Genomic DNA, 219,471 nt, shown 5'->3' with positions numbered 1-219,471 from the left:
AGGAGAGCGGCGGCAGCGGGAACAGTGATCCAGGCTGCGCGCCTACGAAGGTTGCTCATGTTCAGTGTGCGACGGTGAAACGCTGGCGACGGTGGGCCGGAGTCTCGATCTCGTCGACAAAAGCGTGGGCGTAGTCTTCGCCCGCGATGGCGGAGTTGCCCTCGGCGTCCGTCAGGAGAATGTCGCCACCCAACTGGAACGATCCCTTCGGGGCGACGCCGGCATGGGCACCGAACGCTGCGGCCGGGCTCACGTAGAACCAGTCGACATTGCTGTCGGTCGCGCGGAGCGCATCGAGGACGTCGGCGTGAGCGAGTGCCTCACCCTTGTATGCGTCCGGGAAGTCGGGGGTGTCGACGACGCGTGGCCCACCCTCGGAGACCAACAGGCTGCCGGCGCCACCGACTACGGCAATGCGAGCACCGTTGCGTGTGGCGGCATCTGCGAGGGGAGTGACGGCGTCGAGCAGGCGCTTGCCGTCGATCTCGCGAGCGGGGATGGCAACGACAACGACGTCGTTGTCTGCCGTGACCTGCTCCACGATCGTGTTGTCGTGAACAGAACCCTGCACGACATTCGTGTCGGTTCCGGACTGCGCGCTGCGAGCGACGACGGTTACCTCGTGGCCGCGTGAAGCGGCTTCTTTCGCGATTGCGCTTCCTGCAAAACCGTTTCCACCGAATACTGCGATCTTCGACATGGGGTGTGCCTTTCCTTGATGTCGTCGTTGTGCTTGTAGTAGTAAATTTATTCACCCCGAGGTGCATTGTCTCGGTCAGATGCGGGCATTCCTTGGTGAAAAACAGACATCATGATGACGATGGGCCGACTGCTTCGGGTCGACGTTGCGAACCGTAGGGTTGGTACATGACTCTCACCGCCGACAACAATGCAGGTCCAGTGGCAATCGAGCGCTCGGACGTCGAAGCTGCGCGGACTCGTATCGCAGGACTGGCGCGGCGTACTCCGATCTTTCGCTCTGCGCTACCGACGCCACAGGGTGAGGTACCGGTTCTGTTCAAGCTCGAGTACCTCCAGCACGGCGGTTCCTTCAAAGTGCGCGGCAGTCTCAATGCAGTGGAACGAGCGGTCGCCGACGGCACCATGCCCGATGCCGGCGTGGTGATCGCGTCTGGCGGCAACGCTGCAATCGGGGCCGCGTGGGCAGCGCGGCGACAGGGACTCACCTGCACAGTGGTGGTGCCGGAGACAGCGCCTGATGCCAAGGTGAAGGCTCTCGGAGAGTTGGGTGCAACCGTTCACAAGGTAGGCGACCGGTATGCACTCGCTGCTGCCGCTGCGGCGGACATCGCACGCACCAGCGGTGCGCTCGAACTGCACGCCTACGACCTGCCCGACATCGTCAGTGGGGCCGGCACCATCGCTCTCGAGCTCGAAGACGACGCATCCGGACCGATCACGTATTGCGTTGCAGTCGGCGGCGGCGGATTGGTCTCTGGAATCGTCGCGGCGGCTCGTCCCGAAGATCACGTGGTAGCCGTCGAGCCGACCGGGGCTGCCACCTTGCGCACCTCGCTCGATGCGGGGCGTCCGGTGGATATCGAAGTAAACAGTATCGCCGGAGACTCGTTGGGGGCTACACGAATTGGTGCCATCGCCTGGGAGACACTGCATGAGAGTTCGGTAGACAGTGTTGTGGTCGAAGATGATTCGATCCGACAGGCGCGGGCATTCCTGTGGCGGGAGTTCCGGATTCTGGTGGAGTTGGGAACCGCAGCAGCATTGGCTCCGGTTCTGAACGGAACGGTGTCGCCGCCGTCCGACGGTGAACTGTGCGTGGTTTTATGCGGAGCCAACACACATCCGACCGACCTGTAATTTCAGCGTATTTGTTTGCCTGCGTGTGAGAAAGTCGCAGGTGGGTACCTCTCGCAGTATGAGTACCAGCAGCATTATCTGGATAATTGTTGCCGTGGTCGTGGTGATAGCGATCGTGGCCGCACTCCTGTGGGTGGCGCGAAACAGGCGTGACGAGCGTCGTCACATCGAGGCAGAACAGATCCGCGAAGACGTCGCAGACAAGTCACTGCAAGTAGGCGAGCGCGAGGCGCGGGCAGAAGAGACAGCAGCCAAAGCGCGCATGGTGCAGGCAGAGGCCGACGCCAAAGCGGCGGAAGCGTCTGCGCTGCAACATCATGCAGCGCAGCATCGGAAAGAGGCGACGAGTTCTCGCGAGGAACTGAACCAGCAACGAGATCATGCAGACACGATCGACCCCAAGGTTCCCAACCCCGAAGAACCGCGGTCGACGCCGGATCAGAACCCTCGAAACCCTTGATCTCGAAACACTTGATGCAGGCGTTCGAGGGAAGCGTCTGCCCGTATATGGTTCGACGATCATGATGAATAAAGAATCGTCACCGCACGACCAGAAGAGCGTCGCGTCCACGGCGGCTGACGTCGCACAGAACAATGTCTTCGAGCGCTTTGCCCGTGCCGGATTCGTCGTCAGCGGTGTGGTTCATCTGCTGATCGGATATATCGCGATCCGCCTTGCTCTCGGTGGATCCGGGTCTGCGGACCAATCGGGTGCGATGGCCGAGTTGGCAGGAAAGCCAGGGGGTGTCTTCGCTCTGTGGGTCGGCGTCGTGGCCTTCCTTGCCATGGCGTTGTGGAGATTGGCCGAAGCTGCGTTGGGAAGCTCGTCGTCGCCGTCCTCTGACGACAAGAAGAAAGAGTTCTTCAACCGCGCAAAGGCTCTGGGCATTTCGCTCGTCTATTTCGGTTTTGCTTTCACTGCATTCGGATTCGCCCGCGGTAGCGGGAAGTCCAGCAGCGGTCAGAGTGCGGGGATCACGGCGCGTTTGATGGAGAACACGCTTGGAACTATCGCATTGGTGATCGGCGGGATCGCGATCATCGCCGTTGGTGTGTACCACGTGTACAAGGGCGCGAGCCAGAACTTCCTCGATGATCTGAAAGGCACACCCAGCAACTTCGTGCGCCGACTCGGAACCGTCGGGTACGTCGCCAAGGGCTTGGCCATCGCTGCAGTCGGCATTCTGGTTCTTCTTGCGGTCAACAGTTCCGAACCCGGCAAGTCCTCCGGACTCGACGGAGCGTTCAAGACGCTGGGCGCGCAGCCGTACGGAGTGGCGCTGCTGATCCTTGCCGGATTGGGCATCATCACCTACGGGCTCTACTGCTTCGTGATGGCGCGCTCGACGAAGATGTAGCGCCTGTAGGCAAGTGGGCCTATCCGAATGACCCGGTCTGGAAGCCGACGTCGCTGCCCGACGAACTTCCCGTCGAGCTACCGAATATGGGTCGTCTCGGAACCAGATCATGCATCAGGTTCACGGCTGCAGGGTCGATCATCGCCGCATTTCCACCGTTCGCCAGAATCGTGATCGACCAGCCGCTGTCGGGAACCAGCAGGGTGATGCAGTTGGATCCCGAGCTGTCTCCGTTTTTCTTGGCGAACCGTTGTGGGAAGTTCGGCGTCGGGGGTTGGAGCTGCCACGCCATTCCCATTCCGAATGCAGGATTCTCCGGAGCTTGCGTGTCGATCTGCTCGAGCATCGAGGTCAGGACTGGTTTGAGCGGGTTGTTTCCGTAGCCGAGAGTTGTTGCAGCCCAAATCGACATGTCCTCGGCGGTGCTGACCAGCCCACCCCCTCCTGCGATCGCACCCGTGTTGTTCCACAGAGGCGCTCGTGTGCCGTCGAGGTGGTACGGAACGGCAAGGTCGGTTGCTTTGGTCTCGATCACGGTACCCATCATCCCGAGCGGGTCGGTGATTTCGCGGGCGACTGCCGCCGCGAATGGTGGCTTCTCTTGTCCCGGAATGATTTTGTCGGCCATCAGTGTGCCGAGCAGTCCGAACCCGAAGTCCGAGTACAGCCAGTGGCTACCGGGGGCGAACTCCAAGGCGCCGGCGTCTTGGAGTCCTTTCCAGAGCATATTTCTGGTGTACTTCGCCTTCTCGTCCGTGCACGATCGTGTGGGATCGGCACACCCCGCCGAAAGATTGGGCGGGTCGTCGCTCAGGCCGGAACGGTGGGTGACCAGTTGGCGAAGCGTGATCTCCTCGCCGCCGATGCCTTTCGGCAGCGGGTTGCCATCCGAATACTTGCTCGCCAGGTCGTCCAATCCGACTTCTCCCCGAGCGATCAGTTTCGCCAGTAGTGCAGCGGTGAAGGTCTTGGTCTCCGAGGCGATCTCGAATTGCGTTCGTGGAGTGACTCTCACGCCGTTTTCGACGTCGGCCTGGCCGTAGTGGTACGTAGTGGCGACACTCGCCTTGCGGTTCTTCTCATCCGGTTTGACGATGGCGAAGGCAAGACCGGGGACTCCGCTGTTCAGCAGTGTCTCTGCGACGCGCTGTACCGCTTGGGCTTCCGCAGGATCGCCGACCCGCGAACCTGGATTGGGTGCAGTGGGGCCGGCGGCGCCGGCGGTCGAGGAGGTCGCGAGGGTTATGACCGCGGTTGCCGCCAGCCCTGCAACGCTGATGAACTGCCGTCGTGACGTCCGGGCGGACCCTCGATCCTGGTTATCCATTGTTTGCACATTACAACCAAAGTCGACTGGTTTGACTGTTTTGTCGGAATTGCCAAGGTGTGGTCCTTAGGCGATTGTTTCGCTAAATCACGCCGCCGTTGACGTAGATGACCTGGCCATTGACCCAACGAGCTGGGCCGGCGAGAAACGCGACAGCCTCCGCGATGTCCACCGGTGTGCCGAGGCGTTCCAGGGGAGCCAGCTTGGACAGGTTCTCCACTGTAGCTTCGTCTTTCCCGTCAAGGAACAGATCGGTGGCCGTGGGGCCTGGGGCTACGGCGTTGACCGTGATATCGCGTCCCCGTAGCTCTTTCGCGAGAACCAGAGTGATCGCGTCGACAGCACCTTTGGTGGCGGCGTACGCGGCATAAGTCGGAAACGCCAGCTTCTTCACGGAGGTGGAGAAATTGATGATCGCACCACCGCGCCGGACACGTCTGGCTGCCTGCTGGTCGACCACGAAGGTCCCTCGGACGTTGGTCCGATGCATCCGATCGAAATCGTCGAAGTTCAGTTCTGCGACGGTGGAGAGAATCATGATTCCGGCTGCATGGACGACGACGTCGATGCCCCCGAACTCCTCCTCGACCGTATCGAACAGGGCCGCGACTTCACCTTCGTCGGCGACGTCCGCATGCACCGCTATGGCGCGACCGCCCGCAGCGACGATGGCGTCAGCTGTTTCCTGGGCGCGTTGAATGTTTCCTGAATAGTGCACGGCGACAGCCATTCCGTCGGCGGCGAGCTTCTCGGCAGTCGCTCGCCCGATGCCGCCGGAAGCTCCGGTGACGATGGCGACGCGGGTGGTGGTGTCAGTCATGATGTAACTCCTGAACTGGTTTCAGTTGCATCGGACAGCTTGCGAAGCCACTCTCGTAGTAGGCCGACTTCGTTGGCGGAGAGAGAAGTTGAATCTGCGGCGGCCAGTTGGGCGTCGAGAGTAGATGCAACTCTGTTGAGTGAGGTTTCCGGGTGGGCGTCGGATTCGTCGATGATGGACGCGAAGATTCCGTCGCGAACTCGCTGTGACAGCGTCGGATCGGGGTACTGTTCCGGCCTGACGACGAGCATCAGAGCGACGCCCGCATTGGCGGACATCACCATCTGCGTAGCCACGTCGACCGATACGGTCAGAACACCTGCCGCAGCGCATCGTTCGAGAACGGATCGAAGTAGCGCCTGAGCCTGCAGAGCGGTGTCGGCGCTCTGGGCGGAAGGTGAGTGCATCAAGCGGTAGTGAGCGGGATGCGCGAGCGCGAAGGCGGTGTGCGCATCCCAGCCGGCCCGCAGATCGGCGACAGGGTCATCGGAAGGTGTCGCAGCCCGTTTGCCTTCGAGGTATTCGAAGAAGCCCGCCTCGACGACGACTGCGAGCAGTCCGTCCTTGTCGCCGAACTGACGGTAGAGCGCGGGGGCGCCGACGCCGGCCATCTCGCACACGGCGCGGGTGGATATGTCGCCGTTGGGGGAGGTGTTGAGCAGCTCGGTTGCCGCGGCCAGAATCTTTGCTCTCGAACCCATGGAAACAACGCTAACACAAATATGTAATCGTTGCTATCGCCGGTTTGGTCGTGCGAACGAACTACAGACACAGGCGCCAGAACTTGATCAGATGAGTGAGCCGGTCCGGCCACGGTTCTGTGTGGAGTGACGGCTAGAGCCGTTCTGTTCTCACACTCTGAACGAAGGAATCCTGGTGATCGACTCGGAAACTACTGTTGCGCAAAATAATTCGCATTTCGGTTATCTGGGGTGGATTCTGCGGGTCATCAGTGTCGTGGCGTGCGTTGCGGTTGCAACGGTCGTTGTCTCGCTGACGCTCGGGCCGCCATTCGCGCGGGCCTGGGCACAGTGGGTTGCTCGTCATCTAGGTGGGGACTTCGAGACGGGAGTCGTTGTCGGATTTGTGACTGGGCTTCTAGGCGCCGCTGTGACTTTGTTTGCAGCGCTGATGAGTTCGTTGGCGTGGCGGCGTCGCGGTGGCCCGGCATTGTCGCTTGGTGTCGGTGCCATTGCCATGCTTGCCGTTATTCCTGGCGCAGTGAATTTGAGTATCGCGGTCGGTGCAGCAGGATCCGGTGTGAGGGCGGCGGGGAGGATCCTCGACGTCGACGGGCCGGCGTTTCGTGGAGCCTGGATAGCCGGATCTGTGGCGGGGCTGTTGCTGTATATGGCCGCGGCGCTGCTGATAGGGAGGAGCCTTCGTTCGACGTTCGGGCCTGTCAGGCAGGTGGCGGCGCCGCTCCCTGGGGTGGTCGGCGGCACGAATGCCTTGGCCATCGTCGCACTTGTACTTGGAATCTTCGGTGGAGTTCTTGCTATTCCAGTGGGCCATGTGTCGTTGAACCAGATTCGCCGTTCCGGCGAAAGTGGGCGCGGATTGGCAGTGGCCGGACTCGTTCTCGGTTATCTGTCGCTGGTCGTCGTCGTAGGTGTCGTATTCGTGGCTGTGTCCGCGGCCTATCGATAATTTGGGTCGCGCGTCAGAGTTGGGTGGGCTGGAGTGGCTCGATGTCGGAGGTGCGAGGTCCGAACAGGCCCATAGCCCGGGTGCGAATGGACGGTAGTGCTTCGTGGATGCTCCCGCCGAGACGGTGGAGAGAGTTGAACGAGCGTGATTCCCAAACCGGAAACTCTCCGTCGGTGTCGCGTGATGCTGTGTCCCACAGGAGGGCGTCACCGTTTTCGCTCCATCCGAAAACCTGCAGCGAGTCGGGGAGTGACCAATCGCCGTCGGGTTCGATCATCCAATCGAACTCGTCATCCTGTCCTTCTCTGTAGACCGAATGAAGATGGGCGGTGAGGTTGCGGGCGCGCCCTTGCCAGCCGTCCGCAAATCCGGGAAGGACGGGCGGATAGATGAGCCAGAGTCCGAAGGTCCGCGCCCAACCTGCGTGCCTGATGAATGCGCGATATGAATCGGGGAAGCCCTGCCGGTCGGGAAATCGAAAAGAATCCAAAACAGTGAAATCTATGTGTTGAAGCGTCGACTGGCCTTCTACCGTCAGCGCGTTGGGTCCCTGTGCAAACACGTCCTCAACACTAGCAATGCGAGTTCGTGAAGGATCTCGGGCGGGAGGTCTTGGCTGGTTGTTCCCCGAGTTCGTCGGATCAAATACCTTCAATGGCCCGCAAGATTCACCACCAATCGAATCACCAACTCGCCGTCCACCTCTCGGGTCCGTTTCTCGCAGATCACGTTCATCAATGCGGTGCCCTCATCGATGCCGAGTTGGTGTGTGAGTAGCGTGTCGATCGTGTCGTCGACGCTCGTCAATGCAGCTGCAGCGGAGGCGAGTTGGTCGTTCGTGACTCCTCTGTTGCCAGTCAAGGCAACGCGCAGAGCGCCCCTGGTGAACGTGGTGATCGCGGGTGGTGTCGGTCCGCCCGTGTTGGCTTGTCGCACCCCGGCGATGTCCACCCCGGGTAACAAATCGGACGTGGCCTTGGCCGGCACTCCACCAATCGGATGCATGGCGACAACTCGATCGCCGAGGCGTTCCAGAGCGGTGTCGATCGACGTTACTGTGCCGGCGCGGTGAGTCGCGACCAGCACAGCGACCGAGCCAGTGGTTTTGCGTACCCAGTTCTCGGTAGCGAGCGAGTTGACCACGGATGGAAAGTGATTCGTCGTCCACTCCATGCCGAGTTCGGTGCGGTGGACCATTACTACTCGGACGGTTGGGAAGAGAACGGAGGGTGCGAGGGCCGCAGCCAGATTTCCGATGAGACCGTCGCCGAAAATGAGCAGCGTCTCCGGTGACTCACGTGAGAGGCAGGAGAGCGCATACCTGACGACGGCGTACGGTTCGACGAGAGTAGCGCGTGCGCTGGAAAGTTCCAGTGGCAACGGCGTGACCAACCCTCCACTGACCGCGGGCACGCCGATGATGACGCGTTGTTGAAACAACCCCTCGACGTTGTGGCCGAGAAGAAACGATGAATCATGCGGATGCGTCGGGTTGACCACGACTCGATCACCTACCTCGAAGTCGGTGACGCCGTCGCCCACTTCGACGACGCGGGTAGCGCCTTCGTGGCCGACAATGGGCGAGGGGTCGTCCCTGTCTCCGCGCACAATCTGAATGTCAGTCCCGCACAGGCTGACTTTCTCGGGGGCGACGAGAAGTTCGCCGGGCCCGGGAGTTGGAGTCGGCCGCTTTTCGACGCTCGACCGACTGCCCCTTCTCACGATTGCGCGATGGGTGAGTTGCGTTGTCATGAATCCTCTTTCACAGCTTGCTTACGCGGAGGTGACCGGCGGCAATATCGTCGGCACCGGACAGGGTGTCGATATCGTGAGGACGGCACAGGTATATCGTCTTACGGATTCTCTCGGGAGTCAGTGACGTGTCCGCGTACGATCGCACCGAGGCGAGTTGGGAACACAGTTCCCTCTCGTACATCTCGGACAGACCTTCGGCGAGCCCGCCACCGATCCCGATGCGATCCAGTCGTGGATCGAGGGCGATCATCGTTCTGACCAGCTCGGCGATCGGCTCGACGACCACGCGCAACAGAAGTGATGCACCAGGGGCGCCTGACTCGAGTGCTGGACCGAACGAATCTCTGTCATAGGGCAATTCGAGAGCCGAGGCGACAGCAGTCAACGCCGAGCCGGACGAGATCGCCGCGACATGTCCGACGCCTCCACATGCGCAGGGTAACTGTCGCACCGTATCCGGCCCCGACGTCACTGCACGAAGGTGGCCGACCTCCCCTTGCAACCCCAATGCGTCCACGGGAATCACTCCCTCTTTTGCATCAGCTATCCGCAGTGCGATCCCGCTGCTGATGGTGAGGTAGGCGATGCGCCGATCGGTGGGACGTGTGAATCCACGAGCGAACGACGCCAACCCTGCCGTCACGTCGTTCACGAGTGTCCATCGAACGTCCGGGCGGTGGGATTCGAGGAGACGCAGCAACGGAATCTCACCGGCAGGAGCGCCGCCCCACAATGGGCCGGATCCATAGGCGACGCCCTTCTGTTCGTCGAGCGCGGCCCCGCACGCCATGTTCACTGCGGCACCCGGCGGTAGATATCGATCCAGTGTCTCGATCAGCTCGCGCAGGAGTTGATCGGGAGTGGCAGACGGTTGTCGGAGCACGCTGGGCGATGGCAGCCGTTCGGTTCGCTCACCGCTGCGGATGCGTAGCCACGTACCTCCCAGATCGACCGATACGGTATCCGTCATATTTCCGGTACCACGTCGATTACGAGCTCCGATCTCTCTCGGGAGAGTCGTAGTGAAGTAAAGTTATTCACTCTCAAAAGGTTTCGTCCGGGCTCGGCTCCGATTGCAACGCATGATGCGCCGGAATCGGCCGCAGCAGCCATGCCGGCCGAGGAGTCTTCGAATACGGTGGAGGAGGCGGCGGGAACCTTCAAGCGCGCCGCCGCTGCAAGAAAGCCCTCGGGATCTGGCTTGCCGACGCGCACGTCCTCAGCGCATACCGACGCGTGTGGAAGCGGGAGGCCGGCTTCAGTGAGCCTTCGCACCATCATCGATCGAGGGGCCGACGTGACAATCGCCCACCGCTCCGGGGGCACAGACGCCAGAAAGTCCTTGGCGCCGGCGATGGCGCGAACTGGATGCGAGTTCTGCTCTTCGCTTTGCCTGATCCAGTTCAGTTCGGATTCGACGTTTGCTCGATTACCGAGAACCCGAACGATGATGTCGGAAGCGATGCGGCCTGGAAGTGCCTGCGCTACCACCGCCCGATCAACGCCGTGCCGGTCCGCGAATTCGAACCAGACGGCCTCGATCGACGCCTGCGAATCGACGAGGGTTCCGTCCATGTCGAACAGCAGCGCCGAGGTCGAAATGGATTGTCGAATCGAGCTGGGCCGCAGAGTCATAAGACGGCCACCCGACTCATTCCCAAACTTTCGCCGGCAATGCGAATCAGATCGAGATCGTGGTCGGTTGAGCGGCGCAGTCGCTGGTCGCCAGGATCGGTATCGAGCACAATCGTCTGTGCACCGATCTCAGACAGAAAATCGATGTCGGCACGTATCTGGTTGATGGTTCCGTACCCGAGTGGACGGTCTGGTGATTCGACAGATTTTTCGGTGGGGAGAAAGTAGATGCGGGGGACGAACTCACGCCCGGGGGCGAGTGAAGCGACTCCAGCGATGCATAGGCCCCGGGTAGGGTGCAATGGGTGCCATGCAGTGCCTAATCTGTTGGTTCGGTCGATCGCAGCGGGTCCGTTGCCGCCGATCCACAACGGAGGGTGTGGTTGCTGCAGCGGTAGAGGTCCGTTGTGCACGCGATGTGTTCCGGCCGAGCCCGGTGCGTCGTATGTCTCCGACGTCCACGCTGCGATCAGGGTTTCGAGAGTGGTATCCGTCAGTCGGCCTCGACGTGTGAACGGAACGCCGAGGACGTCGAAAGCCTGTGCAGTCCAGCCGACCCCGATGCCCACGATCAACCGTCCGCCGCTGAGTCGATCAATCGTCGCGGTCGCGTGGGCGAGGTGGGCCGGGTGTCGGTGACTGCCGATCAGCACGCCGCTGCCCAGGCGAATCGACTCGGTACTCGCTGCGAGCCAGGACAGCGTGGCCAGGCACTCGTAAAACGGAGCGGGAGAGCGGCGATTCGCGTCGTCGGTCAACACCACGTGATCCGAGAGCAGGACATTGTCGAATCCGGCAGCTTCCGCTGTCCGGGCCCACGCGAGAATCCCCTCGGGGTCGATCTGCGGCCCGAAGTTGGGGAGATTGATTCCGTACTTCACAGCGAACTCGGAATCAGTCGTGCGGCGCCCCCGTAGCGGAACGTCAGGAAGTTTCCCCCGTTGGCGGTCAAAGGGCGAGGGGCCTCCTGCCGGCCGATGTGGTGCTCGAACAACTCGATGTTCAAGTCGCCGACGGATACCATCGCCATCCGGGACGTTCCTTCGACGTCGAGATCGAACTGTGCCGTCATGAACCCGCGATCCGCTGCGATGTCGGTGCGGAGCACCTCGGTTCCCGAATGGGCGGTCACCAGACGCGCTATCGCGGCGTCGAGGTCCGGGACGCTGTAGCCCGTGTGATCCAAACCGCGGCAGGTCGGGAGAAGGGCCGACGCGATGTCCTCTCGTCTGTGGTGGAGTCGGGCCTGGGTCTCGTGGAAGTATCCCGGCTCCTCGGGCCACTGCTGAAGTTCGAAGAGATCGCCCCACGGCGACCGGAAGTACACCCACTTGTTGCCCGCAATCGGACCCTCGGGTACCTCGATCACGTCGCCGAGGACTGTCACGTCGCTTCGCGAATCAAGGTAGCTCACAGCGAGTTCGATATCGCCGACAGTGAAGCACAGATGGTTGGTGCCGATGTCGACCAACCGCGGCGGGGGTTGATGGGGCCAATCCGCTGATACGAAATCCACGACCCCCGACAATCCGATCGGTACGGAGGCACGTCCGGGGGATCTTACGACGCGGTTCGCACCCAGGAGTGAAGCGAAGAAGTTGGCGGCGGCGTCCGCATCGGGAACGGTGACACCGACTGTGGACAAGGCATTTTCGACATTCGCGGTCACGGTCATGGGATCAGCAGTACCTTTCCTCGGGTTCCGCCCGCGGCCAGCAGAGCGTGGGCTCGGGGTGCTTCGTCGAACCGGAATGTTCGGGCGACAGGGACGGTGACCGAACCGGTCGATACCAGTTCGGCGAATGATTCGAGGCCCGAGCCGTCCTCGTCGACATAGCTTTTCGCCGGTGTGATTCCACGTTGCGGTGCGGGTTGCTCGTTGTCGTCGATGGAGATGAAGGCGCCGTCGTCTCGCACACTGTCGACGGATTCGGCAACACCCGCCGTGTCGACGATGGCGTCGTACTCCTTCTGCGGCAGGTCGACGGGACTCGCTATGACCCGGCTGAGGCTGAGGGCCAAGAGTTCGTCAGTGTCGCTCTCGCGAGCGAGGGCTTCGACGCGGTGTCCCCGCGAGATCAGCAGCGCCGACGCTATTCGGCCCACCGCGCCGGCAGCACCGGTCACCAACACCGTGGATTCTGATGCAAGGTCGAGTTTCTCGAGGCATTGCACAGCGGTGAGCGCCGCGAGTGGGATCGCAGCAGCGTGCTCGAGGGTGACGTTCGACGGAGCGGGTGCGAACAAGGACTGGTCGGCGGTGACGCGTTCGGCATAGGTTCCGTAGCGGTGTGCCGGTTGCGCGATCATTCCGATGACGCGGTCTCCTGGCGTGAAGCGTGTTACCGCGGATCCGACTGCGATAACAGTTCCGGAGACGTCCCATCCCAATACCGCTGGGAAGTGCAACTCGATGGGCAAGAACCCCGAACGGGTCTTCAGATCGACAGGGTTGACGGCAGCGGCTGCAACGGAAACAGTGACGTCTCCGGGGCCGGATGTCGGCTCGTCAACCTCGGTGAGAGTGAGAACGCTTGGGTCGCCGGTGGCTTCGATTGCGATGGCTTTCATGCGATTCCTTTCATGAGACCTTGCGTTGGAGAATGATCGACGGCGTAGCGGGCATTCGCTTCGGCTGCAGTCAGAACCAGTCCGCCGTCGACGGTAACGGTGGTCCCCGTGAGATAGCTCGAACCGGACCCGGCGAGGAACGCCGCGGCTGCTGCGATCTCGTGCACACCGGCCGGACGCCCCAACGGGATAGCGGGGCGATCGATGTCCGCATACGAGGATTCGTCATCGATGCCGTTCATCGCGGTGGCGGTTTCTCCCGGTGCGACGGAATTGACGCGCACTCCGTGGGGCGCGAATTCGAGGGCGAGGACACGACTCGACGCCGCCAATGCGGCCTTGCTGGCGCAGTAGATTGCACCGCCGGTGATGGGGACCGTGTCATGGATCGATGTGATGTTGACGATCGATCCTGCGATACCTCGCGCGATCATCCGGCGCCCCACCGACGAGGCCAACGCAAGTGGGGTGATCGAATTGACGGCCATGACCTCGCGCATTCGATCGATGGCGAGTGCATCTGCGGGTGATCGATCGTTGATCCCGGCATTGTTTACCAGGCAGTGGATCTCACCCAGTTCATCTGTGCATCGCAGAACGGCGTCGACTGTCGATTCGGCATTGCGCAGGTCCAGTTGCAGGGGAACGACGTCGATGCGGAACTGCGCATTTATTTCGCTCACCAACCGTGCGATGCGATCGAGACCATTGCCGTATCCGAGGACGAGGTTGTGACCCTCTTTCGCAAGCGCGAGCGCGATTGCCCGGCCGATACCACTACTCGCTCCGGTTATCACTGTGTATTCGAGCTCACTCAACAGAGATCACCACCTTCGGCCGTGTCCTGTGGCCTTCGAGGCGATCGAACGCGGACTGTGCTTCGGTCAGAGGAACCACACTGTCGATCAATGCGGTCAATGCCGGGCGAATCAGCGGGAACAGTTCCGCGGCTCGGCGGTAGTGATCTACCCCGTGACGTACTCCGATGATCGAAATGCCGGCCAGCGCAACCGCTCCGGGATCGATCGATTCCGTGGGCGCCGCGACGCCTACGAGGATGCACTTGCCTCCCGGACGGAGAACGCCTACGGCGGTACCCAGCGCACCGGCGCCGCCAGACGCCTCCACGACCACGTCGTACTGCCCGGTCAGGTGTGTGGCATCGGTGAAACTGTGTGTGACGGTGCCGGAGTCGAGGTGTTCGATCGACCGGGGTTCGAGAACGTCGACGGTGATCGGGTATCGACTCAGCATGGCGATGGACAAGCTGCCGATCGTGCCCGCGCCGACGACGAGAACCCGATCACCCGGCGACACCGAAGCAGCGTCGAGCGCCTCGAGCACCGTTACGAGCGGCTCGATGAGAACGTGCTCCGGTTCGACTGTGACGCGACCGAGTGAAACGACCGTGCGCCGCGGCATGCGGAGGAATTCGGCTGCGGCACCAGGATGTTCGTATAGCCCGACCTCACGCAGATCGGAGCATTGGTTGCGTCGTCCGGCCCCGCAGGCCGAACACGCCTGGCAGAAAATCATCGTGCTCCCGGTGACTACGTCACCCGCCGACAGATCGTGAATATTCGGGCCGGTCTGCTCTACGGTGCCCACCCATTCGTGCCCGAAGTGATGCGGAAACGACGTAAGGCCATCAGTGAGGTATGACGACGTGCCGTGCAACAACTCCAGATCCGTACCGCACAGACCGACATAGGCAACCTTGACGACGACATCGTCAGGCCCGCAGTTGGGACGGTCGATCGTCACGATCGACACGGAACGGGGAGCGTCGATCATCGCAGCTCTCATGGCTTTCACGTCACGCTCCGAGCAGTGCGCCGACTGACGAACAGCAGCAGTACTGCGCCCGCCGCGAGGACTGCCCCGATAGCAGGCAGGACTGCAACACTGTTGCCGCCGGACAGAGCGATCGAGCCGATCCACGCGCCGGCAGCATTCGCCAGTTGGAATCCTGCAATGTTGACCGTGGCAGCAAGGTGCGGGGCTTCGCTTGCGGCACCGATGAGTTTCGAGGCGAGCGGCGGAATAATGGAAAAACCGGTAGCACCGAGCACGAACATCCAGGCGAAGGCAAACCAAGACGTTCCGCCGAAGACGAAGAGAGCGAGAAGTGCCAACGCGAGCGCGGTCAACGCGATGTACAGCGTTTTGTCCAGGTCCTTGTCCGCGTAGTAACCACCGAGTTGATTGCCGACAACAGACCCGACGCCGAATACGAACAACACCACCGTCACCGTCGACACCGAGATGCCGGCATGCTCGGTGAGATACGGCGAGATGTAGGTGAACACCACGAAAAGCGCTGCCTGACTGAGAGCGGTCAGCCCGATCGCCCACAGAACTGGGCCACGGGTGAACACCCGTAGCTCTGAGCTGACGTTCCCGGTCTGGTGCGAGGGAGCGGCGTTGCGCGTCGAGGCGATCAGCGCAGCGGTGACCAGCAGTTGGAAAACGGCGATGATCGCAAAAGACCAGCGCCAACCCAGTTGTGTACCGATGAGAGTTCCCAAGGGGACGCCGAGGACCGTCGCCAGGTTCAGTCCGAGGGTGACGCGGGCGATCACACGCCCTTGGAATTCAGGCGCCACCAACGACGTCGCCAGCACCAGGCACAAAGCGAAGAACGTCGCGTGTGGCAGAGCAGTGATGATCCGAAATATCACCATGGTTGCGAAGTTCGGTGCCAGCGCAGTTCCAATGTTGCCGATGACGAAGAGAGCCATCAGAGCCGCGATGAGAGGTGTCCGCGGCACCCTGGTGGTAGCGATCGTCAGTAGAGGGCCACCGATGACCACTGTGACGGCATAGATGGTGACGAGCAGTCCTGCTGTGGAGGTGCTGACCCCGAGGTCGGTGGAGATGTCCGGAAGTACGCCGGCCACAAGGTATTCGACAGTGCCGACGCCGAACACTGCCAGGAGCATCCAGATTATTGCGGCATTCGCGTTGGTAGAGCGAGCCGTTGTCGTCAATTCGTGCGGAGTTTCGACCACCATGGCCTATCCCTTCTCGTATCCGGTGTATTCGACGACTGCGCATCCCCATGTGAACCCGACGCCGATGCCGGTGAGCATGATCCGGTCTCCGGGGTGCAGGGCCTTGCTGCGGCGGAGCAGGTCGAGGCCCAGTAGTGGGTCGGCAGCACCGGTGTGGCCGATGGTTCTGCCGAGTTCGACCAAGGTCTGCTCGGCGCGGATCTTCAGCGGTTCGAAACATTGTTTGCGAAGTAGGACGTTGCCGAAATTCGGTACGATCCAGGTGGCGATGTCACCGTGATGAGTGGCGGCATCACCCAAAGCTGTTTCAGCGCACCGAGACAGGGCGGCCGCGTTGCGTGACCAGAACTCGTCGATGGAGTGAGTCTCGGTGAAGCCCCCCACCCGTGCTCGGAGATCGATCGGGTCGGCGGTGCCGTAGACAGGCATGCTTGTGCGCTCGTGCCCGCGGTGCATCTGCTCGAGGTGTGCATCAGTGACTACGGAAGTCGAAAGAATACGAAAGGGACCCGGATCCGGGCCGATGACAGCAGCGGCCGCGCCGTCTCCGTAGGCGAGACCGCTGTCGGAATTCCACCGGTCGAACAAGGGGAGACGCCAAGCGTCGGATGCAGTTACCAGGCCTTTGCCGTGTCCGTCGAACCAGCGGCCGATCAGTTCGATTCCGACGATTGCTCCGGCGCAGGCTGTTCGGATCTCGATCGGCAGGCAGTCGTCGATGCCAAGTTCGTTCTGAATGTAGGCGCCGCAGTTCCACGCCTCCAGGCCGTTGTGCAGAACCACTGCATGCACGAGTAGGTCGATTTCGTTGCTGCTGATTCCGCTGTCGGCCAACGCAGCTCTGCCTGCGAAGACTGCCATCTCCGGCGCGGATTCGCCGATATCAGGGTCCGACACTGCAACCGAAGTCTGTCCGGTCTTCTGATGTTCGACGGGATCGAACCGTCCTTCGGTCACCATGTCGGAGGCTTGTTCCCGCCTGTCCGGTAGGTATGAGCCGAAGCCTTCGATGTAGAGGCCGCCCCACCTCATGACGCGACCTTCGTCACCGACGTCTCACGGACGCGTAGCTCGTCGCTCTTCCTGTTCAAAAGGGCGGAGGCAGAGTTGATTCCGTCGATCGTGACATCATTGACGAAGTGGTGCCCACCGATCCCGACCGGCAAAGGCAGCCGTTGCCGCCCGTCCCGATGACGCACTGTGTCGGCCAATGCGGCGCCGAGGACGCCCGGTGTGGACAAGACGTCGTTCCAGGTGGGAAGGCCGAGGCGCCTCATTACAGTCAGGACGCGATCAAGTTCAGCTTCACTGACACTTCCCCGCAAATAACCCAGTGCAGACGTCAATGCCATGTCGACAGCTACGGCTTCACCGTGCAGAAGTTCCGGTAGTGCTTCCATCTCGAGCGTGGGCGAGAATGTGTGGCCGTAGTCGACGCAGCGTTCGAGGCAGGATTCCCACAGATTGGGCTGCAGTTCCTCGAGCATCAGGTGGATCGACTCGGCGATGACTTGTGTTGCTGCTGTGTCGAGTTTGTCGGAAGAGCCCTGAAACCTGTCATCGATCAATCGTTCCCCGAAGATTTCCAGCAGTTCGAAGAGGTCGAGGGATTTGATCAAGGCCATCTTGAGTATCTCGGCAAGGCCGTTGGACAAGTGTCGGTTGTCGAGGGTACGCAGGAATGCTCGGTCGACAAAAGTTGCCAGGGCCGGTGCATACGTCCCTAGTCGATTCTTGCCCATGCCGTAGTTGACTCCGGTCTTGACGCCGACCCCGGCGTCGACGAGGCCGATCAGTGTGGTGGGGACCCGGATGTACGGCGTTCCGCGGCGGTAGACGCTCGCGGCGAAACCGACGATGTCGAGTAGAACACCCCCGCCGATCGCGATTACCGGCTCCCTGCGTCGGTCGATGCCGAACCCGTTCATCGCGTCGACCACCCGCACCGCAGAACCCCACTCTTTGACCGTCTCGTCGGCTCGCATCGGTACGAAGGATGCTCGTATTCCGTGGTGTTCGAAGTAGCCTCGAATTCGATCCCCGTGAATTCGGTCGACGTTCGCGTCGATGATGATCAAGCGTCGGTCTCCGCGGTGTAGCGACGCTGCGCTGCACCCGTCGAGTAGTCGAGTGCTGTCCTTGGCGAACAGATTTCGTGCGGCGATCACGTGATACTCGACCTGTTTGACCGCTTCGACCTTCCATGTCGAATCGGTGGCCGCGCTGTGGCTGAGACCCAGTTTGAATGAAGCGGCACTACGCATGTCGATCCCCCTAGACGGTGTGAAAGAGCGTTCGCGAGCTGTGTCAGCAGTACGGCGGTACTTCAGTGAACGAAATGAACTTTCGAGGAGAACAGTAGGACATTCGCATAGTGATCGCTACAAGAGTAGAATAGATCACATTTGGATCGGTAGATGCTGCGGAATTGGGAGGTTGCATGGCCGGGGTGCCGGGACAAGGGCGGAAGTTCGACGTAGACGCGGCCTTGGACAAGGCGATGTATGCCTTCTGGGAGCACGGCTACGAGGGGACATCCGTTGCCATGTTGACTGCTGCGATGCAGATCAATCCACCGAGTCTCTACAGCGCTTTCGGCGGCAAGGAAGGAGTGTTCTTTGCCGCCGTCGATCACTACAACGCGACTCGCGGCGACTTCATGGACCGGGCGTTCGCCGAAGAGCGCGAGGCATCCGAATTGATTCGCCGCCTCTTGAACGACGCGGCGTCCCATTACACCGACGAGTCTTGTCCGGGTGGTTGTCTGATCATCAGCGCGGCGGTCAGCGTGACCGACGCCAACAGTCACATAGCAAACCGATTGCGCGACATGCGAAATGCCAACGTGGTATTGCTGTCGCAGAGGATCTCAGCCGATATCGCCAACGGACTCTTGCCCGCTGACTCCGATCCCGAGGACCTTGCCGAGTTCATCGGCGTAGTCATCCAAGGCATGTCTCAGCGCGCCCGAGACGGTGCAACACAGAGGCAATTGGAACTTGTAGCGAACAGGTCTTTCGACTCGCTGAACTTCTCGAAAGACCTCATCGGCTGAACAGATTTCAGTTGTTGGTCGTGGGTCGAGCTGGATTGGGTGATGGAGAGCATCGAGGTCGGTCCTAGTGACCTTCTATCCCAATATAATTCGTCACTGACCGTGATGGCTGTCGGTTCGTTGAAGGAAGGGGCGGGGCCAGGCGCCGAGTGCAAGGACGGCGAGGGTTGTCTGGACGAGTCCGGTGGTGAAGAAGATGCCCTGCAGCGGCGACCAGGCCAGGATCATGGCTATCTCGACGAAGATCCAGGTCATCATCGTCAGGCCGGCGGCGGCGTGCAGGCCCCATGCCAGGCGGAACCTGTTGTGCTGAGCGAAGAGTGCGACGGCTTGGATGCCTCCGACGACGACGCCGAGGAGGATTCCGGGCCAGAAATATGAAGGGAAGACGGTTCCCTCGATCCACTCCGGAGGTAGGCCCATCCCGCCGCCGATCGTCAGGCCCGCCATTCCTACGAGCGCAGAGAGCAGGTTGAGCCACGCGATGGCGGACAGACCGATCCGGAGACCCCGTGGAGGGAGCGATGTGGACGTCATGCCTGACAACGATAGAGAGGGTCAGTCGAGCCCGTCCATGTTCCTGCGCGTTGCCGCACTGGCAGCGTCGGCATCACCCGCGACGATTGCTTCCACCAGATCTCGGTGGGCAGCGGCTTCGTCGTCGATGGATTGGGGGTTTCGTGCCGTGACGTCGGTGATCACGTCCAGGGCCGAGTTGCGGAGCGTTTCGATGAATGAATCGAACACCATCGACAACACGCTGTTGTGCGCAGCATTCACCACGGCGCGATGTAGTTCCATGTCAGCGTCGACAAATTCTGTTGGTGTCGAAGCATTTTCACGGGCTGCGAGTGCTGCCCGTAACAGGTCGACGTCGGCAGAGGTCCGACGCATGGCAGCCAGGCGGCCCGCTTCCACTTCCAGAAGTCGGCGTACTTCGTAGACTTCGCGGCGGTCCGAGCGTTTGAGTTCTCGCTCGAGTTCTGTGACCGGAGTCGAGGACATGACGTAGGTGCCGGACCCTTGATGCGAGTAGAGCTGGCCCGACGCAATCAGTGCGCGAACTGCCTCTCTGCCGGTCGAACGCCCGACTCCGAGGAGTGTGCTCAGATCCTGCTCGTTCGGGATTTTGGTCCCGACCGGCCACTCGCCGTCGCCGATGAGGCGCGCAAGTTCGTCCGCGGCTTTCTGTACCAGCGACTGCTGCTTGATCTGGCGCACTGCCATGTGACTGCTCCTGACTGACTCGGTGAACCGCAATGGAGCGGCTCACCGAGTAATACTTCATGTCCTCCGATGAATCTTCAGACTACGGGGCCGTCTTTCGGTTTATCGAAGGGCGATGACGTCCAGTTCGCGCTCCGTCTCGTCTTCCGGGTCGAGTCGTCGATCGCGCAAGGTGAATGCGATGACGGCGCCGACGAACAGCACTGCAGTTGTCGCCCCGATCGCCATGCGCGGTCCGAAGTGATCTGCCAGGTAGCCGAACAGCGGAGATGCGATGCCCCCCACGGACATCGCGAGTCCGAGCGTCACCCCACTTGCTGTGCCGGGGCGATTCGGTAGGTAGTCCTGCGCCAATGTCACCTGTGGCGCGAAGGGCAGGAACATAGCAAATCCGAGACAGACGATTCCCAATTCGGCAACTGCGACGTGCGGGGCGGCAGCGAGCAGTGCCAGTGAAGGTACCGCAAGCAGGTAGCCGAGTCGGATGGATGCGCGTCGACCACGACGGTCCGCGAGGACTCCTCCCAGTAGCGTTCCGGCCGCTCCTGCCAATGTGAAGGAGGACAACACGATTGCAGCGCTCGAGGACGATCCGTTCAGTGCGTTGAGCACGAACGGTGAGACCAACGACAGTGTGGTCACGTACGGAATTGACCAACAGACCGTTACCAGCACGAGTCGTGTGAACGAGCGCCAATCGTCTGACACGGGACCGTTCGCTGCCAGTTGCGCACTCAACGACTGGGCTGATTCGGCCGCACCCGTGTTGGCCGATCGCGACTGGGCGACCATCCACCAAATAGCCGCCACCACTGCAGGAACTGCGAGCAGATAGCCGCCGGACAAACCGAGTGAGCCAACCACGAGCGTGACAAACGGTGGCGCCAGCGAGGCGCCCAACGTACCGCCCACGGAGAACACGCTCATGGCTTTCTGTGAATGACCTCCAGCCGCGCGTGCCAAATTTGTGGCGGGAGGATGGTATGCGGCGATGCCGATGCCGGCCACGGCAATTGCCAGCCAAGTGACGATGTAGGTGGTGCTCATCGCTGCCACGACAATGCCTGCTGCGGCCGTCACAAAACCTGTGGGTACCAGCCAGTTTCGGCTCTTTCGATCGACCAGCATGCCGAATGCAGGTTGCACGACACTGGATAGTCCGGTCGCGGCGAGCGTGATTCCGGCGACCGCGGAATAGGAATATCCGCGTTCGAGCATCATGAACGGCAACAGTGCAGGCACAGCCCCCTGGTACAGATCGTTCACGACGTGTGTGCCGGTGAGAAATGCAACTTGCCCCTTCTTCATCTCCTTGGGCATCCCTTCGTTCAGGTCTTCAAGTCCTCAGGTCCTCTGAGGACTTGAAAGCTATCACGAACCCGCGGGCGCACGGTTGTGTTGGAGACCTGGATCTCATTCGAGACGACTGACTAACTCTCAGCAGTCGCGGCGTTGCGGGCGGCGAGTTGCGCGAAAGCGTGGGTAAGTTCTGGCGGGCCGACGACATCGATGTCGGTGTCGAATCGGTTGAAGGAGGCTGCCAGCGCCGTCCAAGACCATGATCCGGCTTCGAGACTGCACTGCTCGGGGCCAAGATCTTCGACGATGCCGTCCCCGACAAAGGGAAGAACATAACTGGCTGGTCGATGGAGAACGACCTTGCCGTGGCACGGCCAATTGTTGATATGTTCCGATCCTTTGAAGCGCGCGGACACCGTATTCGCTGACGTCGCCGCCGGGGATTTCCTTCGGCGTGAACCGGGGACCGTTCGGGGTGCGTGGGGTGATGCGATCGGCGCGGAAGATTCGCCAGTCGTCTCGCGCGAGATCCCACGCGACGAGATACCAGCGACGCTTGGAGGTCACCAGATGATGCGGCTCCACTCGGCGCGGCGGTGTTATTTCGCTGTTGTCGGTTGAGTGGTCGTTCGAGTAATCGAAGCGGAACACCTCGCGAGCGCGGACTGCAGCGGAAATCGCTACGAGCACCTCTGGGGACACGGAGTCTGCGTCGCCGGAACCGGCCGAAATCGTGGTGAAACTGAGCGCGTCGAGGCGATGGCGCAGACGCGACGGCATCACTTGCCGCACAGTGGTCAACGCTCGAACCGCATCCTCTTCGATACCGACGCCGATCAGCGTCGCCGCCTGCAGCGCAACTGCCAGTGCGATGACCTGATCGTCGTCGAACAGCAGGGGTGGCAGCTCGCTGCCGGCGTCGAGTCGGTATCCGCCGTCCGGGCCCATGGTCGCCGCAATGCGGTAACCCATCTCCCTGAGCCGGTCGATGTCGCGGCGGACAGTGCGATGGCTGATGTCGAGCCGCTCGGCGAGTAGAGCGCCCGGCCAGTCGCGTCTCGTCTGCAAGAGGGACAGCAGATTCAAGAGTCGAGTGGTGGTCGCCATGCGGTGAGACTACGACGAGTCTAGGACGAAAACAGTCCTATACGGCTGTGAGAGTCGACGTTGTCAGGGAAAACCCGAGCGACGTTCGTACCAGGAGCAGACATGAGCATCAAGACAACGACCCACCTCAACTTCCGCGGAGACGCCCGCGAGGCTCTGGAGTTCTACCAGTCCGTCTTCGGTGGCCAGGTCACGATCGCAACCTACGGCGACTTCGGGATGCCCAAGGAGGTGCCCGGCGCTGAGAACGTCGTGTTCGGCCAGGTGGAGACAGAGGACGGCTTCTGTGTGATGGCATACGACATCCCTGGACAGTCGGGCGGCTCGGTCGGCAACGCAGGCTCGACACACCGCGAGAACGGCACCACGATCACTGACCAACCGTTCTTCGTCTCGGTTCGCGGTGAAACCCTCGAAGAGGTGCAGAACTACTGGGCCAAACTCTCTGCTGGTGCATCGATCATCGAGGGTCTTGCCGCCGCGGCGTGGAGCCCCGGTTTCGGCATGCTCACCGATGCGTTCGGGGTGACGTGGATCCTCGACGTCGCTGCCGGCGAAAACCCGGCCTGATCATTCAGACGACGAAGCCGCTGGCACCGAAAGGTGTCCAGCGGCTCCAGCGCGTCGGTGCCCGTCTTGCGCCTCTCGGCAAGTGGCCACTCGAAGTGGCAATTCTGGGGTGGTACCCGGGGCAAAGAATCGAACACCGACACCATCTCCAACGAACCTCCACACGGAGTTATTCCATGCTGACTTGTGCCGCGGTCAATCGTGGTCCTGCTCATCGCTCAGCTCCAGCAGAGCTGGCGACAACGGCTTTCGATTCTCTTATGCGCGCGTCGTAGCACCTCGAGGATTGCCTGGGTATGAGATTCCCTGGTCAGTAGGCGAAGCACGAGAACGGCTCAGGCCCTCATCTCGGTGTGAGATGGGGGCCTGAGGTGAGGATCTGAATCAGCCGGTGACACCGGTCAATTCGTTGGGGGCGTGATCGAGAGTGGTCTCGGTCAGGATGCTGCCGTCCTCGAGGTCGACTGCGATCAGCTTCTTCGACGCGGGGTCGGTGACGTAAGCGGTGTGGTCTTCTACGAAGAGCGCGGGCCTGGGCTCTTGCCATTTGGTGGGCTCGGTCCATGCGTCTATGACGGCGATCTTCTTGGTGACGACGCCGGTGTTCGGGTCGATGACGTGGATGGCGCCGTCGGTGCCGAGCACCAGTGCCTCTCCGTGTGGTCCGCGGCCGAGTGAGCGGAAGGTGTAGCTGGTGCCGAGGTCGACGAGCTTGAGTTCGGACGTCGTCGTGTTGGTCAGCGAGACCCGTTGCGGACGTTCGAGTTCGGCGTCCTTGTCGGTCTTGTAATCACCCAGCACGATGTCCGACTCCTCCGAGCCTGCCTGATTTCCGATGCGGCCGTATGCATCCGGACTCTGGACCTTGGTGATCGCTCCGTTCTTGTACACGAGCAACCCGTCCTGGCAGCCCAGCACGATGGCTTCGCCGGCAGCGACTGCTTCGCCGTGGACACCGGGGCACTGTTCGTTGCGCAGGATTTCCCGGCGGTCGGCATCGAGGATGGCAATGCCGTTGCGGGACTCAGAATTTCCGATGGTCGTCAACAGGCTGCCATCGGCAAGTGCGACCGCAACGCCGTGATGGGGTTCTGGCGTGGTGTACGTCTCGACGCGGGGTTGGCGTTTTGCCAACTGCGCCGGATCGAAGATCTCGACCAGTCCCGAGCCGTCGTTGAAGAGAACGGTTTTTCCGGCATGGCGTACAACGTGTCCGGGTTCGTTGGCTGCGAACTCGACCTCGGACATCGCGGGATCGGCTGTGTAGTAATGAGAATGATCACCGTGAGCCGAAGACCACGTGCCGGTGTCGAGCACCTTGAATGCTTCGCCGGCAGAGATCATGACGTGGCGACCGTCGCCGGCCGGGTTGAGTCGGGTGAAGCCGTCGATCTCGGTCTCGCCGACCACGTCGAGGGAAGTTGCATCCAGCACCAGGACGCCGCCGTCGTACGACACGGCGAGACGTGGTGTTGCCGAGGCCTGTTCGGTTGGTGCGGCCGACGTCGTGGTCGTGGTTTCGGACTGGGCGGAGTCCTTGTTGTCGGACGAGCAACCCGTAACGAGGGCGAGTGAGAGGCCTACTGATGTGGCAAGGGTGAGGCGCCGCGACATGCGGGTGTTGAGGTGCATGGGTATAGATCTACTGCTTAATGTAAATGATTGTCAAAGTCGAGTATGCGAATATTCGCATGTCAGGTGTAGTCGGCTCGCTCGAGCATGCGCGAGGCGATGACCCCGAAGACGAGTCCCCAGAAAGCGGCTCCGATATTGAGTAGCTCGATGTCGGAGATCGTCACGAGGAACGCGATCAAAGCGCCGAAGGTGAATTTCCCGCCGAATGCGGTCACGAAGGCTCCCTGTAAGGCCTTGAGCATGGCCAGACCACCCAGAGTGACGATGAATGCCGTCGGAGTTCCCAACATCATCGCGACGAAAGTCGGGGCGAACAGTCCGAAGACGACGGCGAGTAAGCCGCAGAAGATTCCGGCGGTGTATTGGCGTGTCCGCTCTCCCGACGCCGTGAGCAATGCGTTCGTCGGCCCGGTAAGGCACGTCGAGATACAACCCACCGCCGCGTTCACGAGAGAGAACACACCGCAGGCAACCGTTGCTGCCCCGATCGGCGGTTGATGACCCGCTGCGCGGAGGACTGCGATTCCTTGGCCGTTCTGCACGACGACGACTGTGATCGCCAGCGGTACAACCAGTTCGATCATCGCCTGCCAAGACCAGGTTGGCGTGGTCAGCATCGGATGCGCCAGCCACTCGTGCGCGTCGCCGGTGGAGTTGAATCTTCCGGCCGCGAGTATCACGACCACGCCGACGATCAACGCGCCGAGAACGGGCGGAACGAATCTTCCCAGCTTGGCGAACACGCTCAGAGCGACAAAGGTGGCGATCATCGGCAGGGCGATCACCGCGTCGTGGGCGGGCGCTTCGACCAAATCCGTTCCGAAATGAAGGAAAACGCCTGCCACCATTGCCATTACGATGGGCAAGGGTAATGCGGCCATGATCGGTGTGACCCACCCTGTCAATCCCAACAGCAAGATCAGGGCGCCGGTCGCGAAGAACGCTCCGAGCACTTGCTCCCACGGCAGATGCTCCAACGACGCTCCGACGACAACGGTTCCGGGAATCGTCCAGAAGAAGGCCAGCGGCTGCCGGTACAGCCAGGAAGCCGTGATGGTGAGAATTCCGTTGACGAAGAAGGCACCGAAAAGCCAAGAGGCCAATTGAGCTTGACTCAGTCCACCCGCCAACCCCGCAGCGAGAATGACCGCCACCGGCCCGGTGGCCGAGAAGACGATGCCGATGATTCCGTTGGCAATGGACGTTCCGCCGAAGTCGCGCAAGACCCGCTTCGGGCCGTAGAGCGGTTGGGGGAGTGGCTCGGTGACGACGCGAACGGGCGCAGTCGTCGTAGTGTCCGGCATGTTCTCAGTTCTCCTGATGCGGATCCGAAAGCCCTCGGTCGCGGAACAAAGCCGCGAGTTCGCTCCGTGATCGCAGTCCGAGTTTCGCGTACGCGCGCGTGAGGTGATATTGAATGGTCTTGACGGAGAGGAACAATTCGCCGGCAGCTTCCTTGTTGGACTTGCCCGCTGCGACAAGGTCGGCGACGGCTCGTTCTTGCGGGGTCAGGTCGGTGATTCCCTTCTCCGTCCGCGAGAGGTTCAACCCGCCCGCGCGGAGTTCGCGCTCGCAGCGCTCGACGTAAGTAGCGGCGCCCAACGAGTGATACAGCTCGCGGGCGGCGCGGAGGACGACGTCGGCCTCCGCGCGTTTCCCGGCCCGGCGGAGAGTTTGGCCGTAGGCAAAATTGATTCGGGCTCGGTCGTAGGGGAGCGGCAGCGTCTCGATGCCGAGTAGTGCAGCATCGAAACTTTCTCTTGCCGAGTCGAGTTCGCCCCGTGCGCCGTGGATCCGGCCGCGAACGTAGCCGAGACGTGCCGCAGCTGAGCGGTGCTCCCGACGTCGTGCGGTCTGCTCGTGTGGTTGCAGAAAGGCGTCGGCATCATCAGCTCGCCCGACCATGACCAATGCATTGGCGTAGAGATCGACCCACGGCCAGAAGCCCGGCTCGTCGAGCCATTGTTGCGCCTTGCTCGAGGTGAGCGGAGCCAGCGCCACCAGAACTTCGGCGTAGTCGGCGGCGGCCTCGGCAACCTGGGCCCTGGCGAGAAGTGCAGGAACATACATGATTTCGTAGGCATGAATGCCGGCGTACGCACGTCGCACATGGTCACGGGCCAGTTCCCAGTTGCCGCGCAGAGCGTGAATCTGTGCTCCCGACCAGTGGACCAACGGCCGGATGATCTCGATCTCGAACCGATCCACCTCGGCACCGGCGCCCTCGACGGTCGAGAGCGCTTCGTCCCAGGCGCCGAGAGCGAATTGAGTGCGGGCGAGCCAGGCCTGTGCCCACAGTGAGATTCTTGCCGAACCACTGGAAAACTCTGTGGACACCGCGCTTTCGAGGTCGCGTCTGGCGGACTCCGGGTGGTCCAACGCAAGCTCGAGCCATCCGCGTCCCATCTGGAAGCGCTGTGCTTGGGCTCCGGGGCGGACACGATCGGAGAGTTCGGCGTATGCCGCGAGCGCATTCTCGGTTCTTCCGGTAGCACCGAGCCCGAGACCCTTGATCGCTTCGGACTCCACTGCTGCGGGATCAGAAGGGCCCACCAATTCGACTGCGCGGTCAACCCACTCGACGAGCGCCGTGCCATCGAGCCGAGCCAGAGAATGCAGGACCATTCGTTGGGCGATCATCGCAGCGATGCCTGGCTCACGATCCACGCTGCAGCTGTCCCACGCTCTGGTCAGAAGATCGGCGGCCTCGGTCGGTCGCCCTCTATGGATGGCGAGGTAGCCGAGGACGGCGTCGCGGAGAGGCCCGCGCGAAATACTCTCGATCTCCGGCACGAAGACCATGGCGCGGGGGATGTCACCCGATCCGGTCAGCGCGTCGACTCCGCGGAGCAGTCGGTCCTCGTGTTCGGTTCGGGCTGTGGTGAGACGGCTTGCCGTGACCATGGCGTCGGCGACTTCCGACCACGCGCCGTCGGATGCTCGTAGTGATGCGTACGCAACGAGTTCGGCGGCGAGGTCCTCGTCATGGGTGGTGCTGGCAGCGGCAAGGTGGAAAAGCCGTTCACCTTCTCCCCAAGCGATCTCGGCTGCGCGTGTGTGCAGCAGATGCAAGTGCGCGGGTCCCAACGCCCCGCGCACTGCGGCCGTGACCATCGTGCTGCTCAGTGACACCTCGGTGCTGCCGCGCTGCTCGTGGACAGAAAGGAGGCCGCTGGCAAAGGCGCTGTCCAAGGCGCCGACCACGTCGTCGATTTCGGCTAGCTGAGCAAGATGCGACAACGTCGTGCTGCGCCCGACAACTGCTGCGGCTTCGATCAACGTTCGTGCTCCCGCCGAACACGTAGCGAGGGCGGCGGCGATCGACACTGCACGATGGCGAGGGACGGGCAAAGTTCGGTGCCACTGGGTCCAATAGGTAGGTGGCAGCTCGTCGAGAAGCGAGACGATGTCGAGTGTGTTGCCCGCGGTGAAGTCCTGAAGGGCAAGCGCGACGCCGGAACTGAGATCGATTCCGCTTCGCATCCGGGCGATGTCGATGATGACGGGTGCGTCGATCGGGCTGATGTGCAATCGCGTCGACCAGTGCAGGTCGAGAATCTGCCTGACATCCTCGCGCAGGAACGGCGTTTCCTCGGCGACGAGGACGAACAGCAGTGGTGCCGTTCGGCCTCGATGGAGGGCGGAGGTGATTGCCTGAAGCGAGCTGACATCGCTGTGATGGGCATCGTCGACGACGATCAGGGTCAGTTGCTCCGCTGCGTCGACGATCTCGTGTGCAACGGCGACCGGGTCCGAGTTGGAAACCGGACGTTCGAGTAGTTGTTCGATCACTCCGAAGGCAGTGTTCGATTCCCACTCCAGCCCACGAGCGCGGCGGAGCGTATGAGCGGAAGAGATTTCGGCGAACCGGTCGACGAGAGTGGACTTACCGCTACCGGCATCGCCCTCGACCAGCACGAGAGTCGGCACTCCTGTCTCTGCCGCGGCCAAGGCTCGGCCGAGAACGGCGAGCTCGCGTTCTCGGCCGAGCAACAGGTCACGAAGTGTCACCCGACTACCGTAACGCCGGGCTCACCACGGGTTTCCTTTTCGGCACGGTCTCCATCGGATCGAAGTGCAGTGGCACCCAGGTCGGGTGCTTGCTTCGGCACGAAGAAGGTGACGATGGCGCCAAGCACCGCGATGCCGGCGAAGACGTAGAACGCCGATTCGGAACTGATTCCGGCGCTGATCAAACTTCCGCCGATCAGTGGCCCGAATATCCCGCCCAGACGTCCGAATCCGGCGCACCACGCGACACCTGCGGCCCGAGCGGTCGTCGAATAGTAGTTGGACACGAATCCGTAGATCAGAACCTGAGTACCGATGGTTCCGACACCCGCGATGGCAACGGAGGCGAGGAGTACGGGAAGCGGGAACCCGAATGTGAACAGGAGCAGGGCGAGTGCGGCCAGGCCGAAGGTGGTTGCGACAACCCGCTGAGGACCGGTTACGTCTGCGATCTTGGAGGCGAGAAGTCCACCGATGATGGCACCGCCGTTGAGTACCAACAGGAACGAGAGCGAACCCTTCGCGTTGTATCCCGCGTTTTCCATGATCTTGGGCAGCCAGGTGTTCAGTCCGTAGGTCAGGAGGAGGCCGGCGAAGCTCATGAGGCCGAGAAGCGCGGTGCCCCAGACATATTGTCTGCTCGCCAACGCTCGGAAGCCGACCTTCTCGGCTACGGCGTCGTTGGGTCGATCTGTACCGACAGGCAATGGAATTCCGGTTTTCGAGGAAATGGCGCGAGCTTCCTCGACACGTCCGCGAGCAATCAGCCACGCGGGAGACTCGGGCAGTTTGAACCAGGCGAGTGGGAACAGGAACACCAATGGCAGGGCGCCGATGAGGAACAGTCCGCGCCATCCGATGGAATCACGGAGAACGATCGCCAGGACGGAAGCCATGACGCCACCGGCCGGGACACCGCTGTAGACGATGGCGTTGAACAGATTGCGGCGTCCCGGCGGCGCGAACTCGGCAATCATGGCTCCGGCAGTGGCGACAAGCCCACCGACACCGATGCCGGTGAAGAACCGCAGCAGACCGAAAGTGGTGATGCTGGTGGCGAACGCTGCCAGTGCCATTCCGACCGAGAACCAGATGATGTTGACCAGCATCATCTTTCGGCGACCGAAGTGATCGCCGATCGCTCCACACGTCAGTGCGCCGACCATCACTCCGACGAGTGCATACGAACCCAACGCGCCGGCCTGAGATGCGGTCAAGGTGCCGATATGGCTGGGGTCGTCCATGAGTACGGGCAGGATCGTGCCGTACACGACCAGGTCGTATCCGTCGAACAGAATGGCAATGGCGGCGATGGTGACCACCCACAACACTGACGAGCGATGGCGGGCACTGGCCCAGGAACCACGTTCGATCGAGGACATGGCGAATCTCCGTTCGAGAGATCAGGAATCGGGGGAGGCTGGATTCAGCCGAGGTCGCCACCGGCGACGGGCAGAACCGTTCCGGTGACATACGAAGCCTCTTCGGAGGCAAGGAAAGTGATAGCAGCAGCCTGTTCGTCCAGGGTGCCGTAACGCTTGAGTAGCGACGAGTCGACGGTCTGGTCGACGATCTGCTGGTACCAGGCTTTCTCCTCGTCGGTCTCGGCACCCGGCCCGCGTGCCACGACGCGTGGTGGCGCCTCGGTTCCGCCGGGAGCGGTTGCCACGACGCGTATTCCGTACTGCGCGACTTCCATCGCCAGTGCAGCGGTGATCGCGCTGACCCCGCCCTTGGCCGCCGCGTAAGGAACACGGTTGACACCGCGGGTGGCGACCGAGGAGACGTTGACGATGGTGCCGCTCGCCTGCTCGATCAGATGGGGCAGTACGGCGCGACACGTCCAGAGCGTGGGGAACAGTGATCGTGTGACCTCGGCTTGTATCTGCTGCGGCGTGTAGTGCTCGTAGGGTTTGGCCCAGATGGTCCCACCGACGTTGTTGATCAGGACGTCGATGCGTCCGAAGCGCTCCAATGCGGAATCTATCGCATTCTGGGCACCTTCGAACGTCTCGAGGTCCGCGGTCACCGAATGGGAACGCTCCAGCGGTGTCGCGATGTCGTGAACCAGTTCAGCTCGATCCACAAGCGCGACGGAACCACCTTCTGCGGAAACTCTTTCGGCAACGCTGCGCCCGATCCCCTGAGCCGCTCCGGTGACGACCACGACCCGGTCGTCGAACCGGCCGGCGAAGAATCTCGTGCTCACGACGCCACACTTTCCCGAGCGTCAGTGATGGCGCGGTGCATCGTCGACTTGGCGTGTTCGCTGTGCTGGACGATCAGATCACGGGCCGCGGTGCGATCATTCTGCTCGAATGCACTCACGATACGTGAGTGATCCTCCGCGACATGTTCGTCCACCCAATCGGCGGTGCGGAGCACTCGGTTCATCAGTTGTGTGACCTCGAGACGGTGGTATGCCTGCAGCAGCACTTCGTTTCCGGTGCAGCGGAAGAGGAAGTCGTGGAACAGGGCATTGGTTTCGGTGAATGCCGCTGCGTCCGTGAAGTGATCGCGGTCGATGGAAGCAGCCGAGTTCTCCGCCAGAATGCGGTACTCCGTCAACTGTGCCGGAGTGAGGCGGCCGATCGTGAGTTCCATTGCTCCGAGTTCGAGGGCCATCCGAGCGTCGAACTGTGCGTCCGACTCCGTGACCGGCAGATGTTCTTCACCGATCTCGTACGTGCCGGCAGCTGATTCTTCGGCCGAGGCTGCCGGTGAATCAGCCGGTGCTGCCGCATTGTTGAACTTTTCGAAGTAGAAGTTCGTGGGTGTGATCGATACGTCCTTGAAGTGCAGACGTACGGCTTCGACCATCGGCGGCGGGCCGCACAGGTAGACGTCTACGTTGCCGTCGTCGAGGTGATCGGGCTCGATCAAGCCCGTGACATAGCCCTTGTTCGGTGCTGTGCTGTCGGGATCGGATACGCAGTAGTCGAAGGTGAACTGGGGTAGAGACTCCGCGTAGTCGTGCAGTTTGTCGAGTTCGACGAGATCGGTGTCGGAGCTGACGCCGTAGACCAGATGGACGGGCCGAGTGGAGCTTTCGGTACGCATCTTCTCCAGTATGGAGAGCAGCGGGGCCAAGCCGGTTCCACCGGCAAGCAGTAGGGCTCTCCGTTGACCTGACCGGAGGAAGAAGCTACCCATCGGTCCGGTCAATTCGAGAGTGTCGCCTACCTGCGCACGCTGACTGAGATACTCGGACATCAGACCACCCGGGGTGATCTTGACCAGGAACGACGCCGACGCGACCTCAGGGCCGGAGCTGAACGAGTACGACCGCGTCGCTTCGGTTCCGGGAACGAGGATGTTCACGTACTGACCGGGGAGGAAGACCAGATCTGCGCGGTTGTCGACTGCGACGGTGAAACCCACCGTGGAATCCGAATGGCGAATGATCTCGGTGACGGTGGACGTGTACGAACCGGCAGTGGTCTTGGCGACCGCCGACGTGGTGGGAATCTGCAGCACGAGATCAGATTCCGGCACCATCTGGCACGGAAGGCAGTATCCCTGCTCGGCCTCGTCGTCCGTCAGGGCCTCCTCGATGTAGTCGCCGGCGTCGAAAGTACCTGACTCACAGAGTGATTTGCAGGTGCCGCAAGCTCCGTCGCGGCAGTCGAGCGGAATGTTGATTCGTGCGCGGTACGACGCGTCCGCGACGGTCTCGTCGGTGTTGCATTCGACGAAGCGGGTTATGCCGTCTTCGAAACTCAGGGCTACTTGAAAGGTCGGCGCAGCTTGAATGCTCATGGGAAACAGCTCGATTCGAAGGGAAGTCGTGTCAGAAGTGGTAGATGTCGACCACGTGATGGATGTAGTCGTTCTTGAGGACTACCTTCTTCTTCATGATCAACGGCTGCTCGCCCGCGAAGTCGATCGTGTAGTGCGAGGTGCCGAAGTAGGTATCGACTGTGTTGTAGCGGAAGTACAGCGTGAACCAATTGAAGCGGACGTCGACGACGAAGCCGCGTTCTTCGATCACTTCCACGTTGGTGATGTTGTGACCGGTGCGGGGCTCGGGAAGGCTTGTCGCGCTGGAACGGTCAGTCCTGATTCGGAACACGCGGTCCTCGATACCGCCGCGATTCGGGTAGTAGATCAGGGAGATCTCTGCGGCCGGGTCCGTGGTCAGCTCGCCGTCGTCCGCCCATGCGGGCATCCAGTACTCGGAATCGGGGTGGTAGCACTCGATCCACTTCTCGAACTCGCGATCGTCCAGATAGCGAGCCTCACGGTAGAGAAACTGCTGCACTGTTTCGAGGGCGACGGCATTGGTGGTGGTGACAGTCATGATGATGGTCCTCAGATGGTCCGGTTGGAAGCGGCTTGCTCGGCATCTACGGCCGCAAGCATGGCGTCGCGCCAGTACCCGTGCTGAATGGGATACAAGCCTTCGTCCTCGGTCTTGGCTCCGCTCGAGAGCACACGATTCATGCCGAGATCCTTCGCGACGTCGTTCGGACCGGGAATCTGGTGTGTGACGCCACGGCTGAGGTCGTTCCACGGGGCGCCGGCTGCCTGGTAGGTCTTCTGGCAGGAACGGAACTCTTCGAGATCGTCCGGGGTGGCCATACCGCTGGCATTGAAGAAGTCCTCGTACTGACGGATGCGGTTGCTGCGCGCTTCGGCGCTCTCTCCCTTGGGCGCGATGCAGTAGATGGTGACTTCGGTCTGGTCCACGGAGATCGGACGGAAGTGCCGGATCTGGCTGCTGAACTGATCCATGAGGTAGACGTTCGGATACAGGCAGAGGTTTCTCGACGCACCGACCATGAATTCGGCCTTCTTGGAACCGAACTGAGCCTCCAGTTCTGCTTTGCGTTCGAACAGGGGTCGGTCCTCGGGATTGCCCCACCACATCCAGAGCAGGAGGTGGCCGTAGTCGTAGGAGAAGTATCCACCGCCCTGCTTCCCCCAGGTGCCGGCGTCCATGGCTTTGGTCTCGTTGGACGATTCACCGGCGGTGCGGCGAGCGGTGGTAGCGGCGTAGTTCCAGTGCGTCGAAGACACGTGGTAGCCGTCGGCACCGTTCTCGGTCTGCAACTTCCAGTTGCCGTCGTAGGTGTAGGTGGATGCACCGCGCAGAACTTCGAGTCCGTCAGGTGACTGATCGACGATCATGTCGATGACCTTCGTGGTGTCACCGAGGTGCTCTTCGAGTGGCAGCACGTCGGGGTTGAGGCTGCCGAAGAGGAAGCCGCGATAGTTCTCGAACCGCGCCACCCTGGTCAGGTCGTGTGAGCCGTCTTTGTTGAACTGCTCCGGATAGCCACCGGTGCGAGCGTCCTTGGCCTTGAGGAGTTTTCCGCTGTTGTTGAAGGTCCAGCCGTGGAACGGGCAGGTGAAGGTGGTTCGGTTGTCGGTCTTACGGCGACAGAGCATCGCACCGCGGTGGCTGCATGCGTTGATCAGCGCACCCAATTCGCCGTCCTTGTTGCGGGTGATCACGATGGGCTGACGGCCCATGTAGGTGGTGAAGTAGTCGCCGACGTTCGGGATCTGGCTCTCGTGCGCGAGGTAGATCCAATTGCCTTCGAAGATGTGCGTCATCTCGAGTTCGAACAGTTGCTCGTCCGTGAAGACGCTGCGCCGCACCTGGTAGCGGCCGGTCTCCGGGTCCTCGACGAGCGCGTCGTCGAGGGCGGCGCGGATGTTCGCGAACTGGTCGGTGCCGCGGGCAGCATCCAACATATCCGTCATGGGTGTCCTCCAGATAAGAGTGGGCGCCTACCGAGAAAGCCGAGGGCTGTCGGACCAAATCGGTGGGACCCGCTTTCCGGACGGGGCTGCGTCCGGTACTGAATTCACCTTGACATCGTGTGTCTCGGGTCACACTAGGCAATTGCCTAGTCCTGACCAAGGGTGCAGTGTTCGTCGAATTCTGCTGATGGGCCATGCCTGCTGAAGACGACGAGCAGGGCGGACTCGACATCGCGAGTCCGCCCTACCTGCCGAGGGGATTACCGGTTCTTGAAGAACGAGACGTCGTCGTTGCCGATGAGGTCAGGGACCGTCCAGCCGTCGAGGTCGTATTCACTCAAGCACTGCTCGGCCAGTCCCTTCATGGAACTTGCGTGTCCACGATTCTGGGCTGCGAACAGCAGTTCGGCTTTGACGTTCTCGTGATTGCCGGAGTAGTTGCGCTCGTAGAGTTCGTGTCGGCCGCCGAACTCGGTCCCGATCGAATCCCACAGCGCCTTCATGACTTTCACGCGGTCGACGGCGGTGATGCCGTCGGAACCGCGAACGTACTTGTCGAGGTACGGACGCACGTCCGGGCTCTTGAAGTCGAGTGAACTCGAAGGCAGGTAGATCAAGCCCGACGCGACGTCCTGTTCGATGATCTCCTTGATCCGCGGGTATCCCTGGATCATGAACATTCGATAGGTGAGGCCGTACTCGAGCTTCGGGATCACCGAATCGCCGACCCACTGTTCGGGATCGCGTGCCATCGATTCGGTCAACGACCAGAAGAGGTTTCGCCACCCGATCACCTCACCGACACGGGTCTGGACTCCGCGGAAGCCGCCGGCGCCGGTGGCTTCGAGTGCCTTCATCAACAGTCCGGCGATGAAGTCGAGCTTGACGGCCAGGCGAGTGCAGCCCTGAAAGGTGAAGCGCGGCAGGAAGCCCGATTGAGGGAAGAATGCGTTGATCCGGTCGACGTCGCCGTACATGAAGACGTTTTCCCACGGAACCAACACCTTGTCGAAGACGAAGATGGTGTCGTTCTCGTCCATGCGACTCGACAGCGGATAATCGAACGGACTGCCCATCACCGCAGCATGTTCGGTGTACGAGGTGCGGCAGATCAGCTTCACACCCGGCGCGTCCATCGGTACCGTGCAGATCAGGGCGAACTGCTTCTTCTTGATCGGCAGACCGTAGTGAGCGATGAAGTTGTAGTTCGTGATCGCCGATCCGGTGGCGACCACTTTGGCGCCGCTGACGATCAAACCTGCGTCGGTTTCCTTCTCCACCTTCATGAAGACGTCACCGACCTCGTCCGGTGGAAGTTGGCGATCCACCGGGGGATTGATGATCGCGTGGTTCCAGTACAGAACTTTCTCCTGCGATTCGCGGTACCAGCGTTCGGCGTTGTCCTGGAACGGTGCGTACAACTCCTTGTTGGCGTGGAGGGTGCCCAGGAAACTCGCCTTGTAGTCGGGGGAACGGCCCATCCAGCCGTAGGTCATACGAGCCCACGTCGCTATGGCATCGCGTTCCTTGAGCAGATCGGCCGAGGACGTCGGAGTGCGGAAGAACGGCATGGTGACACCGCCGTTGCCCGTGTCCGTCGGAACGGTCAAGGCGTCCACGTGCTCGCCCGTATGCAGAGCGTCGTACAGCCTCGCGGTCATGCGGATCGGATTCCGGAACGCGGGGTGTGTCGTGACGTCCTTGACGCGATCACCGTGAAGCCAGATCTCGCGACCGTCCTGCAGGCTCGAGATGTACTCGTCACCGGTCATCGGTCGGGTGGCGAAGTTCTTCGTGCGGTTGGCTTCGCAATCGGCGGCCGGATTGACCTGTGGCGCTCCGGAATCTGCGGGATCGACGCCGGTGGGAGGAATTTCGGTGGTCGTCATGGCAAAGCCTTTCAGATCGTTTGGGGTGCGGGCTGAAGATGAATCGGGGTGAACGAAGTGGTGGCGTCGAACCAGCCGCTGTGGGGGTCGTCCTGACTTCCGTTCCAGACTGTGGTCGACGAGGTAGCGCCTAGATCGTGAAAAGTGCTTCGGTAGAACAGAAGCGGATCCTTGCCACTCGACTGAGCGTCGACGATCTCGCCGATGAAGATGATGTGGTCACCGCCGTCGTACTCCCTCCACGGGACGCACGAGATGGTTGCTGCGGCGCCGTCGAGCAGGGGAGCGGTCGGTCCGTCGATCCACCTCGGCTCGGTGCGCTGCGGTCGGCCGGCAAAATGCATGGCCGTGTCCACTTGGTCGGAGGCAAGGATGTTGACCGCAAACGGCGCGTTGCCGAGGTAGCCGCACGCCTTGGACTTGCGAGTCATCGTGATCTGGCACAGCCGTGGTTCCAGGGAAATGGCCGTGAATGCGGTGACCGTGGCTCCGTGTGGTTGACCGTCGGCATTGGTACAGGTGATGACGGTGACGCCGCTCGCGAATTGACCGAAGATTCCTCGAAGCTGATTTTGTTCCATGACCGGACCTCCTTGTCGGATGGCGGTTGAGTGAGAGTGCCGCGAAGTGCGGGAGGGAAGTAGTGGGCGACTCGCGCCGGGAGTGAAGACGAACGTACGGCGGGCGCAGGCTTCGGTCGATCCGTACAGCGCGGTGGCTATCCGGATTGCGCACCCGATCGCGGCCCGTACCCGTTTTCTCTTGGAAGTGACCGGGGACACAGTGTTCAATGATGTTCAGCGCCCTTGCTCGGCAATGTGGCTGGTCACGGGTTTGGAAGGTGAAGAAGGACGATGGTCGACTCCATGATCGGTACAGCTCCCCGCGACTGGGACGAGGCGTGTCATGCGGTTTCGGACGCCTACTTTCCGCACACGCTGACGCCGTTGTCTCCGCATGCGGCCAGTGGAGTCGGGGTGTGCACCACCGAGTTGGGACCGCTGAGGATCGCTCATATTCGGTGGGGAGCAGACGTCGCCGTCGAATCCGATCATCCCGGTGCCTATGGGGTGAACATCCCGCTCTCGGGCGAGCTCGAGTCGGTGTTCGCGGGCTCGCACGTGCTCTCGACGCAGGGTGTTGCGACGGTATGTCCACCCGACATCACGACAAGAATTACGCGGTGGAGTGCGGACTGCGAGATCGTCGGAGTCCGGATGGACCGTCAGTACCTCGACCGTGAGATGGAAAAGGTTCTCGGTCGACCCGGAATGCACTTGCCTGATCAGGTGGATCTTCGGGGCGACGACGGAGCCAGATGGCTGAAATTTGTTCGCTCACTGTCGGATCAGATAGTCGGCCCGGTCGGCGTGCTGCACAACGAACTGGTGGCAGGTCAGCTCTCCGGCGCCGTGGTCACGGCATTCGTCCTTGCCGCAATGCCCGAAAGCGAGGACGCGGTGCGACACGCCAGGCCACGCATCGTCAAGCGGGTGCTCGACGAGATGCACGACGACCCGGCCCGCGTGTGGACCGCAGCCGAGATGGCGGAGGTGGCGGGCGTCAGCGTACGGAGATTGCAGGAGGGATTTCGGCAGTACGTGGGCCGGAGTCCGTCGGAATGCCTGCTCGACATCCGTCTCGAGCGGGTCCATGCAGATCTGGTGGATGCCGACGACTCGACGACGGTCACCGATGTCGCTGTGAGATGGGGTTTCACGCACACCGGACGGTTCGCGTCGTCCTTTCGGCGTAAGTACGGATTGCTGCCTTCCGAGGTGTTGAGGCGCTAGCTTCGGTACCCCATGTCCGCGCTGAGTTGGTTCGCCTTTTCGACGAGGAAAGGCGCGACGTCGGAGCGGAAAGCTTCCGGGGATGTTCGTCCGGCCGAGGTCGAACACGCTGTCACTCCGACGACGCTTCCACCGGCGTCGCGGACGGGAGCAGCGAGGGAAATCAGGCCGTCTTCCAGTTCCTCCGATGTGAGCGCGTATCCCTGCTCGCGCACCACCCGGAGGGCGGTATGGAATGCGCCTTCGTCGGTGATCGTGGTGGGTGTGAGGGCGTCGAACGTGGAGTTCGCGATGACGTTGTCGACGATTTCGGTTGGCGCCCAAGCTAGCAGGGCTCGACCCATGGAGGTGGCATATGCAGGCACTCGGGTGCCGACGCTGACGTTGATGCTCATGATCCGCCGGACGGGTACACGCGCGGCGTAGACCACGTCGACACCGTCGAGCACCCCGAGCGACGCCGACTCGTGGGTGTGTTCTGCGATCTCCAACAGACGAGGGAGCGCCGCCTCCGTCAAGGCATGTGATGCCGAGAAGTGCTGCCCGATGCTCAGAACGCGTGGGGTGAGCGACCACCGACTGTTGTTGCCGGTGACGTATCCGAGCTTCTGCAGCGTGAGGAGGATGCGCCGGACCGCGGGGCGGGAGAGACCCGTTTCGGCGGCAAGATCGGCGAGCGACGGGTTGGGGTTCTTCTCGTCGAAGGCCGTCAGCACAGCAAATCCACGCTCGATGCTCTGGATGTAATCGCGATCGTTCTCGCTCACGGAATGGCCTTTCATCTGCGGGTATGCCCGATCGGCGCCTTCGAAGGTTGACAAACCTTGTGACTGGGCGCACAGTACAAGCGTACGCACAGCGTAACAGATGTACGCAGAGCGTACAACCCAAACTTGGGGAGCCGACGCAGCCCAGCAGTACGGCACCCACCCGGTAACAGCCACATACGGCCCCGAGGAGGACCACATGACCACTTCCGAGAGCCCCACCGCAGTAGGTTCGGGTACTGCCGCCACCGACAAGTTCCTCCAGGAACGAGTCAGCGCGGACACCCCGCCCGAACGCGTCTCGGCCATCGCCAAGGACGTGCTCGAGGCACTCGCAGGCGTCATCGACAAGCACGGCATCACCTACCCCGAGTACCGCGTCCTCAAGCAGTGGCTCATCGACATCGGCCAGTTCGGCGAGTGGCCCCTGTGGCTGGACGTCTTCCTCGAGCACAACGTCGAGGAGGTCGCGTACCGCGGTCAGCACGGCACCAAGGGAAGCATCGAGGGCCCGTACTACGTTGCCGATGCCAAGACGTTGCCTGCCAAGTGTGAACTTCCGATGCGTGACAACGAGGTTGGATCGAAGCTGGTCTTCGAGGGCCAGGTTCGCGATCTCGACGGCAAGGGGTTGGGCGGTGCAACCGTCGAACTCTGGCACGCGGACGACGAAGGCTACTACTCCCATTTCGCGCCGCACATCCCCGACGGCAACCTCCGCGGAACGATCGTCGCCGACGACGAGGGACGCTTCGAGATCACCACGATTCAGCCTGCGCCGTACCAGATCCCGACCGACGGCCCCACCGGCTGGTTCATCGAGAAGGCCGGCTGGCACCCGTGGCGTCCGGCTCACCTGCACCTCATGGTGAAGGCTCCCGGTAAGCGCACCATCACCACCCAGCTCTATTTCAAGGATGGAGAGTGGATCGAGAACGACGTGGCAACGGCGACGAAGCCCGAACTGATTCTCGATCCGAAGCCAGGTGCCGACGGAACCAACCGGGTCACATACGACTTCGTGCTCGATCCGGCCTGATCCACAACTGCTCTGAAGAAAGTGATTTGATGACAGACCTGTCGATCGTCTCCATCGAGACGACCATCCTCGACGTTCCGCTGGTTCGCCCCCACAAGTTCGCCACCACGTCGATGACGGCGCAGCCGTTGTTGCTGGTCGCGATTCGCACCTCCGACGGGGTGATCGGATACGGCGAAGGAGTCGTTCCGGGCGGGCCGTGGTGGGGTGGCGAATCGGTGGAGACGATGCAGGTCATCATCGAGAAGTACATCGCGCCGGTGGTGGTCGGCAGGCGCGTGGATCACATCACCGCGATCATGGCCGACATCGAAAAAGTTGTTGCCAATGCACGATTCGCGAAGGCCGCAGTCGACGTGGCGTTGCACGACGCCTGGGCGCGTAGCCTGGGAGTCCCCGTGCACACGCTCCTCGGCGGGGCTTTCCGCGAGAGTGTCGACGTCACGTGGGCACTGGGTGCTGCGCCGGCGGACGAGATCATCGAGGAAGCTCACGAAAAGCTCGAATCCCGGCTCAATTTCAGCTTCAAACTCAAGATGGGAGCACTCGATCCAGCAGTCGACGTTGCGCGCATCGTCAACATCGCGCAGGCGCTGGACGGCCACGCCGGAGTCCGTGTCGACGTCAACGCACGGTGGGATCGCTTCACTGCCCTGCGGTACTTGCCGCAACTCGCCGAGGGTGGAGTCGAACTGATCGAACAACCCACTCCGGCAGACCAAATCGAGGTCCTCGCCGAACTCAGTAGGCTTCTACCGATTCCGATCATGGCCGACGAGAGTGTGCAGACCCCACACGACGCTCTGGAAATCGCCCGCCGGAGCGCCGCCGATGTCATCGCCCTCAAGACCACCAAATGTGGTGGCCTCCAGCGCAGCCGCGACATCGTCGCGATTGCCAAGGCCGCCGGTATCGCGTGCCACGGTGCGACGTCCATCGAAGGCCCGATCGGCACCGCCGCTTCGTTGCACTTCGCGTGCGCCGAGCCCGGAATCAACTTCGGAACAGAGCTTTTCGGCCCACTGCTCTTCAGTGAAGAGTTGCTTCAGGAACCCCTGAAGTATTCCGAGGGTCAGTTGCACCTCCCCGCCGGACCTGGCCTGGGAGTCGAACTGAACATGGACGCCGTCAAGACCTGGACCAGGAACTAGAGGATAGAAGAACATGGCACTCTTTCACGTTCGGATGGACGTCGATATTCCGCGCGACCTGGATCCGGAAGCACGCGCCGATACCGTCGCAACGGAGAAGGCGTACTCGCAAGACCTTCAGCGACAGGGAAAGTGGGTGCATCTGTGGCGAATTGTGGGACAGTTCAGCAACATCAGCATCTTCGATGTCGAGTCGGCTGACGAACTCCATGAGATTCTCTGGAACCTGCCCCTGTTCCCGTACATGACCATCGAGGTCATGCCGTTGACGCAGCACGGATCTTCGATCAAGTAGCCCGCCATGTCTGCCGTGTCTGCCACGCCTGCGAGCCTGCCGGAATCTGTGCAGCAGTGGCACTGCGAGATGTCGGAGACCTTCGGTGGCCTGTGCCCCGAGAGTTCCGTCGATGCCGCGCCTGTCGGTACGGTCAGCGGCGTAAGTCTCGGGGACGTAGGCGCTTTCGACATCTCCGGTTCACCGCAGATACTGCGGCGGAGCGCACGCGCAGCAAAGCGACACGGTAGTGATCTGCTCAAGATCTGCACGGTCCGAACCGGGAGCGCGATACTGCGCCAATCGGACCGCGAGTTGACGGCCCCGCCCGGCGCGATGATTCTCTACGACGTCGAGCATTCGTACGCGCTGCGTTTCGACGGTCACTGGTCGTGCACCGTCATGACCCTACCGCGCAGTGCGGTGAGTCTGACCGAGCGAGAACTGAATTGCGCGCTCGAGCGCACCCACGACGGTCGGCGTGGGTCCGGTGCATTGCTGGAAAATTTCATCTCGGGCGCTGTTGCATCCCAGGTCGACGGCAGCGCAGCCGGGCTTCTCGGAGATGCTGGAGTCAATCTCGCTTCGGCAGTTCTGATGCAAGGATCTGCGCCCGCGACACCCGGACGTTCGACGCGAGAGGAGATCTTGCGATATGCGCTTCGGAATCTCGACTCACCAGACCTCTCGGTCGCGTCGATCGCCGGTGCGTTGCACCTGTCGCCGCGAACCGTTCAGCGTCACTTCGGTGACGGGGATCTGACCCTCAGTGCGCTGATTCGCCGCGAACGGTTGATCCGCGTACGCCGCGATCTCACCGACGTCTCACTGCGGGGTCATTCGATCTCCATCCTGGCCGCACGATGGTGTTTCCATGACGCACCAGCGTTTTCGCGTGCATTCAAAGCGGAATTCGGTGCGGCGCCGTCGGAAGTACGTAACTCGCCTGATCCGAACGCCCGCGAACGTCACTGATCTGTCGCATCCGAACAACAAACGTGTCCGATCACGACAACTGGGAGCCCGAATGCCGGGGCAGAGTGTGTTTCAGATCGCTTTTTCAGGCTCGCGAAGAGCTCAGGTCCACGAACAGCGAGGACCGCAGCGAAAGCTACGAATCGAGGAACGCATGACGAATCTGCTCGCTCATCAGCAATGGCACGGAAAGATTTTCGACGGCCAATGGATCGACGGAGGCGGTGACACCGTCGAGTCGCTCGAACCGGCTACCGGCGAGGTGCTCGGTGTGATCGGCACGGCGACTGCTGCGGATATCGATCGAGCGGCACACATCGCGTCGGCCGCGCAGCCGGCGTGGGCGGCGACGATCGGGCAGGCTCGCGCTTCGGTGATCCGTAAGGCAGCGCAGATTTTGGAAGCCGAGCGAGCCGAGGTGGAGCGCTGGTTGATCCGTGAAGGTGGTTCCGTACCAGGGAAAGCCGCATTCGAAGTTGATCTTGTCATCTTCGAACTGTGGGAAGCCTCGGCACTGCCGACACAGCCGTTCGGGCACCTTCTGCCCGCCAGCCAGGAGGGGCGCACGAGCATCGCTCGCCGGGTGCCCCTGGGTGTGGTCGGCGTGATCAGCCCGTGGAATTTCCCGCTTCTCCTCGCCATGCGCGCTGTCGCCCCCGCCTTGGCGCTCGGAAATGCCGTCGTTCTCAAGCCGGATGTTCAAACCGCGATCAGCGGGGGTGCGGTCATCGCGGAATTGTTCACGTCCGCAGGTCTTCCCGAAGGCCTCCTGCATGTGCTCGCCGGTGACGCGGAACCTGGTCAGGCATTGTGCGAGAGCCCGAGCATCGCGATGGTGTCCTTCACGGGTTCGACCGCCGTCGGCCGTCAGGTCGGGGCAACTGCCGGTCGCACGCTCAAGCGTGTCTCGCTGGAACTGGGTGGGAACAATGCGCTGATCGTCCTCGACGACGCAGACCTGGATGCCGCGAGCTCGGCGGGCGCGTGGGGTTCGTTCCTGCATCAGGGGCAGGTCTGCATGACCGCAGGCCGCCACATCGTGTTGGAATCGGTCGCCGATCAGTACCTGGACCTGCTGGCCAAGCGCGCAGCGGTCCTGCCGGTCGGGGATCCCAATACAGGCGACGTCGCTCTCGGACCGCTCATCAACGCGCGGCAGATTGCGAACGTCGATCGAATCGTCCAGGGCACCAAGGCGGCCGGCGCCGAAATCCGCGCCGGTGGAACATACGAAGGGCTCTTCTATCAGCCGACCGTCCTGGCCGGAGTCACCTCGGACATGCCCGCGTTCCGTGAAGAAATCTTCGGGCCCGTGGCGCCCGTCGTGATCGTCAAGGACGAAGACGAGGCAGTCAGGTCGGCCAATGACAGCGAATACGGTCTGGTTGCTGCCATTCAAACAGGATCGGTTGAACGCGGCGAGCGGATCGCGGACCGACTGCGTACCGGCATCGTGCACATCAACGATCAGACTTTGAACAACGATGCCTATGCACCATTCGGTGGCACGGGTGCCTCCGGAAACGGCGCGAGATTCGGAACTCAAAGCAGTTGGGACGAATTCACCACCTGGCAGTGGCGAACCAGCCGGCCAGCGGCGCAGACTTTCCCCTTCTGAAGTCGAAAGGTACTCCTATGCGCACCATCTCGGCTCACGATCTTCCCATCGTATTGCAGGACGGCGAATTCGAATTGCGGATGCGAGAAGAAGGCGACATGATCGTCAACTTCGTCAAAATTCCTGCTGGTGCAGACTTCGCCGAACCGTTCGCACAATTGGAAGGCGGGCGCTGTCAATGTCCGCACTACGGATACGTCTTGAAAGGAAGGATCTACACAGATTCCGAAGCAGGTCGGCAAACCTACGGTGCCGGCGACGTGTTCTACTGGGCACCCGGTCACGTTCCCGGAGCGATCGACGACTCGGAGTATGTCGACTTTGCTCCCAAGGCTGAATTCCTCGAACTTATCGACGGAGTGCGTAAGGCGATGGGCGGCTGAGCTGTTCGGCCGCCACCGAGGTCAGCGTATTCCGTCGCGACGTAGTGCGACGGACACTGCGGCAGAGCGGGTATCGACACCGAGTTTGGCGTAGATGTGCCCGAGGTGTGTTTTCACCGTCGCTTCGCTGATGAAGAGTGCTTTACCCAGCTCGCGGTTGGTCATCCCCTCGGCGAGCAGGCTGAGCAGTTCGGACTCACGGGCGGTGAGCGCTTCCTGCGGGCGCTGCATCTGCTGGACGAGACGAGAGGCCACAGTGGGAGAGAGAACGCTGCGCCCGGCTACCGCGCCGCGCACCGCGCCGAAGATCTCGTCGGGCGTTGAGTCCTTGAGTAGGTAACCGATGGCACCGGCGTCCACGGCCCGCACGACGTCGGCGTCGGTGTCGTACGTCGTGAAAACCAGTACGGGAACATCGACACCGTCGCTTCGCAGGCGTTTGATCGCCTCTGCACCGTGCATGCCGGTGCCCATGTCCAGATCCATCATCACCAGATCCGGTGAGGCCGACGGTATCGCCGTGGCCGCCTCCTCGCCGGACGATGCTTCGCCGACTACTTCGACGTCCGGCTGAGTGTTCAGCAGCGCTCTCAGCCCGGCTCGCACGACCAGATGATCGTCGACGAGGAACACGCGAATGGTGGTGGTCACCGGATCCTCCGTTCGAGAGGGAACTGGGCCGCGACGACGGTGCCGTCTCCCGGTGCACTTTCCACGGTGAACGATCCGCCGAGCTGTGCGACGCGGCTTCGCATCGCACGCAGGCCGTATCCACCGTACCGAGAATGGTCGGCGAGCTTTCCCGGATCGAAGCCGACGCCGTCGTCGAAGATGTCTACGGAGACGGAGTGGTCGAGATACGTGATCGTCACGCCCGCCGTTTCGGCGCGAGCGTGGCGGGCGATGTTGGAGGACGCGCTCGAGACCACTCGCACGACGGCATGAGCTACGTCCGAGGGCAAGATGACGGCTTCACCGACGGTGCGGATCCGAACGGCCGGGACGAACTGGCGGGCGGCGGCCACGACCAAGGCGTCGAAGTCGCCCGTACCGCCCTTGGTCGGCGCCAGATCGTGGACGAGGTCGCGACTCTGCATCAAGCTCGTTCGGATGTTCTCTGCTGCGGCATCGACATCGGCTCGAGACGGCGAACCCGTTGTATTCCACGTTTGTTCGGCTGCCTCGAGCCGTAGAAGGGCGCTCGCCAGTCCCTGGGTAACGGTGTCGTGGATTTCGCGCGCGAGGCGCTCTCGCTCAGCGGCAACGCCGGCAGCGCGTTCGGTATCTGCCAATGCAGATTGCGCTTCTGCTACCTGACGCAGAAGCCGAAGGCGTTCTCGGGCATCTCGTTCCATCTGCCCGTACGCGGCCGCGACCAGTGCCGCGGTGCACAGCGGCCCGAGAAGTGTCACCAATTCGGCACGACCGGTGACCCGGTAGAACGCGATACCGGCGAGGACGCCCAGGATCCCGACGAGGGGGTAGGCGATCTTGCTCGGATACAGACGAATGCAGAGGAAGAGAACGGGAAACGCACACCACGCGAAACTCGGGGCAAGCCAGACCAGCGCTGCCCATGCGCTCAGTACCGGCCACATCCACAGCCGTTGGCGAACCACATCTCGCGAGGACACCGTGGCCATGACGGCGTAGAGCAGGGCGAGGACCACGGCCAGGACGAGTACCACCCCGAACCGACCGCTGGTCCCGTGGACTGTGACGTACCGAACTCCCGATGTAGACAGCAGTACGAAGAACGACGCGTGGATCGCATACGCCAACGGGCCGCGTAGGCCGCGTTCGGCGTCGGCGTTCATGGCTCCGTTACTCATCCCTCGAATGTTACGGAGGGCGCCAGGCCGTCGTATCAACCATTCGGACGATATCCGGGTAGCCGTAGGGGGCACGGTTCGTCACCCGAGCGCCCGATGTGCGCACCCGCCCTCGGACGCGACGCTGTAGTGGACGGTTTCGAACCATTCGATTGAAAGTGTGCCCGATATGAACCACCGCATTTACACACGACTTCCCCGTACGCTCGCTGTCGCCGTTCCGGTTGTCGCAATCCTTGCCAGCGCCGCATGCTCGACCACCGACACACCGGTGGCGAACGCATCGAGCACGACGTCGATTACTGCCACGCAGCAGCCTGCCGCGACCGGTGATTCGGCGATTGTCACTCAGAATCGACTCAGTGCCGACGCAGCAGTGAAGGCTGCTGGTGCGGCCCTGGCGAAATGCCGCGCCGACGGTCTCGGCTTCGTCACCGTCTCCGTCGTAGACCGTGCGGGAAATGTCATCGCCATGGTGCGCGGCGACAACGCAGCCCAGCACACGGTGGAAGCCTCACGCGAGAAGGCATACACCTCTGCAGCTTTCGGAGCCGACACCAGTGACCTCTCGCAGCGTACCAAAGGCGAAGGATCAACCATCGCCGACCTTCCCGGCACTCTCTTCCTTGCAGGTGGAGTCACATTGAAGGCTGGAGCCGGGTCGATCGCCGGTATCGGTGTCGGTGGCGCTCCAGACGGAATGCAGGACCAAGCGTGTGCTGCCGCAGGTCGTGATGCGATCGCTTCGTCACTCGGCTGAGTGAGCGCATTCAGCGTGCTTCGTGAATTGTGCTTTTCGCCACCTGGATTCGCTCGGCACGACAGTTGTCCGATTGTTGCGATGACCTCGACTTTGTAACACCGGAGCCCCCGGAAAGGGACAAACACGTCGACAGTGGAACCGACGATGCACTTACCGAAGCGAGTTTCTTGATGCGCAGTTTCGGGGAAAGACACAACCTTGCAGAGAATCAGATTCACGTTGCCCGAACGCAATACACGGCGGGTGCGGGTGCTCGTAGCGGCGTTGTTGTCGATATTCCTGCTCGGCGGTATGTTCGGTCCGACCGCTGCGAGTGCTACTCCGGCGCGCTCGGCGCCATGGGGTGGGTACGACGAGTTGTGGGTCCCGTCTTCGATGGGAAACATCAAGGTTCAGGTGCAGTGGGCCGCGCGCGGTGGCAACGCCGCGTTGTACCTGCTCGACGGTCTTCGCGCGCAAAACGACAGAAATGCTTGGAGTTTCGAAACGAACGCACTCGATCAGTACCGCAATGACAACATCACGTTGGTGATGCCGGTCGGCGGTGAGTCGAGTTTCTACACGGATTGGTACGCGCCGTCCAATTTCAACGCTCAGCCGATAACGTACAGGTGGGAAACGTTCCTCACCCGCGAGCTTCCGGACTTCCTTGCAGGGTATGGCGTTTCACCAACCAACAATGCGATCATCGGGTTGTCGATGGGCGGCAGTGCCGCGTTGAACCTGGCGGGGCATCATCGGGATCAGTTCAAGTTCGCCGGCTCGCTGTCCGGCTACATCAATATCTCGGGTCCGGGTATGCGTGAAGCGATCCGCGTAGCCATGTTCGACGCCGGCCGGTACAACGTCGATTCGATGTGGGGCCCGCCGTGGTCATCCGGATGGCTTCGCAACGACCCGTTCGTCAACGCGGAATCGCTTCGCGGACTGTCGATGTACATTTCGTCGTCCAACGGCATCCCGGGACCGTACGATCATCCCTCTGCGCCGATCGATTACTTCCACACGGCGACGGGTATGGGGCTCGAGGCGCTCTCGTGGGTGCACGCGCGTGCATTCGAAATTCGCCTGAAATCCTTGGGAATCCCAGCGACGTACAGCTTTCCGCCCGCCGGAATTCACTCGTGGCCGTATTGGTCTGCTGAATTGTGGATGGCCAGAGGACAAATCCTCGACACCATGAACGCCTGGTGAAGCTGTAGTGAGGATCTCTCCGGACTTGCTCTCGATCGAAAGTCCGGAGAGAACTCGCTCAGAAGGCGATGATTCCACGGAGGTTGCGACCGGCATGCATGTCGGCGAAACCGTCGTTGATCTGGTCGAGGGTGTATCGGTTGGTGATCAGTCCGTCGAGTTCGAGCTTGCCGCTGGTGTAGAGATCGATCATCCAGGGAATGTCGGCGGTGGGATTGGATGCACCGAACAGGGATCCCTGAATTCTCTTCTGGTACAGCGTGAGTTCCATCAGGCTCACGGGAATTCCGACGTCCGTCATCTTCCCGAGGCCGGTGACGACGCAGGTTCCTGCCTTGCGGATCGACGAGAATGCCTGCGCGACATGTTCTCCGGTGGTGACACCGACGGTGACGATGGCCGAATCCGCGCCCTGGCCGTTGGTGAACGAGCGCGCTATGTCGGTGGCTTCCTCCATGGTGGCCACGGCATGGGTGGCGCCCAACTTCAATGCACTGTCGCGCTTGAACGCAACCGGATCCACCGCGATCACGTGGGCGGCGCCGGCATGCGAGGCGCCCTGCACCGCGTTGATTCCGATTCCGCCGACGCCCATGACGATGACAGTCTGCCCGGGATACACCTGAGCGGAGTTGACCGCGGCGCCCCAACCGGTTCCGACGCCGCAGCCGAGCAGACACAAAGCGTCGAGTGGCAGGTGCTTGTCGACTTTCACAGCCGAGAGAGTGCTGACCGTGGTGTATTCACTGAAGGTGGACAGGCCGCAGGTTTGTGCGACGGGCTGACCGTCGAGAGACATTCTGTAACTCGAGGTTTCGCCGGGTCTGCTGCCAGTCATGATGGCGGCGCCGTTGTCGCAGAGGTTCTGGATTCCGCTTGCACACCAACGGCAACGGCCGCAGGCGGCGAGGAACGAGAACACGACATGATCGCCCTCGGACCATCCTTCCGTGTTCGGCCCGACCTCGACGACGATTCCGGCGCCTTCGTGTCCGCCGCAGATGGGGTAGCGGCCGACTCCGTGGTCGCCGCTGGCGATGTGATCGTCCGAGTGGCACAGGCCTGAGGCGACCATTTTGACAGTGAGTTCGCCGCTGCGGGGTGAATCGAGTTCGAGATCGACCACCTCGTATGTGCCTGGTGCTTGGCGAATGACGGCTCCACGAGTGCGCAAGGTATCTCCTGAGGTAAGAGTTGTTCTTCGGCTTCCTCAGTTGTCTACTCGAGAGTTCAGGACGGGCTCGAGGCCTATCTCACTGATCGGACGTTTCGTATCTCTCAGACTCGTCCGGGGTGCGTCCCAAGATGGCGAGTTGCAGTTCGGTGAGCAGTCGCGTATCCGGCTCGTCCAACGAAATGCCCATGATCTGTTCAGCGCGCCGAATGCGGTAGCGCAGCGTGTTCGGATGTACTTTCAGAGACGAGGCGGCCTTCTTCACATCCCCGAAAGCTGTCAGGTAGGCCGTGAGCGTGAACTGCATGTCAGAGGTGTTCTTGTCGTCGTACGAGACGAGTCTGTCGATACGAGGGTCTCGCAATCGCTCGTGATCAGCAACGAGGTCGAGTATCTCGCCCAGCAACACCGCGGTGCGTGACGCCGCGAGTGTGGTGACCTTCGAGGTTTCGTGATCATCGGTGGTATCGAGCACGCGGTCCACTTCTCGACGCGCCTCGGGTACGCCGTGCAATCGCGCGATCGGGACCGCGACGGCGGCGCGCACGCTGATGCCCGCACGGGCCTCGACTACTCGCACGGTGTCGTAAGCCCAGTCGCTGATCGCGACCTCGTGTTCGGCCTGAGGAAACAGCACGTAGATCCGGTTGTCGATGATCGTTGTGACCGCGTCGCTGCGGAATGCGCTGGCGCGCAGGCGCAAGGCGTTGGTGATTCGATCGAGATTCGATCCGGGCGCGAGTGATGTCGCAAATCCGATGACCGCAGACGGTCCGTCGGTGTTGATGCCGAAGGAGCCGGCCAGCGAGTGCATGTCGACTCCGCCGGAGCGAACGCCGAACAGCCTTTGCAATTGGGCATTCTCGCGGCTGGAGGCGTCCAAGGTTCGCATGAGAATGCGTGCGGCGACTGCCGCTGCACCCCGCAATACCGCTTGGGCGTCGTCGGAAAGAGGTTCAGAGGCGCGCTGCACCCAGATGCTGCCGAGATTGTGTTGGTGTGCAACAGAACCCGTCGGCGCTGACAGGTCCGGGCGGGTGATGCTCACAGCCAACCTGTGCGCGGCTCCGATGCTCGGCTCGGAGGGCAGACTGATGACCTCGTCCGATCGCCTGAGATGCTCGAACACGCCTCTGCGCTCTATCCATTCGGTGTATTCGATCGGCCACTCCCGGCCCAGTATGGAGAGCTGACGGAGTTCGTCTTCACCTTCGTGAGCAGCTGAATATGCGATGACATGGAGTGCCGTGTCGTCGATCGTCACGAGTCCGCCGGTCAATTCGGCGATCGTCTCCGAGAGCGCGAACAGATCCGAATCGCCACCGGCCACAGCTCCTGAGACGGCCCGCGAACGGTACATGCTCTGTGTCAGAAGTCGTTGTACGAGTGAATAGACGTGTCCGGAACTAGCCTGCGGATGTACCGCGGCCACTGCGATTCCGATGTTGCGTGCGGCGGTGAGAAGCGTCGTCGCCTCGCGCGCATTCTTGACGAGCAAGAGCTTCGGACGACGCCTCGCCGGCCTGCCTTCGAACTTTCGCAGCCACTGCGTCAACGTCGATTCGGGAACCCCCACGGGAAGGTAGATGTCGGAGATCGCACCACGGCTGTCGGTGCCGTCGATATCGGAGGACTCGACGAGGGCGATCGAACGGATTTCGACATCGAGTCCGTCCGGGCTTTCCAGAAGCTCGATCACGGACTTGTCCGTGGAATGCATGAGGGCGCCGAGGGTGGTGCCGACACTCGGCCCGTTATTCCTCGGACCTGTCGACGCTTGCGGGAGGGCTACAGAAAGTGGCTGCACATTTGCTCCTCGGCCAGTGGGTCATTACAGGCTAACCCCGACAGACGAAATGCAGAATAAGGAAATAGGGGACAAATTTATTCGTCAGGCATGGTGATGCCGAGTTCCTGCACCTTTTCGGCGACTGCCTCTGGAAAAACGTTCTTGAACAGATAAAGGTCTTGTCCGATCACCCAACCAGGTGCCAACGCTGTCGCATATCGCTCGAAGTATCCGAGTTGTTTACCGAAAAGAACCAATTCCTCGGGACTCGCAACGCCCCACTGCTTGCCCAACTGAATCAGTGCCATGATCAATTCACTGAGCTTGAGTTCACCCAGGTCACGGCCGAGAATCGGGGCCAGGGCCGTTGCGACCTGCATACCGAGCTGATCGTCGTCGACCTCGTAGTCGGTTGCATATCCCAAGGATCGAATTCCGCGGGCGACACGGGCGAAATCACCGTCGATGAGGGTCGCTCGGAACATGTCGGAAAGGATGGATCTCCAGGTCTCGGGAAGGACGCCGACGATGCCGAAGTCGAGCATCGCTATCCGGCCGTCGTCGAGGACCCACAGATTCCCGGCATGTACGTCTCCGTGAAACGGACCGTGAACGATGACTGATTCGAGCCAGACCTTCACTCCGCGTCGGATCAGCATGCGGGCTTCGTCGATACCGTCCGGACCGGCGACGAACCGATCGAGCGGAACGCCTCGCATGCGTTCCATACAGATGACTCGGGGGCCGCAGTAGTCCCAGTACACCTCCGGTGTCGTGACTCCTTTGTTGTCGCCGAACGCACTGATGTTGTTCCGGAAAGTGGTTTGCCGGTCGGCCTCGACCGCGCTGTTCAATTCCGTCATCGTGGCGTTGTGCAGATCGCGAATGATGGCGGTGGCATTGGCAATTCGAAGGAACTCGACAAATTTCTCGAGGATGTTCGCGCCCCAGTACGCCGCCCGCAGGTCGATCAGCATCCGCGCATAGATGTCCGGACGCTGGATCTTGATGACCGCCTCTCGGCCGTCGTGCAGAACGCACGCGTGTACCTGCGCTACCGATGCGGCCGCGAGAGGTACGTCGTCGAATTTCGCGAACAGGTCGTCCACGGAGTAACCGAGGTCCTTCTGCACGACGCTTCTGGCCTGCTCGGCCGGGAAAGACGGAACATCGTCGAGGCAGCGTAGGCATGCATTGGCGACGGGGGCCGGGAACAGGCCGGACGACGACGCGACCAGTTGGCCGAGCTTGACGAAGGTGGGCCCCAGCGCGATGAAGCCGTCGACCATCCCGTCGGAAGCAGCGTCTGCCCAGGTGCGGCCACGCTTGCGGAAAGGCCACACGATCAGTGCCAGCATGATCGACGTGGACAACACGACGGCGATGATCGCGGAACGCCACAACTGGGCGAGGCCGAAGCGTTCGAGGTCCGGCATGCGGACTTCGAGGGCAGTGGCGGGCACTCCTGACGAGTACGGCCCGACAGGTCGCGTTGGATCCAGCACAGCTCTCCCTCGTTCAACGAGCGCATCCAGCATTTTGCCGTGAGATCACTTACGCGACCCCTTCCGTTAGTCAGTATGCCAAGTCACACATAACTGCCGGAACCGCCTACGCATTCAGCCTACGATCGGTGAATGCGTGAGCACTTGATCCCGATCGGCGAGGTTGCAAAATCGTTCGGAATCGCGGCGTCGACCTTGCGGTATTACGAGGACGAAGGACTGCTGTCCGCGCGGTCGCGAACTGGCGGCAAACGCTGGTACGGGCAGCGTGAGCTGCGACGGCTGGCATTGATCCGGATGTACACCGAGACGGGAATGTCCTTGGAGCAGGTGCGGTCCTTCATCGAAACCGACACCACGTCCGAGCAGTTCTCCACGGTTCTCGCAGATCAAGTGTCGACGCTCGAGGCGCAGATATCCGCAGCCAACCGAGCGAAACTGATACTCGAGCATCACCTGACCTGTCGGCAAGAGCGTCCGATGCAGTGCCCGTGGTTGCTCGAGCAGCTCGACATTCGTGTCGAAGCGGCGCTTGACTTCAAGTTGACTTGAACCTTCATAGTTAGGGCGCACTTACCGCCTTATCCGGAGGTTGACCATGTCGGCACGACGATGGCTGCCGCTCATCGCCGCATGCATCGGAACTTTCCTGTTACTGACGTACGCCACGATCACAACGATCGCGGTGCCGGCCATCGCAGTCGGTTTGGACGGCAGTACGGGCGCGATGTCATGGGTCGTCGACGCCTACACGCTGGCTCTTGCCGCGCTTCTTGTGGGCATGGGCGCACTCGGCGATGCGTGGGGACGCAAACGCCTCTACATCTGCGGACTGGCCGTGTTCCTGGTTGCAACGGCCGTGTGCGCGATTGCTCCGGACGTCACGGTTCTGGTCGTTGCTCGCGGCGCGCAAGGAATTGCCGGTGCGGCGATGTTCGCGACACTCCTGCCTCTGCTCGGCGACGCATATTCGGGCCGCGATCGGCACGTGGCCTTTGCCGCGTGGGGTGCCGTCGCTGGATTGGCGGCGGGAATCGGCAATGTTGCAGGAGGGCTGCTGACGCAGTTCTTCGACTGGCGTGCGGTCTTCTATTCCGGAATCCCCGTGGCCGCAGTGGCGCTCGCAATGGCTGTGTTCTGTTTCGCCGACAGTGAGCGCGGCGACGACAACATCGACTGGGCCGGAATCGTTTTGTTCACCCTCGCTGCCGTTGCCGCGGTTCTCGGCGTGACGTGGGGCGGCGACATCGGGTGGGCTTCGTCGTCGACAGCTCTTGCCTTCCTGATCGCAATCGGTGCGCTGACGGCGTTTGTGTTCTGGCAGCGTCGAGGCAGCAGTCCGATGCTCGATCCGGCATTGTTCCGATCCCTGAAATTCGACGGCGTCCTCGTCGCTGCTTTCGGGTACTACCTCGCGGCCTACGGCCCGCTCGTAGTCCTTTCACTGTGGCTGCAGAACGGGCTGGAACTGTCGGCATCGGCGGCCGCACTCGTGCTCTCGATTCAACCGCTCGCTTTTGTCTTCGTATCGGCCTTGTGTGGATCACGGCTTCAGCGCGTCGACCTTCGACTGTCGCTCGGATTCGGGACGATCCTTTGCGGAATCGGTTGCGTGGCCATGCTGTACGTTCTCGCCGAGCCGCTCTGGCCCGCACTGATCGCCGGGCTGATTCTGACCGGTGTCGGTTCGGCGATGGTGTCGCCGGTGCTGCCGGGTGCCGCGATGTCGGACGCCCCGGCAGAGCGCGCCGGGACGGCTTCGGCAACAGCCAACTCGTCGCGTCAATTCGGGCTTGCCGTCGGAATTGCGTTGTGCGGCTCGCTCTTCGTCGGTCCGGACGAGTTCGCCTTGCTGTGGCCGTTGGTCTTCTGTGCCGGCGTCGGAATGCTCACGGGTTTGGTGTCGATCCTTCTCTTTTCTCGTTCGTCAACTCCTGAAACAGTTCAACCAATCGCCGAAAGGGCACACACATGACCACGCTGTTCACTCCACGACCGCACCGGCGTATCGAGATGGACTGGAATCGCCGCAGGTTCCTCGGCGCTGCAGCAGGATTGGCTGCTGTGCTGGCAGCGGCCGGTTGCTCGCGTTCGGACGCAGACGCCGGGGGCGAAGGCGACGCAGGCTGGTCCTTCACCGATGATCGCGACAATCTGATCGAATTGGATTCACCCCCAAGGACATTTGTCACCTACACCGGTATCGCGGGTGCTCTGTGGGATTACGGACTGGTGCCTGTCGGAGTTTTCGGGGCACTGACACGATCGCCGGGATCAACGGACACCAGCATCTCCGGCAATTTGGATTTCTCGAAGACCGAGATGGTCGGGCAGCTCTGGGGACAAGTGGAACTCGAGAAGATCGCTGCGCTGGAGCCGGACGTCGTCATAGTCCCTCAGCTGCGTGGTTCGGCACTACTCGACGAAGCGAACTTGGATGCGGTGAAAGGCTTGTCGACAGTACTGTTCGTGGAAACGGCAGCAGGAACCATCGACCGAGCCGTGCAAGAGATCGTGGAACTGGCCGTGGAACTCGGGGCGGACCAGGATATGGAGGCTCAGCGAAAAGACTACGACGCTGCGCGTGCACGGATCTCCGAAGTTGCTTCTTCGCTGAATAATTCACAGGTTTTGTTCGCGTCCGCAGATCCGGACACGATTCGTGTCAGTCGTTCGGGATTCCCGATCCTTGCAGATCTGGCGGGATTGGGCCTTGCCGTCGTCGATCCGGCCGCGGGATCGTCGGTCTACGTCGAGAAACTGGCTTGGGAGATGGCGGACCACTATCCGGCCGACATGATCTTCCTCGACGATCGCCCGTCCAGTTTGCAACTGGATACGCTCGGAACCAATCCTGCGTGGTCCAACTTGCCCGCGGTGAAGGCGGGGAAGATCGGGACCTGGAATCCGGAACCCGTGCTCAGTTATGCCGGGATCGCCCGTACGTACAACGATCTGGCTGACCAGCTGCTGGCATTCTCACATTCCTGACCGCCGCGTCGTCTACGACGTATGGACCTCTTCACCGATCTGTCTGCTCGAGTTGATTCCCTCGATTGGCCTGCGCTGATCGAGGGAATCGACTCCAGTGGGTGTGCCCAGACGACGCCGATACTCGACGAGTCGGAATGTCGCGAAATTGCTTCCTGGTACTCGGACGTCGACCGGTTCCGGAGCACCGTCGACATGGCTCGATACCGTTTCGGACAAGGGGAGTACCGGTACTTCGGTGATCCCGTACCGGAGCCGATCACGGCTATGCGATCCGCCTTCTACCGACACCTCCTGCCCGTGGCGCGGGAGTGGGCGTTCAAGCTGGGCGAGGGTGCACCGTGGCCGGATTCTTTCGAAGAATGGATCGATCAGTGTCACGACGCCGGTCAGAATCGCCCTACCCCGATCCTTCTGTCCTACGGACCTGGTGACTGGAATGCATTGCATCGGGACTTGTACGGAGAGTTGGTGTTTCCCTTGCAAGTCGTGATCGGGCTCGACAGACCTCGCATCGACCACGTCGGCGGCGAGTTCTTGCTCGTGGAACAGCGGCCGCGCGCCCAGTCGAAAGGGACGGTGACAGTTCTCGAGCAAGGTCACGCGTTGATCTTCACCACGCGGGATCGACCGGTGCAGAGTTCTCGTGGGTGGTCGAGAGCCCCTGTGCGACATGGTGTCAGCGTGGTGCACTCGGGTACGCGTCGAACATTGGGATTGGTGCTTCACGATGCCGAGTAAGACGTACATTCTCCGCGACGCTCGCAACAAACCCTACGAGAGTTCGACGCCCGGTGTGCTTGGCGGGCACCGGAAAACGAAGATCTACGGGCGACTCGACTGTCGAGGGGCTGCGCAGGCAATCGCGCGTGGCGGGTATGTCGCCAGTCGGGTGTTCTTCGCGGACGAGCCGACCGCGATTGCGGCCGGCTATCGCCCCTGTGCCGTCTGCATGCCCGAAGGTTACGCAGCCTGGAAGGTAGTTGCTACGCGCCGAAGCGGTCGCGGTACTCCTTCGGAATGAGCGGCTTGTCGCCGCGGACCTTCAGCTGCTGGACAGCCCAGGTATTGCCGTCCGGGTCGGCGAATCCGAAGAAGGTGCCCCCGTCACGCTCGTCGAAGACGGTGACTTCACTGGCATCGACGCCGCGGCCGATGAGCTCTTGGCGAGCCGCTGCAGCGTCGGCCACGACCAACTGCAATCCCTTCAACGAACCAGGGGTCATCTCGGTCTGCGACGGCAGGTTCCCGATGACGATCGAGCAGCCCGAACCACGCGGAGTGAGCTGGGCGACCGTCATGTGTTCGTTGACGGTGTGGTGGTCGAGATCGAAACCGACCTTGTCACGGTAGAACTCGATGGAGCGGTCGAGGTCACTGACGGGAACGATGACTACTTCGAGGGTCCAGTCCATGAAACTGCCTTTCGCTGAGGAGGTTCGGGCAAACAGGTGGTCAGAGTTGCGCGACGATCTTGTCCAGGCGTTCGTAACCTTCGGTGACGCCGAGCTCCATATTGCTCTCGATCATTCCGTCTCGCGCTTCGAGGCTCGGATATACGGAATGGCCGGAGAGGCGGGTGCGTCCGTTGCCCAGATCCTCGAACGTGATCGATTCGATGCTGACGACGTCGGGAAATCCCTCGTATTCGAAGGTCTGGATGGCAAAGTCGTTCTCGCGAACGACGTGAAATACACCGTTGAACCGGAACTCTTCGCCCTCGGGGTTGCGATGGACGTACTTGTATCGACCGCCGCTCACGAACTCGTATTCGTCGATCTCCATCTCGTATCCGTTGGGGCCGAGCCACTGCTTGACCAGATCGGGATTCGAATGAGCTGCGAAGACGGCACTGACGGGTGCGTCGAATTCGCGGGTGATGTCGATGTACGGCACGCCCTCAGGAGCCGTGATGGTGACGGGATTGGTGGTAGCCATGGCTAAGTCTCCTTCTGTGTGGTGCTGAGTAGGTGATCGAGCTTGCGGAACTGTTGTTCGTGGATCAGTCGATAGCGGTCGATCCAGGCGGTCAAAGCCTCGAGAGTTGCGGCGTTGAGATGTACCGGCCGCCTCTGGGCTTCGCGGCTGCGAGTGACCAAACCCGCGGCTTCGAGTACCTGAATATGTTTGGAGATGGCCTGTTTCGTGATCTCGAACGGCTCGGCCAACTCGTTGACCGTTTGGGGGCCGGTGCTCAGGCGGGCGATGATCCGCCGTCGTACCGGGTCGGCAAGCGCCATGAACGCTTTGTCGAGACGCTCGTCTGCCCCTGGATCCACGATCACTTGTCAACCATCTCCTTTATCAACCAACCTGTTGATTACGATACGAGCCCATGCCGAGGGTGTCAATGCTTCGAAACCGATTAGCGTGGAAACCATGAACGCTCTGATTCCTCGGCCACGATTGGAAGTGGCGCCGGGGGCGATCCTCGTTCCGGATTGGCTCAGCGTCGAACAGCAACGCTTCTTGGTGGCCGAGTGCCGACGGTGGGCGACCGCACCCGTACCGATGCGCTCCGCTGTTGTCCCTGGTGGGCACAAGATGTCGGTGCAAACAGTCTGTCTCGGTTGGCATTGGCAGCCGTACAAGTACACGCGCACCGCCGACGACGTGAACGGTGCGCCTGTCGCAGCGGTGCCTGACTGGCTCGTCGACCTCGGCCGGGCCGCAGTTGCCGCTGCCTATGATGATCCGACTGCGGGGGAGCGGTACACGCCGGACACCGCGCTGATCAATTTCTACGACGAGGGCGCTCGGATGGGCATGCACCAGGACAAGGACGAGCGCTGCGACGCTCCCGTCGTCTCACTGAGTGTCGGGCAGAGTTGTGTCTTTCGATTCGGGAATTCCGAGAACCGGAACAAGCCGTACACCGATGTCGAACTCCATTCGGGTGATCTCTTCGTCTTCGGTGGAGAGTCTCGGTTCGCATATCACGGAGTGCCGAAAGTTATTGCGGGAAGTGCAAGTCCCGACATAGGTCTGCCGTCCGGGCGGCTGAACATCACCCTGCGGGATACCGGAATGTCGTGACTGTCTCACCCCTGCTGTGTCACTGGTGCAGCAGGGTCGAAGTCTGCGCTCGAAGGTCCGTCCCCGACCATCTCGATCAACTCGGTCGACGGTGGAGTTGGCAGCGTGCGCCAGCGCTCTCGTTCGAGGTTGTGGGGTTGTGTCTCGTTCATGCCCTCATTATCGACTTTCGGCTCCGATCCACCAGTCGGGGATGGGCCGGGTGCAATTCGGTAGGCCGTTGAGCGCCCCGCTCTCTCGTCGACATCCTCGGACCTCAGCACGTCGACGACAGTTCGGGTCGCGGCACGGGTCTGGCGAGGTTGGTGGGTGGATTCGAGGCGACCGTGGTTCGCTTATCCCAGTGTCTTGTTGCGGCCGGCGAGGGAGCCGAAGACGAGTTGCACGGCCAGCAGCACCAGCAACGCGATCAGAGGAGTCGTCCAGGAATCGACGGCGTCGTGCAGTGCACCGAAAACGAGGGGACCGGTGGCGGCCAGAAGGTATCCGACGGACTGTGCCATACCCGAGAGTGCCGCTGCTTGACCGTGATTGACAGTGCGTATTGCGAAGAAGGACAAGGCAATGACAATCGATCCGCCGATGCCGATGCCGAGGAATGCATTCCACAGCAGGGCCCAGGAGGGGAGGAGGAGTTGGCCGAGAACTGCCACTGCGGCGACCGACACCAGCCCGAGGACGGCTCCTCTCTGATCCTTGGGCAGTTTGTGCAGGAGCACTGCTGTGAGGAGGCTGCCGATGATCGAGAATATTTGCATGATGCCTTGATGCAGTCCGGCGGTAGCCGCGGTAGTGCCGTGTGATTCTTCAATGGTGGGCCACCATGTCAGAACGGTGTAGAAGAAGAGAGATTGGACGCCCATGAATATTGTGATCTGCCACCCGAGTGCTGAGCGCCAGGGGGAGCGATGGCCGCCTGGATGGGAATCCAAAGCCGCAGCATGATCGTGTTTCGGAAGCGTGCGTCGGCGAAGTTGGGGAAGGAACACCCCAAATCCTATGAGAGCCATAGCAGCCCAGATTCCGAATGCGATCCGCCAACCGTGATCGGTGAGACCGGCGATCGGCACGGCAAGTCCGGATGCGGTTGCGGCGACGGCTGCAGAGACCGCCGAGAAGATGCCGGTCAAACGGCCGGCTTCGGTCGGGAAGTCTCGTTTGAGGAGCGCCGGCAGTAGAACGTTCATTGTTGCGATGGACATGCCGAGCGATACGGTACCGATCCACAGCGCAGGCATCCACGGAACAGAGCGGATCACGATCGCTAAGGCGAGCATGCCGAGTGCTGCTGCGAGTGTCCGTTCCATTCCCCACCGAGCTGCGATGACCGGGGCAACGGGGGAGAACACTGCGAAGCACAGCAGTGGAAGGCTGATCAGCGCTGATGCTGTTGTCGACGAGATATCGAGATCGGTGCGTACCTCACCGAGTAGCGGGCCGACGACTGTGATTGAGGCTCGAAGATTGGCTGCGATGAGAAGAATGCCAGCGATAACGAGTCCTCGGCGCATTATCGGTATCGCGCTCGGGGCAGACGCCACGTTTTCGGTGTCGGAGATGACGTTAGCCATGGGTGTGCCCTTCTGAGATTGTCTGTGCGCTGAACCTCTTGTGTGTCAGCTACTTCGGCATGTTTTGCAGAAAGAGGGATCGGCTGTGGTCCATCAGTCGGACCACTGCGGCGGCTGCGCCGTCCGGATCGCGGTCACGGATGGCCGCAAGCAGCTGCCGGTGTGGGTCGTCGTCGGTCCAAGGTCCGATGAACAGCTGTCGAGTCTCCTTGTCGGACTTACCTTGTGGGATGCTCATGGTGTCAGAGCGATCGAGACTGCGGTAGATGTCCGTGATCAGTTGGTTCCCGCTCGCTGCGAACATCTCCAGGTGGAAGTCGAGGTCGTACTCGACGGATTTGGCGACGTCGGGCTCAGCGTCTCGGCCATCCAAAGCCCGAGTCATTCGGTCGATGTCTTCGGGCAGGGCTCGTTCGGCTGCGAGTCGGGCGGCGTAGAGCTCCAAAGCTTCACGGGCTTCGAAGATTTCGAGCACGTTCTCCGCCGCTGCACGTCTTTGAAGTGCAATTTCGAGTTCTGAGCTCGCGCAGACGTAGGTTCCGTCTCCCGGGCGTGCTTCGAGGAGGCCGGCATGGACGAGGCCGCGAATGGCCTCCCGGACCGTATTGCGGCTCGCGCCGGTCATTTCGACAAGTTGATGCTCGCCGGGGATCTTCTCCCCTAATTCCCAGTTGCCAGAAGTGATCTGGGACCGCAGTTGTTCCGCGATCTGCACTGAAAGTGGGATGTTGCGTGCGGTGGGTGCGATACGGGAATCCGGCATGAGTCAAATGTAGGACATTTGGCGATTTGTGGATAGGTTTACCTTTGTGATCTAGGGCACTCGGGTTCGGATCGGCCTGGGCGGGGTACCGCCCTTCCGCATGTCTGCGTGCACGTGAGTGCTCCTGCCGACCGCGCACGGGGCAGTTGACTCGACTCGAAGGGCAACTGCGATCGATTCCTCACGGAACCTCATGCCTAGCAGACCCTCACGTGCGGGTCATTGCTGCGATTCCAGCGTCCACGCGGGCTGGTCGGTCACTTCCGGGCCGTCGTGCAGCACCCAAACACACGGCTCGGAGATGTAGGTGGCAGCATCGGTGAACCAGTATGTTTCGTCGGGTGCCCAGCCCGCGATGACGCTCGCCGTGTCGGTATCGACCTCGATCGCGGTTCCTGCTGCCGCGAGGTATCCCGTCACGGTAAGGTGCACTCCCTCAAATCTTTCCGCGACTTGCACCCAGTCGGGGATGACCCACCTGCCTGATCGGCCGGTAGTCCGGTACCAAACCTGCCGCGTTTCTGCGGTGACCTCGAGCGGGAACCGTCTGCACAGCTCCGACCAGGCTTGCGCGCTGTCGATCTCGTAGATGCGTGCGCCAGTCGGTGGCCGCAATGCTCGCACGACGACCCGTTCCCATCCCATGCTGTCTTCGACGAACCACAAGCCCGCCGGAGTCCCGTCGAACAGCGCCCTCGTCGAACCCTTAGTGGGTGGATTCGACCACCAATAACCTGACCAGTTCGCCGCGGGATCCACCGGGCGGTCACGTTCAGCTCTCGCTTCAGATTCCAGGGTGCTCGTGCGCCACTCGCTGAGGAGTTGTTGCGCAGCAGGCACTTCGTCTGTGTCCGGAGATTCCTCACCTCTGCTCATAATCGACCATTGGTCGGATGAGGGGAGCGAGGTTGACCACCACCGCGCGCATTCGGAGCCGGCGATGTGCTCGGCGACGCGTCGAAGCTCATCGCGCATAACTTCGGTGGCGACGAGGACGTCTTCTCCGTCGGGATCCTGCCAGTAACGCGCCGCATCGACCGCTTCTGCGAGGGCGGAGCGTAGATCGACGGCGGTGACGTCGGGGAGCGATATTTCCGTGAGGCTGCGCGCCACGTCCTCCGCGGTGACTATGGTCTGCCGGGCCTCTTCGGCGCCCGGGCCGAACAACACTCGGGAGGTTCCTTGTCCGACGTCGAGGTGATACGCCGCCCGGTGAGCGCTGATGCGGAACATGTCGTCGCCTGACTCGGGACGCAGGGCGCGTTCGGCGTCGATCGCATACGCGAGCAGCATCCGGCGCCCGCGCGGGCCCGACAGCAAAATATCCGCAGTGAGCATCTGTTCTCCCGTTTTCTGGTTCAGATGACGGTAGTCGAGGTCAGCGAGATGGAGAGCCTTCTCCCGTGATGTCAGAGCTCCTGGCCGTTTCGTCGCGCACGACATGATCGCCACACACTGCATTCGGTGGCGAAGGCGGACGGAAGGGAGCCCCAGGCTGCTGCCAGTTGCGTGAACGCCGCTTCTTCGGTGTGCGCGATCACTGCCGTCTTTGTGTAGCTGTGGTTTTCGTCGATCAGAGCTCTCTGTTTGCCTGTAGTGACTGCGGAATAGGCCCTATTGATTGCTGAGGCTGAACAATAGGGAGGGCTGAAAAGGTTGGGAGACAGGTATTTTGGCGAGAGTGATCCGTGTGCCATCAGTACAGTCTCGACCGGAACCAGTGATCGAGGCTGATCATGTCGATCTGGTGCATGTCGAGACTCAGCTGGGCAGCAGCTTTCACCGCGTCGGCGCGGGGGATAGAGTTCTGGGGCAGAGTCCAGTTGGTCTCCCGTGCATGTTGCTCGAGAAGGTCGATGACTGTCCGCGGGACAGGCTCGTTGACGTGAAGTGTTGAGCCGTAGCGAAATTGCTGTTCTATCGACAACTCGTAGATGGATCGGGCGAGTAGGTCTACGTCGACTACCGACAGGACAGCGCTACCGCCGTCGATGATCGAGTCGAGGCGAGAGACAATTCGCGTCAGTGTCGGAAGAAACCATCTGTCGCCGGGTCCGTACACGAGATGCGGCCGGACGACCAGGCCTCCGGCGTCGCGCACGAACTTCTCGGCGAGAGCGCGCGTGCGACTGGCAGGTGAGAAGGGGCTGAGAGGTGCGCCGTTGACCGGCAAGTCTCGAAACGGTCCCGGCCCGTACACGGCCGCGGTACTGACGTAGAGCAAGCGTTCGACGCCGACGTCGGCGGCCATCGACGCAACGTTCTGTACGCCGTGTTGGTTGACGTGAACGCACTGTTGTTCGTCGTCGCCCACGTACGACACGCAACAGATGACGGTCGACGCCTGACTCATTGCAAGTCGTAGAGAAGCACTTTCGTTGATGTCGCCGATCACGGTGGCGATTCCTTCACGGCCGAACTGTTTGGCTGCGGTGGCCGTGCGAACGAAACCGATTGCAGCGTTTCCGTCGCGGGAAACCAGCTGTTTCATCACTGCGGAGCCGATGAAACCAGTGGCCCCGAGTACCAGAGTCGTCACGGTGTGTCCGTGTCGAGAGCGTTGCTGCGAGCTCTTTCGACGTATCGTTGAGATTCATTCCGTCGGCAACGAGAGCTGGGTAGATCATGCAGGAGCGTGCTGTCCTGACGCGCCAGGCCGTCATTTTGGGTGCTGCGAAGAGCTTCGAGAAGTTCGGGTACTCCGCCAGTTTGGGCACGATCTTGCAGCACGGGGGTGTGTCGAAGGGGGCGATGTATTTTCATTTCGCGTCCAAGGAGGAGCTTGCGCACGCGGTCATCGCAGCGCAGCACGGTATGGCGATGGAGGGTACCCGGCGGGTTGCTGCGCACTCCGACATCGCGGTCGAAACCCTGGTGCTCGTTTCGCAGGAGATGGCTCGGCAGCTTGTGACCGAGCCCATCGCGCGAGGTGGCATGCGGTTGACGATGGAGATCGGCAGTATTCAAGGCCCCATCGAACAGCCGTACCTCGATTGGATCGAGGCTATCAAGCAGGTGGCAACCCAAGCGGCCGAAGCCGGCGATATCGTCCCGGGCACCGATATCGACGCGTTGGCTCGATTTGTGGTGGGGTCGTTCACCGGAGTGCAGATTCTCTCGGAAATGCTGACGGGCAGAACCGATCTGTACGAGCGGTTGAGTCAGATGTGGAACCTGGTGCTGCCAACGATCGTCCGCGAGGACAAGTTGGCGCACGTCATGCAACTGGCGGCGCTTGCACCGAGAGAGTGGGAAGCACCGAGCGCTTGACGTGGTAGACGCGACGAGAAGAACGTGTTCGTTCCCTCTCATGATTGGTCCGCAACTGTAATTTCGAGTTCCGCGGTGGTTTCCAGTTCTTGAGTGAACCGAACTCGGTGCACATGGCCCGACGCGTCAAGGGGGATCGTTGACACCTCGCACGGCGTTTCCCATTCAGTGAACCTCGGAAAGACCGCCGAGAGTGAGGCGATCTTTGTTGCTGGGTTGCCGATGTGAAATCGGAGCGCTTGTCGGGCGGCCTCGAAAAGTATCATTCCTGGGATGTGGTCGACGGGGTGGTCGAAAAGGGAGTGGTTGCGCGGATCGGGAGCGCAGAACATCGCGTGCCGAGCAGGATCAGTGCTGATGAGCACATCTCCATCGGTTAGGCGTCCGACTCGCTCCGATCCGACCACCGCGGCTCCGGAAGGAAGGATGCGTCGGCTCGGGCGGTGGTCTTCTCGTCCTTGCCGAATTCGACGGTATCCCTCGGGGCTGACTCCTCGCGCAACAGCGTTGCATCTGGCGACGTGCCGGTTGCCCTCGCTGAGGATCCCCGACACTTCGACCCCCGAAACCGCTCCGTCGCGATGAGTGAGGTTGTCCACTGTCATCGAGAAACTCAACGGCTCCGCGACTGATTGCACGTCGAGCGCGTCCAGCATCTCGAAGCTGAACCTTTCCATGAGGAACTTGTAGTGCAGTGGAATCTCGTATCGGGTGTGGCACAGAAGCACCACTGCCTGTCGAAATGCTTCTGCCACCCCGAGCGGATCGTGTTGCTCGCTCGATACGTCGAATATCCGGTGCGAGACCGGGAGTTGCACAGCAACCTGGTACGCCGAGTCCGATTCGATCCGGTAGTCCGTCAAGAAAACCTCGGCAACAGCATGTCTGTGGACGAGATGCCGCGGCACTGTGCGTGTGTATTCCATTGATTGAATGCACCTTTCGATGTTCACTCGTGTCTTCGGTGTCGTGTAGGACCTAATATTCGACGTCCGGGCGCGTCATCGAATCGTCAAAATTGACGATCTTTTCGAAGGTCGAGTTCGATCAGGGGCGGCACCCCATCTCGGCGAGTGTGTCTGGGGCACTTCCTGCTAGAAGCGTCCGATCCGAAGTTCCAGTGGGTGTCTGCGTGCGTCGTGACCAGAGCGGCGGAGCATCGCGCATGCCTCCAGCTGGGAATGCACCCCCAGTTTTTGCAGGATGCTTCGGATGTGGGCGCGAACCGTGGTCGGTGCGATGTGGGCGGTTCGAGCAATCGAGTCGACATTCGAGCCTCCGTAGAGAAGGCCCACGATCTCGAACTCGCGATCGGTGAGACTGCTGATTCGTGCGAATTCTTCGGTGCGCAACCGGATGCGTTGTACGAGCGAGGACTTGTCGTGTGCAGACCGAGCGGAGTTGGGGTTGATCGCGGCCTGCAGCTCATCGAGCAGGGATGCGAATGGCAGTTGAGAGTTGAGCACGGCGTGGGCGCCCGCTGCGAGCCCCCGAATCATGGAGTTGCCGCTACTGAGATCGCCGACCAGGACCGATCCCTCGAGCGCGGAGAGCTCCTTCACCTGCCAATCGACGCCCCCGAGTGGTAGGAGAACGAGCGCTCTACCGTGATCGCTGGTGTGATGCCTTAACAGGCTCATGTCTGCGGTTTGTGGCTCGGAATAAGCCCTGGCGCTGATTCCGGCAGCGATTGCATTGGCGAACTCTCGATCGCTATGAGTGGTGTACAGGGTGACTGTGCTGGAGAGTGTCATAGCGACTACATCTCCGGTGGAGGTCCACTCCGCCCGCTCTCTTCGCTGCGGAACCAAAACCGTTGCTTTCAGCGTGGTTTCGTCAGCAGGTTAGCTATCGCAGTGACCTTTCCGCTGATGCGCACGAAGGTTACGGCGATATCGCAGTTGCCCGTCCTCCCATGGAAACTCGCGCGTTCGACACCTGATCGTGGACCTTCGAATTATGCTAGGGCGCTGAATATTTGGGCGATGAGTATCCCGCGTAGACGAGCCATTAGGCGTTCCGTCGACGACGTGAACGACTCCCCAATGGCTCGAGGCATTCAGGCGTCTCGATCGAGTTTCCGCGAGGCCGGTGCGTCGCGCCTCAATGTTCCGTACGCGGCCGGGTCGAGATATTGACTGTTACCGTCAGTTGCACATACCCTGTTCATTGGCGCTGACCTTAGGGAACCCGGCCTGAACCGGCCGATCGTTCTCGGTCACTGCCGACGCCAGAAGTAGCTTCGCGACGACCGACGAAACGAGTTTCCTCATGACACAGCATGTCGACGTACTGATCATCGGCGCTGGCTTGTCCGGAATCGGCGCGGCTTGCCACCTCATTCGTGAGCAGACCGGAAGCACTTACGCGATCCTCGAACGCCGCGAGAACATCGGTGGCACCTGGGACCTATTCAAGTATCCCGGCATCCGTTCGGATTCCGACATGCTCACCTTCGGATTCGGTTTCCGTCCGTGGATCGGAACCAAAGTGCTCGCAGACGGCGCCAGTATCCGTGACTACGTCGAGGAAACCGCCAAGGAATACGGCGTCACCGACCACATCAACTTCGGCCGCAAGGTCGTGGCAATGGACTTCGATCGCGCGACTGCACAGTGGTCCGTGACCGTCCTGGTCGAGGCGACGGGGGAGACCGAGACGTGGACAGCGAACGTCCTCGTCGGCGCCTGTGGTTATTACAACTACGACAAGGGATACCGCCCCGCCTTCCCCGGTGAGGACGACTTCCGCGGTCAGATCGTGCACCCGCAGCACTGGCCGGAGGATCTCGATTACACCGGAAAGAAGGTAGTGGTCATCGGTTCCGGTGCCACCGCGATCACGCTGATCCCGTCGATGGCCCCCACTGCCGGTCACGTCACCATGCTGCAGCGCTCGCCCACGTGGATCCAGGCGCTACCGTCCGAGGACCCTGTGGCCAAGGGTCTCAAGCTTGCACGCGTTCCCGATCAGATCGCTTACAAGATCGGTCGAGCCCGCAATATCGCACTGCAACGCGCCAGCTTTCAGCTCTCACGCACCAATCCGAAGCTGGCGAAGAAGCTGTTCCTCACCCAGATCCGCTTGCAACTCGGCAAGAACGTGGACCTGCGTCACTTCACCCCCAACTACAACCCGTGGGATCAGCGCCTGTGCGTGGTTCCCAACGGGGACCTGTTCAAGGTGCTCAAGAGTGGCAAGGCCGACATCGTCACCGACCGTATCGCCACGTTCACCGAGAAGGGCATCGTGACCGAGTCGGGCCGCGAAATCGAGGCCGACGTCATCGTCACGGCGACCGGCTTGAACGTACAGATCCTGGGCGGGGCGACCATGAGCATCGACGGCGAGCCCGTCAAGCTCAACGAGACGGTCGCCTACAAGAGCGTGCTCTACTCCGACATCCCGAACTTCCTGATGATCCTCGGCTACACCAACGCATCCTGGACGCTCAAGGCCGACCTGGCCGCGTCCTATCTGTGTCGCGTACTCAAGATCATGCGTAAGCGCGACTACACGACTTTCGAGGTTCACGCCGAACCTGAGGACTTCGCCGAAGAATCTCTCATGGGCGGAGCCCTGACCTCGGGCTACATCCAGCGCGGCGACGGAGAGATGCCGCGTCAGGGTGCCCGCGGTGCGTGGAAAGTGGTCAACAATTACTACCGCGACCGCAAGCTGATGCACGACGCCGAGATCGAAGACGGTGTGCTGCAGTTCAGCAAGGTCGATATTGCTGTCGTGCCTGATAGCAAGGTCGCCAGCGCATAGTCGGCTCCACCGGGGGATGGACCGGTCGTACCAGTGGGGACGTCGGAGAATGTGCTGGAGATGTTGCGTCGACGTACCCGCGTCACGGGGTTTGCGATCGGTGAGTTCGCTTCCGTAATCGTCGGTTGTGCACCACCACGGGAAGAACATAGGTAGCGACCATGATCACGGCGAGCAGTCCGAGATAGAGATATGGCCAGGTCCATCCCGCTGCTCGTATGGCCAGCAACGATCCGCCCATGATCAAGGGCATCCCGGCCCCGGCGAGCAGGTCGACGTCACGGGGCGAGACGGGTGGGGTTCCGAGCAGAGGTACGCGGCTGCACGAGTTTTCTCTGATCGTGCGCATCACTGACATGCAGTAGAGGGCGGCGCCGGCGATCGCGATCGCCGCGCCAAGTGCAACTTCGACGACGCCGGTTCTCGCGGACATCAATGCGTAGGCAAACACACCCACCGTTCCCAAAGTGACCGGTGCCGACTTCCAGATCGGCGTCGACTTATGGGTGTCGGCGGGAACACTGACCGGGCGCATCGGTTCGAGAGGCTCCATCAGCTCAGCGTGCCATGCGCCGCTCGGGAAACAAACTGCCTGTGCCGTTTCTGGCAGACTCCGACTGGCTGGCCTGGATGTCGGGACCCCTCACTACGATTCTCATCGTGACCGATTACGACGATCTCGACATGTTCGGTGGCCTCGACGCCTCCTCCCTGCCGCTCCGCCAGCAGCAGATTCTGATGACCATCCGGGATCTCGTGGCTGCCAACGGGTGCACGCCGAGCACACGGCAGATCGGAGACGCGGTTGGTCTGCGCTCGACGTCGACGGTGTCCAAGCACCTCAAGAGTCTCGAAGAGAAGGGCTTCCTCCGTAGGGGAGCGGCCATGGCTCGGCAGTTGGACGTGCGGCCGTTCCTCGTAGGCGCGAAGGAACAGTCGTCGTCGAATACGGTGACGGTTCCGGTCGTCGGTGACATCGCGGCCGGCGCGCCGATCCTCGCGGAGGAGCACGCCGACGAGGTGCTTGCGCTTCCTCGTGAGCTCGTCGGCTCCGGCACGGTGTTCGGACTTCGGGTGCGTGGTGAGTCGATGGTCGACGCAGCGATCTGTGACGGTGACGTCGTCGTGGTGCGCCGCCAGGACGAAGCTCATTCCGGTGAGATCGTCGCCGCGATGATCGACGGCGAGGCCACGGTGAAGGTGCTCCGGCGTCGCGACGGTCACGTGTACCTCGAGCCTCGCAATCCCGCGTACAGCGTCATCGACGGCGATCGCGCGGTCATCCTGGGCAAAGTTGTTTCCGTGATGCGCCGTATCTGAGAGGTGTCCGGTCTCAACGACGTCTGGCGCGGGGACCGCCGTATTCCTCATCGGTGACTTTGTCGCCCCATGTAGTTTCGGTGCTTCCGCCGCCGGGTCCTTCCCACAGCGCAAGGTGGGTCATGAAACGGTCGGGTGCCGCGCCGTGCCAGTGTTCCTCTCCCGCTGGGGTGTAGACGGTCTCACCCGGGTGGACTTCGACGATCTCGCCGCCGCGAGCTTGAACCAGCGCGGTACCGGAGACGATGTGGAGGGTCTGTCCGACTGCATGGGAGTGCCAGTCGGTTCGCGCGCACGGTGCAAAGCGAACCATGTTGGCGCGCATCCTCGACGGCTCCTGTCCGGCGTAGATGACGTCCCACCAGACGTCGCCGGTGAACCAGTCGCTGGGTGCTTTGCTGGTGGGCTGGGGCTTCAAGATTTCCATGAGGTCTCCTCGGAATCGAAAGGGGCGGTTCAGTTCTGCGTCAGCGGAACAAGTCGAATGGTGTTGGGTGCGGCGGCGCGGCCGGTGACGGAGCCGACGATCTGCGGGCCGTAGCGGTCGTATTTGGTGTGATAGGCGGAGTCGATCGACGAGTGGGCATCCGGTGCGGCGGACTCGAACGCCACGTCCCGCTCGATTCCTCCTGCTCGGATTCGGCCCGTTCCACTTGCCGTTGCTCGGACGAACCACGGGTTGTCGGTTCCGTAGGCCGAGCGAACGTACAGTTGGTTGTCGGTACGGACAACCCAAATCGTGACGTACGGCCTTGCGGTTCCGTCTCGGCGGTACGAGGAGACCTGCAACTCCTCGGCGTCGCCGATCTTGGTCAGTTCAGCCTCGGTCCACGAGTGCGACATCTCGGCTTCCTTTCTCCTGGTCGAATTGCTTTGCGGTACTTCGCGTTCTCGTAACCGGGACGATCAGTGCGAGGACGATGACGAGACAGGCGGCGAGCAGGGCGGTGCCTGCGGTGAGAGCCGTTGATACGTGATCGGTGAGTGCCGTTGTAGCGTCGTCGGCAGAGGATCCGGCGCCCGCGGAGACTGCGACGAGGATGCCGAGTCCGAGAGCACTGCCCAGTTGATGTGCAGTGTTGACCAATCCTGATGCGGCACCGGCATCCTCGGCCTGTACCCCGGAGATGCCGGCAGAAGTCAGTGGGGCGAAAGCCAACCCCTGTCCGGCGCCGATCAAGATCATCGGAAGTGCTATCGCAGTGAGGTACGTGCTGCCGGGATGGACCAGACTGAGCCACGCCATCCCGGCCAGGGTGACGGCAATGCCAACCGACAGAATTGCGGAATTTCCGAATCGCGGTGTCAGTCGCGGAATAAGCATCGCCACAGCAAAATTGACGATCGTCATCGGGAAGAAGGCGATGCCTGCTTGGAACGCGCTGAAGCCCATGACGCCTTGGAGTAGCTGAGTCGTGAAGTAGAAGAATCCGATCATGGCACCCAGATAGAGCATTCGGGCGGCGTACGCCCCGGATCGCTCCCGGCTACGGAACAACCTCAGTGGCATGATCGGCTGCTCCGCTCTCGCTTCGTTGAGGAAGAGCACGGTCAGTAGTATCGCCCCGGCCGCCAGTGTCGCAACGGTGATCGGTGAGGTCCACCCCGCTTCGGCCGAGTTGACGGTGCCGAAGACGAGCGCGGTCATCCCGAGTGTGGCGAGAACAGCGCCGGCCACATCGAAACGTCCGGAGTTGGGCTCGGTTTCCGGAATGAACCGGGGAGCGAGAGCGATCATCGCGATACCGATCGGAACGTTGATGAAAAAGCCTGCGCGCCAAGACACCCAGTCGGCAAGGGCGCCGCCGATCACGAGTCCGAGGCTGGCGCCTATTCCCGCAGCAGCGCCGTACCAGGCAACAGCGCGCGTTCGCTCCGGGCCGGGCGGGAAACTGGCGGTCAGCAGTGACAGCGACGCCGGGGCGACCACTGCTGCTCCGACGCCTTGGAGAGCGCGCGCTGCGATGAGCCACCAACCGTTCGGCGCGACCCCGACGAGAAACGACGCAATCGCGAAAATCGCGAGACCGGCCACGAATACGCGACGACGGCCGAAGATGTCCCCGAGACGAGCACCCAGCAGGAGAAGCCCGCCGAACACCAGGGTGTAGGCGTCCTGGACCCAGGACAGCCCGGTTGCCGAGTAACCCATGCTGCTTTGGATGCTGGGTAGCCCGGTGAAGATGATCGAATTGTCGAGCAGGATCATGAAATAGCTGATCAGAATGATCGCCAGGATCGCGGTGGGATTGATGCGACCGGCAACAGGACGGGTGGCAATGTGGGTCACGCGCATCTTCTTCGCAAGTGGTGGACTTTCGCAAGTGGTGGACTACGGGCGGACGAGGACCTTCAACGATTCACGGGAGTCCATGGCTCGGTAGCCTTCCGCTACGTCGTCGAGTCCGACGGTGTGGTCGAAGACCTTGCCCGGCTCGATCTTTCCATCGAGCACATCCGGCATCAGCTCTTCGATGTACGCGCGCACCGGGGCCGGTCCACCGGTGAGTGTGATGTTGGGTCCGAAGAGTGTCCCGAATCCGATTGGAGCTTCTTCGTATTGGGGTACTCCGACTCGGCTGATGATGCCGCCCGGTCGGACAACTCCGAGCGACTGCTCGTAGGCAGGCATGTGACCTACCGCTTCGAGGACGACATGAGTGCCGTCGCCTCCGGTCAGTTCGCGGACTTTCTCGATGCCCTCGTCTCCACGTTCGGCAACCACGTCGGTGGCTCCGAACTCGAGACCGAGATCCGTGCGGGTCTTGTGGCGCCCCATGAGGATGATGCGCTCGGCGCCGAGGCGTTTGGCGGAGAGCACTGCCATCAGCCCCACGGCTCCATCGCCGATGACCGTGACCGTCGTGCGTTGGTTGACGCCACCCTTGACCGCCGCGTGATAGCCGGTGCCGAAGACGTCGGAGAGTGTGAGCAGTGACGGTAGGAGTTCGGAATCCTCACCGACCGGCGCCTTGACCAGGGTGCCGTCTGCCAACGGCACTCGGATGGCCTCTGCCTGACCGCCTCCGATCCCGTTTCCGGCCCAGAATCCACCGTGTCGGCAAGACGTCTGCAAGCCTTCGCGGCAGAAGTCGCACGTCCCGTCGGACCAGGCGAAGGGGGCGATGACGAAGTCGCCCTTCTTCAACGTGGACACCTCGCGACCGGTCTCTTCGACCACTCCGACAAATTCGTGGCCCATCGGGGAACCACCGGGCGTGGCCGGCATGTTGTGGTAAGGGTGCAGGTCAGAGCCGCAAACGCACGCCCTGACGACCCGCACGATCGCGTCCGTCGGCTGCTGCAGTGCCGGATCGGGCACGGTCTCGACTCGAACGTCTCCGGCGCCGTACATGATGGTTGCTCGCATGGTGTCCCCTCTTGCTTCTGGTGTCGCGTGCTTCGAAGTCGACGTTTCGGCGTGGACCGGTCGACTGCAATCAGTCAACGCCGCGCCTCGCGGGCGCGGGAGTGTCTGTTGTTCCAGGTAACGGCAGTACCTCCCTCGGTCTTCTCCGCTCGAGTAACGTGAACTGCATGGACAACCGAGCCGAGATCCGCGAATTCCTCAGCTCCCGTCGTGCTCGCATCACACCCGAGCAGGCAGGGCTGCCGGCCTACGGCGGGAACCGTCGCGTCAAGGGGTTGCGCCGTGAGGAAGTCGCTCTGCTCGCCGGTGTGAGCATCGACTACTACGTGCGCATGGAACGCGGAAATCTGGCGGGAGCGTCGGACTCGGTGCTCGAAAGCCTTTCCCGAGCACTGCAACTCGACGAAGCCGAAACTGCCCATTTGTACGACCTCGCGAAGGCCGCCAGTGCAGGCGCACCGAGTAGAAAGCGGCCCGCCCCCAAGGGCGTGAGCCCGGCGATTCAGCAGATACTCGACGCCATCACCGACGCGCCGGCGTGGGTACGTAATGCCAGGCACGACATGCTGGCGGCCAATCGTATGGCGCGCGCGTTGTATTCGCCGGTGTTGGCCGATCCACGTAGGCCGGCGAACAACGCCCGGTTCGTGTACCTGGACCCGGCATCGCAGGACTTCTTCGTGGATTGGGAGCGCGCGGCAGACGACATCGCCGCGATGCTCCGCTCGGAAGCGGGGCGCAATCCCCATGACAGGGCGCTGACCGAGCTCATCGGTGAACTTGCCACTCGCAGTGAGGTATTCCGCACCCGGTGGGCGAAACACAATGTGCGCTTTCATCGGACGGGATTCAAGAAGGTTCGTCACCCCGTCGTCGGAGACCTGGAGCTGAACTTCGAGGCGATGGAACTGCCGTCCAATCCCGGGCTGACACTGCTGGTCTACACCGCGGCGCCGGGGACGCCCACGGCTGACGCACTCAAACTCTTGGCGAGTTGGGCGGCAACCCAGGATCAGCTGGATCCGGCGAACGACAGCGAAGCGGCGCTCTGAATTCGATCGACAGGTAATCGTGTCGATTCAGCTCAGATGCGTTACTGCCCAAGCTACCTGGTCTCCACCTCGTCGTTTCGCCCGATACATCGCGTTGTCGGCGTCGGCAAGAATCCGATCGATGGTTCCCGAAGCGTCCGGGATTGTCGAGGACAGCCACACGCTGGCTCCGACGCTCACGGAAATCGACTGCCGGCCGGCGGGCCGCGATATCGAATTGTGAATGTCCACCACGGTTTGTTCGATGCGACGTGGCTCCACGGGCATGAGAATCACGAACTCGTCGCCGCCAGTCCGCGCAACCAGCCCGACCTCTCCGACCACCGAGTTCAGGCGCCGGCCGACTGTCACCAGCATCCGATCGCCTTCCGCGTGACCCAGTTTGTCGTTGACGCTCTTGAACGAATCGACATCGATCACCACCGCAAGGACTACGTGTCCTTGGAGTTCGCCGACACCGAACAACTGTTGCCAGACATTGTGCAGCCCACGTCGATTCAGGGCAGCGGTGAGTGGATCACGCCAAGAGTGTCGTGCGTCGTCGGTCAAATACAGGACGAGGAAATGCACGGTCATCGAGGCTGAAGCGATAACACACCCGATGACGAATCCAGTGGACACCGACAGCGAAGAGTCGGTATCCGGATCGGTTACAGCACGAATTGTCAGTAGCGCAACGACGAACAGCGCGCCGGTGATCTGTGCTGTGACTATTCGAGGGCTGTGGAATACCGACGAATAGTTCGCGACGACCACGAACAGGACGGTGCCGGTCAATGCCAGGAAGCTCGAATGGATTCCGGCGAGAAGTATCAAGGACAAGCAGATATTGGTGAGCGAAACGAAACGAACGGATTGATGGTGACTCGGCCAAGACCGTCCGAGTGACCAGCGAATCATGCAGTAGAGCGCGATCATGCATGCTGCGCCCGCCGCGAGCCGTTCAGGGAGCTCGGTTGCGCCACCCTTCACGAATTGAGCCAGTACGGCGAGTGCCACGAACACAGCACACCAAAAGGTGACGACCACCCTGGCTGTCCCCAACATCGATCGAGCAGCCAGGAACCTCGGGAACCATTCGCCGTCGTACGCAAGAGACCACCAGCGACTCAACAGTCCAGTTGTTTGACGAATGTTCTGCCCCAACCCCGCAGCGCCACTGACTCCCATGAAACCCCCTCCGAGATCTTGCGAAAATTCCCGGAAGATTCTTCGTCAAGATTTGATCCCCGAACAAGGTACCCGATAGTTGAACGATGGATTGCCGTCTCGTGGGGTGTGGGCTGCTCTAGGGTGTGATCGGTGTGGTCAGGATCTTTCTGAGTGCCGGAAGGTCCAGGTTTGCAGCAAGATCTGCAATAGTGACCCCCGACAGCGATGCGCGCCAGGCTTTTTCGGCGTCGGCCATGACCTTGGCGATTCCGCAGGCGGAACGGCACTGCTCCGGTGGAGCGGCGAGGATTCCTTGCTGTCGAATCTCCGTGCACCGGAACGCAGGTTCGGTGCCGTCAACGGCCTGTACGACGTCGAGAACGGTGATCTTCTCGGGAGCCCGGGTGAGAACGTACCCGCCGTCTCGGCCCTCGGTCGGATTGACCAGGTCGGCGTGCGCGAGCGCTCGCAGATGCTTCGCCAGGTATGTCTTCGACACCCCGTGAAGTTCGGCGAGTCTGGCTGTGGGTACCGGCCCCTCGGACTGGCTCAGAACCACGCAGCAGTGGAGTGACCACTCCACGCCTCCGGAAAGCTTCATGATTGGACTCTATCGACGCCGCGGAAAGCGGTGCGGGCCGGACGTCGCTCGAGTTGTCGACGTCAGGCCTTCTCGGCAAGCCACGCGTCGTATGTTGTCGGCGCGATCCATGCATCTGCACCGGGCGTCGGGGTCAGTGCCGAGTTGTCGAGTTTCGCGCCGAAGTAGCCGGCTTCGGGATCGGAGATAACCGAACGCTTGTCGCCGGTGACGAGGAACAAGCGCCGGACCAGTTCGTCGATGCCCAGCGGTTCGGGTCCGGCAATCTCGACCGTGCCGTTTTGCGGCGCGCCGGTCACTACCTCGGCGACGTGGGACACGACGTCTCGAGACGCGATGGGTTGCAGATGTCCCGGCGTTGCGTGGACGGCGCCGTCGGTGGTTCCCGCGTCGGCGATTCCGGCGACGAACTCGAAGAATTGGGTCGATCGGACGATCGTGTAGGGGGTCGGGCCCGCATTGACCAGGTCTTCCTGGGCGACCTTGGCTCGCATGTACCCGGAATCGGGCAGTCGATCGGCACCCACGATGGACAGTATGACGTGGTGCCCGACGCCTGCCTTCTCTTCCGCGGCGAGGATGTGGCCGGTTCCGTCGCGGAAGAAGGCCAAGACGTCGTCGTCCGACCACGAAGGGGAATTGGTCAGATCCACGACGACGTCGGCACCCTCGACTGCCTCGGCGATACCTGCGCCGGTGGTGATGTCGATCCCGTCGCCGCGACCGAGCGCCTTCACGTCGTGCCCGGCGTCAGCGAGCTTGGCGGCGACCTGGCTTCCGATGAGTCCGCTTCCGAAAATGACGATCTTCATGTTTTTCTCCTTTACTCGGATAAGTAGTGTCCAAGTATACTCGGACACTACTTATCCAAGTCAAGGGTTGCCCGGTCAGTCGAAGAGTTCGGCGGCCAGTGCTTCGTAGGTCGCGATCGGATCACCTTCGGCGGGAAGTGCTTGGATCGCAACGTGATCGGCACCCGCCGCGACATGCTCCCGAAGTCGATCCGCGATGGACTTCGCGGTACCCCGCGCAACCAGGGCGTCGATGACGCGATCGTTCCCCTCGTTGGCCAACTCTTCGGGCGCAAAACCGAGGCGCTCGAGATTGCTCGTGTAGTTGCGCAGATACAGATACGGGTTGGCGACGGCGGGGCGACCGATTGCTCTGGCCTTCTCCGGATCGGTTTCCAGGACAACCTTGTGCTCGGGGGCCAGGATCTTCGAAGGGCCGAGGATTTCGCGAGCTTCGGCCGTGTGTTCGGGGGTGGTCAGGTACGGATGCGCGCCGGCGGCGCGAGCGGCGGACAGTTTCAACACCTTCGGCCCCAGTGCGGCGAGGACGCGCCGCGATTCCGGGACCTGGGCCGCGTCGAGTTCGTCGAGATACGACACGAGTGAGGCGTACGGCTTGGTATAGTCGCCGGTCGCTTCCGGATGTCCGACGCCTACGCCGAGCAGGAATCGCCCCGGGTGCGCGGCTTCGAGTCGGTGATAGGACTCCGCCACCTCAGCCGCAGGTGAGGACCAGATGTTGACGATTCCGGTTGCCACGGTGATGTGCTCGGTCGCGTCGAGAAGTTTCTCGGCGATCCGTAGATCGGCGCGTGGGGAGCCGCCGATCCAGATGGTGCCGAAACCGAGTTTCTCGATCGCAGTTCCCAGCTCGGGCGGCAAACCAGCCGCTCCTCGCCAGATTCCGTAGGTTCCCAGGTCAGGTGTTTTCGTAGTCTCCGTCACAGCGGGTGCAACTCGGCTGCTGCCGGGATCTATTCCTTCCGTCGTCATTTGCCCGGCGCGCGGTAGTCGGTCGGTCGCTTGACTGCCTCGTCGATCTGCTCCGGCGTGAGCAGTGTGATCGACTCCGAGCGTGCTGCACCTGCCGCAGCCGTGCGAATGCTCAATGCGGCTGCCGCGACGTCGTCCGGCAGGTTGCCGATCACGAACATGTCGTGACCGCCCAGTGCGAAGTGGCAGGATTCGACAGTGCCACCGATGCTTTCGACCATTCGCGTTATCGCGTCGCGCCGCGCAGTGCCTCCCTCCTGCTGTAGACCGGCGGCGCCGGAGGGTGAGTACGTCACTTGCCAGAGGTATTTCGGCATTTCCACTCCTAGCTCGGGATGGGTACTTCGATCGTGTACCCGTAGGGCGCTCGGTGGCAATGGGTAGGGGACAATCACGGCATGGTTGGAACTCCGGTGATCGTGACTATCGTGTCCGTGTGTGTAGGTTTTGTGATCTTCATGCTCGCTGCCAGTGGTGCACGCGGAAAGTGGGACCGTCGCCTCGTGATCGCGTTGTTCATCGGTGCGGTGGTGTGCCTGACCGTCGTACCGGTATCCGTCGCGCTCAGCGCCGGAGTTTGAAACACGGAGTGCCAAAACGCTCGAGTGCCGCTTAGTCTGAATCGATGGCAGATATTCGGGTAGGTATCTCCGGGTGGACGTATCCCGCGTGGCGCGGAGATTTCTATCCGAAAGGTCTTGCTCACCGCAAAGAATTGTCTTATGCCGCAGAGAGATTGACGTCGATCGAGATCAACGGCTCGTTCTACGCGCTGCAGAAGCCGGAAAGCTACACCAAATGGCGCAGCGAAACTCCCGAAGATTTTGTGTTCGCGATCAAGGGCGGCCGGTACATCACACACATGAAACGGCTGCTCGACGCCCGTGACGGACTCGCCAACTTTCTTGCCGCCGGAACACTCGCCCTCGGCCCCAAGCTCGGGCCGATTCTGTGGCAACTACCTCCGACGCTGCAGTTCGAATCGCAGCGATTGGCCGACTTCTTCGACGGTCTTCCCTGTACCACACAGGCTGCAGCCGATCTGGCAGCACAGCACGACGACAAACTCACCGAAGACCGAGTGTTCGCCCAGACCGAGAGGGACGTGCCGATTCGCTACGCGGTGGAAGCGCGGCACGCCAGCTTCGAGACCGACGAAGCCGTGGACCTGATGCGCGAGCACTCCATCGGTTTTGTCGTCGCAGACACAGCCGGCAGGTATCCCCGCATCACCACTCCTACTGCCGATTTTGTCTATGTGCGGATGCACGGGGACAAGGAACTGTATGCGAGTGGTTACACCGACGAAGCTCTGGACAAGTGGTCCAAGCGCTTTCGGGATTGGATGGACGAGGGCCTCGACGTGTACGTCTACTTCGACAACGACATGAAAGGCTTTGCGCCGCACAACGCAATGTCCTTGTTGGAGCGGCTGCGCTGACGGATCGCCTGGCCTGTCGGTGGGATGTGGAAGGCTTCCGCATGAACACGAGGACCGAGGAGATACCACGATGACGCCAGAACAGCGGACGCCAGAACAGAGCTGGCCGACGCATTGGCCGAAGGTCGCCCGTGACATCGCCGATGCCACGGCCGACGCACTCGCCGCGGTGCGAGCGGCAAATCGTGACGGACTACTCGTGGCTGTCGAGGAACTGCGCGGGCTCTCGTTCGAGCAGGTCAGCTCGGTTCACGCGGCGATCGTGCGCGAATTGCTCGAGGACACGCATCCGGACGGCTTGTCCAGCGAGGACGTGCAGGATGCGCTCACCGCCTGCGCCAAGTCCACGATCGTGTGGCTGCCGGATCTGGACGTGCAGGCGCTCGCTGCGGTCTACACCGGGGCGCTCGGGATTTCGGATCTGGAAGACGATTCGTTCCGCATCGGGCACGGCGCGTACCTGCGTTCGGCGGTTCTGGTCATCGGGAGTTTGTCGACCGGAGTGAAGAAAGCTCAGAGCGCGTACATTATTCGTGCAATCGACGAAATCGCACGTGCTCAGACCATCGAGATGCCCTGAGCGTCAGTTCGTAAATCGAATTAGGCTGAGGTCATGTCCAAGATCGCCAGCGCAGATCGTGTGTCGTTTGCCGAACTCCTCGAGTTCATCAGGCCGCGCCATCGGGCCACGTTCGTCACGGTGAAGAGATCCGGCGAGCTGCAGATCTCTCCGGTGACGTGCGGGGTCGACGACGAGGGTCGGATCGTCATCTCCACGTACCCGGAACGGGCCAAGGCCGCGAATGTCCGCCGCACCCCGGCGGTGTCTCTGTGTATCCACTCCGACGAGTGGAATGGCCCGTACGTCCAGGTGAACGGAACCGCGGAGTTGATCGACCTCCCGGACTCGGTGGAACCGTTGGTCGACTACTACCGATCCATCGCCGGTGATCATCCGGACTGGGACGAGTACCGCGAAGCCATGCGCAAGCAGGGTAAGAGCCTGATCCGCGTCACCGTCGACTCCTGGGGTCCGATCGCAACAGGCGGGTTTCCGCCCGGACGCTGACGCTATCGAGTAGGCGGCGAGAGTTCGACTACATGCGCGTCTTTGGCGGCCAGCGGCTCTTTGCAGTGCGCGCACACAACTTGGGCGTGCAGGATCTCACCGCAACGGTGTTCGACGACGGTTGGCGGTGGACCCGTCGTCGCAAAGGCGTCCCCCCATTCCATGAGCGCCATCAGAATGGGATAGAGCGCCTTCCCTGATTCGGTGGCGACGTATTCGTAGCGCGGTGGATGGTCTTCGTAGCGTCGCTTCGTGAGGACGTCGGCGTCGACAAGGGTGCGTAGACGCGCGGCGAGGATGTCGCGGCTCGCACCCGTGCCCGCGGCGATCTCGTCGAACCGTCGTTGCCCGAGGGCGATTTCTCTGAGCACCAACAGTGACCACTTCTCGCCGACGACCTCCAAGGCGTTGGCGATGGAGCAGTTGCGTCCTTTTGTCGCCGTCATCTCTGGGCCCCTGTTAGTTGGAAATGTTAGTTGGGAATTCCAACTTAGCACTTGACGGCATGTATTCGAGGGCGGAAGGTAGGTCGAGAAATCCAACGGAGCAGATGAGGGGTCGTCATGACGGAATTGAATCTCGAGGCAGCAAGCGGATTTGTCAGCGCTGCCGGATTGCAACTGGACGAGGTGTCCGGCACGAAGGTTGTCGGGCACATCGATCTGTCCGAGGAGCATCACACGCCGTGGGGCGTAGTCCACGGCGGTGTCTACACGACCGCCGTCGAGTCCGCCGCGAGCATCGGGGCCAGCACTGCAGTGGCGGACCGTGGCGAATTTGCCGTCGGAGTGCACAACGGAACGGATTTCCTGCGGGCGCGTACGGGTGGGCGCGTGGACGTCGTGGCTGTGCCGATACAGCAGGGCCGGGTTCAGCAGTTGTGGTCGGTGGTCATCACCGATCCGGAATCGGGCAAAGAGGTGGCGCGCGGTCAGGTGCGTTTGCAGAACGTGCCGCTGCCGAAGTAGGTCAGTCCCAGATCCCCGAGTCGATGTTGAGTGAGATGCGTTTGAGCAGTGCCGTCAGTTGGGCACGTTCGTCCTCGTCGAGTCCGGTGAGTACTTGACGGTCTCGCTCGACGCGTCGGGGAAACTCTGCCTCGACCAATGCGCGACCGGCATCGGTGAGTTGAAGCAGAACCACTCGTCCGTCGTGTTCGAAGCGCTGACGCTCGACAAAGCCCAGCTTGGCCAGGCGGTCTGCGTGTTTTGTGGTGGCGGCGCCGCTGACCATCGTGACGGCGGTGACTTCGCTCGCCCGCAGGGGACGGTCACTGCGAGCGAGTGCACTCATCACGTCGAATTCGGCGCGAGAGACCCCGCTGGACGCCAGTGCGCGGTCGAGCTGGTGAAGAGACTGCGCGTTGATGCGGGCGATCCGGCCCATCACTTCGACGGGGGCGGTGTCGAACTCCGGGTAGGCGCGCTTCCATTCGCGACGGACTTTGTCGATGAAGTCGTCTTCGGATCTGTTCGCCGCGCCCATGGCCCCATCTTAGCGACAGATTTCACATTACTTCACAAGTAATTTACTAGTGAAATAAATGTATGCTGGGTGGGTGACCCGAACCGAAACCGCAGCCAGGACGCCCAGCCGTCTCACTCATTCGAGTGAAGCCATTGCACATACCGTCTCCGGGGCGACGTGGCGAGCGGCCTTTCGCGTCGGATCTGCCGACGCGACCATCGCCCCCGCGATCAGGGTCGGGCTCGCCACCGCCGTAGTCCTCGTGGTCGGCGGACTGCTCGGGCATCGGGAATTGGCCGGCTTCGCGGCCTTGGGCGCGCTGTGCGCCGCGTTCGGCAGGTACGAGCCGTATCCACGGTTGGCCGGCAAGCTGGCAATGGTGGGTGCTGCACTGGTGGTTTCGATTGCCTTCGGCGGCGCCATGGGTGTCGCGGGCGTTCCGATGTGGTTGCAGATCGGCATCCTCTCTTTGCTTGCGGGTGCGTCGTACTGCTTCATGTCGGGCTTCCGGATCACCGGACCAGGGCCCGTCATCCTCGTCTTCGCGGCGACCGGTGCAGCCGGATATGCCTCCAGCGTTGATGATTTGGCGCGGTTGGTCACTGCCGGTGCGCTCGGAGTTCTGGTCGGTTGGGCGGCCGCGATGCTCCCAGCGCTCGTACTGCCGATGGGACCCGCCCGCCTGGCAGTTGCCCGTGCAGTCTCTGCGGTGGGGCGTCTCGAACAGTCCGGAGCAGGCGGAGTGGAACCGGCGCTCGGATCGATTGCCAACGCCCGCTTGGTTATTGCGTCGAGTGGCCGGATCAAGTCGACCGTCGATCACGGACGCGAACTGGTGGCGGTGCTCGACGAAGCAGAAGCGGCAGTTCAGGAGTGGCAGTTGCACGGCGACGCCACCCTGATTCGCAGCATTGCTCGGCACGAGAAGGAGCTTCGGAAGCTCAAGCGTTCCAGCATGATCGAACACGATCTCGCACCGGCAAAGAACCTGGCCGCGCCCGAAGGCTATTTTCTCGAAGGATTGAATCGGCTGTATTCGCGCCCGGTGCGGATGAATGCTCTCCGCATCGTGGCAGCGTCGGCTCTGGCCGGTTGGCTCGCGGCGGGAGCCGGGTTGGAGCATCCGCTCTGGGCGTCGATGGGTGCCATCGCCGCGATGCAGGGGCTGAACTACAAGCAGACCGTCCAGCGTGGGATTCAGCGGTTGGTGGGAAATGTCGGTGGCGCCGTCGTCGCTGCTGCTCTCATCGCATTGACGCTCGGCTACTGGCAAGCGGTTGCCGTGGTCGTGATTCTGCAGACTGCTGCTGAGCTGCTCGTGATCAAGAACTATGCACTGACATCACTGGCCGTCACCCCGATGGCACTGCTCCTCATCGGTTTCAGTGCTCCGATCGGGACCGAAGCGGCAGTGGCTCGCGTCGCGGACACTCTCATCGGCGTGGTGATCGGAGTTGTCGTCGCCGCTGTGACGATCAGTCGATCGGATCGCCACCACGTCACCGTGTAACCGGTACTGCCGTGTTTCCGGTACTGCTGTGTTTCCGGTACTGCTGTGTTTCCGGTACTGCTGTGTTTCCGGTACTGCTGTGTTTCCGGTACTGCTGTGTTTCCGGTACTGCGTAGGCTCCTGCAGGTGGAGGACAGCACGCCGGTCGACGGCCGGAAACTGCGTTACCAGCATCGCCGTGCCGAATTGCTCGAGCAGGTAACCGCGTACGTCACGGCGAACGGCGTCGGTGAACTGTCCATGCGGCCATTGGCCAAGGATCTGGGGATCAGTCATGCGACACTCATCCATCATTTCGGTTCGAAGGAACAACTGCTCACTGAAGTAGTTGCCACCCTGCGAGACAGCTCTTCTCTCGACATCTCTTCCGGGACCGACATCGTCGAGATGTTGACGAGTTACTGGAATGGGCGCACATCAGCGGAATCGTTGCCGAACTTTCGCTTGATGTTCGAGATCTACGGACAGGCGTTGTTGCATCCGGAGCGGTATCGCGAGTTTCTCGACCATGTGGTGGGGGACTGGTTGGGTGGTTTGGCGGAAGCTGCGCTCGCGCACGGATGTCCACCCGATCGCGCTGATCGCTACGCGACGATCGTGTTGGCGCAGATTCGCGGGTTGACGCTCGATCTGGTGACCACCGGTGACCGCGTCAGAATCGACGCGGCGTTCGCCGAATTCGCGGCCGCGATGGGCGCTCTGGCCAGCTCCTGGAAGGCGATCTGACGCTCCGAATGCCGTGACGCTTCAGGCGATCTGCTCGAACAGGGACACGATGATCCCTTCAGGCCCCCGGACGTAGGCCATGCGCACGCTGTTCTCGTACTCGCCGATCCCGCCGATGAGTCCGTAACCGTCCGCAGCCACCGCGTCGACCGCAACCTGGAGATCGCCCACCTCGAAAGACACGTTGCGTATCCCGATCTCGTTGGCCATCGGAGCAGGCGATCCGGGTACGTGCTCGGGCGTGACGAAGGACGAGAGCTCGAGCCGTGATCCTTCGCCCGGCGGGCGCAGCATGGCGATTTCGCACTTGGCTCCAGGGATACCGCAGACGGTTTCCACGAACTCACCCTCCACGGATCCGGTGCCCTCCACCTCGAGACCCAGACCGACGAAGAATGCCGTCGCTGATTCGAGGTCCGCGACGGTGATGCCGATGTGGTCGAAACGCTGTACGTGTGCCATGGACACATCCTCCTACTGTTTTTTCGTGCGGTTCGATGCTAGGTCGGAGTTGGGGCCGGAATCTCGACATATACGTTTCACGAAGCTGCAAGATTTTGCTTGACCGATCGGTTAAACAAAATCTACGATAACGTCCAACGAGGTCGCCCACCGCACGAACCGGAGTCGTCAGACGTGAAATTCCAGTCGAAGTCGTTTGCCCGCATATCCATCGCAGCCCTCTGTGCTGCAACGATCGGCTCCGCCGTTGCTGCGCCCATCGCGTCCGCACAGGCACCGAGCGCGTCGCAAGCCACCGGCACTGTGGTGTCGAGTGAGCCGCTACCGAAAGATCTGTGGATTCCGGGTACCGCCGACGCCAAGCGATTCACGTACTGGACCATCGGTTCCAACGGCGGGCCTGCGCTGAGCAGTGGCGCGTACTACGTCCCGGCCGGTCCGGCACCGGAAGGCGGGTGGCCCGTCATCGCCTGGGCGCACGGCACCACGGGACTCGACGATTCCTGTGCCCCTTCGCTGGTCGGTCCTGGCCTGCCCGAGCGTGACTACCCCTACCTGGGGCGTTGGCTCTCCGAGGGCTACGCCGTCGTCGCCACCGACTACGTCGGTCTGGGTACACCAGGGCTGATGCCGTACCTCGACGGAAAGGTGGAGGCGCACAGCGTAGTCGACTCGGTCAAGGCGGCACGGGTCATCGACTCCTCGATCTCGAATCGTTGGGCAGTGGTCGGGCAGTCGCAGGGCGGCGGTGCGGCCATCACGACGGCCCGCTACGCAACCGAGTATGGAGGGGATTCGCTCGACTACCGCGGTGGCGTGGGTACCGGAGTGCCGGCCAACATCGAGTTGACCCTCCTGCCTGCCGGTCCGGGCTTCCCTCCCATCGCCCTCGGCGGCGGGTTGACGTCGTACGCGCTCTACATCCTCGCGGGCTTGCGGGAAGCGCACCCCGAGATCGACTTGAATTCCTACCTGAACGACTTGGGAAGGGAAAAGGTCGACTCGGCCGAAAAGCTCTGCGCCGCAGACCTGGACGAGGCATCCAAGGATCTGGTCCTCGGTGACATCTTCTCCCGCCCGCTCAGTCAGATCCCGAACTTCCAGGGTCTGCTGAACGATTACATGGGTGTACCGACCAGTGGATACGATCGCCCCATCTTCATCGGCCAGGGCTTGCTCGACGTGGATGTCCCTGCACCGTCTGCGCTTTCGCTGGTTGCAGCGTTGGTGGCCAACGGTGAACCGGTCACGTTCAAGACATACAACACCGACCACAGCGGCGCTTTGGTCGAATCACAGGCTGACACGATTCCGTTCGTCGCGAACCTGTTCCGTTAGATATATCGAGAATCCAACTCATCCGAGGGGCGCTGTCGCACAACTGCGACAGCGACCCTCGGTCATTTCTGTGACTCCTTGATTGCGTTCAGCCGCGCCTCGAGGCCGTCGAGGACACGGTCGAGTGTGTAGCGATAGTGTTCTGCCCGTGTTGCTTCCGCAGCATCCGGTGGACCGGCGAACTTCCCGATCAGTGTCTCCATCGATGAACGAGGATCTGAGGGTCCGTCGTTACTTAGTCGTTCCAGCATCGCGCTGTGATCGGGTGAAGGCTGTCCGCTGGGAATGCGCCTGGCGTCGTTCATGGCGATCAGTGTGATTGTCGAGGTGAAGGCGACGGTGTAAGCCTGAGCGGCTTCTTCCCCGAACCCGGCGTCGATCAGCGATGCCAATCCGGCCTCCATGAGTTCCCGGCTGCGCTGGGTGGCAACTCCGTTCATCAGCAGCCACTGTGCCGCGCCTGGACACTCGATCAAGGCCTCTCGCATCTGCAAGAGCAGATGCGTCAGCCATCGACGCCAATCTTCTTGTGCAGATGGCACGTTCACGGCCGACACCGCACTGTCGACCACCGCAGCCGAGAGTGCGTCCCGATCTCCGACGAGTCGATAGACGACGGAGAACGACGTATCGAGTTCGCCGAGCAGCTGCCGCAGCGACCAGCCCTCGACTCCGTGCTCGCGACTGAGCCCGAACGCCACGGTCAGCACCGCGTCCGCAGTGATCCCGGTGTTGTAACTCCGGCGGCGCTGTGATTTCGCGGCGGACTTCTTGTCAGGTGATGGCGCAGTCATGGTCCGACCGAGCTTAGTGGCGTCGGATCGGTGTGCGTAGTCGACGCAAGCGATTGACGGATGTACTTAGGTGAGGTTAACTTGCCAAATCCGAGCAGTGCTCGGATTTATGCGAACCCCCCGATTTTTCGAAGCTGAAGGACACCATGAAGTTGAAAACGCGACCCGGTTACCTATCGAGGCTGGGTGCTTCGCTGCTGGTCAGTGTCGTTGCCCTGACTGCGGCCGCCTGTAGCTCGAGTGAGGCGGGACCGACGACGGAACCTGCCGAGGGAACGCGTGTTGTGTCCCACGAATTCGGTGAGACGTCGGTTCCGGGCGACCTCGGGCGAATTGTTTCCCTCGACGAATACGCCGCACTCGGTCTCCTTGCCGTCGGCATCACCCCTGACGTGGTCTTCACGTCGTGGGGATCGGAGATCGGCCAGGATATCTTGGCGTCAGCGGGTACCGAGGTGGTCACGGTGCCGCCGCTCGGTGCACCCCCGATCGAGCAGGTCCTCGCCCAGGATCCCGGACTGGTCATCTTCACGTCGATGGGCGATCGGAGCTACTACGACTCCCTTGCGTCGACCGTACCCACAGTGCCGGTCCCGGCCGTCACCACTCCGTGGCGTGAGAATCTTGCCTTCTTCGGACGCGCTTTTGATCGTCAGTCGGTTGCCGACAAGCTGACTGTCGCTTTGGAGGGCAAGATCGCTGACGTCTCTGCTCGGTCCGGTGGTGAAGTGAACACCGTGTCGGTGCTGATGAGCAGTTCTGGAATCCTTGCCACCACCACCGAGCAGGCGCCGCCGTCGTTGCTGTTGGCGGAGAGCGGCTTCGGGCGTCCGGAATCCCAGCGAGCGAATGCCGCTGGAGGACTGCCGTATGCGCCCCTGTCCGACGAGGCGATCCCGGCGCAGGATGCTCGGATCGTAGCCGTGTTCGACGAGGGCGTGTACGAGTTCGGCAAGGTTGCCGGTGTTCCCGGGTTCTCGAGTCTTTCAGCGGTGCAGGAGAACCGAGTGGCCAAGGTCAACGGAGACATGTGGCTCGCCACTCATCCCTTCGCCACTTTCTGGATGATCGAGGACATGGATGCCATGGCTGCCGGCAATCTGACCGGCACCGGAACCGAAGCTGTTGCCGCGACGCGCTATCAGGAATTCACGGCGCTGACGGCATGAGTTCGAGTGCGTTGAGTCGGCGCCTGGCTCTGCGATGGGGAGCGGTGACGCTCGGCTCTGCGGCTGTGGGTTCTGCGGCTTTGGGTTCTGTGGCTTTGGGTTCTGTGGCACTGAGTGCGTGCAGCCGTGGTTCGGCGAACGAAACCGGTTCTGAGATTTCACCGTTGGACGACGAAGTTCGTGCTGCCGAACAGGCGAGATTTCATAGCGGGCGCACAGTCGAACGGAATCTGACAGCTGCACCGGCTCGGGTGAGTCTGGGCGCCAGAGAGGTCGACACATGGTCGTACGGTGCGGAAGCAGTTGGCCCGGAGCTTCGAATCTCCAAGGGAGACCGGCTCAACGTGCTTTTGCAGAACGACCTTCCGACGGAGACCTCGGTGCACTGGCACGGCATTGCGATCCGCAACGACATGGACGGCGTCCCGCCGGTCACCCAGGAACGAATCCAACCAGGTGCCGAGTTCACCTACGACTTCGTGGCCCCGGATCACGGAACATATTGGTACCACTCCCATTCAGGATTGCAGGCCGATCGAGGGTTATTCGGTGCACTCGTGGTCGAGGACCCGAACGACCGGACCGGAGCCGACGAGGACGTCGTCATCGTGATCGACGACTGGCTCGACGGGCTGGGAACAACCCCGGATGCAGTGCTTCGCGCATTGTCACCGGACGTGCAGGGAGGACACCACGGGCACGGCGGAGCTCCACCGGAAGTCGATGATGCAGAGATTGATTCTGCCGCAGAACTTCTCGCCAGCGGTCACGGCAATTCCGAGGCGCTCGGTGGAATGGCAACGCACATCACGTATCCACTGCACCTGATCAACGGACGGCCTGTGGAAGATCCCTTCGTCGTCAGTGCGACGGCCGGAACTCGGCTTCGATTGCGGGTGATCAATGCCGGGGCGGAGACTCCGTACCGTTTCTCGGTCGCCGGGCACGAGATGACCGTTGTCAGTGCTGACGGGCAGGACGTTGCCTACACAGCCGGAGACGAGATTCTGATCGCACCCGCGCAGCGATACGACGTATTGGTGACGGTGCAGTCCGGCTCGTGGCCCATCGCCGCGAAGGTGGAAGGGAAGTCAGGTGGCGTCGCGTGCCTGCTTCGGACGCCGGATTCGGTAGCGGTCGTCGACCTGACTTCGCCTGCAGTGCTGTCAGGTTCCGGCGGTCGGCTCGTTCTGGAATCGGAGCTTCGCCCGTCAGGAGCGCTGGAGCAGAGGGCACCGGATCGTGCGTATTCGGTGGATCTCATTCAGGCCGGCGATCGATACCTCTGGGGAATGGCGGGCGCCGATGCCGGTCGGTTGAGAATGAAGCAGGGCGAGCGAATACGAATCGTCATGAACAACGACACCGACATGTGGCACCCGATGCACACCCATGGGCACACGTTCTCGGTTCCCTCCTACGGCGGGCTTCGCCGAGACACTGTGATCGTACTTCCGCGTACACAAATGGCGATCGACTTCGACGCCGACAATCCAGGACGGTGGATGTTTCACTGTCACAACGCGTACCACTTCGAGGCCGGGATGACTGCCGACCTCCACTACGTTCGATGAGGAGAGCAGAATGTCAGTTCGCACCGGATTGACCACATTGATCGCTGTTGCAGTGGTATTCACACTGACGTCGTGCGGCAACGATTCGACGGGATCTACCGAGCAAGCGCCGGTCGAGATCTCGGTGAAAAACCTTGCGTACACACCGAACTCCGTCACCGTGCACACAGGACAGACCGTCACGTGGATTTTCGAGGACCAGGGAATGCCGCACGATGTCGTGTTCGCCGAGTTGGGGATCAAGAGCGATCTCCAAGGAAGCGGAACCTACAGTCAGACCTTCGACAAAGCCGGAACGTTCACCTACACGTGCACACCACATCCGAACATGACCGGCACGATCATCGTCGAAGAGTGAGTGCGGCAATGAAAGTGAACGAGTCCGCAGCCCCGGAAGACTCGCCTGGACTCGTCGACCGAGACGCTTTGGGCAGGATGATCGCGCCGGTGAGAAATCAACTCCTCCTAGGGGCGGATCTGTCGGCACTGTCGGTGCCGTTGCGATTCCTGCCCTACGTTGCGGTGGTCGAGATCGCGCGGGTGCTCCTGACCGGCTCGTCGTTGAACCTGGTCTGGATGTGGGCCGCAATCGGTGCAGCGGGCACAATTCTCGGTTTTGTCGTCTACAACGCAGCACTGACCGTCTGTCACACCGCCGACGCGCATTTCAAATACTCGATCCGCTCGCGTATCGCTCGGCATCTGTCCCGAGTTCCTCTGGGGTGGTTTGCAAATGGTGGCACCGGTGAAGTGAAGCAGGCGATGACGGACGACGTGAAGCGGATGCATCTTCTCGTCGCTCACCTTCCCGCCGACGTGGTACCAGCGATCCTGTCGCCGATAGTGGCCCTGATCTATCTGGTGGCGATGGACTGGAAGTTCAGCCTGGTCCTGGTCGGCTACATCGGAGTGTGTCTCGCTCTCGCCGCGCCGTCGATGCGCAGAGCCTATCGAACGAACGTCGACTCCTGGAATCTTGCAATGTCGACATTGACTTCTGCGACAGTAGAACTGGGCGACGGTATCGAGGTTGTCAAGACGTACGGGAGTGGGAGTCGCGCATTCGCGCGCTACTCGAGCGCTGTCGATTCGATGGTTGCGGTGTGCGTGCGATGGATGTCGGGGATGGGAAGGCCGGTGGTCGCGATGTCGATCCTCCTCTCACCGGCGGTACTCATCGTGGTCATCACGGCGACGGGAACTGCAATGTTGTCCGGGGGTTGGATTACCCCGGTAGCTCTTGTTGCCTTTCTGGTCGTCGGAATCGGTGTTCCGTCGTCGGTTCTGCACATGGGAACGATGGCCAACCTCTACCGCGAAGGCCAACTGGGAGCGACTCACGTCGAGAGCATCCTCGGCGAACCAGAGCTGGCCGAACCTCAGGATGCAGTGCCTGCTCGCAGCACTTTGGTCGAATTCGACAGCGTCGGCTTCGAATACACCATTGGGCAGCGCGTCCTCGAGAACATCTCCTTCGAGATGCAACCGGGCACCGTGACCGCGATCGTTGGCCCCTCCGGCTCCGGAAAGACCACTTTGGCGCGTCTACTTCCGCGGTTCTGGGACGTCACGGACGGGTCTATTCGACTGGGCGGAAGTGATTTACGAGATCAGTCCAGTCGCGAACTCTTGAGATCAATGGCCATCGTCTTCCAAGATGTTGTGCTCCTGCGGGACAGCGTGCGCGAGAATATTCGGCTCGGTCGACCGGATGCAACGGATCTGGAAGTGGAGACAGCGGCGAGGCGGGCGCAGATTCACGACGTGATCATGCGACTGCCGGACGGGTATGACACCGAGATCGGTGGTGGTTCGGGCGGTGAGCTGTCGGGTGGGGAGAAGCAACGCCTGACGATCGCCCGCGCCATCCTTCAGAACCCGCCGATCGTCATCCTGGACGAGGCGACTTCGCAGGCCGATCCCCACAGTGAATCGGCCGTTCAACGCGCACTGGGCGAGATCAGTGCAGACGGCGGCACCCTGATGGTGATCGCTCATCGACTGCACACCGTCCGATACGCAGATCAGATACTCGTTCTCGACGCCGGACGGATCGTGGAAAAAGGTACGCACGAACAGTTGTCGGCGCTCGGCGGAACCTACGCGCGGATGTGGGCGCTCCAGAACCCCCTCGTCGAAGACATCTCTCCGCGAAAGGCGCCGCAATGATTCGAGACCTGGACGAAATCCTCGGGCGCGACAATGGGATGCGAGGTCAGATAGCAGGTTTCACGCTCGCCGGGATACTCGAGGGTGTCGTCTTTGCACTGATGATTCCGATCCTGAAAGCGGTGGTTCGCGGCGATTACGACGCCGCAGTTCCGTGGGTTGTCACTGCTGCTCTCGTGGCGGTGGCCTGTGGCGCCGTACGGTGGATCGCCGAGAATCGGGCGTACCGCATCGGAATCGAGGGTTTTGCCGGTGGAATCATGCATCGCCTCGGTGAGCACTTGGTGCAGGTTCCGCTCGGGTGGTTCAGCAAGGCAAACCGTGGAGCGTTCACTCGCCTGGTTACCGAGGGCACGGCTATCTTGATGAGCATCCCGGGAATGATCATCGCGCAACTCGTCACCGTCACGGTGACTCCAGCGACAGTGGCGATCGCTGTCTTGTTTGTGGACTGGCGACTGTCTCTCGCGATGGTCGTCTTCGTTCCACTGGGGATTCGGGCTTACCTCAACGTGCAGCGGGCGGTTGTTCCCGAATACGAGGCGATCGGCAAGAGCGAATCCGAGTTGGCATCGCGCGTCGTCGAATATGCACAGGCGCAGCAAGTTCTACGTTCGGCCGGTAAGAGCGGCGAAGGCTGGACTCGGTTGGACGAAGCTCTTGTGTCCAACCGGGACGCACACCTGCAGGAAATCGGATCGGTCGACAAGTATCTGCTGCGCTTCATGATCGTCGTTCAGATTGCCTTTCTCACCGTCCTGGTTCTGGCGGCACTGCTGGTCACCACCGGGTCCATCGACACAGCAAGCGTGATCGTTGTTCTCGTGTTGGCCGTGAGGTTCGTGGAGCCGATGCAAATGCTCGCAGGATTCGGTGAAGGTATCTCACTGGCCCGGGTGTCGCTCGGATCTGTCCGCGAGATGATCGATGTACCGGTGCTGGCGGAGCCTGAGGTGCCGAAAGAGCCTACTTCGTATGATATTCGGTTCGATTCGGTTTCCTTCGGCTACGGCCCGGATCGCGTGATTCGTAACGTGAGCCTCGAGTTCCCGGACTGCTCGGTCACCGCTCTGGTCGGTCCTTCCGGTTCCGGAAAGACAACTCTGGTTCGGCTGATCTCCAGATTCTGGGACGTAGACGAAGGTGCGGTAACCATCGGGGGAGCCGATGTTCGCGAGATCGGAACGAGAGCATTGATGTCTCGGATATCGACTGTCTCACAGCAGGTTTACCTGTTCGACGGAACCATCCTGGAGAACGTTCGGTTGGCGAGACCGGATGCCACCGAGTCGGAGGTCCGTCAAGCAGTGGTGGATTCCAGGCTAGGCGAAGTGATCGACCGTTTGCCGAGCGGTGAGGAGACCAGGGTAGGTGAAGGCGGATCACTGCTGTCCGGCGGTGAACGTCAGCGGGTCTCGATTGCGCGGGCATTCCTCAAGGACACTCCGATTGTTCTTCTCGATGAAGCGACTTCAGCCCTCGACGGAGAGAACGAAGTCGCCATCACCGAGGCAATTCACCGATTGGCCCGTGGTCGAACGGTGGTGATCATCGCTCATCGCCTGTCGACTATTGAGGGAGCAGATCGCATCGTCTACCTCGAAGACGGTGGGGTGGAGGAGGTCGGTTCCCACGAAGACCTGATCGCGCGAGGTGGAAAGTACTCGGATCTGTGGGCCGAGCGCAGTGGTGCGGAGGGATGGAGGATCGACCGAGCGCTCGAGCCATGAGCAAACCGTGTGGTTTGATCGACGAATGGACGAAGCTGCTGCAGATCCAGTGAAACCGCCGCGCAAGCGCCGGTGGCCTCGTTGGGTCGCAGGCATTGCGGTGCTCGGAGCAGTTGTCTATGCGGGCTCGATCGTGTGGATTTCCGTGGCGTCGGCCGGCCATACGTCGGACGCCGTCGATGCTCCCGATGCTCCGGTAGTGATCGTGCTGGGCGCGCAGATCAAGGACGGTAAGCCGATGGCTTTCCTGAAAGGGCGGCTGGACGCAGCAGTCGAACTGGTGGCAGCGGGAAAGGCTAAAGCGGTCCTGGTCTCCGGCGACGCGAACGGCGGCTCGGGTGACGAGATCGCGGCGATGACGAACTACCTGGTGGAGCAGGGAATAGATGAGCGTCGCATCGTGGGGGATCCGTACGGCCTCGACACCTATGACACCTGCTTCCGGGCCATACATACGTATGGGGTGACCAAGGCGTTGATCGTCACTCAGGGGTATCACGTGCCCCGCGCTGTTGCATTGTGCCGAGACGTCGGCATCGACGCAGACGGTGTGAACAGCGATTGCGGGTGCGCAACTCCGACGCTGATCAAGAACGCCGCCCGGGAGTGGGTTCTTGCCAAGCCCAAGGCAGCGCTGGACATGCTGTGGAGTCGGGACGCAAAGGTGACGTCGCCGTCGGAGGACTCGGTCCAGGTGGCGCTGTCGATTCCCTGACGGGGGTGAGTGCGCACGGTTTCTGTCGAGCGAACACACGCTCCGGAGAGTCGGAGCGTGTGTTCACTCGAGGTGAAGGGTGCTCGGTCGAGAGTCAGATCAGTGCTGCGGCGGCGAATGCTCCCAGTGCGATCAATGCCGCGCCGGTGACGCTCTGCACGCGACGGTCCACGACGCACATGATCGAGAGGAATCCCGGCATCGAGCCACCACGCTTGGTGTGCACGATTGCCGCGAGGCTGGGCATACAGCGGCCAAGGGATACGACCGTGAACAGCGCCGCCCCGAGAGCTGGTGAACCCGAAGCCATGACGCCGAGTGCCAGGAGGTAGTACGCACTCGAGCGGATGAAGATCAGAAATCCCGGACCGATGATCGCGCCGAAGATCAGCGAGACCTTCCAGGGCGCCATTGTGCGGCGCAGATGGCGCGGAAGCTGTTGGCGCCGCATTGGAGTCGGCATCCTCACCGCACCCAACTCGTGCAGCCCGTACGCAACCGCGACGACGGCCCAGATGCCCAGCGCCCAGCCGACCGGGACGTAGCCGGACACCGCCGCTCCGAGAGCGCCGATCAATGCCCCGGTGACGGCTCCCGTCGTGACCGAACCCAGAGCGTGCCAGCCGAGTCGGCGGACGGGAGTCGAGGATCCCTTCCGATCGACTTGCTTCGGCGCGGCAACAACTCCGGCGACGGACATTCCGCAGGTCGACCAGTTCGCGGCCAGCGACGTAACCAGTCCGGCGCCGATAACAGCTGTGGTCAAAGCTGTTGTCGCAGATGGCGTGGCCACGAGTGCGAGGCCGGCACCCGCAGCGGCGCCCGCCGCGACGAGGCTGACACGGGTCTCGGTGCCGACCGAGCCTTGAAGGGTCGGCCGGATGTCAGGGACATCGGTCTGCAGTGGGCCGTGTGAGAGAACAGTAGTCATCAGATCCTCCGAAGTGTTTGTGGTTCAGGAAAAGTGTCGAGTCGAAGTCGCAGCGAAAAGTGATGAGCCAGTGTTCACAGCACTGTGATGACTCCGATCATGTACGGGTGCACGGAGCACGAATATTCGTAGACTCCGACGCTCTCGAACGTGTGCCGGAACGTTCCGTCTCCGGTGATACCGCTGTCGAACAGGCCGGGTGATTCCACGTGATGCAGGAGTCCGCCGTCGTCGAAGCGCCACTCGACGGTGCCGCCGTGTTCCACGGTGACGTCCATCGGGCTGAACTGAACATTGCTGATCTCGACCACCACATCGGGGACGGGATCTTCTGTGCCGCAAGCTGGGACACACGTCGCCGCGACAGCCAGGCCGAAGCCGATGATCCACCTCCTCACTATTGAACGATCACGGCGCCCACCATCATCGGGTGGGGCGTGCAGTGGTAGGTGAAGGTTCCGACGTCGTCGAACGTGTACGAGAAGGTTCCCTCGGTGAGCAACTCGCTCTTCAGTTTCCCATCGAGATCACCGTTGCCGACCACGTCGTGGGGGAGTCCGCTGTCGTCGAACTTCCATTCGACGGTCTGTCCCTTCTCGATGGTGACCGATGCCGGTGTGTACGCCATGTTCTTCACCGCGATCACGACTGCAGGTTCGTCCGACGACGCACCGGCATCACTACTGCAGGCGGTGAGGCTCAGGGCAGCGCACGCGGCCAGGAAAGCGGGAACGAGTTTCTTCATGAGGTGTTCTCTCCATTCTTCGACTTGTCAGCGGACGTAACGCAGATTTGCCGTCATGCCGGCCTCGAAGTGGTAGGCGTTGTGGCAGTGGAACATCCACTCGCCGGGATTGTCGGCGTCGAACTCGATGGCAAGCTCGGTGCCGGGTAGGACGTTGACGGTGTCGCGGCGAAGTCCGCCGTAATCCGGTACCGCAAACGTGTGGCCGTGGGTGTGCATGGGGTGCCACATCGTGGACGTGTTCTTCATCGTGATCCGGACCCGTTCGCCCTGTTTCATGACGAGCTTGCCCGCATCGGCTCCCGCCATTCCCCAGACGTACCGATCGCCGGCCTGGATCAACTCGATGCGGTAGTCGCGATCAGGCGATTTCGTCTCGAGCCGTGCGGATTCCGCGGGCCGGAGTTCGCTTTCGGTGACCAGTCGGCCGGCCAGTTCCGAGAGGTTTCCGCCCACATCCGGGTTCGCCAGGGCCAACGCGTCGGTGCTGCGTAGGACGGTCGACGCATGACCATCTCGGCCCTCGACCTTCGCCACCACCGGCCATGTTCCCGACTTCACCGTCACCAGTACGTCGTAGCGTTGGGCCATTCCGACGATGATGGTGTCAGCGGGAGTTGGTTCCACGTCGTAGCCATCGGTAGCGACGATTGTCATCTCGTGACCGGCCACAGCAAACCGGTACGGAGTTTCGGCCGCTGCGTTGATGATTCGCAGTCGCAGGGTCGAACCGGGCGCTGCAGTGACGACAGCAGGATCGTTGGGTGGCCGCCCGTTGATCAAGTGCAGTGGATACGCGATGTGTTGAGTCATCCCGCCGAGTGGTTCGGAAGAACCGTGTCCGCCGCTCACCAACTGTTGCGCGACGGACATGTCGGCTTCCGAGTGTTCCGCCGGAGTTGTTGCCCCACCGCCGTGTCCGCCGTGCCCGCCCGAAATTGCCGGGTTCAGGGCCATCAGGACGGAATCCGGTGTGGTACCCAATCCGTCGAGCCAGTCGTCGAGCACCAGAACGGCATCGATGTCGGCCCCGGTGATGTCGTTCGGGTTCTCGACGATCAAGGCGCCGAACAGCCCCCGATCGGCTTGTAATCCGCTGTGCGAGTGGTACCAGTACGTTCCCGGATCCGGTGCGATGAAGTTGTACTCGAAACTCGAACCGGCGCCGATGGGAGCCTGCGTGGTGGGTGCCGCGCCATCCATGTCGTTGCGGATTCGAATTCCGTGCCAATGCAGTGTTGTTTCGGCGTCGAGGCCGTTCTGGACGCTGACGTTCACCCGGCCACCGGACTTCAGGCGAAGTTCCGGAGCCACCGCAGCGCCTCCGTACGTCCACGTGTCCACGAGGCGTCCGCCAAGATCTACCGTCGAGAATCCGGCGGCAAGGGCAAACGCAGCGGTGGTCCCGTTCCAGGCTCGCGCCGATTCTGCGGCGGCAACTTCCGGGTCGGTGGGCAGGATGTAGTCGAGATCGGTCGTCGGCGTCGGAGATGCTGCAGTGGAACTGCATCCGGCAATCGTCCCCATTGCGCCGAGCCCGAGTGCTCCGGCGCCGAGTGCTCCCAAACTCAGGAAGCGGCGCCGCCCCATCACCACACCGGATCCGGGACGACTCATCGGAGTACTTCTGGTGTGATCAACCCGCTGACATCCCCGACGTTGCCCGAGACATCGACGGAACTGACCTGCTCGCCGGTGCTCGCGTTGTAACCCACGATCTTCTGCGGAGCGGAGCCTTCGACCTCTGGTCCCGAACCGAGCACGTAGAACGTGGCGCCGTCGACGGAAAAGGTCATGCTCTTGATGTCTGTCAAGCCGAGGTCTGCAAGCGTCAAGCTCTTCACCGGGGCGAAGGTCGTTGCCTCGGACAAGTCGATCTTGACCAGTGAGCCTCCCCGAGCAGAGTCCGGATGAATAGCCGTGTCCGTGTACGCGATTGCGAGCCGGGTTGCGTCGGCGTTGATGACGTTCTCCGAGAATCGACCGGAGTCCTGCCCGGCGTTTCCGATCGGCTTGACACCTTCCTGAGGCAGTCCGTTGGAGAAGTCGAAGACGTACACATCGCCGTTCTCACTGACCAGCAAGGCTTTTTGTGCTTCCGAGGCCCACGTGACCTTACGGGTGGAGACAAAATCCTCGGGTAGGACCTTGCTTCGGGCGGTTTCCTTCGGAACACCGTCGTCACCGATCGTGACGTGCAGCAGTTCCCGGGTGTCCTCGCAGACGCTGTACAGCTCGTGATCGACCATCCACGTGAACGGACCGCAGCCGACTATCTGGAGTACACCGGTCGCTTCCTTCTTCTCGAGGTCGACCACTCTGATGCCGTACAAACCGTCGTCCCACGTGACGAAGAAATTGCCGTCGGACGTCACGGCGTTCGAGCCGGGACGGGAATGTACGCGTGCGACGTCCGGAAGCATGACCTCGGCTGGTTCCAACAGGTTTCCGGAGTAGGTGCTGACCGTGAAATCTGCTGCGCCGCGGGAACCTCGGGGCCGCCACACCTCGGCAGCGAGGACCGCAGGATCTTCGGCGGAATCCCCGACGAATCCGTGAATGACCGGATCCCAGATACCCGGGCCGACGGTGATTCGGCTTTCGGCCACACCGGTTTTCGGATCGATGACGTTGACGCTGAGCTCGAGTTGGCCGAATCCACCTTCGATGCCCAGCAAGCGGTCAGCTGCGATCGGGGTGATCGAACCGACGTGCAACGGCTCGGGAATGGTGTCGCCGATTTCCTGGTCGTCGTGACCGAGGGAGATCCCCTCGCCCGGAGCAGTGAACGGAACTGTCGGATAGGTGACATCACCTGCGCTGGAGGGTTCGTCGTTGTCGGACGAACTGCAACCGGCCAGCGCGAGTACGACGGTGAGTGGGATGACGGCAACGGCGGGTCGCGCCAGTTTTCGGGTTCGCGGACTGCTCATGATCCGGCACCGACCTTGGGGCGCTCGGCCGGTCGAGTCTGGCAGTCCTCACCGATGATGGGCGCCATCGTGCAGGTGTATGCCTGGGACTCGTCGGAGACACACCAGATGATTTCCTGGTCGTAGCTTCCGGAGACCGGGTTGTACATCACGGCCTGCATGTCCGGTTCGCCGCAGAATGCGTTGGAACACGAAGGCGCACCGCAGCAGTCGTAGTAGGCGATCAGATAGGTCTTGCCGGTATCAGGGTTGGTGCAGCATCCGACCCAGAACTCTGCGCCGGGCTTGCTGCCGGGGGCGCAGGTGGTGACACCGCCGCCGTTGCATGCGGCACAGGACGTTCCGTCCATGTTGCACCAGCGCCAGTACTCGCACTCGGCCGGATCTTTACCGTCGTAGACAGGGACACGAGGTTCGGGGCCAGGTGCCGGCGCAGGAACCTCGGGCTCTTGGGCGAAGGCACTACGTGTCACGGGAAGTGTGCTGATCAGTGCCACCCCTGACACACCCATGGTCCACTTGCCGATCCGACTGATCATGGATCGCCGCGAAACTCGTTCGGATAGTTTACGTCCGGTTCGGCTGGTGAGCGAACCGCCCTGGCCTGCCATCCATTCGGCCTGGGCCTGAACTGTCGCCTCGTCGACGGGATATCGATTCTCCGTCATGTTGTGCTGCGGGAATTCATTGTCGTCCAACGATTTTCTCCTGATTCGTGAAGAGGATCGAACTGTGCAGGAAGATCAGGCCGCGCTGCCGGATTTCGCCTGGGCATGAAGGTGCTGGAGTGAGGGGGTGCCGGATTCGAGCGCATTGAGCAGGCTTTCCACCTGGGCCATGTGATTGCACAGGCCCTTTCCTCGGATCTTGCCGTGCTCGTCGAGAATCACGCCGTACGGAGTGGTGCCCACCTGGTATGCGATACCGACGTCTCGAGCGTCGATGTAACTGAGCTCGGAACCGATCCCGCTGCCGGCCAGGAACTCGCGATGCTCTTCGGGTGTTCCGTCGGAGATGATGATCACGTCGAGATCCGATTCGGCTCGGGCCATTGCCCTTACGCCGGGAAGAAGGCTCTTGCACGTCGAGCAACTCGGTGCTGTGAACAGCAGGAGTTGAGGTTTGTCGCGGTGACCACCGACTCCGACGATCCGTCCTTCCTGATCGATGAGACCGGCAAACGATGGGCCGGCCTGTTCGACCTTGGGCCCGGTATCCATCATCCGGGCACCGAGAGGTCCGAGACGTACTTGTACGCGGCCGATTTCACGAGCCAGAGCAAGAACCATCAAGAACAGTACGGCTACGGCGATCACCAGGATCACTGTCGCGACAAGGAGGAAAGTGGTCATCGTGGTAGTCCTGCCTTCGAGTTTTCAGTGGTGGGGATGTGAGTTCACGAGCCGTACCGGGACGCGGTTTCGGCGGTTCGGAGGCGGATGGAGGCGCTCGACAGATAGTCGTCGACTGGGCGTCGTCCGAGGTGGACCACCGAACGAATCTGTGCGAGCGCAACTCCCGCCAGAACGAGGAGGAATCCGAAGGTCGTCGCCACGACCTGGACGCCGATCTCAGCCTGTCCGGCGGTGACCGACAGTGCCACAGCGATCACCGCGAGTGTTCCGGCGCGAACGGCGTGGAACCATCCGATACGCGGAATCTCGCCGACTCCGAATGCAAAACATCCGCAGTCCAGATCGCGTCGCCCACGCAGGAGGTTGATCGTGAGGCCCGTGAAGAACGACGCGAACATGACGGCAGCAACCAAGGCGGCGAGGCGATGGGCCACGCCGAGAACCAGAAGGATGCCTACGACGGTTTCCGCGACGGGAAGGATGCGAGCGAGCGGTACTTCGAGTCGCACCGGCAACACTTTGTATCCGCGCACCGAACGAAGGACCCCGTCGTGGTCGTTCAGCTTGGGAATGCCGGCGAGCAGGAGAACAAATCCGATGATCGCCGAAGTGGTGGCGCTGACCAAGTCCATGCTTCCTCCGTTCCTCTCGGGTAGTGCCGGTGGTGTGTGGGACACATCCTGTACGGGCGATGCTGCGAATCGGCGTCGACCGCGCTACGCCTGGACGAGGTGCAACTGAGAGAGCAGTTGTCGTGTGAGAATCGGAGAACTCGCAGGTCAAGGTGCTCCCGGAGGGGCCGGATACCGTCGGCCGCCCTTGATCCGGCATGACGCTGGGTGGGAAACAGAGTCGGATTCTCACTTGAAAGTTCTGTGCGCGCCATCGTGGAAACTGCGCGGAAACATAAGCGGACTAACTTGACCGAATTCTGACAATTCGCTCGTAGGTTCGGGCCTGGACGCGACGGACGGTGACTCATGGCCGTGAGTGCGGCACTGCGTGCGGCGATCACGCGAGCGCAGAATGCGGATCAACACAGTGAGCCCGTGTTCTCCCCGCTCCGTGGTCTCGGACGAGGACGTCTGACCCCGATCGACCTGTTGGGGCAATCACTTTCCACGATCGCTCCGGCAACGGGAATGGTGTTCATCGCCCTGTGGATGATCACCTACAGTCCCGGCTACGTCGGGTTGGCTGCGATTGCTGCGACAACTTCGGCGGTGTTTCTCGTTGCGTTCTGCATCACTCAGTTCACGCGGAGACTGGCCGCAGCAGGATCGTTGTACAGCTTCGTCTTCCAAGGCTCCGGTATCCGGGCGACACTGACGGCGGGTGCCGCACTGGTACTCGGGTATCTCGGAATCTCGGTTTCGGTTTTCTCGCAGGCAGTTCCGAGTCTGCTCGATACCATCGCCATTGTCGGCCCCGACGTGCGAGGGCCTGCCGCGACGGTGATCACGACGGTGGCGATTGCCCTGGCCGTCGCGTGGATTGCAGTGCGAGGCGTCCGGTTCGCCACCCGAGCGATCCTGGTCGTCGAAGCGTGCTCGTTGATTCTCATCGTCGTGGTCATGCTGGCGACGCACAGTGACACGACAACTGCTGTTGCCCTGCCGAATCCGCCGCTGAGTGCAGTTCCGTTTCTCGCGATGCTGACGGTGCTCAGCATGGCGGGCTTCGAAAGCTCGGCCTTCTTCGGCCCGGAAGCGAAACGACCACTCATCAGCGTCACACGCACGGTTCTCATTTCGCCGATCATCTGCGGGGTCCTCTTCGTTTTTGCGGCCTGGGCGGCGATGACCGGCCACGGCGCAACGATCGTCGGAGCGTACTTCGAAGGAACGGCATCCGGAGCCAGCGCGGAAGTGGTTCTGGCAGTCAAGATCGGAATGACGTGTTCCTGGTTCGCATCCACTCTCGGTTGTGCGCAGGCGGGTTCGCGGTTGTTGTACTCGATGGGGATCGAACGGGTACTGCCTGCGCCGCTCGCTCGCGTGCACAGACGGTTCCGCACCCCGTACGTTGCGGTACTTGCGTTCGTCGCGGTAAGTGCGGCGGGAGTATTCATCTATTCGGATACGGTTCGCGACGATTCGGGATCCTTCGACGGGGTGGTGGAGACCGCGTTGGTCTGCGCTTACACGCTGGTGGCCTTTGCCTCGTGGAAGTTCTTGCGCCGAATCGGGGAACACACGTCGCTGACTCGGATATGCACCGTATCCGTGAGCGCTGCGGGTGCCGGTCTACTGGCCTACATCGTTCTCGACGGTGCGGTTCACGGGATGTGGGCACTGCCGATCGCGGCGCTTGTTGTTGCGGTCTCGGGGACATTGTGGAGTTCATTGCTTCGGAGAGCCAGACCGGAAAGCCTTCTGATGGTCGGCGCTTTCGACAGCGTCGAGACGGCGGACCTGTTGCCCGGTGCGGGCACTCTGCTGATCGACGGTGACGGGCGAAGGCGACTCGTTCCGGATCGTGGGACCGCCGAGGGTGACTCGCCGGAGCATGGGCGGTGACCGCGGACCGTGCAACCGCTGGTCCACGATCAGGCAAACAGATCGGCGAAGAGACCCACTTCAGTGGACAACAACCGCGTGCGGTTCAGAAGGCGCTGGGGATGCTCGAGGCGGTGGCTCATCTGGGACCGGGAACAACCGCGAAGGAGATCGCCACTTTTGCAGGCGTTCCATCGGCCACGGCGTACCGGATGCTGAATCTGCTGGTGGCGGAGGGCTTTCTCGTGCGGGTGCCCGACCTGTCAGGGTTCGCGTTGGGACGTCGGACTGCCGAGCTCTCGCATGCGGCGTCGTCGAGTGGTCCGGCGCCGACGCTGCACGAGCGCGTCGAGGACATGCGGACACACACGAGGTTCGGATTGCACGTCGCGTCATTCGCCGGTGGGCGCTTGAGGTTCGTCGACAAGGATCCGGATCACGAGATCATCGGAATAGCGGCACTGGCCAAGAACCTTCACGCGAATGCGCTGGGGAAGGTTCTGTTGGCGCACGACGAGCGGTTGCTTTCGGGTTTGGAACTTCGCCGGGTCACGGAGTTCACCCTCGGTGATTTCGATGCGTTGTATGAGCAGTTGAGCTCTGTTCGCCTGCAGGGTTTTGCATTCGAGAACCAGGAATGCCGCCTGGGTCGATCCGCGGTCGCAGTACCGGTTCGAGATCACGCAGACCAGGTGGCCGGCGGGTTGTGTGTTCAGGGAGCGAGCGGGCGAGTGACGGACGAGGATCGAGAGTTGGTCGGTTTCCTACTCGATTGCGCGCGTCAGCTCACCGGATTGCTCTGACGTCACACGCGCAGGCTCAGGGGGAGCCCGGCGGTCATCAGGACCACGGACTCCGATTCACTGGCGATTCGGCTGTTCACCAGACCGAGTAGATCGCGGAACAGCCTCCCGGACTTCGTGTCCGGGACGACGCCGCTTCCCACTTCGTTCGTGACGGCGACAATCGGAACCGGACAGGCGGTCCAGGCGTCGGCCAACCGGTCGATATCTGCGTGGACGGCGCTGAGATCTTCTGTGGTCCATGCCTGATGTCGGTCCAGACGTGCGGTCAGCCACGTGCCGAGGCAGTCGATCAGGATCGGTGTTGTTGCGGCCACGAGAATTTCGGCGACCTCGGAGGTCTCTACCGTCGTCCACGTCGGCGGCCTCCGCGCGCGATGCGACGCAATTCGTTCGATCCAGTCGGGATCGTCGTCCTGCGGATCCCCGGTGGCGATGTACGTGACGTGCCTGTAGCCGGCAAGCAGGCCCTCCGCGTAAGTGGACTTGCCCGAGCGGGCGCCACCGGTGACCAGAGTTCGATGGCTCTGTCCTACCCCGATCTCGAGCACAGCTCCATCCGGAACCGCTCGCGCCCCGGACGTTCGAAGTGCTTCCGAGAGTTCGTTTTCGACCGGGTTGTGGTGCCCGAGGTGTACGGCGACCACATCGGTTCGATCGGTGATCGCGGTGCAATTGCGTAGTCGGCTCACCGTCTCCGCGAAACTCGGCAGATCATGGTGCCCGGTGCCGTGGTCAGTTTTGTGGCCGAAGGTCTCTTCGAGAAAGACGGCGTCGAAACGGGCGTCGGCAAGGGCGTCGACAGTGACTTCGGGCAGAGGCCCGGTGTCGGTGGCCCAGAAGATTCGGGTTCCGGATGCGTCGGTGATGTCGTAGAGAAGGGTGGTTACTTCGTGCGCGGCTTCGAGTGCGCGAACACGATAGGTGCCCAACATGATCGACTGGCCGGTCTCGAGCGGTGTGAAGGTCACCGGGTCATCCGGGCCCACCCAGTCTCGGCAGGGAGCGAGCGCGTCGGGTGGTCCGAGAACCTGGAGCGGTTCGGTGCGAGACGCCCAGGACCGGAATAGCAATGCCATCGGGCCGAGGTGATCAGGATGAGAATGCGTCAGCAGGATGTGTTCGACGTGTGCCAGCGTGCGACCGAATCGCGACGCGGCGCGCGGTACTTCGGGTCCACAGTCCAACAGGATGCGGTTGTCCAGCAAGGCAGCGGTGTGTCCGCGAATGGTTTCATTCGACAATGCCGCCAGGCAGGAAGGGCAAGTGCAGAACGGGTTCGGCCAACCGTCGGCAGCGCCGGTGCCGAGCATCACCAGTTCCATCAGCGGGTGCCTTCCTGCCGAATCGGAACAACGATGGGACCGCTGGGCCGTTCCAGGATTTCGACGCGAGCGCCGTACACGCGGCCGAGGAGGTCTGCCTCCAGCACCGCTGAGGGTGTACCGTCGGCAACCACGCTGCCCTTGTCCAGCAGCACAATTCGTCGACCGTATTGACCCGCGAGAGTGAGATCGTGCATCGCGGCGATGACCGTGATGTTGTCGTCTTCTCGCAGTTCCTCCACCAAGTCGAGAACCTGCTGCTGGTGACCGATGTCGAGGGCGCTGGTGGGTTCGTCCAGGAGCAGTACCTGCGGCTCTTGAGCCAGTGCCCGAGCCAGGACCACGCGTTGCAATTCGCCGCCGGAAAGTTCGGTGGCTCGTCGATCTGCGAACTCGGTGAGGTCGAGCCTTTCGATCACCGAAGTGATCACCGAACGATCTGTGGCGGTTTCGGTTCCGAATCGTCGTAGATACGGAGTACGGCCGAGCGCTACCAGTTCCTTGACCGTTGAGCCCTCGGGTACTACCGGACGCTGAGGCATCAACGCGACGACGGCGGACATCGCCTTGCGGCTGGAATTGCGAGGACTCAGTCCCCCGACCGAGAGCTCACCGGTAGACGGAATCAATCCAGCGAGGGCATGCATCAAGGTTGTCTTGCCGGCGCCGTTCGGCCCGACCACGGCAACCCAATCGCCTGGTGTCACATCGAGATCGATGCCGTCGACGACGTCCTTGCCGCCGAGATTGACTCGGAGGTCGCGGCACCGCACTGCGCTGTCGGTCATGCCGAGACCCGGCTGCGGCGCAGAACCAGAAGGAAGAACGGAGCGCCGATCATCGCGGTCACAACTCCGATGGGGAGTTCGGCCGGTGCCATGACCGTGCGGGCGGCAACGTCGGTGAGGACAAGAAACGCCGCTCCGAGCATGAGTGACAGGGGGAGAAGCAGCCGATGAGACGGGCCGACGACCAGTCGAACCGCATGGGGAACAACGATTCCGACAAAGCCGATGAGTCCACTTGCACTCACGGCCGCGGCCGTTCCCAGAGTTGCGGCGAGCACCAGCACCAGGCGTGATCTGGCCGGGTCGACGCCGAGGCTGGCGGCTTCGACGTCACCTACGGCCATCACGTCGAGTACACGCCGGTGTACCAGGATGACGGCTGAGGCCAGCGCAACGTACGGCAGGACAACCAGAACTTCCGACCAACCGTCGGTGGACAGTCCGCCTAGTAGCCAGGAATAGACCTCGCGCAGTGAATCGTCGAACCGCTGCTGAACAAAAGTCTGCGCTGCATTCGTGAACGCTGCGACTGCGACACCGGCGAGGATGATGACTACCGCGTTCTGCGGCCCGCCAATGCTTCGGCCGAGCGAATAAGTTGCGAACACTGCCAGCACACCACCGACGAAGGCGGCCATGGGAATTCCGAACATGCCCAGCGCTCCACCCGAAACGATGGCGAGGGTTGCGCCCAGTCCGGCTCCGCTGGAAACTCCGAGGAGATACGGATCCGCCAAGGGATTTCGGAACACGCCCTGGTAGGCGGCGCCGGCTACCGCCAACATTGCTCCGACCAACGCGCCCAGGACTACTCGCGGAAGCCGGATCTGCCAGAGAATGGCCTGCTGTGTTGCGGTGAGGCCGGAATCTATATGGATGCCGGGTATTCCGTCCAGAAGTTCGAGAATGGTCCGATCAGGCGTCAAACCGGCCGGCCCCACCAGAACACCGATCAGCAAGGCGGCGCACAGAATCAGCGCGGCGCCGAGCAGAACGGCGGTCCGATGTTGGGAGATACCGGCTTTGATCATCGAGTGCTCAGGCCGCGGGAACTTGGGCAACGATGGCAGCGACGGCCTTCACCTGGTCGGCGACACGAGGTCCCCAGCGGCTGGAGAGGTCTTCGTCGAGCACATGGATCTGGTTGCCGGTAACCGCTTTCATGCCGCTCCACCCGGGTCGAGCGGCGACGGATTCTGCTGTCACTCCGCAGCATTGGGAGTCTGCGAGAAAGATGAGATCGGGATTGGCCTGTACCACGAATTCGGCGGACAACTGCGGATAGTCACCCTGCCCCGCGGCGTCGGCGATGCTCTTCATTCCGAACAGCGAGTAGATCTGCCCGACGAAGCTCGAACTCGTGACGGTGTAGAGCGAGGAGTCGAGTTCGTGGAAGTACGTCAGCGGCTGTTGGCGCGCAGGAACACTGGCGACAGCGGCGTCGATGTCCGAGCGCATGGTGTCGACAACTTCGGTGCCCTTGTCCTCGTGGCCGGTGGCCTTCGCGACGCGCTCGATCTGGGCGTAGACGTCGTCGATGCTTGTGGCTGCGGGTAGTAGGAGGGTCGGCACCTTCGCCTTTTGCAGCCCGGAGACAAGATCGTTCATGTCATCCGATGCGATCACCAGATCCGGTGCGTAGCCGAGGATGGCTTCGACGTTCGGTTGAAAGCCCGAGAGATCGGTGACCGGGATACCGGCCGGGTAGTCGGACTGATTGTCGACGGCCTTCACCTGATCGCCCGCGCCGACGGCCCACAGGGTCTCGGTGGCGCTGGGACTGAGTGACACGATCGACTGCGGACGTGACTCGATGGTGATGTCCGTGCCGGAATCCGTGGGACCGGAAACAACAGTCACCGGGAACGAGCCGTCCGAGGCCGCTGTGGTTGCGGGTGCATCGGACGTCGAGCTACTGCAGGCACCGGCAAGCAGTGCGGTGCTCACCGTCAGTGCTGCAAGTACAGATCTGAATTTACGTGTCGGCCGAGTACTCACAGCCACCCCTCCGCTAGTGGTGAAGGGTCGCGAGCAGCGCGGCCGCGAGGCGAAGCGCCACGAGCGGTCCTTCGTCCGAGAACCATCGTGTCGCCACGAGGCCGGTGACCTGACTCGTTCGCCTCGAGTAGTGACGGGCGAATTCACAGTTGCGTCGACAGTGCCGGGGTTTCACCGAACTTCACACGAGCAGCGTGGCACCCCGGTGAACCGGGGCATCTGCACTTTACAGGGGTCGTCTGGCTTGACCCGGGAGGTCAAGGCAGGGTAAATATCTATTCCACTAATGAACTAGTGAAAGGGTTCGGATGATCGACTTCCGTATCGACCGCCGATCCGGCATTCCCACTTACGTGCAATTGGTCCTTCAGGTGAAGCAGGCGCTCAGGCTCGGTGATCTCCAAGTCGGGGATCGGCTGCCCACAGCCAAGGACGTCGTGGGAGCGCTCGCGATCAACCCGAACACAGTCTTGAAGGCCTACAAGGAACTCGAGCGCGACGGGCTTGTTGCCCCGAGGCCCGGATTGGGCACGTTCGTCGTGAAGTCCCTGGCCAAGCCCGGTATGGCGGAAAGCTCTGCGCTACGGCGCGAGTTGGCCCGCTGGGTGGCAGATGCCGTGGCTGCTGGACTCGAGCGCACGGACATCGAAGCGCTGGTGAGTTTGGAGCTCGAGAAGACGTTCATCGAATCGGATCCGTCCGGAAAGCAGGGGGAGACATCATGACTGCGCAAGAATTGGCACTGACGATGCAGGACGTGGACAAGCGCTTCGGCAAGAAGAAGGTGCTCGACGCCTGCACCTTCGAGGTCGCGACAGGAAGCATCACTGCCCTGGTCGGGGTGAACGGAGCGGGCAAGTCCACACTGATGTCCTTGGCGGTCGGGTTGACGATGCCTGACCATGGTTCGATCTCCGTCCTGGGCAGCACGCCGGATCAGGACGGCATCTGCCCAGGCCTGTCGTACCTCGCTCAGCACAAGCCCCTGTACCCCAAATTCACTGTTGCAGAACTTCTTCGATTCGGCGCATACACCAACGACGAGTGGGATGCGAAGTACGCTCTGGATCTGGTGGAGCGCGCTGGGATTTCTCTCGATGCAAAGGCGAAGACACTGTCACCAGGTCAACGAACCAGGGTTGCACTGGCTTTGGCGCTCGGACGCAGGCCGCAGTTGCTTCTACTCGACGAGCCTCTGGCAGATCTCGATCCCGTGGCGCGGCGGTCTGTGGCGACCACTCTGCTCGAAGACGTTGCCGAGTACGGCACCACAGTTCTGTTGTCGTCACACATCGTTTCCGAATTGGCAGACGTCTCGGATCGACTTCTTCTGCTGGGCGGCGGAAACGCGAGATTGTCCGGTCCGTTGGATGAATTGATCGCTGCCCATTACGTATTGATCGGGGACGGCGATCCCTCGGACGTGGTCGGCGCCGGTGCGGTCATTCATACCGAGAAGGGGGTGCGGTCGAATTCTCACGTGGTGGAGGGAATCCGTCCGAGCCCTCGGGCCGGCTGGGTGATCGACGACGCAACTCTCGACGACGTGGTGCTCGGGCACCTGAGCGCAGAAACGATGGTGGCGGCATGATCTGGGTTACGTGGCGGCACCACCGGACATCGCTCGTTGTGTCGCTTGGATTCATCGCAGCTTTGGCTATGGCAGCGATAGTCGGCGGGATCGGAACTCGAAGTAGCTTGGGTACAGAGGGCCGAGGAACGTACTTCGGGTGTGTCGGGGTCGGATGGGACTGCTGGGCGGATACCGCCGTTACCGGCGTGAACACGATCGCCGCCGCCTTACCGGTACTACTCGGGGCGCTGGTGGGCGCGACGGTATTCTCCCGCGACATCGATCAGCAAACACATGTTCTCGGTCTGACGCAGTCGGTGAGTCGAGCACGATGGTTCTGGATGCGAGTCGTTGTTGTCTTTCTTCCGCTCACTGCCGCAGCCGCGATCCTCGGTTTCATTCTCGAAGCTGCTCGGGTTGGATTCGAGAGTTGGAGTTATGTGGTCAACGTCGGACCCGTTCAGTCGTACGGAATGAGTTCGATGCTCTTCCCTCTGTTCAATTCCAGCGGAATCGTCTTGGGTGCATACACTTTCATGGCGTTGGTCGCCGGAGCTGCGGTATCACTGCTGGTGCGATCACCCATCGCCGCGGTGGCCGTCACCTTGGTCGCCGTCGCAGGTTTGATGGTGGGATTTCAGAATCTGGCACGGCCGCACTATGCCGAGCCGACTGTGCTGACGCAAGGTATCGACCACGACACCTTCTACGCAACTTACGTCATGGACTCCTCGATGGCGTGGGTGATACGGAGTGGATACACCGATGCCAACGGGAAGCCGGTCGAGATCGACTATCAGGCGTGCACTACCGATACAGCCGGCAATGAATACGATCAGCGATCCGACGAGAGTGACGTGGATTTCTATGTTCGCCAGAAAGCCTTCTTGGCCCAACTCGACGCCGAATATCGTGCGTGTGTGCTCGCGCAGGGAGTGGACCACTACGAAACCTGGTACCACTCGGTCGACCAGGTCAGACGATTCCAATTCACGGAAGCTGCACTCGTCCTGATCCTTTCAGGCCTGTTCCTCCTGCCGGCGCTCTGGGGTCTACGACGCCTCAAGCCGTGACTCAGCGGGCGACCGGCGCGACCGTCAGCTGATTGATGTTCGCGCCGGTCATCGAGCAACCCTTGGTGGGATAGGCAAGGAAGACCGAGTCGTAGCTGTTGGGCGGGTAAACCCTCAGTCCCGCAACGTCGGTCACGCCGCACTGATCTGCCGGGTAGTTCTCGACGTTCGTAGCTCGCACCAGAGACGTTGCGGCAGAGCCAGGGGCAAGGGAGACGAGTGAACCGGATCCGGAGCGGCCGGCTGCAGCACCCACTTCGCTTCCGGACGCTCCCGTGACATACGAGACGCCGGGGAAACCGTCGAGCGTGCACGTGCGGCCGCCCGTGTTGGTGAAGACCACCGGAAGCTCCACAGAACCGGCGGCGCCACTCGACTCGCCGAGGGTGACGTTCAGTTCCCCGATCGCGCAGCCTTCGGGATTGGGTGCCGTCGAGGTTGTGGTTTGGGTGTGATCGGTATGGGTCGTCGAAGGTGAAGCGGTGCCGGTCTGGGTCGTCGGCGCAGAGGCGGTCGTCGTTGAGGCGGGTGCCGGTGAACTCTCGGCCGTTCCCGTTTCATCCGAGCCGCAACCGCTGAGAAGGGCGAGAGCAGCAAGTGGAGCCGCCAACAAGCCGACGTTGCGCATGCGGTTCGAATTCATCGCTCTGTACTCCTCAGGCTGGTCGACAACTGTTTCCGAACATCCGTGTCCGGTATATCCGAGTTTGAAGCCGGATGTGCAGAAACGAATCAGGCTCGCCGGTGATCAGGACCTACTTCCCGGATGGATTGCCGTTGCGGATCTAGCATGAGAAATGACCTGTCCGGATCGCGACCACCGGGAGTAGCGCATGTTCACCTTCACCAGCGACGACGGAGTGGTCATTCATGTCCACGAATGGCCCACCGAGCAGGAACCTCGAGGGGTTGTTCAACTCGCGCACGGTATGGGTGAGCACGCAAAACGCTACGCACACGTTGCCGAAGCCCTGAATGCTCGCGGTTTCCACGTCTACGCGGCGGACCACCGCGGCCACGGTGAGAGCATGCACGCCGGCCCAGGCAACATCGGCGACGACGGCTGGAACCGCTTGGTGGCAGACATGGTGACCCTCACGGGCATCATCCGCGACAAACACCCCGGCCTGCCCGTCGTACTGCTCAGCCACAGCCTCGGTTCGTTCGCTTCGCAGCAGTACATCCTCGATCATTCGCACCTGATCGACGCCGTCGCACTGTCGGGGACCACCGCGGTCGATCAACTGATCGAGAGCCTCGTCAACGACGGCCCGGACGTCCTCGCCCAGTTCAATGCGGAATTCGAACCGGCCCGTACTCCGCACGACTGGCTCAGCCGTGACGAAGCGCAGGTGGATTTGTACATCAACGATCCGCTGTGCGGTTTCAGCCTGGACGACGCCGGCATGGGTGGACTTATCGCAGCGGGACCGAGGTTCGTCGACGTCGAGGGCGTGCGACAAGACCTTCCGATCCTGGTCTTCGTCGGCACCTCGGATCCTCTCAACGCCGCACTGAGCCGTACCGACGTCGCAGTCGAACGGTACAACTCGGCGGGGATCGAAGACGTCACCTACTACACCTATCCGGGTGCCAGACACGAGATCTTCAACGAGACCAACCGCGACGACGTCATCAACGATCTGACGACGTGGATGGACCGCGTACTCGAAGCGTGACCGCCTCACCGGAAAGGGGAACACGATGTCCACAGTTCCGGCCGCACGACCCGATCCAGACCCGCGAGATGTCAAGCGCTGGAGACGATACCTCGCCGACGAACAAGCCGAGGCCGCCGTCTACCGAGACCTCGCGAGTAGGCGCAGCGGCGAGGAGCGCGAAATCCTTCTCGCACTGGCCGACGCGGAGGGGCGACACGAGGCGCACTGGCGAGCGCTACTCGGCGATCACGTCGGCAAACCACTTCGCGGCGATATCCGCACTCGGATACTGGGCTTTCTGGCCAGGCGCTTCGGCTCCGTCTTCGTGCTCGCTCTTGCGCAGCGCGCGGAGACGCGATCCCCGTATCCCAACGACGCCGACGCGACTGCATCGATGGGCGCGGACGAGAAGATCCACGAAGAAGTGGTGCGGGCCTTGGCCACTCGGGGTCGGAACAGACTTTCGGGGACGTTTCGTGCCGCCGTCTTCGGAGCCAACGACGGCCTCGTCAGCAATCTCGCTCTCGTGCTCGGCATCAGCGGTAGCGGCGTCTCCAATCAGATCGTTCTGATCACCGGCATGGCCGGGCTTCTGGCCGGCGCCCTGTCGATGGGCGCCGGCGAGTACGTTTCAGTCCGCTCGCAGCGAGAGTTGTTGGAAGCGTCCAATCCTGGTCCGGCTGCCAGCGAAGCTGTCGGACTGCTCGACGTCGACGCGAACGAATTGGCCCTGGTCTACCGGGCCCGCGGCATGTCCGCCGAGGAAGCGGATCAGCGCGCCGCCGAGGTCCTCGCGAACAGCACCTTCGGCGCCGCCGACGTTGTCGACGACCATGAAGCTGTCGGAACCGGGTTGGGCGCAGCGGCGGCAAGTTTCTGCTTCTTCGCCTCGGGCGCAATCATTCCGGTGCTGCCGTATCTGTTCGGCCTGGAAGGCATGACGGCTCTGATCGTCGCATCTGTTCTCGTGGGGATCGCGTTGCTGACGACGGGCGTTGTGGTCGGGTTACTCTCGGGCGGGCCGCCATTCAAGCGGGCGCTACGCCAACTTGCGATCGGCTACGGCGCTGCCGGCGCGACGTATCTGCTCGGCATGCTGTTCGGGACTTCGCTCTGAGCGTCTGCTTACGCGCGTAGGGCAGGATCGCGGTGAGCCGGATCGATCCGAACCGGAATCTGGCACACCACGGCCTCGGTGTGTTTGCGCAGTGCATGAGCGATCTCATCGGTCCGTTGGCTCGGGAGGAACCGGTGCCATCTGGTCGCCGGGTCGATGGTGGCGACTACGACAAAGGTTTCTCGGTGGGGGAAGTGTGTGCGGATGTATCGAGCGAGGGTGTTCCCCACGGAATTCTCGGTGTCCTCGATGACGATCAAACGCGAATTCGGGTGTCGGGCTTGCCATCGGCGTGTGAAGTCCGTCGTCGATTCGTGGGCCAGGCAGACTCGAATTGCGATGGGCTGTGACGACATCGCCGTTGCCGCGGCCATCGCGCGGGTGGAGAGCGACGTAATTTCGGACACGGGTACTAGGACCGCTGGTTTGTATCCGATAGACAGAGAATCGTTCTCACCCTGAACGGTTAACCGCGTACCGATATGTGTGTACGCACCGCGGATGCGTTCCATGCCGAGGACGAGCGCAGGGAGCGCGAGAGCGATCAACCAAGCGCCCTCGGTGAACTTCATGGCGGTAGTCACCACTGCTGCGATCGAAGTCAACGCAGCCCCGAAACCGTTGAGCGCCAATCGCCACTTCCAGCCCGGCGTCTGTTCGGCGAGCCAGTGGCGCACCATGCCGAACTGCGCGAGCGTGAATCCGATGAACACACCGATGGCGAACAGCGGCACCAAGGTGTTCATGTTTCCGCCGGATCCGATGAGCAGGAGAGCACCGACGCCACCGAGCGACAAGACGCCGTACGTGAAGACGTCGCGCGTCGACTTCCGGCTGAAGCGGTGCGGGAGCACGTTGTCGTCGGCGAGGATTCGCATCAGGTTCGGAAGTCCGCCGTACGAGGTATTCGCGGCCAACGCCAACAGAATCACGGTGGAGAATTGGACGACGTAGTAGCCCACACCATTTCCGAGGGCAGCGGAAGTGAGTTGCGACAGGACCGTTGTTCCGGGGACCGGGGCCAGTGAGAACTTCTCGATCAACACGGCAAGGCCGATCAGCATGGTGCCCAAAAGGATTCCCAGAGCTACTTCGGCACGCTGAGCGCTACGCACGCGAGGCTTCTTGAAACTGGGTACCGCATTGGCGATGGCTTCGACTCCGGTCAATGCGGCGCAACCACTCGAAAAGGCTTTGAGCAGAAGGAGAATGCCGATCGTGTGTGCGTTGTCGACGACAAAGGGAGCCGTGGCGGCGGCAGGGTTTTCCCGAAGCAGTCCGGCACCGATCACCGTGAAGATGCTGACGACAAAAACCACGGTGGGCAACATGAATACCCGCGCGGAATCTGCGATGCCCCGCAGATTCAGTGCCGTGATGCCGCCGAGTATGGCCAGTGCGATCCAGACCGTGTAGGGAAGAAGTGCGGGGAAGGCGGAGGTCAGAGCCGCGACACCGGCTGCGATCGATACCGCGACGTTGAGGGTGTAGTCGACGATCAACGACGCGGCGGCGGTCAAACTTGCCCGCGGGCTCAGATGCTTCTTTGCGACGGCGTAGGCGCCACCGCCTTCGGGAAATGCGGCGATCACTTGGCGGTACGACGCCACCAGGACCACAAGCAGCACTGCGATGGCGATTGTCACCGGCACGGTGAACCCGATCCCTGCGCCGCCGGCGAGGGCCAACACCAACACGATGGCTTCTGGCCCGTACGACACCTAGGCCATCGCGTCGAGCGAAAGCCCTGCCAGTCCGGTTGCGACGGAGAGCTTCTGATTCTCTGGCCCACGGGCCGGGCGGGTCGTCGACGATATGACTCCACGGTGTCCGAGTATCACTGCATGTCTCACCGAGTCAGTATCGTCATTTCCCGTAGCTCTGAGACTGATCTTGACGATGCTTTGACGCGATGGCCCGCAAATCTGTACGGGTTCACAACGGGGGTTCGAGTCGCGGGAAGCCTTGTGACAGCTGATCAATCCAGCGAGCGCGCTTGGCGAGAATATCGCGGTTCCGAGACTCCGATTGGGCGGCGACGTGCGAAAGTAGGTCGCGAAGTCGGCCCAGAACGAGTGGCGAGTTCGATGCCGAGGCTATGACGTCGTCCAGTCCGGTTCTGACGAAGCTCGTGAAGTCGGGCAGTGGAATCACCACACGCAGATCACCACGCTCGTCGACGGCCCGGATCGAATCTGCGCGTACGGAGGCCACCAGAGAGAGGAGGTCCTCGATCTCGTCCAGAGCCTGCACGGCCGTCGCAGGATCGTTGATAGCGGGTGAGAGCGCTCTGAGCGCGATGTCAGCCAACAACCGAATCGCGAGTAGGGGGTCCTGGGTGAAGGTCCGCTCACTCCCACTGACCAAGGCGTCAAGGATCGTGTTGGCGGGCATGGGTCCGCCGTAGACGTCGGCGAGCGGCAATCCGTCTCGCAGCGTGCTACCCGGCGACACTCGGAGGACCACCATGGATCGGCAGTTCCGAGCGTTCTGCAGCAGATCTTCGACGAGGATCTGCTGCAGAACGGCCGGCGGTCGATGCCACTCGATTGTCGTGATCACCGGAAGTGTTGGTAGAGGAGGCAACTCCAGATCGGTGGTGGGGTACACGGCGGCGAAGACTGCTCGGCCACGACTCGAGATCGTGGTCAGTACAGGAGCCAACTGGATGGCCGAGAATGCGCGCAGCTGGAGCAGTCTGATCAGCGTCAGCGTGGCCAAGAGTGCCAGCACTGCGAGGCTGGGCACAACCACGGACACATCCGTTTCGTTGCTGATGGCGAGCGCCGCCGTGATGTCGAAAACCGACTGGCCTATCGCGAAGGCAAACGTCCGCCACACGATGGGGTCGTCGCGGAACAACAACAAGCGAGGAGTGAAGGTGGTCGCGGCCCACTGGACGACGAGGAACAGCAGCGAGAAGATCACTGCCACTACACCCAATAACCCCAGTCCGAGGGCAACGAGCATCTCGCTGACCTGACGGGCGGGAATCATCGGGCCGCTCCGGACATACGGCATCCCCAGTCCGGCAGCCAGTCCCACGACGACGCACAGGATCTGGGTCAGGCCGGCACGTACACGGCGCCGGGGGACGAGGAAGGCATGCCCGATCGGGGTGGGAGCGAAACGTCCGGGCTGATCCACACTTCAAGCCTCCACGCTGCGGCAATGGTGCGCCTTCACCCGAAACGGATGATGTCGACGTCGTCGTGATCCTGAAACGCTTGAAAGAGCCATGTGAGAGACAGAAGGCGAGACGTCATGACGGATCCGACAGACCAGAGCCGCGCCGTACTACCGATTCCGGATCGACAACATCTTGGTCTGGTGACGTACGACGCGAAGGATCCGGACACCGAGTTTCCGCCGATCACTCCGCTACTACCGCCGGCCGGCGCACCCAATGTTCTGGTGGTCCTGTTGGACGACGTGGGATATGGCGCGAGCAGTGCCTTCGGAGGACCAGCGGACACACCGACTGCTGAGCGATTGCAAAGTAATGGGCTCACGTACACGCGGTTTCACACGACGGCACTGTGTGCTCCGACCCGCGCCGCTCTTCTGAGCGGGCGCAACCATCATTCGGTCGGCATGGGATCGATCACCGAAACCGCTACCTCGGCTCCTGGTCTTTCCGGGCTGCGGCCGAATACCAAAGCCGCACTGCCGATGACGTTGAAACTCAACGGATACTCGACGGCGCAGTTCGGCAAGTGTCACGAGGTTCCGCCGTGGCAAACATCCCCGGTGGGACCGTTCACGTCGTGGCCGACGGGAGAAGGCGGATTCGAGCATTTCTACGGATTCATCGGCGGGGAGAACAACCAGTATTACCCGGCGCTGTACGAGGGCGTCGCGCCTGTCGAGCCGGACAAGACACCGGAGGAGGGTTACCACCTCACCGAAGACCTTGCCGATCACGCGATCGACTGGGTTCGGATGCAGAAGTCATTGGCTCCGGACAAGCCGTTCTTCGTCTACTTTGCACCCGGCGCTACCCATGCGCCGCACCATGTTCCGATGGAGTGGGCCGACAAGTACGAGGGCCGGTTCGCAGGAGGTTGGGACGCTCAACGCGAATCAATTCTCGAGCAGCAGAAACAGCGGGGGGTCGTTCCCGCGGATGCGGTCCTCACCCCGCGTCCCGAGGCCATCCCGGCGTGGGAGGACATGAGTGAGGAGATGAAGCCCGTCCTCGAACGCCAAATGGAAGTCTATGCAGGATTTCTCGAACACACCGATTTCCATGTCGGCCGGCTTGTCGATGCGATCGAAGAACTCGGAGCTCTCGACAACACCCTCGTGTACTACATCATCGGAGACAACGGAGCGTCCGCAGAGGGGACGATCAACGGCGCTTTCAACGAGATGGCCAACTTCAACGGACTCGCCGCCATCGAGACGCCCGAGTTCATGGCGGAAGTGAAAGACAAATTCGGTACCAAGGACGCATACAACCACTATTCCGTGGGGTGGGCGTGGGCAATGTGTACCCCGTACCAGTGGACGAAACAGGTTGCGTCGCATTGGGGTGGCACTCGTAACGGGACGATCGTGCACTGGCCTGCAGGGATTCGGACCAAGGGGGAGACGCGGTCGCAGTTCACCCACGTCATCGACGTTGCACCGACGATCCTCGAGGTCGCGAAACTACCGGAACCGACCTTTGTCAACGGCGTCCAGCAATCACCCATCGAGGGGACCAGCATGGTCTACACCTTCGACGACGCCGAAGTCGCCGAACGTCACGATCTGCAGTACTTCGAGATGGCCGGCAATCGTGGAATCTATTACAAGGGTTGGAGTGCGGTCACCAGGCACAGCACTCCGTGGCTGTTCGCGGAGGCACTCCCCGCACTCGACGACGACGTGTGGGAGCTCTACGACGGGTCTCAGGATTGGACGCAGTCCAAAGATTTGGCGGCCGAGTTGCCGGAGAAACTCGCTGCACTGCAACGCTTGTGGTTGATCGAAGCAGTCAAGTACAACGTGCTTCCGATCGACGACCGAAGATTCGAGAGGTTCAACCCTCACATCGCGGGGCGTCCGCAGTTGGTGTCCGGGAATCGACAGGTTCTGTTTCCCGGAATGAAACGGCTGAGCGAGCACAGCGTGCTGAGTATCAAGAACCGATCATTCAGTGTCACAGCAGCAGTCGACGTCGCGGATGGCATTACTGCCAACGGTGTGATGATCGCGCAGGGAGGCAGATTTGGTGGCTGGGCACTTTACGCGCGGGAAGGCCGCGCCAAATTCGTCTACAACCTATTGGGCATGACCGAGTTCGTCATCGGTTCCGACGTTGACATTCCGGCAGGATCACACCAGATCAGAGCTGAGTTCACCTACGACGGAGGTGGTCTCGCCAGAGGCGGTGGGGTCACGATCTATCACGACGGTCGCGAAGTGGGCTCAGGTCGCGTCGAGCAGACGCAACCGATGGTCTTCTCCGCGGACGAGACCACCGACATCGGGGATGACTACGGCATGCCTGTCAGTGTCGATTACAGTGGCGCAACCACATTCAACGCACGTATCGACGTCGTGCAGATCGATGTCGGTGACGACGACCATACCCACCTCATCGATCCGGAGGAGGTGGCGCGAGTGGCGGTGTCCAGACAGTGATTCCACAGGCAAGAGCAGCAGTCACAATCTCCTGAGGGAGGGTCGCAATGCCGACCGTCATCCGTACTGTTCACGATCTGGTCCGCCACGCGCGCGGGCCGACGCACCATCACCACCATCAATCCGTGCACGAGGCGCGGCGAATGCGTGCCCACCACATTCTGGTCACGCATTCGCTCGCCTGATTTCGGGGCTACAGGTCGCGCGCCAATGCTCGTCCGGCTGCGCGGCCCGAGAAGATGCAGCCGCCGAGGAAGGTCCCCTCGAGTGCGCTGTAACCGTGGACTCCGCCGCCGCCGAAGCCCGCGACTTCACCGGCTGCGTACAGGCCGTCGAAGACACTGCCGTCGGCCTTGATGACCTGCGAATCCAGGTTGGTTTCCAAGCCGCCGAGAGTCTTGCGTGTGAGCAGGTGCAACCGGACCGCGATCAGTGGGCCGTTCTTGGGGTCCAGGATCTTGTGCGGTGCAACGACGCGCACGATCTTGTCTGCCAACAGATTACGGGCACCGTGGATGGCGGTGACCTGGAAGTCCTTGCTGTACTTGTTATCGACTTCGCGGTCGCGGGCGATCATCTCGCGTTCGATGTCCTCGTAGTCGAGGAGCGGTTCGTCGGTGAGGGCGTTCATGCCGTCGACCAGATCACGAAGGTTGTTGCGCACCACGAAGTCCGCGCCCTTCTGCTTGAACGCCTCGACCGGTCCCGGCGCGCCCTTCTTGATTCGTTCGAGGAGGAGCTTGAAGTCGCGGTTGGTGAAGTCCGGGTTCTGTTCCGATCCCGAGAGTGCGAACTCCTTCTCGATGATCTTCTGGTCGAGGATGAACCACGTGTACTCGTGGCCGCTGTCCAGGATGTACTTGAAAGTTCCCATCGTGTCGAAGCCCGGGAAGTTGGGGACCGGCAGACGCTTGCCGGTGGCGTCGAACCACATCGAGGACGGTCCGGGAATGATTCGGATTCCGTGGTTCGGCCAGATGGGATTCCAGTTCTGGATGCCTTCGGTGTAGTGCCACATGCGGTCGCGGTTCACGATGTTTCCGCCCGCGGATTCGGTGATTTCGAGCATGCGCCCGTCGACGTGCGCCGGTACTCCCGTCAGCATGTGCTTGGGTGCCTTGCCGAGTCGCTCGGGCCAGTTTTTCTTCACCAGTTCGTAGTTGCCGCCGATTCCACCGGATGTCACTACGACGGCCTGTGCGGCGAACTCGAATTCGCCGATGGGGGTGCGCGAGCTCTTCACGCCGCGCAGATCACTGGAAGGTTCGAGGACGGTTCCGCGTACACCAGTGACCGCACCATCGGTGACGACGAGTTGATCGACTTGGTGGCGGTGCTTGAACGTGACAAGGCCACGTTTCTGGGCAGCTATGACCTTGGTCAGAAAGACATCGACGACGCCAGGTCCGGTGCCCCAGGTGAGGTGGAAGCGCGGCACCGAATTTCCGTGTCCGAGAGCCATTCCGCGGCCGCGTTCGGCCCAGCCGACATTCGGCATCAGGCGAAGCCCCAGATCGTGCAGGTACTGACGCTTGTCGCCCGCTGCGAACTCGACGTATGCCTTGGCCCACTGACGCGGCCAGTGATCTTCGCGGTCGCGGTCGAATCCCGCTGTGCCCATCCAGTCCTGCATCGCCAACTCGAGGGAGTCCTTGATGCCGAGTCGGCGTTGTTCGGGGCTGTTCACGAGGAAGAGTCCGCCGAGAGACCAAAATGCCTGCGCGCCGAGGTTGGCAGCGTTCTCCTGTTCCACGACAAGGACTTTGCGGCCCGCGCGCGTCAGTTCGTAGGTGGCGACCAGTCCCGCCAGCCCTGCCCCGACAACGATGACGTCAGCTTGTTCGCTCACGACAACTCCTCTTCCGATTGGTTGTTCTGGATTATTTCGCTGTAGGACAGCAGAATTCGAGTGAAGATATCGCGGCGCAGTGCAAAGGCGGCGTTGGTGTCGGTATCGACGAGGCACTGCACGCTGGTGCCGTCGTGCACTGCGACCAATGCCCGTCCCAACGCCGTCGGGTCGCCGACGATTGTTCGCCCGACGTCGCTGAGTGCGGACTCCACGATGGGCAACAGGGTGCGAAGGATCGCGTCTTCACGGTCGGCAAGGGCTTTGCGAAGTGCCGGGTTGCGGAGCGCGTGGGCTGTGAATTCCGCGTTGATCCGGTACCACTGGGGGTCGACCGGAACCACCGCCACGATCCGGGCGACAGCGGCATGGATGTCGACGGTGTTGCCGTCGGTGATCGACTCCGTCGCCAACCTCAGGTCTGCGAGCATTGATGCAGATCGCTGCTCCCACATCGCGAAGAACAATTCGTCGAGTGAATCGAAGTTGGAGTAGAACGCGCCTCGGGAGTATCCGGCGCGTTCGCAGATCTGCTCGACCGTGGCGTGCCCGAACCCGGCTTCGGAGAAGACATCTGCAGCCGCGTCGAGCAGGCGCTGCCGGGTCTGACCACGGCGTTTGGTGACACGCTTGGCCGGCGAGTTGTCCGTTCCAGTCGTCATCGGCGCCTCCGTCAGGGTGGGACCCCAAACGATACACGGATGTATCCGATGCGTAGGCGTATCTCGATCTGTCCTTCTTCGCAGGTATTTCTATGCGTATCTAGTAAATGTCCAAGAGAAGTGAATATTCAGGTGTGATCGCTACAGATGCAGATCACGCTTCCTGATCGCCGCAGTGGCGACGACGCTGATCGCCGAGGTGGCCACCAGATATCCGCATGCCAGCCAGGGCGGACCGCCACTGGCGCCGATCAGTGCCGTCAGAATCAGAGGTGTGACGCCGGAGGCGTAGATACCCGAGAACTGGTAAACGACCGACAACCCGGTGTACCGGATTTCTGTGGGGTAGAGGCTCGCATACAGCGTTCCCTGGGCGCCGTAGAACAAGGCATGAATCACTCCGAAGACCACGACCATCGCGACTCCGAAGAGCAGGAGATTCTCGGTACCGAACAGTGCGAAGGCGGGGAAGATCGCGAGGCCGTACGCGGCGATGCCCACGATGTAGACCCGTTGCGGGCCGAACCGATCAGCGAGTGAACCGGAAAACGGCAGCAAGATCGCCATCACTACTGCGGCCACGGTGACCACAAGAAGTACCGGAACCTTTTCGAAATGCAGAGTCTTGGTTGCATACGTGATTGCAAAGACGCCCCAGGTGTTGAACGCGGCGCCCTCGCCCCAGCGAGACAGCATGCCCAGTAAGGTGTTTCGCGCGACTCTTCCTTGAAAGACTTCCCTGAGCGGGGCGGATGAGCGCTGTTCGAGGTCGCGAACGGCCTGAAATGCCGGCGTCTCGTCGACCTTCAAACGGACCACCAACCCCACGATCACGAGTACCAAGCTCAGAACAAAGGCTATGCGCCAGCCGAAACGGAGAAACTGTTCGTCGTCGAAGACCGTTTGAAGTAGTGCGAACATTCCTGTGCCCAAAGCCAAGCCGAGAGCCAGTCCGATCTGCGGGATGCTGCCGAACAGCCCGCGCTTCTTCTCCGGACTGTGTTCGACCGCCAGAAGAACGGCTCCGGCCCACTCACCACCGAGAGCAAATCCCTGCAGGATACGAAGCAGCAGAAGCAGAATCGGTGCAACGACCCCGATTTGAGCTGCGGTCGGAAGGACACCCATGAGCGCCGTCGCGATACCCATGATGAACATCGTGAGGGCAAGCGTTTTCTTGCGCCCGATGCGATCGCCGATGTGACCGAACACCACTCCGCCGATGGGGCGAACGAGAAAGCCGACCGCGAAGGTCGCAAAAGAAAGCATGGTCCCGACAAAGGAACTCTGGTTGGGGAAGAACAGTTGGTTGAAGACGAGGCTCGCGGCCGTCGCATAGAGGAAGAAGTCGTACCACTCGACCGTCGTGCCGAGCAGGCTCGCGGCGACGACGGTTCTCAGTCTGGATCGCCGCTCGTCGTCGGTCTCGTTCGAGAACGGTGAATTGTGCTCGACTTCGGCAAACGTGGTCATCGGAGCCCCCGGGTCGCGGTGCAAATTTACGAAGGTATCGCCGGAGCCGAAAGTGGGCACCCGTAGCGATCAGGGTGATTTCAACCCTGTTCTTCGAGGTGGACTGTGGTTGTAATGACAGAAGAGTTCTGCCTGTTCGTCGACGAAAGGAATCACCGTGTCACTGCGCTTCCACTGGTTCTTGCCTACTTACGGTGATTCCCGGAATCTGATGGCGGGTGGGCACGGCAGCTCGATGTCCGGTGATCGTCCGGCGACGCTGAAATACCTCAATCAGATCGGCGCGGCCGCCGAGACGAACGGCTTCGAGGCCGTCCTCACGCCGACCGGCGCGTGGTGCGAAGACGCATGGCTGACGACAGCGATGATGCTCGAGACCACCGAGACGCTCAAGTTTCTGGTTGCTCTGCGACCGGGATTGCTCAGCCCGACGCTGGCCGCCCAGATGGCCGCAACCTTCCAATGGCAGTCGGGCGGTCGTCTGCTGCTCAACGTCGTGACCGGCGGGGAGGACCACGAGCAGCGCACGTTCGGTGACTTCCTCGACAAGAACCAACGGTACGCACGATGCGGCGAGTTCCTCGACGTGATCCGCCAGTTGTGGTCCGGTAGCGGTCCGGTTGATTTCTCCGGCGAGTACGTCAACGTGGAAAAGGCTACGCTGCAGCGTATTCCGGATCCGGTACCGCCCATCTTCTTCGGCGGATCGTCGCCGGCGGCCGGAACCGTCGCATCGCGTTACGCGGATACGTATCTCACGTGGGGTGAGACGCCGTCCGCTGTTGCCGCCAAGATCGCCTGGATCCGCGACCTCGCGGAAGTCCAAGGTCGTCACCTCGACTACGGAATCCGTCTGCATGTCATCAGCCGGGACACCTCGGAACAGGCATGGGCAGAAGCGGATCGGCTGCTCAGTGCGCTCGATCCGGCGACCGTCGAGCAGGCTCAGGCGAGTCTTGCGCGATCCGGCTCCGAAGGTCAGCGTCGAATGCTCGAATTGCACGGCGGCGGTTCGGCTTACAAGGAGGGCGTCGGAGCGAGGTCGCTGGAGATTGCGCCGAACCTGTGGACCGGCGTCGGATTGGTGCGAGGGGGTGCAGGCACCGCATTGGTAGGTTCGCACCAAGAAGTGGCTGATCGGATTGCCGAGTACGCGGCGATCGGCCTGGATCACTTTGTATTGTCGGGCTATCCCCATCTCGAAGAGGCGTATCAGTTCGGTGAGGGTGTGCGTCCGATCCTCGAAAAGCGTGGATTGGTAGCACCGCACGGTTCGGTCGGCGGACCGGTGCGGACGCCCTTCGTCTCCAGTGGGAACTGAGTCGAAAGCAAGCTCTTCGAGAAGGGGACGTTTGTCCCGATCTTTCGGGCACGGCCTCCCTCCGGGACTATTCACGCAATTCGGTCAGTAGATCCGTTCTAGGCTGCGCACTGTTGCCGAACTCAAGGCGCAGTACGAAAGGATCCTCGATGAAGCTGGGCACGAGTGGAGTACGTCGCGTCGTGGGAACCGTGGCAGTCGCCGCTGCAACCGCGGCAGGCGTCGCGATGGTCAATCCTGCAACTGCGTCGGCCGAGGTGGTCCCGCCGGTCGTCTCGTACAAGGTGACCGGAAACGATCTGGCACTGACGATCACGAACAACAACACGGGCATTGCCCCGTTGTGCCAGGCGTTTGTCGTCAACGCCGCGGATTCTGCTGCTGTGCTTGATGATCCGCTCAAGCTGCTCGATCCGAACCTTGTGGTGTACCCCAAGATCACCGACCCGTCCTCACTGTTCGCCGTCGGTAAGGGGCAGACGGTCACCAACACCGTGACCGATGTTCCGGACGGAACCTACGCCGTGCTCGGTGCCTGCTCCGATCTTCTCGATCTGGAGACGTTGGGTAAGCCTGTTCCTGGCGTGCCGAGCCTCGTTGTCATCGGTGGACCGTTCAGCGGCATCAATACCGGAAGCCTGAGCGACCTGTTCGGCAGCGGCAGCCTCGAAGGACTTTTCGGGTAGCTCACCGTCTGTCTCCCCAATTTTCCGACTGAGCGGTCTATTCTTCAGGCATCTGGTGATCTGACCGACTTGCCTGGAGGTTCGGAAATGCGAAGTCGTGGATTCAAACGCGTTCTCGGAAGCATTGTCGCGGCGTCGGCCGCCGTCGTGGGACTTGTTGTCATGACTCCGGCGACGGCGTCCGCAGCACCGGCGATTCTCCCGCCTCCGATGTCGGTGAGCGCAGCGGACAATGCGATCACCTTCACCATCACCAACCCGAACCCGCGGTTCAGCTTCATCAACTGCACAGTGGCGATCCTCAACGCCAGAGATGTCCCCGACGTGATTCGTGATCCGGCAAAGCTGCTCCAGCCCGGCGTGTTGGTGTATCCGACCGTCAGCAACATCCTCGATCTGTTTGCTGTTTCGCCTGGGCAGACGATCACGCGGACCGTCGGCAATCTGCCGGCCGGGGTGTACGCCGTTGCGGGAGCGTGCGTTCGACTGCTCGATCCGACCAACCCCACTATCGCGATTCCGCAGGCCGTTGTGGTCGGCGGCTGGTTCGAGGGCGCCGGAACCGGAAGTCTCTCAGGTTCTTTGGAGGACCTGGGATATATCACGGTCCAGGACTTGATCGACGCGTGGAATCGAATCAGCTCGGGAAGCAGCGGCGGCAGCTTCCAGTTCGACTACCAAGGTGGCTCGGATTTCGAGGTAGTGGGTCCCACGTCGTAGTCGGTCCGGCTCACTTGCGCGCGCGGTGGCGTCGCACCGCGTCGCGATTCGCACACGTGGGGGAGCAGTACCGCTGATTGCCGTTGCGTGAGGTGTCCGCATAGATGTTGGTGCACTCGTCCAGGGTGCACCGACCTAATCTGTGCATTCCGCGGCCGACGAGGTGCAGCGCCGTGCCTACCGAGAAGAGGGCCTTGAGGACCTCGGCGAGCGACTGTTGCGGATCGCGGTAGTGCAGATGCCACCCGTCGTTTGCATGGTTGGTCATGCGCGGATACGCCGACGCTTGCTCGAGCATGACGTTCACCAACTCGGCGCGGGCTGCCTCCTCCGTGACGTCGACGATTTTCGACCACTCGATCAGAAGGTCGAGGGTCTCGTCGAGGTCCTTCTCGGCGATGGGGAAATCGAGAATGATGCCTGCATCGACGCAGCGTTCGACGAGTTCGGCCAAGGTCTCGGGATTTCGATTGGCCAGGTCGGCGGCCAGCGTCACCGCATATTCGCCGTAAGGGTTGAGATGCACAATGCCATTACATCATGCTCGTCGTATGAAGAAAACAGATTTCGCGCCGATAAGTTGCATCCACCGCTGGGAGATCGAATCTCGGCATCGGACCAGCGAGGGGACGGTCACCTACCTGCGCTGCCATTGCGGGTCGTGGCAGACCTTGCTCGCCGAATGGGTGTCGGGCGGTGCGGGCTCGGCCGTCGCTGCGCCGATCAAGGTCAGGTCCAGGTAATGGTCAGCTAATCGCTCCGTTTTGCCTCGGGTGACATGGAACGTGTTCTAGATTCAGGGTTGTATGCCTCGGTATCGCGGCGCAGACTCTGAAAGGGAAAGACGATGCAGTTCAACCTCGCTGATGTATTCGAAACCGTCGCCAGCTCGGTGCCTGATCGCGTCGCCTTGACTTACGAGGGAGAGAACTTCTCCTACGCTGAGCTGGACGCGGAAGCCAACCGAACGGCCAACCTGCTCGCGCAAGCCGGCATCTCGCGCGGCGATCATGTAGCCCTGTTCCTGAAGAACAGCGTCGAACATGTCACGTCGATCCTCGGGTTGATCAAGATCCGTGCGGTCCCGATCAACGTGAACTACCGGTACACGCCCGCCGAGCTCGAGTACATCTTCACCAACTCCGACTCGGTCGCAGTGGTCGTGGAACTCCCCGAGCATCAGCGTGTCCTTGCTTCCCTTTTCGGTGCATGCCCGAAGGTGAAGACGGTGATCGTGATCGGCGAGGTCGAGGCCGAACTGGTCGCTGCCGCGAAAGCGCATGAAGTTTCCGTGGTTTCCTTCGACGACGCTCGCGAGATGTCACCGGTAGGGGAGTTCGATTCTCGTTCGGGCGACGACGTGTACCTGCTCTACACCGGCGGGACCACCGGATACCCGAAGGGCGTCATGTGGCGTCACGACGACTTCTTTCGTAAGCCGCTCTCCGGCGGAAATCCGTACGGCGAGGAAGCTCGACAGGACCTCGCCGAGATAGCCAGCGCTGCAAAGGAATTTCCGGAACTCTCGTTCCTCATTGCCGCCCCCCTCATGCACGGCGCAGCGTTGTATTCGCTGTTCACGTTCCTCACCCTCGGCGCGCGCGTGGTTCTACGACGAGAATTCGTTGCGGAGAAGGTCGTCGAAGCGATCGAGAAGGATTCGGTACAGGTGATCCTGATCGTCGGTGACGGCATGGGACTGCCGTTGGTCGACGAGATGGAACGACGCAAAGACGAGGTCGATTTCAGCAGTCTCTTCTCGATCACGTCAGGTGGTGCGATCTGGTCCACCAGCGTTCGAGACCGCATGCTGGCGGTGAAGCCGGACCTGCTGTTGCGGGACAACTTCGGAGCCTCGGAGTCCGGTAATGACGGCGCCTTCTCCATCGATGAGGCGGGAAATCTGCGAATGCCGCCCTCGCCGAACATGATCCTGGTCGACGAGCGGCTCGAAGAGATCCCCGCCGGCTCCGACGACGTGGGCTACATCGCGCGTATCGGAAACGTCCCGCTCGGGTACTACAAGGACGAAGAGAAGACCGCCCGCACGTTCCCGACCCGCGCTGACGGCACCCGTCTTTCGGTGCTCGGCGACATGGGCAAGGTTGAAGCGGACGGCACGATTGTCTTCCTGGGCCGCGGCTCACAGTGCATTAACACCGGCGGCGAGAAGGTTTTCGCCGAAGAGGTCGAGGCTGCCCTTCACGCGCATCCGGCGATCTCCGACGCGCTTGTCGTCCCCGCACCCGACGCGCGCATGGGGCAGCAGGTTGCCGCGGTGATCGCGACCTATCCCGAGTCCGACGAGCTGACTCTCGAAGCGGTTCAGGAACATTGCCGTAAGACGTTGGCCGGTTACAAGGTGCCGCGCACGATCGTGCTGGTCGATGAAGTCAAGAGGACCCCGGCCGGTAAGGCGGACTACCGCTGGGCGACGACACTGGCGTCGTCCTAGCAGTGTGGAGTGGGTGGCGACAACCTTTCACACGGATTTCACCACGACATAAGAGACATACCGGAAAGATGGCGCAGAGTAAGTCGTTCGCGCCTTGCGTCGTCACTCCACGAAAGGGTCTCAGCTCATGCTCATCATCGGAATACTCCTGTTCGGGATCGTCATCGGAGCGGGAGCCCAGCTGATTCTGGGGAAAACGACCGCACGAGTGGACTGGACCTTCGCGTTCATCGCGGGAATCGGTGGTTCGCTGGTCGGCGGATTGCTCGTGAGTTTGATTGCAGGCGACGGATTATCATTGCGCCCGAGCGGCATCCTCGGGTCCCTTGCCGGCGCTGTCATCATCACCGCGGGGTGGCAGTGGTACCGCGGGAGGAACGCAACTACAACTACGCGTCCGTCTGATCGCTGATTTCCACAGTTCCGTCAGGGGACGGAGAGCGTCGACATATGACCGAACTACTCGATGAAGTCCTCACCGCACATGGCGGAGTCGAACGTTGGCAGTCTGTTTCAGCGATCACGGCACGGGGACGTTTGGGCGGTCTGCTGCCTCAGCGCTTCCCCGGCAACAAGCTGGCGAAGTTCACGGTCGAGGTTGAAGTCGCCGAGCAACGCACTGTCCTCCAAGACTTTCCGCGTGTCGGCGAGTGCGCTGTGTTCGACAAGGGCGTCGTGCGGATCGAAACTCGTGACGGCGAAGAACTCGGGAGTCGAACCGACCCACGTCCAGAGTTTTTCGGGTTGAGTGGAGTCCGGCGCAACCTCCACTGGGACGCGCTCGACACCGCTTACTTTGCCGGCTACGCCTTTTGGAACTATCTGAACGCACCGCTGCTGCTCGCCCGCGACGACATCACTGTCACCGAAGCCGAACCTTGGCAGGAATCCGGGCAGCAATGGCGACGACTACAAGCAACATTTGCGCCAGAAATCGACACCCATTGCCGGCAGCAGACCTTCTATGTCGACAACGGTGGCCTCATCCGCCGTCACGACTTCGTCGCCGAACCGGTAGGCAGCTGGGCGAAAGCTGCTCTCTACTGTGACCATCACCGTCAGTTCGACGGTCTCACCTTTCCCACTCGACGGCGCGTTCTCCCGCGGGGCCCAGGCAGTCGCGTTCTCTCGCGGCCGACCCTCCTGGCGCTCGACTTCGACGACATCGAGATCAAGCGATGAACATCAGTTACTGGTTACCGGTTGTCGAGTGTGAACAAACGGAACACGGTCCGCATGCACAGAACGACGCCGACGAAGCCCAGTACCGCACTCGCGAGTGCATAGCCCGACAGCTGAGGTGTGAGTTGTGGTCCGCCAGGTACGAACAGAAGGATCGCCGCGACAATCAGCGCGGTCACCCCCGCCGCCATACCCAGGGCGTTGTTCGCCGACCGTCGTAGCCATCGCCTGTCGTCGGGGTGTGCGACCGAGCGAGTGCGAAGTGTGAAGCTTCCCGACGCGATCGAGGTCGCGATCTGATCGAGCTGACCAGGCAGGCGCCTGACCACCGCGGTTGTGACCGCCGTCGTCGACAGGATTGCCTGCGCGGCTGCAGTCGGGCTGGCGACATGGGTCAACAGTCGGGGTACTTCGGCCCGTACAGCAGCGACGAGGTCGATCTGCGGATCCAGGAGCCGCAGGGCGCGCTCCAAGGACGCGAGCGAACGGAAAGCGGCGGCGACGTCTCCCGGCACTCCGATTCGGTGTTCTCGAAGCACGGTGAACATTCGCGCGAACGATGCCATGGAAACATTGGGTTGGACACTGAGCAGGGTGATCTCTCGGCCCACCTGGTGACGTAGTGCTCCGCGATCAACTTCGGGCGGCACGTCGAATGCCATCAGCATCGCGTCGACGGTCGCCACCGGATCACCCGCGAGGGCAGCGTTGAGGAGCACGGCGAACAAGATCCGTGTCTCGCCGTCCAGAACCCCTACTGCGCCGAAGTCGAGGAGCCCGACCCGGCCGTCATCGAGGATCATGATGTTGCCGGGGTGCAGGTCCGCGTGAAACACGCCGTGGACAAAGATCCCGTCGAGCAACGACGCAAGAAGTTCGTTGGCGATGCTGCTGCGGGTGTCGCGGTCGAGGCCGGTGAGCGCCGACTCACCGTCGGAGAGCGGTGTGCCGTGAAGACGTTCCATCACGAGCACCCGTCCGCTACTGAGGTTGGGGTAGATATGCGGAACGACGATATCCGGGCGGTTCGACATGGTGGAAGCAATCGCGCCGGTATTCGCTGCTTCGGTGCGGTAGTCGAGTTCCTCGAGCAGTGACGTGACGAGGCCCCCGGCGAGTCGGTGAACGCCGATATCGCGTGCCCAGGGAAAACGGGTCTCCGCGCGGGATGACACGCGAAGGAAGATATCGCAATCCACGCTCACTTGTGCGCTCGCCTCGGGGCGTTGAACCTTCACCACAACGTCGACGCCTTCAACGGTGCGCGCGGAATGTACTTGTGCGACAGAGGCGGCGGCGAACGGCTCCACATCGAACCACGCGAACACCGACTCTGGTGCGTCGCCGAGTTCCGATGCCAGTAGCTCCGCAATGCGGACTGGATCAGCCGGGCGTGCCGAACTTTGCAGAGAAGAGAGGGTGCGAGCCAACTCGGGTGGTATGAGGTCGTCTCGCGTGCCGAGGATCTGTCCCAACTTGACGAAAGTGACACCGCACCGGTTGATTACTTCCACCAGTGCATCCCCGAACTGAGGCGCTGATGGCCCAGCACGGAGAGCGGGCCCGCCTCCCGCTCGCACGACGATGCCCATGATCTGGACGTATCGCTTGGTTCGTCGCCACGATTTGCGGCTGCGCTGCAATGCTTCTGGCGGTCCGGGGATGGACCCTGTTGGAAGGACAACTTCGAGGAAAACCAATGCGGCCAGGCATGCTGCGAACACCCAGAGCGCGACAACTCCGAAGAATATGAGCGCTGTTCCTACGCTCACCAGAAGTTGATCGTCCTGGCTGGCAATTCCTGCAAGTGTTGCGACGTATCCCGACAGTGGAACCCCCACCGAGAGTGCTATCACCGCGACCGCAAGGGTTCGCGGCCATCCGACTCTCGTCCCCAGCGTTCGTCGCATCACGCCCGCCAGTGCTGCTGCAAGAAATGGCGTCGTGACGATCCAGACCATCAAGTCCATTGCGATAGCGTACGGGTTCGCAATCTGCGATACATCCAGGAAAACCCCGAGCCCACCCCGACTGCCGGGTAACAAGCCCGATAGTGCCCAAGCGTCGAACATGCTTGGGCACTTCGGTGTTCATTCGCTCCGATGTCGACTCGTCCTGATCGACCGTCCAAAACTGCGTTCACTGGCCATCCACGAGGCCGAACTGCGCATCATGCTCGTCAGCGATGTCCCGGCCACCTTTCGCGAGGAGCATTACAGCCGAAGAACAGGCTGCGATGGACGCCGAGCAGAAGTGAGACCGAGTGGACTCCTTTAAAGAATGGGGCCGCCGGTGAACAGGTTGACGAGACTCACCGCGAAGAACTGGACGATCGCTATGGCGGTGGCAAACGGGTCGCCCGCATACGTAGCTTGGTTGACCCATTCGTTGAATGCGTTGATCGAACCCACTGTGATTCCTCCTGAGTAGTGATGGCGTGATTGATTGAAACTGGTGGTTTGACACTCGACACGAGGGACGTAGTACGGATCCAGCGCAGTTGGGCATATGAGGCCACGAACGGTCGGTGACGAGCGCCGACAGTACGCTGCGGTTGCGGCCCTCTGCGCTTCGAATGTAGTTTCCCGACTTAGGAATACCGTGAAGGACGGGCGGATTCGGTTATGAGTATCCCGCGACAGACGACATCGTCAATATTATGATGTCGGCAACAAACGCGACGACGGCACCAATCGGATTCTGGACAATCCACAAAATTACTTCAGTCATGTTCTCGGTCCTTCCTTAGCGTAAGACGCGTAATCGAATACTCGACCAGCTGTTGCAGTACCCGGCCCCGTTCGGCGAATTAAACCGTTGCCGAGGATGATTGGCGCAAATAGATAGATCGCACACCGGGGGCGTTGAATCAACTCGCCCAATCGTTGCACCTCTGTTCTCCGGGTTCGATTCGTTACCAATATCTTTCGGAGAAGGGGTGATCAGTCCCATCAGCGATCGGCACCCCGCGTGCGAAACCCTTTTCCGTAACCACCTGCCCAGCAACGTCGTAACGTCAGAGGTGGCAGTTGGCAAAGCCGACCGTCTTCTCGAGATCGTGGCGAGTTTTGCTGGGCAGATGTGACACTACCTTGCGGTTTTGCCGGATCAGACTTCCTTTCGGACATCGATGGCTGTTCTTCGTATGGTTGTTACACAATCGACGGAATCGCTGTTGGGGGTGGCGATGCGCAGCTAATTCCCCTACGAATCTTCAGGAATTGCCTGCGACACCCGCGGATACGGATCCTCGATCTCCACCGAGCGCAATTCCATGTGCTGACAACATCGCAGTGCTTCCGACCGGATCGATGCACCCAGAACCAATCGCCGTCACGCACAAAGAGCCAGACGGTTCTGGGAAAGACCCAAGCGCTCCTTCAGTTCCCGGCGATCTGTTGCGCCAGTTCGAGTTCACGCCTGGTCTAACTGGTCGACGCATAGTGGTGTACCGGTAGCCAAAAGAGTCCCGCCGGTCGGTTAGTGTGACGGTGAAACACGACGAGGAGGTGGCTGTGAGAATCTGGAACTGGTTGATGCTCAAAATTTCAGCAATCGGCGGGTCGCCGAAGTTTCGGAAGATAGTCGACAGTCCGATTTGGGCGGGCGCCAATGACCGCAAGCTCTGACTGAGCGGGCGGCAGATTCTCCAATTTGCAATTGCCGACCTGCGACTGCGAGCACGCTCACGGCCTGCTGCGACAGGAACGCGACTGTCGACCTGAATTTATCCGCAATCGATATGGGAGGGCTTGTGGGAGTCTGGGGTCCGGGAAACTTTGACAGTGACACCGTCGCGGATGGGTTGGGGGCCCTGACCGGTCGAATCGTGGACGACATCACTGCCGAGTTCGAAGACGATTCGAGTCTGGAGCCGGATGAATGGGGCGGGGAGATGGTGCCGGCGTGGCTCGAGATCCTCACCGATATTGCCCAGACGAAACGAGTCGGTGTGACGTTTCCATCCACGCAAGTGCTGATCGACTGGCGCGATCGATATCTGCGCGTGTGGGATGGCTACATTGACGAACTCGAACCGGACGAGGATCACAAGGTCGCTCGACGTGCAGTGCTCGTCCATACTTTCGAACAGGCGGTCGCCCTCGCAGCCGAGCGCGAACAGGCATAAACCTGGTGCGGCCGCGCTACTGACCATAGATCCGTCAGTTCCCCGGTGGAACGACGGTGAACGTGAACCCTCCGGAAGTCATTGCGTTGGCTTCTTCGAACATCGAACAGAGAGCTTCGGCGGCGTCGGTCGCCAATACTCGGGCGGCGCTGGGGGTTCGACCTCGGGCCGTCACCGCGAGCCCAGGTACGTCCGCATCTGTGATCGTCAATCGGACTCGTGGTCGGAAGCACTGCCACCGAGTATCTGCGCGAGGAGATGGTCTTCGTCCACCACAGACCTCCCGCCACGACCAAAACGGCGGCGGCAACGGCCACCATTACCTGACCGCGGTGGTCGGAGAGGAATGTTCTCCTCTGTCAGTTGTACCGCCTTGGCCAGCTGATTGACCGGCTTCATCACCACCTTGTCGGCGGCTGGTCCGCGAGATCACGTCCGCTTCGCGTCGTCATGATTGCGGACGAACTTCATGAGTCGGGGAATCACCCGATCGGGTATGTGTCCCAGGATTCCGTGGCCGGTTCCGGCATAGATCTCCACTTCGGCTTCAGGTACAAGATCAGCTAACCTCGCGGCCACCTGCTCGGGGTTGGAGACCACCGTCTCAGCACCGGAGATTACGAGCATGGGAACCGAAATCGACTGCACTTCTGCATCCTTGAGCATTCGTGCCCACCCGATACCGGGCCGGTAGTTCAGCGCTTCCTTGGCGAGGGCGAACTCGAGGTCGCCGAGAACGTACCCGGGGGACAGCCAATCGTTGAGCTTGCGAATATTCTTGTCGGTGCGGCGCATACCGGCGCGGACCATCTTCAGCAGCACACGCCACGAGGGCTTGTCGAAGACTCCACCCGGTTCGATGAGCGTCACACTCGCCAGTCGTTCAGGAGAATGAAGTGCTACGAGAACGGCATGCCACGCGCCCTGCGAGTAGCCGACCAGGTGGACGCGATCGACCTCGAGTTCGTTCAATACCTCGCTGATCCAGGTGGCGAAGTCGGACTCCCCGGTCAGTGGAGAAGTCTGGACACTGAGGCCTGGTGTGCCGATCGTGTCCAGTGCGTACACGACTCGGTCTCGGCACAGGTCCTCGATGACGATGTGCCATTGCAGACAATTGGCCCCGAGAGAGTGCACCAGGACGATCGGCGTCTCCGTGCCGGTCCCCGACCTACGGACATGGGTGGTTCCGAACGATGTCGGCACGTCGAGTTGTGTCGACGGAACCGGCCAGGTGCTCTCCAGTTCTCGGTAGATGCTCTCGTACGCCTGCTTTGATGCTTCGTTCTTGAATCGTCCGATCTTCGGCATGAGCCTCCCTCTCGCTGCAATCAATTTTGATGGTATGACCGTATCACTAATGCGGTACGTGCGTATCATTAACGGGTCAAAGTCATCTATATCGAAAGGGGAAGGACAGCCTCATGCCGCGACTGGTCGACCATGAAGTGAGGCAACGGGAGATCACCGACGCGGTGCGGCGAGTAATTGTCGAGGGTGGGCTCGCGGCGGTGACATTTCAGTCCGTTGCTGCCGAGGCCGGGATTTCGGTGCGACTCGTGCAGTACTACTTCGGCACGAAGCGGGAATTCCTTCTCGCGACGCATCAAGCTGTGCGTCAGGATGCGGGTGCTCGCTTGATGCAGGAGTTGTCTGTTCTTGGCGCGGAAGCGACACCCCGCGAGGTTATTTCAGCGTTCCTTGTTGGCATGCTCCCACTCGATCGACAACGTCGGGAGGAAGCGATTGTTCTCGGCGCCTTCCACGCTGCCGCACTGACCGGACAAGGAATCGCCGCCGAGGAAACCCTCACTGCCCCAAGAGAGTTGACAGCGCTCATTTCCGGCCAGCTTCAACGAGTGACCAATCGGGACGCGGTTGCGCCGTCAATGGATCCCGACCTCGACGCCGAGCTCATTCTGGCGGCTGTCGCCGGGCTCGCCCAGGGGATGCTTCCCGGCTACGCCACAGCAGAATTGGCGGTCCAGTTGGTTGAGCGTCTCCTCGATCGCATTCTCGGGCCGACGAGACCTCAGGCCACGAATCAACCCGAAGTCGGCCGCCGTTAGTATTCCGGGATGTCTCCTGTGAACCCAGCGCTCGCCGGCCGGGTGTTTCCCTCGTCTTCGTACCTTGTCGGGCGCGAGAAGATTCGCGAGTTCGCTCTGGCGGTGCGTTCGAGCAATCCCTTGCACCATGATGTCGGTGTCGCCAGGGAGGCCGGGTTCGTCGATGTCATCGCACCGACAACATTCACAACCGTTGTCCAGCAACGAGCGATCATGGCACTGCTGCGCACGCCGGATACCGGGCTCGATCCGACTCGTGTGGTCCATACTTCCGAGAAGATCGAGCATCAGCGTCCGATAGTCGCCGGCGATGACCTGTCTACGACACTGACGATTACAGGGGTGACAGTGCGTGCAGGCAGTGCGATCCTGTCGACAGTTTCCGAGATCCACGACGTGACCGACGCTTTGGTAGCAACGGTCACCTCGACGCTGCTGGCGCGAGGAGAAGGCGCATGACCGTACCCGTCGTGCCGGTTTTCGAAAACCTCGTCCTCGGTGACATCGTCGCGAAGGTTGATCTGGTCCTCACTCGTGATGACCTAGTTCGCTACGCCGGTGCCTCCGGCGACATGAACCCGATCCATTTCAACGACGCAATCGCTACTGCGGCTGGGCTACCGGGAGTTCTGGCGCACGGAATGCTCACTGCCGGAATTGCTTTGCAGGCTATCGTCGACTGGGTTGGTGACCCGAGCGGTGTGATCTCGTATGAAACTCGCTTTACTCGGCCCGTCGTAGTCGATGCCGTCGATGGTGCTGATCTCTCCATCACTGCGAAGATCGCGCGAATCGACGCCACGATGCGGACAACGCGGATCGATGTCACAGTCACGCACAAGGGCCAGACGGTTCTGGGAAAGACCCAAGCGCACCTTCAGTTCCCGGGCGCCTGACAGGATTGCGGGCTGTCACTGGTCACATCGGGACCTACGCATCCGGGCGGGAGATCAACTGCATTGTGGCGCAGCACTACCGGAAAGACACCAACAGCTCGTCCGACGCTTGCATCGGTGCGTATCCGTCGGCGATGACGCGCCGACAGCCGTCGATCTCGACGGTGAGTAATCGTTCCTCGTTCGTGGGACGGTCCACGTAGATCGTCGACGCCACCTCGGTGGCCACCGCGTCACAGTCGGGAGCGGGTGGAAGTCCGTCGAAGGTTTCCGTCGTAGACGATGTGCCTACGAATTCGGTGGAGGAGAATCGGCAGAAAACGCTGCCCGCCGACAGCGATGTCAGCGCCGTTGTACCTGTCGTGGCTGGTCGGTAGGTCGGCCTGCAATGCGACAGTTCGTAGATCTGATCGTCGGACAACGCTATTCGGTGTTCGGTACTGCCGACCGGTGTCAGTTCCTTGATGGCGGCCAGGCCACCGGGTTTCGGTAGTCCACACGAATCGGAGGGATACCCCGGCCGAGTTGCTCGGCCTCGATCGTCGACCAACCAGAATTGCTCCAGGACAGCCAGGCTGTAGTTGTCACCGCAGCCTTCGGGGAACCAAGTCTTGTGCGCGGACGAGCGGTTCAGCATTTCCACCGCCCGACTGAAATCGCCCTCCCAACGGTGAGCAGAGAAGCTGACGGTTCGGTCGGCTGCCACGTTGTCGCTGACAAACGGGTCGCACGTGACGGCGGCGACGGGTACGAAATCGTCTGGAACTGTCGCAGTTGGTGTCGTCTGGAGCGGGCCGATCGGATACGGGGTCGCGCACCCCAGCGTCTCGGCGTCGACTATTGCGGCAACAGGACGGTCGGGGATGGTCACGTGCCAAATGCCGGCAACAGCGAGGATGACGATCACGACTGCGAACCAACGCCAGAGCATGAGCACACCGTATCGGTCCCGATGTGCGCCGAGGCTTAGTCCTCCGTTTACCGCCGAAGTCCTCGCATCCAAATTGAGTGGATCCAGGTTGCGGCTCGCAGATATGGTCCACTGGTGGCGCATCCGAATGGTCGAAACGACAGTCCGATCCTGGTGATTGGTGCCGGCGTCGTCGGCGCGTCGATCGCGTATCACCTGGCGCGCGTTGGTCTCCGAGTCACCGTGCTGGAGCACGGCTCGGTGGCGGGAGGGGTGACCGGCAACTCCTTTGCCTGGGTCGGCCTCTCGAAGAGTGCCGCAGAAACTTACTCAGATCCGTTCCGGCAAGGCGCTGCAGTCGAAATCGACCGCCTGGAGCGCGAACTCGTCGAGCCAATCGGTTTGCGCCGCAGAGGCGCGATCACCTGGGAAGAGACGGAAGCGGAGACTCGAGCGTTCGTAGATGCTCATCGAGCACTCGGCCATCCCGTCGACCTCATCGGTAAAGAGGAAATCCTTGCTCGTGAGCCGGGATTGCGGACGGCCCCCTCGGTCGCAGCGTACGCGCCTGATGGCGGTGGCGTTGACCCGGTTGCGTTCGCTCGATCGCTCCTGCGAGGTGCCGAAGAGTACGGTGCCACAGTGTATTCCGATGTCAGTGCGCTCGGGGTGCTCGCGGAGGGCATGAGAGTGTGCGGAGTAATGACTGCCGACGGTCCCGTCTACGGGTCGGCCACCGTGCTCGCTGCGGGTACCGCGATTCCTGGACTCGCGGCGTCGGCGGGAGTCGACGTCGAGGTCGACGCCTCCCCGTGTTGCCTCATCAGATTCTCGACGCCCCACCCATTGGTGAACGGAATACTCTCCTCTCCGGATTTCGAGATCCGGCAATTGGACGACACGACACTGATTGCGGCTGAAGATGTTCCGGTCGGGTTCTCCGGAGATGCTCGTGAGCTTGCGGGGCCGACGCTGCACGCGATCCGCAGTCAGCTCGAGGACGGTGACCAAGTGGAACTGATCGAGGCGGTAGTCGCTGACCGTCCCATCCCGCGTGGTGGCCGCCCGCTGCTGGGCTTCGCCGAAGGCGTGTCGGGGCTCTATCTGGCCGCGACGCATCCGGCGATCATTCTGGCCGGAGCAATTGGAGCCCATGCGGCCGGGGACTTCGCCCGAGCGTCAACCCTGGACGGTTAGACGACGACGCCGGAGCCCGGTTCGACAAGGTCGAGCCGATATTGCGGTTCCTAGTTCTCTCTAGGACACGCGCTAGAGAGCGGGATATTCGTCTACTCGGCTTGTACCGTCGATGGGCATGGACCCCGTGCGCAATCCGTATGCCCCCGGTGCCGGTCAACGCCCGCCGGAACTCGCCGGGCGCGACAAGCAGATCGACGCCTTCGACGTCGTTCTCGAGCGAATTGCGCGTGGCCGCCCGGAACGAAGTGTTGTCCTCACCGGATTGCGTGGCGTCGGCAAGACCGTCCTGCTCAATCAGTTGCGTTCGGCCGCGATCTCACGGAGCTGGGGGACAGGCAAGATCGAGGCGCGCCCCGATCAGGATTTACGACGCCCACTCTCGTCAGCGCTCCACATGGCAGTCCGAGAGATCGCGGTCTCCCATCGCGATCCGGAGCGGGTCGAGCAGTTCCTCGGAGTCCTCAAATCGTTTGCCCTACGCGCCACTGCAGACAAGGGAATGCGCGAGCGCTGGCAACCAGGCATCGACGCACCTGCGATCAAAGGTCGCGCGGACAGCGGCGACATCGAGATCGACCTGGTCGAGTTGCTGCTCGACGCGTCGTCGCTGGCCAGAGATGTCGGCGTCGGGATCGCCATCTTCATCGACGAGATGCAGGACCTCGGAGCAGCGGATGTCTCGGCGATCTGCGGGGCCTGCCACGAGTTGAGTCAGGACGCGGCACCGCTGATCGTCGTCGGGGCGGGGCTTCCGCATCTGCCTGCTGTGCTGTCGGCGTCGAAAAGCTACTCGGAGCGCCTGTTCAGCTACCACCGGATCGATCGCCTCGAGCGTGAAGCTGCAGATCAGGCGCTGATTGCACCTGCCGAGCGTGAGGACGTCGAGTTCACCGAATCCGCGCTCGACGCTCTGTACGAAGCGGCTGACGGGTACCCGTACTTCGTTCAGGCCTACGGAAAAGCCACGTGGGATGTGGCGGCGTCGAGTCCGATCACGGCAGAAGACGTGCGCGTCGGCGCGCCGACGGCTGAGGAAGAACTCGCTGTCGGTTTCTTCGGATCGCGGTACGAGCGAGCAACACCTGCGGAGCGTGAGTACATGCGCGCCATGGCCGATCTCGCCGGTGACGACGGACCCGTCGCAACCGCGAAGATCGCCGTCGAGTTGGGGCGCAAGCCGGCTTCCCTTTCGCCGGCACGCGATGGACTGATCAAGAAGGGACTGATCTATTCGGCAGAACGTGGGTCCATCGGATTCACGGTCCCGCACTTCGGCCGATACCTGCGCGGACAAGCGGAGTGAACGCGCTCGAAACCGCGTGGGATCGGGTGGCGGCGCTCAGTCCCAATCCGCCGGCGTGGGTGGTTCAGTTGGCAACGTTGATCGCCGTGATCATCGTTCTCGAGCCGCACCTGTGGCGGATCGCCCGCAACGTCGTCACCATCGCACACGAGGGTGCTCATCTGATCGTCGCAGTCCTGGTCGGTCGACGGTTGAAAGGTCTTCGCCTGCATTCGGATACGTCGGGTGTCGCGATTTCGTCGGGCAAACCGACCGGCTTCGGCGTCATTCTGATGACGTTCGCGGGTTACGTCGGTCCGTCGATTCTCGGACTCGGCGCGGCCGGGTTGTTGGGCGCGCAGCGTGCGGTCTCGGTGCTGTGGATCGGCGTATTCGTCATCGCGGTGATGATGGTCCTGATCCGAAACCTCTACGGAGTCTTCTCACTTGCAGTCGTGGGAGCCGTGTTGTTCGGGCTCGTCTGGTGGGGGACCCAGGAGCAGCAAGTGGCCGCAGCGTACTTCCTGACGCTCTTCCTCCTCTTTGCCGGACCACGCCCGGTCGTGGAACTTCAACGGCAGCGAATGCGACGAGGCGGGGCACCGGACTCGGACGCCGACCAATTGGCCAGGCTCTCACCGATACCCGCGATCGTCTGGGTCGGGTTGTTCCTGCTCGTGAACGTCGCGGTGCTCGTGCTCGGCGGATGGTGGATTCTGCGCCCGGTGGGTGGCTGACCGGATTGATCCGTTGTCCCGTCAGGACAACGGACCAACGATTGTTGATGCTCTGCGGACGTAGTCATCGCATGAAGGCGCTCATATCGTGGAAGTCGACGAGTGGTCGTGCCGGGACTTCCCGCGGCCACACCCGCAACGACGAAGACCGTCGACGATGACAAGGATTCGTTTTGGACGACAAGAACTTCCGCGGACGAACCGCGATCATGTCCGGGGGAAGCCGTGGCATCGGATTTGCCATCGCCCGTGCGATAGCGCGCCGCGGCGGAAATATCGTGTTGCTCGCCAAGACCGATACGCCGGATCCCAGGCTGCCCGGAACTATCCACACGGCTGTGGACGAGTTGAACGAGCTCGAGGGTCATGCCGTTCCGGTCGTCGGCGACGTGAGGAACGACGACGACATCGCGCGGGCCGTGGCTGCAGCGGTAGAGCACTTCGGTGGCATCGACATCGTGGTCAACAACGCGAGCGTCCTCGACATCTCGAAAACCGAAGATCTCGCGATGAAGCGATTCGATCTGATGCAGCAGGTCAATGTCCGTGGTACCTTCGCGCTCACCCGCGCGTGCCTTCCGTACCTTCGGGTTTCGGCCAATGCGCACGTGTTGACGCTGTCGCCGCCGCTCAACTTTTCGCCGCACTGGTTGGGTGCTCATCCGGGCTACATGTTGGCCAAATACGGAATGACATTGGCGGCCTTGGGTATCGCCGCAGAGTATTCAGGTGCACCGATTTCGAGTAATTGCCTGTGGCCGGAGACCATGATCGCCACGGCCGCTGTCGGAAACCTGCTCGGGGGAGACGACAGTATCGAGCACTCGCGTTCACCCGAGATCATGGCCGATGCGGCTGTCGAGATTCTCGGGCGTCCCGCCGGCACGGATACCGGTCGTACAATGCTCGACGTCGAGATCTTGCGCGAGGCGGGGATCTCGGATTTCTCGCAGTACGGCGGTCAGTCACCGTTGGCGATCGACATCTTCGTCGACGCGCCAATTCCGTGATCTCGGGCGATCTACAGGTATCTAGCCAAATCGCTAGATACCTGTAGATCTTCCTCACGCCACCTCGTGCTCGCCGCCCGGGGCAACCTTCTGAAGTCCGCGATATGCGTCGCTGGCACTTTGGCGACCGCCGATGACGGCCTCGACCTCCGCGGCAATCGGCATGTCGACACCGTATTCACGGGCCAGATCCATGACGGTGGGGGCAGTCTTGACGCCCTCGGCAACCTGGCCGAGCTTGGCTACCGCCTCCTCGACGGTCAATCCCTGCGCCAGAGCTTCGCCGACGCGACGATTGCGAGAAGTCGGAGCCATGCAGGTGGCAATCAGATCGCCGACGCCCGTCAAGCCGGCAAAGGTGCGCGGGTTGGCGCCCATCGCTTCACCGAGTCGAGTCATCTCGGCGAGGCCGCGTGCGAGCACCATCGCACGAGTGTTGTCACCGACTCCCAGGCCGTCGGCCATGCCCGAGGCGATGGCAACGATGTTCTTGAGGATGCCGCCGAGTTCGCAGCCGAGCACGTCGGTGTTGCGGTAGACGCGGAAGACCGACGACGCGAACAGGGGTTGCAGCGCGGCGGCGACGCGATCGTCCTGGGTGGCCACGACCGATGCCGCGGCCATGCCGTCGACGATCTCCTTGGCGATGTTGGGGCCCGCGAGCAGTCCGACGGGATGGCCGGGCAGGCACTCGGCGATCACTTCGGTGGGGCGCTGCCGGGTGCCGGGCTCGAGACCCTTGGACAGTGACAACACCGGGACCCACGCCCGAACCTCGTTGGCGATCCCGGCGAGGGTGGAGCGAACGGCGTGCGATGGCACCCCGCATACGAGTACATCCGCCTCGCGGGCGGCTTCGACCAGATCCGAGGTTGCCTTGAGCCCCTTGGGAAGTTTGCGCTCACCAAGGTATTTGGAGTTGGTCCGTTGCGAATTGATCTCGTCGGCTGCTTCGGAATTGCGTGCCCACAACAGGGTCGGGGTGTTGCGGGCGGCGAGGCCGGCCACCGTGGTTCCCCACGATCCGGCACCGAGGACGACGACGCGTACCGGGCGGGCCATCAGAGTGCGCTGTTCTGGGTAGCGAGTGCTGTCATGGCGCCAAGCGTTCCACTTGCGGAGCAGTTGCGGGGCAATTCCGCCGAGTCTGTGGCTCGACTTACAGATGAGGCGGCGGTTCGGGGCTTTCGCGCATTGTTTCGACCGCTTCTGCGGATTCCGCGACGATCGAGCGCATGGCGGCTTCCGCGGCGTCGGCGTCCCCGGCCTGAATAGCAGATGCGACCACTCCGTGCAGGTGAATCGCTTCGGGGTCGGCCTCGTGGGGCATCAACGAGTGGCGGGTGCGGCCTTCGAGTATCTCGACGACGATCTGCGACATCGCCCGCAGCATCGGGTTGCCGGAAGCGGCGAGCAGTGTGCGGTGAAAGTCGGAATCATGGCCGAGATATGCGTCGGTATCGGCAGCGCGCGAGGTAGCTGACATGCCGATGACGGCTGCAGTGAGAGCGCCGCACTGCTCAGGTGTGGCGCGAGTTGCGGCCAGTCGCGCAGCCAGAGGTTCGATGCCGGAACGGAGTTCGCTGAGGATAGACAGCTGCTCGAACCGATCAGGACCGGCCAGTTGCCAGCGGATGACATTGGGGTCGAGCGAGTTCCAGTGTTCGGAGCCCAGGATGGTGATTCCGACGCGTCGACGAACCGAGGCGAGTCCGAGGGATTCGAGAACGCGGACAACTTCGCGGATGACGGTTCGCGACACGTCGTATCGCGTTGCCACCTCGTCGGCGGAGATCGTGGTACCCGGAGCGAGCACACCACCGACTATGTCTTGGCCGAGCTGTTCCAGCATCGAGGCGTGTAACTGCTGAAACGGGACAGAAGGCATACGTAGATCGTCCCATGCGTATGGAGTAAGCCCGGTGGAAGCCGAATAAATACTACAAATTAGTGTCTGCTCTTGAAATTGTAGGTTAATTAAGGAACAGTGACCTCAATCACTCATCGGACTGGGAGTCCCTATGAACACCACAGCATTGCTGGCGGCCGAGGTCGTCCCCGCTGGTAGCGACGCACGATTGATCATCGCTGCAGTCGCCGGCGTCGCGGTTATCATCGCGCTGATCACCTGGCTGGACCTGCATCCCTTCCTCGCGCTGTCCATCGGCGCGGTGGGCGTCGGTCTGGCGGCCGGCCTCGGATCGGCCGAGTCGGTCGCGGCATTCGCGACAGGCTTCGGGTCGACCATGGGAAGCGTTGGAATCCTGATCGGTTTCGGCGCGATGTTCGGCAAACTCCTCGCCGATTCCGGCGGTGCCGACCGAGTGGTCGACACGCTGGTCGGCCGTTCCAGCACCAAGGCGCTTCCGTGGACCATGGCTCTGGTCGGCGCAGTGATCGGTCTGCCGATGTTCTTCGAAATCGGTCTCGTCCTGTTGATGCCGGTCATCATCCTCGTCGCGCGGCGTTCCGGCTTGTCCCTGATGCGCATCGCGATCCCCACCCTCGCCGGTCTCTCGGCCATGCACGGTTTGGTTCCGCCGCACCCCGGGCCACTGGTTGCCGTCTCGGCTTTGAACGCAAACCTCGGCCTCACCCTCGCTCTCGGTGTCCTCGTCGCGATCCCCACGGTTGTTCTCGCCGGACCGGTCTTCAGTAAGTACGCCGCGCGGTGGGTCGACGTGAAGGTCCCGGATCTTTTTGTCACAGGCGAAGATCGAGGCGAGGAAGAGAAGAAGCAGCGTCCCTCGTTCGCGGCTACTCTCGCAGCGATCCTCCTCCCGGTTGTTCTCATGCTGGGCAAAGCATTTGCAGACGTGATCGCACCCGATTCCGAGGCACTCCCCAAGTCCGTCCTCGACTTCCTCGGAACACCCGTTGTGGCTTTGGGTCTCGCGGTTCTGGTCGGTATGGTGCTGCTGGGTCGCGGCGGCGGAATGGACCGCAAGGCCATCTCGAAGTCACTCGAGAGTTCCCTACCTCCCATCGCAGGCATCTTGTTGATCGTCGGCGCCGGTGGCGGTTTCAAGCAGGTCCTGATCGACACCGGTATCGCCGGAGTGATCGCCGACGCGATCAAGGGCAGCAGCCTCCCCGTGCTGTTCCTGGCCTGGCTGGTAGCGGTATTGATCCGCGTCGCAACAGGTTCGGCAACGGTGGCAACGGTGACGGCGTCGGGCATCCTCGCTCCGGTTGCGGCAGACCTCTCGTCCGCACATGTCTCGCTGATGGTCTTGGCGATCGGTGCGGGCTCGCTCTTCCTCTCGCACGTCAACGACGCCGGATTCTGGTTGGTGAAGGAGTATCTGGGCGTCAGCGTGGTACAGAACCTCAAGACCTGGACCGTGATGGAATGCATCATCTCGGTATCGGGCCTGGCCGGAGTGCTCGTGTTGAGCGCATTCATCTAGGTAGGCGAGCACATGAACAGCGAAGCGGCACAGCAGAAGCAGTATCCCGTGCTCGTCCTGATGGGTGTCTCGGGTTCGGGAAAGTCGACGGTCGGCGGCATGCTCGCCGGAGCGATGGGTTGGGACCTTCAAGAAGGCGACGATCTCCACCCGCAGGCGAACATCGACAAGATGGCGACCGGGCATCCGTTGAACGACCAAGACCGCTGGCCCTGGCTCGACAAGATCGCCGTCTGGATCAAGAGCCATACCGACGCCGGTCAGCCGGGCATCGTCACGTGTTCGGCACTCAAGCGCAGCTACCGCGACGTGCTTCGCGGTGAGCACGTCGTGTTCGTGCACCTCGCCGGTTCGCGGGATCAGATCGGCCAGCGATTGACCGCTCGCCTCGATCACTACATGCCCGCCTCGCTGCTCGACTCCCAGATCTCGACACTCGAGGCCGTCGACCCGGACGAACAGGCCATCGTCGTCGACGTGGGCGGGAGTCCCGCCAAGATCGCGGAGGAGATCCTGCGACGCGTGGAGACATTCGAATACTGAGCAAGCCCGGCGTGTAAGCACCCGAGGTTCGGGTTACGGTGCTTGGGTGACTGCTGCTGAAGAAGGCCACGACGTCGATCAATTGCGTGTCGATGCCCAAGCGCGTCTGGAAGTCGCGGTGGGTGAGGGGCGTTTGACCCTCGAGGAGTACTCGGACAAGGCGGCAGTGGTGTGGTCGCCCACCGCAGATCGAGGGCAGCTCGAGCAGATCGTGCCGTTCAGTGCGGCACCACCTGCTGTGGTGTCGCCGCCGCAAGCAACGATCGTCGGTGTCTTCGGTGACACGAAGCGCTCCGGCCGTTGGTCTTTGGCGAAAAAGACACTCGCTCTGCTGTTGTTCGGGGACGTCAAGTTCGATCTGCGATCGGCAACCATCACAGCGTCCTCCTCGACGATCACCATCGTGTCGATCTTCGGGGACACGAGGCTGCGGGTTCCGGAGGGTGTTTCAGTCGAGTTGGGTGGCTTCGACCTTTTCGGAGATCGGGAATTCGACGGGGGTCGACAGGATCCCGGCCCAGGTGCACCGGTTATTCGTGTCGTCGCGTATTCGTTGTTCGGCGATCTCACCGTGCGTACCGGCTAGCTCGGACGCCGTGACCGACTTCGACTTCCACAGCGTCTGGACGCTTCCTGCCTCTGCTGACCGCGTCTACGAGGTTCTCGCGGATGCCGAACGGTATTCGCAGTGGTGGCCTCAGATACGCCGAGTCGGGACGATCGACGAGCATTCAGGCTCCATGTCCATCCGCAGCGCTGTCCCTCTGACGCTGCTGGTCTTCGGGCGACGCGAGGTGGAAGACTCAGTTGACCGCTTTCTGAAAGTGCGTCTCACCGGCGCAATGACCGGGTGGAGTAGCTGGGCGGTGCGCCCCGCTGGATCTGGTTGCACAGCCGAATTTCGGCAACAGGTAGCGGTGTCCGGAGCGCTTGGTCTGGCCGCGAAGGTCGCGAAGCCGCTGTTCGAGTGGAATCATGAAGCGATGATGCGTGGAGGGCACCGCGGACTGTGCGCATATCTCTCCCGGCCGTGATCGCGACCAGAACTTGCACACGCTCGAGCAATTGATCCATACCCGTCGTGTCATTTTGACGCAGCGTCAGTTATCGTTCACATCAGCAGCCGACAAGTATGTGTAACTCAAATGCACAAAACGGCTTGACCTGGGAGGACGCTATGCGGACGCGAGATTCGACGGTATGGCATTGGAACGTGAGTCCGCGAGCGCGGGTTATCTTCTGCCTGACCAGGACGTTCGTGAAGCCGATGTTCACCCTGTGGCCGACCACCGAACGTGGTATCCGCCAACTCGAGCGACTCGACGCGATGGCGGACAAACTGCCGAAGCCGAAGAACCTCGATATCGAGCCTTTCACGCTGGGTGGTGTGCCCAGCGAGAAGGTGCAGCATCCACGCAAAGCGCAGGGCGAGTTGGCCGGCGCCACGATCCTCTACTTCCATGGAGGGGGATTCGTCTTCTGCGGTCTGGCAACGCACCGGGCACTGTGCGGTTTGCTCTCTGCGAAGGCCGGAGTACCGGTGATCTCCGTGCGCTACCGCCAGCTGCCGGAAGGTTCCATCGGCACCTCCGTCAAGGACGCAATGGCCGCGTACACCGCGTTGCTCGAGACAGCCGAAGACCCGAACAAGATTGTGGTTGCCGGTGACTCGGCGGGCGGATACCTGGCCATGAAGGTCGCCGAAATTGCCGCACTGCGCGGAATCACGCGGCCCGCTGCCGTGGTGGGATATTCCCCTCTTCTCAACGTGAACCTCGAGGACCATGATCCCGATTTCATGAAACGTGATGCCTACCTACCGATGTCACAGGTGGAAAAGCTCAAGGACCGGTGGCTCGAGGGTCCGGACGAGATTCCTGGTGCGCAGTCGCCGATCAACGCCGACGCCAGTCTGATTCCGCCGTCGTTCCTGGTGTCCGCCGAATACGAACTGATGCGTCCGGACGTCGAGATCATGACCGAAAACTTGATCAAGGCAGGACAAGCCGTCGAAACGCACATCTGGAGTGGGCAGATCCATGCTTTCCCGGTGATCGGGAAAGCTCTTCGGGAGGGGAAGGCGATCGTCGATCTCACGATCAAGTTCCTCGAGCGAACGATGGCCTCGCAGAACCAGATCAGCGCCTGACGCTTTTCAGCCGATCGATGTGAGTGTTGCGTAGTCGTCGTTGTCGAGAACGCCGTCGACGACTGCGCGAACTTCCGAGGCGTGCAACGTGATCGAACCGCCGTGATTGTCGAGGAAGGCTGTGTCTGCGGCATCTCGGCCGGTCGAGATGCGCACAAGATTGCTGCGCGGCGCCAATTGCGTTGCATCGACCACGCGCCAGACGTGGTCGATATTGGCTTCGACTACGGCGTGAAAATCCATCGGATCGCAGCCCGGCGCGTAGACGGCCACCAGTCGAGCGGGAATCCCCACGGCGCGCAGCAGTGAGACGGTCAGGTGCGAGTAGTCGCGGCACACTCCGGCGCCGGCGAGCAAGGTGTCGACCGCACTGTCGGTGCCGCGACTGGTGCCGGGAACATAACTCAAATGTGTACTCACCCAGCGAGTGACTTCGAGGAGGAGTTCGGCCGGGGGAGTGGCGAGATCGAATTGCCCGGCGACAAAACCGAAGAACTTGTCGGCCTCGGCATACCGGCTGGGGCGCAGATATTTCGACACGTCGTAGTCGCTGACCGACGCCGGTTCTGCGCGGCCGATGACGGTTGCGTCGTAGCTGACGATCAGTTTGCCTGGGGCACAGTCGAGTAGGTGAATCCGGGTACCGTGTTCGGCGGTGATCTCGCGGGGTTCGAGCGGATTGCCGTCATGGACGAACGACATCGTTTCCAGCAGTTCGACACCCGGCGCGCGCGTCACCGCGATCTTGAACTCCAGGTTGGTCGCCTCGTCGATCTCGATGTCGAGCAGGGCGGCGACGGTACGTTTCATCGGGCCATCTTTACACCGAATACGGACACCCACCACCTGGGAGGATTGTGACGTGCGATCAGGCTTCGGGGTAGTCGACGTCGACGCCGCTGCTGAGGTCGCTGCACTCCACCAACTCGACCCCGTGTTCGCGTAGGTAGGTGTTGGCGCCGCCGTCCCCGGTGAGTGACTTTGCAAGCGTCGGCCAGTGGTCGCGTCCGATCAGGACGGGATGGCCGGGACGGCCGTGAAAGACAGCTCTTCGCAGTATGTTTCGTGATGGGGAGCTGTGACCCACGATCCGCGTCACGGTGTCGGCGTTGAGGTCCGGGACGTCGACCAGAGAGATCGCTGCCGCATCTGCGTCGTCGATTCGCATGGCGGCCTCGAGTCCGCAGCGCAGTGACGCGCTCATTCCGTGTTGCCAATCCGATATCACCACAATGACATCGATGGTGGGCAGTAGTTCGAGGGCGTCCTCTGCCTGCGCGCCGAGGACCACGATGACCGGTGAGAGGCCTGCGGACTGCAGTGTCGTCACCCCGTGGTGGAGCCAAGACTGACCCTCGGTGTTTGTGACGAGCGCTTTGGGTTTGCCCATGCGGGATCCGGCCCCGGCCGCCAGCAGGATCCCGCACGTAGACATGACTATGCTCCGGTGACCCGCGGACGCAGCCACTCGATCAGATCGTTCAGAACTTCTTCCTGCTCAGGCTCGTTGAAGATCTCGTGGTACAGGCCGTCGTACACCTTCAATGTGACATCCGAAGAGCCGGCCAGATCTGCGACGAGCTTGCTGCCGGCCGGGTCCGTCAAACGGTCGTCCGAGCCGTGTTGAAGCAGTACGGGAATGGTGAGCGAGGGCAGGCGCGCCGGGAAGCCTTCCGCGGCGGTGATCATGCCGCGCGCGATTCCGGCGGGAACCTTGCCGTGGTGAACCAGCGGGTCGGCGTTGTACTTGTCGACGACCTTCTGATCACGCGATACGGCAGCAGCTTCCAGGTTCTCGACGGGCACGTCCGGGAGGTATTTGCCGACGATCTTGCCCAACTGCATCACGATCTTCGGAGTGCCGGTTGCGATGATCACCGCAGGTCCGGACAGGGCGAGGGCTTTGAGATCGGTCTGATGGTCGAGGGCGTAGGAAAGGGCGATCGCGCCGCCCATGCTGTGCCCGAGCAGGAACTTGTCCTTGCCGGGATGTGCCGCCGTCACGATCGAGAACAACGTGTGGACGTCGTCGGTGAAGTCGGAGAATTCCTTGAGGTGAACGCGCTTGCCGCCAGAGCGTCCGTGCCCGCGATGGTCGGGTGCATACACGATGAGCCCGAGTTCCCCGAGCCGCGCAGCAACGTGGTCGTAGCGCCTCGCGTGTTCGCCGAGTCCGTGGCACAGGACGAGAACCCCGGTGGGTTCGCGGTCCGGTGTCCACACGTCGTAGACGATCTTGGTGCCGGCGACTCCGGTGAACGACGACTCTTCGTGCTGCATTGTTGCGCCCTCTCTGCGACCGGTTCCGGTACGCGGATTCTCACATGCTATTCGCCCCGTGGGCAGGGCGCGGGTGTTCAGGGTGTGAGGTCGTCGAGGAAACTTCGACACTTGTTTGTTACGGCTGGTTACATTAACTTAGGGGCGTGACCGGACAAACCGTTGATCGTTCCGACCCTGTTCCCGCCACCCGCTCGCGCCGATTGTGGCGACCCGCGGTTCGGGCTTTGCTGGACGGCGCGCTACCGCTGATCGACAAGCGAATGGCGGAATCGGTACGCCCGTTCGATCGGCCCGAGATGCTGCGTCCGCACCTGGCTTCGCGGAAGTTCGCGTGGACGCACTACGGGATCTTCGTTCCCCGGCTGCCAGGGCCTTTCCGTTACCTCAACACCATGACGTTGATCGGTGCAACCGGGACGGTGGTGTTCGACAACGACTATCTCGCTGCACCCGACGCGCGAAACACCGCAACCGTGCTGAGTTCCACCGCAGCGCCGGGCCATCACTTCTACCGGGCGTACGACGCTGCCGATGAGTGTGCATTCGAAGAAGATGGTTCGCGAATCGCCTTCGGTGACAACCTGATCATCGAGAACAGCTATCCGAACTTCCGTGTCACCGGGCGATACGACTCATTCGACGTCGATCTCGAGATCGTGGCAACGGACCAAGCGTCGTGGTTCGTGCGTAATCCCGTCTACGACCACGTCAGTCTGCTGGCACAGTGCTCCGGAACAATTGCGAGTCCGGATGGACCGGTAAGTATTTCGGCTCCTTGCACCGTCGAGTACGCGCGGTGCATGACACCGCAATCGTTGACTCGCCGCGCGCTTCCCGAGTCGTGGAAGCTCCCGGCCGACTTTTTCACCTACCAGATCGTTCAACTGGACGACCGGCATCAGTTGTTGCTCACCGATGTTCGAGCGTCAGGGGTTACGGCGTGCAAGCTCGCCTACATTCGGACTGTCGACGGTAGTGCGAAGGTCTTCGACGACGTCGAGTTCGACGTGCTCGAGTACGCCGACGCATTGCACGTCGACCCACAGGGTCGCGAGATGCGTGTGCCGCGCGTACTGCGTTGGCAGGTGCGCGATTACGGTAGGACGGTCGTGGAGTTCGAGGCGGAGATCGACTCGGAGTGGCGCTACGGTCACGGCAAGGGATACGTCGGCGCGTACACCTACCGGGGAAGCTTCGACGGTGCGTCGATCAACGGCACCGGTTACATCGAATGGGTGGACTGCGAAGTGTAAGGCCCCTAGGGTGTATCGGTGCCTTTCGTAGACCCCCCCGCGCTGACGATTCGTCCGCAGAAGATCCTTGTCGCGGGGACTTCCGGTGCCGGAAAGACGACTCTCGCCGGTCGAATCGGGCGGCTTCTCGAGATCGAACACACTGAGCTGGACTCGCTGTTCCACGGGCCCGACTGGATTCCGCTCGACAGTTTCGAAACCGAAGTACGACGCTTTTCCAGCGAGCCGGCCTGGGTGACCGAGTGGCAGTACGGTGCGGTGCGTCGACTTCTGGCCGAGCGTGCGGACCTGATGCTGTGGTTGGATCTGCCTCGGCGGACGGTGATGCGCCAGGTGATCACACGAACCGTGCGTCGGCGATTGCAGCGAGAGGTGTTGTGGAATCGCAACATGGAGCCGCCACTGCACACCATTCTGTTCGATCCGGATCACGTGGTGCGCTGGGCCTGGCGAACCGACGGACGCAACGAGGAGCGAATGGCCACGGTCCTTGTCGATGTGCCGTCGTTGCCGATAGTTAGGCTTCGCAGTCGAGAAGAGATCGAGGCTGTGCTCGAAGTCCTCGGCCGTCTGCCCTCAGATCGTCTGAGCTAGGCGAAATCCCAAGTCGTCGATAGCAAACGTCGGGTGGCTTCGCCTCCTTACGGTAGCGCCGCAACCGCGCTCACTTTCGGCCCAACTGCCGCCGCGGAAGATCCGGTACGTGCCGTAAACCTCGGGGTCGTAGAGATCCCAGCACCATTCCCAGACATTGCCGATCATGTCGTACAGGCCCCAGTTGTTGGGTGTCTTGGTTCCGACGGGATGCGCCCTATCCTCTGAATTGTCGCTGTACCAGGAAATCTCGTCGATCTCGCCGTAGCGGTAGCCGGAGGTGCCGGCCTTGCATGCGTACTGCCACTCGGCCTCGGTGGCGAGCCGGTAGCCAGTTGCGCCCCGGTCCCACTGCGGAGAATCGGTGTCGACGTCTCGATATGCGGGTGTCAGACCGTCCGCGACCGAAAGTGTGTTGCAGGTTGCGATGGCGTCCTTCCATGAAAGGTCGACCGCTGGTTTGCTCGAATCGTCCGACGAATCTCCGTGAAGCAGCGCCCTGGTGGTGAGATGGCGTGCGAGGCAGAAGGATTCGACTTTCGAGGTCCACGCAGTACCTTTGCGGTCGTCCCGAAGGTGCACCTCGCCGGCAGGGATCTCGATCATCAACTCCGCTGCTCCGGTCATTCGTTCATCATCGCAGAGGTTGTCGCTCACCCGGGGAGACGCTCGAACGCAGCTTGTGGATCAAGGCCGGTGCGCATGCGCCATGCGGTCAGCGCAAGCCCGAGGCAGACCACCTGTGCCGGATCGTCGAGGGAAACACCCATCAGCTTCTCGATACGAGTGAGCCGTGCATAAAGCGACTGGCGCCGAATGCCGAGGAAATCCGCGGTTCTCGCCTTGCCGCCCCGATGTGCGAGGTACGCGTCGAGCGTTCGGACGAGGTCGGCGGAATGTGCTGTGTCGTAAGCGATCAGCGAACCGAGTTGCTCCGTGACGAACGAGGACAAGGAAGCGGGCGTCGTGCCGGCGGCGAGCAGTCGTTGGACGCCGACGTCCCTGGCGAGGATCACTCCGGTCCGGGTGCCGAAACGCCGTGCGATCTGGACGACTTCGCGAGCTTGCGCGACCGCCGCACCGACGCCCGACAGATCCTCGACCGGCGTCGCCACTCCGAGCGTGCGTACCGCGGAACCGCCCGGCCCGCGGCGTAGCAGCTCGTCGGCTTCGGTGAACGCAGTCCGCACTCGAGCGGGGGATGCGGACGCCCACCCATGCGCGAGCACGATGACGTGATTGGCCGCAGTCCCGACGACACAGGAGCCGAGCACGGCCCGTACGGCGTCGCGTACTTGGTCAGCGAGCTCTCGAACCGGCGTTTGCCGATCGATGTCGACAGCGGCGACGAGGACGTGGTGCCCCTCCGACAACGGCGTCCACCCGGCGGCTGTCAGTCGCTCGGACAAGTCGCCGTGCGATGTGAGCACACCGCCCACCACGTCGGTGATCACCGATTGGGCGAGTAACTGTCTTGGGCCGAGATCGCCGTGACGGCCGAGTTCCAGAGCTACCGCGACGGCGGCGCAGTTTGCGACGGCGGTTCGGCGTGTGGTTGCCGGCCCGCACAGGACAAGTCGACCGAGTGAGTTCGTCGGGCCGCGTACGTCGTGGATAGTGCGTTCGGTCTCGGATCGCTCTGCGCCGGTTGTGCTGCGCTCGACGGTTCTGCCATCCGCGTCGAGCAGATCGACGCCGCACCCCGCGAGTCGTGACACTTTGTCGAGCAGCGCGGTCATGCCCTGGCCTGCAACCACGAGACTCAGAAGTTCTTGCCAGACAGGCTCGCCCGCTTGCGCCGAACCGAGAGTGCGGCGGAGCATGGGGTCGTGAAAGTCTTCGACCATCCGCTCGAAGGGCACTACTGCGTGCAGGGCCAAGAACGCGAGTCCCCGTCGGCGCGAAGCTTCGACGAGTTCGGGAGGGGCCGTGAGGAACGAGCGCCCGACTTCCATCGCGAGTGCGACGCATCCCGCGTCCGCCAATTGGTCGATGTAGGCGGTGAGCTGCTCGGGAGATCGCCCGTGCAGACCGAGGCCCGTGGTCAGAAGGACCTCACCTCCGGACAGCAGCCCACCCATCTCGTACACCTCGGACGAATGGACCCAGCGGACCACCGCGGTATCGACGTCGCCCGCGAGCACCTCGATTGCGGCGGCCTTGAACGAGGGCATCGCAAGAACTTGTCGCAGAGTCGGGAGCATTTCTATATCGTCCGCCGAGGGGGCACTTCGTCATAGAGCTAGTTCTGCCGAACTGACAGGTTGTCCCTTGTCGGGCTGTTACCACCGTGGTCGGATTGTGACACGAGCCACAATCGACGATTTTGGTCAGACTCCAGGAGCGCACATGAATCATCCGGCACACACCGATGAGTATTTTCTCGGACTTGCGATCGAACAGGCGAAGATCGGTTGGGAGGAGGGCGGCGTGCCGATCGGCGCGGCGCTGATTCACCGGGGCGAGGTTCTCGCAGTCGGACGTAACCGTCGGGTCCAGATGAACAGCGCCATCCGTCATGGAGAGACCGACTGCATCGAGCGCGCCGGACGACTGCCGGCCTCGGTGTATCGCGAGTGTGTCCTCTACACGACTTTGTCGCCGTGCTTCATGTGCGCCGGAACGGCGCGCCTGTACGAGATCCCTCGAATCGTGGTCGGCGAAAATCGTTCCTTCGAGGCATCGGAGGAATGGTTGCGCAGCAGCGGAATTCAGGTCGACGTCGTCGACGACGCGGAGTGTGTGGCACTGATGGACCGCATGCTGGCCGAGCGCCCGAGCCTGTGGCTCGAAGACATCGGCGAAGTTGTATGAGCAGCGCCGTCGAACCTGCCACGGTCGCAGGCGATTCGGAGAGCGCAGGCCCCCCGGTCGATCCTGACTATCCCGTTACTCCGGTTCCGCTTCATGCACGAAAGCCGTTCTTCTCGCTCGCGGTGGTGTTGTTGGGGTTCACCATCTTCACACCGACGATGTTGGCCGGAGCAGCGCTCGGTACCGCGTTCTCGTTCTGGAAACTGATGGTGGTGATCGCCGCCGGATCCGCCATCTTGGGGGTTTACGTCGCCATGATGGGGTTCGTCGGAGCTCGAACCGGACTGACAACAGTTGTGATGGCGCGCTACAGTTTCGGCACTCGCGGGTCCAAGCTCGCTTCGATCCTGCTGGGCGGTACTCAGATCGGCTGGTACGGCGTCATCATCGGCACGATCGGCGATCTCACCGCCCAGGCGCTGGGCTGGGATTCCTACCTCGCCAGGGCGTCGGTGATGATCGCGGCGAGCATCTTGATGTGCGTCACCGCCTGCTACGGCTACCGCGGAATGTACTGGGTTTCGCTCGTCTCGACGCCCTTGATCCTGGCGTTGGCCTGCTGGGTCGTGTTCCGGTCCCTCGAAGAGGTCGGTGGATTCTCCGGCCTGGTCTCGGTTCAACCGCAGACGACCATGACGATCGCGCTCGCAATCACCACTGTCGTCGGCACGTTCGTATCGGCGGGAACGCAAGCGCCCAACTGGACCAGATTTGCTCGCTCCGGATCACAAGCGGTGTGGGCCTGCGTTATCGGGTTCCTCCTCGGAAACGGATTGATGATCCTGTTCGGCGCCATCGGAGCCATCACGTTCCACGAGGGTGACTTCGTGTTGATCCTCTACAACCTCGGGCTTGTCGGCTGGGGCCTGGTCTTGCTGTTCGGAAACCTCTGGAAGAGCAACGCAGACACCGCATACGCCTTCGGAGTGGCCGGTGCCGAACTGTTCAGAAAGCCTCGCAAGACCCCGTTCGTCATCGGTGGATGTGTGATCGGCACGGCGCTCGCTCTGACCGGTGTGCACAACCATCTGGTCGACTACCTGAGTCTGCTCGGAACTTTCATCCCGCCATTGGGCGGCGTGATCATCGCTGACTTCCTGTGCCGGTGGCGGCGAGGCATCCCCGAGGGGTACACCCCGCAGCCGGTCCACTGGCGCAACCTCGCCGTCTATGCCGTCGCAGCGTTCCTCGCTTGGCTTTCCGGTGAGTTCGAGGTGGGAATCCCGCCGCTGATCGGAATCGTGGCAGCAATTGCTCTGACGATGGTCCTGCACAAGGCGTTTGGCAACAGATCGGCAGATCGGGAGGTCTCGACCTCCACCGTCTGAATCATGCTTCAGGCACCAGCGAGCCCCCGGCGGTATCGACCGCGCCGGGGTTCGCGTAATTGATGGAAAGGGCAGATGCTTCCGTCTCAACCGTCATCGCAGAACAGGCAGGTACGGTGCCTCGATACCCTGCTCTTCGAACGCAGTCAGCGCCGAGCGCGCAAATGCGCGCTGGACTGCCCATTGGCGCCCAGGCTTGACCTGCGCCGTCACTCGAATGGTAATTGCCTCGGCAGTAACCGAATTGACTCCCAGCATCTCCGGCTTGTCGATCATGTCCGCCCTGATCGGTTCGGACTCTGCCGCCTCGAGGACAGCTCGCGTCGCCACCTCACACGCTTTGTGCACGTTCGCGTTGTGGGCGATGGGGAGATCGAGCACTGCAGTGGCGTAACCCTGACTCATGTTGCCCACTCGCAGGATTTCGCCGTTGCGGCAGTACCACAAGGTGCCGTTGGCATCTCGAATCGTGGTGACACGCAGGCCCACTGTCTCGACGGTGCCGACCGCGTCGCCGAGATCGACGATGTCGCCGACACCGTACTGATCCTCGAGCAACATGAAGATGCCGGAGAGGAAGTCACGCACCAGGTTTTGTGCACCGAAACCGATGGCAAGGCCGATGACTCCGGCGGATGCGATGAACGGCGCGACGTTGATCCCGAGGATGCCGAGAATCTGCAGCACACACCAGACCAGGATGACGATGGACACCGTCGATTTGAGTACCGAACCGATGGTCCGGGCTCGCTGCGATCTGCGCTCGTTCACCTTGGCGTTCGGAGACTTGCGAGGCTTCGACATTCGATCGATCCCGCGGTGCAGTGCGAAGCGCAGAACGACTGCGAGTGCCACGTAGATCGCGATCTCGACGGGTCGGTGAATCAACCAGTCTCGGTTGGTATCGGTCAGTTCCCATGCTTGTATTTCGGAAATCATCTCCATGCAGTCTACGGATTCGGGCCGATCCGGGCATCGTCGCAGGGCAACACCTCGTTGATGCCAGAGATACGCGGTTCACTCAGTTGTGCTCTATAGCTGTGAGTGCCAGCCTGCGGGTGGTGCTGGTGGAGGGCTCTGTGAAGCTTGCACTGAGCCGTGTTGCTGAGCCGCGGCGGATCGCGGTGTGGGCGTGGCGCGCATGCGAGCCGAAAGTGCCACAGCAAGTGCGGCTATCGCAGTCACCAACGCGATGACGGCGATGATGAGAACGGGAATGTTCACTGGGGCTTCCACGACTACCGGGGTTGGTTGGAAGACTTCCTGGGCCAGTAGATCCGTGAATGCCGACAGTCTCGGTGTCATGTATTCCCCCCTGTGAGTAATTGTTGTTCCACCTGGCCATATTTCGGGCAATTCGCGGGCACGGCAAGAGTCCATTCGGATGACACGTCGGTGGTGCTTGTCAGCCCGGGCTAGGCTTACGCCATGGCTGCGTTCACTGGCATACCCGTTGCTGCACTCGACTTCTACGAAGACCTGGAAGCCGACAACAGCAAGACCTGGTGGGCAGCGCACAAGGAGACGTACGACGAAGTGGTTCGTCGTCCGATGGCGTCGTTGACCGCGGCGTTGGAGGACGAATTCGGCACGGCCAAGCTCTTTCGGCCGTATCGTGACGTTCGATTCTCGAAGGACAAGATCCCGTACAAGACGCACCAGGGAGCGTTCGTCGGTCTCGCCGAGAGCTGTGGCTACTACGTGCAGATCGACGCGGCAGGGTTGATGGTGGCCGGTGGTTTCTACGCCAGCAGTTCGGAGACCATCGCGCGTTATCGTGCGGCTGTCGACGACGACGTTCGAGGGCCGGAGCTCGAGAAGATCCTGGCCTCCGTCGAGAAGGCCGGATTCACGATCGGCGGCGACAAGCTCAAGACGGCGCCTCGCGGATACACGGTCGATCACCCGCGGATCGAATTGCTGCGTCACAAGTCGCTGACTGCTGGTCGTAGTTACCCAAGCCCGTCGTGGCTGGACAGCGCCAGGACATTGAAGGAAGTTCGCACAGCGTGGCGCGCACTGACGCCTTTGGTCGAATGGTCCGGACAGGTGCTCGGACCGAACTGACCGTCCGACAGAAAAGTGTGACGTAGCCGTAGGAGAGTTCACCTCGAGTTCATCAAAACTCGAGACGCCTGGGGCTAGCGTGGTGTGTGTAACCGAAAGTTTCGGCCCCGCTTCGAGTCGCAGCGCCGCAGTTCGAAGCCATTTTCTCTCGATCGACATCGTGAACAACCCGTGTCAGTGGAGACCATCATGGCTATGTTTCTCGCTCTCGTCCTGATCATCTCGGTCCTCGGAATCGTCGGCACCTACCTCGCGTTCAGTGCGGTCTACTTCGTCGAGATGCGCAAACTCGACAAGTAAGGGGTGCGAATTGGCCTGATTCGACTATTTCTGGGCCGATCGCGACGACCCTCCCTGCGTACGCTGTTAGGGCATCCTTATCCGCTCGCAACAGTGGATGATTCATTTCTTTTGGAGGTTCGACACGCATGCCCGCTCAATCCACGCTCTTGCTTCCCGAGGGCTACTCCGACAACCGCCTCGTTTCGGACCTCACACGTCGGCAGTTCGGCTTCGGTGCCGGGATCGCCGGGCTGGGCGCGTTCCTGGCGGCCTGCGGTGACAGCGGGAGCAGTTCGGGTGAAACCGAAATGCGTTCTGTGACGACACCTCTCGGAACGTACGACATTCCTGTCAATCCGAAGAGGGTTGTCGCGATCGACTCGCGGCTCGATCTGGAACCTGCTGTAGCTCTGGAACTTCCGCTCGTCGGCTACACGTACGCCCAGACGACACCGTGGGTGCCTATCGATTCGTCGGTACCGTTCCTGTCGGAGATCCCCAACCGCGAGCAGATCTTGGCGCTCGAGCCCGACCTGATCGTGTGCCTGAACTACGAGAGCGAGTGGTGGCCGGTGGCCGAGATGTCCACCATCGCACCGGTTCTGACGACAGAGTTCACCGACGACTGGCGCACAAACCTCTCGCGGTTGTCGGGCTGGCTCGGTCGAACGGCCACGCTCGATCGATTGACGCTCGACTACGACAATCTGATTTCCGACATCCGCAGTCGTCATGCCGAGAAGATTGCGTCCAAGACCGTCGCCAGTGTCTCGTTCATGCCGGACACGAACACGCTGTACGTCACGAGCATCCGTACCTCCGAGAAGGGCGACAAGCCCAGCGACATGACGCTCGGCGACATCGGTGGCAAAACCGCCACCTCGGAGGGGCTCGATCCCGAGGGCGGCGTCAGCCTCGAAGGCCTCGACGTGCTGGCCGGCGTCGACGGCTTCATGATCACCGAGAACGAGGACAGTGCGGCGTACCAGGCATTGGTGGCGAGCAAGCTGTGGCAGCGACTCCCGGCAGTGCAGGCGGGCAACGTCACCAGTCTGGGTGGCTCTACGTTCTACGGTTCGATCTACACGATTTCGTACGTGGCACAGGGTTGGGATGCCCTGTACAACAAGATCAGCTGAAGCCACTGCCGACCGGACCGATGAGTTTAGGTAACGCGGGCGGTCTAATCAGGTAGGCATTGACCAGACCTGAGGAGATCGACGTGCAAACAGAGCAATCCCCAGCGGTAGTGCAATCCCGCGACGGTACGACCATCGCATACGAACGCTCCGGTGCCGGACCAGCAGTGGTCCTGGTCGCCGGAGCGTTCTGCGACCGCGGTTGGTTCGATTCCCTGGCTGCAGAGTTGGCGGCGGACTTCACGGTGTACTCGTACGACAGGCGCGGACGCGGGGACAGCGGTGACAGTCGCGCGTTCTCGATCGACGCCGAGGTGGAGGACTTGCGGGCGGTCGTCGCTGCCACCGGTGAAACACCGCTCGTTTACGGATTGTCGTCGGGTGCCGCGCTGGCTTTGGAGGCCGCTGCGCAGGCCGTTCCGATGCGTAAGCTCGCCGTCTACGAGGCGCCGTACATGGACGACGACCAGCGTGACGAGACTGCCCAAAGTGACCTGGAGCGATTGATTGCGGGCGGCGACAGGGAAGGTGCTGTGACGCGTTTTCTGGATCTGACCGGCGCGTCTCCGGAGATGGTCGACGAGATCAAGCGGAGTGCCGATTGGCCCGACATGTGCGCCATCGCGCACACCTTGCCTTACGACGTCGCGGTGTGTGATCACGGCTGTCAGTCGCTCGACTGGCTTGCCTCCATTACCGTCCCTACATTGGTCATGTACGGCGGTGACAGTGGTCAATGGGCACCTGCCTCGGCGACGAGAATCGCTGCAAAAGTCTCGGGGACAAAGACTTTGGAGATCCCCGGTCAGGGCCACGGCGTCGCCGACGACGCTATTGTCCCGGCTCTGCGTGAATTCTTTTCCGGCTGAGCACTGGGCGGCGAAGACGATCGTCAACCTAGGGTTGACGTTTTCGATTGCGTCAACCTATGGTTGACGCATGAGCAAACCAGTGGAAATGACCAACAAGGTTCGACTCGACGACCTCATCGACGCGATCAAGAAGGTTCACACCGATGCTCTCGACCAACTTTCCGACGCCGTGATTGCCGCTGATCATCTCGGTGAAGTTGCAGATCACCTGATCGGTCACTTCGTCGACCAGGCGCGCAGGTCGGGAGCGTCGTGGACGGAGATCGGCGCGAGCATGGGTGTCTCGAAGCAGGCTGCGCAGAAGCGTTTTGTTCCCAAGGCGCCGAGTGATCAGAAGCCGATGGATCCGAACGAAGGGTTCAACCGGTTCACTCCCCGGGCGAAGAACGTCGTCATGGCCTCGCAGAACGAAGCCCGCGCCGCCGGTAACGCAGAGATCCGGCCGGAGCACCTGCTCCTGGGGCTCGTCGAGGAGCCTGCCGGGTTGGCTGCGAAGGCGATAGTGGCGCAGGGGGTGGAGCTCGGATCCGTCCGAGCTGCAGTGGCCGGTGTACTACCGGCTCCGACTTCCGAACTACCAGAACTCATTCCGTACGACGCTCGTGCGCGCAAGGTCCTGGAACTGACGTTCCGTGAGGCTCTTCGCCTGGGCCACAACTACATCGGAACCGAGCACATCCTGCTCGCACTGCTCGAACTCGAAGACGGATCAGGTGTTCTGGCTGATCTCGGAATCTCGAAGTCGGTGGCGGAGTCGAACATCGTTGGAGCGTTGGCCGTCATTCAGGATCAGTGATTCAGAGGTGAATCCGATGCAGAAGAGGGCCGCACCCTTGCGGGTGCGGCCCTCTTCTTGTGTCACTGATCAGACAGCGCGCACATTGGTGGCCTGAGGACCCTTCTGGCCCTGGCCAACCTCGAACTCCACACGCTGGTTCTCGTCGAGCGACTTGTAGCCGTTGCCCGAGATTTCAGAGTAATGAACGAACACGTCCGGTGTTCCGTCGTCGGGAGCGATGAAACCAAAGCCCTTTTCGCCGTTGAACCACTTCACGATGCCCTGTGCCATACCGATACTCCCTACAAACTCGATCCGGGCCCTCACATCGAAGTCCCGATCTCGATATGTCTATCCTCCCACGCCGCGCAAGTCGAACGGTGGGCGACGTGCAAAAGACGGTAATTCGGAAGCTTTCGAGGAGGGAATGGCAACTGATCTTCGACTGATTTTCGACGCTGGAGCGACCCGATCGCCGAAGGCAGGGACTGGTGGCTCGCCCAACTGCCTGCGGTGATAGATCAGCGGGAATGTACTTGTCCGCTCGAGAACGGTCCATTTTTATCGCTCCGATCTCTCGGAATCGCAAACGTAGGAACCCTATGGAAGATGAGGGTGGGCTAACCTCTCTTTCGCTGTGCCCTCGGCGCGCGCAGCAGTCGCCGAGAAGGAGAGTGCATACATGTACGGAACGATTTGTGAATCCACGACGTCTGAACTTGTGGACCAGCTCAGTCGCCGCGGGTTCTTCGGGGTCGGCGCACTGGCGGCGGCCGCCATCCTTGCGGGGTGTTCGACTACATCAGATGCTTCTGATGCCGGCGAACAACGTGAGGTGATCAATGCGCTCGGAACCACCACGATCTCGGGAAAGCCGGAAAGGATCGTTGTTGCCAGCGACTTCACGGATCTGGAATTCCTGCTCTCGCTCGGCGTTCACCCAGTCGCCTACGGCAACACAGGATCGTGGGACCGCGGTTCACTGCCTTGGCAGAGCACCGCGGGAATAGCCGACCTCGAAAGCTTCGGCACCACAGGCGAAATCAACCCGGAAATCATCGCGCGCTACTCACCGGACCTCATCATCGGAATGAAGACTTATCTCGAACCTGCAGCCGAGAGGCTCAGTCAGATCGCTCCGGTCATCGCGCTGGACTGGACCACCTCGTGGCGTGACGGCGTCGCCACGGTCGGGCAGGCCGCATTTGTCGACGAGGCTGCTGCTGCAGCGATCGCCCGGACCGACGCTCTGATCTCCGACACCGCAGCTTCCCTGAACGGCTTGGGTGGCAAGACGATCATGATCGGCTCGATGTACGGCGATCAGTTGTATGTGCAGGGGGATGCCAGTGCGCCCGGGGTTCTGCTGCGCGAACTCGGACTCGACTATCGCGGATACAACGCCGAGCAGATGACTGCGCTGTCGATGGAGCAGGCGGAGGTACTCGCACCCGCAGACATTTTGCTCAGCCTCGCTTCTGATCAGGAAGCGACGACGAGGTTGGAGAACTTCGCAGTTTTCCAGAACCTCCCCGCGGTGAAGGCGCGAGCCTATGCGCCGGTCGAACTTCTGCTCTCGAATGCCTTTGTCGACAATTTCGGTCCACTGAGCGCGCCGTACGCCTTGCCGCAGCTCGCCGAGGTCTTGACCGGGCTTGCGGCGGGCCAGGGAAAACAACTCCCCTGACCTCGCTTCTGAGCGTACGGACCCTGCGTCGGCCTAGCATCGAAACATGGTGGACATAGATCTGACGGGCCGCGCCGCAGTAGTCGGCGGATCACAACCGCTGCGAGCGATACTCGAAACCCCCACTACCCCCGGCCCGTGGCCGGGGGTAGTGATGATTCACGAGGCATTCGGGCTCGAGGAGGTGATGCAGCGGCAAGCCAAGCGGCTGGCCGCTGCGGGATTCCTGACGCTCGCTGTCGACCTCTACAGCGCGGGCGGGGCGAAGCGGTGCCTAGTGCCCACCATGACGTCGATGCTTCGAGGACACGGCAAGGCGTTCACCGACATCGAAGTCGCTCGCAGTTGGCTGGTGGAATCCCGGGACTGCACCGGAAAGATCGGTGTCATCGGATTCTGCATGGGCGGCGGCTTCGCGCTGGTCAGCGCCGGAGATTTCGACGCTGCCTCGGTCAATTACGGTCAGCTTCCACGCAAACTCGATGAGGCCGTGGTGGATGCGTGCCCGATCGTCGGGAGTTTCGGAGGCAAGGACTTTTCGCTCCGGGGTGCTGCAGCGAAGCTGGAGACGGCGCTCAGCAATGCCGGTATCGAGAACGACGTCAAGGAGTACCCCACCGCCGGCCACGCGTTCCTCAACGACGCGGAGGCCGGACCCAAGGTGCTTCGTCCTTTGGAGCGCATCCTCGGAATCGGTCCCGATCCTGTTGCAGCGCAGGATGCCTGGAAGCGAATCGACTCGTTCTTCGAGCGCCACCTGGCGTGATCAGCGACTGGTTCTCTCACCGCCGTTGACTGCCAATACCTGACCGGTGATCTGCCGGGCACCCGGTGAGGCCAAGAAATGGACGGCTGATGCGATGTCGTCCGGGGTTCCGGCGCGCTTGGTGCTGGTGGATTCGATCAGCATCGTGCGACGCTCGTCCGTCAGAAAGTCCCGGAAGAACTCGGTGTCGGCGATGTAACCGGGGGAGACGATGTTCGCCGTGATGCCTTCTGGGCCCAGTTCGGCGGCCAGATCGACATTCCACGTCGCAACTGCTGCTTTGGCAGCGCCGTACGCTCCAGCTCCCTTGTCGGCGGCAATCGATCCGATGGTGATGACGGCACCGCCACTGGGGATTCGATCTCGAACTGCTGCTGTGGTCAACACTGCCGAGATCAGATTGGAGTCCAGATTGGCCCGCCACCCGGCGGCCAGGGATTCCAGATCTGACGGCGCTTCGCGATCGAAGTCCGTGTTACCGCCGGCGCAGTGCACCACGACGTCGATGGTTCCCGGAAGTGAATCCTGCAGCCGCTTCAGGTCTTTCGGGTCGGAGTTGTCACAAGTCAAGGCGTGAACATTATCGCCCAACTCCTCCGCGGTCTTTTCGAGTGGTTCCGTGCGTCGGCCGGTGACAAAAACGGTGTCTCCGTCTCGGGCGAACGCCGCTGCAACTGCGCGTCCGATCCCTGTTCCGCCGCCGGTTACTAGAACTGTGCGTGTCATGCCTACCTCCGTGAGCTACGTTTAGACCTATACGAAGAACGTATCATTTAGAGCTAAACGAGGTGTGCAGTGGTGGGCGACTACAACCCGGACGACGCGGTGGACGCGGTTGCCTTGGCATGGCTTCGCGAAAGGCCGGGCACGCCCGTGGAGGGTATCGGCATCGTCACCAGGCTGTGGATGTGCGCCAAGCTGCTCGGTGAGGATCGCCGACGGGTACTCGCCTCGGCCGGTGCGGACACAGCCACGCTGGACCTACTCAGTGTCCTGCGGCGATCCGGCGAGCCGTATCAGTTGACGACTCGCCAGATCACCGAGCAGACCGGAGTCACGGCCGGTGCGATCTCGCAACGACTCGCGCGCGCGGAGAACGCGGGTCTGGTGGAGAGGTCCTCCGCCGCGCAAGGGTCACGAATAGTGCTCGTGACCCTCACTGCCGCCGGTCACGAGCTGGTGGAGCAATTGGTGGACCGAGTTCTCGGCCGTGAAGCCGAACTGACGTCGATTCTCACCGAGCAGCAGCAGGCCGAACTCACCGAACTGCTGCGTGTCTTTCTCGACGGCCTACGCGGCGAACTCGGTGACTCCGGCGTCGCGCACGTCGGGGCTTGATCAGGACAGGCGCTCGAAGACCGCAGCCAGGCCCTGCCCGCCGCCGATGCACATCGTCTCGAGGCCGTAACGCGCTTCGCGACGGTCCATCTCGCGCAACAGGGTGGCCAGGATTCGTCCACCCGTAGCTCCGACCGGATGTCCGAGGGAGATGCCGGAGCCGTTGGGGTTGATGCGTGGGTCGTCGGCCTCGAGATTCCAACTCTGCAGGACTGCAAGTGCTTGTGCCGCAAAGGCTTCGTTGAGTTCGATGACGTCCATGTCCGCCAGGGACAGCCCGAGGCGGCCGAGTGCCTTCTCCGACGCCGGTACGGGGCCGATGCCCATGGTGCGCGGCGGAACGCCCGCGACGCTCCAACTCGCGAGGCGTGCGAGCGGTCGCAGTCCGAGGGTACGAGCTTTGTCGGCGGTGGTGACGATCGCCAGTGCTGCGCCGTCGTTCTGACCGCTGGCATTACCTGCAGTCACGGTGGAGTCGGGGTCGATCTTTGCGCGCATGGGACGAAGGCGCGCAAGCGATTCCATCGAGGTGTCGGCGCGTGGATGCTCGTCGGTGTCGACGAGCAGGGCCTCGCCCTTGCGCTGCGGAACGGATACCGGAACGATTTCTTCGGCGAAGACGCCGTTCTTCTGTGCTGCGACGGCACGCTGATGGGACTGAACCGCGAGTGCATCTTGATCCTCGCGGCTGATGGAGAACTCGGCGCGCAGGTTCTCTGCCGTTTCGATCATTCCGCCGGGAACCGGGAAGTCACGTCCGCCGGCTGTGACGCGGGCGCGCGCGAGACGATCGCTGAGCGCAACTCCTTCACCCTTGACGCCCCAACGCATTCCGGTTGCGTAGAACTCGGCCTGGCTCATCGACTCGGCACCGCCCGCGAGGACCAGATCACTGCCACCGGATTGAACCTGCATGACGGCCTGGATGACTGCCTGTAATCCCGACCCGCACCGGCGATCCACCTGCATGCCGGGAACATCGATGCCCAGACCCGCGTTGAGCGCCGCGATGCGTCCGATCGCCGGAGCCTCACCGTTCGGCGAAGCCTGGCCGAGAATGACGTCGTCGATCTCCGCGCCGGAAATGCCGGTACGCGTGACGAGTTCGGTGATCAGCGTCGAGGCGAGATCTTCCGGGGCTACGTCACGGAAGACACCGCCGAAGCGGCCGACAGGGGTACGGAGCGGTTCACAGATGACAACGTCAGGCATTGGTTCTTCCTTGGGTCTGCTCGGTCAGCGGGTGGCAGCCGAGTGATTGTTGGACGACTGAGTACGTCCGAGATCGACGGAGATGGCGTCCGCGGTGGCGACTGCGGCCGGAACCAGTTCACCGCGAACAGCTTCGGCGCTGTAGCGGGCGGCTTGGGTGGAGATGTTGACGGCCGCGACCACGTCACCGGTCGCGTCCCGGATGGGTGCGGCGAGCGAGCGCAGACCCTCTTCGAGTTCCTGATCGACAATCGCGAATCCGTCGGCGCGAATCTTCTCGAGTTCGGCACGCAGACCGTCGGCGGTGGAGATGGTCTTGCCGGTCAGGCGGGCGAAGGACACTCGGGCGAGGTAGGCGTCCAGGGCGTCGTCCGGCAAGCCGGCCAGCAGAACCCTACCCATGGATGTGGCGTACGCGGGAAAGCGCGTGCCGATGGTGATGGACACCGTCATGATGCGGCTGACCGGAACACGGGCCACGTACACGACGTCGTCACCGTCGAGGATCGACACGGACGTGGATTCACGGACCTTGGCGGACAAGGCTTCCAGATGCGGCCCGGCGATCTCGGGAAGGGACAGACTGGAGAGGTAGCTGTAGCCGAGTTCGAGGACTCGCGGCGTCAACCAGAACACCGAACCGTCAGTACGTACGTATTCGAGTTCGACGAGTGTGAGCAGGAAGCGGCGAGCGGTCGCACGCGTGAGATCGGTGTGCCGGGCAACCTCGCTGAGGGTGCGACGCGGGTGCTCACCGTCGAAAGCCTTGATGACGGAAAGCCCACGGGCCAGCGACTGCACGTAGTCCGGGGACGGTCCCGGCGCCTGCTCGCTGCTGTTCTCACTCATGTTGTCTCGTTCTCCTCAGGTTCGGCCGAGAGGTCCGCGAGTGCTTGCTTTCCCAGCGCAAAAGCCAAGTTGCTGTTCGGCACACCCGCATAGACCGCGGTATGGAGAAATACTTCCACGAGTTCGTCGGGATCGATCCCGGCACGCAGCGCAGCGCGAATGTGCATGTCGAGTTCGTGTTCGTTGCCGACGGCAGTGAGGATCGCGAGAGTGAGGAGCCTGCGGGTGTGGTGATCGAGGCCGGGGCGCGACCAGATGTCACCCCACGCCGTGCGAGTGATGAAGTCCTGGAAAGGGGCGGTGAACTCGGTGGCACCGGCAATGGAACGGTCGACGTGGGCGTCGCCGAGCACCTGGCGTCGTACGGTCATGCCGGCCGACACGGCGGCGCTACGTTGGGCGAGCGCAGATGTGTGCGAGGCAATATGCGTTGCAAGTAGTTTGGTGACGCGCCCGGCTTGTTCGACGTTGGCCAGGTGTGCGCCGGGATCAACGACGTGCAGTACCGCGTCGGCGATACCGTCGGCGATCGCGCTCAACGTCGCCGGAGGCGTCGCCGGATCCTGCTCGCCAGCGATGAGGAGCGTCGGAGCGACGATGCGGGCCAGGTCGTTGCGGCCGTCCCATACCGAAAGTGCCTCGCAGCAGGCGGCATAGCCCTCGTCGGGTGTGGCTTCGACCATTGCGACGTGGCGGGCAACTAGTTCCGGATCGTTGTCGGCCAGACCCGGCGTGAACCAGCGTCCGACCACGGCGGCCGCGATGGATGCAATACCGTCCGCTCGGACAGCCTGGGCGCGATCGATCCACGGCTGAGCCGGGGCGAACTGCGCGGACGTGCACATCAAGGTCAACGTCTCGACGCGAGTGGGGTGATGTGCGGCGATCCACTGGCTGACAGCGCCGCCGAGGGAGAGCCCGACGAGATGTACGGACTCGAGTTCGAGCGAATCGAGGAGAACGATGACATCGCCGGCAAGATCGGCAATGGAGTAGGGGCCGGCGGGAACCGGCGACTTGCCATGGCCGCGATGGTCGACGGCGATGACGCGGTACCGATTCGACAGCGCGTGAATCTGCGGCTGCCACATGGACAGATCGGATCCGAGTGAACCCAGGAGAACTACTGCGGGAGCATCAGGATTGCCGGTCTGTTGAAAGTTGAGCGCGACGCTCATCGAGATCCTCCTGTGGGGCGTTCGGCGAGGGCGCGGTCGACCAGATCGGTGGCGTGGCCCAGATAGTGTGCGGGGTCGAGTAGTTCGGCGATCTCGGTTTCGCTCAGGTGCTCTGCGATGGCGGGATCACGATCCAATCTGGTTCCGGAAGTGGCTGCCGCGGTGACGATGTCGCGCGCTCGATCAGTGTGTGCGGACAGGGCCTTGGTGACACGCTCGGCGAGAATCAGGCCACCGGTGATGTCGAGATTGCGAGCCATCGACTCGGTGTGTACTTGCAGGCCGGTGAGGCTCACGGAAAGCTGGTGCGCCGCTCCGCCTGCCAGACGCAGGAGATCGGTGACGGTTTCCCACTCGGCGTGCCAGGGGCCTGCGGCGCGAGCGAATTCGTGATCCATGTTCGACAGGGCTGTGGCCACCAGCGCGGGAGCACGTCGCGCTGCCGCGCGGGCGGTGATCGCGGCAACCGGATTCTGCTTGTGCGGCATGGCCGATGAGCCGCCCGGAGCGCTCTCGGCAACCTCGGACAGTTCGGTGGACGCCATGACGGTGATGTCGGTGGCGGGCTTGGAAACGGCGCCGGCGACGATACCGAGTGTGGTCGCGAGTTCTGCGATAGTCACGCGGTCGGTGTGCCAGGGAGTGACCTGCCTGGCCAGGCCGAGTTCGTCGGCCAGCGCGTCGGCGATCCTGAGCCCGTCGGGATACAACGCAGCGAGTGTGCCTGCGGCGCCGCCGAATTGAACCGGCAACGTGGACAGCACGATCTCGAGGCGAATCGCTGCGGCGTCGAGTGCGGTGAACCAACTCGATGCCAGTAGCCCGAAGGTGGTCGGAAGTGCTTGTTGTCCCAGGGTTCTCGCGACCATCGGAGTAGAGCGATGGATGCGGGCGAGGTGGGCGGCGGAATCGGCGGCGCGGGTCAGGTCGGCCAGAACCACCGCGCCCGCGCGTCGCGTCAACAGCATCAGCGCACAGTCCATGATGTCCTGACTCGTGGCGCCCGGGTGCACCACGGAGGCAGGCACACCTTCCTGTCCGACCCTTTCGCGCAGCATCTTCACCAGCGGAATGACGGGATTTCCGCCGGCGGCCGACGCGCGGCCGAGCGCCACGATGTCCAGACCGCCCGGTTGTGAGAGTTCGGCCGCGGCAGCAGCCACCGCGGCGCAATGTTCCCCGTCCGCCAATCCGACGGTGGCCATCGCACAACTCAGCGCGGCTTCCACGTCGAGCAACGCGGTGACCCACGCCTGGTCGGACAGGTGTTCCGCTACTCGGGTGGCCCCGAACACCGGATCGAACAGTGCGCCGCGAGTGGGCATGTGTACTCCTCTTACAGTTCGAAGAAGGGCGTCTCGACGCCGTTCGCGTCCTCGTCCTGAACATAGACCGTCCAGGAGTACCCACCGTCGACCTTGGTTGCAACCAGCTTCGCGCGTTCGGTTTCGCTCAGTGAGGACAGCACCGGATCTGTTGCGTGTGCGTCGGTGTCCTCGGGGAAGTACAAGCGGGTGACCAGGCGGTCGAGCATGCCGCGAGCGAAGACCGACACGTTCACGTGTGGGGCCTCGTTCGCATCCGTTTCAGTGGGCTGCGCACCGGGCTTGACAGTGTGGACCAGTGCAGTGCCCGTGGGATCCGCTGCGCTGCGGGCGAATCCGCGAAAACCAGCCGGAGTGAGCTCCACTGCGCCACGGGGATCGTCCGGATGGTTGAAGCGTCCGAGCGTATCGGCCTGCCATGTTTCGATCATCGCGTCGGCGACGGGTGTACGGGCGCCGTCGATCACCGTGATGGCCAGCGTGATTCGTCCGGGGGTATCGGCGGGAGCGGCGTCGGGGCCGTTCGTCCAGGGGAGGCCGATGTGCCAGTACGGCCCGACGGTCTGAGAGGGCGTGACACCGAAGGGGGCTGTGGTGAAGTCGCCGGGGACGACCGGATAAGTGGGTGCGGGCTTCGCGGTGTGATCAGTCATCGTGGTCTTCGTTCTCGAATACGGAGGCGTTACGGCCGCGCAGGACGATGTCGAAGCGGAACCCGAGAGCCCAGTTGGGGACTGTGGCGTCGTAGTCGAAGACGCTGACCATGCGGTGACGTGCCGCTTCGGGTACCGCGTTGTAGATCGGGTCCTGGAAGAACATCGGATCGTCGGGGAAGTACATCTGCGTCACGAGGCGCTGCGTGAATGCCGTGCCGAACAGCGAGAAATGGATGTGTGCCGGTCGCCAGGCGTTGTCGTGGTTCATCCACGGGTAGGCGCCCGGCTTGATCGTGGTGAAGCTGTAGTGGCCGTTCGCGTCGGTGACGCAGCGACCCAGGCCGTTGAAGAACGGATCCAGCGGCGCGGGCCAGTTGTCGCCGGTGTGGCGGTAGCGTCCACCGGCGTTGGCCTGCCACACCTCGAGCAGTGTGTGGGGGACGGGTTTTCCGTCGCCGTCGAGTACGCGGCCGTGAACGACGATGCGCTGTCCCTGTGCTTCGCCGCCGTTGGCAATGGTCAGGTCGTTTTCGCCGGCGCCGACGCGATCTTCGCCGAATACCGGCCCGGTGAGCTCCGTGAGCCGCTGGGGGAGCAGCTTCAGCGGCTGCTTCGGGTGGCGAAGCGAAGTCGTCTTGTAGTCCGCGAAATCGGCCGGGGCGTTGACGCCAGTCGGCCGCTGGTACCTCGGCGGTAGATGCAGCATAGGGAACCTCGTCGTTCGGTTACGTGAAGTTGTTCGCAATGTGTACATGTGTTGCGCTCTGCGAACAGAATAGTTCGTAGATGTGACCCAGGCAATGCCGGGGGCGAAAAATGTTCGTTATGCGGACGGGGGTTCACAATACGTACGGGTCGCGCTACTGTGATCGACATGATGGACAAAGTCATTCCCACTGCTGCCGAGGCCGTCGCCGACGTGCCGGACGGCGTCACGATCGCTGTCGGAGGTTTCGGGCTCGTCGGAGTGCCGGAAATCCTCATCGATGCGCTCCTCGAGCAGGGCGCGACATCACTCGAAACGGTGAGCAACAACTGCGGCACCGACGGGTTCGGGCTCGGAGTGCTTCTGGAGAAGGGGCGTATCCGTCGTACTGTCAGCTCGTACGTCGGCTCCAACAAGGAGTTCGCGCGTCAGTACCTTTCCGGTGAGCTGGAAGTCGAACTCACGCCGCAGGGCACGCTCGCCGAGCGCATGCGCGCCGGGGGAGCGGGCATCCCCGCGTTCTTCACCCCGGCCGGCGTCGGCACCCAGGTCGCCGACGGCGGCCTGCCACTGCGTTACGACGGGAGCGGCGGCATCGCAGTTGCCAGTCCGCCCAAGGAAACTCGTGACTTCGACGGCGTCACCTACGTGATGGAGCGCGGCATCGTCGCCGACTATGCACTGGTCCATGCTTGGAAAGGTGACCGGCACGGCAACCTCGTCTACCGCGCGAGTACCCAGAACTTCAATCCGGCTGCAGCAACGTCGGGGCGCATCACCATTGCGCAGGTCGAGCACCTCGTAGAGCCGGGTGAGCTCGACCCCGCCGAGATCCACACGCCGGGCATTCACGTTCAGCGTGTTGTCCACGTCGGCCCCGTGACGGTCGGCATCGAGAATCGGACGGTACGAGCATGACTTCTGTACTACCCACCAAACTCACCCGCGAAGAGATGGCGGCCCGCGTCGCGCGCGAACTCGAGGACGGGCAGTACGTGAACCTCGGCATCGGTATGCCGACGCTGGTTCCGAACTACCTCCCGACCGACATCACCGTTGTATTGCACTCGGAGAACGGCGTTCTGGGCGTGGGGCCGTACCCGACCGAGGACGAACTCGATCCCGAGCTGATCAATGCGGGCAAGGAGACCATCACCGTTCTCCCCGGTGCGTCGTTCTTCGACTCCTCAGCGTCGTTCGGCATGATCCGCGGCGGCCAGGTCGACGTTGCCGTGCTCGGTGCCATGCAGGTCAGTGCCACCGGAGACCTCGCGAACTGGATGATCCCCGGCCACATGGTCAAAGGCATGGGCGGCGCGATGGATCTGGTCCACGGCGCAAAGCGCGTCATCGTGATGATGGAGCACGTCTCGAAGAAGGGTGAGCACAAGATCGTCGAGGAGTGCTCGCTTCCGCTGACCGGTAAGGGCTGCGTCCAGCGAATCATCACCGACATGGCCGTGATCGACGTGACTGACGACGGTCTCCGCCTGGTGGAGACGGCGCCGGGCATCAGCGTCGAGGACGTGGTTGCTGCTACCGGAGCGAAACTGATTCTTTGACAGTCTGTTTCATCTGATGGCTCAGCCGCCGGGTCGTGACTTCCATCCGACCTGGCGGCTGTTTTACGCCCCGACGTCGCTCAGCTCGCTCTCGACCGGAATCCAGAGCTCGAACCGTGCGACGGTGAAATCGTCGTTGTATTCGGTACGCATGATCTCGGGACCAGGTACGGAGCGAAAAGGGTTGGCAGGGAACCATTCCGTGTAGATATCTCGCCACAAATACTGCACAGATTCGATTTCCGACCCGTCGGCGGTGAAGACGGCCCACGTGTGTGCGTCGACCGTCAGCACATCGAAACCCGTGGGTGAAGGTTTGCCGGTGACCACTCCCAGGTAGTAATCCAGTTCTGTGCCTTCGGTTCTGGGATGCGCCAAATTGTCGACGACACTGACGATTCCCGCCGGGTCCTGATCGGAGAGCTCGCGCAACCCTCGCAACGCAACCTTGTCCACGGAGCGGGTGAAATCTTCGATCGCAGAATTGGGACCTTCGTGAACCAATGGAACCCGGGTCTTGAACCCGACTACCGTCAGGGCAGGTTTGTCCACAAGCATGTAGTCCATCGGTGTGGCTCCTTCCAGTGTCACGTGAATGGCAAGTTTCTGTTGGGATTTGAGAACGGCGGGAGCGCGTGTGACCGCGCCGGGGCTCACGCCGTGAAATGCGGTGAACGCTCGTGTGAAGGCTTCCGCGGACGAGTAGCCGTACTTCACGGCGGTCTCCAACACTCCTGATCTGCTGACGGACAACTCGGCACCAGCCAGGGTGAGTCGACGTCGACGGATGTATTCGGATACGGGAATGCCGGCCAGGGCCGAGAACATCCTCCGAAAGTGATACTCCGAGGTGGTTGCCAGCCTTGCCATCTCGGCTGTCTCGATCTCGCCGCTCAGATTGCTTTCGATGTAGTCGAGCGCGCGGTTCAGTCCGTCGATCATCGTGTCTTCCTGTTCACGGGTTTCACGCTACGCAGATCGCTTGGGCCGTACCCGACTATCCGTGCCCGAAAAAGTAGGGCAGGAAATGCATCTGGACAACTCAGTTAATCATCATTATCTTGAATCGAACATCGATGGCTGACCAGGAGGCACAGTGAGCACCCGTTTTCCGCAGGCTGAATTGACCGAGGTGCCCGAGGACATCGCCGCCAAGATTCTCGAGATCCAGGAGAAGTCGGGGTTCGTGCCCAACGTCTTCCTGATGTTCGCTCGGCGCCCAGCCGAGTTCCGGGCATTCTTCGCATACCACGACGCGATCATGCTCAAGGAAGATTCCGCACTCACCAAGGGTGATCGAGAAATGATCGTCACCACGATCTCTGCGGCCAACAAATGTACGTACTGCGTTGTCGCGCACGGCGCAATTCTGCGTATCTACGAGAAGAAGCCGTTGGTTGCCGACCAGGTTGCGGTCAACTATCGCACCGCAGAGATCCCCGATCGTCAGCGCGCGATGCTCGACTTCGCCACCAAGGTGAACTCCGCCTCACACGAAATCGCCGACGCCGACTTCGACGCCCTCCGTGTGCACGGCTTCGGCGACGAGGACGCGTGGGACATCGCCGCGATCACTGCATTCTTCGGGCTCAGCAATCGCATGGCGAGCTTCTCCGGCATGCTGCCCAATCCGGAGTTCTACCTGATGGGGCGCGTTCCGCGGTCCTGATTCCTGCGGTTAGCGCAGCAGCTCTCAATTTTTCGGACCGACCGGTCGTAACGTCTGGAAGTCAGCCGACGAAGTAAAGGCTGTCCACGCCGGAATTGCCGTCTTCGTAAAGAAGGCCGAAAGGTTGAGCGCTATGTCGGAGAAGTCCATCGCCCATTCTCGGAGGGTCCGCTCTGCGGCCGCCGGTGCCGTACTAGCTCTCGGATTGGCGGTGGGCGGCACGGGAATTGCATCGGCAGAGCCGGAAACCGTGTGTACCCCGAGCGCTGATCCGCTGGTGACCTGCGCCGAGGAAGAGGCAGCTGCCACCACCGACGCCGACGCGGCGACGAGCACCGAGACCACGCCGGAGAAGGTTGAAGCCGGGGTCGCGGGCACGGGCAGTGCCGAAACCGCTGGTACGGACGCTGCAGCACTGGCGGAAGCCGAAGCAAAAGCCAAGGCAGCTGCCGACGCGGCAGCGAAGGCCGCCGAAGCAGCCGCGACGGCAGGGGTCGACTCGTCCGCAGCGACAGACACTTCGGTGAAGGCGACCGAGGCAATGACCCAGGCGAGCGTCGAGGCAACCAAGGCGGCGGTCGAATCGACCAAGGCCAAGGCGGAGGCCGGGGCCGCGGAACAGTCTGCCAAGGAAGCCGAAGAGGCAGCCAAGGTTGCGGAGTCCGCGGCGGCCGATGCGAAAGAGGTAGCAAAAACAGCTCAGGCAGAAGCCGACGCGGCCGCGGCCAAGGCTGCTGAACTCGAGGAGGCTGCGAAGGCCGCCGGTTCGGGGCCCAAGACCGAAGAGGCAGCAAAGGCGCGCGCCGAGGCTAATGCTCTGCAGGCCAAGGCCGATGAGGCGAAGGCTGCCGCGGATGCAAACGCCAAACTGGTAGCGGACAAGAACAAGGAAGCCGAGGAAGCCTTCAAGAACTGGGATTTCGCGAAGGCAGCCGTCGCTAAGGCTCAGGCGTTGGCCGCAGCTTGGAATGCCAAGCAGCTCGCGATCACCGTCAAGGAAACTCAGAAGGTGGCCTCCGCCGCCGAAACCACCGCCAAGGCAGCCGAGTCCGCAGCCGCCACCGAGGTAGAAGCTGCCACCGCCGCCCGTAAGGCTGCTGATGAAGCGGCAGCTACCGCAGCTTCCGCAGAGAAGGACGCTGCCGCTGCACAGAAGGCCGCGGAGACGGCGCAGGCCGAGGCCGATGCTGCAGGGGAGGCGGCCACCGACAAGCGAGCAATCGCCGACGAAAAGGCTGCCGAAGCCGCCAAGAAGGCCGAAGCTGCCGAAGCAGCGAGTAAGAAGGCGCAGGATCTCTACCTGGCCGCCGAAGACGCGAAGGCGGCGGCCGACGCCGCAGCAGCAAAGGCAAAGGAAGCTCAGGCCGCCGCAGCCGCCGCAAAGGCCGAAGCGGATGCAGCGCAGAAGATCGTCGACGAGCTCAAGGCAAAGGGCGAGAAGGAGATCGACAACGGAACAGGCGTCGGCGGTGAAGTGATCATCGGTGAGCACACTGACGACGGCTCCGGGGTCACGAAGGTCGACGAGACCACCGCTGTAGTGAACAAGACCGGCGTCAAGCTGGTCGGCTACTACAACAACAAGGGAGCCTTCGACGTCGTCGACTACTACGTCACCGATGCCGACGGCGATCCGGCGCTCGCCGGAAGCCTGCCCCCGGTCGACCTTGCTCTCGGTGACACCGCAAGCAGCAGCACCAGCGGTAGCAGCAACTCCAACCTGCCGGCTGTATTGATCGGCGTCGGAGTCGTGGGCGCTGCCGCCGCAGCAGCTACGACGGTGGTTGTTCGTCGCAAGCGTCATGACGGCCCGGGCAACACGTCTGCGTAGCGCCGGCCTCTCGGCGGTAGCGATCCTCGCCCTCCTCGCATCCGGATGTTCGGGCGAGAACGCAGGATCGCTACCAGACCGCTCGCCGGTGCAGTCGCATATCGCGGCTGCACCGGCTTCGGTGACCGTCGATCCGGCAGAACCCGAGCGGATCGAGTTGAGGTCTGCGTCCGGGGTTACGTACCTGAGCAGTCCGTTGCACTCGGAGAAGCTGATGCGCGGCGGCGAGAGTGGGCAGCAACTGAATCCTGTCGACGAACTGCCGGTGTGGTGGGGTGAAAGCGGAATGCCGGGAACGTCGACCACACAAACAGTTGTCGTGGTCGGCCACAACTACACCACTCGCGAAGCACCGTTCCGGGCGCTCCGGGTAGTGGAGCCGGGCGATCGAATTCTCCTGGGTACACCGAACGGCACACTCGAGTACGACGTCGAAACAGTCGGGCCGCTGCACAAAGGTTCGCTGCTGGGCGCTCACGAGTTGCGCGAATCGGTTCCGGGACGGCTGATCCTCGCCAATTGTGATGTCGTCGAAGGAGAGTCGACCGACGACAATTACGTTGTCATCGCCCAGCTGGCAGCGCACTGAATCCGTGGCAGTGCAAGAATAGGTACATGGATTCCCTCGGACTTCTCTCGGAACTGGTAGCTCTCGACACGGTCTCGGGGGAGTCCGCTCCTCAACAGCGGGCGATGGATTCGATTGTCTCGTTGGTTCTCTCACGTGCGCCACAGGCGAAGGTGGAGTCAGACCTGACCGGCAATCATCCCTGGGCCTTGATCACCAACGAAGCTGCACCCTCGGCAGCCAGACTCCTGTTCGCCTGCCACGTGGACACGGTGCCGGTGGGCACTGTCTCCGACTGGGAGTTCGATCCGTATGCCGCACAGGTCGACGGCGAATTGTTCCTCGGCAGAGGGACATCGGATATGAAGGCCGGCCTTGTTGCCGCTACTGCCGCGGTTGTCGACGCTTTCGAACGTGGAGTCCCGGTCGCGCTGTTGCTGACGAGCGACGAGGAAATCGGATCGCTCGGGGCTGTTCGTTCGGCCGACGCCGTTGCGAATCTCGAGGTCGGGGCCGTCATCGTTCCCGAGGCGACCGGCAATCGCATCAACCTGGGGCACCGCGGCGCACTGTGGCTCGAAGTGTCCGTCAAAGGAAAAGCCGCGCACGGGAGTACGCCGCAGCGAGGAACTAACGCCGTCCTCAAACTGCTTGACGTCGTCGACCGAGCCCGGCGTGAGCTTCCGCTGTCGTCCGACGCGTTTCTGGGTGCCGAAACCTGGAACCTCGGCTTGGTCGGCGGGGGTTCGGCTCCGAATATCGTGCCGGACAGTGCACGTGCGGTGATCGATCACCGCACGGTGGGAGACGGCGCCGACCTGCTCGCGTGGTGGCGAGCCCAACCAGAAGTCGACTCGGTGGAGACGTCGATTCATCTGGGAGGTGTGCGTACTGACGCGTCAGACCCGTGGTTGGCGACCCTGCCTATCCCTGTTGCAACCGAACCGGTTTCGTACTTCACCGACGCTTCGGTACTGGCCGCCGCCGCCCCTGGTGCTCCCGTCGTGATCTGGGGCCCTGGCACTCCCTCGCTGATGCATGCGGCCAACGAAAGCGTCAAGGTCTCCGAACTGGACGATGCGATCGCTGCTTACGGTGCGGTTGCCGCCGCTTGGCCGACGGTGGACTGACGGACAATCAGTTCAGGAGCAAGCGCGATGTGGGCTGTCGACTCGGAAGAGTTGTTCATCGCCTGATCCAGAAGTCGCACAGCTTCTTCCGCGATTCTTTCCTGCGGCTGCCCGACGGTGGTCAACGGCGGGTTGCACAATTCGGAGAACGGGATGTTGTCGAAACCGGTGACCAGAACGTCGCCGGGAACGTCGATGCCCAATGCGTGACAGGTCTGCAACACGCCGAGTGCGATCAAGTCGTCGGCGCAGACCAGGGCGTCGGGGCGAGTTTTGCCGGTCAGGATGATGTTGGATGCCGTGCGCCCCCACTCGATCGAGTACTCGCCGAGTTGTGTCCACTCGTCACGAGTTTCGATGCCCATTCGATCCGCGTGGCGGAAGAAGCCGGCCCGGCGAAGTTCTGTTGACGAATTGGTCAGCTCGGAACTGATGAAGGCGGCTGATTGCGCGCCACGCTCGGACAGATGCTCCATCACCAGGGATTGAGCGGCGTCGTCGTCGACGCCGACCCAGTCCGTCTGGGTATCCATTGCAAACCGGTCCAGTTGAACGACCGGAAGCGTTGCCGCGCTGGCTCGGACGGCTTCTGCACTCAGTTCGCCGTGGCACGGGCTGATGATGATTCCGTCCACTTGCCGGGAGACGAGCGACTTGAGTCGCTGCGCTTCCACGTCGGGATCGGAACGAGAATCGCACAGGAACAGTTGTAGTCCGCGCCGAGCGAGGACGTGTTCGACGTTGACCACCAGCGAAGTGAAGAAGGGGTTCGCGATACTCGGAACCACCATTCCGACAGTGTCCGTCCGATTACGACGCAGCGAGCTGGCGATGATGTTTCCCGAGTATCCGAGAGAATCCGCGGCTCGTTTGATCGTCGCTGCAAGCTCGTCCGAGACAGGGCGGGATCCGGACAGTGCCCGCGACACGGTGGCCGTCGACACCCCGGCCAGTTCCGCGACATCGCGAATGGTCGCCTTGCGCATGCGTCCCCCGTTTTCTGCTCGATTCGGGTCCGAGGTTATCGAACCGCACGGTCCAGTGTCCCGCATGTAACGCGATTGAGGCAATCGTTTACAAATTCGAATTGTGAAATCCTTGACACAACCCGGTGTTGATCGCATAACCTGCTAATTCATCAAGGCAATCGATTACATCGTGTGCAGATCTTGTGCATGGACATACAGCGCAAATCTTGCGCATGGAATGGGGTAGCTGAAGTGACCGCATCACCGCTCGGAGTCTTTCCGCCCAAGCCCTCGGCGCTGGCAGAGATGTTCACCGGCACGCCATCTCTCATCGGGGCCATTCACCTCCCGGCCCTGCCGGGCAGCCCGCACTACACCGGGCAGCCGGTTTCGGAAATTGCTCGCTTCGCCGTCGAGGAAGCACACGCGTATGTCGACAACGGTTTCGACGGTGTGATCGTCGAAAATCACTGGGACATACCGTTCCTCAAGCCCGGCGAACACGGATACGAAACCGCCGCCAGCATGGGAGTCATCACGGCAGCGGTGGTCGGCGAGTTCGGCAAGGCCGTCGGCGTCAGCATCCTGTCCAACGCCGGCGAGTGCGGAGTGGCCGCAGCGTGGGCGGCAGGCGCGAGTTTTGTGCGCGTCAATCAGTGGGCCAATGCCTACATTGCCAATGAGGGCTTCATCGAGGGCCAGGCCGCCAAGACGACGCGCTTCCGCCATCGCATCGGCGCCGACCCGGTCCGGATCTTCGCTGACGTGCACGTCAAACACGGTGCGCATGCCATTGTCGCGGACCGCACTGTCGCGGAACAGACCGAAGACGCCGAGTTCTTCGACGCAGATGTTCTGATCGCGACGGGTTCGCGCACCGGTGACGCCGCTTCGGTCGACGAGGTTTCCGTGATCCGAGACAACACCGTTCTTCCGGTGATCATCGGCTCCGGCATCACGGCTGCCAATGTCGCAGCGCTGATGAAGGAATGCGACGGCGCGATAGTTGCATCCTCGGTGAAGGACAATGGACGCTGGTGGGGACGGGTCGCAGGCGAGAAGGTCCGCGAACTGTCCCGGGCCGCAGGAAAGTAACCATGATTGTCTTTTGTGGATACGCCAACAACGATGTGACGGTACATGTCCCACACGTACCGGTACTCGGTGAGCGCGTTCAGGCAACGGCCATCAGTCAGATCGACGGTGGAATGAATGCAAATGCTGCGGTATCCGCGGCCAGAATGGGCGCGCAAGTGATCTTTGCCGGTGCCGTGGGCCCGGACGCGCGGTCCACCGAGTTTCTCGAAGCCCTCGAGGCAGATGGCGTCGACACCAGTTGGTCGCCGCGAGATGCGTTCCTGTCGACGGCAGTTGTTCTCATCGCGCAGGACGGCGATCGCTCCATCATCAGCCAGGACGACCCGAACGATGCCGAACGCATCGGAGTTGTCGTCACCCGATTGGCTGCTGCCGGTGGTGGACGGCTGTTCCTCGACGGATACCGTGCGGGCTTCCTGCCAGAGGGATTGCCGGGAAGCGTAAGTCTGGTAATCGATCTGGACGGTTGTGAAAACAAAGCCGCGGCACTGCGCGCGTTCGCTCTGGCCGACCACGTCGTCGTAGGGCGTGCCCTGTGGGAAGGCGAGTTCGGGATCGGTTTCGACCAGTGGCAGACTCTGGCCGCCGAGCACCACACCCACCTGCTGGTGACCGACGGCTCGCGAGGTTGGACACTGGCCACACCGGACGGCGAGGTGACGAGCGAACCGGCAGTAGTGGTCGACGTCGTCGACGCCGTCGGGGCCGGTGATTGCTTCGGCGGTACGTACATCGCTTTTGTCGACGCCGGGCGCTCACCGGTGGACGCCGCACGACTCGCCGGGGCATCGGCTGCATTGGCTTGCGCCACCGCAGGCCCCCGCGGATGCCCCACCCGAGATGAATTGGACAGCTTCACAGCAACATTGACCCCTCACACCCTTTTGGAGACTCGATGATGAAACGTGCATTGCCTCTGGCGCTGGGAGCTGCAGTCGCGCTCACGCTCACCGCTTGTGACTCGGCTTCGTCGAGTGACTCGAAGGACGCATCGGGGGGCTCGTCCATCCCGCAGCCGACCCGGGTCGCCGAAAGCTGTGACGGGACGAACGGCAAGCTCAAGGTCGGTCTGGTGACCATCAACCTCCAGGCGCTGTACTTCAACCAGATCAACAATGCCGCGAAGAACGTCGCGGACAAGGCAGGCGTCGACCTGCAGATCATCAGCGGCAACGACGATTCCGTCGCGCAGGCCAACGCCTTCGACAATCTGATCGCCGCCGGAGTCGACGCGATCATCGTCGATGCAATCGACACGGACGGAATCAAGCCGTCGGTGGTCAAGGCCAAGAACGCGGGCATCCCCGTCGTCGCGGTGGACGCGACCATCGACGATCCGGCACTGTCGACTCAGGTCGGTACGGCCAACGCCGAGGGTGGTGCCAAGATCGGAAACACCTTGGCCGACGTCGCGAACAACACCGGAACGGTCGGTATCGTCGGCGCGCTCAACAGCACGGTCCAGTTGGAGCGGCAGAAGGGCTTCACGGAGACCGTGACCGGCCGCGGAATGACCGTCGGCACCGTCGTGGACGGACGTAACATTCAGGAGAACGCACAGACCGCAGCGGAGAACCTGCTGACCGGCGGTGGCGACATGAAGTACGTCTACGCAACCGGTGAGCCGGCACTGATCGGTCTCGTCGCGGCGGTCAACAGTCAGAAGGCGCAGGATCGCATCGAAGCAGTCGGTTGGGATCTTTCGGATCAGGCGGTAGGCGGACTCAAAGCCGGTTGGCTTAAAGGCGTGGTCCAGCAGAACACCTTCGAATTCGGCCATGAGGCAATGAATTCGGCAATCGACCTGGCTTGCGGACGCGGCGCTCCGGCAAACATCCCGGTTCCCACCCAGATCGTGACCCCGGAGAACGTGGCCGACTACATGTACTACTTGGAGAAGTAATCATGGCACCTCCACTGATCGAACTCTCGGGCATCACCAAGTCGTACGGACCGGTGAAGTCCCTTCAAGGAGTGGACCTTCGGCTGGCGAAGGGTGAAGTACTCGGAGTGGTCGGCGACAACGGCGCCGGTAAGTCCACTCTGATGAAGATTCTCGCCGGTGCGGTTCAGCACGACGGCGGCGAAATGCGCGTCAACGGTGAACCAGTGCGCTTTTCGACGCCTCTCGACGCCCAGCAGAAGAAGATCGGAATCGTCTACCAGGATCTGGCTCTGTGCGACACGCTGGATGTCGCCAGCAACCTGTTCCTCGGCAGAGAACCGCGAAAAGGTCCCTTCCTCGACCGGCATGCCATGCACGAGAAGGCGGCTCACATTCTCGCCGACCTGCATGTCAAGGTGAAGTCGACCTACCAGGAGATCGGGCAACTGTCCGGCGGACAGCGGCAAACCGTCGCGATCGCCCGCGCAGTCTCCTTCCGCCCAGACGTACTGATCCTCGACGAGCCCACCGCAGCGCTTGCCGTCGCCGAGGTCGAGTCGGTGCTCAAGCTGATCACGGACGTCGCAGCGGCCGGCGTGGGCGTCATTCTCGTGACACACCGCCTGCAGGACCTGTTCCGCGTGTGTGACCGAATCACGGTCATGTACGAGGGGCAGAGTGTCGACGACGTTCCGATCGGCGACCTCAACATCGAGTCCCTCGTCGGACTCATCACTCGAACTCCGGTGCCGCAACGGACATCGGCAGCAACACAGGGAGCCACGGCATGACCACTCTCGAGAAGACTCAGGCGCCGATCGAGCGCAAGCTCGCCGCGAAACCCTCCTTGTGGGACAGCGTCAACAAGCCCACCCTCGCGATGCTGGCGGTGACAGTTGCTGTCGCAGCCGTCTTCTCGGCGACCACGTCGTCGTTCCTGACATTTACGAACCTGTCGAACCTGGCAACCCAGATCGCTCCGGTTCTGATCATCGCGGTGGCGATGACTTTCGTGATCACGGCAGGTCAGATCGACCTGTCCGTCGGTGCGATCGTCGCGTTCGTCGCGGCGATGAGTGCCGAGCTTATCCAGGCCGGCGTCGATTCGTCCCTGGTCTTCGTCGCCGCCCCGGTGATGGGTGCGGCCTGGGGCCTGGTCAACGGATGGCTCGCTGCCTATCAGGGCATTCCGCCGTTCATCGTGACTCTGGCGACGATGTCCGTCATTCGCGGTATCGCGCTGTATCGGACCGAAGGATTCTCCGTTCCGGTTCCGGCCGACACTTACTTCGCGAAGCTCGGAACTGCTGAGTTCCTCGGGTTCTCCGCCAGCGCCTGGATTGCTCTCGTCGTCGTGGTCATCGGAGCAATTGCGCTCAACCGCATGCGCTTCGGGCGCTATGTCACCGGTATCGGCTCCAACGTCGAATCCGTGCGACGGTCCGGCGTCAACACGCGTCGTGTGCTCATGATGACGCTCGTCTTCACCGGCTTGGCTGCCGGTATCGCGGGACTGCTGATCGCGGCTCGACTGGGCTCGGGTTCGGCCAACTCCGCAACGGGATTCGAGCTCACCGTGATCACCGCGGTGGTTCTCGGTGGCACCAATCTCTTCGGCGGTCGCGGCACCGTGATCGGTACCGTCATCGGCGCCGTCCTGACCGGAATCATCGCCAACGGATTGACCCTGCTCGGCGTGAGCCCGTTCCTGACGCCGATCATCACCGGTGTCGTTCTGCTACTGGCCATCTGGATCAACATGCGCGGACATACACTGAGCGCGCTGTGGCGACACCTGCAGTCCGCACCCTCGGGGCCTGCACGCTCATGAGCAAGGTTCGTACTGTCACGGGAACCGTGGACAGCTCGGAACTCGGACTGGTTCTCCCACACGAACATCTGCACAACGACGTCACCGGTGCGTACACCGAGGCCCCGGATCCGGTTGTGGCGCAGCGGTTGGCCGGTCCGGTACGCGCCGAGGATGCCTGGCTTCTTCACGACAATCCGTACTACAGTCTCGACAATTGTCGAGTCGACGACGCAGCGGCCGTGGTGGAAGACCTTGCGGACTTCGCCCGCCTCGGTGGTCGGACGATCGTCGATCTGACGCCGCCGGGACTGGGCCGGGCGCCGGAGAAGCTGGGGGAGTTCTCGCGCACGTCAGACGTGCGAGTGATCATGGGTTCTGGCTGGTACCTCGAGACGACCCATCCGGTCGAGGTTCACGAACTCGGTGTCGACGATCTGGCGGGCTCGCTCGTCGCGGAGTTCGATCCGGCAAAGGAATTGGCTCCGGGAGTGATCGGGGAGATCGGTATCTCTCCGCTCTTCACTCAGAACGAGGCGAAGGCCTTGCGTGCGGCGTGCATCGCTCAGCGCGAGGTGGACGTGCCCCTGTTCGTCCACCTTCCGGGCTGGCAGCGCGTGGGACATCACGTCGTCGACATCGTGGTCGACGAGATGGGCGTCGATCCGCAAGCAGTGGTCCTGTGCCACATGGACCCGTCCGGACACGACGCCGACTACCAACGATCGCTCGCCGACCGCGGTGTCTTTCTCGAGTTCGACATGATCGGGATGCCTTTCGATTTCCCCGGCGAGGGTCTTTCTCCACATCCGGCGGAAACAGCCACTGCGGTAGCCGGATTGGTCACCTCCGGTCACGCATCACAGCTCCTGCTCAGTCACGACCTCTTCCTCAAATCAATGCTCAGAAAGCACGGCGGAAACGGATTCTCCTACGTACCACTCGCCTTCGCCGCCCGATTGGTGCGCGCAGGCGTAGATCCCCAGCAAGTGTCCGCATTGATGCGAGACAACCCGAGGTCGCTCTTCGAGCAGGCCGCGAAAGGAAACAGAAGCAGTCATGGGTAAACGAGTACTGATCGCCGGCGAGAGCTGGATGACGACGTCGACGCACGTCAAGGGCGTCGACGAGTTCAGTGTCCATTCCTACGTCGAGGGAGTCGGTCCGCTTCGGGATGCGCTCACCTCACGTGGCCACGACGTGACACACATGCCCGCACACCTGGTGCCGACGCAGTTCCCCGGTACCGCAGAAGCGTTGTCCCAGTTCGACGTCGTCGTTCTCTCCGACATCGGAGCGAACTCGCTGCAGCTGGCTCCCGGCGTGTTCGACCAGTTCCGCGCCGGCGAGGATCGTCTTGTCGCGCTACGTGACTGGGTGAACGCCGGCGGCTCACTGATGATGATCGGTGGCTACCTCTCGTTCTCCGGATTCCAGGCGCGAGCAGCTTTCCGCCAGACCGCGATCGCCGAGGTACTGCCCGTGACGATGCTGGCCGAAGACGATCGCGTCGAGACACCGGCTGGGATCGTTCCCACCGTCGTCGATGCTGCTCACCCGGCTCTCGGTGGTGCCGGCGATTCCTGGCCGGCGCTCCTGGGATACAACCGCGTCGTCGCGAAGGACGGTGCCGTGGTTCCCGCCACCATCAACGGCGATCCGCTTGTCGCTGCCGGTGAATACGGCGCCGGACGGTCGATCGTCTTCACCTCGGACTGCTCGCCGCACTGGGCTCCGCCGGAGTTCTGTGAGCAGTGGCCCGGATACACCGACCTGTTCGACGGCTTGATCAGTTGGGTCGCCGGCGAATGAGTCGCTCCTCAGACCTGCTCGCGCGGCAGCAGAGTAATCTCGCTGCCGCGCGGGCGGTTCCATTCATCGAGGACACCATCGGCGGGACGTTGAGTGATGAGGGATTCCGCCGGTACCTCGTGATCGAAGAGGCATTTGTACTGACGGCCGTCAAGGTGTTGGGGTTGGTGGTCGCCGAATCCCCGACGCTCGACGACGCGCTCGACCACGTGACGTCGATGTCGAACCTGGTGGGCGAGCAGCGCGAGTATTTCGCGCAGTTGCGTTCCCGCTTCCCGTACGAGGGGGACGCAGCGGCGCTGGTCGAGGAGTCGGCCGTGCTGTCGACGCACGCCTTGACTCTCGCTCGCGAAGAGGGCAGGGCGGCGGCGCTGGTGGGCATGTACGCCGCGGAAACCCTGTATCTGTCGTGGTGCCGGGAGGCGGCGGCAGTGAAGGTAGATCGCGAACCAGCGTTGCAGGACTGGGTGGACATGCATGTCGCTCCGCCGTTCGTGTCTCAGGTGGCAGTGCTGGCGTGCGAAGTGGACGCCATGCCCGAGTCCGTCACCGACGAGGACCTGGATCGGTGGTTCTCGGGCATGCTGGTCGCAGAGATCGATTTTCACAACGTGGTGGTGTGAACCACTGCTGTGCGCCTTTATTAACCCCCGGCGGTTAATAAAGGCGCACAGCAAAAGGCCCGTAGGTCGCTTTCGCAACCTACGGGCCTCTTCTTTGTAGCGGGGACAGGATTTGAACCTGCGACCTCTGGGTTATGAGCCCAGCGAGCTACCGAGCTGCTCCACCCCGCGTCGGTGTGAAACCAACAGTACACGACTTCTGGAGGCGCAATTACCACCCCCTGTCACCGGCTGGAGTGCGCGCTTTCCGAGTAGTAACCGCGGATGTGTCCGACTATGCGCTGACGTGCGAGTTCGCCGTCACCCGCGTTGACCGCATCCACCAATCCTCGGTGTTCGTCACGCAGTCGCATGCAGGTGCTCGGCCAGCTGTCGATCTGGACGCCCGCGAGAACGTAGGCCTCGATGGACTCGCGCAGGCCGGTCATCATGGCTGCGATCACCTGATTGCCCGCCGCGTCGGCGAGCGCCACGTGGAACTGTGCGTCGAGTAGCAAGAATTCCTCGGCCGAGAGAGCTGCGTCCTCCATCGAGTCGAGCAGTTCGACGGCCGCGCGGAGGTCGGGCGTCGGAGTCCGCGATGCCAGGGATTGCATCACCTCGGATTCGAGAACGAGTCGTGTCTTCACCACATCCGAGACCGGAAAGCCTTGTGCTGCAACGTGCATCCGCATCAGCATGGTCATACCGCCGGTCGGTTTGGCTACGATCATCGCGCCGGACGTCGGGCCGGAGCCAGTCTGCGCCTTGAGGAGGCCGAGTGCTTCCATGACCCGCAACGCTTCTCGGACCGATGACCGTCCGACGCCCAACTCTGCTGCCAGAATTCTCTCTCCCGGCAGGCGCTGGCCAGGAGACACCTCGCCTGAAACGAGCCGACGTTCGAGGTGGCTCAGTACTTGTTCCCACGCTCGCGGGCTCGGCTCGGTCGGCATGAGGCAAGAGCATAACCGGGTGGACGCCGTTTATGGGGTGGCCTGTACGGGGATGTATTACTGTGGTCAGACCACACCGACAGATTGCGGGGAACCACATGCGAGTAGCGCTGTTCGCCACCTGCATCGGGGACACGATGTTTCCCGACGCCGTCAAGGCCACCGCCCTCCTGCTCACCCGTCTCGGGCACGACGTCGTGTTTCCGTCCGGGCAGACCTGCTGCGGGCAGATGCACGTCAATACCGGCTATCAGCCGGGCGCACTACCGCTGGTCGCGAACTACGCCGATACCTTCGGTGATGCGTCGATCGACGCCGTTGTCGCACCATCGGGGTCGTGCGTCGGCTCGGTCCGTCATCAACACGAGATCGTCGCCGAGCGCTACGGCACCGCGTCGCTGTGTGTACAGGTGCAGACCGTGAAGGCAAAGACGTACGAGCTTTCCGAATTCCTCGTGGACGTTCTCGGGGTCACCGATGTGGGCGCGTACTTCCCGCACCGAGTCACCTATCACCCGACCTGTCACTCACTGCGCATGTTGAGGGTGGGGGACAAGCCACTTCAGTTGCTGCGCAACGTCCGCGACATCGATCTGGTCGAACTCCCCGAAGCAGATTCCTGCTGTGGATTCGGCGGCACCTTCGCCATCAAGAATGCGGAGACTTCGACGGCCATGCTGGCGGACAAGATTCGCCACGTTGCGGACACCGGCGCCGAATTCTGCAGCGCCGGAGACTCGTCCTGCCTCATGCACATCGGCGGCGGTATGTCGCGACTGCAGATGGGCGCCAAGACCATTCACCTCGCGGAGATTCTGGCGTCGGTGGAAAGCCGGGTGCACGCATGAGCGCTGTGACGCTGGGTCTGCCCAGCTTCCCGCCGAGGTCGCCCGAGGGTGCAGGGTTCCTGCGAGGTACTGAGAAATTCCCCGTCGCAGCACATCACGAGCTGGCCAACGCGCAACTGCGACGCAATATCGGCAAGGCGACGCACACCATCCGTGCCAAGCGCATCAACGTGACTGGAGAGCTGCCCGATTGGGAAGAGCTGCGTGACGCGGGTTCGGCGATCAAGGCCGACGTCATGGCGCGGTTGCCGGAACTGCTCGAACAGTTCGAGGCTGCAGTCATCGCGCGCGGTGGGCATGTGCATTGGGCGGCGGATGCCAACGAGGCCAACGCCATTGTGACCGAACTTGTCAAAGCCACCGGCTCCGACGAGGTCATCAAGGTCAAGTCGATGGCCACGCAGGAGATCGGTCTCAACGAGCATCTCGAAGCCCACGGAATCACCGCCTACGAGACCGATCTCGCGGAATTGATCGTCCAACTCGGCCACGACAAACCGTCGCACATCCTGGTTCCCGCGATCCATCGCAACAGGTCCGAGATTCGGGAGATATTCCTTCGTGAGATGCCAGATGTCGACCCCAACCTCGGGGAGAACCCGGCCGAACTTGCCGCTGCTGCACGAAAGTTTCTGCGCCACAAGTTCATGACGACGCCGGTCGCCGTCTCCGGCGCCAATTTCGGCATCGCGGACACGGGCACTCTGACCGTCGTGGAGTCGGAGGGCAACGGGCGAATGTGCCTGACGCTGCCGAAAACACTGATCACCGTGATGGGCATCGAGAAGATTCTGCCGACGTATCAGGATCTGGAGGTCTTCCTGCAACTGCTGCCGCGGTCCTCGACGGGGGAGCGGATGAACCCGTACACCTCCATGTGGACCGGCGTCACGCCCGACGACGGTCCACAGGAGTTCCACCTGGTCCTCCTCGACAACGGTCGGACTGCCGCGCTTGCCGACAAGATCGGGAGGGAAGCCCTGAGCTGCATACGGTGCTCGGCGTGTCTGAACGTGTGCCCGGTCTACGAGCGCACCGGCGGTCACGCCTACGGATCGACCTATCCGGGACCGATCGGCGCGGTGCTGACTCCGCAGCTCGCGGGCATGCATGGCAAAGACGATCCCAACTCGACGCTTCCCTTTGCCTCGAGTCTGTGCGGTGCGTGCTTCGACGCCTGCCCGGTCAAGATCGACATACCCTCGCTGCTCGTCGAATTGCGGCACCAGAAGGTCGAGCAATCCGGTGTCACGGCAGAGTCTTTGGCGATGAAAGCCGCCTCTCTGGCGATGTCGACCGAGGGCCGGTGGACGTTGGCTCAGAAAGCTGCCGGGCTCGGACGCGTCGTGGCCGGCAGGAAAGGGAAGATCTCTACGTTGCCACCTCCATTGAACGGTTGGACAGCTGCCAGAGACATTCCCGCACCGCCCAAGCAGACCTTCCGATCCTGGTGGGACTCCGACGAAGGCCGCGCGGCATTGGACGAGGCTCGTCGTGACGGGAAGGCGGACAGATGAATTCACGTGAAGTGGTGCTCGGACGCATTCGTGATGCCATCACCTTGGCGCCCGCCCGCGAAGGCGAGATACCGCGAAACTACCGGACTGGCAGAACCATGTCCGACGAGGAACTCATCGATTTGTTTGTCGACCGTCTGGTGGACTACAAGGCGCACGTTCACCATTGCGCTGCAACAGAAATCGCCGAGGCCGTCGCCGGAATACTGAAAGGGCGCGGACTACACACTCTGGGGATCCCCGCCGGCCTCGACCGATCATGGGTGGCCGGATTCGACGGAACGCTGGTGGTGGACAGCCCGGACGTACCGGCTCCTGAACTCGAGAACCTCGACGCCGTTGTCACCGGCTCGAAGGTAGCGTGCGCCGAAACCGGCACCATCTTCCTCGACGCCGGTCCATCACAGGGACGCCGTGCGTTGACACTGGTACCGGACACACACATCTGCGTCGTGTATCGCAGCAGTGTGGAAGTGGGAGTGCCGGAGGCGATTGCGAAGCTGACACCGGAGCGCCCCACCACCATGATCAGCGGCCCGTCGGCGACCTCCGACATCGAACTCGAGCGCGTCGAAGGTGTCCATGGTCCGAGGAATCTTCACGTCGTCATCGTCGACGGTTGATTCCCGTCGAGCGGGAACTCGGAGGCAGCGGGCCACATCAGCGTCTAACGTCCCGGCCATGACACAACTGTTGGCAGGCAAGGTCGTTTTCATCACCGGTGCAGCGCGGGGTCAGGGGCGCAATCACGCGATTCGACTCGCGCAGGAAGGTGCAGACGTCATCGCTGTCGACGTGTGCGCGTCGGTGTCCGAAGACGTGGGTTACGCGGCCGCGACTGAAGCCGACCTCGACGAAACGGCTCGTCTCGTGCGAGCGGAGGGGCGCGAGATCGTCACCGCTGTAGCGGACGTCCGTGACCTCGAGGCGCTGCGGGCGGCGGTGGCGTCGGGCGTCGACAAGTTCGGTCGCCTCGACGTCGTGATTGCCAATGCGGGCATCGCTACGTGGAACCGTTTCTGGGAGATGCCTGAAGAACAGTGGTCGACGCTGGTGGACATCAATCTCAATGGTGTCTGGCGCACGATGACAGCTGCGGTTCCTGCAATGATCGAAGCCGGCAACGGTGGTTCCATCGTGATTGTGAGCAGTGCTGCCGGCGTCGCCGAAGCGCCCGGCTGCGCGCACTACTCGGCGGCCAAGCACGGCCTCGTGGGTTTGGCTCGTACTGCTGCAACGGAATTGGGAAGCTTCGACATTCGAGTCAACAGCATCCACCCTGGCGCGGTGGAGACCGAGATGGGCAACGATCCCAACGTCGGTAAGGTACTCACTACTCATCCGGAGTACATGAACTCGTACAAGTGGCCGCTCACGTCCGTCCCGCGCACCACCGTCGAGGACATCTCCAACGCCGTCGTCTACCTCGCGACGGACCTCTCCCGCGCGGTCACCGGGACGAAGATCGTCATCGACATGGGTCAGACGATGGCGTAGTTGCGCTCAGAGGAGATTGAACTGCGCGACCTCGATGGTGTTCTCGACTGCCTCCGAGAGTGCGCGAATACGTTCGTCGGCGCCTGGCGCGGTCAAAATCGCCAGGCGATCGGCGTCACCCATCGGAATGCTCCTGGCGAGGGCATACAGCCGAGAACCCAGCGGATCCAAGGGATCCGGTGGGACGGGCATTCGCGGAGTCTGTTCGCCGGCCCGAAGTGCGAGCTTTCCCAACATTCCGTACATGAACTCGATGCGCTCGAGGAGCGAGTCGTATTCGTAAGCAGTGACTGGTGTTCCGTTGTTCTCGTCAGGCCACAATTCGACCTCGGCAAGTGGGTAGGGATCGTCCGGCAGCCATCGATTGACCCGGATGCGGTCTTCGGTCCGGCAATACAACTGATACCGCCCGGCACCCATGGCGACATGAGACTCGATCCGAGCCAGAGTGCCGACGTCGTGACGTGATTCGCCGCCACCGACCTCGTGGCCACGAGCGATGAGCACTACTCCGAACAGTGGGCCGTCGGCAGCTTCGAGAACGTTCTCGACCAGTGCGCGATACCGAGGTTCGAAGATGTTCAGGGGCAACACCTCACCCGGTAGCAAAGCGGAGCCGAGCGGAAACATGGGGAAGATGGGCATCAGGGGATTCTCAACCTCGGAATCGGAGGGGCGGGGAAATCGCCGGGGCGATCGATTTCGGCGAGCAGGTGCTCGGACCACGTCAGTAGACCGGGGATATCGAGGCCGTGCGGACTCTCGACCTCGTAGTGCCTGATGCGGTCGTGACCCTGGCCGAGGAGTGAGACGGCGCCGGTGTTGTTGCCCCGAAGCAGATGGGTGAGCCCGACGGCCAACTGAGCCAGTCCCTGCCACAGGTCACGTTCCTCGGGCGGCGCGCTTTTCCACGTTCCTTCGAGAATCTCGTGTGCGTGGAAAGGCATGCCGTGGTCGAGGAGGCGCTGCGCCTCGGTGATCGACTCGTCTGGTGGCAGGCGTACATCGTCCGGAATGCGCGGGACACCGCCCGCTGCGTCGCGTGGCAGTGGACGTCCGAGTCCGTCACGGGGCCGCGAATTGAGGGGTTTCCCAGCGGCGTCCCGGTCGCGTTCGGTCATACACTCAGCCTAACGGCAGCACCTCGGACGAACCCGCCAAAAGTTTTTTCGAGTCGCCTGTCGATTCCGGGGAGAACCGTTCGTCGTCATGTTGTAAGGCAAGAAAGCCGCAAGAAAAACAACAGACCAAGGAGTCAGTCATGAAGTACATGTTGCTCATCTACACCGCACCCGGCGGAGACACCGAACCCCAGTGCACGTTCGAGGACTGGCAGCAATACGACAAGGAAATGAAGGATGCCGGGATTTGGGTGTCCGGCGATGCCCTCGCCGACCTGACGACAACGACGACGGTTCGGGTCTCGCAGTCCGGAGAAAAGACCGTCACCGACGGTCCCTTCGCAGAAACCCGTGAAATCCTCGGCGGCTACGACGTCATTGACGTTCCCGATCTGGATGCGGCGCTTTCATGGGCCGCGCGGTGCCCCGGCGCGCGCGACGGCGGCAGCGTCGAGGTGCGTCCACTGGCCGGGTTCGGGGACTGATTCGCCGTGGACGAGCAGGCCGAGAACTCCATCGAGTCAGTGTTCCGGGAGGAACGCGGACGACTCTTGGCCTCGCTCGTCCGCCGCTTCGGTGATCTGGATCTGGCCGAGGAAGTCACCTCCGAAGCCGTCGAGGCCGCGTTGGTGCACTGGCCCGTGGACGGAGTGCCGGCTAAACCCGGCGCCTGGCTGCTGACCACGGCGCGTCGTAAAGCCGTCGACAGGCTTCGTCGTGATCAGGCCTATGCGGCGCGATTGGCGGTGATGCAGGTGGACGCCGATCGTGCCGACCCGGCGCCGCCCACGGTCGACGGAGAACTTCCCGACGAGCGGTTGCAGCTGTTCTTCACCTGCTCGCACCCAGCGCTGGCCGAGGACGACCGAATCGCACTCACCTTGCGTTGTCTCGGCGGGTTGACGACGCCCGAAGTCGCTCGTGCCTTCCTCGTTCCTTCGGCGACGATGGCGCAGCGGATCGTGCGCGCGAAGAAGAAAATCCGTCAGGCTCGGATTCCCTTCCGCACTCCCAGCGCCGAAGAACTCCCGGAACGTTTGCCCGGTGTTCTGCAGGTGATCTACTCGGTGTTCACCGAGGGGTACGCAGCGAGTTCGGGTCCGGATCTGCAACGCGTAGACCTGGCGGTGGAGGCGATCAGGCTGGCGAGGATCTTGCGCGCATTGCTTCCCGATGAGCGCGAGATCGCCGGATTGCTTGCATTGATGCTTCTCGTCCACGCGCGTCGGGATGCCCGTACTGACGCCGCCGGCGGGATCGTGCTCCTCGAAGACCAGGATCGCGGGTGTTGGGACCAGCCGATGATCGAGGAAGGCAGCGACCTCGTCGTAGTCGCGTTGACCGGGGGAGCGCCGGGGCCGTACGGGGTGCAGGCCGCCATCGCCGCATTGCACGACGAGGCCGCCGATGTGGAGAGCACCGACTGGCCACAGATCTGCGCTCTCTACGGAGTGCTCCTCACGCTGACTCCGTCGCCGGTCGTGGCCGTCAATCGGGCAGTAGCGTTGGCGATGCGCGACGGCGAGGAAGTCGGGCTGACTGCGCTGGAGGAACTGGCAGCGGAGCCCAAACTTGCCGACTACCATCCGTATCACCTTGCACGAGCCGAACTACTTGCTCGGTTGGGGCGCACCGACGCAGCGGCATCCGCGTACCGACAAGCTCTGAAACTCGTTGGTACGGAACCGGAGCGGGCCTACCTGGAGCGTCGGTTGGGTGAGATCTCCGACTGATCGGCGCCTCAGACCAATTCGAGTCTTCGGGCCATGTCGGACACGAAAACACCTGTCGGATCGATATTTCTGCGTATCAGGATCCACTCGTCGATTCGCGGATACATCGAGTGGAAGCTTGCTGCGGTAGTCCGAGAGTCCTTGGCGGTGTAGAGGCGACCGCCGAATTCGAGTACCCGTTTGTCGAGGGAGGCGACGAACTCACCCAGGCCGGACTTGATCGGGAAGTCGAAGGCGACGTTCCACCCGAACATCGGAAAGCTCAGTGGCGCTGCGTTTCCCTCGCCGAAAAGTTTGAAGACGTTGAGAGCTGAGTAGTGTCCCGAACGCTGGATATCGCGGATGATGCTCTTGAATTCGTCCACCGCGTCGACGGGCACCACGAACTGGTATTGCAGGAATCCCTTGGACCCGTAGGCACGGTTCCACTCACCGATGAGGTCGAGCGGATGGTAGAACTGCGTCAGGTTCTGCACCTTCCCGACGTAGTTGCCGCCGGTGCGGTAGTAGAACTCGCCGATCGCTGACGCCGAAAGCTTGTTCATCAAGCCGTTGGGGAAAACATCCGGTGTCGTGAACAGTTGTGGCGCATCGAATTTCAACGGATTCTTCTGCAATTTCAGCGGAAGCTGGTCGACGGTCGCCAACGAACCACGCGTGATCGAGGCCCGGCCGAGCTTCGGCGGCGCACTGACTGCATCGAACCAGGCGCTCGAATACGTGTAGTCGGCTTCGCTGCCGTCGCTGTGAAAAGCGACGGTTTCATCAAGACTCGCGGTCAGAGCGCCGTCGTTGGCGAAATACGCCGTTTCGGTCGGCGTCATCTCGAGGGTGACGCGCAGGATGATCCCGGTCAGTCCGATCCCGCCGACGGTAGCCCAGAAGAGCTCGGATGTCGGGCCATGCGGCTCCAAGGTTCGGATACTGCCGTCAGCAGTGAGCAGATTCATCGAGCGGACATGATTTCCGAAGCTGCCCTCGGTGTGGTGGTTCTTGCCGTGAATATCGCAGGCGATCGCTCCGCCGATGGTTACCTGGCGCGTTCCGGGGAGAACCGGGACCCAGAGGCCGAACGGTAGTGCCGCGCGCATCAGCTGATCGAGAGAGACTCCCGCGTCCATCTCCACGAGACGGGACTCGGCATCGATCTTGTGAATTCGACGGAAGGCGGTCATGTCGATGACCAAGCCGCCGGTGTTCTGCGCGTTGTCTCCGTAAGACCGGCCCAGACCACGAGCGATGACTCCACGTCGGAGGTGCAACGGCTTGTCCGCGTTGTCGTCTGCGACGCGGGCGACGGCTTTCGCGATCGCCTCTACATCAGGAGTCGAAACGACATGCGAGGTAGTTCGGGCTGTGCGACCCCAACCGCCGAGGACGGTGGACGCAGCGGTTGGCAGAGCGGTGGCGTAGTCGGACACGAAATCCGAGGGTACCTGTTTGCGGACCACCCGGTCTGAAACCTTTGGTTGCGCCGGTGCTCCTATCGAGGGACGTCGAGATCGAAGTACAGGGTCTCGGACCAGTAGCCGAGGCCGAGCTCGCGTAGCGGTTCCTCGACGCTCTCCTGAGTCGGCGTGAACAGTCGCTCCCAGAAGCGCGGCTTGGCGGGTGCGAGTGTGGCCAGCGCCGCTTCCATCTCGGCGTCGATGTCCGCCAAACCGGTCATCAGGGCCGTGCCCTGTTCGGCGAACGGTTCGTCGTCCATGTCGAAGATCTCGCCGCACTCGAGGACGAAGTAGTGGTCGGGTTCGGTGTGGCTGTGCAGGAAACGCAGCGCATCGCCGGCCATCGTGCCGAGTGTGGGGTGATCGATGCGGCCGAGGAAGTCTTCGAGCCGGGCGATACCAGGACCACAGGGCGCGGTGACCGCGATCAGGTCGGGGGTGTCGTCCCAGATGATCGACTGGCGGGGGAGCGGATTCACGGACACAAGGATCCGGGGGACCAGCGGTATCGCATACGACCACTCCGAGATTCCTTTGAGTCCACGGGTGCGAGCGGCCGCCGGATTCTCATGCGGGGCAACAGGGGTCGAGTAGAGATAGGTGCGGTTGGCCACTGGCCGAGTCCTTTCTGCGGTCGGCGTCACCTGATTCGGGCGGCGCCCACCATCCTCAATGCCAGGTCTCCGTACAGTTTTCCGATGTCTTCCGGATTCGTGTAGTTGCCGGCCGGGAACCAGCGGCACACGTCGACGCACAGGGACATCAAGGCGAGGGTGACGCCTTCGGCATCGGGGATCGTGAAATCGCCCGACTGCACGCCGGCATCGACAACCTCCCGGACCACCCGCGTCGTGCTGCGGCGAAGCGCGACGACGGTTCGGTAGTGCTCTGGTGTGAGGGCAGTGAGTTCGTACTGGACGACGCGAGCGAGTGAGTGGTGCCCGGCCTGCCAACTGGCGAAGGTGCTGATCAGTTCCTGCAAACGAACGGACGGTTCTTCACCAGGTCGGTCGGCGCCCTCGACCACCTTCAACGCTTCGGTGTGGCCTTCGAAGCTGATCGCGAAAAGCAGTTCTTCTTTCGAGCGGTAGTGCGGGTACATGGCGGCGGGACTCATGTCGAGTCGCGCGGCGATGTCACGGGTGGTGGTGCCGCCGTAGCCCGCGGAGGCAAAAGCGTCCACGGCTGCCGCGCGGATACGGGCCGCAGCTTTGGAGGGGCTGATCACCACGTCAGGTGAATCGCTCACGGTTTCCTCCAGGTGTGACGGATTTCGATGTTGACAATATCCCGCTCTCGATTCACTATAAGCAGGTGCTTAGATTCTAAGCGAATGCTTAGGAACATCGTTACGTGTGGCTTTGCCACGCCGAAAGGAAGCAACTCGTCATGCGTCGCACTCTGTACGGACCCGATCACGAGGCATTTCGCGAATCTGCTCGCGAATTCGTCAACCGGAACATCCTTCCGGTCGCAGAGAAGCTGATCGACCAGCGCTTCATCGATCGTGAAATCTGGCTCGAAGCGGGACGCAACGGCTTCCTCGGACTCGAGGTTCCGGAGGCGTACGGCGGAAGCGAAGCCGGCGACTACCGCTTCAACGCGGTTCTGGCCGAAGAGCTCTCGCGCGCCAGTGCAGCTGTTGCCTCGAGCTTCGGCATTCACGCCGACGTCGTTGCTCCCTACCTCGTTCAGCTCACCACCGAAGAGCAGAAGCAGCGTTGGCTGCCCAAGTTCTGCACCGGTGAGATGCTGACGGCCATCGGCATGACCGAGCCTTCCGGTGGATCCGACCTCGCCTCGCTCAAGACCACTGCGGTCAAGGACGGCGACGACTGGATCATCAACGGCTCCAAGACCTTCATCACCAACGGCTACAACGCCGACCTCGTGATCGTGGCGGCTCGGACCAGTCCCGAGAAGAAGTCCAAGGGCATCACCCTCTTTGCCGTCGAGACCGGCATGGAAGGCTTCGAGCGCGGACGCAAGCTCGACAAGGTCGGCCAGCACGAGTCCGATACCGCCGAACTGTTCTTCGAGAACGTTCGCGTGCCGTCCACCAACATCATCGGTGAGATCGACCGCGGCTTCATCCACATGATGGAAATGCTGCCGCAGGAGCGCGTCGGCGCTGCGGTGTCCAACATCGCGCACGCCGCTCCGATCCTCGAAGAGACGCTGCAATATGCCAAGGACCGCAAGGCTTTCGGTCAGTCGATCGGCTCGTTGCAGTGGAACAAATTCCTTCTCGCGGATCTCGTCACCCGCATCGAGGTCACCCAGGCCTACGTCGACAACTGCGTCGCGGCACACGCTGCCGGCGAGCTGACCGCCATCGACGCCGCCAAGGCTAAGTGGTGGACCGCGCAGGTGCAGAACGAGGTCCTCGATCACTGCGTTCAGTTGCACGGTGGCTACGGCTTCATGACCGAGTACCGCGCCGCTCGCGCGTGGATGGACGCCCGCGTCACCAAGATCTGGGCCGGATCCAACGAGATCATGAAGGAACTCATCGGCCGCGATCTCGGCCTGTAATTTCGCAACTGCAGTCGATACGTCACTGCAACCGCCACTTCCCGAACCCGACGACACAGGAGCATCACCGCGCATGTCTGTTCTCGACAAGTTCTCTCTGACCGATCGAGTGGTCATCGTGACCGGTGCGTCGTCGGGCCTCGGGGTGGCGTTTGCGAAAGCCGCAGCAGAGGCCGGCGCGGACGTCGTCCTCGCTGCTCGCCGCGTCGACAAGCTCGAAGACACGGCCAAGCTCGTGCGTGACGCAGGCCGCGAAGCATTGTGCGTGGCCACCGACATCGTCGATCCGGCTCAGGCTCAGAACATGGTCGACGCCGCGATGGAGAAGTTCGGCCGCGTGGACGTGCTGGTCAACAATGCCGGCGTCGGAACTGCCGTTCCGGCGACCCGCGAGACCCCGGACCAGTTCCGCGCCGTCATCGACATCAACCTCAATGGGTCCTACTGGGCAGCGCAGGCCTGCGGCCGCGTCATGCTCCCGGGCAGCTCCATCGTCAACATCTCGAGCATTCTCGGATTGACGACCGCCGGACTCCCGCAGGCCGCCTATGCGGCGAGCAAGGCAGGCGTCGTCGGATTGACCCGCGACCTCGCACAGCAGTGGGGAACGCGCAAGGGCATTCGCGTCAACGCGATCGCGCCCGGCTTCTTCAAGTCGGAAATGACGGACCAATACAACGACGGTTACTTGGACGCGATGGCTCCGCGCCTGATCCTCGGCCGCATGGGCGATCCGGAAGAGCTCGCGGCCACCATGGTGTGGCTCGCGTCCGAGGCCGGCGGATACGTCACCGGTCAGACCATCGCCGTCGACGGAGGAATCACCATCACCTGACGCCGATGCCGAGATGTCGCCGGCTTTGCCGTATAAGTAGCTGGTGACCTCTCGCGCCGAACCTCAGGAGAACTGGGAAGACCGTCCGCCACCATCCATGGCTGCGACGGAGCTTCTGCGTGACCTGCCGGTGACTGCCCGCGGCGTCCGGACCAGGGCTTCTCTGGTCGCAGCGGCTCGAACGGTGTTCGAGCGCGCAGGGTATCTCGACGCCCGTCTCACGGACATCACGAAGGAAGCGAACTGCTCCACCGGCACGTTCTACACCTACTTCGACAACAAAGAGCAGATCTTCGCCGCAGTTCTCGACGTCGCGCAGGAAGACATGCTGCACCCAGGCATGGGACGGGTCCGCGACGTCGACAATCCGTATGCGGTCCTCGAATCGAGCAACCGTGCCTACCTGACGGCTTTTCGCCGCAACGCCAAACTGATGGGTCTGCTCGAGCAGGTATCGCACATCGATCCGGCCTTCGCGAAACTGCGTCGGGACCGAGCCGAGACCTTCATTTCTCGTAATGCCCGAGCCATCGAACGCTTGCAAGCAGCTGGCAAGGCAGACGCCTCGTTGGACCCGCTGTTGGCTTCCCGAGCACTGTCGGCGATGGTGAGCCGTCTTGCCTACAGTTCATTCGTCTCCGAGGAACCTGGCGCCGACGGCAACCCCGTCCCGTTCGAGGACGTCGTCAAGACGGCTACTCAGGTGTGGGCCAACGCGCTGGGACTCGAAGGCGACCGCGGGTAGTTTCAACCTTCGCCGCGGGCCGCGAACTGCTCCTCGAGGCTGTGGCGCAGTGTTTCCTCGCTGTTCTTGACAGCGTTTTCGACGAACGGCCCGATCAATCGGCCGAGTGCCTTGCCGGCAATGCCGCCGGGCAGTTTGTAGGCGAAGTCGACGGAAAGCTCGGTCTTGGAATCGTCGATCGCGGCGAACTCCCACGTGGACGAGTTGGATACACCGCCGAGCGAGGACAGCTTGATGATCCGATTCTTCTCCCACTCGGTGACCTCGAGTTTGGAGCGCAACGTGCTCGGCCCGATCTGCATGGCCGCGTCGAACGTGGCGCCGAGTCCCTGATCGAACTCTCCGAACGGGGTGAACTCGGAAACACCGAACATCCACGTCGGGACATTGCGGTAGTTGTCGATGTAGTCGAAGGCGACATCAACCGGCACGGCAGCAACCGCGGTGTGGCGAACATGGATCATGACTGGTCCCTGTCTTTCGGTGAACACCGACTCTAACCAATGGCTCCGACGTGTTCGGCGGCGGCGCAAGAGCGATCTACGGTATCGGTATGACGAACGAGCTTCCGGTACGCGGGTCCTGGCGCGATTACGAAGACCTGGGACTACCGAAACCGCTCGCTGCGGCGTTGGAGGCGTTCGTCGAGCAGGGCTATCACGGGACTTCGATCCGTGACGTCGCGTCGCGGTCCGGGCTGTCGGTGCCGGGGCTCTACCACCACTACCCGTCCAAGCAGGCTCTGCTGATCGGTCTGGCGACCGTTGTGATGACGGAGTTGTTGGAGCGAAGCCGCGCCGCCGAACTCGATGCCGGGGACGATCCCTCCGATCGCTTCGACGCGGTGATCGAATCTCTGTTGCGGTTCCACATGTTTCGACGCGAGCAGTCGTTCGTCGCCTCCTCCGAGATCCGCAGCATGGAGCCCGACAGCCGGGCTGGTTACATCGCCCAGCGCGACGAACAGCAGAAGCAGGTGGACCGGATCGTCCTCGACGGCGTCGCTTCGGGAGTGTTCGAGGCCGACCATCCCGAGGACGCCAGCAGAGCCGTGGTGACGATGTGCGTCGCCGTCGCGGTCTGGTACCGACCGGACGGTGAGTTGTCTCCGGACGAGTTGGTGGAGAGGTATTTGGAGATAGCGAGGCGCATGGTGGGGGCGAAGCGGGTGGGGGAGTGACTGTGGGGGCAACTGCGCGAATCAGTCTGAATTTTTGAGCAATTCGAGCGCTGCGTTCCGGCCGGCACCGAAGGGGTTGGTGCCGATACCGATCCCGTCTGCGACGAGGGCACCTTCGTGAAGCAGCATGATTGCCTCGACGAGACGTTCGTCGGCTAGTCCGTCCGTCGCCAGAATGCGCCGGAAAAGGTCTGACATCTCCCGCTTTTGTTCGGCGATGACAGCGAACACCGGATGTGAGTGATCGCTGAACTCGGCGTGCGCGTTGATCATGCTGCACCCTTTGCCTCCGCTCGCCTTGGACCAGGAGGCGGAAGCGTCGAATACCGCACTCAACTGTTCGGCGCGGCTAGCTCCGGCTGATGCGAGCTTCTCGTCGCGAAAGATTCGCCACCGCCGATCTCGAGCCCTCAGGTATTCAACGACGAGACCGTCTTTCGAGCCGAACCGTTCGTACAAAGTCTTCTTCGTGACCCCGGCGTCCAGTGCGACGGTATCCACGCCTACGGCATGAATCCCCTTTTCGTAGAACAGCTTCGACGCAGACTCCAGAATGCGACGCGCTTTCGGAGTCAATTCGGGTGTGGATTCCTCTGCCATGGACAAAAGTATACCGATCTGTATAGTCGGGCTCATGAGTAAACAGATCGGTATACCTCGGATCGTGACCTCGAGATCTGCCGTGACGGCTACCTTGTCGGTCCTGTTCGTCGCGTGCTGGAGTTCGGGATTCATCGGAGCCAAACTAGGCGCCGGCAGTGCCGGGGTCCCCACGCTGCTGATGTGGCGTTTTCTCCCGCTCGCGGTGGTACTGCTCCCGATTGTCTGGTTCTCCGCCCGGCGCCAGAACACGATGCCGACACCACGGGCTCTCGGCAGGCAGGTGGTGATCGGGATGCTCTCCCAGAGTGGCTACCTGTTGTCGGTGTACTGGGCAGTCGATCTCGGCGTGAACACCGGAACAACTGCGCTGATCGACGGTATTCAGCCGCTGGTGGCTGCCGCGCTGCTCGGTCCGGTCCTCGGTGTCGCAGTCCCGCGTATGCAGTGGATCGGGTTGGCGATCGGACTGGGCGGCGTCGCGATGGTCACGGCAGCCGATGCCGGGGCCGGTACATCGGCGCCGTGGTGGGCGTACGCGATTCCGTTCCTGGGGATGCTCAGCCTGGTTGCATCCACCTTCGTCCAACAACGCGCTCACACGTCCACGCCACCTCTGCAGGCTCTGGCCATCCACTGCTCCACCAGCGCAATAGTTTTCACGACACTGGCGGTGGCCTCAGGTGTCGCCGTACCACCAAGCGTCAACACATTCTGGATCGCATTGCTCTGGTTAGTCGTGCTGTCCACGTTCGGTGGTTACGGGCTGTACTGGCTGTTGCTCCGCCGCATCGGCATCACGTCCGTCAACACCCTGATGTTCCTGATCGCCCCCGTCACCGCGGTCTGGGGCGCACTGATGTTCGGAGAATCCTTCACTCCGTTCACCGCGCTCGGCTTGGCGGTGGGCATCGTCGCCGTCGTCGTGGTCACCCGGGTGGGCAATCGCCCGAAGAAGCAGGACGAGGGCACGGATTCCTGCCCGCCGAGAGCTTCGATCACGTCGCGCTGATGAAGGCCGATCGGGATGTGAACCGCTCGCGGAGCGCGGTGAGTTGCTCTGCGGTGAGCTTCAGTCCGTTGATTGCGTAGTCCTCGACGGTGCCGAAGTGCGTGCGCATTTCGTCGAGAGCTGCGTCGAAATAGCTGTCACGGACTCCGAGGAGGGGTCGTAGCACTTCTGCGTCAACCCCTTTGCTCGCGGCGAAGTCGAGGATCGGTTCTGTCATGGGAGCCAGATCGGTGTTCGTCTCCAGGTAGTCGGCGCGTACATCGGCTTCGTCGGCCCCGAGGAGGAGTAGGAAAGAGGTCGCGGCCCACCCGGTTCGATCCTTGCCGGTGGTGCAGTGGAAAAGTGCTGCCCCGGTGCGTTTTTCGTCGATGAGGTCGAGGTAGAACGTGCGATAGGCGTCGAGAGCGGACGGCAGGCTGACGAAGTTGCGGTTGGCTTCCTCCATCTGTGCGATCCCACGTCCATCGCTGATGGTCTCGGCGTATGCGACCGGGTCCGTCATGAGTAGTCCAGTGGCCGCGGCGTTTTGGGCATTGTCGGCAAGTACGTCGAGCCAGACTGTGCGCGTCGAGTCAGGGAGATTGTCGAGTGCGCCATCGCGCTCGGCGGCGGTCCTCAGGTCGTATACCGTCCGCACGTCCAAGTCGGCGACCGCGGCAAGGTCGTCGCCGTCGAGTTTCGCCAGAGTCGCCGAACGATAGAGCGCGCCCGCGCGGACGGTGCCGTCCGCAACAGGAATGCCACCGAGTTCCCGGAAGTTCGGAGCGGTCTTCAGGAGAACGCGGCGATCGAGCGGGTGAGTTGGCATGGCTGACTCCTTGTGGGTTCCGTTTCCGAACTGATCATTCATGCCTTCTGCACACTGCGCACGAGCTTTTCGGCATTGCGTCTCTTTATCCACTTGTCGATGACGAGAGCCATGAAGATCCACCCTCCCAATGCCGTGATCACCCACACGATGATCGGGGCGAGGATCCAGGACCCGACGCCGCTGATCTCGATACCGTCGGGGACCAGGGTCGCAACCCAGAGCGCGAGCAGTGTGGCGACCAAGCCGACACCACCCGCGAGCGGAGCTGCGTAGTGCAGTGCCACGCTGAGCACGAATGGGCCGAGAATCATGTGTGCGAGGGTGAATACACCGATAGCGGCCAAGAAGCCGTTCACGCTCAGGCTGACCCCGGGAAGAGCAAAATGCACGACGATCAGCGCTATCGCGCCGAGAACACATTGCGAAATGAGCTGAAATAACAGACGCATGGCTTGTACCTCCGTGATCAGGTCGAGTCACCCGAGAGTGGTGTGTGCGTGGGGAACGCTTTGCTGCAGGGCTTCGGGACGAGGCGCCGTCCAGGTGCCGTCGAGCACGGAGGGACGGGGGCGGTACAGGCGCAGTACGTAGTTCCACCCGGGCATGATGGACAGTGCGTTCGCGACGCCGTCGAGATGGACCCCGAAGCGGATGGTGGTGCTGCCGTCGGAGTCTGGGGTGGCCGTGAGGCTGTTGATGCTGTTGACGCCCAGGGCGTTCTCTTCGAAGTATCCGGCCGCGTTGTACAGCGAGACCGACCAGAACGCATCCACGGGAACATCGTTCAGGCGGAGACGGTATTCCCCGACCGGGAGACGTTCGTCGAAGTTGACGTAGGTGGCCTCGTACTCGGGAAGGCCACCCCAGCCGGATGCGGTACCGAGCAGGTGCCTGATCGGATCGACTTCCGCAGCGGTACCGAATGAATGGTCGTACGTGGTGATGCCACGCGCGAGTGCGAGGAGTGCGTCGCGGGTCTCGGTCTGCGATTGCTCGTCGTAGTCGGGCAACGGGAACTCTCCCGTTCCGCCGCCGTCGACGTTGAGGGCGTCTTGCAACCGGTTCACCTCGGCGACGTCTTCGGGGCTGTTCGGATCGACGAGGATGCGCACGATCAGTGCGGCGTAGTCGGTCCCGACCAATTCACGCGTGAGCAGGTGCTCTCCCGGGTCGCGCAGGATGACGGGACCGTAATGATCTTGACTGACCACCCACACGGAGATGTAGCGCTTGCCGGTATCGGGCACCGTGATCGTGACGTTCTCGCGCACGTCGATGATCGCGCTGCTGTACAGAGTGTCGCGGTTCTGGCGGATGATCGGCTGGTTGTCGAGTGACCCGAGATCACGAGTGTGGTTCCACGTGCCCAGGCCGACGCCCGCGGCCAGGCGAGCGAACATGAGATCGGATTCTGCCCGATTGAAGTTCAGGACGTTGACGGCGATCGTGGACATAGCGGGTTCCATTCGGTGTCGGGTATGGAAGCGAGAGCGGGAATCCCTCGCCTCTGTCGGGGTGAATCAGCCGAGCAGTCGCGCTTTCGCGGCTTGGAACTCGGCGTCGCTCAGCAGGCCTTGTGATTTGAGGTCGCCGAGTTTCTGCAACTCGGCGACGAGATCGACCGGGGCCGCGGGTGCGGGTGTGGGCATCGGGAGTGCGGCATGCTGCTGGGCGAATTCGTACTGCGCCTGCTCGTAGTCGGCCTGAGCTCTCCTTTGCCGGCGGGTGGCCATACCGTCGCTGACGGCGGTCGCGGTACCGGTGACGACCGCGGTGCGGGCGGCGAGGCCCAGCAGTCCGGGGCGGCCTCGTCTCGGGATGTACGGCATGTCAGACCTCCAATTTAGGGATGATCGTGTCCATGAGGGCATTGACGACGGGTGCGGGTATCCGCTCGTAACCCAGTAGCACCGCGCCTGACGCAGCGGTGCGGGCGGCGAGTTCGCGCTGATAGACCAGCTCGAGCGCGACCAGCAGCGCTGCAGCGCCGGTGGGAATGGCTGCCGCGAGTTCGGTGATGTCCTCATGCCCGAGCAGACCGGACGCGCCGAGCATCTCGACGTTGATCTCGAAGCCGTTCGGCAACTCCTCGACTTCGATGAGGGTGAGTTCATCGTCCTCGGACTTGGAGATGACGATCAGATCGAGCAGCCGCACCAGGCCGGTATCCGTAAGGTCGGTCAGTGCGGAGAGCGCGGCCGGGTCGAGGCTCTGCCCAGGCAGGCCGAGAAGGTAGAAGTCGACGGGGCCGAAACGCGCGGCACTCACGAGAGGACCTTCAGCTTGAGTGCGGCGAACTCGTCCTCGCTGATCGCTCCGGCTTCGAGCAGTGCTGCGGCTGCGGCGATCTCCTCGCTGGGGCTCTTCCCCGCGACCTCGCGGATATACGATTCGGCGGCCTTCTCGGCGTCGCGTGCGGCCTTGTTGCTGCGTTCCGTCATCCCTTCGCCGCGGGCGACGAGATAGACGAGGGCGGTCAGGATCGGTAGGAAGAGCAGGAAGAACACCCAGACGGCCTTCAACCAGCCGTTCAGCTTGTGGTCGCGGAACAGGTCGGCGATGATCGCGAACAGCGCGAAGAGATATCCGATGAAGACGGTCGCCCACAGCATCCAGCCGAGGCTTTCCCAGAAGCTCATGTGTCTTATCCGTTTCGTGTAAGGCCTGCGCACACGGTATTCCGCTGACTCACGCATTTCGGTTGATTCCGGCAATTCTCACCGGTATCGGCGGGCTTCGATCGCGGCCTAATCCGAAGCGGATGAGACCGGATTTCCACGGACATCGAACGTCTCGAGTATCTTCGACACATGATCGAAGCCGTGCGTGACGCACTCGCCTCTGGTGAGGCGGAGCAGGCTCGACGAGTCCTGCGGAAAAACTGGCTTCGTTTGATTCTCGAATCTCACACCAGGGAACTCGAGCAGCTCTGCCTTGCTCATCCCGATCCCCACGATCCGCACATCCTGCTGATACGAGCGTGCTGCCGCGATCTCAGCGGTGATCCGTACGGCGCTGAGTTTCTCCGCGGGCAGGGTCTGCGGGTGGCGTCCGACGATTTTGTCGTCTGCTTCACCGACCTGCTGCTCGCTCCGGACACCTCGACCAAGGCCGTCATCGCCGATCGCGCGCGTCACGCGCTCGCCCAGTGCGAGCCCGAGGACGATTACCCGTCCGCGCTTTTCCTCCTCGGATGGACCGAGGTCAGGCTTCGTCGTGACCTTCCTCGTGCCATCGCGCTACTTCGCTCCGCCGGCGACGAGGCGCAGTTGCAGTCGCGCACGGAGACATTGCGTCTTGCACAGTCCAACTTGGCCTTTGCGCTGACCCACGCGGGAGCATTCACGGAAGCCGAACAGATCCTCGACGGCCTTCCTGCGCGAGAGGTGGCGTCCGATTGGGAACGCTTCGAAGGTGGTCTCCCACAGTCGAATCGGGGGTGCATCGCTTACTGGCGTGGCGACTTCGAGGAGGCGATCGCTCAGTTCGATTCGATCATCGAGGAGGGCAGCCCCGGAACCAATTTCGAGGCGCTCGCCCGTCTGTACCTGGTGATGAGCCTGATCGCTCTGAACCGGGAAGACCGGTACCACAACGCCGCTCGTCTGCTGCGAGGCGTGAGCACTGCGGACAAGCACGGCATTCCTTGGGATACGCTGCGGCGCGTCACCACGGCCTGGCTCGCCCACGCTCAAGGACAGGACGAGCAAGCTCGCCGCATCGCAATGCCCACGCTGACCAGAACAGGTGCTGCGGTCGCTCACGCGCTTCTCGCGGAGCTCTACCGAGTCATGGGGGATCCGGAACCGTCGGCTCAAGCGCTTCGCTTGGCAACCTCGGCCGCGCTGCCGCGATATGCGCTGGTGAGCACCCTTGTCACGTCTGCCGCCCTGAGCTCCGTCGCCGGGCGTGGACCGCAGGCGCACGAGCAGTTGGATCGTGCGCTGGCGGAAGCAATCCCCGAGCGGATTCTCGCCCCATTTCTGAGCGGCGATCCGGTAATCGTCGATCTGTTGAACGCGCACGCAACACAGGGGTCGAGACACCAGGAGCTCCTACGCACGATTCTGGAAAAACGGGGCCAGCTCTCTGCCAAGCTCGCCGGAGTCCTGACGGAACGTGAGAAAGAGATCCTCACTTTTCTGCGAACTACGATGACTGCAGACGAGATCGCTGCGCACCTCGGCATCGCCTATCCCACTGTGAAGACTCACATTCGCTCGATCTACCGCAAACTAGGCGTGACCAAACGGCGTGCCGCTGTTCAAGCAGCCGACAACCTAGACCGCGGGATCGGGGGCGATTCCGCGGCGGAGGCTGCGAACCGTCAGATCCAAGGCTTGTAGTCGCGTCCCGGAACCGCGGTTCACGTAGTCCATCGACGTGTAGAGCAGTGACCACAGCAGGTTCTGGACCCAGTCCGAACGAACGTGCGCGCACCGGGGCCGTGGTGACTATCGCTCACCGGCTCTCGACGGTGCGTGACGCCGACTGGATCGTGGTCATGGAAGACGGTCGGATCCGCAACATCGGCAACCATGACGAGCTCATAGACAAGGACGATCTGTACCGCGACATGGTGGTTGCCGGCCGGCTCGATCAGGGCGAGGCAATGCTCGAGGATTGTTGACCCGACGCGTCGGCGTGTGCGAGAGTGCTGATACCGAGCGATCGCTCGGTCGGGATGTTCTTTCGGAGGTGGCTGGTGGCAATCGATCTGACGTACGCGCCCGAGGTGGTGGCGCTGATCGAGAAGACGCGCGACTTCACGCGCAACGTAGTGCTCCCCATCGAAGACGAACACGCCGGTGACATCGCTGTAGCGGGTGGCGATGCAATCCGCATCGAGATGCAGTCGGCAGCAAAAGAAGCCGGTGTCTTCGCCCCGCATGCGCCGATCGAGTACGGCGGACACGGACTCAACATGAGTGATCGCGCGCCGGTCTTCGAGGAAGCCGGCTACTCGCTATTCGGGCCGACGGCGCTCAACATCGCGGCGCCGGACGAGGGCAACGTTCACATGCTGGCCCACGTGGCGAACGAAGCACAGAAGCAGCAGTTCCTCGCGCCGCTCGCAAGCGGGGACATGCGGTCGGCATTCGCCATGACCGAACCCGCGCCCGGAGCGGGATCCGATCCCTCGGCTTTGAACACCCGCGCCGAAAAAGTCCCCGGTGGCTGGAAGATCAACGGTAAGAAATGGTTCATCACCGGCGCCGACGGCGCCGGGTTCTTCATCATCATGGCGCGCACGTCCGGCGAGCCCGGGCAGCGCGGCGGAGCGACCATGTTCCTGGCGCCGACGGACACTCCCGGCCTGGTAGTGGGTCGACACATCGACACCCTCGACAAGGCCATGATCGGTGGGCACTGCGAGGTCACGTTCGAGGATCTCTTCGTACCCGACGAGGCCGTTCTCGGTGAGGTCGATCAAGGATTCGCCTACGCGCAGGTTCGCCTCGGTCCCGCCCGCATGACGCACGTGATGCGCTGGCTCGGTGCAGCGCGCCGCGGCCACGACGTCGCCGTGGCCAGAGTTGCCGAACGAGAAGGCTTCGGCTCGAAACTCGGTGATCTCGGAATGATCCAGAAGATGGTCGCCGACAACGAGATCGACATCGCAGCCAGCCGCGCACTTCTGGTGCAGGCCTGCTTCGAACTCGATCAGGGCGGGCACGCGAGCAACGCGACGTCCATCGCCAAGACCTACGCCGCCGAGGCGATCTTCCGGATCGTGGACCGCTCCATTCAGATGTGTGGCGGAATGGGCGTGTCCGGCGATCTGCCGCTGGCACGCTTGTCCCGCGAAGTGCGTCCCTTCCGCGTCTACGACGGCCCGTCCGAGGTTCATCGCTGGGCAATTGCGAAACGTGTTGTCGGAGCTGCGAAGCGCGCTGCTCGGGAGGAGTCGAAGTGACGGACTTTCCAGGACTCGATCTCGCGGCGCTCCACAAGTATCTGCAAGCCGCAGGCGTCGAGGTGAGCGGTGAGTTGCGAGCCGAACTGATTTCAGGCGGCAAATCCAATCTCACCTACGGAATCTTCGACGACAACTCGAAGTGGATTCTGCGTCGTCCACCCACGGCCGGCCTCACGCCGTCGGCGCATGACGTTGCGCGTGAGTTCCGAATCACCTCGGCGTTGCAGAACACTGCCGTGCCGGTCGCGCCGACCGTCGTGCTGTGCGAGGACGCCTCGGTGATGGGTGCGTCGTTCACGGTGGTCGAGTTCGTCACCGGTCAAGTGATCCGGACCAAAACCGAGTTGGAGGCTGTTCGGGCAGAGCAGGTCACGCAGTGCACCGACGAGTTGGTGCGTGTTCTCGCTGCCTTGCACGACGTCGACTACAACGCAGTGGGTCTCGGCGAACTCGGCAGACCCGACGGTTACGTAGCCCGCCAGGTGAAGTTGTGGGCCGGTCAATGGTCACGCGTCAAGACCGAGGACTCGGCCGACGTGGACAGGTTGGCGTCGAGCCTCGCGGAATTGATTCCGGCGGAATCAGCCTCGTCGATCGTGCACGGCGACTACCGGATCGACAACACGATTCTCGCGGCGAACGACGTCACCAAGGTTGCCGCAGTGGTGGACTGGGAACTGTCGACGCTGGGCGATCCGCTGGCGGACATCGCGATGATGTGCGTCTATCGGCATCCCGCGCTGGATCTGGTTCTGGGTGAGCCTGCTGCGTGGACGAGCCCGTCGCTACCATCCGTTGTCGATCTGGCGCAACGGTATTCGTCCGTGTCGGGTCGTGAACTGGCGCATTGGAACTTCTACATGGCGCTCGGGTTCTTCAAACTCGCCGTCGTGGCGCAGGGCATCGATCACCGATTCCGAGCAGGAGCCACCGTCGGCGGGGGATTCGACAAGGCTGGATCTTCTGTGCCGGAACTGATCTCGGCCGGACTCAACGCACTGCAAGGGAAATTCGAATGACTCGATCAGCACTGGTCACCGGCGCCTCCAAGGGAATCGGGCTCGGCATCGCAACACGCTTGGCTTCGCAAGGGTACGGGCTGACCATCACAGCGCGTGATACCGAGCGGCTCGCCGTTGTCGCCGAAGAACTTACCCGCGCCGGATCGCCGGACGTCGTCGTCTCGGCCGGCGACATGGCGGACGAGAACTTCGCCGCAGCACTCGTCGCCACACACAATGAGCGATTCGGCTCCATGAGGGCTCTCGTCCTCAACGCCGGAGTGGGAACCAGTGGGCGAGTAGCGGATTACCCGATGCGACGTTTCGACAAGACCGTTGCCGTCAATCTCCGAACACCGTTTGCACTATTGCAAGCGTCGCTGCCGCTCCTGCGTACAGCGGCGGACGCGGACCTTGCCGGCGGAGCGAAGGTGATCGCTCTCGCCTCGATGGCCGGTGTGTATGCCGAGAGCGGCCTGGCCGTCTACGGAGCCACCAAAGCTGCGCTGATTTCGATGGTCGAGGCACTCAACGCCGAGGAATCCGGAAACGGCGTCAGTGCGACGGCCATCGCTCCCGGTTACGTCGACACCGACATGTCGGCATGGACACACGATCGGATCACACCGGACACCATGATCAAGGTCGACGACATCGTGGAGTTGGTGGACGGTCTGCTCAAGCTCTCGTCTCGAGCGGTCGTTCCGAAGGTCGTCATGGCGCGGGCCGGGACCAACGGCTACTCCGCCTGAAATTTCAATCCAGCTTGGCTTCGCCCCGCTTGCGAAAGAAGTGAAAGCCAGGCACCCCGACGATCGCCTGCCGCAGGTCCTTGACCACTCCGAGGAGTTCGTGGATCTCGGGCGAGACGGAGTCCAAGGTTCCGAGGATGGGCAACACCGCGGCCACCCGGTCGGTGAGCTCCGGTAGTTGGTCGATCAGCTTGATCGCGGCGCTGACCTCTGCCTCGGAAAGGTCGTCGGCGAACCTGGCGGCCAGCGGCGCGAGCTGTAGGGCGATGGGCTCGTAGATCTCGAGGAGTTGACCCGCGATGTCCGACGTCTGCTCGACGGCCTCGACCAGTGTCTCAGCGCGAACGGTCACGGCGGCAGCTCCGATGACGACGCGGTCGGCGTTGTCGGCGATCTGGTTGATGCGCGCCACCAACCTCTCGACCGAGAAGAGGAGCGCCTCGAGTCGAGTGGGCAGGGTGACCGCAAAAGCGACCGTGGACAGGGACCAGTGCACCACGTCGCCGACGGAGCGGACGACGGTGGAGCTGCCGGGCAAAACTAGAGCCATCCCTCGATACTGCCTGATGTGACGTCAAAGTACAGGTAAATCTCACATTCACGAGGCCCGCGGCGTCTTCGAGGTGTCGGTGCCGGCGCGGACAATCACTTCACCCGCTGCCTGCCGCACCGCGCAACCTGGAAGGATCGAGACATGACGGCTATCCGTACGCACACTGTGATCGACTCGCCGATCGGAGCGTTGACGCTGGTAGCAGCAGGTGACGACCTCTGCGGGCTGTACATGGCGGAGCATCGCCACAAGCCGGACGAGTCCACGTTCGGTGATCGTTCCTCGGCGGTCTTCGGTGAAGTCGAATCGCAGCTCACCGAGTACTTCGAGGGTGATCGCACGGAGTTCTCCGTGCCGCTGGCGCCCGTGGGTACCGAGTTCCAGAAGCGGGTGTGGGACACCTTGCGAACGATCCCGTACGGCGAAACCTGGACCTACATGGAGCTCGCGCAAACTTTGGGTAACCCGCTTGCGATCCGTGCCGCCGCCGCGGCAAACGGCAAGAATCCGATCAGCATCATCGTTCCCTGTCATCGCGTGGTCGGTAGCGACGGAAGTATGACCGGTTTCGCCGGCGGCCTCGAACGTAAGCGGTTCCTGCTCGACCGCGAGCACGGCGGCGAATCGGATGTCCTCTTCTGATGCGCTCGGCTCACAATTCGGTGATCGGGAACGTCTACCGGTCGTGACACTCAAACCGTTCGAAGACGTCGTGACCGAATACGGTGCAGTGGTCCTCCGTGTCTGCCGCGCGGTGGTCGGGCCCGTCGACGCCGAGGACGCGTGGTCCGAGACGTTCATCGCAGCGATGCGGGCATATCCGGATCTGAATCCGGACGCGAACATCGAAGCCTGGCTGGTCACCATCGCGCACCGCAAGGCAATCGACATCACCCGAGTGCGCGCCCGGGTGGCCGTGCCGACAGACGACGTTCCGGAGTTGCCGACGCGAATCGGCGTACCCGGAACGTGGGATCACGAACTCTGGGACGCACTCGAACAGCTACCGCTCAAACAACGTGCGGCAGTCGCCTATCACTTTCTGGGTGGGCTGCCGTACGCAGAGATCGCGGACATCCTCGGCAACACCCCGGCGGCCGCCAGACGCGCGGGTGCGGACGGTATCGCCACACTACGAAGAACCTACTTGTCCGCTACCGCTGCGGAAGGGAGTCACTCATGAGTAACGATGTGTTCGAGGCGCTTCCAGCCGTTGACGCTGACGCCATGATCCGCCTACGGGCGCGCCTGGCTGCTCAGGCGTCCGAAGCTGAATTGATCGACGTGGCATATCGAACCGTCGATTCGCCGGTCGGAAAGCTGCTCCTGGCGGCGACCGATGTCGGCCTGGTGCGGGTTGCCTTTGCCGTCGAAGGGCACGACCTCGTTCTGGAACGTTTGGCGGACACCGTCAGCCCCCGTGTGCTTCATTACCCGCGCAGGCTGGACACTGTCGCTCGCGAGTTGGACGAGTACTTTGCCGGTGCGCGTCGAGAATTCGATCTGCGCTTGGACTTCCAACTCGCGAAGGGGTTCCGACGCGAAGTGTTGCGTCATCTTCCCGAGATCGAATACGGCCACACTGCAAGCTATTCGGTGGTCGCGGCAGCATCGGGAAGCCCACGTGCGGTGCGTGCCGTAGGGACCGCATGTGCAAAGAACCCGCTGCCGTTGGTGGTCCCGTGTCACCGGGTGGTGCGCAGCGACGGCAGCCTCGGGCAGTACGCGGGTGGCCCCGAACTGAAAGCGATTCTGCTGGATCTGGAAGCCGGCCGGTGAGCGCAGTGACGCTGCGCTTTCAGGCGCCCTATGCAGTCGAACCGCTCACCGGTGCCCTGCGGGCTCACTGCGTCGCAGGCCTCGAGCGTCACGACGACGGTGTTCACACCAGAGTCGTACCGTTGCCTTCCGGACCCGTTGTCGTGTCGGTGTCGTGGATCGACGACGGTGTCGTCGTGGATTCCGATGTGCCGGTAGCGGATTCCGCAGTGCTGGAGGTGATCGTGCGCCGTTGGCTCGACCTCGACGCCGATCACACTGCTGTCGAAGCGGCGTTCGGTAGTGATGAGTTGTTGGCCCCACTTGTTGCCGCCCGTCCAGGATTGCGTGTGCTCGGTTCGGTGGACGGGTTCGAGACCGCAGTGCTCACTGTTCTGGGACAACAGGTTTCGCTCGGCGCGGCGAGGACGTTCGGTGGTCGTTTTGTCAGCGCATTCGGGGTACCGGTGCAAGGGGATTTTCTTGCCTTCCCTGATCCGGACGTGGTTGCAGCGCAATCAACCGAGGGCATACAGAAAGTCGTCGGATTGACCACAGCGCGCGCAAGGACAGTGCACACGCTGGCAACTGCGGCAGCGAACGGCCTCGATCTCTCCTGGAATGCGGATCCTGTCCAATTTCGGCGAGAGCTGTTGGCGCTAAAGGGAATCGGACCGTGGACCGCTGACTATCTCACTGTTCGAATTCTCGGTGATCGCGACGCCTTCGTACCCGACGATCTGGTGTTGAAGCGAGCGTTGGGGGTTTCGTCGGGCAAAGAAGCCGCAGCGTTGTCCGAGCGCTGGCGACCCTGGCGAGCCTACGCGCTCTTTCATCTGTGGACCAAGGAAGCGTTTCTGTAGTCGGTCAGTCTTTCGCGCGCGCCAGTTCGGACGGCCACCAAATACGTTTCCCGATGTCGTGAGAGAGTGCCGGCACCAGGACGCTGCGCACGATGATCGTATCGAGCAGCACGCCGAAGGCCACGGCAAATCCGATCTCGGCGAGGAAGACCAGTGGCAGGATGCCCAGTACGGCAAATGTTGCGGCCAAGACGATTCCGGCTGACGTGATCACACCGCCCGTCACCGCAAGACCGCGCAGTACACCTGCGCGGGTGCCGAATTCTCCGGTCTCCTCCCGGACTCTGGTCATCAGGAAGATGTTGTAGTCGATACCCAGTGCGACGAGGAAGACGAAGGCGAACAGCGGGAACGATTGATCCGCCCCGGCGAACCCGAATACGTGTGTGAAGAAGAATCCGCTCACACCGAGGGTCGCCGCGAAGGAAAGCACCACGGTGACAATGAGAATCACCGGGATCAGCAGAGCGCGGAGCAAAGCGGCCAGAACCAGGAAGATCACCACCAACACGATCGGGATGATCAGGTTTCTGTCGCGGACCGAGGCGGCCTGGACATCAAGGGTGGTGGCCGTGCTGCCCCCGACGAGCGCGTCGGCGCCGGGCACGTCGTGGACGGCAGTCCGCAGTCGCTTGACAGTTTCGAGTGCCTGCGGCGAATCGTAGGAGTCGGCGAGGGTTGCATTGATCATGGTTCGGCCGTCGATCGGTGCAACGGTGAAAGCCGCAGGGGCGCAACCCGCAGCGGCGGCTTGTGCGACGGCAGCGGGGTTGGTCTTGATCAAATCGCTGACCTTTGCGACGTCCACCTGGGTGCAGACGGCGCCGGGATCCTGCGAGATACCTTCGACGCCGCTGGCTGCTTTGATGACGGCGTCGGCCTGGTCGGCGTTTGCGGTGATCACGGCCGGTGCGCCGGCTCCGGGATCGAACTTCGAGTCGTAGAGTTCCTGTCCGACAACGGCGTCGGGACGATTGGTGAAGCTTTCGGTAGACGTCAGGCCATCGGTTTTGAGACTGCCGATCCCGGCCGCGAACAGGATGATCAACAACACTGTGGCGCCGATCCACAGTGGGCGGTCCTTGCTGCCGACGGCCTCGGCGATCTTGCCCCACATCCCGTGCGTCGTAAGGTCTGCGGCGTGATCGACCTTGGGCTTGCGCGGCCAGAAGACCCACCGTCCGGTGGCGGCCAGAGCGACCGGCATGAACGTCATCATCACCAGATAGGTGCAGGCGATCCCGATGGCGGCGACGGGTCCGAGGCTCTTGTTAGAGTTGAGTTGAGAGAACGTCAGGCAAAGCAGACCGAGAATGACGGTGACAGCCGAAGCGGTGATGGCCGGCGCAGACTCGCGCCAGGCCTTGATCATCGCGTCGAAGCGGTTGGGATACGTGTGCAATTCTTCGCGATAGCGAGAGATCAAGAGTAGGGCGTAGTCGGTACCGGCACCGATCACCAACACGAAAAGGATGCCTTGAGACTGTCCGGTCAGAGTGAGTAATTCGGCTTTCGCGAGAAAATAGATCACCATCGACGACAAACCGATGGCGAGGAGCGCGGAGAACAGCGGGAAGAACCACAACACCGGCGATCGGTACACGACAAGCAGGATGAGGATCACGACCAGGAGTGCCGCGCCAAGGAGCGCTCCGTCCAGACCGGCAAAGGCGTCGATGAACGCAACGAGTAGCCCACCTGGCCCGGCTGGGAGTACCTCGACATCACCAGCTGCTTGTTTTGCTGCGTCGATGACGTTCTGCTCGGTGGTCGCCAGGACATCGCCTGCCACGGATGTGTCTCCGTCCTTGGCGACGAGTGGCACGAAGATCGACGCAGTTGTGCCGTCGGCGGAGTACTGAGTGGGCTGCATACCGTCGGCGTCTACCCCGGCGACGCCGGCAATGGCGCCGTAGGCCGAGTTGATTGCAGATTTGTCCGCCTCGGTGAGGGCCGAATCTCTATGGAACAGAACAAATCCAGGGATCGTCTCGACTGCGAGGAAGTTCGCGGATTGGTTGCTGACGATTGTCGATTCGGCGGAACTCGGGAGGTACGAGGCGTTGTCGTTCTTTTGAACCTCGGCGAGTTTGCCCTGGAAAGAACCGCCGAATCCGCCTGCGACGAAGGCGAAGATCGCAAGGGCGATCACGGTGAAGATCGGCACGCGAAGGCGCTTCACGGCTCCGCGCTCGTTCCGTTCTGCGTCAGTTGTGTCCAGCTTGGTCATGGTTCTCCTCGAACGCAGTCGACCAGCACCAACAAAGCAACATTTTCCAGTAGAACACGCAATACGGGCGCGGTGGAACCACTTGGCGTGGAATTGACGACGCTACGAAGTGCCTTTGCCGTATGTCTCGCGGGCTGCGACGTCCATGGGAAAACGGACGACTGTGTCGCCGAACAACAATCGAGTTGCCGAAGCAGCTGCGGCCAGCACGTGCGCGGTACCGGTTTCGGGGTTGCGGGTATGCACGACTACCTCGTCGTGCTGGAAGAAGACCAACTCGCCGTCCGGGTCTTCGGCGAGGCGGCGCCTGAGGTCGGCCAGGAGGCACAGCGCCCACTCGGACGCAGTGGCCTGCACGACGAAGTTTCGCGTGAAACGACCGCGGGCGTGAGCGTCGCCGTGGGAGTAGAAGTCGGGAGACGGTGGGGGACAGGCCCGGCCGAGCAGTGACTTCACCACCTCGCCGCGCTCACCTGCCTTGGCAGCTTGCTCGACGTACTCGACGGCGACCGGGAATCGCTTCCGCAACAAGATGAGCAGTGCTTTGGCTTCACCCGCCGTCGCCCCGTACAGGACTCCGAGGATTGCGACCTTGGCTTTTGCGCGATCACCGCCGAAGGCTTCGGCACCGACAAGTGCGTACAGGTCGTCGTCCCCGGCGGCGGCCATCATGCGGCGGTCGCCGGACATGGCGGCCAGAATTCGGGGCTCGAGCTGACCGGCGTCGGCGACGACGAACACGTGGCCCGGATCGGCGACGACGCTCGAGCGCATTGTCTTCGGAATCTGGAGGGCCCCGCCGCCTCGACTCGCCCACCTGCCGGACACGACACCACCGGGAACGTAGATCGGACGGAATCGATCTCCCCGCACCCAACTGTCCATCCACTGCCAACCGTTGGTGCTGTACAGCTTGGCGAGTTCGCGATGACGAAGGAGTAGCGGCACAGCCGGATGATCGATCTCCTGCAGAAACCACTTGCGCGTCGACGGAAGTTCGATGCCCTGACGACCGAACGCCTCGGTGATCTCCACCGAAGACGAAGGATTGACGGTGCGCCCGAAGACCTCACTGATCTGTGCGGCAAGTTCCTGCATACGAGCGGGGAGGTCGTATCCCGTCGGCCGCGGCCCCAGCCGTTCTTCGAGGAGTTCGCGATGCTTCTGCGTCGAGAACGGAAGGCCCGTGTGCGTCATCTCGGCGGCGCTGAGAGCGCCGGCCGATTCTGCTGCGATCAACAAGTCCAGTCGAGCGTCCGCGCCGATGGTTGCGCGCTGCTCGGCGAATTCGGTGACGACGGCGAGGGGATCGAGAACGGGTGCAGTGTCGAAGAGTCCGAGTCGATCGTCGTCGAACTCCTCGGCGGGCGGTGACGGTTTGCCGGCGCGCATTCCGAGTATCGCGCGGGTCAGTGAGATGTCGTGGCACCGCTGAACCCGTACGCCTGCCCGCAGTAGAGGTGGGTACACGGTCGCCGTACTCGGCCACACCCACCGCGGGTGCTCGGCTTCCTCGATGGTGCGTACCGCTGCGATCAGGTCGGGGTATTCGACGGGATCGGCGAGCGGCGTTCCAGCGGGATCGGTCCGTAGGACAGTTGCCGTCACACCTCCCGTGGACGTCGTACTACCGGGGACCAGGACAACTCGCACGACATCAGTGTGACGGCTGGGGCCGACACGCCATCGCTCGGCGTGCTCAGGCCCTGACGAACCGGATGTGTTGACCCGGGCGGGCTTGGCCGAGTCGGTCGATATCTGCGTCCGCGACCACTCCCACCACCGGATAGCCGCCGGTGATGGGGTGATCGGCGAGGAACACGACAGGTTGGCCGCTGGGTGGGACCTGGATCGATCCGAGTGCCACGCCTTCGGTGGGCAGTTCGGTGTCGTCTGTTCTTCGAAGTAGTTCGTCGGCGCCGACGCGATCGACGCGTGCGCCGATTCGGTCCGAGTCGGTCGAGATCGCCCATCGGCCATGGAGGAGTGTTTCGGGGTTGGTGAATCGATCTGCGCGAGGACCGAACACCACTCGAATGGCGAGAGTCTCGTTTGCCATCGGCGGCACCGGTGCGAGGTCGACGGCTGAGAACGTGGTCGGCGATGGCCCGATCGGGAGAAAAACACCAGGCTCGAGAGGCGCCGGACCGATCCCGGACATCGTGTCGGTGCTGCGCGATCCCAGGATCTCGGGAACCACAATGCCGCCTCGGACGGTCAAATACGTCCGCAGTCCCCTCGGTGCGTAGTCCAGGCGGACGGTCTGACCAGCCCGCAGATCGATCACGCTCGAATGCCCGACCGGAATGCCGTCGCGGTAGGCCTGTGCCGGCGCACCGGTGAACGCGATCGTTGTCGGTTGCTGCGCCCGAAGACTCAGCCCACCCAGGAGGACCTCGACACCGGCTGCGCCCTCGTTGTTGCCGACGAGCCGATTGCCAAGCCTGAGAGATCGCCTGTCTGCCGCACCGGAAACCCCGACACCCGAGCGAAGATGACCTATCCGTCCGAGGTCCTGGATCAGGCTCAGCGGCCCGGTGTCGAGTATCTCCAGACTGTTCATCGTTGTTCCTCGTTCACGAAGCGCACGCGTCTGCCGGGATGAACGGTGGCCGGTGGTGTGGCGTTCAGATCCCACATCACGGCATCGGTGCTCCCGATGATCTGCCAGCCACCCGGTGATGCACGCGGGTAGACCGCGCTGTATCCAGCGGCCAGGGCGACGGAACCGGCAGGCACAGCGGTTCGTGATTGCGTTCGACGCGGAACGTCGAGCCGAGTGTCGCCTGAAGTCAGGTAGGCGAAGCCGGGTGCGAATCCGATGAAGGCGCAACGCCACATTGCCCCGGTGTGGGCCGCAACCACCTCGGATCGGCTCATACCAAGTGACTGTGCGACGTCGTCGAGGTCGGGCCCGTCGTACCTGACGGCGATGGTGAGTGCATCCGTCTCGAAATGTTCGTCTGTGGTCGCGGCAGAATCGGTCTGCTCGAGATCGTTCAAGCGCTTCCGGACGTACGTGAGATCTGCCGCCGGGGTGCACGTGACCAGGACCGTGCGAGCTGCGGGGAGGAAGTCTTCGACCCCGACCGGGGTGTTACGCGTCAGTGCTTCGGTGAACGCGAGAACGCCAGCTTCGGAATCGAAGTCCACGAGCAATGCGCGTTCTCCCGCGGGAAGTATGCGAGTCACAGGGAGGGCTCCCTATCGACTCGAGTCCGCTCCACGTCCGCTCGCATCGCGGCGATGAAACTCGCGATGGTGGCTCGCTCTGTGGCGGTGTAATTGCCGAGGGTGCTCACCGCCCGTGAAATGAGTGGGCCGAAGTAACTCTCGCCGAGTGCGGCTGCGGTTGGTGTGACCTGCAAGAGCACCCGCCTGCGGTCTGCTGAGTCCCGCTCCCGAGCTACGTGGCCCGCTTTGACCATCCGGTCGACGAGCGCGGTCACCGACGCCGAGTTGATACCCAGCTGTGCGCCGAGCCAGCCTGGTGTCGCCGGTGTGTCCGAGCGCTCGGCATCGAGAAGGCAGATCAACGCGCGCACGTCGGTGGAGTGCATTTTGTACTTGTTCGCAAAGCCGGAAACCGCCACGTTCAAGTCGACGGTAAGTGCGCGAAGCGAGTGGACGATCGCCATCGCTTCGTCTTCTGCATCGCCGACGCTCAAGGATGCCTCCAGCCCTGGTGTGTTGTCTCTTGATTGTCTACTATCTCGATAATCGAGAGAAATGGGGGTAGGGGATGGACTTCAATCGCGCATACGACGCTGTACTGACCAAATGGCCGCAGAAACCGCTGGGTGTGGATCTCGCGGGGCGGTTCGGTAGCACTCACGTGAACGTCTGTGGACCTGCAGACTCGCGGCCGTTGATCCTTCTGCCCGGGGGAGGTGCCACTTCGACGGTGTGGTTCGACAACGTTGGGGCGCTGTCGAAATCCCGGCGTGTTTTTGCCGTCGACACGCTGGGTGATGCCGGACTCAGCGTTCCGAATGGCGATCGGATGAAGTCCGTCGACGATCTGATCGAGTGGATGGACTCGATAGTCGATTGCACCGGGGCCGACACCGTCGATGTGATCGGACATTCCTACGGCGCGATGATTGCGTTGGCCTTTGCGCTGCATCGACCGGATCGTCTCGGCAAACTTGTTCTGCTCGACCCCAATTCGAGTTTCTCCGGCATGAAGGCGGGCTACCTTCTGCGTGTGCTTCCGCTGTTGCTCTCCCCGTCGCGAGCACGCCGACGCCGACTGTTGGAATGGGAGACAGGCGAGTTGAGCATCGACTCCGACTGGCTGTCTCTTGTGGAAGTGGGCACTTCGGATCTACCGCGACCCGATCTCGTAGTGCCTCGACGTCCTTCGAAGGATGCCTTGAGCGCACTGGATGTCGAGTTGCTGGTGGTCCTCGCACAAGACGGGCGGGTGCATGATGCGGAAACCGTGTCGAAGTCAGTGCGGGAGAGGTTTCCCGCAGCGCGTGTCGAGGTTCTGAAAGCTTCTTCGCATCACAGCATTCCGATGGTTCCCGCCGATGAAATCAACCGGGTGCTCGTCGACTTCTTGGAGGGCTAGCGGATCAGGGTGCGACGACGCACCCCGGACCGATCGGTGTCGCCGGATTGACATCGACCGTTGTGACCGGCCCGCCCGCGGACGTCTGGTAGGCCATCAGAGAGTGTTCGCCCGGTGCAGTCGGAGTCCACAGCGTGATGGCGTGGCCGAGTACAACCGGCAAGGTGAAGTAGGGATTGACGGTGTCCCAGATCAGTTCCTGCGGGAACATGGTCGACGCCCGGTTCATGT

Annotated in this window: 239 protein-coding genes, 1 tRNA gene and 1 pseudogene (2 of these 241 cut by a window edge); 115 read left to right on the top strand and 126 right to left on the bottom strand. The window is 62.1% G+C overall.

Annotation, left to right across the window (positions count from 1 at the left end; translation table 11 throughout):
* Positions 1-59 carry the start of a nuclear transport factor 2 family protein gene (locus BH682_RS26370; RefSeq protein ID WP_075834629.1) on the bottom strand. Its footprint begins 889 nt before the window's first position, so 59 of the gene's 948 nt are visible here — the first part of the coding sequence; it begins with the start codon at positions 57-59; the stop codon falls past the left edge of the window.
* Positions 60-61: 2 nt separating this feature from the next.
* Positions 62-700, bottom strand: a complete 639-nt coding sequence (locus BH682_RS26365) for an NAD(P)-dependent oxidoreductase (protein ID WP_075834627.1) — start codon at positions 698-700, stop codon at positions 62-64.
* A 167-nt stretch (positions 701-867) separates the two neighbouring features.
* Between BH682_RS26365 and BH682_RS26360 the strand changes: the two genes are divergently transcribed.
* From BH682_RS26360 to BH682_RS26350, 3 genes are all read left to right on the top strand, one after another.
* Positions 868-1,839 carry a serine/threonine dehydratase gene (locus BH682_RS26360; protein ID WP_075834625.1) on the top strand — a complete coding sequence of 324 codons (972 nt, stop codon included), beginning with the start codon at positions 868-870 and terminating at the stop codon, positions 1,837-1,839.
* Positions 1,840-1,897: 58 nt separating this feature from the next.
* Positions 1,898-2,299, top strand: a complete 402-nt coding sequence (locus BH682_RS26355; protein ID WP_020971062.1) for a hypothetical protein — start codon at positions 1,898-1,900, stop codon at positions 2,297-2,299.
* 61 nt (positions 2,300-2,360) lie between these two features.
* The gene (locus BH682_RS26350; RefSeq protein ID WP_003943056.1) at positions 2,361-3,197 is read left to right on the top strand and encodes a DUF1206 domain-containing protein; all 837 of its coding nucleotides are present in this window, start codon (positions 2,361-2,363) and stop codon (positions 3,195-3,197) included.
* A 19-nt stretch (positions 3,198-3,216) separates the two neighbouring features.
* Here BH682_RS26350 and BH682_RS26345 read toward each other — a convergent pair whose 3' ends face one another.
* From BH682_RS26345 to BH682_RS26335, 3 genes are all read right to left on the bottom strand, one after another.
* Positions 3,217-4,524 carry a serine hydrolase domain-containing protein gene (locus BH682_RS26345; RefSeq protein ID WP_075834622.1) on the bottom strand — a complete coding sequence of 436 codons (1,308 nt, stop codon included), beginning with the start codon at positions 4,522-4,524 and terminating at the stop codon, positions 3,217-3,219.
* A gap of 82 nt (positions 4,525-4,606) precedes the next feature.
* Positions 4,607-5,344: an SDR family oxidoreductase gene (locus tag BH682_RS26340; RefSeq protein ID WP_075834620.1), complete on the bottom strand. Its 738-nt coding sequence runs from the start codon at positions 5,342-5,344 to the stop codon at positions 4,607-4,609.
* The gene (locus tag BH682_RS26335; RefSeq protein ID WP_075834617.1) at positions 5,341-6,045 is read right to left on the bottom strand and encodes a TetR/AcrR family transcriptional regulator; all 705 of its coding nucleotides are present in this window, start codon (positions 6,043-6,045) and stop codon (positions 5,341-5,343) included. Before BH682_RS26335 ends, BH682_RS26340 begins: the two co-directional genes overlap by 4 nt.
* A gap of 175 nt (positions 6,046-6,220) precedes the next feature.
* On the opposite strand from BH682_RS26335, the gene BH682_RS26330 reads away from it, so the two are divergent.
* Positions 6,221-6,994, top strand: coding sequence for a DUF4190 domain-containing protein (locus tag BH682_RS26330; protein WP_075834615.1), 774 nt, complete (start codon positions 6,221-6,223; stop codon positions 6,992-6,994).
* Positions 6,995-7,007: 13 nt separating this feature from the next.
* On the opposite strand, the gene BH682_RS26325 is transcribed toward BH682_RS26330, so the two are convergent.
* From BH682_RS26325 to BH682_RS26270, 12 genes are all read right to left on the bottom strand, one after another.
* A complete protein-coding gene (locus tag BH682_RS26325; protein WP_223304592.1) occupies positions 7,008-7,556 on the bottom strand; it encodes an SMI1/KNR4 family protein in 549 nt (182 codons plus the stop codon).
* Positions 7,557-7,645: 89 nt separating this feature from the next.
* Positions 7,646-8,746 (bottom strand): alcohol dehydrogenase catalytic domain-containing protein, encoded by a 1,101-nt coding sequence (locus tag BH682_RS26320; protein ID WP_075834613.1) that lies wholly within the window; start codon positions 8,744-8,746, stop codon positions 7,646-7,648.
* A gap of 10 nt (positions 8,747-8,756) precedes the next feature.
* Positions 8,757-9,719: an ROK family protein gene (locus BH682_RS26315; protein WP_075834611.1), complete on the bottom strand. Its 963-nt coding sequence runs from the start codon at positions 9,717-9,719 to the stop codon at positions 8,757-8,759.
* Entirely contained in the window at positions 9,716-10,384 is a 669-nt protein-coding gene (locus tag BH682_RS26310) for an HAD-IA family hydrolase (RefSeq protein ID WP_075834608.1), read from the bottom strand. The genes BH682_RS26315 and BH682_RS26310 overlap by 4 nt, the downstream gene beginning before the upstream one ends.
* On the bottom strand, positions 10,381-11,265 hold the full coding sequence (locus BH682_RS26305) for a TIGR03619 family F420-dependent LLM class oxidoreductase (protein ID WP_075834606.1): 885 nt from the start codon (positions 11,263-11,265) through the stop codon (positions 10,381-10,383). The genes BH682_RS26310 and BH682_RS26305 overlap by 4 nt, the downstream gene beginning before the upstream one ends.
* Complete coding sequence (locus BH682_RS26300; protein ID WP_075834604.1) at positions 11,262-12,059, bottom strand: VOC family protein; 798 nt, start codon at positions 12,057-12,059, stop codon at positions 11,262-11,264. Before BH682_RS26300 ends, BH682_RS26305 begins: the two co-directional genes overlap by 4 nt.
* Entirely contained in the window at positions 12,056-12,955 is a 900-nt protein-coding gene (locus BH682_RS26295) for an NADP-dependent oxidoreductase (RefSeq protein ID WP_075834602.1), read from the bottom strand. Before BH682_RS26295 ends, BH682_RS26300 begins: the two co-directional genes overlap by 4 nt.
* Complete coding sequence (locus tag BH682_RS26290; protein ID WP_075834599.1) at positions 12,952-13,773, bottom strand: SDR family oxidoreductase; 822 nt, start codon at positions 13,771-13,773, stop codon at positions 12,952-12,954. Before BH682_RS26290 ends, BH682_RS26295 begins: the two co-directional genes overlap by 4 nt.
* Positions 13,766-14,761 (bottom strand): zinc-dependent alcohol dehydrogenase, encoded by a 996-nt coding sequence (locus BH682_RS26285; RefSeq protein WP_075835501.1) that lies wholly within the window; start codon positions 14,759-14,761, stop codon positions 13,766-13,768. The genes BH682_RS26290 and BH682_RS26285 overlap by 8 nt, the downstream gene beginning before the upstream one ends.
* A 5-nt stretch (positions 14,762-14,766) precedes the next feature.
* Positions 14,767-15,969, bottom strand: a complete 1,203-nt coding sequence (locus tag BH682_RS26280; protein ID WP_020971053.1) for an MFS transporter — start codon at positions 15,967-15,969, stop codon at positions 14,767-14,769.
* A gap of 3 nt (positions 15,970-15,972) precedes the next feature.
* Positions 15,973-17,001 carry a 3-oxoacyl-ACP synthase III family protein gene (locus BH682_RS26275; RefSeq protein ID WP_075834597.1) on the bottom strand — a complete coding sequence of 343 codons (1,029 nt, stop codon included), beginning with the start codon at positions 16,999-17,001 and terminating at the stop codon, positions 15,973-15,975.
* Entirely contained in the window at positions 16,998-18,233 is a 1,236-nt protein-coding gene (locus tag BH682_RS26270; RefSeq protein ID WP_075834594.1) for a sedoheptulose 7-phosphate cyclase, read from the bottom strand. Before BH682_RS26270 ends, BH682_RS26275 begins: the two co-directional genes overlap by 4 nt.
* A gap of 176 nt (positions 18,234-18,409) precedes the next feature.
* Between BH682_RS26270 and BH682_RS26265 the strand changes: the two genes are divergently transcribed.
* Entirely contained in the window at positions 18,410-19,024 is a 615-nt protein-coding gene (locus BH682_RS26265) for a TetR/AcrR family transcriptional regulator (RefSeq protein WP_075834591.1), read from the top strand.
* A gap of 93 nt (positions 19,025-19,117) precedes the next feature.
* Here BH682_RS26265 and BH682_RS26260 read toward each other — a convergent pair whose 3' ends face one another.
* The 4 genes and pseudogenes from BH682_RS26260 to BH682_RS26245 form a co-directional block, all read right to left on the bottom strand.
* Complete coding sequence (locus tag BH682_RS26260; protein WP_223304591.1) at positions 19,118-19,561, bottom strand: hypothetical protein; 444 nt, start codon at positions 19,559-19,561, stop codon at positions 19,118-19,120.
* A gap of 21 nt (positions 19,562-19,582) precedes the next feature.
* Positions 19,583-20,251, bottom strand: coding sequence for a FadR/GntR family transcriptional regulator (locus BH682_RS26255; RefSeq protein ID WP_042447187.1), 669 nt, complete (start codon positions 20,249-20,251; stop codon positions 19,583-19,585).
* A 102-nt stretch (positions 20,252-20,353) separates the two neighbouring features.
* Complete coding sequence (locus BH682_RS26250) at positions 20,354-21,559, bottom strand: MFS transporter (RefSeq protein WP_042447245.1); 1,206 nt, start codon at positions 21,557-21,559, stop codon at positions 20,354-20,356.
* Between the two features lie 122 nt (positions 21,560-21,681).
* Positions 21,682-22,657: pseudogene (locus BH682_RS26245) on the bottom strand (helix-turn-helix transcriptional regulator).
* Positions 22,658-22,759: 102 nt separating this feature from the next.
* Here BH682_RS26245 and BH682_RS26240 point away from each other — a divergent pair.
* A complete protein-coding gene (locus BH682_RS26240) occupies positions 22,760-23,227 on the top strand; it encodes a VOC family protein (RefSeq protein WP_075834587.1) in 468 nt (155 codons plus the stop codon).
* A gap of 384 nt (positions 23,228-23,611) precedes the next feature.
* On the opposite strand, the gene aztD is transcribed toward BH682_RS26240, so the two are convergent.
* The 10 genes from aztD to BH682_RS26190 all read right to left on the bottom strand — a co-directional run bounded on the left by aztD (position 23,612) and on the right by BH682_RS26190 (position 37,052).
* Positions 23,612-24,859, bottom strand: a complete 1,248-nt coding sequence (aztD, locus tag BH682_RS26235; RefSeq protein ID WP_075834584.1) for a zinc metallochaperone AztD — start codon at positions 24,857-24,859, stop codon at positions 23,612-23,614.
* A 62-nt stretch (positions 24,860-24,921) separates the two neighbouring features.
* A complete protein-coding gene (locus BH682_RS26230) occupies positions 24,922-26,166 on the bottom strand; it encodes a benzoate/H(+) symporter BenE family transporter (protein WP_075834582.1) in 1,245 nt (414 codons plus the stop codon).
* 4 nt (positions 26,167-26,170) lie between these two features.
* Positions 26,171-28,873: a helix-turn-helix transcriptional regulator gene (locus tag BH682_RS26225; protein WP_065351508.1), complete on the bottom strand. Its 2,703-nt coding sequence runs from the start codon at positions 28,871-28,873 to the stop codon at positions 26,171-26,173.
* On the bottom strand, positions 28,870-30,255 hold the full coding sequence (locus BH682_RS26220) for an MFS transporter (RefSeq protein WP_075834580.1): 1,386 nt from the start codon (positions 30,253-30,255) through the stop codon (positions 28,870-28,872). Before BH682_RS26220 ends, BH682_RS26225 begins: the two co-directional genes overlap by 4 nt.
* A gap of 44 nt (positions 30,256-30,299) precedes the next feature.
* Positions 30,300-31,082, bottom strand: a complete 783-nt coding sequence (locus BH682_RS26215; RefSeq protein WP_007729779.1) for a 1,6-dihydroxycyclohexa-2,4-diene-1-carboxylate dehydrogenase — start codon at positions 31,080-31,082, stop codon at positions 30,300-30,302.
* Positions 31,079-32,632 carry a benzoate 1,2-dioxygenase electron transfer component BenC gene (benC, locus tag BH682_RS26210; protein ID WP_075834578.1) on the bottom strand — a complete coding sequence of 518 codons (1,554 nt, stop codon included), beginning with the start codon at positions 32,630-32,632 and terminating at the stop codon, positions 31,079-31,081. Before benC ends, BH682_RS26215 begins: the two co-directional genes overlap by 4 nt.
* Before the next feature lie 31 nt (positions 32,633-32,663).
* Positions 32,664-33,173 carry a benzoate 1,2-dioxygenase small subunit gene (gene benB / locus BH682_RS26205; RefSeq protein WP_065351507.1) on the bottom strand — a complete coding sequence of 170 codons (510 nt, stop codon included), beginning with the start codon at positions 33,171-33,173 and terminating at the stop codon, positions 32,664-32,666.
* 11 nt (positions 33,174-33,184) lie between these two features.
* Positions 33,185-34,582, bottom strand: coding sequence for a benzoate 1,2-dioxygenase large subunit (benA, locus tag BH682_RS26200; protein WP_042447174.1), 1,398 nt, complete (start codon positions 34,580-34,582; stop codon positions 33,185-33,187).
* 260 nt (positions 34,583-34,842) lie between these two features.
* Positions 34,843-36,471, bottom strand: a complete 1,629-nt coding sequence (locus tag BH682_RS26195; protein ID WP_003939685.1) for a 4-hydroxyphenylacetate 3-hydroxylase family protein — start codon at positions 36,469-36,471, stop codon at positions 34,843-34,845.
* 11 nt (positions 36,472-36,482) lie between these two features.
* Positions 36,483-37,052, bottom strand: a complete 570-nt coding sequence (locus BH682_RS26190; protein ID WP_007729773.1) for a flavin reductase family protein — start codon at positions 37,050-37,052, stop codon at positions 36,483-36,485.
* 273 nt (positions 37,053-37,325) lie between these two features.
* Between BH682_RS26190 and BH682_RS26185 the strand changes: the two genes are divergently transcribed.
* Positions 37,326-38,264: an AraC family transcriptional regulator gene (locus tag BH682_RS26185; protein ID WP_075834576.1), complete on the top strand. Its 939-nt coding sequence runs from the start codon at positions 37,326-37,328 to the stop codon at positions 38,262-38,264.
* Here BH682_RS26185 and BH682_RS26180 read toward each other — a convergent pair.
* Positions 38,261-39,031, bottom strand: coding sequence for an IclR family transcriptional regulator (locus BH682_RS26180; protein WP_075835497.1), 771 nt, complete (start codon positions 39,029-39,031; stop codon positions 38,261-38,263). The two genes, BH682_RS26185 and BH682_RS26180, sit on opposite strands and share 4 nt — an antisense overlap.
* A 199-nt stretch (positions 39,032-39,230) precedes the next feature.
* Between BH682_RS26180 and catA the strand changes: the two genes are divergently transcribed.
* The 6 genes from catA to BH682_RS26150 all read left to right on the top strand — a co-directional run bounded on the left by catA (position 39,231) and on the right by BH682_RS26150 (position 44,471).
* Positions 39,231-40,070, top strand: coding sequence for a catechol 1,2-dioxygenase (gene catA / locus BH682_RS26175; RefSeq protein WP_003940427.1), 840 nt, complete (start codon positions 39,231-39,233; stop codon positions 40,068-40,070).
* A gap of 29 nt (positions 40,071-40,099) precedes the next feature.
* Positions 40,100-41,221, top strand: a complete 1,122-nt coding sequence (locus tag BH682_RS26170) for a muconate/chloromuconate family cycloisomerase (RefSeq protein WP_003940572.1) — start codon at positions 40,100-40,102, stop codon at positions 41,219-41,221.
* A gap of 13 nt (positions 41,222-41,234) precedes the next feature.
* Positions 41,235-41,516, top strand: coding sequence for a muconolactone Delta-isomerase (catC, locus tag BH682_RS26165; RefSeq protein ID WP_064112385.1), 282 nt, complete (start codon positions 41,235-41,237; stop codon positions 41,514-41,516).
* A 6-nt stretch (positions 41,517-41,522) separates the two neighbouring features.
* A complete protein-coding gene (locus tag BH682_RS26160; protein WP_042447166.1) occupies positions 41,523-42,470 on the top strand; it encodes a helix-turn-helix domain-containing protein in 948 nt (315 codons plus the stop codon).
* Between the two features lie 154 nt (positions 42,471-42,624).
* Positions 42,625-44,088: a benzaldehyde dehydrogenase gene (locus BH682_RS26155; RefSeq protein ID WP_075835495.1), complete on the top strand. Its 1,464-nt coding sequence runs from the start codon at positions 42,625-42,627 to the stop codon at positions 44,086-44,088.
* A 17-nt stretch (positions 44,089-44,105) separates the two neighbouring features.
* Entirely contained in the window at positions 44,106-44,471 is a 366-nt protein-coding gene (locus tag BH682_RS26150) for a hypothetical protein (protein WP_075834574.1), read from the top strand.
* Between the two features lie 21 nt (positions 44,472-44,492).
* On the opposite strand, the gene BH682_RS26145 is transcribed toward BH682_RS26150, so the two are convergent.
* Entirely contained in the window at positions 44,493-45,122 is a 630-nt protein-coding gene (locus BH682_RS26145) for a response regulator (protein ID WP_007729766.1), read from the bottom strand.
* On the bottom strand, positions 45,119-46,288 hold the full coding sequence (locus tag BH682_RS26140) for a sensor histidine kinase (protein ID WP_030536467.1): 1,170 nt from the start codon (positions 46,286-46,288) through the stop codon (positions 45,119-45,121). Before BH682_RS26140 ends, BH682_RS26145 begins: the two co-directional genes overlap by 4 nt.
* A 184-nt stretch (positions 46,289-46,472) precedes the next feature.
* On the opposite strand from BH682_RS26140, the gene BH682_RS26135 reads away from it, so the two are divergent.
* Both BH682_RS26135 and BH682_RS26130 read left to right on the top strand, forming a co-directional pair.
* Positions 46,473-47,063, top strand: a complete 591-nt coding sequence (locus BH682_RS26135) for a GlcG/HbpS family heme-binding protein (RefSeq protein WP_003940245.1) — start codon at positions 46,473-46,475, stop codon at positions 47,061-47,063.
* Positions 47,064-47,357: 294 nt separating this feature from the next.
* Positions 47,358-48,260, top strand: a complete 903-nt coding sequence (locus tag BH682_RS26130) for an alpha/beta hydrolase (protein WP_223304593.1) — start codon at positions 47,358-47,360, stop codon at positions 48,258-48,260.
* Between the two features lie 58 nt (positions 48,261-48,318).
* Here BH682_RS26130 and BH682_RS26125 read toward each other — a convergent pair whose 3' ends face one another.
* From BH682_RS26125 to BH682_RS26115, 3 genes are all read right to left on the bottom strand, one after another.
* A complete protein-coding gene (locus BH682_RS26125) occupies positions 48,319-49,434 on the bottom strand; it encodes an NDMA-dependent alcohol dehydrogenase (protein WP_042447159.1) in 1,116 nt (371 codons plus the stop codon).
* A gap of 79 nt (positions 49,435-49,513) precedes the next feature.
* A complete protein-coding gene (locus BH682_RS26120) occupies positions 49,514-51,241 on the bottom strand; it encodes a PucR family transcriptional regulator (protein WP_223304589.1) in 1,728 nt (575 codons plus the stop codon).
* Between the two features lie 77 nt (positions 51,242-51,318).
* The gene (locus BH682_RS26115) at positions 51,319-52,728 is read right to left on the bottom strand and encodes an ABC1 kinase family protein (RefSeq protein ID WP_003940433.1); all 1,410 of its coding nucleotides are present in this window, start codon (positions 52,726-52,728) and stop codon (positions 51,319-51,321) included.
* Between the two features lie 132 nt (positions 52,729-52,860).
* Between BH682_RS26115 and BH682_RS26110 the strand changes: the two genes are divergently transcribed.
* Genes BH682_RS26110 through BH682_RS26090 form a run of 5 tightly spaced genes read left to right on the top strand, consistent with a single transcriptional unit; the run spans position 52,861 to position 56,743 of the window.
* Positions 52,861-53,280 carry a MerR family transcriptional regulator gene (locus BH682_RS26110; protein WP_075834569.1) on the top strand — a complete coding sequence of 140 codons (420 nt, stop codon included), beginning with the start codon at positions 52,861-52,863 and terminating at the stop codon, positions 53,278-53,280.
* Between the two features lie 46 nt (positions 53,281-53,326).
* Positions 53,327-54,703 carry an MFS transporter gene (locus tag BH682_RS26105; protein WP_075834567.1) on the top strand — a complete coding sequence of 459 codons (1,377 nt, stop codon included), beginning with the start codon at positions 53,327-53,329 and terminating at the stop codon, positions 54,701-54,703.
* Positions 54,700-55,719 (top strand): ABC transporter substrate-binding protein, encoded by a 1,020-nt coding sequence (locus BH682_RS26100; protein ID WP_075834565.1) that lies wholly within the window; start codon positions 54,700-54,702, stop codon positions 55,717-55,719. Before BH682_RS26105 ends, BH682_RS26100 begins: the two co-directional genes overlap by 4 nt.
* A gap of 21 nt (positions 55,720-55,740) precedes the next feature.
* A complete protein-coding gene (locus BH682_RS26095; protein ID WP_075834563.1) occupies positions 55,741-56,460 on the top strand; it encodes a 2OG-Fe(II) oxygenase in 720 nt (239 codons plus the stop codon).
* Positions 56,450-56,743 (top strand): Ada metal-binding domain-containing protein, encoded by a 294-nt coding sequence (locus BH682_RS26090; protein WP_030536475.1) that lies wholly within the window; start codon positions 56,450-56,452, stop codon positions 56,741-56,743. Before BH682_RS26095 ends, BH682_RS26090 begins: the two co-directional genes overlap by 11 nt.
* Here the strand turns inward: BH682_RS26090 and BH682_RS26085 are convergent.
* Genes BH682_RS26085 through BH682_RS26075 form a run of 3 tightly spaced genes read right to left on the bottom strand, consistent with a single transcriptional unit; the run spans position 56,706 to position 58,004 of the window.
* On the bottom strand, positions 56,706-57,134 hold the full coding sequence (locus tag BH682_RS26085; RefSeq protein ID WP_007729747.1) for a VOC family protein: 429 nt from the start codon (positions 57,132-57,134) through the stop codon (positions 56,706-56,708). The two genes, BH682_RS26090 and BH682_RS26085, sit on opposite strands and share 38 nt — an antisense overlap.
* Positions 57,135-57,174: 40 nt before the next feature.
* Positions 57,175-57,657 (bottom strand): SRPBCC family protein, encoded by a 483-nt coding sequence (locus BH682_RS26080; RefSeq protein ID WP_003940319.1) that lies wholly within the window; start codon positions 57,655-57,657, stop codon positions 57,175-57,177.
* A 2-nt stretch (positions 57,658-57,659) separates the two neighbouring features.
* Positions 57,660-58,004: an ArsR/SmtB family transcription factor gene (locus tag BH682_RS26075; protein WP_003939956.1), complete on the bottom strand. Its 345-nt coding sequence runs from the start codon at positions 58,002-58,004 to the stop codon at positions 57,660-57,662.
* Between the two features lie 94 nt (positions 58,005-58,098).
* Between BH682_RS26075 and BH682_RS26070 the strand changes: the two genes are divergently transcribed.
* Positions 58,099-58,755 (top strand): alpha-ketoglutarate-dependent dioxygenase AlkB family protein, encoded by a 657-nt coding sequence (locus BH682_RS26070; protein ID WP_037128920.1) that lies wholly within the window; start codon positions 58,099-58,101, stop codon positions 58,753-58,755.
* Positions 58,756-58,760: 5 nt separating this feature from the next.
* Here the strand turns inward: BH682_RS26070 and BH682_RS36445 are convergent, their stop codons facing one another.
* The 5 genes from BH682_RS36445 to BH682_RS26050 form a co-directional block, all read right to left on the bottom strand.
* Positions 58,761-58,907 carry a hypothetical protein gene (locus BH682_RS36445; RefSeq protein ID WP_165639009.1) on the bottom strand — a complete coding sequence of 49 codons (147 nt, stop codon included), beginning with the start codon at positions 58,905-58,907 and terminating at the stop codon, positions 58,761-58,763.
* Positions 58,908-59,090: 183 nt separating this feature from the next.
* Positions 59,091-60,326 carry a CynX/NimT family MFS transporter gene (locus tag BH682_RS26065; RefSeq protein ID WP_075834561.1) on the bottom strand — a complete coding sequence of 412 codons (1,236 nt, stop codon included), beginning with the start codon at positions 60,324-60,326 and terminating at the stop codon, positions 59,091-59,093.
* A gap of 49 nt (positions 60,327-60,375) precedes the next feature.
* Positions 60,376-61,089 (bottom strand): FadR/GntR family transcriptional regulator, encoded by a 714-nt coding sequence (locus BH682_RS26060; RefSeq protein WP_003940486.1) that lies wholly within the window; start codon positions 61,087-61,089, stop codon positions 60,376-60,378.
* A 219-nt stretch (positions 61,090-61,308) separates the two neighbouring features.
* Entirely contained in the window at positions 61,309-62,427 is a 1,119-nt protein-coding gene (locus BH682_RS26055) for a hypothetical protein (protein ID WP_075835493.1), read from the bottom strand.
* A 358-nt stretch (positions 62,428-62,785) separates the two neighbouring features.
* Positions 62,786-63,628: an NAD-dependent epimerase/dehydratase family protein gene (locus tag BH682_RS26050; protein WP_030536480.1), complete on the bottom strand. Its 843-nt coding sequence runs from the start codon at positions 63,626-63,628 to the stop codon at positions 62,786-62,788.
* Positions 63,629-63,714: 86 nt separating this feature from the next.
* Between BH682_RS26050 and BH682_RS26045 the strand changes: the two genes are divergently transcribed.
* The gene (locus tag BH682_RS26045) at positions 63,715-64,359 is read left to right on the top strand and encodes a ScbR family autoregulator-binding transcription factor (protein ID WP_003940238.1); all 645 of its coding nucleotides are present in this window, start codon (positions 63,715-63,717) and stop codon (positions 64,357-64,359) included.
* 38 nt (positions 64,360-64,397) lie between these two features.
* Here the strand turns inward: BH682_RS26045 and BH682_RS26040 are convergent, their stop codons facing one another.
* Positions 64,398-65,285 (bottom strand): ScbA/BarX family gamma-butyrolactone biosynthesis protein, encoded by an 888-nt coding sequence (locus tag BH682_RS26040; protein ID WP_063315604.1) that lies wholly within the window; start codon positions 65,283-65,285, stop codon positions 64,398-64,400.
* Between the two features lie 168 nt (positions 65,286-65,453).
* Positions 65,454-66,113, bottom strand: coding sequence for a LuxR C-terminal-related transcriptional regulator (locus BH682_RS26035; RefSeq protein ID WP_003939969.1), 660 nt, complete (start codon positions 66,111-66,113; stop codon positions 65,454-65,456).
* 517 nt (positions 66,114-66,630) lie between these two features.
* Here BH682_RS26035 and BH682_RS26030 point away from each other — a divergent pair.
* Positions 66,631-68,130, top strand: a complete 1,500-nt coding sequence (locus tag BH682_RS26030) for a flavin-containing monooxygenase (protein WP_003940522.1) — start codon at positions 66,631-66,633, stop codon at positions 68,128-68,130.
* Positions 68,131-68,212: 82 nt separating this feature from the next.
* On the opposite strand, the gene BH682_RS26025 is transcribed toward BH682_RS26030, so the two are convergent.
* Positions 68,213-68,683 carry a hypothetical protein gene (locus BH682_RS26025; RefSeq protein WP_054781331.1) on the bottom strand — a complete coding sequence of 157 codons (471 nt, stop codon included), beginning with the start codon at positions 68,681-68,683 and terminating at the stop codon, positions 68,213-68,215.
* A gap of 77 nt (positions 68,684-68,760) precedes the next feature.
* On the opposite strand from BH682_RS26025, the gene lexA reads away from it, so the two are divergent.
* Positions 68,761-69,450, top strand: a complete 690-nt coding sequence (gene lexA / locus BH682_RS26020; RefSeq protein WP_174519486.1) for a transcriptional repressor LexA — start codon at positions 68,761-68,763, stop codon at positions 69,448-69,450.
* Between the two features lie 13 nt (positions 69,451-69,463).
* Here the strand turns inward: lexA and BH682_RS26015 are convergent, their stop codons facing one another.
* Genes BH682_RS26015 through BH682_RS26000 form a run of 4 tightly spaced genes read right to left on the bottom strand, consistent with a single transcriptional unit; the run spans position 69,464 to position 72,820 of the window.
* Complete coding sequence (locus tag BH682_RS26015) at positions 69,464-69,877, bottom strand: (R)-mandelonitrile lyase (protein WP_064687808.1); 414 nt, start codon at positions 69,875-69,877, stop codon at positions 69,464-69,466.
* Positions 69,878-69,906: 29 nt separating this feature from the next.
* Complete coding sequence (locus BH682_RS26010; protein ID WP_007729735.1) at positions 69,907-70,293, bottom strand: DUF2255 family protein; 387 nt, start codon at positions 70,291-70,293, stop codon at positions 69,907-69,909.
* A complete protein-coding gene (locus BH682_RS26005) occupies positions 70,268-71,746 on the bottom strand; it encodes an MFS transporter (protein ID WP_223304588.1) in 1,479 nt (492 codons plus the stop codon). Before BH682_RS26005 ends, BH682_RS26010 begins: the two co-directional genes overlap by 26 nt.
* 36 nt (positions 71,747-71,782) lie before the next feature.
* Entirely contained in the window at positions 71,783-72,820 is a 1,038-nt protein-coding gene (locus BH682_RS26000; protein WP_075834558.1) for a zinc-dependent alcohol dehydrogenase family protein, read from the bottom strand.
* Positions 72,821-72,987: 167 nt separating this feature from the next.
* Here BH682_RS26000 and BH682_RS25995 point away from each other — a divergent pair, with 167 nt between their 5' ends.
* Entirely contained in the window at positions 72,988-73,872 is an 885-nt protein-coding gene (locus BH682_RS25995; protein ID WP_064073862.1) for a helix-turn-helix transcriptional regulator, read from the top strand.
* Positions 73,873-73,899: 27 nt separating this feature from the next.
* Here BH682_RS25995 and BH682_RS25990 read toward each other — a convergent pair whose 3' ends face one another.
* The 5 genes from BH682_RS25990 to BH682_RS25970 all read right to left on the bottom strand — a co-directional run bounded on the left by BH682_RS25990 (position 73,900) and on the right by BH682_RS25970 (position 77,726).
* Entirely contained in the window at positions 73,900-75,042 is a 1,143-nt protein-coding gene (locus BH682_RS25990; protein WP_007729732.1) for a GGDEF domain-containing protein, read from the bottom strand.
* 118 nt (positions 75,043-75,160) lie between these two features.
* The gene (locus BH682_RS25985; RefSeq protein ID WP_075834556.1) at positions 75,161-75,625 is read right to left on the bottom strand and encodes an RrF2 family transcriptional regulator; all 465 of its coding nucleotides are present in this window, start codon (positions 75,623-75,625) and stop codon (positions 75,161-75,163) included.
* Positions 75,626-75,687: 62 nt separating this feature from the next.
* Positions 75,688-76,437 carry an SDR family oxidoreductase gene (locus tag BH682_RS25980; protein WP_075834554.1) on the bottom strand — a complete coding sequence of 250 codons (750 nt, stop codon included), beginning with the start codon at positions 76,435-76,437 and terminating at the stop codon, positions 75,688-75,690.
* Positions 76,438-76,512: 75 nt separating this feature from the next.
* On the bottom strand, positions 76,513-77,361 hold the full coding sequence (locus BH682_RS25975) for an LLM class F420-dependent oxidoreductase (protein WP_030536489.1): 849 nt from the start codon (positions 77,359-77,361) through the stop codon (positions 76,513-76,515).
* A gap of 44 nt (positions 77,362-77,405) precedes the next feature.
* Positions 77,406-77,726, bottom strand: coding sequence for a GYD domain-containing protein (locus BH682_RS25970; RefSeq protein ID WP_007729728.1), 321 nt, complete (start codon positions 77,724-77,726; stop codon positions 77,406-77,408).
* Between the two features lie 81 nt (positions 77,727-77,807).
* Between BH682_RS25970 and BH682_RS25965 the strand changes: the two genes are divergently transcribed.
* The 4 genes from BH682_RS25965 (at position 77,808) to BH682_RS25950 (ending at position 79,919) form a co-directional block, all read left to right on the top strand.
* A complete protein-coding gene (locus BH682_RS25965; RefSeq protein WP_003940600.1) occupies positions 77,808-77,990 on the top strand; it encodes a hypothetical protein in 183 nt (60 codons plus the stop codon).
* 44 nt (positions 77,991-78,034) lie between these two features.
* Positions 78,035-78,850: a DUF72 domain-containing protein gene (locus BH682_RS25960; RefSeq protein ID WP_075834552.1), complete on the top strand. Its 816-nt coding sequence runs from the start codon at positions 78,035-78,037 to the stop codon at positions 78,848-78,850.
* Positions 78,851-78,920: 70 nt separating this feature from the next.
* Positions 78,921-79,430 (top strand): hypothetical protein, encoded by a 510-nt coding sequence (locus BH682_RS25955; protein ID WP_003940463.1) that lies wholly within the window; start codon positions 78,921-78,923, stop codon positions 79,428-79,430.
* Between the two features lie 33 nt (positions 79,431-79,463).
* Positions 79,464-79,919, top strand: a complete 456-nt coding sequence (locus BH682_RS25950; protein ID WP_050656047.1) for a PPOX class F420-dependent oxidoreductase — start codon at positions 79,464-79,466, stop codon at positions 79,917-79,919.
* 2 nt (positions 79,920-79,921) lie between these two features.
* Here the strand turns inward: BH682_RS25950 and BH682_RS25945 are convergent, their stop codons facing one another.
* The gene (locus BH682_RS25945; RefSeq protein WP_075834550.1) at positions 79,922-80,365 is read right to left on the bottom strand and encodes a winged helix-turn-helix transcriptional regulator; all 444 of its coding nucleotides are present in this window, start codon (positions 80,363-80,365) and stop codon (positions 79,922-79,924) included.
* A gap of 117 nt (positions 80,366-80,482) precedes the next feature.
* Between BH682_RS25945 and BH682_RS25940 the strand changes: the two genes are divergently transcribed.
* The gene (locus tag BH682_RS25940; RefSeq protein ID WP_003940256.1) at positions 80,483-80,887 is read left to right on the top strand and encodes a PaaI family thioesterase; all 405 of its coding nucleotides are present in this window, start codon (positions 80,483-80,485) and stop codon (positions 80,885-80,887) included.
* A 1-nt stretch (position 80,888) separates the two neighbouring features.
* Here the strand turns inward: BH682_RS25940 and BH682_RS25935 are convergent, their stop codons facing one another.
* The gene (locus BH682_RS25935) at positions 80,889-81,404 is read right to left on the bottom strand and encodes a MarR family winged helix-turn-helix transcriptional regulator (protein WP_003940222.1); all 516 of its coding nucleotides are present in this window, start codon (positions 81,402-81,404) and stop codon (positions 80,889-80,891) included.
* A gap of 58 nt (positions 81,405-81,462) precedes the next feature.
* Here BH682_RS25935 and BH682_RS25930 point away from each other — a divergent pair, with 58 nt between their 5' ends.
* Positions 81,463-82,896, top strand: coding sequence for an FUSC family protein (locus tag BH682_RS25930; protein ID WP_007729716.1), 1,434 nt, complete (start codon positions 81,463-81,465; stop codon positions 82,894-82,896).
* 126 nt (positions 82,897-83,022) lie between these two features.
* Positions 83,023-83,622 carry a TetR/AcrR family transcriptional regulator gene (locus tag BH682_RS25925; protein ID WP_030536496.1) on the top strand — a complete coding sequence of 200 codons (600 nt, stop codon included), beginning with the start codon at positions 83,023-83,025 and terminating at the stop codon, positions 83,620-83,622.
* A 21-nt stretch (positions 83,623-83,643) separates the two neighbouring features.
* Here BH682_RS25925 and BH682_RS25920 read toward each other — a convergent pair whose 3' ends face one another.
* Entirely contained in the window at positions 83,644-84,084 is a 441-nt protein-coding gene (locus BH682_RS25920; protein WP_007729713.1) for a VOC family protein, read from the bottom strand.
* Between the two features lie 174 nt (positions 84,085-84,258).
* On the opposite strand from BH682_RS25920, the gene BH682_RS25915 reads away from it, so the two are divergent.
* Complete coding sequence (locus BH682_RS25915) at positions 84,259-85,422, top strand: alpha/beta hydrolase family protein (protein ID WP_007729711.1); 1,164 nt, start codon at positions 84,259-84,261, stop codon at positions 85,420-85,422.
* Between the two features lie 62 nt (positions 85,423-85,484).
* Here BH682_RS25915 and BH682_RS25910 read toward each other — a convergent pair whose 3' ends face one another.
* Positions 85,485-86,216, bottom strand: coding sequence for a TetR/AcrR family transcriptional regulator (locus BH682_RS25910; protein ID WP_075834548.1), 732 nt, complete (start codon positions 86,214-86,216; stop codon positions 85,485-85,487).
* 146 nt (positions 86,217-86,362) lie between these two features.
* On the opposite strand from BH682_RS25910, the gene BH682_RS25905 reads away from it, so the two are divergent.
* The 6 genes from BH682_RS25905 to BH682_RS25880 are packed head-to-tail and all read left to right on the top strand — an operon-like array spanning position 86,363 to position 93,573.
* Positions 86,363-87,385 carry an ABC transporter substrate-binding protein gene (locus tag BH682_RS25905; RefSeq protein WP_042925933.1) on the top strand — a complete coding sequence of 341 codons (1,023 nt, stop codon included), beginning with the start codon at positions 86,363-86,365 and terminating at the stop codon, positions 87,383-87,385.
* A complete protein-coding gene (locus tag BH682_RS25900; RefSeq protein WP_075834546.1) occupies positions 87,382-88,959 on the top strand; it encodes a multicopper oxidase family protein in 1,578 nt (525 codons plus the stop codon). Before BH682_RS25905 ends, BH682_RS25900 begins: the two co-directional genes overlap by 4 nt.
* 10 nt (positions 88,960-88,969) lie before the next feature.
* Positions 88,970-89,317, top strand: a complete 348-nt coding sequence (locus tag BH682_RS25895; protein WP_050656040.1) for a cupredoxin domain-containing protein — start codon at positions 88,970-88,972, stop codon at positions 89,315-89,317.
* Positions 89,314-91,128: an ABC transporter ATP-binding protein gene (locus tag BH682_RS25890; protein ID WP_223304587.1), complete on the top strand. Its 1,815-nt coding sequence runs from the start codon at positions 89,314-89,316 to the stop codon at positions 91,126-91,128. Before BH682_RS25895 ends, BH682_RS25890 begins: the two co-directional genes overlap by 4 nt.
* On the top strand, positions 91,125-92,858 hold the full coding sequence (locus BH682_RS25885) for an ABC transporter ATP-binding protein (RefSeq protein ID WP_075834544.1): 1,734 nt from the start codon (positions 91,125-91,127) through the stop codon (positions 92,856-92,858). The genes BH682_RS25890 and BH682_RS25885 overlap by 4 nt, the downstream gene beginning before the upstream one ends.
* A gap of 25 nt (positions 92,859-92,883) precedes the next feature.
* The gene (locus tag BH682_RS25880; RefSeq protein WP_064443658.1) at positions 92,884-93,573 is read left to right on the top strand and encodes a SanA/YdcF family protein; all 690 of its coding nucleotides are present in this window, start codon (positions 92,884-92,886) and stop codon (positions 93,571-93,573) included.
* Between the two features lie 94 nt (positions 93,574-93,667).
* Here the strand turns inward: BH682_RS25880 and BH682_RS25875 are convergent, their stop codons facing one another.
* From BH682_RS25875 to BH682_RS25840, 8 genes are all read right to left on the bottom strand, one after another.
* Complete coding sequence (locus BH682_RS25875; protein WP_075834542.1) at positions 93,668-94,504, bottom strand: methylamine utilization protein; 837 nt, start codon at positions 94,502-94,504, stop codon at positions 93,668-93,670.
* A gap of 74 nt (positions 94,505-94,578) precedes the next feature.
* Entirely contained in the window at positions 94,579-94,902 is a 324-nt protein-coding gene (locus BH682_RS25870; RefSeq protein ID WP_054780973.1) for a cupredoxin domain-containing protein, read from the bottom strand.
* Positions 94,902-95,249 carry a plastocyanin/azurin family copper-binding protein gene (locus tag BH682_RS25865; protein ID WP_075834538.1) on the bottom strand — a complete coding sequence of 116 codons (348 nt, stop codon included), beginning with the start codon at positions 95,247-95,249 and terminating at the stop codon, positions 94,902-94,904. Before BH682_RS25865 ends, BH682_RS25870 begins: the two co-directional genes overlap by 1 nt.
* 27 nt (positions 95,250-95,276) lie before the next feature.
* Entirely contained in the window at positions 95,277-96,866 is a 1,590-nt protein-coding gene (locus tag BH682_RS25860) for a multicopper oxidase family protein (protein ID WP_075834536.1), read from the bottom strand.
* Positions 96,863-98,182: a hypothetical protein gene (locus BH682_RS25855; RefSeq protein ID WP_075834534.1), complete on the bottom strand. Its 1,320-nt coding sequence runs from the start codon at positions 98,180-98,182 to the stop codon at positions 96,863-96,865. Before BH682_RS25855 ends, BH682_RS25860 begins: the two co-directional genes overlap by 4 nt.
* A complete protein-coding gene (locus BH682_RS25850) occupies positions 98,179-98,850 on the bottom strand; it encodes a methylamine dehydrogenase light chain (protein WP_075835487.1) in 672 nt (223 codons plus the stop codon). The genes BH682_RS25855 and BH682_RS25850 overlap by 4 nt, the downstream gene beginning before the upstream one ends.
* A 75-nt stretch (positions 98,851-98,925) precedes the next feature.
* Entirely contained in the window at positions 98,926-99,534 is a 609-nt protein-coding gene (locus BH682_RS25845; protein ID WP_021345728.1) for a redoxin domain-containing protein, read from the bottom strand.
* Between the two features lie 44 nt (positions 99,535-99,578).
* On the bottom strand, positions 99,579-100,169 hold the full coding sequence (locus tag BH682_RS25840; RefSeq protein WP_063315621.1) for a MauE/DoxX family redox-associated membrane protein: 591 nt from the start codon (positions 100,167-100,169) through the stop codon (positions 99,579-99,581).
* Positions 100,170-100,517: 348 nt separating this feature from the next.
* On the opposite strand from BH682_RS25840, the gene BH682_RS25835 reads away from it, so the two are divergent.
* Both BH682_RS25835 and BH682_RS25830 read left to right on the top strand, forming a co-directional pair.
* Positions 100,518-102,056, top strand: coding sequence for an APC family permease (locus tag BH682_RS25835; RefSeq protein ID WP_075834532.1), 1,539 nt, complete (start codon positions 100,518-100,520; stop codon positions 102,054-102,056).
* On the top strand, positions 102,053-102,838 hold the full coding sequence (locus BH682_RS25830; RefSeq protein WP_075834530.1) for an IclR family transcriptional regulator: 786 nt from the start codon (positions 102,053-102,055) through the stop codon (positions 102,836-102,838). Before BH682_RS25835 ends, BH682_RS25830 begins: the two co-directional genes overlap by 4 nt.
* Positions 102,839-102,840: 2 nt before the next feature.
* Here BH682_RS25830 and cobU read toward each other — a convergent pair whose 3' ends face one another.
* Genes cobU through BH682_RS25810 form a run of 4 tightly spaced genes read right to left on the bottom strand, consistent with a single transcriptional unit; the run spans position 102,841 to position 106,949 of the window.
* Entirely contained in the window at positions 102,841-104,163 is a 1,323-nt protein-coding gene (cobU, locus tag BH682_RS25825; protein WP_075834528.1) for a bifunctional adenosylcobinamide kinase/adenosylcobinamide-phosphate guanylyltransferase, read from the bottom strand.
* Positions 104,163-104,951, bottom strand: a complete 789-nt coding sequence (locus tag BH682_RS25820) for an ABC transporter ATP-binding protein (protein ID WP_058226645.1) — start codon at positions 104,949-104,951, stop codon at positions 104,163-104,165. The genes cobU and BH682_RS25820 overlap by 1 nt, the downstream gene beginning before the upstream one ends.
* On the bottom strand, positions 104,948-105,982 hold the full coding sequence (locus BH682_RS25815) for a FecCD family ABC transporter permease (RefSeq protein WP_075834526.1): 1,035 nt from the start codon (positions 105,980-105,982) through the stop codon (positions 104,948-104,950). Before BH682_RS25815 ends, BH682_RS25820 begins: the two co-directional genes overlap by 4 nt.
* Positions 105,983-105,989: 7 nt before the next feature.
* The gene (locus BH682_RS25810; protein ID WP_003940083.1) at positions 105,990-106,949 is read right to left on the bottom strand and encodes an ABC transporter substrate-binding protein; all 960 of its coding nucleotides are present in this window, start codon (positions 106,947-106,949) and stop codon (positions 105,990-105,992) included.
* Between the two features lie 308 nt (positions 106,950-107,257).
* Between BH682_RS25810 and BH682_RS25805 the strand changes: the two genes are divergently transcribed.
* The 3 genes from BH682_RS25805 to BH682_RS25795 are packed head-to-tail and all read left to right on the top strand — an operon-like array spanning position 107,258 to position 109,595.
* Positions 107,258-107,674, top strand: coding sequence for a GntR family transcriptional regulator (locus tag BH682_RS25805; RefSeq protein ID WP_007729675.1), 417 nt, complete (start codon positions 107,258-107,260; stop codon positions 107,672-107,674).
* The gene (locus tag BH682_RS25800; RefSeq protein ID WP_007729672.1) at positions 107,671-108,540 is read left to right on the top strand and encodes an ABC transporter ATP-binding protein; all 870 of its coding nucleotides are present in this window, start codon (positions 107,671-107,673) and stop codon (positions 108,538-108,540) included. The genes BH682_RS25805 and BH682_RS25800 overlap by 4 nt, the downstream gene beginning before the upstream one ends.
* The gene (locus BH682_RS25795) at positions 108,537-109,595 is read left to right on the top strand and encodes a hypothetical protein (protein ID WP_075834524.1); all 1,059 of its coding nucleotides are present in this window, start codon (positions 108,537-108,539) and stop codon (positions 109,593-109,595) included. The genes BH682_RS25800 and BH682_RS25795 overlap by 4 nt, the downstream gene beginning before the upstream one ends.
* A gap of 1 nt (position 109,596) precedes the next feature.
* On the opposite strand, the gene BH682_RS25790 is transcribed toward BH682_RS25795, so the two are convergent.
* Positions 109,597-110,238: a DUF4232 domain-containing protein gene (locus BH682_RS25790; protein WP_042447085.1), complete on the bottom strand. Its 642-nt coding sequence runs from the start codon at positions 110,236-110,238 to the stop codon at positions 109,597-109,599.
* A 190-nt stretch (positions 110,239-110,428) separates the two neighbouring features.
* Here BH682_RS25790 and BH682_RS25785 point away from each other — a divergent pair, with 190 nt between their 5' ends.
* Both BH682_RS25785 and BH682_RS25780 read left to right on the top strand, forming a co-directional pair.
* Positions 110,429-111,274: an alpha/beta hydrolase gene (locus BH682_RS25785; RefSeq protein WP_003939910.1), complete on the top strand. Its 846-nt coding sequence runs from the start codon at positions 110,429-110,431 to the stop codon at positions 111,272-111,274.
* A 25-nt stretch (positions 111,275-111,299) separates the two neighbouring features.
* A complete protein-coding gene (locus BH682_RS25780; RefSeq protein ID WP_007729922.1) occupies positions 111,300-112,373 on the top strand; it encodes a VIT1/CCC1 transporter family protein in 1,074 nt (357 codons plus the stop codon).
* 8 nt (positions 112,374-112,381) lie between these two features.
* On the opposite strand, the gene BH682_RS25775 is transcribed toward BH682_RS25780, so the two are convergent.
* Both BH682_RS25775 and BH682_RS25770 read right to left on the bottom strand, forming a co-directional pair.
* Positions 112,382-114,094 (bottom strand): APC family permease, encoded by a 1,713-nt coding sequence (locus tag BH682_RS25775; RefSeq protein ID WP_223304586.1) that lies wholly within the window; start codon positions 114,092-114,094, stop codon positions 112,382-112,384.
* Between the two features lie 214 nt (positions 114,095-114,308).
* Positions 114,309-115,520 carry a DUF2254 family protein gene (locus BH682_RS25770; protein WP_065351480.1) on the bottom strand — a complete coding sequence of 404 codons (1,212 nt, stop codon included), beginning with the start codon at positions 115,518-115,520 and terminating at the stop codon, positions 114,309-114,311.
* A 117-nt stretch (positions 115,521-115,637) separates the two neighbouring features.
* On the opposite strand from BH682_RS25770, the gene BH682_RS25765 reads away from it, so the two are divergent.
* Positions 115,638-118,004, top strand: coding sequence for an arylsulfatase (locus BH682_RS25765; protein WP_042924906.1), 2,367 nt, complete (start codon positions 115,638-115,640; stop codon positions 118,002-118,004).
* A gap of 47 nt (positions 118,005-118,051) precedes the next feature.
* A complete protein-coding gene (locus BH682_RS35995) occupies positions 118,052-118,189 on the top strand; it encodes a hypothetical protein (protein WP_153211511.1) in 138 nt (45 codons plus the stop codon).
* A gap of 8 nt (positions 118,190-118,197) precedes the next feature.
* Here BH682_RS35995 and BH682_RS25760 read toward each other — a convergent pair whose 3' ends face one another.
* From BH682_RS25760 to BH682_RS25750, 3 genes are all read right to left on the bottom strand, one after another.
* The gene (locus BH682_RS25760) at positions 118,198-119,853 is read right to left on the bottom strand and encodes an FAD-binding dehydrogenase (protein ID WP_003940084.1); all 1,656 of its coding nucleotides are present in this window, start codon (positions 119,851-119,853) and stop codon (positions 118,198-118,200) included.
* The gene (locus BH682_RS25755) at positions 119,850-120,515 is read right to left on the bottom strand and encodes a TetR/AcrR family transcriptional regulator (RefSeq protein ID WP_075834522.1); all 666 of its coding nucleotides are present in this window, start codon (positions 120,513-120,515) and stop codon (positions 119,850-119,852) included. The genes BH682_RS25760 and BH682_RS25755 overlap by 4 nt, the downstream gene beginning before the upstream one ends.
* 141 nt (positions 120,516-120,656) lie before the next feature.
* Positions 120,657-121,988, bottom strand: coding sequence for an MFS transporter (locus tag BH682_RS25750; RefSeq protein WP_075834521.1), 1,332 nt, complete (start codon positions 121,986-121,988; stop codon positions 120,657-120,659).
* A gap of 157 nt (positions 121,989-122,145) precedes the next feature.
* On the opposite strand from BH682_RS25750, the gene BH682_RS25745 reads away from it, so the two are divergent.
* The 3 genes from BH682_RS25745 (at position 122,146) to BH682_RS25735 (ending at position 124,715) form a co-directional block, all read left to right on the top strand.
* The gene (locus BH682_RS25745) at positions 122,146-123,309 is read left to right on the top strand and encodes an LLM class flavin-dependent oxidoreductase (protein WP_075834519.1); all 1,164 of its coding nucleotides are present in this window, start codon (positions 122,146-122,148) and stop codon (positions 123,307-123,309) included.
* A gap of 149 nt (positions 123,310-123,458) precedes the next feature.
* On the top strand, positions 123,459-123,995 hold the full coding sequence (locus BH682_RS25740) for a hypothetical protein (protein ID WP_007729952.1): 537 nt from the start codon (positions 123,459-123,461) through the stop codon (positions 123,993-123,995).
* 87 nt (positions 123,996-124,082) lie between these two features.
* Positions 124,083-124,715 (top strand): hypothetical protein, encoded by a 633-nt coding sequence (locus tag BH682_RS25735; protein WP_075834517.1) that lies wholly within the window; start codon positions 124,083-124,085, stop codon positions 124,713-124,715.
* 10 nt (positions 124,716-124,725) lie between these two features.
* Here BH682_RS25735 and BH682_RS25730 read toward each other — a convergent pair whose 3' ends face one another.
* Complete coding sequence (locus BH682_RS25730; RefSeq protein WP_003940315.1) at positions 124,726-125,241, bottom strand: CGNR zinc finger domain-containing protein; 516 nt, start codon at positions 125,239-125,241, stop codon at positions 124,726-124,728.
* Positions 125,242-125,266: 25 nt separating this feature from the next.
* Between BH682_RS25730 and BH682_RS25725 the strand changes: the two genes are divergently transcribed.
* From BH682_RS25725 to BH682_RS25710, 4 genes are all read left to right on the top strand, one after another.
* Positions 125,267-125,458: a hypothetical protein gene (locus tag BH682_RS25725; protein ID WP_039973125.1), complete on the top strand. Its 192-nt coding sequence runs from the start codon at positions 125,267-125,269 to the stop codon at positions 125,456-125,458.
* A gap of 104 nt (positions 125,459-125,562) precedes the next feature.
* On the top strand, positions 125,563-127,170 hold the full coding sequence (locus tag BH682_RS25720; RefSeq protein ID WP_007729954.1) for an AMP-binding protein: 1,608 nt from the start codon (positions 125,563-125,565) through the stop codon (positions 127,168-127,170).
* A gap of 127 nt (positions 127,171-127,297) precedes the next feature.
* Positions 127,298-127,582 (top strand): hypothetical protein, encoded by a 285-nt coding sequence (locus tag BH682_RS25715; protein WP_003939785.1) that lies wholly within the window; start codon positions 127,298-127,300, stop codon positions 127,580-127,582.
* A gap of 38 nt (positions 127,583-127,620) precedes the next feature.
* A complete protein-coding gene (locus tag BH682_RS25710) occupies positions 127,621-128,352 on the top strand; it encodes a hypothetical protein (protein WP_039973126.1) in 732 nt (243 codons plus the stop codon).
* A gap of 14 nt (positions 128,353-128,366) precedes the next feature.
* Here the strand turns inward: BH682_RS25710 and BH682_RS25705 are convergent, their stop codons facing one another.
* Together BH682_RS25705 and BH682_RS35990 are read right to left on the bottom strand one after the other, a co-directional pair.
* Positions 128,367-130,322 carry an ABC1 kinase family protein gene (locus BH682_RS25705; protein WP_223304585.1) on the bottom strand — a complete coding sequence of 652 codons (1,956 nt, stop codon included), beginning with the start codon at positions 130,320-130,322 and terminating at the stop codon, positions 128,367-128,369.
* Between the two features lie 303 nt (positions 130,323-130,625).
* On the bottom strand, positions 130,626-130,763 hold the full coding sequence (locus BH682_RS35990; RefSeq protein WP_021345701.1) for a hypothetical protein: 138 nt from the start codon (positions 130,761-130,763) through the stop codon (positions 130,626-130,628).
* 1,418 nt (positions 130,764-132,181) lie between these two features.
* Here BH682_RS35990 and BH682_RS25695 point away from each other — a divergent pair.
* Positions 132,182-132,481, top strand: coding sequence for a DUF4259 domain-containing protein (locus BH682_RS25695; RefSeq protein ID WP_223304584.1), 300 nt, complete (start codon positions 132,182-132,184; stop codon positions 132,479-132,481).
* A gap of 34 nt (positions 132,482-132,515) precedes the next feature.
* Here the strand turns inward: BH682_RS25695 and BH682_RS35985 are convergent, their stop codons facing one another.
* Together BH682_RS35985 and BH682_RS25690 are read right to left on the bottom strand one after the other, a co-directional pair.
* Positions 132,516-132,692, bottom strand: a complete 177-nt coding sequence (locus BH682_RS35985; RefSeq protein ID WP_003940548.1) for a hypothetical protein — start codon at positions 132,690-132,692, stop codon at positions 132,516-132,518.
* A 218-nt stretch (positions 132,693-132,910) separates the two neighbouring features.
* Entirely contained in the window at positions 132,911-133,792 is an 882-nt protein-coding gene (locus tag BH682_RS25690) for an alpha/beta fold hydrolase (protein ID WP_003940195.1), read from the bottom strand.
* Between the two features lie 113 nt (positions 133,793-133,905).
* Between BH682_RS25690 and BH682_RS25685 the strand changes: the two genes are divergently transcribed.
* From BH682_RS25685 to BH682_RS25675, 3 genes are read left to right on the top strand one after another with little or no spacing between them, the layout of a single operon-like run.
* Positions 133,906-134,550, top strand: a complete 645-nt coding sequence (locus BH682_RS25685; protein ID WP_075834513.1) for a TetR/AcrR family transcriptional regulator — start codon at positions 133,906-133,908, stop codon at positions 134,548-134,550.
* A gap of 9 nt (positions 134,551-134,559) precedes the next feature.
* A complete protein-coding gene (locus BH682_RS25680; protein WP_019745537.1) occupies positions 134,560-135,009 on the top strand; it encodes an FAS1-like dehydratase domain-containing protein in 450 nt (149 codons plus the stop codon).
* Positions 135,006-135,446: a MaoC/PaaZ C-terminal domain-containing protein gene (locus tag BH682_RS25675; protein WP_058037951.1), complete on the top strand. Its 441-nt coding sequence runs from the start codon at positions 135,006-135,008 to the stop codon at positions 135,444-135,446. The genes BH682_RS25680 and BH682_RS25675 overlap by 4 nt, the downstream gene beginning before the upstream one ends.
* Before the next feature lie 76 nt (positions 135,447-135,522).
* Here the strand turns inward: BH682_RS25675 and BH682_RS25670 are convergent, their stop codons facing one another.
* Positions 135,523-136,377, bottom strand: a complete 855-nt coding sequence (locus tag BH682_RS25670; RefSeq protein WP_058037950.1) for a hypothetical protein — start codon at positions 136,375-136,377, stop codon at positions 135,523-135,525.
* A 114-nt stretch (positions 136,378-136,491) separates the two neighbouring features.
* Between BH682_RS25670 and BH682_RS25665 the strand changes: the two genes are divergently transcribed.
* The 4 genes from BH682_RS25665 (at position 136,492) to BH682_RS25650 (ending at position 140,585) form a co-directional block, all read left to right on the top strand.
* The gene (locus tag BH682_RS25665) at positions 136,492-137,553 is read left to right on the top strand and encodes an NAD(P)/FAD-dependent oxidoreductase (RefSeq protein WP_075834511.1); all 1,062 of its coding nucleotides are present in this window, start codon (positions 136,492-136,494) and stop codon (positions 137,551-137,553) included.
* A 118-nt stretch (positions 137,554-137,671) separates the two neighbouring features.
* The gene (locus BH682_RS25660) at positions 137,672-138,859 is read left to right on the top strand and encodes an ATP-binding protein (protein ID WP_007729973.1); all 1,188 of its coding nucleotides are present in this window, start codon (positions 137,672-137,674) and stop codon (positions 138,857-138,859) included.
* On the top strand, positions 138,856-139,575 hold the full coding sequence (locus BH682_RS25655; protein WP_075834509.1) for a M50 family metallopeptidase: 720 nt from the start codon (positions 138,856-138,858) through the stop codon (positions 139,573-139,575). Before BH682_RS25660 ends, BH682_RS25655 begins: the two co-directional genes overlap by 4 nt.
* A gap of 173 nt (positions 139,576-139,748) precedes the next feature.
* Entirely contained in the window at positions 139,749-140,585 is an 837-nt protein-coding gene (locus BH682_RS25650; protein WP_075834507.1) for an SDR family oxidoreductase, read from the top strand.
* A gap of 54 nt (positions 140,586-140,639) precedes the next feature.
* On the opposite strand, the gene BH682_RS25645 is transcribed toward BH682_RS25650, so the two are convergent.
* Together BH682_RS25645 and BH682_RS25640 are read right to left on the bottom strand one after the other, a co-directional pair.
* The gene (locus BH682_RS25645; protein WP_075834505.1) at positions 140,640-141,647 is read right to left on the bottom strand and encodes an NAD(P)H-dependent glycerol-3-phosphate dehydrogenase; all 1,008 of its coding nucleotides are present in this window, start codon (positions 141,645-141,647) and stop codon (positions 140,640-140,642) included.
* 97 nt (positions 141,648-141,744) lie between these two features.
* On the bottom strand, positions 141,745-142,473 hold the full coding sequence (locus BH682_RS25640; protein WP_075834503.1) for a FadR/GntR family transcriptional regulator: 729 nt from the start codon (positions 142,471-142,473) through the stop codon (positions 141,745-141,747).
* Between the two features lie 133 nt (positions 142,474-142,606).
* On the opposite strand from BH682_RS25640, the gene BH682_RS25635 reads away from it, so the two are divergent.
* The 5 genes from BH682_RS25635 to BH682_RS25615 all read left to right on the top strand — a co-directional run bounded on the left by BH682_RS25635 (position 142,607) and on the right by BH682_RS25615 (position 146,687).
* Complete coding sequence (locus BH682_RS25635) at positions 142,607-143,995, top strand: GntP family permease (protein ID WP_003939838.1); 1,389 nt, start codon at positions 142,607-142,609, stop codon at positions 143,993-143,995.
* Positions 143,996-144,007: 12 nt separating this feature from the next.
* Positions 144,008-144,538, top strand: coding sequence for a gluconokinase (locus tag BH682_RS25630; protein ID WP_007729978.1), 531 nt, complete (start codon positions 144,008-144,010; stop codon positions 144,536-144,538).
* Between the two features lie 46 nt (positions 144,539-144,584).
* Positions 144,585-145,124 carry a LiaF domain-containing protein gene (locus tag BH682_RS25625; protein WP_030536533.1) on the top strand — a complete coding sequence of 180 codons (540 nt, stop codon included), beginning with the start codon at positions 144,585-144,587 and terminating at the stop codon, positions 145,122-145,124.
* 10 nt (positions 145,125-145,134) lie between these two features.
* A complete protein-coding gene (locus tag BH682_RS25620; RefSeq protein ID WP_007729979.1) occupies positions 145,135-145,572 on the top strand; it encodes an SRPBCC family protein in 438 nt (145 codons plus the stop codon).
* A gap of 143 nt (positions 145,573-145,715) precedes the next feature.
* The gene (locus BH682_RS25615) at positions 145,716-146,687 is read left to right on the top strand and encodes an alpha/beta hydrolase (protein WP_030536535.1); all 972 of its coding nucleotides are present in this window, start codon (positions 145,716-145,718) and stop codon (positions 146,685-146,687) included.
* Positions 146,688-146,693: 6 nt separating this feature from the next.
* Here BH682_RS25615 and BH682_RS25610 read toward each other — a convergent pair whose 3' ends face one another.
* From BH682_RS25610 to BH682_RS25600, 3 genes are read right to left on the bottom strand one after another with little or no spacing between them, the layout of a single operon-like run.
* On the bottom strand, positions 146,694-147,497 hold the full coding sequence (locus BH682_RS25610) for a transglutaminase-like domain-containing protein (RefSeq protein ID WP_054827046.1): 804 nt from the start codon (positions 147,495-147,497) through the stop codon (positions 146,694-146,696).
* 58 nt (positions 147,498-147,555) lie between these two features.
* Complete coding sequence (locus BH682_RS25605; RefSeq protein ID WP_075834500.1) at positions 147,556-148,122, bottom strand: nucleotidyltransferase family protein; 567 nt, start codon at positions 148,120-148,122, stop codon at positions 147,556-147,558.
* 2 nt (positions 148,123-148,124) lie between these two features.
* Positions 148,125-148,967: an alpha/beta hydrolase gene (locus BH682_RS25600; protein WP_075834498.1), complete on the bottom strand. Its 843-nt coding sequence runs from the start codon at positions 148,965-148,967 to the stop codon at positions 148,125-148,127.
* 146 nt (positions 148,968-149,113) lie between these two features.
* On the opposite strand from BH682_RS25600, the gene BH682_RS25595 reads away from it, so the two are divergent.
* Positions 149,114-150,223: a DUF6670 family protein gene (locus tag BH682_RS25595; RefSeq protein WP_037128698.1), complete on the top strand. Its 1,110-nt coding sequence runs from the start codon at positions 149,114-149,116 to the stop codon at positions 150,221-150,223.
* A gap of 18 nt (positions 150,224-150,241) precedes the next feature.
* Positions 150,242-150,817, top strand: a complete 576-nt coding sequence (locus BH682_RS25590) for an AAA family ATPase (RefSeq protein WP_075834496.1) — start codon at positions 150,242-150,244, stop codon at positions 150,815-150,817.
* Here BH682_RS25590 and BH682_RS25585 read toward each other — a convergent pair.
* Positions 150,800-151,444 carry a formylglycine-generating enzyme family protein gene (locus BH682_RS25585; protein ID WP_075835484.1) on the bottom strand — a complete coding sequence of 215 codons (645 nt, stop codon included), beginning with the start codon at positions 151,442-151,444 and terminating at the stop codon, positions 150,800-150,802. The genes BH682_RS25590 and BH682_RS25585 overlap by 18 nt on opposite strands.
* A 26-nt stretch (positions 151,445-151,470) precedes the next feature.
* Positions 151,471-152,991 (bottom strand): PucR family transcriptional regulator, encoded by a 1,521-nt coding sequence (locus tag BH682_RS25580; protein ID WP_223304583.1) that lies wholly within the window; start codon positions 152,989-152,991, stop codon positions 151,471-151,473.
* Positions 152,992-153,166: 175 nt separating this feature from the next.
* Here BH682_RS25580 and BH682_RS25575 point away from each other — a divergent pair, with 175 nt between their 5' ends.
* Positions 153,167-153,631: a nucleoside deaminase gene (locus BH682_RS25575; protein ID WP_003940577.1), complete on the top strand. Its 465-nt coding sequence runs from the start codon at positions 153,167-153,169 to the stop codon at positions 153,629-153,631.
* Positions 153,628-154,959 (top strand): cytosine permease, encoded by a 1,332-nt coding sequence (codB, locus tag BH682_RS25570; RefSeq protein WP_075834493.1) that lies wholly within the window; start codon positions 153,628-153,630, stop codon positions 154,957-154,959. Before BH682_RS25575 ends, codB begins: the two co-directional genes overlap by 4 nt.
* Positions 154,960-155,052: 93 nt before the next feature.
* Here codB and BH682_RS25565 read toward each other — a convergent pair whose 3' ends face one another.
* Positions 155,053-155,904 (bottom strand): mechanosensitive ion channel family protein, encoded by an 852-nt coding sequence (locus BH682_RS25565; RefSeq protein ID WP_442971964.1) that lies wholly within the window; start codon positions 155,902-155,904, stop codon positions 155,053-155,055.
* A gap of 87 nt (positions 155,905-155,991) precedes the next feature.
* On the bottom strand, positions 155,992-156,264 hold the full coding sequence (locus tag BH682_RS35980) for a hypothetical protein (RefSeq protein WP_058226625.1): 273 nt from the start codon (positions 156,262-156,264) through the stop codon (positions 155,992-155,994).
* 123 nt (positions 156,265-156,387) lie between these two features.
* On the opposite strand from BH682_RS35980, the gene BH682_RS25560 reads away from it, so the two are divergent.
* The 4 genes from BH682_RS25560 (at position 156,388) to BH682_RS25545 (ending at position 160,115) form a co-directional block, all read left to right on the top strand.
* Positions 156,388-157,026: a DUF2461 domain-containing protein gene (locus tag BH682_RS25560; protein WP_003939783.1), complete on the top strand. Its 639-nt coding sequence runs from the start codon at positions 156,388-156,390 to the stop codon at positions 157,024-157,026.
* 428 nt (positions 157,027-157,454) lie between these two features.
* Positions 157,455-158,447, top strand: coding sequence for an ABC transporter substrate-binding protein (locus BH682_RS25555; protein WP_075834492.1), 993 nt, complete (start codon positions 157,455-157,457; stop codon positions 158,445-158,447).
* Between the two features lie 83 nt (positions 158,448-158,530).
* The gene (locus BH682_RS25550) at positions 158,531-159,316 is read left to right on the top strand and encodes an alpha/beta fold hydrolase (RefSeq protein WP_050654629.1); all 786 of its coding nucleotides are present in this window, start codon (positions 158,531-158,533) and stop codon (positions 159,314-159,316) included.
* 70 nt (positions 159,317-159,386) lie between these two features.
* Positions 159,387-160,115, top strand: a complete 729-nt coding sequence (locus BH682_RS25545; protein WP_081558480.1) for a Clp protease N-terminal domain-containing protein — start codon at positions 159,387-159,389, stop codon at positions 160,113-160,115.
* Positions 160,116-160,184: 69 nt separating this feature from the next.
* Here BH682_RS25545 and BH682_RS25540 read toward each other — a convergent pair whose 3' ends face one another.
* On the bottom strand, positions 160,185-160,388 hold the full coding sequence (locus BH682_RS25540; RefSeq protein ID WP_003939930.1) for a cold-shock protein: 204 nt from the start codon (positions 160,386-160,388) through the stop codon (positions 160,185-160,187).
* A gap of 346 nt (positions 160,389-160,734) precedes the next feature.
* Between BH682_RS25540 and BH682_RS25535 the strand changes: the two genes are divergently transcribed.
* Positions 160,735-161,784 carry an ABC transporter substrate-binding protein gene (locus tag BH682_RS25535; RefSeq protein WP_223304582.1) on the top strand — a complete coding sequence of 350 codons (1,050 nt, stop codon included), beginning with the start codon at positions 160,735-160,737 and terminating at the stop codon, positions 161,782-161,784.
* 46 nt (positions 161,785-161,830) lie between these two features.
* Positions 161,831-162,550: a dienelactone hydrolase family protein gene (locus BH682_RS25530; protein WP_058226622.1), complete on the top strand. Its 720-nt coding sequence runs from the start codon at positions 161,831-161,833 to the stop codon at positions 162,548-162,550.
* Here the strand turns inward: BH682_RS25530 and BH682_RS25525 are convergent, their stop codons facing one another.
* Complete coding sequence (locus BH682_RS25525) at positions 162,551-163,276, bottom strand: SDR family NAD(P)-dependent oxidoreductase (RefSeq protein ID WP_075834490.1); 726 nt, start codon at positions 163,274-163,276, stop codon at positions 162,551-162,553.
* A 72-nt stretch (positions 163,277-163,348) separates the two neighbouring features.
* Here BH682_RS25525 and BH682_RS25520 point away from each other — a divergent pair, with 72 nt between their 5' ends.
* Positions 163,349-163,888 carry a MarR family winged helix-turn-helix transcriptional regulator gene (locus tag BH682_RS25520; protein ID WP_099698127.1) on the top strand — a complete coding sequence of 180 codons (540 nt, stop codon included), beginning with the start codon at positions 163,349-163,351 and terminating at the stop codon, positions 163,886-163,888.
* On the opposite strand, the gene BH682_RS25515 is transcribed toward BH682_RS25520, so the two are convergent.
* Genes BH682_RS25515 through pcaH form a run of 6 tightly spaced genes read right to left on the bottom strand, consistent with a single transcriptional unit; the run spans position 163,889 to position 169,814 of the window.
* Positions 163,889-165,100: an acetyl-CoA C-acetyltransferase gene (locus tag BH682_RS25515; RefSeq protein ID WP_007730007.1), complete on the bottom strand. Its 1,212-nt coding sequence runs from the start codon at positions 165,098-165,100 to the stop codon at positions 163,889-163,891.
* Between the two features lie 24 nt (positions 165,101-165,124).
* A complete protein-coding gene (locus BH682_RS25510) occupies positions 165,125-165,949 on the bottom strand; it encodes an IclR family transcriptional regulator domain-containing protein (RefSeq protein WP_007730008.1) in 825 nt (274 codons plus the stop codon).
* Positions 165,946-167,127 (bottom strand): bifunctional 3-oxoadipate enol-lactonase/4-carboxymuconolactone decarboxylase PcaDC, encoded by a 1,182-nt coding sequence (pcaDC, locus tag BH682_RS25505; protein WP_075834488.1) that lies wholly within the window; start codon positions 167,125-167,127, stop codon positions 165,946-165,948. Before pcaDC ends, BH682_RS25510 begins: the two co-directional genes overlap by 4 nt.
* On the bottom strand, positions 167,124-168,452 hold the full coding sequence (gene pcaB, locus BH682_RS25500; RefSeq protein ID WP_075834486.1) for a 3-carboxy-cis,cis-muconate cycloisomerase: 1,329 nt from the start codon (positions 168,450-168,452) through the stop codon (positions 167,124-167,126). The genes pcaDC and pcaB overlap by 4 nt, the downstream gene beginning before the upstream one ends.
* 11 nt (positions 168,453-168,463) lie before the next feature.
* The gene (gene pcaG / locus BH682_RS25495; protein WP_075834485.1) at positions 168,464-169,105 is read right to left on the bottom strand and encodes a protocatechuate 3,4-dioxygenase subunit alpha; all 642 of its coding nucleotides are present in this window, start codon (positions 169,103-169,105) and stop codon (positions 168,464-168,466) included.
* Positions 169,098-169,814, bottom strand: a complete 717-nt coding sequence (gene pcaH, locus BH682_RS25490; protein WP_075834483.1) for a protocatechuate 3,4-dioxygenase subunit beta — start codon at positions 169,812-169,814, stop codon at positions 169,098-169,100. The genes pcaG and pcaH overlap by 8 nt, the downstream gene beginning before the upstream one ends.
* A gap of 171 nt (positions 169,815-169,985) precedes the next feature.
* Between pcaH and BH682_RS25485 the strand changes: the two genes are divergently transcribed.
* On the top strand, positions 169,986-170,732 hold the full coding sequence (locus BH682_RS25485) for a CoA transferase subunit A (RefSeq protein WP_030536554.1): 747 nt from the start codon (positions 169,986-169,988) through the stop codon (positions 170,730-170,732).
* On the top strand, positions 170,729-171,376 hold the full coding sequence (locus tag BH682_RS25480; RefSeq protein WP_007730017.1) for a CoA transferase subunit B: 648 nt from the start codon (positions 170,729-170,731) through the stop codon (positions 171,374-171,376). The genes BH682_RS25485 and BH682_RS25480 overlap by 4 nt, the downstream gene beginning before the upstream one ends.
* 63 nt (positions 171,377-171,439) lie before the next feature.
* On the opposite strand, the gene BH682_RS25475 is transcribed toward BH682_RS25480, so the two are convergent.
* Complete coding sequence (locus tag BH682_RS25475; protein WP_075834481.1) at positions 171,440-172,318, bottom strand: AraC family transcriptional regulator; 879 nt, start codon at positions 172,316-172,318, stop codon at positions 171,440-171,442.
* Between the two features lie 154 nt (positions 172,319-172,472).
* Here BH682_RS25475 and BH682_RS25470 point away from each other — a divergent pair, with 154 nt between their 5' ends.
* The 4 genes from BH682_RS25470 (at position 172,473) to BH682_RS25455 (ending at position 176,574) form a co-directional block, all read left to right on the top strand.
* On the top strand, positions 172,473-173,045 hold the full coding sequence (locus tag BH682_RS25470) for a peroxidase-related enzyme (protein WP_075834479.1): 573 nt from the start codon (positions 172,473-172,475) through the stop codon (positions 173,043-173,045).
* 133 nt (positions 173,046-173,178) lie between these two features.
* The gene (locus tag BH682_RS25465) at positions 173,179-174,876 is read left to right on the top strand and encodes a hypothetical protein (protein ID WP_065454959.1); all 1,698 of its coding nucleotides are present in this window, start codon (positions 173,179-173,181) and stop codon (positions 174,874-174,876) included.
* Positions 174,848-175,465 carry a sortase domain-containing protein gene (locus BH682_RS25460; protein WP_003940455.1) on the top strand — a complete coding sequence of 206 codons (618 nt, stop codon included), beginning with the start codon at positions 174,848-174,850 and terminating at the stop codon, positions 175,463-175,465. The genes BH682_RS25465 and BH682_RS25460 overlap by 29 nt, the downstream gene beginning before the upstream one ends.
* 26 nt (positions 175,466-175,491) lie before the next feature.
* On the top strand, positions 175,492-176,574 hold the full coding sequence (locus tag BH682_RS25455) for a M20/M25/M40 family metallo-hydrolase (protein ID WP_030536559.1): 1,083 nt from the start codon (positions 175,492-175,494) through the stop codon (positions 176,572-176,574).
* Here BH682_RS25455 and BH682_RS25450 read toward each other — a convergent pair.
* Positions 176,535-177,560 carry a LacI family DNA-binding transcriptional regulator gene (locus BH682_RS25450; protein WP_042446970.1) on the bottom strand — a complete coding sequence of 342 codons (1,026 nt, stop codon included), beginning with the start codon at positions 177,558-177,560 and terminating at the stop codon, positions 176,535-176,537. The genes BH682_RS25455 and BH682_RS25450 overlap by 40 nt on opposite strands.
* 234 nt (positions 177,561-177,794) lie before the next feature.
* On the opposite strand from BH682_RS25450, the gene BH682_RS25445 reads away from it, so the two are divergent.
* Genes BH682_RS25445 through BH682_RS25410 form a run of 8 tightly spaced genes read left to right on the top strand, consistent with a single transcriptional unit; the run spans position 177,795 to position 184,770 of the window.
* Positions 177,795-178,637, top strand: coding sequence for a BtpA/SgcQ family protein (locus BH682_RS25445; protein ID WP_003940276.1), 843 nt, complete (start codon positions 177,795-177,797; stop codon positions 178,635-178,637).
* A 2-nt stretch (positions 178,638-178,639) separates the two neighbouring features.
* On the top strand, positions 178,640-179,539 hold the full coding sequence (locus BH682_RS25440) for a carbohydrate kinase family protein (protein WP_075834477.1): 900 nt from the start codon (positions 178,640-178,642) through the stop codon (positions 179,537-179,539).
* Positions 179,536-180,543, top strand: coding sequence for a substrate-binding domain-containing protein (locus tag BH682_RS25435; RefSeq protein ID WP_019745494.1), 1,008 nt, complete (start codon positions 179,536-179,538; stop codon positions 180,541-180,543). Before BH682_RS25440 ends, BH682_RS25435 begins: the two co-directional genes overlap by 4 nt.
* Before the next feature lie 2 nt (positions 180,544-180,545).
* Positions 180,546-181,316 carry an ATP-binding cassette domain-containing protein gene (locus BH682_RS25430; protein WP_003939830.1) on the top strand — a complete coding sequence of 257 codons (771 nt, stop codon included), beginning with the start codon at positions 180,546-180,548 and terminating at the stop codon, positions 181,314-181,316.
* Positions 181,313-182,356, top strand: coding sequence for an ABC transporter permease (locus tag BH682_RS25425; RefSeq protein WP_003939698.1), 1,044 nt, complete (start codon positions 181,313-181,315; stop codon positions 182,354-182,356). Before BH682_RS25430 ends, BH682_RS25425 begins: the two co-directional genes overlap by 4 nt.
* Complete coding sequence (locus BH682_RS25420; protein ID WP_223304580.1) at positions 182,311-183,402, top strand: phosphotriesterase family protein; 1,092 nt, start codon at positions 182,311-182,313, stop codon at positions 183,400-183,402. The genes BH682_RS25425 and BH682_RS25420 overlap by 46 nt, the downstream gene beginning before the upstream one ends.
* Positions 183,395-184,147 carry a glutamine amidotransferase gene (locus BH682_RS25415; protein ID WP_003939869.1) on the top strand — a complete coding sequence of 251 codons (753 nt, stop codon included), beginning with the start codon at positions 183,395-183,397 and terminating at the stop codon, positions 184,145-184,147. Before BH682_RS25420 ends, BH682_RS25415 begins: the two co-directional genes overlap by 8 nt.
* Positions 184,144-184,770 (top strand): TenA family protein, encoded by a 627-nt coding sequence (locus tag BH682_RS25410; RefSeq protein WP_058037937.1) that lies wholly within the window; start codon positions 184,144-184,146, stop codon positions 184,768-184,770. The genes BH682_RS25415 and BH682_RS25410 overlap by 4 nt, the downstream gene beginning before the upstream one ends.
* Positions 184,771-184,867: 97 nt before the next feature.
* Here the strand turns inward: BH682_RS25410 and BH682_RS25405 are convergent.
* Positions 184,868-184,941 (bottom strand) — tRNA-Met (locus tag BH682_RS25405).
* Positions 184,942-184,994: 53 nt separating this feature from the next.
* On the bottom strand, positions 184,995-185,705 hold the full coding sequence (locus tag BH682_RS25400) for a FadR/GntR family transcriptional regulator (RefSeq protein ID WP_075834473.1): 711 nt from the start codon (positions 185,703-185,705) through the stop codon (positions 184,995-184,997).
* 98 nt (positions 185,706-185,803) lie between these two features.
* On the opposite strand from BH682_RS25400, the gene BH682_RS25395 reads away from it, so the two are divergent.
* From BH682_RS25395 to BH682_RS25380, 4 genes are read left to right on the top strand one after another with little or no spacing between them, the layout of a single operon-like run.
* Positions 185,804-186,553 (top strand): (Fe-S)-binding protein, encoded by a 750-nt coding sequence (locus BH682_RS25395; protein WP_075834471.1) that lies wholly within the window; start codon positions 185,804-185,806, stop codon positions 186,551-186,553.
* A complete protein-coding gene (locus BH682_RS25390; RefSeq protein WP_047272064.1) occupies positions 186,550-188,070 on the top strand; it encodes a LutB/LldF family L-lactate oxidation iron-sulfur protein in 1,521 nt (506 codons plus the stop codon). The genes BH682_RS25395 and BH682_RS25390 overlap by 4 nt, the downstream gene beginning before the upstream one ends.
* Positions 188,067-188,693 (top strand): LutC/YkgG family protein, encoded by a 627-nt coding sequence (locus BH682_RS25385; protein WP_075834469.1) that lies wholly within the window; start codon positions 188,067-188,069, stop codon positions 188,691-188,693. The genes BH682_RS25390 and BH682_RS25385 overlap by 4 nt, the downstream gene beginning before the upstream one ends.
* A 58-nt stretch (positions 188,694-188,751) precedes the next feature.
* Positions 188,752-189,567 carry a mycofactocin-coupled SDR family oxidoreductase gene (locus BH682_RS25380; protein WP_054188418.1) on the top strand — a complete coding sequence of 272 codons (816 nt, stop codon included), beginning with the start codon at positions 188,752-188,754 and terminating at the stop codon, positions 189,565-189,567.
* A gap of 6 nt (positions 189,568-189,573) precedes the next feature.
* Here the strand turns inward: BH682_RS25380 and BH682_RS25375 are convergent, their stop codons facing one another.
* Both BH682_RS25375 and BH682_RS25370 read right to left on the bottom strand, forming a co-directional pair.
* A complete protein-coding gene (locus tag BH682_RS25375; protein ID WP_064073901.1) occupies positions 189,574-190,212 on the bottom strand; it encodes an LON peptidase substrate-binding domain-containing protein in 639 nt (212 codons plus the stop codon).
* Positions 190,212-190,688: a DUF309 domain-containing protein gene (locus BH682_RS25370; protein ID WP_003940372.1), complete on the bottom strand. Its 477-nt coding sequence runs from the start codon at positions 190,686-190,688 to the stop codon at positions 190,212-190,214. The genes BH682_RS25375 and BH682_RS25370 overlap by 1 nt, the downstream gene beginning before the upstream one ends.
* 140 nt (positions 190,689-190,828) lie before the next feature.
* Here BH682_RS25370 and BH682_RS25365 point away from each other — a divergent pair, with 140 nt between their 5' ends.
* Together BH682_RS25365 and BH682_RS25360 are read left to right on the top strand one after the other, a co-directional pair.
* Positions 190,829-191,173, top strand: coding sequence for a YciI family protein (locus BH682_RS25365; protein WP_003939718.1), 345 nt, complete (start codon positions 190,829-190,831; stop codon positions 191,171-191,173).
* A gap of 6 nt (positions 191,174-191,179) precedes the next feature.
* Positions 191,180-192,421 carry an RNA polymerase sigma factor gene (locus BH682_RS25360; protein ID WP_003940594.1) on the top strand — a complete coding sequence of 414 codons (1,242 nt, stop codon included), beginning with the start codon at positions 191,180-191,182 and terminating at the stop codon, positions 192,419-192,421.
* 8 nt (positions 192,422-192,429) lie between these two features.
* Here the strand turns inward: BH682_RS25360 and BH682_RS25355 are convergent, their stop codons facing one another.
* The 3 genes from BH682_RS25355 to BH682_RS25345 form a co-directional block, all read right to left on the bottom strand.
* Positions 192,430-193,842: an FAD-binding oxidoreductase gene (locus BH682_RS25355; protein WP_075835482.1), complete on the bottom strand. Its 1,413-nt coding sequence runs from the start codon at positions 193,840-193,842 to the stop codon at positions 192,430-192,432.
* A gap of 62 nt (positions 193,843-193,904) precedes the next feature.
* Positions 193,905-194,483 (bottom strand): DUF7822 domain-containing protein, encoded by a 579-nt coding sequence (locus BH682_RS25350; RefSeq protein ID WP_075834467.1) that lies wholly within the window; start codon positions 194,481-194,483, stop codon positions 193,905-193,907.
* Positions 194,484-194,509: 26 nt separating this feature from the next.
* Complete coding sequence (locus BH682_RS25345) at positions 194,510-195,118, bottom strand: TetR/AcrR family transcriptional regulator (RefSeq protein WP_030536572.1); 609 nt, start codon at positions 195,116-195,118, stop codon at positions 194,510-194,512.
* Between the two features lie 140 nt (positions 195,119-195,258).
* Between BH682_RS25345 and BH682_RS25340 the strand changes: the two genes are divergently transcribed.
* The 3 genes from BH682_RS25340 to BH682_RS25330 all read left to right on the top strand — a co-directional run bounded on the left by BH682_RS25340 (position 195,259) and on the right by BH682_RS25330 (position 197,984).
* Positions 195,259-196,404, top strand: coding sequence for an acyl-CoA dehydrogenase family protein (locus BH682_RS25340; RefSeq protein WP_075834465.1), 1,146 nt, complete (start codon positions 195,259-195,261; stop codon positions 196,402-196,404).
* A 73-nt stretch (positions 196,405-196,477) separates the two neighbouring features.
* On the top strand, positions 196,478-197,239 hold the full coding sequence (locus BH682_RS25335; RefSeq protein ID WP_003939707.1) for an SDR family NAD(P)-dependent oxidoreductase: 762 nt from the start codon (positions 196,478-196,480) through the stop codon (positions 197,237-197,239).
* Between the two features lie 97 nt (positions 197,240-197,336).
* A complete protein-coding gene (locus tag BH682_RS25330; RefSeq protein ID WP_007730038.1) occupies positions 197,337-197,984 on the top strand; it encodes a TetR/AcrR family transcriptional regulator in 648 nt (215 codons plus the stop codon).
* Between the two features lie 2 nt (positions 197,985-197,986).
* Here BH682_RS25330 and BH682_RS25325 read toward each other — a convergent pair whose 3' ends face one another.
* Positions 197,987-198,448: an SRPBCC family protein gene (locus BH682_RS25325; RefSeq protein ID WP_003940411.1), complete on the bottom strand. Its 462-nt coding sequence runs from the start codon at positions 198,446-198,448 to the stop codon at positions 197,987-197,989.
* An 89-nt stretch (positions 198,449-198,537) separates the two neighbouring features.
* Here BH682_RS25325 and BH682_RS25320 point away from each other — a divergent pair, with 89 nt between their 5' ends.
* Positions 198,538-199,164 carry a TetR/AcrR family transcriptional regulator gene (locus BH682_RS25320; protein WP_030536574.1) on the top strand — a complete coding sequence of 209 codons (627 nt, stop codon included), beginning with the start codon at positions 198,538-198,540 and terminating at the stop codon, positions 199,162-199,164.
* A 21-nt stretch (positions 199,165-199,185) separates the two neighbouring features.
* Here BH682_RS25320 and BH682_RS25315 read toward each other — a convergent pair whose 3' ends face one another.
* Positions 199,186-199,764, bottom strand: a complete 579-nt coding sequence (locus BH682_RS25315; RefSeq protein ID WP_075834463.1) for a TetR/AcrR family transcriptional regulator — start codon at positions 199,762-199,764, stop codon at positions 199,186-199,188.
* Between the two features lie 34 nt (positions 199,765-199,798).
* Between BH682_RS25315 and BH682_RS25310 the strand changes: the two genes are divergently transcribed.
* On the top strand, positions 199,799-200,776 hold the full coding sequence (locus tag BH682_RS25310) for a DMT family transporter (protein WP_223304612.1): 978 nt from the start codon (positions 199,799-199,801) through the stop codon (positions 200,774-200,776).
* Here the strand turns inward: BH682_RS25310 and BH682_RS25305 are convergent.
* The 6 genes from BH682_RS25305 to BH682_RS25280 form a co-directional block, all read right to left on the bottom strand.
* Positions 200,763-201,584, bottom strand: coding sequence for a tyrosine-protein phosphatase (locus BH682_RS25305; RefSeq protein WP_075835480.1), 822 nt, complete (start codon positions 201,582-201,584; stop codon positions 200,763-200,765). The genes BH682_RS25310 and BH682_RS25305 overlap by 14 nt on opposite strands.
* A 38-nt stretch (positions 201,585-201,622) precedes the next feature.
* The gene (locus tag BH682_RS25300) at positions 201,623-202,036 is read right to left on the bottom strand and encodes a phage holin family protein (RefSeq protein ID WP_020970904.1); all 414 of its coding nucleotides are present in this window, start codon (positions 202,034-202,036) and stop codon (positions 201,623-201,625) included.
* A gap of 27 nt (positions 202,037-202,063) precedes the next feature.
* Positions 202,064-203,041: a DUF1214 domain-containing protein gene (locus BH682_RS25295; protein ID WP_075834461.1), complete on the bottom strand. Its 978-nt coding sequence runs from the start codon at positions 203,039-203,041 to the stop codon at positions 202,064-202,066.
* Positions 203,042-203,107: 66 nt separating this feature from the next.
* Positions 203,108-203,416: an SHOCT domain-containing protein gene (locus BH682_RS25290; protein ID WP_007729626.1), complete on the bottom strand. Its 309-nt coding sequence runs from the start codon at positions 203,414-203,416 to the stop codon at positions 203,108-203,110.
* A 1-nt stretch (position 203,417) separates the two neighbouring features.
* On the bottom strand, positions 203,418-203,855 hold the full coding sequence (locus BH682_RS25285; protein WP_007729624.1) for a DUF6325 family protein: 438 nt from the start codon (positions 203,853-203,855) through the stop codon (positions 203,418-203,420).
* Positions 203,852-204,226 (bottom strand): PLDc N-terminal domain-containing protein, encoded by a 375-nt coding sequence (locus BH682_RS25280; protein ID WP_007729621.1) that lies wholly within the window; start codon positions 204,224-204,226, stop codon positions 203,852-203,854. Before BH682_RS25280 ends, BH682_RS25285 begins: the two co-directional genes overlap by 4 nt.
* A 171-nt stretch (positions 204,227-204,397) precedes the next feature.
* Here BH682_RS25280 and BH682_RS25275 point away from each other — a divergent pair, with 171 nt between their 5' ends.
* The 5 genes from BH682_RS25275 to BH682_RS25255 all read left to right on the top strand — a co-directional run bounded on the left by BH682_RS25275 (position 204,398) and on the right by BH682_RS25255 (position 209,260).
* The gene (locus tag BH682_RS25275; RefSeq protein WP_047272075.1) at positions 204,398-205,933 is read left to right on the top strand and encodes a helix-turn-helix transcriptional regulator; all 1,536 of its coding nucleotides are present in this window, start codon (positions 204,398-204,400) and stop codon (positions 205,931-205,933) included.
* Positions 205,934-206,037: 104 nt separating this feature from the next.
* Positions 206,038-206,217, top strand: coding sequence for a hypothetical protein (locus BH682_RS35975; protein ID WP_411561135.1), 180 nt, complete (start codon positions 206,038-206,040; stop codon positions 206,215-206,217).
* A gap of 75 nt (positions 206,218-206,292) precedes the next feature.
* Positions 206,293-207,504, top strand: a complete 1,212-nt coding sequence (locus BH682_RS25265; protein WP_003940162.1) for an acyl-CoA dehydrogenase family protein — start codon at positions 206,293-206,295, stop codon at positions 207,502-207,504.
* Positions 207,501-208,526 (top strand): phosphotransferase family protein, encoded by a 1,026-nt coding sequence (locus BH682_RS25260; protein ID WP_075834459.1) that lies wholly within the window; start codon positions 207,501-207,503, stop codon positions 208,524-208,526. The genes BH682_RS25265 and BH682_RS25260 overlap by 4 nt, the downstream gene beginning before the upstream one ends.
* Entirely contained in the window at positions 208,523-209,260 is a 738-nt protein-coding gene (locus BH682_RS25255; protein ID WP_030537223.1) for an SDR family NAD(P)-dependent oxidoreductase, read from the top strand. Before BH682_RS25260 ends, BH682_RS25255 begins: the two co-directional genes overlap by 4 nt.
* 4 nt (positions 209,261-209,264) lie before the next feature.
* Here BH682_RS25255 and BH682_RS25250 read toward each other — a convergent pair whose 3' ends face one another.
* Positions 209,265-209,810, bottom strand: coding sequence for a hypothetical protein (locus tag BH682_RS25250; RefSeq protein ID WP_007729604.1), 546 nt, complete (start codon positions 209,808-209,810; stop codon positions 209,265-209,267).
* A 144-nt stretch (positions 209,811-209,954) separates the two neighbouring features.
* Here BH682_RS25250 and BH682_RS25245 point away from each other — a divergent pair, with 144 nt between their 5' ends.
* From BH682_RS25245 to BH682_RS25230, 4 genes are read left to right on the top strand one after another with little or no spacing between them, the layout of a single operon-like run.
* On the top strand, positions 209,955-210,455 hold the full coding sequence (locus BH682_RS25245; protein WP_075834457.1) for a methylated-DNA--[protein]-cysteine S-methyltransferase: 501 nt from the start codon (positions 209,955-209,957) through the stop codon (positions 210,453-210,455).
* The gene (locus BH682_RS25240) at positions 210,442-210,996 is read left to right on the top strand and encodes an RNA polymerase sigma factor (RefSeq protein ID WP_080961251.1); all 555 of its coding nucleotides are present in this window, start codon (positions 210,442-210,444) and stop codon (positions 210,994-210,996) included. Before BH682_RS25245 ends, BH682_RS25240 begins: the two co-directional genes overlap by 14 nt.
* The gene (locus BH682_RS25235; protein WP_007729599.1) at positions 210,993-211,592 is read left to right on the top strand and encodes a methylated-DNA--[protein]-cysteine S-methyltransferase; all 600 of its coding nucleotides are present in this window, start codon (positions 210,993-210,995) and stop codon (positions 211,590-211,592) included. The genes BH682_RS25240 and BH682_RS25235 overlap by 4 nt, the downstream gene beginning before the upstream one ends.
* Positions 211,589-212,434 (top strand): DNA-3-methyladenine glycosylase family protein, encoded by an 846-nt coding sequence (locus BH682_RS25230; RefSeq protein ID WP_075834455.1) that lies wholly within the window; start codon positions 211,589-211,591, stop codon positions 212,432-212,434. The genes BH682_RS25235 and BH682_RS25230 overlap by 4 nt, the downstream gene beginning before the upstream one ends.
* A gap of 4 nt (positions 212,435-212,438) precedes the next feature.
* On the opposite strand, the gene BH682_RS25225 is transcribed toward BH682_RS25230, so the two are convergent.
* The 5 genes from BH682_RS25225 to BH682_RS25205 form a co-directional block, all read right to left on the bottom strand.
* The gene (locus tag BH682_RS25225) at positions 212,439-214,664 is read right to left on the bottom strand and encodes an MMPL family transporter (protein ID WP_075834453.1); all 2,226 of its coding nucleotides are present in this window, start codon (positions 214,662-214,664) and stop codon (positions 212,439-212,441) included.
* 102 nt (positions 214,665-214,766) lie between these two features.
* Positions 214,767-216,317: a bifunctional 3'-5' exonuclease/DNA polymerase gene (locus BH682_RS25220; protein ID WP_075834451.1), complete on the bottom strand. Its 1,551-nt coding sequence runs from the start codon at positions 216,315-216,317 to the stop codon at positions 214,767-214,769.
* A 46-nt stretch (positions 216,318-216,363) separates the two neighbouring features.
* On the bottom strand, positions 216,364-217,227 hold the full coding sequence (locus tag BH682_RS25215) for a biotin-dependent carboxyltransferase family protein (protein ID WP_075834449.1): 864 nt from the start codon (positions 217,225-217,227) through the stop codon (positions 216,364-216,366).
* Complete coding sequence (locus BH682_RS25210; RefSeq protein WP_007729588.1) at positions 217,224-217,856, bottom strand: 5-oxoprolinase subunit B family protein; 633 nt, start codon at positions 217,854-217,856, stop codon at positions 217,224-217,226. The genes BH682_RS25215 and BH682_RS25210 overlap by 4 nt, the downstream gene beginning before the upstream one ends.
* Positions 217,853-218,332, bottom strand: coding sequence for a MarR family winged helix-turn-helix transcriptional regulator (locus BH682_RS25205; RefSeq protein WP_075834447.1), 480 nt, complete (start codon positions 218,330-218,332; stop codon positions 217,853-217,855). Before BH682_RS25205 ends, BH682_RS25210 begins: the two co-directional genes overlap by 4 nt.
* 74 nt (positions 218,333-218,406) lie before the next feature.
* Here BH682_RS25205 and BH682_RS25200 point away from each other — a divergent pair, with 74 nt between their 5' ends.
* On the top strand, positions 218,407-219,240 hold the full coding sequence (locus BH682_RS25200; RefSeq protein WP_075834445.1) for an alpha/beta fold hydrolase: 834 nt from the start codon (positions 218,407-218,409) through the stop codon (positions 219,238-219,240).
* 4 nt (positions 219,241-219,244) lie between these two features.
* Here BH682_RS25200 and BH682_RS36805 read toward each other — a convergent pair whose 3' ends face one another.
* Positions 219,245-219,469, bottom strand: coding sequence for a hypothetical protein (locus BH682_RS36805; protein ID WP_223304611.1), 225 nt, complete (start codon positions 219,467-219,469; stop codon positions 219,245-219,247).
* Here BH682_RS36805 and BH682_RS36800 point away from each other — a divergent pair.
* Positions 219,468-219,471, top strand: the beginning of a protein-coding gene (locus BH682_RS36800; protein WP_223304610.1) for a hypothetical protein. 191 nt of this gene lie beyond the right edge of the window; only the first 4 of its 195 coding nucleotides appear in the window; its start codon is at positions 219,468-219,470; its stop codon lies off the right edge, out of view. The genes BH682_RS36805 and BH682_RS36800 overlap by 2 nt on opposite strands.

The organism is Rhodococcus sp. YL-1 (genome assembly GCF_001942025.1).
GTDB lineage: Bacteria > Actinomycetota > Actinomycetes > Mycobacteriales > Mycobacteriaceae > Rhodococcus_F > Rhodococcus_F qingshengii.
The sequence above is the reverse complement of the archived record's forward strand: the minus strand, read 5'-3'. Positions and strand labels throughout refer to the sequence as shown.

What these genes read in the sequence shown, in the direction of transcription:
- BH682_RS25280 (WP_007729621.1), bottom strand. Translation starts at nt 204,226, where the DNA reads ATGAGCTTCTGGGAAAGCCTCGGCTGGATGCTGTGGGCGACCGTCTTC.
- BH682_RS25765 (WP_042924906.1), top strand. Translation starts at nt 115,638, where the DNA reads ATGACGGATCCGACAGACCAGAGCCGCGCCGTACTACCGATTCCGGAT.
- BH682_RS25465 (WP_065454959.1), top strand. Translation starts at nt 173,179, where the DNA reads ATGTCGGAGAAGTCCATCGCCCATTCTCGGAGGGTCCGCTCTGCGGCC.
- BH682_RS26315 (WP_075834611.1), bottom strand. Translation starts at nt 9,719, where the DNA reads ATGACGGATACCGTATCGGTCGATCTGGGAGGTACGTGGCTACGCATC.
- BH682_RS25970 (WP_007729728.1), bottom strand. Translation starts at nt 77,726, where the DNA reads ATGCCGAAATACCTCTGGCAAGTGACGTACTCACCCTCCGGCGCCGCC.
- BH682_RS25965 (WP_003940600.1), top strand. Translation starts at nt 77,808, where the DNA reads ATGGTTGGAACTCCGGTGATCGTGACTATCGTGTCCGTGTGTGTAGGT.
- BH682_RS25320 (WP_030536574.1), top strand. Translation starts at nt 198,538, where the DNA reads ATGACGAACGAGCTTCCGGTACGCGGGTCCTGGCGCGATTACGAAGAC.
- BH682_RS25795 (WP_075834524.1), top strand. Translation starts at nt 108,537, where the DNA reads ATGATCTGGGTTACGTGGCGGCACCACCGGACATCGCTCGTTGTGTCG.
- BH682_RS26255 (WP_042447187.1), bottom strand. Translation starts at nt 20,251, where the DNA reads ATGGCAGTGCGCCAGATCAAGCAGCAGTCGCTGGTACAGAAAGCCGCG.
- BH682_RS36805 (WP_223304611.1), bottom strand. Translation starts at nt 219,469, where the DNA reads ATGAACCGGGCGTCGACCATGTTCCCGCAGGAACTGATCTGGGACACC.
- lexA (WP_174519486.1), top strand. Translation starts at nt 68,761, where the DNA reads ATGTCGGGACCCCTCACTACGATTCTCATCGTGACCGATTACGACGAT.
- BH682_RS25685 (WP_075834513.1), top strand. Translation starts at nt 133,906, where the DNA reads ATGCCGCGACTGGTCGACCATGAAGTGAGGCAACGGGAGATCACCGAC.
- BH682_RS25370 (WP_003940372.1), bottom strand. Translation starts at nt 190,688, where the DNA reads ATGACCGAACGCGACCGGGACGCCGCTGGGAAACCCCTCAATTCGCGG.
- BH682_RS26130 (WP_223304593.1), top strand. Translation starts at nt 47,358, where the DNA reads ATGTTCGGTCCGACCGCTGCGAGTGCTACTCCGGCGCGCTCGGCGCCA.
- BH682_RS25400 (WP_075834473.1), bottom strand. Translation starts at nt 185,705, where the DNA reads ATGCCGACCGAGCCGAGCCCGCGAGCGTGGGAACAAGTACTGAGCCAC.
- BH682_RS26170 (WP_003940572.1), top strand. Translation starts at nt 40,100, where the DNA reads ATGACAGACCTGTCGATCGTCTCCATCGAGACGACCATCCTCGACGTT.
- BH682_RS25440 (WP_075834477.1), top strand. Translation starts at nt 178,640, where the DNA reads ATGATTGTCTTTTGTGGATACGCCAACAACGATGTGACGGTACATGTC.
- BH682_RS25575 (WP_003940577.1), top strand. Translation starts at nt 153,167, where the DNA reads ATGAATCATCCGGCACACACCGATGAGTATTTTCTCGGACTTGCGATC.
- BH682_RS25640 (WP_075834503.1), bottom strand. Translation starts at nt 142,473, where the DNA reads ATGCCTTCTGTCCCGTTTCAGCAGTTACACGCCTCGATGCTGGAACAG.
- BH682_RS35980 (WP_058226625.1), bottom strand. Translation starts at nt 156,264, where the DNA reads ATGACACCGAGACTGTCGGCATTCACGGATCTACTGGCCCAGGAAGTC.
- codB (WP_075834493.1), top strand. Translation starts at nt 153,628, where the DNA reads ATGAGCAGCGCCGTCGAACCTGCCACGGTCGCAGGCGATTCGGAGAGC.
- BH682_RS26320 (WP_075834613.1), bottom strand. Translation starts at nt 8,746, where the DNA reads ATGACAACGCAACTCACCCATCGCGCAATCGTGAGAAGGGGCAGTCGG.
- BH682_RS25800 (WP_007729672.1), top strand. Translation starts at nt 107,671, where the DNA reads ATGACTGCGCAAGAATTGGCACTGACGATGCAGGACGTGGACAAGCGC.
- BH682_RS25545 (WP_081558480.1), top strand. Translation starts at nt 159,387, where the DNA reads ATGAGCAAACCAGTGGAAATGACCAACAAGGTTCGACTCGACGACCTC.
- BH682_RS26105 (WP_075834567.1), top strand. Translation starts at nt 53,327, where the DNA reads ATGTCGGCACGACGATGGCTGCCGCTCATCGCCGCATGCATCGGAACT.
- BH682_RS25820 (WP_058226645.1), bottom strand. Translation starts at nt 104,951, where the DNA reads ATGACCGACAGCGCAGTGCGGTGCCGCGACCTCCGAGTCAATCTCGGC.
- BH682_RS25605 (WP_075834500.1), bottom strand. Translation starts at nt 148,122, where the DNA reads ATGTCTACGTGCGGGATCCTGCTGGCGGCCGGGGCCGGATCCCGCATG.
- BH682_RS26190 (WP_007729773.1), bottom strand. Translation starts at nt 37,052, where the DNA reads ATGGAACAAAATCAGCTTCGAGGAATCTTCGGTCAATTCGCGAGCGGC.
- BH682_RS25865 (WP_075834538.1), bottom strand. Translation starts at nt 95,249, where the DNA reads ATGAAGAAACTCGTTCCCGCTTTCCTGGCCGCGTGCGCTGCCCTGAGC.
- BH682_RS25215 (WP_075834449.1), bottom strand. Translation starts at nt 217,227, where the DNA reads ATGAACAGTCTGGAGATACTCGACACCGGGCCGCTGAGCCTGATCCAG.
- BH682_RS25815 (WP_075834526.1), bottom strand. Translation starts at nt 105,982, where the DNA reads ATGATCAAAGCCGGTATCTCCCAACATCGGACCGCCGTTCTGCTCGGC.
- BH682_RS25290 (WP_007729626.1), bottom strand. Translation starts at nt 203,416, where the DNA reads ATGCCGTACATCCCGAGACGAGGCCGCCCCGGACTGCTGGGCCTCGCC.
- BH682_RS25935 (WP_003940222.1), bottom strand. Translation starts at nt 81,404, where the DNA reads ATGGGCGCGGCGAACAGATCCGAAGACGACTTCATCGACAAAGTCCGT.
- BH682_RS25790 (WP_042447085.1), bottom strand. Translation starts at nt 110,238, where the DNA reads ATGAATTCGAACCGCATGCGCAACGTCGGCTTGTTGGCGGCTCCACTT.
- BH682_RS26220 (WP_075834580.1), bottom strand. Translation starts at nt 30,255, where the DNA reads ATGTCCTCGATCGAACGTGGTTCCTGGGCCAGTGCCCGCCATCGCTCG.
- BH682_RS25960 (WP_075834552.1), top strand. Translation starts at nt 78,035, where the DNA reads ATGGCAGATATTCGGGTAGGTATCTCCGGGTGGACGTATCCCGCGTGG.
- BH682_RS26345 (WP_075834622.1), bottom strand. Translation starts at nt 4,524, where the DNA reads ATGGATAACCAGGATCGAGGGTCCGCCCGGACGTCACGACGGCAGTTC.
- BH682_RS25555 (WP_075834492.1), top strand. Translation starts at nt 157,455, where the DNA reads ATGCCCGCTCAATCCACGCTCTTGCTTCCCGAGGGCTACTCCGACAAC.
- BH682_RS25415 (WP_003939869.1), top strand. Translation starts at nt 183,395, where the DNA reads ATGGGTAAACGAGTACTGATCGCCGGCGAGAGCTGGATGACGACGTCG.
- BH682_RS25600 (WP_075834498.1), bottom strand. Translation starts at nt 148,967, where the DNA reads ATGCAGCACGAAGAGTCGTCGTTCACCGGAGTCGCCGGCACCAAGATC.
- BH682_RS25885 (WP_075834544.1), top strand. Translation starts at nt 91,125, where the DNA reads ATGATTCGAGACCTGGACGAAATCCTCGGGCGCGACAATGGGATGCGA.
- pcaB (WP_075834486.1), bottom strand. Translation starts at nt 168,452, where the DNA reads ATGCCCACTCGCGGCGCACTGTTCGATCCGGTGTTCGGGGCCACCCGA.
- BH682_RS25835 (WP_075834532.1), top strand. Translation starts at nt 100,518, where the DNA reads ATGGCCGTGAGTGCGGCACTGCGTGCGGCGATCACGCGAGCGCAGAAT.
- BH682_RS25930 (WP_007729716.1), top strand. Translation starts at nt 81,463, where the DNA reads ATGTATGCTGGGTGGGTGACCCGAACCGAAACCGCAGCCAGGACGCCC.
- BH682_RS26275 (WP_075834597.1), bottom strand. Translation starts at nt 17,001, where the DNA reads ATGAGGTGGGGCGGCCTCTACATCGAAGGCTTCGGCTCATACCTACCG.
- BH682_RS25585 (WP_075835484.1), bottom strand. Translation starts at nt 151,444, where the DNA reads ATGACCGGAGCAGCGGAGTTGATGATCGAGATCCCTGCCGGCGAGGTG.
- BH682_RS26070 (WP_037128920.1), top strand. Translation starts at nt 58,099, where the DNA reads ATGAACGCTCTGATTCCTCGGCCACGATTGGAAGTGGCGCCGGGGGCG.
- BH682_RS26080 (WP_003940319.1), bottom strand. Translation starts at nt 57,657, where the DNA reads ATGGCTACCACCAATCCCGTCACCATCACGGCTCCTGAGGGCGTGCCG.
- BH682_RS25275 (WP_047272075.1), top strand. Translation starts at nt 204,398, where the DNA reads ATGATCGAAGCCGTGCGTGACGCACTCGCCTCTGGTGAGGCGGAGCAG.
- BH682_RS25895 (WP_050656040.1), top strand. Translation starts at nt 88,970, where the DNA reads ATGTCAGTTCGCACCGGATTGACCACATTGATCGCTGTTGCAGTGGTA.
- BH682_RS25455 (WP_030536559.1), top strand. Translation starts at nt 175,492, where the DNA reads ATGGATTCCCTCGGACTTCTCTCGGAACTGGTAGCTCTCGACACGGTC.
- BH682_RS25920 (WP_007729713.1), bottom strand. Translation starts at nt 84,084, where the DNA reads ATGGCACACGTACAGCGTTTCGACCACATCGGCATCACCGTCGCGGAC.
- BH682_RS26195 (WP_003939685.1), bottom strand. Translation starts at nt 36,471, where the DNA reads ATGACGACCACCGAAATTCCTCCCACCGGCGTCGATCCCGCAGATTCC.
- BH682_RS26150 (WP_075834574.1), top strand. Translation starts at nt 44,106, where the DNA reads ATGCGCACCATCTCGGCTCACGATCTTCCCATCGTATTGCAGGACGGC.
- BH682_RS25740 (WP_007729952.1), top strand. Translation starts at nt 123,459, where the DNA reads ATGAAGCTGGGCACGAGTGGAGTACGTCGCGTCGTGGGAACCGTGGCA.
- BH682_RS26090 (WP_030536475.1), top strand. Translation starts at nt 56,450, where the DNA reads ATGCCGAGTAAGACGTACATTCTCCGCGACGCTCGCAACAAACCCTAC.
- BH682_RS25780 (WP_007729922.1), top strand. Translation starts at nt 111,300, where the DNA reads ATGTCCACAGTTCCGGCCGCACGACCCGATCCAGACCCGCGAGATGTC.
- BH682_RS26335 (WP_075834617.1), bottom strand. Translation starts at nt 6,045, where the DNA reads ATGGGTTCGAGAGCAAAGATTCTGGCCGCGGCAACCGAGCTGCTCAAC.
- BH682_RS25365 (WP_003939718.1), top strand. Translation starts at nt 190,829, where the DNA reads ATGAAGTACATGTTGCTCATCTACACCGCACCCGGCGGAGACACCGAA.
- BH682_RS26025 (WP_054781331.1), bottom strand. Translation starts at nt 68,683, where the DNA reads ATGGAGCCTCTCGAACCGATGCGCCCGGTCAGTGTTCCCGCCGACACC.
- BH682_RS26300 (WP_075834604.1), bottom strand. Translation starts at nt 12,059, where the DNA reads ATGACCGTGACCGCGAATGTCGAAAATGCCTTGTCCACAGTCGGTGTC.
- BH682_RS26260 (WP_223304591.1), bottom strand. Translation starts at nt 19,561, where the DNA reads ATGACGTCCACATCGCTCCCTCCACGGGGTCTCCGGATCGGTCTGTCC.
- BH682_RS26340 (WP_075834620.1), bottom strand. Translation starts at nt 5,344, where the DNA reads ATGACTGACACCACCACCCGCGTCGCCATCGTCACCGGAGCTTCCGGC.
- BH682_RS25485 (WP_030536554.1), top strand. Translation starts at nt 169,986, where the DNA reads ATGGACAAAGTCATTCCCACTGCTGCCGAGGCCGTCGCCGACGTGCCG.
- BH682_RS25340 (WP_075834465.1), top strand. Translation starts at nt 195,259, where the DNA reads ATGCGTCGCACTCTGTACGGACCCGATCACGAGGCATTTCGCGAATCT.
- BH682_RS25995 (WP_064073862.1), top strand. Translation starts at nt 72,988, where the DNA reads ATGGACAACCGAGCCGAGATCCGCGAATTCCTCAGCTCCCGTCGTGCT.
- BH682_RS26030 (WP_003940522.1), top strand. Translation starts at nt 66,631, where the DNA reads ATGACACAGCATGTCGACGTACTGATCATCGGCGCTGGCTTGTCCGGA.
- BH682_RS26010 (WP_007729735.1), bottom strand. Translation starts at nt 70,293, where the DNA reads ATGTCGCACTCGTGGACCGAGGCTGAACTGACCAAGATCGGCGACGCC.
- BH682_RS26005 (WP_223304588.1), bottom strand. Translation starts at nt 71,746, where the DNA reads ATGCGCGTGACCCACATTGCCACCCGTCCTGTTGCCGGTCGCATCAAT.
- BH682_RS25675 (WP_058037951.1), top strand. Translation starts at nt 135,006, where the DNA reads ATGACCGTACCCGTCGTGCCGGTTTTCGAAAACCTCGTCCTCGGTGAC.
- BH682_RS26310 (WP_075834608.1), bottom strand. Translation starts at nt 10,384, where the DNA reads ATGACTCTGCGGCCCAGCTCGATTCGACAATCCATTTCGACCTCGGCG.
- BH682_RS25840 (WP_063315621.1), bottom strand. Translation starts at nt 100,169, where the DNA reads ATGGACTTGGTCAGCGCCACCACTTCGGCGATCATCGGATTTGTTCTC.
- BH682_RS25845 (WP_021345728.1), bottom strand. Translation starts at nt 99,534, where the DNA reads ATGACCACTTTCCTCCTTGTCGCGACAGTGATCCTGGTGATCGCCGTA.
- BH682_RS25430 (WP_003939830.1), top strand. Translation starts at nt 180,546, where the DNA reads ATGGCACCTCCACTGATCGAACTCTCGGGCATCACCAAGTCGTACGGA.
- BH682_RS26365 (WP_075834627.1), bottom strand. Translation starts at nt 700, where the DNA reads ATGTCGAAGATCGCAGTATTCGGTGGAAACGGTTTTGCAGGAAGCGCA.
- BH682_RS25310 (WP_223304612.1), top strand. Translation starts at nt 199,799, where the DNA reads ATGAGTAAACAGATCGGTATACCTCGGATCGTGACCTCGAGATCTGCC.
- BH682_RS25510 (WP_007730008.1), bottom strand. Translation starts at nt 165,949, where the DNA reads ATGAGTGAGAACAGCAGCGAGCAGGCGCCGGGACCGTCCCCGGACTAC.
- pcaDC (WP_075834488.1), bottom strand. Translation starts at nt 167,127, where the DNA reads ATGAGCGTCGCGCTCAACTTTCAACAGACCGGCAATCCTGATGCTCCC.
- BH682_RS25475 (WP_075834481.1), bottom strand. Translation starts at nt 172,318, where the DNA reads ATGATCGACGGACTGAACCGCGCGCTCGACTACATCGAAAGCAATCTG.
- BH682_RS25805 (WP_007729675.1), top strand. Translation starts at nt 107,258, where the DNA reads ATGATCGACTTCCGTATCGACCGCCGATCCGGCATTCCCACTTACGTG.
- BH682_RS25670 (WP_058037950.1), bottom strand. Translation starts at nt 136,377, where the DNA reads ATGCTCTGGCGTTGGTTCGCAGTCGTGATCGTCATCCTCGCTGTTGCC.
- BH682_RS25750 (WP_075834521.1), bottom strand. Translation starts at nt 121,988, where the DNA reads ATGACCACGTTTGCCGAAGTCGAGCACAATTCACCGTTCTCGAACGAG.
- BH682_RS26285 (WP_075835501.1), bottom strand. Translation starts at nt 14,761, where the DNA reads ATGAGAGCTGCGATGATCGACGCTCCCCGTTCCGTGTCGATCGTGACG.
- BH682_RS25460 (WP_003940455.1), top strand. Translation starts at nt 174,848, where the DNA reads ATGACGGCCCGGGCAACACGTCTGCGTAGCGCCGGCCTCTCGGCGGTA.
- BH682_RS25980 (WP_075834554.1), bottom strand. Translation starts at nt 76,437, where the DNA reads ATGAAGATCGTCATTTTCGGAAGCGGACTCATCGGAAGCCAGGTCGCC.
- BH682_RS36445 (WP_165639009.1), bottom strand. Translation starts at nt 58,907, where the DNA reads ATGAACGAGACACAACCCCACAACCTCGAACGAGAGCGCTGGCGCACG.
- BH682_RS25395 (WP_075834471.1), top strand. Translation starts at nt 185,804, where the DNA reads ATGCGAGTAGCGCTGTTCGCCACCTGCATCGGGGACACGATGTTTCCC.
- BH682_RS26095 (WP_075834563.1), top strand. Translation starts at nt 55,741, where the DNA reads ATGGACCTCTTCACCGATCTGTCTGCTCGAGTTGATTCCCTCGATTGG.
- aztD (WP_075834584.1), bottom strand. Translation starts at nt 24,859, where the DNA reads ATGCACCTCAACACCCGCATGTCGCGGCGCCTCACCCTTGCCACATCA.
- BH682_RS35995 (WP_153211511.1), top strand. Translation starts at nt 118,052, where the DNA reads ATGCCGACCGTCATCCGTACTGTTCACGATCTGGTCCGCCACGCGCGC.
- BH682_RS25725 (WP_039973125.1), top strand. Translation starts at nt 125,267, where the DNA reads ATGAAGAAAACAGATTTCGCGCCGATAAGTTGCATCCACCGCTGGGAG.
- BH682_RS26135 (WP_003940245.1), top strand. Translation starts at nt 46,473, where the DNA reads ATGAACCACCGCATTTACACACGACTTCCCCGTACGCTCGCTGTCGCC.
- BH682_RS25315 (WP_075834463.1), bottom strand. Translation starts at nt 199,764, where the DNA reads ATGGCAGAGGAATCCACACCCGAATTGACTCCGAAAGCGCGTCGCATT.
- BH682_RS25705 (WP_223304585.1), bottom strand. Translation starts at nt 130,322, where the DNA reads ATGGACTTGATGGTCTGGATCGTCACGACGCCATTTCTTGCAGCAGCA.
- BH682_RS26355 (WP_020971062.1), top strand. Translation starts at nt 1,898, where the DNA reads ATGAGTACCAGCAGCATTATCTGGATAATTGTTGCCGTGGTCGTGGTG.
- BH682_RS25690 (WP_003940195.1), bottom strand. Translation starts at nt 133,792, where the DNA reads ATGCCGAAGATCGGACGATTCAAGAACGAAGCATCAAAGCAGGCGTAC.
- BH682_RS25225 (WP_075834453.1), bottom strand. Translation starts at nt 214,664, where the DNA reads ATGACCAAGCTGGACACAACTGACGCAGAACGGAACGAGCGCGGAGCC.
- BH682_RS26295 (WP_075834602.1), bottom strand. Translation starts at nt 12,955, where the DNA reads ATGAAAGCCATCGCAATCGAAGCCACCGGCGACCCAAGCGTTCTCACT.
- BH682_RS25540 (WP_003939930.1), bottom strand. Translation starts at nt 160,388, where the DNA reads ATGGCACAGGGCATCGTGAAGTGGTTCAACGGCGAAAAGGGCTTTGGT.
- BH682_RS25375 (WP_064073901.1), bottom strand. Translation starts at nt 190,212, where the DNA reads ATGCCCATCTTCCCCATGTTTCCGCTCGGCTCCGCTTTGCTACCGGGT.
- BH682_RS26000 (WP_075834558.1), bottom strand. Translation starts at nt 72,820, where the DNA reads ATGCGAGCAACCATCATGTACGGCGCCGGAGACGTTCGAGTCGAGACC.
- BH682_RS26045 (WP_003940238.1), top strand. Translation starts at nt 63,715, where the DNA reads ATGCAGGAGCGTGCTGTCCTGACGCGCCAGGCCGTCATTTTGGGTGCT.
- BH682_RS25855 (WP_075834534.1), bottom strand. Translation starts at nt 98,182, where the DNA reads ATGAGCAGTCCGCGAACCCGAAAACTGGCGCGACCCGCCGTTGCCGTC.
- BH682_RS25480 (WP_007730017.1), top strand. Translation starts at nt 170,729, where the DNA reads ATGACTTCTGTACTACCCACCAAACTCACCCGCGAAGAGATGGCGGCC.
- BH682_RS25720 (WP_007729954.1), top strand. Translation starts at nt 125,563, where the DNA reads ATGCAGTTCAACCTCGCTGATGTATTCGAAACCGTCGCCAGCTCGGTG.
- BH682_RS26040 (WP_063315604.1), bottom strand. Translation starts at nt 65,285, where the DNA reads ATGGAATACACACGCACAGTGCCGCGGCATCTCGTCCACAGACATGCT.
- BH682_RS25660 (WP_007729973.1), top strand. Translation starts at nt 137,672, where the DNA reads ATGGACCCCGTGCGCAATCCGTATGCCCCCGGTGCCGGTCAACGCCCG.
- BH682_RS26240 (WP_075834587.1), top strand. Translation starts at nt 22,760, where the DNA reads ATGAGCATCAAGACAACGACCCACCTCAACTTCCGCGGAGACGCCCGC.
- BH682_RS25525 (WP_075834490.1), bottom strand. Translation starts at nt 163,276, where the DNA reads ATGACACGCACAGTTCTAGTAACCGGCGGCGGAACAGGGATCGGACGC.
- BH682_RS25630 (WP_007729978.1), top strand. Translation starts at nt 144,008, where the DNA reads ATGAACAGCGAAGCGGCACAGCAGAAGCAGTATCCCGTGCTCGTCCTG.
- BH682_RS25680 (WP_019745537.1), top strand. Translation starts at nt 134,560, where the DNA reads ATGTCTCCTGTGAACCCAGCGCTCGCCGGCCGGGTGTTTCCCTCGTCT.
- BH682_RS26250 (WP_042447245.1), bottom strand. Translation starts at nt 21,559, where the DNA reads ATGAAGAAGGGGCAAGTTGCATTTCTCACCGGCACACACGTCGTGAAC.
- BH682_RS26065 (WP_075834561.1), bottom strand. Translation starts at nt 60,326, where the DNA reads ATGGCTAACGTCATCTCCGACACCGAAAACGTGGCGTCTGCCCCGAGC.
- catA (WP_003940427.1), top strand. Translation starts at nt 39,231, where the DNA reads ATGACCACTTCCGAGAGCCCCACCGCAGTAGGTTCGGGTACTGCCGCC.
- BH682_RS25880 (WP_064443658.1), top strand. Translation starts at nt 92,884, where the DNA reads ATGGACGAAGCTGCTGCAGATCCAGTGAAACCGCCGCGCAAGCGCCGG.
- benA (WP_042447174.1), bottom strand. Translation starts at nt 34,582, where the DNA reads ATGACGGATATGTTGGATGCTGCCCGCGGCACCGACCAGTTCGCGAAC.
- BH682_RS25530 (WP_058226622.1), top strand. Translation starts at nt 161,831, where the DNA reads ATGGTGGACATAGATCTGACGGGCCGCGCCGCAGTAGTCGGCGGATCA.
- BH682_RS26280 (WP_020971053.1), bottom strand. Translation starts at nt 15,969, where the DNA reads ATGGTGGTCGAAACTCCGCACGAATTGACGACAACGGCTCGCTCTACC.
- BH682_RS25860 (WP_075834536.1), bottom strand. Translation starts at nt 96,866, where the DNA reads ATGAGTCGTCCCGGATCCGGTGTGGTGATGGGGCGGCGCCGCTTCCTG.
- BH682_RS25985 (WP_075834556.1), bottom strand. Translation starts at nt 75,625, where the DNA reads ATGAAGCTTTCCGGAGGCGTGGAGTGGTCACTCCACTGCTGCGTGGTT.
- BH682_RS25875 (WP_075834542.1), bottom strand. Translation starts at nt 94,504, where the DNA reads ATGACTACTGTTCTCTCACACGGCCCACTGCAGACCGATGTCCCTGAC.
- BH682_RS25710 (WP_039973126.1), top strand. Translation starts at nt 127,621, where the DNA reads ATGACCGAACTACTCGATGAAGTCCTCACCGCACATGGCGGAGTCGAA.
- BH682_RS26350 (WP_003943056.1), top strand. Translation starts at nt 2,361, where the DNA reads ATGATGAATAAAGAATCGTCACCGCACGACCAGAAGAGCGTCGCGTCC.
- BH682_RS25200 (WP_075834445.1), top strand. Translation starts at nt 218,407, where the DNA reads ATGGACTTCAATCGCGCATACGACGCTGTACTGACCAAATGGCCGCAG.
- BH682_RS25385 (WP_075834469.1), top strand. Translation starts at nt 188,067, where the DNA reads ATGAATTCACGTGAAGTGGTGCTCGGACGCATTCGTGATGCCATCACC.
- benB (WP_065351507.1), bottom strand. Translation starts at nt 33,173, where the DNA reads ATGACTGTCACCACCACCAATGCCGTCGCCCTCGAAACAGTGCAGCAG.
- BH682_RS25645 (WP_075834505.1), bottom strand. Translation starts at nt 141,647, where the DNA reads ATGGCCCGCCCGGTACGCGTCGTCGTCCTCGGTGCCGGATCGTGGGGA.
- BH682_RS25785 (WP_003939910.1), top strand. Translation starts at nt 110,429, where the DNA reads ATGTTCACCTTCACCAGCGACGACGGAGTGGTCATTCATGTCCACGAA.
- BH682_RS25295 (WP_075834461.1), bottom strand. Translation starts at nt 203,041, where the DNA reads ATGTCCACGATCGCCGTCAACGTCCTGAACTTCAATCGGGCAGAATCC.
- BH682_RS25955 (WP_003940463.1), top strand. Translation starts at nt 78,921, where the DNA reads ATGACGCCAGAACAGCGGACGCCAGAACAGAGCTGGCCGACGCATTGG.
- BH682_RS25245 (WP_075834457.1), top strand. Translation starts at nt 209,955, where the DNA reads ATGACGGCTATCCGTACGCACACTGTGATCGACTCGCCGATCGGAGCG.
- BH682_RS26110 (WP_075834569.1), top strand. Translation starts at nt 52,861, where the DNA reads ATGCGTGAGCACTTGATCCCGATCGGCGAGGTTGCAAAATCGTTCGGA.
- BH682_RS25325 (WP_003940411.1), bottom strand. Translation starts at nt 198,448, where the DNA reads ATGATCCATGTTCGCCACACCGCGGTTGCTGCCGTGCCGGTTGATGTC.
- BH682_RS25515 (WP_007730007.1), bottom strand. Translation starts at nt 165,100, where the DNA reads ATGCCTGACGTTGTCATCTGTGAACCGCTCCGTACCCCTGTCGGCCGC.
- benC (WP_075834578.1), bottom strand. Translation starts at nt 32,632, where the DNA reads ATGAGCATTCAAGCTGCGCCGACCTTTCAAGTAGCCCTGAGTTTCGAA.
- BH682_RS25735 (WP_075834517.1), top strand. Translation starts at nt 124,083, where the DNA reads ATGCGAAGTCGTGGATTCAAACGCGTTCTCGGAAGCATTGTCGCGGCG.
- BH682_RS25565 (WP_442971964.1), bottom strand. Translation starts at nt 155,904, where the DNA reads ATGGAGATGATTTCCGAAATACAAGCATGGGAACTGACCGATACCAAC.
- BH682_RS26140 (WP_030536467.1), bottom strand. Translation starts at nt 46,288, where the DNA reads ATGAACGCCGACGCCGAACGCGGCCTACGCGGCCCGTTGGCGTATGCG.
- pcaH (WP_075834483.1), bottom strand. Translation starts at nt 169,814, where the DNA reads ATGCTGCATCTACCGCCGAGGTACCAGCGGCCGACTGGCGTCAACGCC.
- BH682_RS25305 (WP_075835480.1), bottom strand. Translation starts at nt 201,584, where the DNA reads ATGCCAACTCACCCGCTCGATCGCCGCGTTCTCCTGAAGACCGCTCCG.
- BH682_RS25410 (WP_058037937.1), top strand. Translation starts at nt 184,144, where the DNA reads ATGAGTCGCTCCTCAGACCTGCTCGCGCGGCAGCAGAGTAATCTCGCT.
- BH682_RS26265 (WP_075834591.1), top strand. Translation starts at nt 18,410, where the DNA reads ATGGCCGGGGTGCCGGGACAAGGGCGGAAGTTCGACGTAGACGCGGCC.
- BH682_RS26035 (WP_003939969.1), bottom strand. Translation starts at nt 66,113, where the DNA reads ATGACACTCTCCAGCACAGTCACCCTGTACACCACTCATAGCGATCGA.
- pcaG (WP_075834485.1), bottom strand. Translation starts at nt 169,105, where the DNA reads ATGACTGATCACACCGCGAAGCCCGCACCCACTTATCCGGTCGTCCCC.
- BH682_RS25850 (WP_075835487.1), bottom strand. Translation starts at nt 98,850, where the DNA reads ATGACGGAGAATCGATATCCCGTCGACGAGGCGACAGTTCAGGCCCAG.
- catC (WP_064112385.1), top strand. Translation starts at nt 41,235, where the DNA reads ATGGCACTCTTTCACGTTCGGATGGACGTCGATATTCCGCGCGACCTG.
- BH682_RS25380 (WP_054188418.1), top strand. Translation starts at nt 188,752, where the DNA reads ATGACACAACTGTTGGCAGGCAAGGTCGTTTTCATCACCGGTGCAGCG.
- BH682_RS25905 (WP_042925933.1), top strand. Translation starts at nt 86,363, where the DNA reads ATGAAGTTGAAAACGCGACCCGGTTACCTATCGAGGCTGGGTGCTTCG.
- BH682_RS25425 (WP_003939698.1), top strand. Translation starts at nt 181,313, where the DNA reads ATGACCACTCTCGAGAAGACTCAGGCGCCGATCGAGCGCAAGCTCGCC.
- BH682_RS26185 (WP_075834576.1), top strand. Translation starts at nt 37,326, where the DNA reads ATGGTCGACTCCATGATCGGTACAGCTCCCCGCGACTGGGACGAGGCG.
- BH682_RS25755 (WP_075834522.1), bottom strand. Translation starts at nt 120,515, where the DNA reads ATGACGACTGGAACGGACAACTCGCCGGCCAAGCGTGTCACCAAACGC.
- BH682_RS25635 (WP_003939838.1), top strand. Translation starts at nt 142,607, where the DNA reads ATGAACACCACAGCATTGCTGGCGGCCGAGGTCGTCCCCGCTGGTAGC.
- BH682_RS25255 (WP_030537223.1), top strand. Translation starts at nt 208,523, where the DNA reads ATGACTCGATCAGCACTGGTCACCGGCGCCTCCAAGGGAATCGGGCTC.
- BH682_RS26155 (WP_075835495.1), top strand. Translation starts at nt 42,625, where the DNA reads ATGACGAATCTGCTCGCTCATCAGCAATGGCACGGAAAGATTTTCGAC.
- BH682_RS26160 (WP_042447166.1), top strand. Translation starts at nt 41,523, where the DNA reads ATGTCTGCCGTGTCTGCCACGCCTGCGAGCCTGCCGGAATCTGTGCAG.
- BH682_RS26055 (WP_075835493.1), bottom strand. Translation starts at nt 62,427, where the DNA reads ATGCTCACTGCGGATATTTTGCTGTCGGGCCCGCGCGGGCGCCGGATG.
- BH682_RS26270 (WP_075834594.1), bottom strand. Translation starts at nt 18,233, where the DNA reads ATGCGTAGTGCCGCTTCATTCAAACTGGGTCTCAGCCACAGCGCGGCC.
- BH682_RS25990 (WP_007729732.1), bottom strand. Translation starts at nt 75,042, where the DNA reads ATGGGAGTCAGTGGCGCTGCGGGGTTGGGGCAGAACATTCGTCAAACA.
- BH682_RS25335 (WP_003939707.1), top strand. Translation starts at nt 196,478, where the DNA reads ATGTCTGTTCTCGACAAGTTCTCTCTGACCGATCGAGTGGTCATCGTG.
- BH682_RS25580 (WP_223304583.1), bottom strand. Translation starts at nt 152,991, where the DNA reads ATGCCCTCGTTCAAGGCCGCCGCAATCGAGGTGCTCGCGGGCGACGTC.
- BH682_RS26230 (WP_075834582.1), bottom strand. Translation starts at nt 26,166, where the DNA reads ATGCCGGACACTACGACGACTGCGCCCGTTCGCGTCGTCACCGAGCCA.
- BH682_RS25900 (WP_075834546.1), top strand. Translation starts at nt 87,382, where the DNA reads ATGAGTTCGAGTGCGTTGAGTCGGCGCCTGGCTCTGCGATGGGGAGCG.
- BH682_RS25910 (WP_075834548.1), bottom strand. Translation starts at nt 86,216, where the DNA reads ATGACTGCGCCATCACCTGACAAGAAGTCCGCCGCGAAATCACAGCGC.
- BH682_RS25450 (WP_042446970.1), bottom strand. Translation starts at nt 177,560, where the DNA reads ATGCGCAAGGCGACCATTCGCGATGTCGCGGAACTGGCCGGGGTGTCG.
- BH682_RS25330 (WP_007730038.1), top strand. Translation starts at nt 197,337, where the DNA reads ATGGCTGCGACGGAGCTTCTGCGTGACCTGCCGGTGACTGCCCGCGGC.
- BH682_RS26100 (WP_075834565.1), top strand. Translation starts at nt 54,700, where the DNA reads ATGACCACGCTGTTCACTCCACGACCGCACCGGCGTATCGAGATGGAC.
- cobU (WP_075834528.1), bottom strand. Translation starts at nt 104,163, where the DNA reads ATGGAACTGGTGATGCTCGGCACCGGCGCTGCCGACGGTTGGCCGAAC.
- BH682_RS25715 (WP_003939785.1), top strand. Translation starts at nt 127,298, where the DNA reads ATGCTCATCATCGGAATACTCCTGTTCGGGATCGTCATCGGAGCGGGA.
- BH682_RS25560 (WP_003939783.1), top strand. Translation starts at nt 156,388, where the DNA reads ATGGCTGCGTTCACTGGCATACCCGTTGCTGCACTCGACTTCTACGAA.
- BH682_RS26015 (WP_064687808.1), bottom strand. Translation starts at nt 69,877, where the DNA reads ATGGAAATCTTGAAGCCCCAGCCCACCAGCAAAGCACCCAGCGACTGG.
- BH682_RS26360 (WP_075834625.1), top strand. Translation starts at nt 868, where the DNA reads ATGACTCTCACCGCCGACAACAATGCAGGTCCAGTGGCAATCGAGCGC.
- BH682_RS25615 (WP_030536535.1), top strand. Translation starts at nt 145,716, where the DNA reads ATGCGGACGCGAGATTCGACGGTATGGCATTGGAACGTGAGTCCGCGA.
- BH682_RS25235 (WP_007729599.1), top strand. Translation starts at nt 210,993, where the DNA reads ATGAGTAACGATGTGTTCGAGGCGCTTCCAGCCGTTGACGCTGACGCC.
- BH682_RS25950 (WP_050656047.1), top strand. Translation starts at nt 79,464, where the DNA reads ATGTCCAAGATCGCCAGCGCAGATCGTGTGTCGTTTGCCGAACTCCTC.
- BH682_RS25240 (WP_080961251.1), top strand. Translation starts at nt 210,442, where the DNA reads ATGTCCTCTTCTGATGCGCTCGGCTCACAATTCGGTGATCGGGAACGT.
- BH682_RS26085 (WP_007729747.1), bottom strand. Translation starts at nt 57,134, where the DNA reads ATGGACTGGACCCTCGAAGTAGTCATCGTTCCCGTCAGTGACCTCGAC.
- BH682_RS25390 (WP_047272064.1), top strand. Translation starts at nt 186,550, where the DNA reads ATGAGCGCTGTGACGCTGGGTCTGCCCAGCTTCCCGCCGAGGTCGCCC.
- BH682_RS25250 (WP_007729604.1), bottom strand. Translation starts at nt 209,810, where the DNA reads ATGGCTCTAGTTTTGCCCGGCAGCTCCACCGTCGTCCGCTCCGTCGGC.
- BH682_RS26060 (WP_003940486.1), bottom strand. Translation starts at nt 61,089, where the DNA reads ATGCCGGATTCCCGTATCGCACCCACCGCACGCAACATCCCACTTTCA.
- BH682_RS25945 (WP_075834550.1), bottom strand. Translation starts at nt 80,365, where the DNA reads ATGACGGCGACAAAAGGACGCAACTGCTCCATCGCCAACGCCTTGGAG.
- BH682_RS25610 (WP_054827046.1), bottom strand. Translation starts at nt 147,497, where the DNA reads ATGAAACGTACCGTCGCCGCCCTGCTCGACATCGAGATCGACGAGGCG.
- BH682_RS25435 (WP_019745494.1), top strand. Translation starts at nt 179,536, where the DNA reads ATGATGAAACGTGCATTGCCTCTGGCGCTGGGAGCTGCAGTCGCGCTC.
- BH682_RS25300 (WP_020970904.1), bottom strand. Translation starts at nt 202,036, where the DNA reads ATGCGTCTGTTATTTCAGCTCATTTCGCAATGTGTTCTCGGCGCGATA.
- BH682_RS25940 (WP_003940256.1), top strand. Translation starts at nt 80,483, where the DNA reads ATGACGGAATTGAATCTCGAGGCAGCAAGCGGATTTGTCAGCGCTGCC.